At 72.9% G+C, this 230,686-nt stretch carries 182 protein-coding genes, 1 tRNA gene and 4 pseudogenes (1 of these 187 cut by a window edge); 123 read left to right on the top strand and 64 right to left on the bottom strand.

Going from position 1 to position 230,686, the window contains the following annotated elements; genetic code table 11:
• Both dnaE and JL106_RS06355 read left to right on the top strand, forming a co-directional pair.
• Window positions 1–2,338: the 3' portion of a DNA polymerase III subunit alpha gene (gene dnaE / locus JL106_RS06360; protein WP_205259848.1), read on the top strand. Its footprint begins 1,193 nt before the window's first position; 2,338 of the gene's 3,531 nt are visible here — the last part of the coding sequence; its start codon lies off the left edge, out of view; it ends in the stop codon at window positions 2,336–2,338.
• The gene (locus JL106_RS06355) at window positions 2,335–2,904 is read left to right on the top strand and encodes a hypothetical protein (protein ID WP_205259847.1); all 570 of its coding nucleotides are present in this window, start codon (window positions 2,335–2,337) and stop codon (window positions 2,902–2,904) included. Before dnaE ends, JL106_RS06355 begins: the two co-directional genes overlap by 4 nt.
• On the opposite strand, the gene JL106_RS06350 is transcribed toward JL106_RS06355, so the two are convergent.
• Together JL106_RS06350 and JL106_RS06345 are read right to left on the bottom strand one after the other, a co-directional pair.
• A complete protein-coding gene (locus JL106_RS06350; protein ID WP_407940107.1) occupies window positions 2,848–3,627 on the bottom strand; it encodes a trans-aconitate 2-methyltransferase in 780 nt (259 codons plus the stop codon). The two genes, JL106_RS06355 and JL106_RS06350, sit on opposite strands and share 57 nt — an antisense overlap.
• Window positions 3,628–3,650: 23 nt before the next feature.
• Window positions 3,651–4,343 carry an NUDIX hydrolase gene (locus JL106_RS06345; protein WP_328841539.1) on the bottom strand — a complete coding sequence of 231 codons (693 nt, stop codon included), beginning with the start codon at window positions 4,341–4,343 and terminating at the stop codon, window positions 3,651–3,653.
• 91 nt (window positions 4,344–4,434) lie between these two features.
• Between JL106_RS06345 and nadA the strand changes: the two genes are divergently transcribed.
• Genes nadA through JL106_RS06295 form a run of 10 tightly spaced genes read left to right on the top strand, consistent with a single transcriptional unit; the run spans window position 4,435 to window position 13,571 of the window.
• Window positions 4,435–5,421, top strand: coding sequence for a quinolinate synthase NadA (nadA, locus tag JL106_RS06340; RefSeq protein ID WP_205259844.1), 987 nt, complete (start codon window positions 4,435–4,437; stop codon window positions 5,419–5,421).
• Window positions 5,418–7,100 (top strand): L-aspartate oxidase, encoded by a 1,683-nt coding sequence (locus JL106_RS06335; RefSeq protein ID WP_328841537.1) that lies wholly within the window; start codon window positions 5,418–5,420, stop codon window positions 7,098–7,100. The genes nadA and JL106_RS06335 overlap by 4 nt, the downstream gene beginning before the upstream one ends.
• Window positions 7,100–7,996, top strand: a complete 897-nt coding sequence (gene nadC, locus JL106_RS06330) for a carboxylating nicotinate-nucleotide diphosphorylase (protein WP_205259843.1) — start codon at window positions 7,100–7,102, stop codon at window positions 7,994–7,996. Before JL106_RS06335 ends, nadC begins: the two co-directional genes overlap by 1 nt.
• Window positions 7,993–8,796, top strand: a complete 804-nt coding sequence (locus tag JL106_RS06325) for a nitrilase-related carbon-nitrogen hydrolase (RefSeq protein ID WP_328841534.1) — start codon at window positions 7,993–7,995, stop codon at window positions 8,794–8,796. The genes nadC and JL106_RS06325 overlap by 4 nt, the downstream gene beginning before the upstream one ends.
• Before the next feature lie 40 nt (window positions 8,797–8,836).
• Complete coding sequence (gene hisD / locus JL106_RS06320; RefSeq protein WP_205259841.1) at window positions 8,837–10,156, top strand: histidinol dehydrogenase; 1,320 nt, start codon at window positions 8,837–8,839, stop codon at window positions 10,154–10,156.
• Entirely contained in the window at window positions 10,153–11,277 is a 1,125-nt protein-coding gene (locus JL106_RS06315; RefSeq protein ID WP_236006910.1) for a histidinol-phosphate transaminase, read from the top strand. Before hisD ends, JL106_RS06315 begins: the two co-directional genes overlap by 4 nt.
• Complete coding sequence (gene hisB, locus JL106_RS06310) at window positions 11,274–11,876, top strand: imidazoleglycerol-phosphate dehydratase HisB (protein ID WP_205259840.1); 603 nt, start codon at window positions 11,274–11,276, stop codon at window positions 11,874–11,876. The genes JL106_RS06315 and hisB overlap by 4 nt, the downstream gene beginning before the upstream one ends.
• Window positions 11,873–12,025, top strand: a complete 153-nt coding sequence (locus JL106_RS06305; protein ID WP_205259839.1) for a hypothetical protein — start codon at window positions 11,873–11,875, stop codon at window positions 12,023–12,025. The genes hisB and JL106_RS06305 overlap by 4 nt, the downstream gene beginning before the upstream one ends.
• Window positions 12,022–12,672 carry an imidazole glycerol phosphate synthase subunit HisH gene (gene hisH / locus JL106_RS06300; RefSeq protein ID WP_205259838.1) on the top strand — a complete coding sequence of 217 codons (651 nt, stop codon included), beginning with the start codon at window positions 12,022–12,024 and terminating at the stop codon, window positions 12,670–12,672. Before JL106_RS06305 ends, hisH begins: the two co-directional genes overlap by 4 nt.
• A gap of 44 nt (window positions 12,673–12,716) precedes the next feature.
• Complete coding sequence (locus tag JL106_RS06295; RefSeq protein ID WP_205259837.1) at window positions 12,717–13,571, top strand: hypothetical protein; 855 nt, start codon at window positions 12,717–12,719, stop codon at window positions 13,569–13,571.
• On the opposite strand, the gene JL106_RS06290 is transcribed toward JL106_RS06295, so the two are convergent.
• Window positions 13,469–14,455, bottom strand: coding sequence for a helix-turn-helix transcriptional regulator (locus JL106_RS06290; protein WP_205259836.1), 987 nt, complete (start codon window positions 14,453–14,455; stop codon window positions 13,469–13,471). The two genes, JL106_RS06295 and JL106_RS06290, sit on opposite strands and share 103 nt — an antisense overlap.
• A gap of 61 nt (window positions 14,456–14,516) precedes the next feature.
• On the opposite strand from JL106_RS06290, the gene JL106_RS06285 reads away from it, so the two are divergent.
• The 7 genes from JL106_RS06285 to ftsY all read left to right on the top strand — a co-directional run bounded on the left by JL106_RS06285 (window position 14,517) and on the right by ftsY (window position 26,688).
• Complete coding sequence (locus JL106_RS06285) at window positions 14,517–15,047, top strand: DinB family protein (RefSeq protein WP_205259835.1); 531 nt, start codon at window positions 14,517–14,519, stop codon at window positions 15,045–15,047.
• A gap of 226 nt (window positions 15,048–15,273) precedes the next feature.
• On the top strand, window positions 15,274–16,677 hold the full coding sequence (locus JL106_RS06280; RefSeq protein WP_205259834.1) for an HNH endonuclease signature motif containing protein: 1,404 nt from the start codon (window positions 15,274–15,276) through the stop codon (window positions 16,675–16,677).
• A complete protein-coding gene (locus JL106_RS06275; RefSeq protein ID WP_205259833.1) occupies window positions 16,674–18,227 on the top strand; it encodes a Y-family DNA polymerase in 1,554 nt (517 codons plus the stop codon). Before JL106_RS06280 ends, JL106_RS06275 begins: the two co-directional genes overlap by 4 nt.
• 11 nt (window positions 18,228–18,238) lie before the next feature.
• Window positions 18,239–21,565, top strand: a complete 3,327-nt coding sequence (locus JL106_RS06270; protein ID WP_205259832.1) for an error-prone DNA polymerase — start codon at window positions 18,239–18,241, stop codon at window positions 21,563–21,565.
• Between the two features lie 36 nt (window positions 21,566–21,601).
• Window positions 21,602–22,111 (top strand): hypothetical protein, encoded by a 510-nt coding sequence (locus tag JL106_RS06265; protein WP_205259831.1) that lies wholly within the window; start codon window positions 21,602–21,604, stop codon window positions 22,109–22,111.
• Window positions 22,108–25,212 (top strand): bifunctional [glutamine synthetase] adenylyltransferase/[glutamine synthetase]-adenylyl-L-tyrosine phosphorylase, encoded by a 3,105-nt coding sequence (locus tag JL106_RS06260; RefSeq protein WP_205259830.1) that lies wholly within the window; start codon window positions 22,108–22,110, stop codon window positions 25,210–25,212. The genes JL106_RS06265 and JL106_RS06260 overlap by 4 nt, the downstream gene beginning before the upstream one ends.
• 21 nt (window positions 25,213–25,233) lie before the next feature.
• Window positions 25,234–26,688, top strand: coding sequence for a signal recognition particle-docking protein FtsY (gene ftsY, locus JL106_RS21960; RefSeq protein ID WP_328841525.1), 1,455 nt, complete (start codon window positions 25,234–25,236; stop codon window positions 26,686–26,688).
• On the opposite strand, the gene JL106_RS21955 is transcribed toward ftsY, so the two are convergent.
• The gene (locus JL106_RS21955) at window positions 26,685–29,402 is read right to left on the bottom strand and encodes an MGH1-like glycoside hydrolase domain-containing protein (RefSeq protein ID WP_205259829.1); all 2,718 of its coding nucleotides are present in this window, start codon (window positions 29,400–29,402) and stop codon (window positions 26,685–26,687) included. The genes ftsY and JL106_RS21955 overlap by 4 nt on opposite strands.
• Window positions 29,403–29,680: 278 nt before the next feature.
• Here JL106_RS21955 and JL106_RS06245 point away from each other — a divergent pair, with 278 nt between their 5' ends.
• The 19 genes and pseudogenes from JL106_RS06245 (at window position 29,681) to JL106_RS06160 (ending at window position 47,186) form a co-directional block, all read left to right on the top strand.
• The gene (locus JL106_RS06245) at window positions 29,681–31,042 is read left to right on the top strand and encodes an ammonium transporter (RefSeq protein ID WP_236006909.1); all 1,362 of its coding nucleotides are present in this window, start codon (window positions 29,681–29,683) and stop codon (window positions 31,040–31,042) included.
• Window positions 31,039–31,377, top strand: a complete 339-nt coding sequence (locus JL106_RS06240; protein WP_205259828.1) for a P-II family nitrogen regulator — start codon at window positions 31,039–31,041, stop codon at window positions 31,375–31,377. The genes JL106_RS06245 and JL106_RS06240 overlap by 4 nt, the downstream gene beginning before the upstream one ends.
• A gap of 3 nt (window positions 31,378–31,380) precedes the next feature.
• Window positions 31,381–33,651, top strand: a pseudogene (locus tag JL106_RS20755) ([protein-PII] uridylyltransferase); the annotation flags it as partial.
• Between the two features lie 169 nt (window positions 33,652–33,820).
• Window positions 33,821–35,386, top strand: coding sequence for a signal recognition particle protein (gene ffh, locus JL106_RS06235; protein ID WP_205259827.1), 1,566 nt, complete (start codon window positions 33,821–33,823; stop codon window positions 35,384–35,386).
• On the top strand, window positions 35,383–36,510 hold the full coding sequence (locus JL106_RS06230; protein ID WP_328841521.1) for an amidohydrolase family protein: 1,128 nt from the start codon (window positions 35,383–35,385) through the stop codon (window positions 36,508–36,510). Before ffh ends, JL106_RS06230 begins: the two co-directional genes overlap by 4 nt.
• A 127-nt stretch (window positions 36,511–36,637) precedes the next feature.
• Window positions 36,638–37,087, top strand: coding sequence for a 30S ribosomal protein S16 (gene rpsP / locus JL106_RS06225; RefSeq protein ID WP_205259826.1), 450 nt, complete (start codon window positions 36,638–36,640; stop codon window positions 37,085–37,087).
• Between the two features lie 8 nt (window positions 37,088–37,095).
• Window positions 37,096–37,335, top strand: coding sequence for an RNA-binding protein (locus tag JL106_RS06220; protein WP_205259825.1), 240 nt, complete (start codon window positions 37,096–37,098; stop codon window positions 37,333–37,335).
• Window positions 37,336–37,351: 16 nt separating this feature from the next.
• Complete coding sequence (gene rimM, locus JL106_RS06215) at window positions 37,352–37,861, top strand: ribosome maturation factor RimM (protein WP_205259824.1); 510 nt, start codon at window positions 37,352–37,354, stop codon at window positions 37,859–37,861.
• A 20-nt stretch (window positions 37,862–37,881) separates the two neighbouring features.
• Complete coding sequence (gene trmD, locus JL106_RS06210) at window positions 37,882–38,655, top strand: tRNA (guanosine(37)-N1)-methyltransferase TrmD (RefSeq protein WP_205260057.1); 774 nt, start codon at window positions 37,882–37,884, stop codon at window positions 38,653–38,655.
• A gap of 154 nt (window positions 38,656–38,809) precedes the next feature.
• On the top strand, window positions 38,810–39,166 hold the full coding sequence (rplS, locus tag JL106_RS06205) for a 50S ribosomal protein L19 (protein WP_205259823.1): 357 nt from the start codon (window positions 38,810–38,812) through the stop codon (window positions 39,164–39,166).
• 100 nt (window positions 39,167–39,266) lie between these two features.
• Window positions 39,267–40,118, top strand: a complete 852-nt coding sequence (lepB, locus tag JL106_RS06200; RefSeq protein ID WP_205259822.1) for a signal peptidase I — start codon at window positions 39,267–39,269, stop codon at window positions 40,116–40,118.
• A 99-nt stretch (window positions 40,119–40,217) separates the two neighbouring features.
• Window positions 40,218–40,955: a ribonuclease HII gene (locus JL106_RS06195; protein ID WP_328841516.1), complete on the top strand. Its 738-nt coding sequence runs from the start codon at window positions 40,218–40,220 to the stop codon at window positions 40,953–40,955.
• Window positions 40,952–41,272 carry a DUF2469 domain-containing protein gene (locus JL106_RS06190; protein WP_205259820.1) on the top strand — a complete coding sequence of 107 codons (321 nt, stop codon included), beginning with the start codon at window positions 40,952–40,954 and terminating at the stop codon, window positions 41,270–41,272. Before JL106_RS06195 ends, JL106_RS06190 begins: the two co-directional genes overlap by 4 nt.
• A gap of 235 nt (window positions 41,273–41,507) precedes the next feature.
• Window positions 41,508–42,662 (top strand): acyltransferase family protein, encoded by a 1,155-nt coding sequence (locus JL106_RS06185; RefSeq protein ID WP_205259819.1) that lies wholly within the window; start codon window positions 41,508–41,510, stop codon window positions 42,660–42,662.
• 102 nt (window positions 42,663–42,764) lie between these two features.
• Window positions 42,765–43,124: a YraN family protein gene (locus JL106_RS06180; RefSeq protein ID WP_205259818.1), complete on the top strand. Its 360-nt coding sequence runs from the start codon at window positions 42,765–42,767 to the stop codon at window positions 43,122–43,124.
• Window positions 43,124–44,662 carry a YifB family Mg chelatase-like AAA ATPase gene (locus tag JL106_RS06175; protein ID WP_205259817.1) on the top strand — a complete coding sequence of 513 codons (1,539 nt, stop codon included), beginning with the start codon at window positions 43,124–43,126 and terminating at the stop codon, window positions 44,660–44,662. The genes JL106_RS06180 and JL106_RS06175 overlap by 1 nt, the downstream gene beginning before the upstream one ends.
• A complete protein-coding gene (locus JL106_RS06170) occupies window positions 44,659–45,846 on the top strand; it encodes a DNA-processing protein DprA (protein ID WP_205259816.1) in 1,188 nt (395 codons plus the stop codon). Before JL106_RS06175 ends, JL106_RS06170 begins: the two co-directional genes overlap by 4 nt.
• A 10-nt stretch (window positions 45,847–45,856) precedes the next feature.
• On the top strand, window positions 45,857–46,150 hold the full coding sequence (locus JL106_RS06165) for a hypothetical protein (RefSeq protein WP_205259815.1): 294 nt from the start codon (window positions 45,857–45,859) through the stop codon (window positions 46,148–46,150).
• A gap of 28 nt (window positions 46,151–46,178) precedes the next feature.
• Window positions 46,179–47,186, top strand: a complete 1,008-nt coding sequence (locus tag JL106_RS06160; protein ID WP_205259814.1) for a tyrosine recombinase XerC — start codon at window positions 46,179–46,181, stop codon at window positions 47,184–47,186.
• A 9-nt stretch (window positions 47,187–47,195) separates the two neighbouring features.
• Here JL106_RS06160 and JL106_RS06155 read toward each other — a convergent pair whose 3' ends face one another.
• Together JL106_RS06155 and JL106_RS06150 are read right to left on the bottom strand one after the other, a co-directional pair.
• Window positions 47,196–47,777 (bottom strand): M23 family metallopeptidase, encoded by a 582-nt coding sequence (locus JL106_RS06155; RefSeq protein ID WP_328841511.1) that lies wholly within the window; start codon window positions 47,775–47,777, stop codon window positions 47,196–47,198.
• 149 nt (window positions 47,778–47,926) lie between these two features.
• Window positions 47,927–48,109, bottom strand: a complete 183-nt coding sequence (locus tag JL106_RS06150) for a hypothetical protein (RefSeq protein ID WP_205259813.1) — start codon at window positions 48,107–48,109, stop codon at window positions 47,927–47,929.
• A 60-nt stretch (window positions 48,110–48,169) separates the two neighbouring features.
• Between JL106_RS06150 and yczR the strand changes: the two genes are divergently transcribed.
• The 9 genes from yczR (at window position 48,170) to JL106_RS06105 (ending at window position 57,483) form a co-directional block, all read left to right on the top strand.
• On the top strand, window positions 48,170–49,642 hold the full coding sequence (gene yczR, locus JL106_RS06145) for a MocR-like transcription factor YczR (RefSeq protein WP_205259812.1): 1,473 nt from the start codon (window positions 48,170–48,172) through the stop codon (window positions 49,640–49,642).
• 297 nt (window positions 49,643–49,939) lie between these two features.
• A complete protein-coding gene (rpsB, locus tag JL106_RS06140; protein ID WP_236006906.1) occupies window positions 49,940–50,860 on the top strand; it encodes a 30S ribosomal protein S2 in 921 nt (306 codons plus the stop codon).
• 107 nt (window positions 50,861–50,967) lie between these two features.
• A complete protein-coding gene (tsf, locus tag JL106_RS06135) occupies window positions 50,968–51,792 on the top strand; it encodes a translation elongation factor Ts (protein ID WP_205259811.1) in 825 nt (274 codons plus the stop codon).
• Between the two features lie 128 nt (window positions 51,793–51,920).
• Window positions 51,921–52,694, top strand: coding sequence for a UMP kinase (gene pyrH, locus JL106_RS06130; RefSeq protein WP_205259810.1), 774 nt, complete (start codon window positions 51,921–51,923; stop codon window positions 52,692–52,694).
• A gap of 41 nt (window positions 52,695–52,735) precedes the next feature.
• Complete coding sequence (frr, locus tag JL106_RS06125; protein ID WP_205260055.1) at window positions 52,736–53,257, top strand: ribosome recycling factor; 522 nt, start codon at window positions 52,736–52,738, stop codon at window positions 53,255–53,257.
• Window positions 53,257–54,156: a phosphatidate cytidylyltransferase gene (locus JL106_RS06120; protein ID WP_205259809.1), complete on the top strand. Its 900-nt coding sequence runs from the start codon at window positions 53,257–53,259 to the stop codon at window positions 54,154–54,156. Before frr ends, JL106_RS06120 begins: the two co-directional genes overlap by 1 nt.
• A gap of 42 nt (window positions 54,157–54,198) precedes the next feature.
• A complete protein-coding gene (locus tag JL106_RS06115) occupies window positions 54,199–54,972 on the top strand; it encodes an alpha/beta fold hydrolase (protein ID WP_205259808.1) in 774 nt (257 codons plus the stop codon).
• Window positions 54,973–55,066: 94 nt separating this feature from the next.
• Window positions 55,067–55,930: an ABC transporter ATP-binding protein gene (locus tag JL106_RS06110; protein ID WP_205259807.1), complete on the top strand. Its 864-nt coding sequence runs from the start codon at window positions 55,067–55,069 to the stop codon at window positions 55,928–55,930.
• Window positions 55,906–57,483: a hypothetical protein gene (locus JL106_RS06105; RefSeq protein WP_205259806.1), complete on the top strand. Its 1,578-nt coding sequence runs from the start codon at window positions 55,906–55,908 to the stop codon at window positions 57,481–57,483. The genes JL106_RS06110 and JL106_RS06105 overlap by 25 nt, the downstream gene beginning before the upstream one ends.
• A gap of 331 nt (window positions 57,484–57,814) precedes the next feature.
• On the opposite strand, the gene JL106_RS06100 is transcribed toward JL106_RS06105, so the two are convergent.
• The 4 genes from JL106_RS06100 to JL106_RS06085 form a co-directional block, all read right to left on the bottom strand.
• Window positions 57,815–59,359 (bottom strand): coiled-coil domain-containing protein, encoded by a 1,545-nt coding sequence (locus JL106_RS06100; RefSeq protein WP_205259805.1) that lies wholly within the window; start codon window positions 59,357–59,359, stop codon window positions 57,815–57,817.
• Window positions 59,360–59,405: 46 nt separating this feature from the next.
• Window positions 59,406–59,873 (bottom strand): methylmalonyl-CoA epimerase, encoded by a 468-nt coding sequence (mce, locus tag JL106_RS06095; protein ID WP_205259804.1) that lies wholly within the window; start codon window positions 59,871–59,873, stop codon window positions 59,406–59,408.
• 99 nt (window positions 59,874–59,972) lie between these two features.
• Window positions 59,973–60,476 (bottom strand): MarR family winged helix-turn-helix transcriptional regulator, encoded by a 504-nt coding sequence (locus tag JL106_RS06090; protein ID WP_205259803.1) that lies wholly within the window; start codon window positions 60,474–60,476, stop codon window positions 59,973–59,975.
• A 31-nt stretch (window positions 60,477–60,507) separates the two neighbouring features.
• The gene (locus JL106_RS06085) at window positions 60,508–61,728 is read right to left on the bottom strand and encodes a metallophosphoesterase (RefSeq protein WP_205259802.1); all 1,221 of its coding nucleotides are present in this window, start codon (window positions 61,726–61,728) and stop codon (window positions 60,508–60,510) included.
• A gap of 121 nt (window positions 61,729–61,849) precedes the next feature.
• Here JL106_RS06085 and JL106_RS06080 point away from each other — a divergent pair, with 121 nt between their 5' ends.
• Window positions 61,850–62,833 (top strand): thioredoxin family protein, encoded by a 984-nt coding sequence (locus JL106_RS06080; RefSeq protein WP_205259801.1) that lies wholly within the window; start codon window positions 61,850–61,852, stop codon window positions 62,831–62,833.
• A 20-nt stretch (window positions 62,834–62,853) separates the two neighbouring features.
• Here the strand turns inward: JL106_RS06080 and JL106_RS06075 are convergent, their stop codons facing one another.
• The 7 genes from JL106_RS06075 to JL106_RS06045 form a co-directional block, all read right to left on the bottom strand.
• Window positions 62,854–63,534, bottom strand: a complete 681-nt coding sequence (locus JL106_RS06075) for a class F sortase (RefSeq protein WP_205259800.1) — start codon at window positions 63,532–63,534, stop codon at window positions 62,854–62,856.
• Between the two features lie 105 nt (window positions 63,535–63,639).
• Entirely contained in the window at window positions 63,640–64,263 is a 624-nt protein-coding gene (locus JL106_RS06070; RefSeq protein ID WP_205259799.1) for a hypothetical protein, read from the bottom strand.
• A gap of 316 nt (window positions 64,264–64,579) precedes the next feature.
• Complete coding sequence (locus JL106_RS06065; RefSeq protein ID WP_205259798.1) at window positions 64,580–65,953, bottom strand: neutral zinc metallopeptidase; 1,374 nt, start codon at window positions 65,951–65,953, stop codon at window positions 64,580–64,582.
• The gene (glgB, locus tag JL106_RS06060; protein WP_407940111.1) at window positions 65,953–68,211 is read right to left on the bottom strand and encodes a 1,4-alpha-glucan branching protein GlgB; all 2,259 of its coding nucleotides are present in this window, start codon (window positions 68,209–68,211) and stop codon (window positions 65,953–65,955) included. The genes JL106_RS06065 and glgB overlap by 1 nt, the downstream gene beginning before the upstream one ends.
• 578 nt (window positions 68,212–68,789) lie before the next feature.
• Window positions 68,790–70,238 (bottom strand): maltokinase N-terminal cap-like domain-containing protein, encoded by a 1,449-nt coding sequence (locus tag JL106_RS06055; RefSeq protein WP_205259797.1) that lies wholly within the window; start codon window positions 70,236–70,238, stop codon window positions 68,790–68,792.
• A 49-nt stretch (window positions 70,239–70,287) separates the two neighbouring features.
• Window positions 70,288–72,054 carry a maltose alpha-D-glucosyltransferase gene (gene treS, locus JL106_RS06050; RefSeq protein WP_205259796.1) on the bottom strand — a complete coding sequence of 589 codons (1,767 nt, stop codon included), beginning with the start codon at window positions 72,052–72,054 and terminating at the stop codon, window positions 70,288–70,290.
• A gap of 52 nt (window positions 72,055–72,106) precedes the next feature.
• Window positions 72,107–74,146, bottom strand: coding sequence for an alpha-1,4-glucan--maltose-1-phosphate maltosyltransferase (locus JL106_RS06045; protein WP_205259795.1), 2,040 nt, complete (start codon window positions 74,144–74,146; stop codon window positions 72,107–72,109).
• Window positions 74,147–74,365: 219 nt separating this feature from the next.
• Between JL106_RS06045 and glgP the strand changes: the two genes are divergently transcribed.
• On the top strand, window positions 74,366–76,963 hold the full coding sequence (gene glgP / locus JL106_RS06040; protein ID WP_205259794.1) for an alpha-glucan family phosphorylase: 2,598 nt from the start codon (window positions 74,366–74,368) through the stop codon (window positions 76,961–76,963).
• Between the two features lie 13 nt (window positions 76,964–76,976).
• Here the strand turns inward: glgP and glgX are convergent, their stop codons facing one another.
• Window positions 76,977–79,181 (bottom strand): glycogen debranching protein GlgX, encoded by a 2,205-nt coding sequence (glgX, locus tag JL106_RS06035; RefSeq protein WP_205259793.1) that lies wholly within the window; start codon window positions 79,179–79,181, stop codon window positions 76,977–76,979.
• Window positions 79,182–79,319: 138 nt separating this feature from the next.
• On the opposite strand from glgX, the gene JL106_RS06030 reads away from it, so the two are divergent.
• From JL106_RS06030 to JL106_RS05955, 16 genes are all read left to right on the top strand, one after another.
• Entirely contained in the window at window positions 79,320–80,201 is an 882-nt protein-coding gene (locus JL106_RS06030; protein ID WP_407940106.1) for an ABC transporter ATP-binding protein, read from the top strand.
• Between the two features lie 35 nt (window positions 80,202–80,236).
• Complete coding sequence (locus tag JL106_RS06025; protein WP_205259792.1) at window positions 80,237–81,466, top strand: THUMP-like domain-containing protein; 1,230 nt, start codon at window positions 80,237–80,239, stop codon at window positions 81,464–81,466.
• A 51-nt stretch (window positions 81,467–81,517) separates the two neighbouring features.
• The gene (locus tag JL106_RS06020) at window positions 81,518–82,060 is read left to right on the top strand and encodes a mycothiol transferase (protein ID WP_205259791.1); all 543 of its coding nucleotides are present in this window, start codon (window positions 81,518–81,520) and stop codon (window positions 82,058–82,060) included.
• 50 nt (window positions 82,061–82,110) lie between these two features.
• Window positions 82,111–82,836, top strand: a complete 726-nt coding sequence (priA, locus tag JL106_RS06015; RefSeq protein ID WP_205259790.1) for a bifunctional 1-(5-phosphoribosyl)-5-((5-phosphoribosylamino)methylideneamino)imidazole-4-carboxamide isomerase/phosphoribosylanthranilate isomerase PriA — start codon at window positions 82,111–82,113, stop codon at window positions 82,834–82,836.
• A 167-nt stretch (window positions 82,837–83,003) separates the two neighbouring features.
• Complete coding sequence (gene hisF, locus JL106_RS06010) at window positions 83,004–83,807, top strand: imidazole glycerol phosphate synthase subunit HisF (RefSeq protein ID WP_205259789.1); 804 nt, start codon at window positions 83,004–83,006, stop codon at window positions 83,805–83,807.
• On the top strand, window positions 83,804–84,163 hold the full coding sequence (hisI, locus tag JL106_RS06005; RefSeq protein WP_205259788.1) for a phosphoribosyl-AMP cyclohydrolase: 360 nt from the start codon (window positions 83,804–83,806) through the stop codon (window positions 84,161–84,163). The genes hisF and hisI overlap by 4 nt, the downstream gene beginning before the upstream one ends.
• A gap of 139 nt (window positions 84,164–84,302) precedes the next feature.
• Window positions 84,303–85,871 (top strand): anthranilate synthase component I, encoded by a 1,569-nt coding sequence (locus JL106_RS06000; RefSeq protein WP_205260052.1) that lies wholly within the window; start codon window positions 84,303–84,305, stop codon window positions 85,869–85,871.
• Window positions 85,868–86,596 carry a Trp biosynthesis-associated membrane protein gene (locus JL106_RS05995; protein WP_205259787.1) on the top strand — a complete coding sequence of 243 codons (729 nt, stop codon included), beginning with the start codon at window positions 85,868–85,870 and terminating at the stop codon, window positions 86,594–86,596. Before JL106_RS06000 ends, JL106_RS05995 begins: the two co-directional genes overlap by 4 nt.
• 149 nt (window positions 86,597–86,745) lie before the next feature.
• The gene (gene trpC / locus JL106_RS05990; protein WP_205259786.1) at window positions 86,746–87,570 is read left to right on the top strand and encodes an indole-3-glycerol phosphate synthase TrpC; all 825 of its coding nucleotides are present in this window, start codon (window positions 86,746–86,748) and stop codon (window positions 87,568–87,570) included.
• Between the two features lie 85 nt (window positions 87,571–87,655).
• Window positions 87,656–88,966, top strand: coding sequence for a tryptophan synthase subunit beta (gene trpB / locus JL106_RS05985; RefSeq protein WP_268928033.1), 1,311 nt, complete (start codon window positions 87,656–87,658; stop codon window positions 88,964–88,966).
• Window positions 88,963–89,790, top strand: a complete 828-nt coding sequence (gene trpA / locus JL106_RS05980; RefSeq protein ID WP_205259785.1) for a tryptophan synthase subunit alpha — start codon at window positions 88,963–88,965, stop codon at window positions 89,788–89,790. Before trpB ends, trpA begins: the two co-directional genes overlap by 4 nt.
• Window positions 89,791–89,798: 8 nt before the next feature.
• Entirely contained in the window at window positions 89,799–90,854 is a 1,056-nt protein-coding gene (gene lgt, locus JL106_RS05975; RefSeq protein WP_328841491.1) for a prolipoprotein diacylglyceryl transferase, read from the top strand.
• A 326-nt stretch (window positions 90,855–91,180) separates the two neighbouring features.
• Window positions 91,181–95,782 carry a glutamate synthase large subunit gene (gltB, locus tag JL106_RS05970; RefSeq protein WP_205259783.1) on the top strand — a complete coding sequence of 1,534 codons (4,602 nt, stop codon included), beginning with the start codon at window positions 91,181–91,183 and terminating at the stop codon, window positions 95,780–95,782.
• The gene (locus JL106_RS05965) at window positions 95,775–97,223 is read left to right on the top strand and encodes a glutamate synthase subunit beta (protein ID WP_205259782.1); all 1,449 of its coding nucleotides are present in this window, start codon (window positions 95,775–95,777) and stop codon (window positions 97,221–97,223) included. The genes gltB and JL106_RS05965 overlap by 8 nt, the downstream gene beginning before the upstream one ends.
• Window positions 97,224–97,332: 109 nt before the next feature.
• Window positions 97,333–98,751: a pyruvate kinase gene (gene pyk, locus JL106_RS05960; RefSeq protein ID WP_205259781.1), complete on the top strand. Its 1,419-nt coding sequence runs from the start codon at window positions 97,333–97,335 to the stop codon at window positions 98,749–98,751.
• Window positions 98,752–98,768: 17 nt separating this feature from the next.
• Window positions 98,769–99,701: an acyl-CoA thioesterase gene (locus JL106_RS05955; RefSeq protein ID WP_328841487.1), complete on the top strand. Its 933-nt coding sequence runs from the start codon at window positions 98,769–98,771 to the stop codon at window positions 99,699–99,701.
• A gap of 35 nt (window positions 99,702–99,736) precedes the next feature.
• Here the strand turns inward: JL106_RS05955 and JL106_RS05950 are convergent.
• A tRNA-Leu gene (locus JL106_RS05950) sits at window positions 99,737–99,810 on the bottom strand.
• Window positions 99,811–100,004: 194 nt separating this feature from the next.
• Between JL106_RS05950 and JL106_RS05945 the strand changes: the two genes are divergently transcribed.
• The 7 genes from JL106_RS05945 (at window position 100,005) to JL106_RS05915 (ending at window position 107,923) form a co-directional block, all read left to right on the top strand.
• On the top strand, window positions 100,005–100,589 hold the full coding sequence (locus JL106_RS05945) for an ANTAR domain-containing response regulator (RefSeq protein WP_205259780.1): 585 nt from the start codon (window positions 100,005–100,007) through the stop codon (window positions 100,587–100,589).
• Window positions 100,590–100,973: 384 nt separating this feature from the next.
• On the top strand, window positions 100,974–102,233 hold the full coding sequence (locus JL106_RS05940; protein ID WP_236006903.1) for a branched-chain amino acid ABC transporter substrate-binding protein: 1,260 nt from the start codon (window positions 100,974–100,976) through the stop codon (window positions 102,231–102,233).
• Between the two features lie 251 nt (window positions 102,234–102,484).
• Window positions 102,485–103,537: a branched-chain amino acid ABC transporter permease gene (locus JL106_RS05935; RefSeq protein WP_236006902.1), complete on the top strand. Its 1,053-nt coding sequence runs from the start codon at window positions 102,485–102,487 to the stop codon at window positions 103,535–103,537.
• Window positions 103,534–104,805: a branched-chain amino acid ABC transporter permease gene (locus JL106_RS05930; RefSeq protein ID WP_205259778.1), complete on the top strand. Its 1,272-nt coding sequence runs from the start codon at window positions 103,534–103,536 to the stop codon at window positions 104,803–104,805. The genes JL106_RS05935 and JL106_RS05930 overlap by 4 nt, the downstream gene beginning before the upstream one ends.
• Window positions 104,802–105,794, top strand: coding sequence for an ABC transporter ATP-binding protein (locus JL106_RS05925; protein WP_236006901.1), 993 nt, complete (start codon window positions 104,802–104,804; stop codon window positions 105,792–105,794). The genes JL106_RS05930 and JL106_RS05925 overlap by 4 nt, the downstream gene beginning before the upstream one ends.
• Window positions 105,781–106,500 (top strand): ABC transporter ATP-binding protein, encoded by a 720-nt coding sequence (locus JL106_RS05920; RefSeq protein ID WP_236006900.1) that lies wholly within the window; start codon window positions 105,781–105,783, stop codon window positions 106,498–106,500. Before JL106_RS05925 ends, JL106_RS05920 begins: the two co-directional genes overlap by 14 nt.
• A 346-nt stretch (window positions 106,501–106,846) precedes the next feature.
• A complete protein-coding gene (locus tag JL106_RS05915) occupies window positions 106,847–107,923 on the top strand; it encodes a YihY/virulence factor BrkB family protein (protein WP_205259777.1) in 1,077 nt (358 codons plus the stop codon).
• Window positions 107,924–107,929: 6 nt separating this feature from the next.
• Here JL106_RS05915 and JL106_RS05910 read toward each other — a convergent pair whose 3' ends face one another.
• Together JL106_RS05910 and JL106_RS05905 are read right to left on the bottom strand one after the other, a co-directional pair.
• Window positions 107,930–109,645: a cation:proton antiporter gene (locus tag JL106_RS05910; protein ID WP_205259776.1), complete on the bottom strand. Its 1,716-nt coding sequence runs from the start codon at window positions 109,643–109,645 to the stop codon at window positions 107,930–107,932.
• Between the two features lie 48 nt (window positions 109,646–109,693).
• The gene (locus JL106_RS05905; protein WP_236006899.1) at window positions 109,694–110,179 is read right to left on the bottom strand and encodes a hotdog fold thioesterase; all 486 of its coding nucleotides are present in this window, start codon (window positions 110,177–110,179) and stop codon (window positions 109,694–109,696) included.
• 241 nt (window positions 110,180–110,420) lie between these two features.
• On the opposite strand from JL106_RS05905, the gene JL106_RS05900 reads away from it, so the two are divergent.
• Window positions 110,421–110,852, top strand: coding sequence for a hypothetical protein (locus JL106_RS05900; protein WP_205259775.1), 432 nt, complete (start codon window positions 110,421–110,423; stop codon window positions 110,850–110,852).
• On the opposite strand, the gene JL106_RS05895 is transcribed toward JL106_RS05900, so the two are convergent.
• The 7 genes from JL106_RS05895 to JL106_RS05865 all read right to left on the bottom strand — a co-directional run bounded on the left by JL106_RS05895 (window position 110,783) and on the right by JL106_RS05865 (window position 119,686).
• Window positions 110,783–112,453: a glycerol-3-phosphate dehydrogenase/oxidase gene (locus JL106_RS05895; RefSeq protein WP_205259774.1), complete on the bottom strand. Its 1,671-nt coding sequence runs from the start codon at window positions 112,451–112,453 to the stop codon at window positions 110,783–110,785. The genes JL106_RS05900 and JL106_RS05895 overlap by 70 nt on opposite strands.
• Before the next feature lie 19 nt (window positions 112,454–112,472).
• Window positions 112,473–113,975, bottom strand: coding sequence for an FGGY family carbohydrate kinase (locus JL106_RS05890; RefSeq protein WP_205259773.1), 1,503 nt, complete (start codon window positions 113,973–113,975; stop codon window positions 112,473–112,475).
• 10 nt (window positions 113,976–113,985) lie between these two features.
• Entirely contained in the window at window positions 113,986–114,246 is a 261-nt protein-coding gene (locus JL106_RS05885) for a biotin/lipoyl-containing protein (RefSeq protein ID WP_205259772.1), read from the bottom strand.
• Window positions 114,239–116,491 carry an alpha-ketoacid dehydrogenase subunit alpha/beta gene (locus JL106_RS05880; protein ID WP_205259771.1) on the bottom strand — a complete coding sequence of 751 codons (2,253 nt, stop codon included), beginning with the start codon at window positions 116,489–116,491 and terminating at the stop codon, window positions 114,239–114,241. The genes JL106_RS05885 and JL106_RS05880 overlap by 8 nt, the downstream gene beginning before the upstream one ends.
• A 1-nt stretch (window position 116,492) precedes the next feature.
• The gene (locus JL106_RS05875; protein ID WP_205259770.1) at window positions 116,493–117,383 is read right to left on the bottom strand and encodes a class II fructose-bisphosphate aldolase; all 891 of its coding nucleotides are present in this window, start codon (window positions 117,381–117,383) and stop codon (window positions 116,493–116,495) included.
• A 171-nt stretch (window positions 117,384–117,554) separates the two neighbouring features.
• Window positions 117,555–118,577, bottom strand: a complete 1,023-nt coding sequence (locus JL106_RS05870; protein WP_205259769.1) for a sugar-binding transcriptional regulator — start codon at window positions 118,575–118,577, stop codon at window positions 117,555–117,557.
• 161 nt (window positions 118,578–118,738) lie between these two features.
• Window positions 118,739–119,686, bottom strand: coding sequence for a BKACE family enzyme (locus tag JL106_RS05865; RefSeq protein WP_205259768.1), 948 nt, complete (start codon window positions 119,684–119,686; stop codon window positions 118,739–118,741).
• Window positions 119,687–120,207: 521 nt separating this feature from the next.
• Here JL106_RS05865 and JL106_RS05860 point away from each other — a divergent pair.
• Window positions 120,208–121,338 (top strand): AbrB family transcriptional regulator, encoded by a 1,131-nt coding sequence (locus JL106_RS05860; RefSeq protein ID WP_205259767.1) that lies wholly within the window; start codon window positions 120,208–120,210, stop codon window positions 121,336–121,338.
• Window positions 121,339–121,382: 44 nt separating this feature from the next.
• Window positions 121,383–124,166: a DNA polymerase I gene (gene polA / locus JL106_RS05855; protein WP_328841475.1), complete on the top strand. Its 2,784-nt coding sequence runs from the start codon at window positions 121,383–121,385 to the stop codon at window positions 124,164–124,166.
• A 131-nt stretch (window positions 124,167–124,297) separates the two neighbouring features.
• Here the strand turns inward: polA and add are convergent, their stop codons facing one another.
• From add to JL106_RS05825, 6 genes are all read right to left on the bottom strand, one after another.
• On the bottom strand, window positions 124,298–125,302 hold the full coding sequence (gene add, locus JL106_RS05850; protein WP_205259766.1) for an adenosine deaminase: 1,005 nt from the start codon (window positions 125,300–125,302) through the stop codon (window positions 124,298–124,300).
• Entirely contained in the window at window positions 125,299–126,087 is a 789-nt protein-coding gene (locus JL106_RS05845) for a nucleoside phosphorylase (protein ID WP_205259765.1), read from the bottom strand. The genes add and JL106_RS05845 overlap by 4 nt, the downstream gene beginning before the upstream one ends.
• Before the next feature lie 23 nt (window positions 126,088–126,110).
• Window positions 126,111–126,593: an ATP-binding protein gene (locus tag JL106_RS05840; RefSeq protein WP_205259764.1), complete on the bottom strand. Its 483-nt coding sequence runs from the start codon at window positions 126,591–126,593 to the stop codon at window positions 126,111–126,113.
• A complete protein-coding gene (locus JL106_RS05835) occupies window positions 126,590–126,982 on the bottom strand; it encodes an STAS domain-containing protein (protein WP_205259763.1) in 393 nt (130 codons plus the stop codon). Before JL106_RS05835 ends, JL106_RS05840 begins: the two co-directional genes overlap by 4 nt.
• 57 nt (window positions 126,983–127,039) lie before the next feature.
• Window positions 127,040–128,332: a PP2C family protein-serine/threonine phosphatase gene (locus JL106_RS05830; RefSeq protein ID WP_205259762.1), complete on the bottom strand. Its 1,293-nt coding sequence runs from the start codon at window positions 128,330–128,332 to the stop codon at window positions 127,040–127,042.
• Window positions 128,333–128,519: 187 nt separating this feature from the next.
• Window positions 128,520–129,299 (bottom strand): class I SAM-dependent methyltransferase, encoded by a 780-nt coding sequence (locus tag JL106_RS05825; RefSeq protein WP_205260044.1) that lies wholly within the window; start codon window positions 129,297–129,299, stop codon window positions 128,520–128,522.
• 286 nt (window positions 129,300–129,585) lie between these two features.
• Between JL106_RS05825 and rpsA the strand changes: the two genes are divergently transcribed.
• Together rpsA and JL106_RS05815 are read left to right on the top strand one after the other, a co-directional pair.
• A complete protein-coding gene (gene rpsA, locus JL106_RS05820) occupies window positions 129,586–131,046 on the top strand; it encodes a 30S ribosomal protein S1 (protein WP_205259761.1) in 1,461 nt (486 codons plus the stop codon).
• A 230-nt stretch (window positions 131,047–131,276) separates the two neighbouring features.
• The gene (locus JL106_RS05815) at window positions 131,277–132,041 is read left to right on the top strand and encodes a hypothetical protein (RefSeq protein ID WP_205259760.1); all 765 of its coding nucleotides are present in this window, start codon (window positions 131,277–131,279) and stop codon (window positions 132,039–132,041) included.
• A gap of 12 nt (window positions 132,042–132,053) precedes the next feature.
• On the opposite strand, the gene coaE is transcribed toward JL106_RS05815, so the two are convergent.
• Window positions 132,054–132,959: a dephospho-CoA kinase gene (gene coaE / locus JL106_RS05810; RefSeq protein ID WP_205259759.1), complete on the bottom strand. Its 906-nt coding sequence runs from the start codon at window positions 132,957–132,959 to the stop codon at window positions 132,054–132,056.
• A gap of 64 nt (window positions 132,960–133,023) precedes the next feature.
• Between coaE and uvrB the strand changes: the two genes are divergently transcribed.
• The gene (uvrB, locus tag JL106_RS05805; RefSeq protein ID WP_205259758.1) at window positions 133,024–135,291 is read left to right on the top strand and encodes an excinuclease ABC subunit UvrB; all 2,268 of its coding nucleotides are present in this window, start codon (window positions 133,024–133,026) and stop codon (window positions 135,289–135,291) included.
• A 553-nt stretch (window positions 135,292–135,844) separates the two neighbouring features.
• On the top strand, window positions 135,845–136,306 hold the full coding sequence (locus tag JL106_RS05800; RefSeq protein ID WP_205259757.1) for a VOC family protein: 462 nt from the start codon (window positions 135,845–135,847) through the stop codon (window positions 136,304–136,306).
• 45 nt (window positions 136,307–136,351) lie between these two features.
• Here JL106_RS05800 and JL106_RS05795 read toward each other — a convergent pair whose 3' ends face one another.
• From JL106_RS05795 to JL106_RS05755, 9 genes are all read right to left on the bottom strand, one after another.
• Entirely contained in the window at window positions 136,352–137,296 is a 945-nt protein-coding gene (locus tag JL106_RS05795) for an ABC transporter permease (RefSeq protein WP_205259756.1), read from the bottom strand.
• Window positions 137,293–140,430 carry an alpha/beta fold hydrolase gene (locus JL106_RS05790; protein WP_205259755.1) on the bottom strand — a complete coding sequence of 1,046 codons (3,138 nt, stop codon included), beginning with the start codon at window positions 140,428–140,430 and terminating at the stop codon, window positions 137,293–137,295. The genes JL106_RS05795 and JL106_RS05790 overlap by 4 nt, the downstream gene beginning before the upstream one ends.
• Before the next feature lie 158 nt (window positions 140,431–140,588).
• A complete protein-coding gene (locus tag JL106_RS05785; protein ID WP_205259754.1) occupies window positions 140,589–142,340 on the bottom strand; it encodes a cation:proton antiporter in 1,752 nt (583 codons plus the stop codon).
• Window positions 142,341–142,402: 62 nt separating this feature from the next.
• Window positions 142,403–143,080 carry an MBL fold metallo-hydrolase gene (locus tag JL106_RS05780; protein WP_205259753.1) on the bottom strand — a complete coding sequence of 226 codons (678 nt, stop codon included), beginning with the start codon at window positions 143,078–143,080 and terminating at the stop codon, window positions 142,403–142,405.
• A gap of 31 nt (window positions 143,081–143,111) precedes the next feature.
• Window positions 143,112–144,323 (bottom strand): GNAT family N-acetyltransferase, encoded by a 1,212-nt coding sequence (locus JL106_RS05775; protein WP_205259752.1) that lies wholly within the window; start codon window positions 144,321–144,323, stop codon window positions 143,112–143,114.
• Window positions 144,320–144,799: an SRPBCC family protein gene (locus JL106_RS05770; RefSeq protein WP_205259751.1), complete on the bottom strand. Its 480-nt coding sequence runs from the start codon at window positions 144,797–144,799 to the stop codon at window positions 144,320–144,322. Before JL106_RS05770 ends, JL106_RS05775 begins: the two co-directional genes overlap by 4 nt.
• Window positions 144,800–144,859: 60 nt before the next feature.
• The gene (locus JL106_RS05765; protein WP_205259750.1) at window positions 144,860–146,170 is read right to left on the bottom strand and encodes an aspartate aminotransferase family protein; all 1,311 of its coding nucleotides are present in this window, start codon (window positions 146,168–146,170) and stop codon (window positions 144,860–144,862) included.
• Window positions 146,167–147,306, bottom strand: coding sequence for an SDR family oxidoreductase (locus JL106_RS05760; RefSeq protein ID WP_205259749.1), 1,140 nt, complete (start codon window positions 147,304–147,306; stop codon window positions 146,167–146,169). Before JL106_RS05760 ends, JL106_RS05765 begins: the two co-directional genes overlap by 4 nt.
• A 59-nt stretch (window positions 147,307–147,365) precedes the next feature.
• Complete coding sequence (locus tag JL106_RS05755) at window positions 147,366–148,766, bottom strand: beta-ketoacyl-[acyl-carrier-protein] synthase family protein (protein WP_205259748.1); 1,401 nt, start codon at window positions 148,764–148,766, stop codon at window positions 147,366–147,368.
• A 191-nt stretch (window positions 148,767–148,957) separates the two neighbouring features.
• On the opposite strand from JL106_RS05755, the pseudogene uvrA reads away from it, so the two are divergent.
• From uvrA to JL106_RS05735, 4 genes and pseudogenes are all read left to right on the top strand, one after another.
• Window positions 148,958–151,855, top strand: a pseudogene (uvrA, locus tag JL106_RS05750) (excinuclease ABC subunit UvrA); the annotation flags it as partial.
• A 338-nt stretch (window positions 151,856–152,193) separates the two neighbouring features.
• The gene (locus JL106_RS05745) at window positions 152,194–153,393 is read left to right on the top strand and encodes a DNA glycosylase AlkZ-like family protein (RefSeq protein ID WP_205259747.1); all 1,200 of its coding nucleotides are present in this window, start codon (window positions 152,194–152,196) and stop codon (window positions 153,391–153,393) included.
• A 23-nt stretch (window positions 153,394–153,416) separates the two neighbouring features.
• The gene (locus tag JL106_RS05740) at window positions 153,417–154,571 is read left to right on the top strand and encodes a GNAT family N-acetyltransferase (protein WP_205259746.1); all 1,155 of its coding nucleotides are present in this window, start codon (window positions 153,417–153,419) and stop codon (window positions 154,569–154,571) included.
• Window positions 154,572–154,876: 305 nt separating this feature from the next.
• Window positions 154,877–156,934, top strand: a complete 2,058-nt coding sequence (locus JL106_RS05735; protein WP_205259745.1) for a flavin-containing monooxygenase — start codon at window positions 154,877–154,879, stop codon at window positions 156,932–156,934.
• A 31-nt stretch (window positions 156,935–156,965) separates the two neighbouring features.
• Here the strand turns inward: JL106_RS05735 and JL106_RS22440 are convergent.
• From JL106_RS22440 to JL106_RS05725, 3 genes and pseudogenes are all read right to left on the bottom strand, one after another.
• A pseudogene (locus tag JL106_RS22440) lies at window positions 156,966–157,019 on the bottom strand (hypothetical protein); the annotation flags it as partial.
• Window positions 157,020–157,041: 22 nt separating this feature from the next.
• A pseudogene (locus JL106_RS22435) lies at window positions 157,042–157,254 on the bottom strand (DUF1990 family protein); the annotation flags it as partial.
• 52 nt (window positions 157,255–157,306) lie between these two features.
• Entirely contained in the window at window positions 157,307–158,665 is a 1,359-nt protein-coding gene (locus tag JL106_RS05725) for a TrpB-like pyridoxal phosphate-dependent enzyme (protein ID WP_205259744.1), read from the bottom strand.
• Window positions 158,666–158,835: 170 nt separating this feature from the next.
• Here JL106_RS05725 and JL106_RS05720 point away from each other — a divergent pair, with 170 nt between their 5' ends.
• The 4 genes from JL106_RS05720 to arc all read left to right on the top strand — a co-directional run bounded on the left by JL106_RS05720 (window position 158,836) and on the right by arc (window position 163,042).
• The gene (locus JL106_RS05720) at window positions 158,836–159,099 is read left to right on the top strand and encodes a phosphoribosyl-ATP diphosphatase (protein WP_205259743.1); all 264 of its coding nucleotides are present in this window, start codon (window positions 158,836–158,838) and stop codon (window positions 159,097–159,099) included.
• 80 nt (window positions 159,100–159,179) lie between these two features.
• Window positions 159,180–160,046, top strand: coding sequence for an ATP phosphoribosyltransferase (gene hisG, locus JL106_RS05715; protein WP_205259742.1), 867 nt, complete (start codon window positions 159,180–159,182; stop codon window positions 160,044–160,046).
• A gap of 104 nt (window positions 160,047–160,150) precedes the next feature.
• Window positions 160,151–161,005 (top strand): tRNA (adenine-N1)-methyltransferase, encoded by an 855-nt coding sequence (locus JL106_RS05710; RefSeq protein ID WP_407940110.1) that lies wholly within the window; start codon window positions 160,151–160,153, stop codon window positions 161,003–161,005.
• Window positions 161,006–161,233: 228 nt separating this feature from the next.
• Window positions 161,234–163,042: a proteasome ATPase gene (gene arc, locus JL106_RS05705; protein ID WP_328841456.1), complete on the top strand. Its 1,809-nt coding sequence runs from the start codon at window positions 161,234–161,236 to the stop codon at window positions 163,040–163,042.
• A gap of 75 nt (window positions 163,043–163,117) precedes the next feature.
• On the opposite strand, the gene JL106_RS05700 is transcribed toward arc, so the two are convergent.
• On the bottom strand, window positions 163,118–164,332 hold the full coding sequence (locus JL106_RS05700; RefSeq protein WP_205259741.1) for an FUSC family protein: 1,215 nt from the start codon (window positions 164,330–164,332) through the stop codon (window positions 163,118–163,120).
• A gap of 86 nt (window positions 164,333–164,418) precedes the next feature.
• Between JL106_RS05700 and dop the strand changes: the two genes are divergently transcribed.
• The 7 genes from dop (at window position 164,419) to pafA (ending at window position 172,237) form a co-directional block, all read left to right on the top strand.
• Window positions 164,419–165,948, top strand: coding sequence for a depupylase/deamidase Dop (gene dop, locus JL106_RS05695; protein WP_205259740.1), 1,530 nt, complete (start codon window positions 164,419–164,421; stop codon window positions 165,946–165,948).
• 168 nt (window positions 165,949–166,116) lie between these two features.
• Window positions 166,117–166,311: a ubiquitin-like protein Pup gene (locus tag JL106_RS05690; RefSeq protein ID WP_205259739.1), complete on the top strand. Its 195-nt coding sequence runs from the start codon at window positions 166,117–166,119 to the stop codon at window positions 166,309–166,311.
• Window positions 166,308–167,192: a proteasome subunit beta gene (prcB, locus tag JL106_RS05685; RefSeq protein WP_328841452.1), complete on the top strand. Its 885-nt coding sequence runs from the start codon at window positions 166,308–166,310 to the stop codon at window positions 167,190–167,192. Before JL106_RS05690 ends, prcB begins: the two co-directional genes overlap by 4 nt.
• A gap of 104 nt (window positions 167,193–167,296) precedes the next feature.
• Window positions 167,297–168,157 carry a proteasome subunit alpha gene (prcA, locus tag JL106_RS05680; protein WP_205259738.1) on the top strand — a complete coding sequence of 287 codons (861 nt, stop codon included), beginning with the start codon at window positions 167,297–167,299 and terminating at the stop codon, window positions 168,155–168,157.
• 75 nt (window positions 168,158–168,232) lie between these two features.
• Window positions 168,233–169,729, top strand: coding sequence for a hemolysin family protein (locus tag JL106_RS05675; protein ID WP_205259737.1), 1,497 nt, complete (start codon window positions 168,233–168,235; stop codon window positions 169,727–169,729).
• Window positions 169,726–170,868 (top strand): hemolysin family protein, encoded by a 1,143-nt coding sequence (locus JL106_RS05670; protein WP_205259736.1) that lies wholly within the window; start codon window positions 169,726–169,728, stop codon window positions 170,866–170,868. The genes JL106_RS05675 and JL106_RS05670 overlap by 4 nt, the downstream gene beginning before the upstream one ends.
• 10 nt (window positions 170,869–170,878) lie before the next feature.
• Window positions 170,879–172,237 (top strand): Pup--protein ligase, encoded by a 1,359-nt coding sequence (gene pafA / locus JL106_RS05665; protein ID WP_205259735.1) that lies wholly within the window; start codon window positions 170,879–170,881, stop codon window positions 172,235–172,237.
• A gap of 43 nt (window positions 172,238–172,280) precedes the next feature.
• On the opposite strand, the gene JL106_RS05660 is transcribed toward pafA, so the two are convergent.
• Complete coding sequence (locus JL106_RS05660) at window positions 172,281–172,835, bottom strand: FxsA family protein (protein ID WP_205259734.1); 555 nt, start codon at window positions 172,833–172,835, stop codon at window positions 172,281–172,283.
• A gap of 174 nt (window positions 172,836–173,009) precedes the next feature.
• Between JL106_RS05660 and JL106_RS05655 the strand changes: the two genes are divergently transcribed.
• The 5 genes from JL106_RS05655 (at window position 173,010) to JL106_RS21540 (ending at window position 180,642) form a co-directional block, all read left to right on the top strand.
• Window positions 173,010–174,176 (top strand): helix-turn-helix transcriptional regulator, encoded by a 1,167-nt coding sequence (locus JL106_RS05655; RefSeq protein ID WP_205259733.1) that lies wholly within the window; start codon window positions 173,010–173,012, stop codon window positions 174,174–174,176.
• Entirely contained in the window at window positions 174,173–175,285 is a 1,113-nt protein-coding gene (locus JL106_RS05650; RefSeq protein WP_205259732.1) for a helix-turn-helix transcriptional regulator, read from the top strand. Before JL106_RS05655 ends, JL106_RS05650 begins: the two co-directional genes overlap by 4 nt.
• A 239-nt stretch (window positions 175,286–175,524) precedes the next feature.
• The gene (gene tatC / locus JL106_RS05645; RefSeq protein ID WP_205260041.1) at window positions 175,525–176,439 is read left to right on the top strand and encodes a twin-arginine translocase subunit TatC; all 915 of its coding nucleotides are present in this window, start codon (window positions 175,525–175,527) and stop codon (window positions 176,437–176,439) included.
• A gap of 157 nt (window positions 176,440–176,596) precedes the next feature.
• The gene (locus JL106_RS05640) at window positions 176,597–179,455 is read left to right on the top strand and encodes a DEAD/DEAH box helicase (protein ID WP_205259731.1); all 2,859 of its coding nucleotides are present in this window, start codon (window positions 176,597–176,599) and stop codon (window positions 179,453–179,455) included.
• A 116-nt stretch (window positions 179,456–179,571) separates the two neighbouring features.
• Window positions 179,572–180,642: a DUF4333 domain-containing protein gene (locus tag JL106_RS21540; RefSeq protein ID WP_205259730.1), complete on the top strand. Its 1,071-nt coding sequence runs from the start codon at window positions 179,572–179,574 to the stop codon at window positions 180,640–180,642.
• A gap of 84 nt (window positions 180,643–180,726) precedes the next feature.
• Here the strand turns inward: JL106_RS21540 and JL106_RS05630 are convergent, their stop codons facing one another.
• Complete coding sequence (locus JL106_RS05630) at window positions 180,727–181,128, bottom strand: EthD family reductase (RefSeq protein WP_205259729.1); 402 nt, start codon at window positions 181,126–181,128, stop codon at window positions 180,727–180,729.
• 210 nt (window positions 181,129–181,338) lie between these two features.
• Here JL106_RS05630 and JL106_RS05625 point away from each other — a divergent pair, with 210 nt between their 5' ends.
• The 3 genes from JL106_RS05625 to JL106_RS05615 all read left to right on the top strand — a co-directional run bounded on the left by JL106_RS05625 (window position 181,339) and on the right by JL106_RS05615 (window position 184,810).
• Complete coding sequence (locus JL106_RS05625; RefSeq protein ID WP_205259728.1) at window positions 181,339–182,700, top strand: winged helix-turn-helix domain-containing protein; 1,362 nt, start codon at window positions 181,339–181,341, stop codon at window positions 182,698–182,700.
• A 177-nt stretch (window positions 182,701–182,877) separates the two neighbouring features.
• Window positions 182,878–183,015: a hypothetical protein gene (locus JL106_RS05620; RefSeq protein ID WP_205259727.1), complete on the top strand. Its 138-nt coding sequence runs from the start codon at window positions 182,878–182,880 to the stop codon at window positions 183,013–183,015.
• Window positions 183,016–183,403: 388 nt separating this feature from the next.
• Entirely contained in the window at window positions 183,404–184,810 is a 1,407-nt protein-coding gene (locus JL106_RS05615) for a gamma-glutamyltransferase (protein ID WP_205259726.1), read from the top strand.
• 15 nt (window positions 184,811–184,825) lie between these two features.
• On the opposite strand, the gene JL106_RS05610 is transcribed toward JL106_RS05615, so the two are convergent.
• Entirely contained in the window at window positions 184,826–185,851 is a 1,026-nt protein-coding gene (locus JL106_RS05610; RefSeq protein WP_205259725.1) for a DUF4097 family beta strand repeat-containing protein, read from the bottom strand.
• Window positions 185,852–185,862: 11 nt separating this feature from the next.
• Window positions 185,863–186,564 (bottom strand): toxin-antitoxin system HicB family antitoxin, encoded by a 702-nt coding sequence (locus tag JL106_RS05605; protein WP_236006897.1) that lies wholly within the window; start codon window positions 186,562–186,564, stop codon window positions 185,863–185,865.
• Window positions 186,565–186,726: 162 nt separating this feature from the next.
• Here JL106_RS05605 and thyX point away from each other — a divergent pair, with 162 nt between their 5' ends.
• The 7 genes from thyX (at window position 186,727) to JL106_RS05570 (ending at window position 193,677) form a co-directional block, all read left to right on the top strand.
• Window positions 186,727–187,461, top strand: a complete 735-nt coding sequence (gene thyX / locus JL106_RS05600; RefSeq protein WP_205259724.1) for an FAD-dependent thymidylate synthase — start codon at window positions 186,727–186,729, stop codon at window positions 187,459–187,461.
• A gap of 263 nt (window positions 187,462–187,724) precedes the next feature.
• Complete coding sequence (locus JL106_RS05595) at window positions 187,725–188,045, top strand: DUF485 domain-containing protein (protein WP_407940109.1); 321 nt, start codon at window positions 187,725–187,727, stop codon at window positions 188,043–188,045.
• The gene (locus JL106_RS05590) at window positions 188,042–189,757 is read left to right on the top strand and encodes a solute symporter family protein (RefSeq protein ID WP_205259722.1); all 1,716 of its coding nucleotides are present in this window, start codon (window positions 188,042–188,044) and stop codon (window positions 189,755–189,757) included. The genes JL106_RS05595 and JL106_RS05590 overlap by 4 nt, the downstream gene beginning before the upstream one ends.
• Window positions 189,758–189,813: 56 nt before the next feature.
• Window positions 189,814–190,464, top strand: a complete 651-nt coding sequence (locus JL106_RS05585) for a TIGR03085 family metal-binding protein (protein ID WP_205259721.1) — start codon at window positions 189,814–189,816, stop codon at window positions 190,462–190,464.
• Window positions 190,465–190,524: 60 nt separating this feature from the next.
• Window positions 190,525–191,469, top strand: a complete 945-nt coding sequence (gene dapA / locus JL106_RS05580; protein WP_205259720.1) for a 4-hydroxy-tetrahydrodipicolinate synthase — start codon at window positions 190,525–190,527, stop codon at window positions 191,467–191,469.
• Window positions 191,466–193,244: a ribonuclease J gene (locus JL106_RS05575; protein ID WP_205259719.1), complete on the top strand. Its 1,779-nt coding sequence runs from the start codon at window positions 191,466–191,468 to the stop codon at window positions 193,242–193,244. The genes dapA and JL106_RS05575 overlap by 4 nt, the downstream gene beginning before the upstream one ends.
• Before the next feature lies 1 nt (window position 193,245).
• The gene (locus JL106_RS05570) at window positions 193,246–193,677 is read left to right on the top strand and encodes a DUF952 domain-containing protein (protein ID WP_205259718.1); all 432 of its coding nucleotides are present in this window, start codon (window positions 193,246–193,248) and stop codon (window positions 193,675–193,677) included.
• Here the strand turns inward: JL106_RS05570 and JL106_RS05565 are convergent.
• Together JL106_RS05565 and JL106_RS05560 are read right to left on the bottom strand one after the other, a co-directional pair.
• Window positions 193,616–194,905, bottom strand: a complete 1,290-nt coding sequence (locus tag JL106_RS05565) for an MFS transporter (RefSeq protein WP_205259717.1) — start codon at window positions 194,903–194,905, stop codon at window positions 193,616–193,618. The genes JL106_RS05570 and JL106_RS05565 overlap by 62 nt on opposite strands.
• A gap of 104 nt (window positions 194,906–195,009) precedes the next feature.
• A complete protein-coding gene (locus tag JL106_RS05560) occupies window positions 195,010–196,182 on the bottom strand; it encodes a uroporphyrinogen-III synthase (protein ID WP_205259716.1) in 1,173 nt (390 codons plus the stop codon).
• 448 nt (window positions 196,183–196,630) lie between these two features.
• On the opposite strand from JL106_RS05560, the gene JL106_RS05555 reads away from it, so the two are divergent.
• The 5 genes from JL106_RS05555 to JL106_RS05535 all read left to right on the top strand — a co-directional run bounded on the left by JL106_RS05555 (window position 196,631) and on the right by JL106_RS05535 (window position 204,618).
• Window positions 196,631–199,225 (top strand): molybdopterin oxidoreductase family protein, encoded by a 2,595-nt coding sequence (locus tag JL106_RS05555; protein WP_205259715.1) that lies wholly within the window; start codon window positions 196,631–196,633, stop codon window positions 199,223–199,225.
• Window positions 199,225–201,756 (top strand): nitrite reductase large subunit NirB, encoded by a 2,532-nt coding sequence (gene nirB / locus JL106_RS05550; protein WP_205259714.1) that lies wholly within the window; start codon window positions 199,225–199,227, stop codon window positions 201,754–201,756. Before JL106_RS05555 ends, nirB begins: the two co-directional genes overlap by 1 nt.
• The gene (locus JL106_RS05545; RefSeq protein ID WP_205259713.1) at window positions 201,753–202,133 is read left to right on the top strand and encodes a Rieske (2Fe-2S) protein; all 381 of its coding nucleotides are present in this window, start codon (window positions 201,753–201,755) and stop codon (window positions 202,131–202,133) included. The genes nirB and JL106_RS05545 overlap by 4 nt, the downstream gene beginning before the upstream one ends.
• An 87-nt stretch (window positions 202,134–202,220) precedes the next feature.
• Window positions 202,221–203,639 (top strand): MFS transporter, encoded by a 1,419-nt coding sequence (locus JL106_RS05540; protein ID WP_205259712.1) that lies wholly within the window; start codon window positions 202,221–202,223, stop codon window positions 203,637–203,639.
• A 1-nt stretch (window position 203,640) separates the two neighbouring features.
• Complete coding sequence (locus JL106_RS05535) at window positions 203,641–204,618, top strand: NAD(P)-dependent oxidoreductase (RefSeq protein ID WP_205259711.1); 978 nt, start codon at window positions 203,641–203,643, stop codon at window positions 204,616–204,618.
• Between the two features lie 33 nt (window positions 204,619–204,651).
• Here JL106_RS05535 and JL106_RS05530 read toward each other — a convergent pair whose 3' ends face one another.
• Both JL106_RS05530 and JL106_RS05525 read right to left on the bottom strand, forming a co-directional pair.
• Entirely contained in the window at window positions 204,652–204,801 is a 150-nt protein-coding gene (locus JL106_RS05530; protein ID WP_205259710.1) for a hypothetical protein, read from the bottom strand.
• 83 nt (window positions 204,802–204,884) lie between these two features.
• Entirely contained in the window at window positions 204,885–205,169 is a 285-nt protein-coding gene (locus JL106_RS05525; RefSeq protein ID WP_205259709.1) for a hypothetical protein, read from the bottom strand.
• Window positions 205,170–205,326: 157 nt separating this feature from the next.
• Between JL106_RS05525 and JL106_RS05520 the strand changes: the two genes are divergently transcribed.
• A complete protein-coding gene (locus JL106_RS05520) occupies window positions 205,327–206,688 on the top strand; it encodes a hypothetical protein (protein ID WP_205259708.1) in 1,362 nt (453 codons plus the stop codon).
• Between the two features lie 15 nt (window positions 206,689–206,703).
• Here the strand turns inward: JL106_RS05520 and JL106_RS05515 are convergent, their stop codons facing one another.
• Entirely contained in the window at window positions 206,704–207,219 is a 516-nt protein-coding gene (locus JL106_RS05515) for a WapI family immunity protein (protein WP_456238372.1), read from the bottom strand.
• Window positions 207,220–207,237: 18 nt separating this feature from the next.
• Between JL106_RS05515 and JL106_RS05510 the strand changes: the two genes are divergently transcribed.
• The 5 genes from JL106_RS05510 (at window position 207,238) to JL106_RS05490 (ending at window position 215,989) form a co-directional block, all read left to right on the top strand.
• Window positions 207,238–207,540 (top strand): hypothetical protein, encoded by a 303-nt coding sequence (locus JL106_RS05510; RefSeq protein ID WP_205259706.1) that lies wholly within the window; start codon window positions 207,238–207,240, stop codon window positions 207,538–207,540.
• Window positions 207,541–207,615: 75 nt separating this feature from the next.
• The gene (locus JL106_RS05505) at window positions 207,616–210,507 is read left to right on the top strand and encodes an FtsK/SpoIIIE family DNA translocase (RefSeq protein ID WP_205259705.1); all 2,892 of its coding nucleotides are present in this window, start codon (window positions 207,616–207,618) and stop codon (window positions 210,505–210,507) included.
• A gap of 590 nt (window positions 210,508–211,097) precedes the next feature.
• Window positions 211,098–211,955, top strand: a complete 858-nt coding sequence (locus tag JL106_RS05500; protein ID WP_205259704.1) for a glycosyltransferase family 2 protein — start codon at window positions 211,098–211,100, stop codon at window positions 211,953–211,955.
• Window positions 211,952–213,373, top strand: a complete 1,422-nt coding sequence (locus tag JL106_RS05495) for a glycosyltransferase family 2 protein (protein ID WP_205259703.1) — start codon at window positions 211,952–211,954, stop codon at window positions 213,371–213,373. Before JL106_RS05500 ends, JL106_RS05495 begins: the two co-directional genes overlap by 4 nt.
• A gap of 60 nt (window positions 213,374–213,433) precedes the next feature.
• Window positions 213,434–215,989: a DUF7402 domain-containing protein gene (locus JL106_RS05490; RefSeq protein ID WP_205259702.1), complete on the top strand. Its 2,556-nt coding sequence runs from the start codon at window positions 213,434–213,436 to the stop codon at window positions 215,987–215,989.
• A gap of 173 nt (window positions 215,990–216,162) precedes the next feature.
• On the opposite strand, the gene JL106_RS05485 is transcribed toward JL106_RS05490, so the two are convergent.
• Window positions 216,163–216,375: a hypothetical protein gene (locus tag JL106_RS05485; protein ID WP_205259701.1), complete on the bottom strand. Its 213-nt coding sequence runs from the start codon at window positions 216,373–216,375 to the stop codon at window positions 216,163–216,165.
• A 261-nt stretch (window positions 216,376–216,636) separates the two neighbouring features.
• On the opposite strand from JL106_RS05485, the gene JL106_RS05480 reads away from it, so the two are divergent.
• Window positions 216,637–217,182 (top strand): hypothetical protein, encoded by a 546-nt coding sequence (locus JL106_RS05480; protein WP_205259700.1) that lies wholly within the window; start codon window positions 216,637–216,639, stop codon window positions 217,180–217,182.
• A gap of 30 nt (window positions 217,183–217,212) precedes the next feature.
• Here JL106_RS05480 and JL106_RS05475 read toward each other — a convergent pair whose 3' ends face one another.
• From JL106_RS05475 to JL106_RS05465, 3 genes are all read right to left on the bottom strand, one after another.
• The gene (locus JL106_RS05475) at window positions 217,213–217,740 is read right to left on the bottom strand and encodes a hypothetical protein (RefSeq protein ID WP_205259699.1); all 528 of its coding nucleotides are present in this window, start codon (window positions 217,738–217,740) and stop codon (window positions 217,213–217,215) included.
• Window positions 217,737–219,989 (bottom strand): hypothetical protein, encoded by a 2,253-nt coding sequence (locus tag JL106_RS05470; RefSeq protein WP_205259698.1) that lies wholly within the window; start codon window positions 219,987–219,989, stop codon window positions 217,737–217,739. The genes JL106_RS05475 and JL106_RS05470 overlap by 4 nt, the downstream gene beginning before the upstream one ends.
• Before the next feature lie 315 nt (window positions 219,990–220,304).
• Window positions 220,305–221,774, bottom strand: a complete 1,470-nt coding sequence (locus JL106_RS05465) for a lipopolysaccharide biosynthesis protein (RefSeq protein ID WP_205259697.1) — start codon at window positions 221,772–221,774, stop codon at window positions 220,305–220,307.
• 493 nt (window positions 221,775–222,267) lie between these two features.
• Between JL106_RS05465 and JL106_RS05460 the strand changes: the two genes are divergently transcribed.
• Window positions 222,268–223,194, top strand: coding sequence for a beta-1,6-N-acetylglucosaminyltransferase (locus JL106_RS05460; RefSeq protein WP_407940104.1), 927 nt, complete (start codon window positions 222,268–222,270; stop codon window positions 223,192–223,194).
• A 49-nt stretch (window positions 223,195–223,243) separates the two neighbouring features.
• On the opposite strand, the gene JL106_RS05455 is transcribed toward JL106_RS05460, so the two are convergent.
• The gene (locus JL106_RS05455) at window positions 223,244–225,883 is read right to left on the bottom strand and encodes an alpha/beta fold hydrolase (protein WP_205259695.1); all 2,640 of its coding nucleotides are present in this window, start codon (window positions 225,881–225,883) and stop codon (window positions 223,244–223,246) included.
• A gap of 908 nt (window positions 225,884–226,791) precedes the next feature.
• On the opposite strand from JL106_RS05455, the gene JL106_RS05450 reads away from it, so the two are divergent.
• A complete protein-coding gene (locus JL106_RS05450; protein WP_205259694.1) occupies window positions 226,792–227,916 on the top strand; it encodes a beta-1,6-N-acetylglucosaminyltransferase in 1,125 nt (374 codons plus the stop codon).
• A 79-nt stretch (window positions 227,917–227,995) separates the two neighbouring features.
• Here the strand turns inward: JL106_RS05450 and JL106_RS05445 are convergent, their stop codons facing one another.
• Both JL106_RS05445 and JL106_RS05440 read right to left on the bottom strand, forming a co-directional pair.
• Window positions 227,996–229,156: a glycosyltransferase family 4 protein gene (locus JL106_RS05445; protein ID WP_205259693.1), complete on the bottom strand. Its 1,161-nt coding sequence runs from the start codon at window positions 229,154–229,156 to the stop codon at window positions 227,996–227,998.
• A 221-nt stretch (window positions 229,157–229,377) separates the two neighbouring features.
• Complete coding sequence (locus JL106_RS05440) at window positions 229,378–230,364, bottom strand: malate dehydrogenase (RefSeq protein ID WP_205259692.1); 987 nt, start codon at window positions 230,362–230,364, stop codon at window positions 229,378–229,380.
• Window positions 230,365–230,686 lie beyond the last annotated feature (322 nt).

Raw genomic sequence — 230,686 nt, 5'->3', positions numbered from 1 at the left:
GCTGCAGCACGGGCTCATCTTCGAGCGGTTCCTGAACCCCGACCGCGTCTCCATGCCCGACTTCGACGTGGACTTCGACGAACGTCGCCGTGGCGACGTGATCCGCTACGTCACCGACAAGTACGGCGACGACCGGGTCGCGCAGATCGTCACCTACGGCACCATCAAGGCCAAGCAGGCCGTCAAGGACGCTGCTCGGGTGCTGGGCATGCCGTTCTCGGTGGGGGACCGGATCACCAAGGTGATGCCGCCGCCGGTGATGGGCAAGGACGTGCCGCTCACGGAGATCTTCAACCCGGGCCACAAGCGGTACTCCGAGGGCGGCGAGTTCCGCGCGCTGGTCGAGGCCGACGCCGAGGTCCGCACCGTGGTCGAGACGGCCAAGGGGCTCGAGGGGCTCAAGCGGCAGTGGGGCGTGCACGCCGCCGGCGTGATCATGTCCTCCGAACCGCTGCTCGACCTCATCCCGATCATGCGCCGCGAGCAGGACGGCGCGATCATCACCCAGTTCGACTACCCGACCTGCGAGAAGCTCGGGTTGATCAAGATGGACTTCCTGGGGCTGCGCAACCTCACCGTCCTGGACGACGCGCTGGCCAACATCAAGGCCAACCGCGGCGAGACGGTGGTGCTGGAGACCCTGGCGCTGGACGACCCGGCCACCTTCGCGCTGCTGGCCAAGGGCGACACGCTCGGGGTGTTCCAGCTGGACGGCGGGCCGATGCGGGCGCTGCTGCGGTCCATGCGGCCGGACAACTTCGAGGACATCTCGGCCGTGGGCGCGCTCTACCGGCCCGGCCCGATGGGCGCCAACTCGCACAACGAGTACGCCGACCGCAAGAACGGCCGCAAGCCGGTGGTCCCGATCCACCCGGAGCTGGAGGAGCCGCTCCAGGAGACCCTGGGCGACACCTACGGGTTGATCGTGTACCAGGAGCAGGTCATGGCCATCGCCCAGCAGGTGGCCGGGTACTCGCTGGGCGCCGCCGACCTGCTGCGCCGGGCCATGGGGAAGAAGAAGAAGTCCGAACTGGACGCCCAGTTCGAGAAGTTCTCGAATGGAATGGCTACACAGGGTTTTTCAGCGAGCGCCGTGCAGACGCTGTGGGACATCCTGCTGCCGTTCTCCGACTACGCGTTCAACAAGGCGCACTCGGCCGCCTACGGTCTGGTCTCGTACTGGACGGCCTACCTCAAGGCCAACTACCCGGCCGAGTACATGGCCGCTCTGCTCACCTCGGTGGGTGACGACAAGGACAAGATGGCCGTCTATCTGGCCGAGTGCCGGTCGATGGGCATCACCGTGCTGCAGCCGGACGTCAATGCCAGCGAGCAGAACTTTGCGTCGGTCGGCACCGACATCCGGTTCGGGTTGTCCGCGGTCCGCAACGTCGGCACCGGGGTGGTCGCCTCGATCATCGCAGCCCGCCGGGACAAGGGCGCGTACACCGACTTCTACGACTTCCTCGACAAGGTCGACGCGACCGCCTGCAACAAGAAGGTCGTCGAGTCGCTCATCAAGGCCGGCGCCTACGACTCGCTCGGCCACCCCCGCAAGGGGCTGCTGATGGACCACGTCCGTGCGGTGGACGAGGTCATCGGCCTGAAGAAGGCCGAGGCGGCCGGGCAGTTCGACCTGTTCGGCGAGATGAGCCAGGAGGACAAGGGCGCCAGCTTCCGCGGTTCGGTCCCGGACACCGAGTGGGACTCGAAGCTGCGCCTGCAGTTCGAGCGGGAGATGTTGGGGCTGTACGTCTCCGGCCACCCGCTGGCCGGGGTGGAGCACGTGCTGGCCGCCCAGTCGGACGCGTCGATCACCGACATCCTGGACGGCACGGTGCCCGACCGGGCGACCGTCACCGTCGGCGGGATCCTCACCGGACTGCAGCGTCGGCTGACCAAGAAGGGTGACCCGTGGGCCTCGGCCACACTGGAGGACCTGGTCGGCGGGGTCGAGGTGGCCTTCTTCCCCAAGGTCTACAGCGAGTGCGCGCTGTCCCTGGCCGAGGACGCGGTGGTGCTGGTCAAGGCCCGGGTGGCCCGGTCCGAGGACCGGCTGTCGCTGCACGCCCAGTCGGTGACGGTGCCGGACCTGACCGACACCGGGCAGCGAGGGCCCATGCAGGTGACGCTGGCCGCGGCCCGTTGCACCCAGCCCGTGGTGGACCGGCTCAAGGACGTGCTGCAGGCCCATCCCGGCACCACGGCCGTGCACCTGCGGCTGCTGAACGGGTCCCGGGCCACCACCATGCGGCTGGACGACGGGCTGCGGGTCACCCCGACGTCCGCGCTGATGGGTGACCTCAAGGCGCTGCTGGGCGCGGACTGCCTGGCATGACCCTGACCGCGGTGCGTCGCACGGTGCTGCTGGTCGGCGGCGGAGCCCTGCTCGCCGGCGTGCTGCAGGCGGTGCTGTGGTGGTGGCTGGCCCCGCAGCAGCATCTGCAGGTGGCCGCCAACGGCGCCGTCGGAGCGGTGGCCTCCGCGTTCCGGCTGGCCCCGTTCGCCTCGGTGGCCATCTGGGTGCTGCTCGGGCTGGTGCTGGCCGCCGTCGTCGGGGTGGCCGCCTGGCAGGGCCGGGCTGCGCGCGGGCCGCGGATCCTGCTGGTGCTGCTGGTCGGGTCCCTGGGTGGGGCGGTCGTGGCCTGGGGTCTGGCCCAGCTGCTGGCCGGCACCGCGACGGACGTCGGCAGCGCGGCCATCGCTGCCGTGCACTCCGGTGCCGCGGCGCTGATCGTCCAGCCGCCGACGCTGCCGCCGCTCTGGGTGGGGGTGCTGCCGGCCGCCCTGGCCGTCGGGATCTACACGTTCCTGGCCGGCTGGAGCGGATCGGCCGAGCTGGGCCGGTCAGCGCCGTCGGGCGCAGACGAACACCCGGCGGAACGGCAGCACGGTGGCGGCTGAGTCGTCGTACCCGATCTCCGGGTACGCGGCCCGCAGCCGGGCCTTGGCCTCAGTGGTGAACGGCTCGCGCAGTTCCTCGGGCAGGGCTTGCAGCACCGGCCGCGCGCCGGTGCCGGACACCCAGGTGAACACCGGGTCTGGCCCGCTGAGCACGTGCAGGTACGTGGTCTCCCAGGCGTCCACCCGGCAGCCGAGCCCGGCCAGCGCCACCAGGTAGTCCTGCGGGTCGTGCGCGAGCAGCCGGGCGGTCCTGGCGGTGTGCTCGCGGTACGGCGCCTCGGCGGCCAGCTCGCGGATCACCGTGCTGCTCGGCGCGTCGCCGGTCCCAGGCACCTGGAAGGCCAGCCACCCGCCGGGGGCCAGGGCGCCGACCAGCCGGGGCAGCAGCGACAGGTGGTCGGGGATCCACTGCAGCACCGCGTTGCTGACCAGCACGTCCACCGGCTCGGGCGGCGTCCAGTCCCGCAGGTCGGCCACGGTGAAGTCGATCCCGGGCACCTCGCGCCGGGCCTGCTCGATCATCTCCGGGCTGGAGTCCAGGCCCGAGACGCGGGCCGTCGGCCAGCGCTGCGCGAGCAGCGCGGTCATGTTGCCCGGACCGCAGCCCAGATCGACCACGGTGCGCGGATCCTCCGCCTGGATCCGGCCGATCAGGTCGACGAACGGCCGGGCTCGTTCCCCGGCGAAGGTCAGGTACCGCTGCGGATCCCACTGCATGCGCATCTCCTGGAACTCAGACCGGCGGTTCAGATCGGGGGACGGAAGGCCGCGAACGGATCGGTCACGCGGTACCGCTGCACGGCGAACCGGTACATGGCGGCCGGCCGCCCGCCGGAGGGGCCGGGCGGAGCGGTGCGACCGGTCGGCTCCAGCATGCGGCGCCGGTGCAGGATCCGGTACAGGTTGGTGACGTCCACCTCGTGGCCCAGCGAGGCCGTGTAGATCCGGCTCAGCTCGGCCATGGTGAACTCGGCCGGCGCCAGGGCGAAGCCGATGTTGGTGTAGGACAGCTTGCCGCGCAGGCGTTGTCGTGCCTGCTCGACGATGCCGCCGTGGTCGAACGCGGTGGCCGGCAGATGGTCGACCGGGTGCCACGCGGTGTCGGCGGGCAGCCGCGGCGCGGGCCGCCCCGGGTCCTGCGGGACCAGGCCCAGGAAGCCCGAGGCGACCACCCGGGCGCCCGGGACCCGCTCCGGCGCTGAGAAGACCCCGGTCTGCTCCAGGTGGGCCACCCGGGTCAGGTCCACCTTCTCGGCCAGCTGCCGTCGGGTGGAGGAGTCGACGTCCTCGTCGGTGAGCACCGGACCGCCGGGCAGCGCCCAGCGGTCGGCGTCCGGGGCCTGGGCCCGCTGCCAGAGCAGGACGTGCAACGCCGGATGCCCCTCCGGTCGGTCCGCCGGGGCGTCGACGGGTCGGACGGTGAAGACCGCCGCGAGCACCTCGACAACTGTTCCGGTTCTGTTACCATCGCCCACGTTTTCGATTGTAGGTCGAAAACCGGGGGGTCGATACCCGTCACGAAGGAGTGTCATGACGACAGCAGCGGTGCGGACCGAATGGGCGCAGCAGGTCAGGGACCTGGCCGACCAGCGGAACGCCGTGATCCTGGCGCACAACTACCAGCTGCCCGAGATCCAGGACGTGGCCCACCACGTCGGCGACTCGCTGGCGCTGTCCCGGATCGCCGCGTCAGTCGACGAGCCCACCATCGTGTTCTGCGGCGTGCACTTCATGGCCGAGACGGCCAAGATCCTCTCGCCGGAGAAGCGCGTGCTGATCCCGGATGCCAACGCCGGGTGCTCGCTGGCCGACTCGCTCACCGCGCAGCAGCTGGTCGAGTGGAAGGCGCAGTACCCGGACGCGGTGGTGGTGTCGTACGTGAACACCACCGCGGCGGTCAAGGCGCTGACCGACATCTGCTGCACGTCCAGCAACGCGGTCGACGTCGTCGCCTCCATCCCGGCCGACAAGACGGTGCTGTTCGGGCCGGACCAGTTCCTGGGCGCCCACGTCCGCCGGACGCTGGACCGGGAGAACATGCACGTCTGGGGCGGAGAGTGCCACGTGCACGCCGGCATCAACGGCGCCGAGCTCGCGGCCAAGGCGCAGGAGTTCCCGGACGCCGACCTGTATATCCACCCCGAGTGCGGTTGCGCGACCAGTGCGCTCTACCTGGCCTCGGCGGGTGCGGTGCCGGCCGACAAGGTCAAGATCCTCTCGACCGGTGACATGGTCACCGCGGCCCGGGCCGGTCAGGCCGGCGGCACCCGATCGGTGCTGGTGGCCACCGAGATCGGCATGATCCACCAGCTCAAGCGGGCCGCGCCGGGCATCGACTTCCGTGCGGTGAACGACCGGGCCGCCTGCAGCTACATGAAGATGATCACGCCGGAGAAGCTGCTGCGGTCGCTGCAGGAGCTGCGCGACGAGGTGCACGTGGACCCGGCCACCGCGGCCCGGGCCCGGGGTGCGGTGGAGCGGATGATCGCCATCGGCCAGCCCGGCGGCGGCGAGTGAGCACCCCCCTGGTCCCGGACCAGGCGGCGGCGCTGCTGCCCGGCTGGGAGGCGCGCGCCGACATCGTGGTGGTCGGCTCCGGGGTGGCCGGGCTGACCTGCGCGGCCGACGCCGCCGCGGCCGGCCGGTCCGTGCTGCTGGTCAGCAAGGACGCGGTGGACGAGGGCAGCACCCGCTGGGCCCAGGGCGGCGTCGCGGTGGTCTGGGGGGACCGCGCGGACCCGGGGTCGGATTCCGTGGCCGCGCATCTGGCCGACACCGTCACCGCCGGCGCGGGTCTGGTCGACGAGGCCGCTGCGGCGAGCATCCTGACCGACGGCCCGGACGCGGTGCGCCGGCTGGTCGCGCACGGCGCCCGGTTCGACGGCGACCCGTCCGGGCTGCTGCTGCGGACCCGGGAGGGCGGCCACCACGCCGACCGGGTCATCCACGCCGGCGGTGACGCGACCGGCGCCGAGATCGAGCGGGCGCTGCTGGCTCAGCTGCGCGGCGGTCTGGCCGGGGCGCCCGAGCCGGTGGTGCTGGCCGACCACCTGGCCCTGGACGTGCTGCTCGACCCGACCGGACGCGTCGGCGGACTGTCGGTGCTGGGGCCGGACGGCCGGATCGGGGTGGTGCGGGCCGCCGCGGTGGTGCTGGCCACCGGCGGCGCCGGCCACCTGTTCGCCGCGTCCACGAATCCGGCGGTGGCCACCGCCGACGGCTGGGCGATGGCCCTGCGGGCCGGGGCGGAGCTGGCCGACGTCGAGTTCCTGCAGTTCCACCCGACCGTGCTGTGGACGGGCCCGGACGGCTCCGGCCGCCGTCCGCTGGTCACCGAGGCGGTGCGCGGTGAGGGCGCGGTGCTGATCGACGCCACCGGCGCGCGGATCATGCCGGGCGTGCACCCGTTGGCCGACCTGGCCCCGCGGGACGTGGTGTCGCTGGCGGTGACCCGCCGGCTGGCCCTGGCCCCGGGCGGGGTGGGTGACCACGCGTACCTGGACGCCACCGGCATCCCGGCGGCGACGTTCCACCGCCGGTTCCCGACCGTCACCGCGGCCTGCGCGGCAGCCGGCATCGACCCGACCCGGCAGCCCATCCCGGTGGCTCCTGCCGCGCACTACGCGTGCGGCGGAGTGCGGACCGACCGGGACGGCCGCACCTCCGTGCCGGGGCTGTTCGCGGTCGGCGAGGTGGCCCGCACCGGGCTGCACGGCGCCAACCGGCTGGCGTCCAACTCGCTGCTCGAGGGACTGGTCATGGGAGAGCGGGCCGCCGAGGCGGCGAATGCGGCGGTCGTCGCCGCGCAGCGCTGGTCGCTGCAGTGCGCAGAGCTGCTGCTGACCCCGGCGCCGGCCGCCGACCCGGCCGGCCGGGCCGGGCTGCAGGCCGCGATGAGCGCGCACGCCGGCATCGGCCGGGACGCCGCCGGGCTGGCCGGCACGGCGGCGCTGGCCGCCGTGGTCGCCGACACGGCACCGTCGTCCGGCCGGGCGCTGGACCGCGACGCGGTGGAGACCGCGAACCTGGCCGTCGCCGCCCGGGCCGTGCTGGCCGCTGCGGCCGCCCGGACCGAGTCGCGGGGCTGCCACGTGCGCACCGACCATCCGGAACCCGATGCGGCACAGGCCGTGTCGAGGACCGTCCGACTGATCGACGGCCGACCGGCCGTCCCGACCGCCCTGGCTGGTGTCTGATGACCGAACAGCTCGACCAGACCGACCGAGTGGTCGTCACGCCGCCGGACCCGGCCCAGGTCGACCGGGTGGTCGCCGTGGCGCTGGCCGAGGACCTGCGTGACGGTCCGGACGTGACCACCGCGGCCACCGTGCCGCCCGCGCTGATCGGCACCGGCTTCATCACGCCGCGCGCGGCGGGGGTGCTGGCCGGCGCGCCGGTGGCGGCCGCGGTGCTGGCCCAGGTCGACCCGTCGCTGACCCTGACCGTGCTGGTGCCGGACGGTGGGACGCTGGTGCCCGGCGTCCCGGCCATGCGGATCACCGGTCCGGTGGCGTCCATGCTGACCGCGGAGCGCACGGTGCTGAACCTGCTCACCCACCTGTCCGGCATCGCCACCGCCACCCGGGCCTGGGTCGACGCGGTGGCCGGCACGGGGGCGCGGATCCGGGACACCCGCAAGACCCTGCCGGGACTCCGCACGCTGGAGAAGTACGCGGTGCGGTGCGGCGGCGGGGTCAACCACCGGATGAGCCTCGGTGACGCTGCGCTCATCAAGGACAACCATGTGGCAGCGGCGGGCTCTGTCGCGGCCGCGGTGGCGGCGGTACGGTCCACAGATCCGCACATCGCGTTGGAGGTCGAAGTGGACACCCTGGTGCAGCTCGACGAGGCCCTGGCGGCCGGAGCCACCGTGGTGCTGCTCGACAACTTCGACCTGGCCGACACCGCCGAGGCGGTGCGCCGCACCCGCGCCGCGGCGCCGTCGGTGGCCCTGGAGTCCTCCGGTGGGCTCACCCTGGACCGCGCGACCGCGGTCGCCGCGACCGGGGTCGACTTCATCGCCGTCGGGGCGCTGACCCATTCGGCGCCCGCGTTGGATCTCGGGCTCGACCTGGACGTCCCGACCCGGTGATCCCGGTGACCGGCGCCGGGAGGGCCCCTCTGCGGATCGCCGCGGTGCAGTGCTGCCCGGTGACCGGTGACGTGGCCGGCAATGCCGCCGCACACGCGGCGTGGATCGCCTCGGCGGCGGCCGCCGGCGCCCGGGTGGTGCTGTTCCCGCAGCTGTCGCTGACCGGCTACGACCCGGATCTCATCGACCTGCACCAGGTCCGGGTGCAGCCCGGTGACCCGAGGCTGGCCGTGCTGGCCGAGGCCTGCCGCCAGCACCAGGTGCACGCGTTCTTCGGGGCGCCGGTGGCCGAACCGCGCCCGCAGGCGGTGGGCGGCAAGCTGGCTGCGCAGGGACCGCCCCGGGTCGGGGTGTTGCAGGCCGAGCCGTCCGGCCGGGTCCGGGTCGCGTACCTGCAGCGGTTCCTGGCCACCGGGGAGATCGGCATCTTCGGGCCCGGCCAGGGTGACGCAGTGGTGTCGGTGGACGGCTGGCGGCTGGCCCTGGCCTCGGGCCGGGACTGCACCGTGCCCGAGCACGCCACCCGACTGGCCTACGGCGGCGCGGACGCCTACCTGGCCGGCGCCTTCTTCCCGCTCGGCGCGGAGACCCGGCTCGAGGCGGCGTTGTCCGGTGCGGCGGCGGGCGGTCTGTGGACGGTGCTGGCCCAGTTCTGCGGCGGCACCGGCGGCGGTCCGGCCTGCGGGGGCAGCGGGGCCTGGGCGCCGGGCGGTGCCCGGGTGGCCGAGGTCGGCACCGAGCCGGGCATCGCCGTGGTCGAGATGAGCGCGGCCGGCGCCGCGGGTGTGGTCTCGTCCTGACTGGTCCGGTCCGAGGACGGAGCGCCCTAGGCTGGTCGGCATGCTGCAACGGATCGACCTGCGGGGCGGGCTGGGGAACGTGCGCGCCCTGCTGCCCCGGGCCGGCGTCGACGTGACCACCGCGCTGAGCACGGTCGAGCCGCTGGTGGCCGACGTCCGCGAGCGCGGCGCGACCGCGGTGCTGGACGCCGCCGAGCGCTTCGACGGGGTGCGGCCCGAGCGGCTGCGGGTGCCCACCGAGGTGATCGCCTCTGCCGAGGCGACGATGGACCCGGCCGTGCGGGCCGCGCTCACCGAGTCGATCGCCCGGGCCCGGATCGGCCACGCCGCCCAGTTGCCCACCGAGCAGGTCACCACGGTGGTGCCCGGCGGCGTGGTGCGGCAGCGCTGGATCCCGGTGCGCCGGGTCGGGCTGTACGTGCCCGGCGGGCTGGCCCTGTACCCGTCGAGCGTGGTGATGAACGTGGTGCCGGCCCAGGTGGCCGGGGTCGAGGCGATCGCGATCACCTCACCGCCGCAGCGCAGCAATGCCGGGTGGCCCGACCCCAACGTGCTGGCCGCGTGCGCGCTGCTCGGGGTGGACGAGGTGTACGCCGCGGGCGGGGCGCAGGGCATCGCCCTGCTGGCCCTGGGCGCGCTCGACGTCGACGGTGGCGTCATCGAGCCGGTCGACGTGATCACCGGTCCGGGCAACGTCTACGTGACCGCGGCCAAGCGGCTGCTGCGCGGCACCGTGGCCATCGACTCCGAGGCCGGCCCGACCGAGATCGCCGTGGTGGCCGACGATTCCGCCGACGCCGAGCACGTCGCCGCCGACCTGGTCTCGCAGGCCGAGCACGACCCGCTGGCCGCCTCGGTGCTCATCACCGACTCGCCCGCGCTGGCCGACGCGGTCGATGCCGCGTTGCCGGCGCGGGTGGACGCCACCAAGCACAGTGAGCGGGTGCGCACCGCGTTGTCCGGCCGGCAGTCCGGCACCGTGCTGGTCGCCTCGATCGACGACGCGATCACGGTGGCCGACGCGTACGCCGCCGAGCACCTGGAGATCCAGACCCGCGACGCCGGTGCGGTGGCGGCCCGGATCTGCAATGCGGGCGCCATCTTCGTCGGCGCCTTCTCGCCGGTGTCGCTGGGCGACTACTGCGCCGGCTCGAACCACGTGCTGCCCACCTCCGGCACCGCGCGGTACTCGGCGGGGTTGAGCACGGCCACGTTCCTGCGCCCGGTGCAGGTCATCGACTACACCCGGGCCGCGCTGGACGAGGTGCGCCCGCACGTGCTGGCCCTGGCTCAGGCCGAGGACCTGCCCGCACACGGTGAGGCCGTGTCGGCGCGCTTCCCCGAGGGTGGTGCGCGATGAGCGAGATGCTGGGCGGCGAGGTCCGCTTGGCCGATCTGCCGCTGCGCGAGGACCTGGTCGGGAAGTTCCCGTACGGCGCCCCGCAGCTCGACGTGCCGGTGCAGATCAACACCAACGAGAACCCGTTCCCGCCGTCCGCCGCGCTGGTCGCCGACCTGACCGAGTCGGTGGCTCGGGCCGCGGTCGACCTCAACCGGTACCCGGAACGGGACGCCGTCGAGCTGCGCACCGCGCTGGCCGACTACCTGACCCGGGCCACCGGGGTGGTGCTGGCCGCCGAGAACGTCTGGGCGGCGAACGGTTCCAACGAGATCCTGCAGCACCTGCTGCAGGCGTTCGGCGGTCCCGGCCGCACCGCGCTGGGGTTCGAGCCGTCGTACTCGATGCACCCGATCATCGCCACCGGCACCCGCACACAGTGGGTGCCGTGCCCGCGTCGCGCCGACTTCACCGTCGACGTGTCCGCCGCGGTGGCCGAGATCGAGCGCGCCCGGCCCGATGTCGTGTTCGTGACCAACCCGAACAATCCGACCGGCGGCTCGCTGCCGCTGGGGGACGTGGAGGCGCTGGTGCAGGCCGCGCCGGGCGTGGTGGTGGTCGACGAGGCGTACGCCGAGTTCTCCGACCGGCCCAGCGCGATCCGGCTCATCGAGCGGTACCCGGCCAAGCTCATCGTGTCCCGCACCATGAGCAAGGCGTTCGCGTTCGCCGGCGGCCGGCTGGGCTACCTGGCCGCGGCGCCGGCGGTGATCGACGCGCTGCTGCTGGTCCGGCTGCCGTACCACCTGTCGGTGCTCACCCAGGCCGCCGCGCTGGCCGCGCTGCGGCATGCCGACGACACCCTCGGCTCGGTGGCGCACCTGGTCGACGAGCGTCGCCGGGTGTCCAAGTCGCTGACCGACAGCGGGTTCTCGGTGGTCGACTCGGACGCCAACTTCGTGCTGTTCGGGCCGTTCGCCGACGCCACCGCGGCATGGCGGGCCTACCTGGACGCCGGCGTGCTGGTCCGCGACGTCGGCATCCCGCACCACCTGCGGGCCACCATCGGCACCGACGCCGACAACGACCACTTCCTGTCCGTCAGCGAGCGGCTGACCGACCTGCGCGAGGAGACCCCGTGAGCGCCCGCCGTGCCCGCATCGAACGCACCACCAGCGAGTCGTCGGTCCTGGTCGACCTGGACCTGGACGGCACCGGCCAGGTCGACATCTCCACCGGCGTGCGCTTCTACGACCACATGCTGATCAGCTTCGGTGTGCACGGCTCGTTCGACCTGACCGTCCGGTCCACCGGGGACGTCGACATCGACGCGCACCACACGGTGGAGGACACCGCCATCGTGCTGGGCCAGGCGTTCGCCCAGGCCCTCGGCGACAAGGCCGGCATCCGCCGGTTCGGTGACTGTTTCATCCCGATGGACGAGACGCTGGCCCACGCCGCGGTCGACGTCTCCGGCCGGCCGTTCAGCGTGCACACCGGCGAGCCCGAGTCGATCCTGGGCTTCACCGTGGGCAACAACTACCCGGTGGTGCTGAACCGCCACGTGTTCGACTCGCTGGCCTTCCACGCCAGGATCTCGCTGCACGTGCGGGTGCTGTACGGGCGCGATCCGCACCACATCACCGAGGCGCAGTACAAGGCGGTGGCCCGGGCGCTGCGCCAGGCGGTGGAGCCGGATCCGCGGGTCGTGGGGATCCCGTCGACCAAGGGTGTGCTGTGAGTGCCGTGGTCCCCGTCCTGCTCATCGCGCTGGGCGGGTTCCTGATCGGCGGCGTGCTGGCGGTGCGCGACAAGTCCACCGTGGGCGCGGTCGTGCTGGGCGTGATCTCGGCGGCCTGCATCGTCGGTGGCATCCTGTGGTTGCTATGACGAAGAACGTTGCCAAGAAGAACGTGGTGGTGCTCGACTACGGCTCGGGCAACCTGGCATCGGCGGAGCGCGCGCTGCGCCGTGTCGGGGCCGAGGTGACGGTGACCGACGATTTCGACGCCGCGCTGGCCGCGGACGGCCTGGTGGTGCCCGGGGTCGGCGCCTACGCGGCGGTGATGGCCGGGATCGAACGGGTGCGCGGCGGCCGGATCATCGGGCGGCGGCTGGCCGGTGGCCGTCCGGTGCTGGGCATCTGCGTCGGGATGCAGGTGCTCTTCGACCGCGGCGTCGAGCACGGCGTCGAGTCCGACGGGCTGGGTGAGTGGCCGGGCACGGTGGAGCGGCTGCAGGCGCCGGTGATCCCGCACATGGGCTGGAACACGGTGACGCCGGGGGAGGGCTCGGTGCTGTTCGCCGGACTGGACCCCGAGACCCGCTTCTACTTCGTCCATTCCTACGGCGTCCGGCACTGGGAGCTGGAGGCTGAGGCGCCGTTCACCGCACCCACGGTGACCTGGGCCGAGCACGGCGGCGACCGGTTCGTGGCGGCGGTGGAGAACGGCGCGCTGGCGGCCACGCAGTTCCACCCGGAGAAGTCCGGCGACGCCGGCGCGGAACTGCTGGAGCGCTGGACCGCCTCGCTGTAGATCTTCGGGTGACGGCGATCCATCGATGACTTAGACTCGAACGCATGTTCGAGTCGACCGATCAGTCCGTGGGTCAGTCCCGGGACCAGATCCTGGCCGACCTGCGCCGCCGGCTGGACCGGTCCGGGGTGAAGGTGCCTGCTGCTTTCGCCGGTGCGCCGAGTGCCCCCGCTCCGGTCAGGGTCGCCGAGTCCGGGAGTCGACCCGTCCTCCCGGTCGCCGGCCCACTCGGCGAGGTGCTGCCGCGGGGTGGTCTGCCGCGGGGTGGCGTGGTCACGGTGTCCGGCGGGGCGACCGGAGTGGGGGCGACCAGCCTGCTGTTCACCCTGCTGGCCGGCTGCGCGCCGGCGGCGGCCGGGGCGTGGACCGCGCTGGTCGGGATGCCGGGCATCGGCCTGGCCGCGGCCGCCGAGTTCGGGCTCGACCTGGACCGGCTGGTGCTCATTCCCGATCCGGGACCCGATCTGCTGCAAGTGGTCTCGATCCTGGTCGACGGGGTGGAGCTGGTGGTGGTGCACCCGCCACCGGGATTGCGCATCCCGCCGGCCCGGATCCGGGTGCTCACCGGCCGGTTGCGTCAGCACGGCGCGGTGCTGCTGGTCACCGGCGCCTGGCCGGGGGCGGATCTGACCCTCACCGCCTCGATCGGCGAGTGGGCCGGTCTGGGGCAGGGTCACGGTCGGCTCCGGGACCGGGAGCTGACCGTGCAGGTCGGTGGGCGCGGGCTGGCCGCGCGCGGCGGCCGCACCACCGTGCTGCTGCGGGGGGACCGGGACGGGATCCGGGTGCTGCCCGCTCAGTCGGCCGGGTCGGTCGCCGGTGACGGAGCGTCCGACGCGGCCCTGGCCAGCCGGACGCCGAGCTCGGCCACCAGCTCGATCAGCGCGACCGGCTCCTGAACCCGGAAGTCGAACCCGGTGCCGGCCAGATGTACGGCCAGCCCGACCAGCCAGTCCGAGCCGACGGTGAGGATGCACGCGTCCGGCCCGTCCGGCTCCAGCACCCCACCGCTGACCGAGACGTGCGGCGCCACCTCCTCCAGTGGCGCCAGCATCCGCACCCGGGCCTGGTGCCGGTACGGGCTGGTCGACACCGCGCGGGCCACCATCACCGCCGGGTCCTCGGGCAGCGGCCGCGGAGGGAAGGTGAAGGTGCTGGTGTCCACCCGGTACATCCGATCGGCGCGGAACGTGCGCCATTCCGACCGGTCCCGGTCGAACGCGACCAGGTACCAGCGCCGGCCGGAGTAGACCATCCGGTACGGCTCGACGTCCCGGCGCGCGGACTGTCCGTCGGCCCGCAGGTAGTCGAAACGCAGCCGCACCCGCGACTGGCAGGCCTGCGACACCTGCCCGACCAGCTGTGTGGTCACCGCGGTCCCGTCGGACACAGGCAGGGCCAGTACGTGCTGCCCGGCGGCCATGGCTCGGTCCCGGGTGGTCGGCGGCAGCACCCGCTCCAGCTTGGCCAGCGCGCGTCCGGCCGCACCCTCGGCACCGGTGACCGGGCCGGCCATCGCGGTGCGCAACCCGACCACCACGGCCAGGGCCTCGTCGTCGTCCAGCAGCAACGGGGGCAGCCGGCCGCCAGGTCCGAACCGGTAGCCACCGCCGGTGCCCTTGGTCGAGCGCACCGGGTAGCCCAGCTCGCGCAGCCGGTTCATGTCCCGCCGTACCGTCCTGGCGTCCACCGCCATACGGTCGGCCAGGTCGGCACCCGACCACACCGCCCGCTCCTGGAGCAGGCTGAGCAACTGCAGCAGTCGCGTCGTCGAGGAGAGCATGCGAGCAGCCTGGCAGCTGCAGCGGACCGATGTTGTCCGGAGGCGCTGCCACGGTCGGATCATGACCTGGAACGACGAACTGCTCGAGCAGCTGACCTGGCACTGGGAGCACCAGTTGCGGCCCCGGCTCGACGGGCTGACCGATGCGGAGTATCTGTGGGAGCCGGTCCGGCCCAGCTGGAACGTGCATCCGCGGCCGGACGGTCCACCCACCATCGACTTCGAGTACCCCGAACCGGTGCCGACCCCGGTGACCACCATCGCCTGGCAGTTCGGTCACCTGCTGGTCGGCATCCTCGGCGCCCGGTCGGCCACCTACTTCGACGGGCCGCCGGTCGACTACTTCAGCTACGACTACCCGACCACCGCCGCCGACGCGCTGGCCCGGCTGGACGAGGCGTACACGGTCTGGGTCGCCGGGGTCCGCTCGCTCGGGGAGGACGGACTGACTCGGCTGTGCCGGGAGGAGGAATTCGAGCAGTCGACGATGGCCGCCCTCGTCCTGCACATCCACCGCGAGGTGATCCACCACGGCTCCGTCGTCTCGACGCTGCGGGACCTGTACGCCTGGCGGGACCGCCTGGGCCGCTGAGGCGTTGCCGCGGCAACGGTTCCGCAGTTTTGAGTGGTGATCCGACCGCTGAGAGTGACTGTCGGTGGTCCGTGATGTGCTCCTGGCAGTGGAGCAGTGCCCTGGATCGGTGTTCGAACCCTCGACCTGAACTCGATCATCTGATCGAGTGGTCCGACCCGTCCCGGGTTGGCCGGACTCCGGTCTGCTCCTAGCATCGAACACGCGTTCGAGGGGAGTGGTGCAGGTGAGCGACGCCGGAGCGGACCTCGATCTGAGCGACGAGGAGTGGGACGCGGCGCTGTCCGTCATGTGGCAGAGCGCGCCGGTCCGTCGTCGAGCTCGGCCGGCGGTCCTGGCGCCCACGCCACCGCCGCTGTTGGTCGCGCCCGCTCCGGAGCCCGACGAGCCGCTCGAGCAGCTCGAGGCCCGCATCACCGCGATGGCCGGCTCCCTGGCCGCCGGTACCTGCGCGTGGCTCGAGCTCATCGCCAGGTTCCACGCCCGTCGGGGGTGGGTCCAGTGGGGCATCAAGTCGTGCGCCCACTGGCTGGCCTGGTCCTGTTCGGTCTCCTCCGGGGTGGCCCGGGAGTACGTCCGGGTCGCGCTGGCCCTGACCGAGCTGCCGCTGCTGCGCGCCGAGTTCGCCGTGGGCCGGCTGACCTGGTCCAAGGTCCGGGCGGTGACCCGGGTGGCCGGCCGGGTGGACGAACGCGTCCTGGTCGAGCAGGCGTTGCGGCAGACCGCGTCCCAGCTGGAGCGCACCGTCCGCGGCTTCCGCCTGGCCGACGGGGCCGTGCTGCGCCAGCAGGCCGCCCGGCGGGCCCGGTGGCGGTGGGACGAGGACGGCATGCTGGTGCTCACCGCGCGACTGCCCGCCGACGAGGGGGCGGTGCTGCTGGCCGCGTTGGAGCAGGCCGAGCACGCGCTGCTGGACGACAGTCCGCCGGCGGCACTGGATGCCGCTCGTGCCACCGACCCGGTGGACGCCCTGGTCTCGGTCGCGCACGCCGCGCTGGCCGCCGGCCCGGTGGACACCTCCGGTGACGACCGGCACCTGGTGGTGGTGCACGCCGACGCCGCGGTGCTGGCCGAGACCGCGCATCCAGCAGGTGATGTGGCTCAGATCGAGGACGGGATCGGGATCGGGCGCGCCACCGCGCAGCGATTGGCCTGCGACGCATCGCTGCTGGCCGTGCTGCACTCGGCGGTCCCGGGGGAGGAACTGCGGATCGGCCGCAGGACCCGGAAGATCTCCCCGGCGCAGCGCCGGGCGTTGCGGATCCGGGACGGCGGATGCCGGTTCCCCGGGTGTGCCCGGCGCCGGCACCTGCAGGCCCACCACGTCCGGCACTGGCTGCACGGTGGCCGCACCGACCTGGACAACCTGGTGCTGCTCTGCCGCACCCACCACATGCTGCTGCACGAGGCCGGTTTCGCCGTGGAGCTGGCGCCGGATCCGGCGCCGGATCTGCGGCAGCACTGGCGGTTCCGTCGCCCCGACGGGCAGATCGTCTTGGCCGCACCTGCGCTGGCCTCCGGTCCGGACCTGCCGGTCATCGCCTCCGACGCCGTTGTCCCCATCGGCCGGGGCGCCGGGTTCTCCCTGGCCGACAGTGTCGGGGTGCTCTGCCGGGCGGTGCCGGCATGACCGGGCAGCGCACGCTGGTGCTGTGGTGCCCGGACTGGCCCGCGGTGGCCGCCGCCCGCGAACTGGGCCGGTCCCCGGCCGAGGCGATCGCGGTGATGCACGCGCACCGCGTCCGCACCTGCACGACCGCCGCCCGGGCCGAGGGGGTGCGGGTGGGACAGCGGCGCCGCGACGCCCAGTCCCGCTGCCCGGACCTGCTGCTGGTGCCGGCCGACGCGGACCGGGACGCCCGCGCGTTCGAAGTGGCGCCGACCACTGTGGAGGGGATCGCACCGGGCGTGGAGGTGCTGCGCCCGGGACTGCTGGCTGTCTCGGCCCGTGGCCCAGCCCGCTTCTTCGGCTCCGAGATCGCTGCCGCGGAACGGATCGTCGACGCGGTGGAGGCGCTGGACATCGAATGCCGGGTGGGCATCGCCGATGAGCTGCCGGTGGCCGTGCTGGCGGCCCACCGGTCGGCGATCGTGCCGCCGGGGGAGTCCGCGCCCTTCTGCGCGCCGCTGCCCGTGGCCGAGCTGGCCCGGGAACCAGCCATCGCGCCGCCGGAACGGGCCGACCTGGTCGACCTGCTGGGCCGGCTCGGCATCACCACGCTGGGGGCCTTCGCGGCGCTGCCGGAACGGACGGTGGTCACCCGGTTCGGCGCCGACGCCCGACAGGCCCATCGGTTGGCCCAGGGCCGGGCCGACCGGGATCTGTCCCGGCGCACCATCCCCACGGAGATCCTGGTCGACCAGGAGTGCGACCCGCCGGTGGAGCGGGTGGACGCCGCGGCCTTCGCCGGTCGTGCCCTCGCCGAGCGGCTGCACGCCCGGCTGGCCGACGCAGGGCTGGCCTGTACCCGGCTGGCCGTCGTCGCCCACACCGAACAGGGCGCCGTGCTGTCCCGGGTGTGGCGGTGTGCCCGGCCGCTCACCCCGGCCGACACCGCCGACCGCGTGCGCTGGCAGCTGGACGGCTGGCTCACCAAGGGCGGCGCGGGCGCGATCACCCGACTGCGGCTGGAACCGATCGAGGCGGTCGACGCCGGCCACCTGCAGTTCGGGCTGTGGGGTTCCGACGCGCAGGACGACCAACGGGCCGGGTGGGCGTTCGCCCGGGTGCAGGGACTGCTGGGACCGGAGTCGGTGCTGGCCACCCTGCGTTCCGGCGGCCGCGGGCCGGCCGAGCGGGTGGCCACCGTGCCGTGGGGCCAGGAGCGGATCGCGCCGCGGGACCCCGACGCGCCGTGGCCGGGGGCCGTCCCCACGCCCACCCCGACCCGCCTGCCGCCCGGCTCGCCGCCCCCGGTCACCGTGCTGGACGCCGGAGGGGACCCGGTCCGGCTCACCGGCCGCGGGGCGCTGACCGCGCCGCCGGCCTGGGTCGGGCAGACCGGCCAGCCGCCGCAGTACGTGCAGGCCTGGGCGGGTCCGTGGGTGGCCGACGAGCGCTGGTGGGCGACCCCGGACCCGGCGCCCAACGGCCGGATGCAGTTGATCACCGCGACCGGGGTGGCCATGATGGTCACCGTCGGCGCGGCCGGCTGGGCGGTCGAGGGCATCTATGACTGAACGGGCCGACCGTGGGCTGGGGTAATCCGCCGGTGCCGTGGCGCGAGCTGGAGCGGGCGCTGTCCGGCCGGCCACGGCAGCCGGGCAGCGGGATCCTGCGGTCGCACCCGCCGTACCATCTGCGCGACGCCGCGGACTTGCCGGCGGCGCCACCCGTCCACCCCGACGACCGGCCGGTGGTGCCGTACACCGAGCTGCACGCGCACTCGGCGTTCAGCTTCCTGGACGGCTCGTCGACTCCGGAACTGCTGGTCGCCGAGGCGGTCCGGCTCGGGCTGCAGGGGTTGGCGCTCACCGATCACGACGGGCTGTACGGGGTGGTCCGGTTCGCCGAGGCCGCCGCCGATGCGGGGCTGCGCACCCTGTTCGGTGCGGAGCTGTCGCTGCAGTTGCCCGAACCGCAGCTGGGCGTGCCCGACCCGGTCGGTGAGCACCTGCTGGTGCTGGCCCGCGGCCAGGAGGGGTACCGGCGGCTGTCCCGGCAGCTGGCCGCGGCGCACCTGGCCGGGGGCGAGAAGGGTCGTCCGGTCTACGACCTCGACGCGCTGGCCGGCGCTGCGGGCGACCACTGGCTGATCCTGACCGGGTGCCGCAAGGGAGCGGTGCGGCGCGCGCTGGCCACCGGCGGTTCCGACGCCGCCCGCACTGCGCTGCGCGCGCTGGTCGAGCGGTTCGGGCGGGACAACGTGGTCGTCGAACTGTCCACCACGCTGCAGCCCACCGACGACGAGAACAACGACGCGCTGGCTGCGCTGGCCACCGAGCTGTTGCTGCCGGTGGCGGCCACCACCGGGGCGCACTACGCGGTGCCGCGGGCCGGCCGGGTCGCCGCCGCCATGGCCGCGGTCCGGGCCCGGCGCAGCCTGGACGAGGCCGACCCGTGGCTGCCGGCCGGACCGGGCGCGCACCTGCGGTCCGGAGCCGAGATGGCCCGGCTGTTCGCCCGGTTCCCGACGGCGGTGCCCACTGCGGCGATGCTGGGCCAGGAGTGCGCGTTCGACCTCAAGCTGGTCGCTCCGAGACTGCCGCCGTACCCGGTGCCGCCCGGCCACGACGAGGCCAGCTGGCTGCGGCAGCTGACCATGGAGGGCGCGGCCCGCCGGTACGGCACCCCGCAGGAGCGCCCGGACGCTTACGCGCAGCTGGAGAAGGAACTGCAGATCATCACCGATCTGGAGTTCCCCGGCTACTTCCTCATCGTCCACGACCTGGTGCAGTTCTGCCGTGAAGCCGACATCTTCTGCCAGGGAAGGGGTTCCGCGGCGAACTCGGCGGTCTGCTACGCGCTCGGCGTCACTGCGGTGGACGCGGTGCGCTACCACCTGCTGTTCGAGCGGTTCCTGGCCCCGGAACGGGACGGCCCGCCGGACATCGACCTGGACATCGAGTCCGACCGCCGCGAGGAGGTCATCCAGTACGTCTACCGGACGCACGGCCGCGACTACGCCGCCCAGGTGGCCAACGTCAACACCTTCCGGCCCAAGATGGCGGTCCGGGACATGGCCAAGGCGCTCGGCCACTCGCCCGGGCAGCAGGACGCGTTCTCCAAACAGCTGGACGGCTGGGTGCCGCTGGAACGGCAGGAGCCGGCTGACCACCCCATCCCCGCGCCGGTGCTGGCCTTGGCCGAGCAGGTGCAGGACTTCCCGCGGCACCTGAGCATCCACTCCGGCGGCATGGTCATCTGCGACCGGCCGGTCGCCGATGTGTGCCCGGTGGAGTGGGCTCGGATGGCCGACCGGTCGGTGCTGCAGTGGGACAAGGACGACTGCGCGGCCATGGGACTGGTCAAGTTCGACCTGCTCGGGTTGGGCATGCTGTCCGCACTGCATTCCGCGGTCGACCTGGTCCGCGAGTTCGACGGCACCGAGATCGACCTGGCGCAACTGGATCTGGAGGAGCCCGCGGTCTACGAGATGCTGCAGCGGGCCGACTCGGTCGGGGTGTTCCAGGTCGAGTCGCGGGCCCAGATGGCCACCCTGCCCCGGCTCAAGCCGCGCACCTTCTACGACCTGGTGGTGGAGGTGGCGCTGATCCGGCCCGGACCCATCCAGGGCGACTCGGTGCACCCGTACATCCGGCGGCGCAACAACCTGGAGCCGGTCACCTTCGATCACCCGGCGATGGAACCGGCGCTGCGCAAGACGCTGGGCATCCCGCTGTTCCAGGAGCAGCTCATGCAGCTGGCCGTGGACGTCGCCGGGTTCGACGGCAGCCAGGCCGACCAGCTGCGACGGGCCATGGGCGCCAAGCGGTCCGGCGCCAAGATGGCCAAGCTCAAGCAGGCGCTGTACGACGGGATGTGCAGCAACCACGGCATCACCGGGGCGATCGCCGACCGGATCTACGAACGGCTGCTGGCCTTCGCCAACTTCGGCTTCGCCGAGTCGCACGCACTGTCGTTCGCCGCGTTGGTGTTCCAGTCATCGTGGCTGAAACTGCACCATCCGGCGGCGTTCTGCGCCGCCCTGCTGCGGGCTCAGCCGATGGGGTTCTACTCGCCGCAGTCGCTCATCACCGACGCCCGGCGGCACGGCGTGCAGATCCGCCGACCCGACATCAATGCCTCGGGTGCGCAGGCCGGGCTGGAACCCGGCCCGGGTGGGGCGCCCGCGGTGCGGCTCGGACTGGCCGGAGTGCGCACCATGGGCACCGAACTGGCCGAGGCGATCGTCGCGGCCCGCCCCGACGAGGGCTACCGCAGCCTCGATCAGCTGACCCGGGCGGTCACGCTGACCACCGCCCAGGCCGAGGCGCTGGCCACCGCGGGGGCGCTGGACCCGCTGACCCGCCCGGGCCGGCCGGGGGAGCAGCGTCGGTGGGCGCTGTGGGCGGCCGGCGCGGCGGCCGGCGCCCGGGCCGGCACCCTGCCCGGCACCACCGAGGTCGGCCTGGAGGCGCCCACCCTGCCCGGGATGAGTGACCTGGAACTCACCGTCGCCGATCTGTGGGCGACGGGGATGTCTCCGGAGGCACATCCGACCGAGTTCTCCCGGGAACGGTTGGCGGGCATGGGCGTGCGGACGGCGGCCGACCTGCAGCGCACCGCGCTGAACACGCGCGTGCTGGTCGCCGGGGTGGTCACCCACCGGCAGCGTCCCGAGACCGCGTCCGGAATCATCTTCGTCAACCTCGAGGACGAGACCGGCATGGTGAACGTGATCTGCTCGGCCCCGCTGTGGGCGAAGTACCGCCGGGTGGCCCGGCAGTCGTCCGCGCTGCTCATCCGGGGCATGCTCGAAGGTCAGGACGGGGCGCTGTCGGTGGTGGCCGACCGGATCGCCGCGATCGACCTGGCCACCGGGATCACCGGACCGGCCTCGCGGGACTTCCGGTGACGGGTCCGCGGCCGGGGCTCTGGCACGATGCCAGGCATGAGCGTGGTCTTCGACCGGTCGTCGGTGTCGTTGATCCTGGCCGATTACGCCGTCGCGGACTCGCTGGGCAAGTTGCAGATGGTCGGGGGTGGGCTGCAGATCATCGGCCGTGACCCGGCCACCGGCATGTCCTCGGCGTTCTCCCTGGTGGTGTCGCTGACCTTCCCGCCGGAGACGGTGAACGAGCAGTACGCCTTCGAGGTGGTGCTCGAGGACACCGACGGCCGGCCGATCGGGCTGGCCGATCCCAACGCCGCCGAGGGCGCCGCCCCGGTCATGCGGTTCGGGCAGACCCTGCAGATCGAGGAACCGAACTTCCGCGGCAGCGGGGTCCCGCGGCGCGCGCTGCCCACCCGCTCGCACGTGGTGATGTTCTTCAACACCGGCCTGCCGCTGCCGCCCGGACGGGTGCTGGTGTGGCGGGCCAAGATCGACGGGGAGTCCCGCCCCGAGTGGACCGTCTCGTTCTACGTCCCCGCCCCGCCGACCGCCCCGGTGCTCGGGTGACCCGTCCCGGCACCCGCACGCCCGCCCGGTACGGCCTCCCCGAGACGGACCGGGTCCGCGGCGAGCTCGTCGACGTCCGGTTGTTCGACACGGCCGGCCCGGTGGCCGGCGCCGAGGACGTGCTGGCCGCCGTGGCCCGCGCGGGCCGGCCCGAGCTGGCGGTGTCCCAACTGGCCTCGGTCGTGCAGCGGCTGCGCGAGGGCGACACCCCGGGTGAGGCCGACGCGCTGCTCACCGCCCTGCACGACGACGTCCGGTTCCGCGGGCGACTGCTCGGCGTGCTGGGCGGTTCCACCGTGCTCGGCGATCACCTCTGCACCCACCCGCAGCACTGGCGGCTGCTCGTGGGTGAGGCGCCGGCCGAACGCCTCATCGATCCGGACCACCTGGTCCGCACCCTGCATGCCGCCGTCGGCGTGACGGCGGAGCAGCTGGCCGAGGCCGGCCCGTGCACCGGCACCGACGGGGTCCGGGCCACCGTCACCGGGGGTGCGGCGATCGCGGCGCTCCGCTCGGCGTACCGCTCCCAGCTGCTGATCATCGCCGGGCACGACCTGGGTTCCACCGTCGAGTCGTCGCTGCCCGTGACCTCGCTGCTGTCGGTGTGCCAGACGCTCACCGACCTGGCCGACGCCACCCTGCAGACCGCCCTGGCCGTGGCCGCCGCGTCGCTGCCGGCGAACGCGGCACCGGCCCGGCTCGCCGTGGTGGCCATGGGCAAGTGCGGGGCTCGAGAGCTGAACTACCTCTCCGACGTGGACGTGATCTTCGTCGGCGACCACCCGCCCGGGGCCGACGCGAACGCCGAGGGCAGCGCGTCGGATCGCCCGGACGACACCCGGATGCTGGCGACGGCGACGAACCTGGCCTCCACGATGATGCGGGTCTGCGGCGGCGCGGCCTGGGAGGTCGACGCCGCGCTGCGCCCCGAGGGCAAGGCCGGCGCCCTGGTCCGTACCCCGGCCAGCCACGCCGGGTACTACCGGCGATGGGCCCAGACCTGGGAGTTCCAGGCGCTGCTCAAGGCCCGGCCGGCGGCCGGCGATCTCACCCTCGGGCAGGGCTTCGTGGACGACACCGCACCGCTGGTGTGGTCCGCGGCCGACCGGGAGTCGTTCGTCGACGACGTGCAGGCCATGCGCCGCCGGGTCGAGGACAACATCCCCGAGGCACTGCGCGCGCGCGAGCTCAAGCTGGGCGCGGGCGGGCTGCGGGACGTCGAGTTCTGCGTCCAGCTGCTGCAGCTGGTGCACGGCCGCACCGACCCCGAACTGCGCTTCGCCGGCACGCTGATGGGGCTGCGGTCGCTCATCCGTGGTGGGTACGTGGGCCGCGGCGACGGGGCCGAGATGGCCGCGGCCTACACGTTCCTGCGCCGCGTCGAGCACCGCCTGCAGCTGCAGCGGCTGCGCCGGACCCACCTGCTGCCCGAGGACCGGGGCGACCTGGAGTGGCTGGCCCGCACCGACGGGTATTCGGCCGCCGGCACCTCGGACGCCGCCGACGTGTTCACCACCGACCGGGTCCGGCACGGTGCCACGGTGCGGCGGCTGCACGAGAAGCTCTTCTACCGGCCGCTGCTGCACACCGTGCTGGCCAGCGGGGACGAGCTGCGGCTGTCCCCGGCGGCGGCCAAGGACCGGCTCGGCGCGCTCGGCTTCCGCAACCCGGACGCCGCGCTGCGGCACCTGGCCGCGCTGACCACCGGGGTCAGTCGCCGCGCCGCCATCCAGCGCACGCTGCTGCCCACGCTGCTCGGTCCGTTCTCGGCCAGCCCCGACCCGGACGGCGGGCTGCTGGCCTACCGGACGCTGTCCGAGGCGCTGGCCGACACCCCCTGGTACCTGCGGCTGCTGCGCGACGAGGCCGAGGTGGCGCCCCGGTTGGCGTCGCTGCTCGGCGGGTCGCGGTTGATCGGCGACCTGCTCACCCGAGCCCCCGACGTGCTGCCGCTGCTGGCCAGCGACGCCACGCTGCTCGAGCCGCAACCCGGCGGGGTGGCCCGCGGTCTGTGGGCCCGCAGCCGTCGGGCGGGCAACGCCCGGGAGCAGGTGGACGTGGCCCGCAACGCGCGGCGCACCGAGATGGTCCGGCTGGCCAGCGGCGACCTGCTGGGCCTCATCGACGTCACCGACATCGGCACCGGGCTGAGCAGTGTGGCCGACATCTGCATCCAGGTGGCCCTGGACGCGGCCATCGCGTCGATCACCGCCGACCGCGGCGGCTTCCGGGCCCGGATGTCGGTGATCGGCATGGGCCGGCTCGGCGGGTGGGAAACCGGGTACGGCTCCGACGCCGACGTCATGTACGTGGCGGAACCGCTGCCCGGCGAGGCGCTGGACGACGCGCTGGCCGACGCGGCGGCAGCTGCCGACCTGCTGGCCCGACTGCTCGGCCGGCCGAGCCCGGACCCGGCCCTGCTGGTGGACGCCGACCTGCGACCGGAGGGCCGCAACGGTCGGCTGGTCCGCACCCTGGACAGCTTCCGCGCCTACTGGGCCCGGTTCGCCGCCCCGTGGGAACGCCAGGCGATGCTGCGGGCCCGGCCGATCGCCGGGGACGAGGCGCTGGCGGCGGCGTTCATCGCGGCGGCCGACGAGTTCCGCTACCCGGTCGGCGGGCTCAGGAGCGCCGACGTCGTCGAGATCCGCCGGATCAAGGCGCGGGTGGACGCCGAGCGGCTGCCCCGAGGCGCCGACCCGACCACCCACACCAAGCTGGGCCGCGGCGGCCTGGGCGATGTGGAGTGGACCGTCCAGCTGCTGCAGTTGCAGCACGCCGCGGCCGTCCCCGGGCTGCGCACCACCCGCACCGTCGCCGCGATCGAGGCGGCCCGCGCCGCCGACCTGCTGACCGACGCCGACGCCGCCGCGCTCACCGCCGGCTGGCTCACCGCGGCCAGCACCCGCAACGCGATCATGCTGGTCCGCGGCAAGGCGGACGACCAGATCCCGCGGCAGGGCCGGGAGCTGGCCGCGGTGGCTCGGGCCATGGGCTGGCCGGTGGACGCCGACCCCGGGGCGTTCGTCGACGAGTACCGACGGCTGACCCGACGCGCCCGGCGGGTGGTCGACGCGGTCTTCGACGGTGGAGCGGCCTGACGGGTCTGGGAGGATGACCCGGTGCCGATCTGGGTCTGGGTAGTCATTGCCGTCGTCGTCGTGCTGGCGGTGGTCTTCGCCATCGGGCTGGCGCGGTCCAAGCGCCGCACCGTGTCGCTGCGGGACGCGCCTCCGGTCACCCCCGGGAAGCAGGAGCCGGACCAGCCGCCCGCGCGCGGTGGGTACCGGACCAGCGGCTCGTCCATCTCGTTCTCCGAAGGGCCGTCGGCCGGCGGCGCCACCGGGCTGCTCGACCGGCCGCCGCCGCCGCGCGAGCCGGAGCCGGTCACGCCACCGGTCACGCCGCCGGCCGTGCCCACCGCGCCGGTGGCGCCCCCGCCCGTCGCGCCCCCGGTCGAGCCCGAGCCCGCCGCCGCGCACCCGGTCACCGACCGGCCCGAGGTGGACGGCCAGCCCGGCGTCGGTGACGACGCCTCGGTGCCGCGGGACGCGCCGTCCCGGTCGATCCTCGAGGTGGAACTGCCGGACGCGCCCGTCGAGGCGCCGGTCGCCGAGCCGGAGCCGCGCGAGCAGATCGAGCCGGCCGAGGGTCGGCTGACCCGGCTGCGGGGCCGGCTGTCCCGGTCGCAGACCACCTTCGGCCGGTCGCTGCTCGGCCTGCTCGGCGCCGGCACGCTGGACGAGGACTCCTGGACCGACGTCGAGGACACGCTGCTGCTGGCCGATCTCGGGGCGGCCGCGGCCGCGGAGATCACCGAGCGGCTCCGCCAGGAGGTCGCCGCGCACGGCGTGACCGACGCGGCCAGCGCCCGGGCCATGCTGCGCCGGGTGCTCATCGACGCGGTGTCCATGTCCACCCCGGACGGTCTGGTGGACCGGTCGGTCCGCGCGCTGCCGCACGACGGACGCCCGTCCGTGGTGCTGGTCGTCGGGGTGAACGGCACCGGAAAGACCACCACCACCGGCAAGCTGGCCCGGGTGCTGGTGGCGGGCGGCCGGTCCGTGGTGCTCGGCGCGGCCGACACCTTCCGCGCCGCCGCCGCCGACCAGCTGCAGACCTGGGGCGAACGGGCCGGCGCGGCGGTGGTCCGGTCCAAGGAGGGCACCGATCCGGCGTCCGTGGCCTTCGACGCGGTGAAGCGCGGCATCTCCGACGGCGTCGACGCGGTGCTCATCGACACCGCCGGCCGGCTGCACACCAAGACCGGGCTGATGGACGAGCTCGGCAAGGTCAAGCGGGTGATCGAGAAACAAGCGGAGGTCGACGAAGTCCTGCTGGTGCTGGACGCCACCACCGGCCAGAACGGCCTGGTCCAGGCGAGCGTGTTCGCGGAGGTCGTGGACATCACCGGCATCGTGCTGACCAAGCTGGACGGCACGGCCAGAGGCGGCATCGTGGTGGCCGTACAGCGGTCGCTGGGCGTGCCGGTCAAGCTGGTCGGCCTCGGCGAGGGCCCGGACGACCTGGCGCCGTTCGAGCCCGCCGCCTTCGTCGACGCCCTGCTGGGCGACTAGTGCGGGTCGGGGGGCAGCCGCGGGTTCAGCAGGTGCGCCACCAGGCCGGTCCAGCCGGTCTGGTGGCTGGCCCCCAGGCCCTCGCCGGTGTCGCCGTCGAAGAACTCGCTGAACGTCGGGTGCGCCGACCACAGCGGTGAGTCGGACGCCTCGATCCGCTTGCCGTCCGACGGGCGATGACCGCCGACCGGGCGGAACAGCGCGGTCAGCCGCTCGTCGATCAGGTCGGCCGCCTCGATGAGCGTGCAGTGGTTGCCCGACCCGGTGGGGATCTCCACGGTGAACGAGTCACCGAAGTGCCGTCCGTAGGTCCGCAACTTGTCAGCCAGCAGCACGTTCACCGGGAACCACACCGGGCCGCGCCAGTTCGAGTTGCCGCCGAACATGCCGGTGCGGGACTCACCCGGCTCGTACTCCAGGTACATCTCCTCGTCGCCCACCCGCGCGGTGAAGCCGTCGCGGTACGCCGCGGACAGCGAGCGGATGCCGTAGTCCGACCAGAACTCGTCCGGGTCGAACAACCGCTGCAGCAGCCGCCGCAGCCGTTCCGGGTCGAGCAGCGAGAGCAGCATGCGCCGGCCGCCCGGACCGGAGTTCGACAGCAGCGGATCGACCAGGTCGGGCCGCCTCCGTTGCAGCCAGCGCAGCCGGGCGGTGACGTCCGGGCACTCCACCGTCATCCAGGACGGCACCTCGGTCGCGCCCAGGATCGGCAGCAGACCGACCATGGAGCGCACCCGCATGTGCTGAGCCGAGCCGTCCGGCTGCACCAGCATGTCGTAGTAGAAGCCGTCCTCCTCGTGCCACAGCGCCATGTCGCGGCTGCCGAAGTTGTTCATCGCCCGGGCGATGGACAGGAAGTGCTCGAGGAACTTGGTGGCCACGTCGTCCCAGGCCCGGTCGTGCCGGCACAGCTCGAGGGCGATCTTGAACATCTGCTGGCAGTAGAACGCCATCCAGCTGGTGGCGTCGGACTGCTCCAGCCGGAAGCCCGGGGGCAGTGGCGCCGAGCGGTTGAACAGGCCGATGTTGTCCATGCCCAGGAAGCCGCCCTCGAACACGTTCGAGCCGGAGGTGTCCTTGCGGTTGACCCACCAGGAGAAGTTGAGCAGCAGCTTGGTGAACACCCGGACCAGGAACTCCCGGTCGCGGTAGCCGTCGATCCGGTACACGTGCCAGGCCGCCCAGGCGTGCACCGGCGGGTTGACGTCGCCGAACTCCCACTCGTAGGCCGGCAGCTGGCCGTTCGGGTGCATGGCCCACTCGCGGCACATCAGCACCAGCTGTTCCTTGGCGAACTCCGGATCCACGTGAGCCAGCGGGATACAGTGGAACGCGGTGTCCCAGGCCGCGAACCAGGGGTACTCCCACTCGTCCGGCATCGAGATGACGTCAGCCAGCGCGACGTGCGGCCAGTGCCGGTTGCGGGCGTCCTTGCGGGCGGGCAGGTGCGGCGGGACGGTGTCCGCCGGGTCGCCGTCCAGCCACTGCTCGACGTCGTAGCGGTACAGCTGCTTGCCCCAGAGCAGCCCCGCGTAGGCCCGGCGGGCGACCAGCCGGTCCTCCTCGGGCATGTCCCGGTCGATCACGTGCGTGTAGAACTCGTCGGCCTCGGCCGTGCGGGCCGCGACGATCTCGTCGAACTCGTCGTCGAAGGTCTCGGCCGTCGGCATGGCCCGGGACAGCCGCAGCCGGACCTGCACCGAGGCACCGGCCGGGACCGCGTCGAACCGGTACCAGAAGCCCATCTTGGTGCCGGTCATCCGCGGGTTCACGGCCCGGGTGTCACCGTGCACGACCCGGTTGTTGATGCCGTCCTTGGTGTACCGGGAGACGTTGCGGTCCGCGCCGAACAGGGCCACCGCGTTGGTCTCGTTGTCGCAGAACAGCAGCTGCGGCGACCCCTCGGCGCTCAGGTAGTAGCGACCCAGGTGGGCGTGGTCGACCTCGACCGCCTCCAACCCGCCCACGGTGAACATCGGCGGCAGCAGGGCCTCGATGGTGGAGATCCGGGGATCCCGGCCCCAGCCCCAGGTGTTCCGCAGCCACAGCTGCGGAATGAGGTGCAACGGGTGCGCGTCCGGGCCGTGGTTGGTCGCGGTGATGGTGATGGTCAGGTCGTCCGGCGCGGCCTTGGCGTAGCTGACCGCGATGTCGAAGAAGCGGTCGCCGTCGAGCACGCCGGTGTCGGCCAGCTCGTACTCACGCTCGTTGCGGGAGCGTTCGCGGTTCACCGAGCGCAGTTCGGCGTAGGGGTACTCGGCCTGCGGGTAGCGGTACAGCCACTGCATCCACGAGTGGGTGGGGGTGCCGTCCAGCGCCCACCAGTACTCCTTGGCGTCCTCGCCGTGGTTGCCCTCCTCGTTGGTCAGGCCGAAGAGCCGTTCCTTGAGGATCGGGTCGTTGCCGTTCCAGGCGGCCACCGCGAAGTTGAGGAAGCCGTACCGGTCGCTGACGCCACCCAGCCCGTCCTCGCCCCAGCGGTAGGCGCGGGCGTTCGCCTGGTCGAACGGGAAGGCGTTCCAGGCGTTGCCGTCCCGCGAGTAGTCCTCCCGGACCGTGCCCCACTGCCGGCCGGCCAGGTACGGCCCCCACAAGCGCCACGGCGCGTCACTGGCCCCGGACTCGGCGAGCCGGCGGTGCTCGGCCGAGGGCGGGGCGGGTGGGCTGCCGAGGCTCGCGGACTGATCGGGCTGACGGGCGTGGCTGCTCACCGTGCCAGTGTGCGCAACCAGGGTTTCCGGATGGTTACCGCTCGGTGGATCACACCCGCGCAGGGGATCGTCACCATCCGTCCGGGTGGGTCGCGATGCCCGTTGCGGGCGGTGTCACCGCCAGGCGACATGACCGCAACGAGAAGGAAACACGGCTCGTAGCCAGTTCACACGCGCGAAACACCGCGGAGCGACGACGGCAACACGGGCCCGCGAACCTCTGGCGTGTCACCGGGTCAGCGTCTGGCCCGCTCTCCCGACTCGAGCCAGGAGGCTTGATGGACGAGGTACTCGAACTGGCGCCAGGGGACACAGCGTGGCTGTTGGTCTCCGCCTCGCTGGTTCTGCTCATGACCCCCGGCCTGGCCTTCTTCTACGGCGGCATGACCCGGTCGAAGTCCGTGCTGAACATGATGATGATGTCCTTCGGCGCCATCGGTGTCGTCGGCGTCGTCTACGTGCTGTGGGGCTACTCGATGTCCTTCGGCACCGACGCCTTCGGTGAGGGGACCGCCGGCATCTGGGGCGATCCCTTCGAGTTCTGGGCGCTGAACGGCCTGCTGCCCGGAACCGACGAGGCGGACCCGTACGCCTTGTCCAACTCGCTGCTCACCGGCATCCCCGCCATCGTGGTCGTCGGCTTCCAGATGACCTTCGCGATCATCACCGTCGCCCTGATCAGCGGCTCCATCGCCGACCGGGTCAAGTTCTCCACCTGGTTGGTGTTCACCGGTGCCTGGGTGAGCCTGGTCTACTTCGGCCTGGCCCACATGGTCTGGGGTGGCGGTCTGCTGTCCGGCGACGGGCCGTTCGGCAGCATGTTCACCGACATCGCCCCGATCGACTTCGCGGGTGGCACCGTGGTGCACATCAACGCCGGTGTGGCGGGTCTGGTCCTCGCGCTGATCATCGGCAAGCGCCGCGGCTTCGGCAAGGAGCCGATGCGTCCGCACAACCTGACGCTGGTCATGCTGGGCGCCGGTCTGCTCTGGTTCGGCTGGTTCGGCTTCAACGCCGGGTCGGCCGGTGCGGCCGACGGTCTGGCCGGTCTGGCCTGGGTGAACACCACCGTGGCCACTGCGGCCGCGATGATCGGCTGGCTGATCGTGGAGCGGCTGCGTGACGGTCACGCCACCAGCCTGGGCGCCGCCTCCGGTGTCGTCGCCGGTCTGGTCGCCATCACCCCGGCCGCCGGTGCGCTCAGCCCGGTCGGCTCGATCTTCCTGGGCCTGATCGCCGGTGCCCTCTGCGCCCTGGCCGTCAGCCTGAAGTTCAAGCTGGGCTACGACGACTCGCTCGACGTGGTCGGCGTGCACCTGGTGGGTGGCCTGGTCGGCACCGTGCTCATCGGCCTGTTCGCCACTGAGACCGGCCTCTTCTACGGCGGCGGCATCGGCCAGCTGGTCGTGCAGATCCTGGTCGCCCTGGTCGCCATCGTGTTCTCCGGTGTGCTCACCCTGATCATCGGGCTGATCCTCAAGGTCACCATGGGCTGGCGCGTGACGGCGGACGACGAGGTCGAGGGCATCGACATCACCCAGCACGGTGAGTCGGCCTACGACCTGGATCCGACCGCGTCCGGCTCCGGTGCGTCCGGGGTGCTGGCCAACGCCACCAAGAAGCAGGGAGCGCAGGCATGAAGCTCGTCACCGCGGTGATCAAGCCGTTCAAGCTCGACGAGGTGCGGGCCGCGCTGCTCGCCTTCGGCGTGCAGGGCATGACCGTGTCGGAGTCCTCGGGGTACGGCCGCCAGCGCGGTCACACCGAGGTCTACCGCGGCGCGGAGTACACCGTCGAGCTGCTGCCGAAGATCCGGATCGAGATCCTGGTCGACGCCGAGGACGCCGACGACGTCATCGACGTCATCGTCCGTGCCGCCCGCACCGGCAAGATCGGCGACGGCAAGGTGTGGGCGGTCCCGGTCGAGAACGTCGTGCGGGTCCGCACCGGCGAGCGCGGTCCGGAAGCCCTGTAGTTCATGCCACACACGCCTGTGGGGTCGGCGGGCGGATACCGCGAACTGCGGTCAGGGTTGCTGAGCCGGGCCGGCCTGTCCGGTCCGGCTCGGCGCCGGGCACTGGCCCGGCTCACCGACGGCTGGCTCGGGGAGCTGGCCGCGGAGGCCGGGGTCAACGTCGGTGGGGTGGCGCTCGTCGCGGTCGGTGGGTACGGCCGCGGCGAGCTCTCCCCGTTCTCCGACCTGGACCTGGTCCTGCTCCACTCCACCGAGACACCCCCGTCCTACGCGGCCATGCTGGCCGAGCGGCTCTGGTACCCCATCTGGGACTCCAAGATGAAGCTCGACCACTCGGTCCGGTCCGTCGGCGGCGCCCGGCAGATCGCCCGGTCCGACCTGCCGGCGATGCTGGGCATGCTCGACCTGCGGCACATCGCCGGTGACCCCGACCTGGCCGGCACCCTGCACCGTCGGGTGCTGTCCGACTGGCGGGCCGACGCCGCCGATCGGTTGCCGCAACTGCTGGACAGCTGCCGGGAGCGCGAGGAGCGCAGCGGTGAGCTCGCCTTCGCCACCGTGCCCGACCTCAAGGAGTCCCGTGGCGGGCTCCGCGATCTGGTGGTGATGCGCGCGGTGGCCGCCTCCTGGGTGGCCGACTGCCCGCACCAGGGGCTGGAGGAGGCCCGGTCCGACCTGCTGGACGTGCGGGATGCCCTGCACCTGACCACCGGCCGGGGGACCGATCGCATCCAGGTGCAGGACCAGGACGCCGTGGCCGACCGACTCGGGCTGCCCGACCGGGACGAACTGCTGCGCTCGGTCGCGGCCATCGGCCGCACCGTCGACCACGCCAGCGACCTGACCTGGCACCGGGTGAACCGGGCGCTCAGCCGGTCCGGCGGGGCGGTGTTCGACCTGGGCGGCCGCTACACCCGCCGCGCCGAGCGGATGCCGCTCGCGGACGGGGTGGTCGAGCAGGAGGGTGAGGCCATGCTCGCCCGCGGGGTCAACCCGGCCGACGACCCCACCCTGGTGCTGCGTACCGCCGCCGCCGCCGCGCAGGCCGGGCTGCCCATCTCGCCGGCCACCGTGGTGCGCCTGGCCAAGCACAGCCCGCCGCTGCCCACCCCGTGGCCCCCGGCCGCGCTGGCGGCGTTCCTGCGGCTGCTCGGCGCCGGGCCGTCGATGCTGCCGGTCTGGGAGGACCTGGACCAGGCCGGACTGATCACCGCGATGCTGCCCGGCTGGGAACGGCTGCGCAGCCTGCCGCAGCGCGACCCGGTGCACCGATTCACGGTCGACCGCCACCTCATGCAGACCGCGGTCGAGGCGTCCGCGCTGGTCCGCCGGGTCAGCCGCCCCGACCTGCTGCTGCTCACCGCGATCCTGCACGACGTGGGCAAGGGCAGCGGGCGCGACCACTCCGTCGAGGGCGCCGCGGTGATCGGCGACTGGCTGGCCCCGCTCGGCCTGCCCAAGGCCGACGTCGACACCGTACGGACGCTCATCCGCCATCACCTGCTGCTGTCCGAGTTCGCCGCCACCCGGGACCCGGACGACCCGGCCACCGTGCACGCCCTGGTCGAGGCGATCGGCGACCTGCCCACCCTGCAGCTGCTGCATGCGCTGACCGAGGCCGACTCCAAGGGCGCCGGGCCGGCCGCGTGGACGAGCTGGCGGGCCAGCCAGGTCGCGTACCTGGCCGGGCGGGCCGCGGGCGTCTTCGCCGGCGGACCGGTGCCGGCGCCGCCGGCCACCGAGACGCTCGCCGTGCCGTTGCCGACCGCCGGCGGCGTCGGTGTGGAGGTCACCACCCATCCCAGCGGGGTCGAGGTGGCCGTCACCGCGCCCGACCGGCCGGGCCTGGTGGCGCTGGTCGCCGGTGTGCTGACCGTGCACCGGCTGTCCATCGCCGCCGCGTCGGTGCGCACCGTCGGTGACGTCGCCGTGCAGTCCTGGCGGGTGGTGCCCGAGTTCGGCGACGCGCCCGAGGCCAGCACCCTGCGGGCCGACCTGGTGCTGGCCCTGGACGGCGGCCTGGACGTGGCGGCCTGGCTGGCCAAGCGGGCGGCGGCACGGCGGTCGCGGCCGCGTCCGGCACCGCCGTCGGTGCACTGGATCGAGGACGCCTCCCAGGCCTGCACCGTCATCGAGGTGCGGGCGCACGACGCGCCGGGCCTGCTCGTCACGGTGGCCACCGCGGTCACCGGCATGGACCTGTCCATCAGCTCGGCCTGGGTCAGCACGCTCGGGGCGGACGCGCTGGACGTGTTCTACCTGCAGACGCCGGAGGGCACCGCGCTGCCACCACACGGGCCCCGGGGTGGGTGGCGGCGGCCGGGCGGGGCGGGGGGCCCGCCCCCCCCCCCCCCCCCCCCCCCGCGTCCGCGCCGGGCCCGGGGGTCGGTGCTGTCCGATAACCTCGACGGCGTTGTCATCCAGCGCCCGGAAGGCCCGTCACGTGTTCGAGACCCTGTCCGACCGGTTGTCCTCGGTCCTGTCCAACCTGCGGGGCAAGGGCCGGCTGTCCCCGGCCGACATCGACGCCACCGCGCGCGAGATCCGCATCGCGCTGCTCGAGGCCGACGTCGCCCTGCCGGTGGTGCGGACCTTCATCGCCGCGGTCAAGCAGAAGGCGACCGGTGCCGAGGTCTCGGCCGCGCTGAACCCGGCCCAGCAGGTCATCAAGATCGTCAACGATGAGCTCATCGCCATCCTCGGCGGCGAGACCCGCCGGCTGCAGTTCGCCAAGAACCCGCCGACGGTCATCCTGCTCGCCGGCCTGCAGGGCGCGGGCAAGACGACGCTGGCCGGCAAGCTGGCCCGTTGGCTCAAGGCGCAGGGGCACGCGCCGCTGCTGGTCGCGTGCGACCTGCAGCGGCCCAACGCGGTCACCCAGCTGCAGGTGGTGGGGGAGCAGGCCGGCGTCACCGTGTTCGCCCCGGAGCCCGGCAACGGCGTCGGCGATCCGGTCGGCGTCGCCCGCGACGGCGTGCGGTTCGCCCGGGAGAAGCAGCACGACGTGGTCGTGGTCGACACCGCCGGCCGGCTCGGAGTGGACGCCGAGATGATGCAGCAGGCCGCCGACATCCGGGACGCCACCAGTCCTGACGAGATCCTCTTCGTGGTCGACGCGATGATCGGTCAGGACGCGGTCCAGACGGCGGAGGCGTTCAAGGCCGGCGTCGGGTTCACCGGCGTGGTGCTGACCAAGCTGGACGGTGACGCCCGCGGTGGAGCGGCGCTGTCGGTCCGGCAGATCACCGGCGAGCCGATCATGTTCGCCTCCACCGGCGAGAAGCTGGCCGACTTCGACGTCTTCCACCCGGACCGGATGGCCTCCCGGATCCTGGGCATGGGCGACATGCTCACCCTCATCGAGCAGGCCGAGCAGGTCTTCGAGGCCGAGCAGGCCGAGGAGATGGCGGCCAAGCTCGTCGGCAACGACTTCACCCTGGACGACTTCCTGCAGCAGATGATGATGCTGCGCAAGATGGGCCCGATCGGCGGGCTGTTGGGCATGCTGCCCGGGGCCGGTCAGATGAAGGAGGCCCTGGCGAACGTCGACGACCGGGACATCGACCGCACCGCGGCGATCATCCAGTCGATGACGCCGCAGGAGCGGCAGGACCCCAGAATCATCCAGGCCTCCCGCCGCCAGCGCATCGCCAAGGGATCCGGCTCCACCGTGGCCCAGGTGAACGCTCTGGTGGAGCGGTTCTTCGAGGCGCGCAAGATGATGTCGTCCATGGCCGGCCGGTTCGGGCTGCCGGGCGCCCGGCCCAGCAACCGCAAGGCGGCCAAGGGACGGAAGGGCAAGAAGGGCAAGGCCGGCAAGGTGGCGGCCGGGCGCGGCCCGACGCCGCCGAAGATGAAGGGCATGCCGGGTGGCTTCCCGGGGCTCCCGACGGGCGGGTTCCCTGGCGGTCCCGGCGGCGGTCAGCTGCCGGCCGGCTTCCCGGATCTGAGCCAGCTGCCGGCCGGCATGGACTTCGATCCCAGCAAGATCAAGCTGCCCAAGCAGTGACCGGCGCCCTGGATCCGGTGCGGGTGGTCGGCACCGACGCCGCCACCGGCGAGCCGATCGATGTGTGGCTGGCCGACGGCCGGTTCGTCGAGCGCCCGGCCGCCCCGGGTGCGGCGGCGGCCGCCGACGCGCTCACCCTGACCGGTTGGGTGCTGCCCGGGTTCGTGGACGCGCACTGCCACGTCGGCTACTCGCCGGACGGGGTCACCGACCTGGCCACCGCCGAACAGCAGGCCCGCACCGACCTGGCCACCGGGGTGCTGGCCATCCGGGACTGCGGCTCGCCGCTGGACACCCGGCCGCTGGTCGGGCGGGCCGACCTGCCGCAGTTGTTCCGGGCAGGCCGGCACCTGGCCCGCCCGAAGCGGTACATCCGCGACCTCGGTCTGGACCTGGACGACCCGGGCGAGCTCCCCGCCGCGGTGGCCGAGCAGGTCAGCTACGGCGGTGGCTGGATCAAACTGGTCGGCGACTGGATCGACCGCGGCATCGGTGACCTGGCGCCGCTGTGGCCGGACGACGTGCTGGCCGAGGCGGTGGCCGTGGCGCACGCCGGTGGAGCCAGGGTGACCGCCCACGTCTTCGGCGAGGACGCCGTCCCCGGCCTGCTGTCCGCCGGCATCGACTGCCTGGAGCACGGCACCGGTCTGACGGCGGACACCATCGACGAGGTGGTCCGCCGCGGGGTGCACGTGGTGCCCACCGTCATCAACATCGCCAACTTCCCGATGTTCGCCGACGCCGCCACCCGGTTCCCGGCCTACGCCAAGCACATGCGAGACCTGTACGAGCGCAGCGACGACACGTTCGCGGCGGCCGCCGAGGCGGGCGTTCCGCTGCACGCCGGGACCGACGCGGGCGGCTTCATCGTGCACGGCCGCATCGTCGACGAGATCAACGGGCTGAGCCGGGCCCTCGGCGGCGGGAGCCCGGGACCCGACACGGTGCGGCGGGTGCTCGCCATGGCCTCCCACTCGGCCCGGGAGTGGCTCGGCCTGCGCAACTACGCCACTGGCGACCCGGCGGACCTGGTCGTCTACCCGGCCGACCCGGCCGAGCAGCCGGCCGTCCTGCGGGCCCCGACCGCGGTCGTCCGGGCCGGTCGGGTCGTCCGCATGGTCTAGCATGGTCGGGCACGGCCGCCGCCCGGACCCTCTCACCGAGCGAGGCCGCCATCGGCGTGTTCGCACCGAGCCCCCACCCGGCCGCGATCGCGTCCCACCACATCTGTTCGAGGAGTACTCCACCACCGTGGCTGTCAAGATCAAGCTTGCCCGGCTCGGCAAGATCCGCGAGCCGTTCTACCGCGTCGTCGTCGCCGACTCGCGCACCCGCCGCAGCGGCCGGGCCATCGAGGCCATCGGCAAGTACCACCCGAAGGCCGAGCCGAGCGTCATCGAGATCGACTCCGAGCGCGCGCAGTACTGGCTGGGTGTCGGCGCGCAGCCGACCGAGTCGGTCCTCTCGCTGCTGAAGGTGACCGGCGACTGGCAGAAGTTCAAGGGTCTGCCGGGCGCCGAGGGCACCCTCAAGCCGCAGCCGGAGAAGGTCGACAAGAAGGCTCGCTACGAGGCGGCCATGGCCGCCATCGGCACCGAGGACGAAGGTGGCGCCGCCACCACGCCGCGCAAGCGCGCCGCCAAGCCGGCCGCTGACGAGGCTGCCAACGAGGCCGCTCCGACGGCCGACTCGGCGGAGTGAGCGCCGGGGTGTCGGTCCTGGAGGAAGCCCTGGACCACCTGGTCCGGGGCATCGTCGAGCACGACGAGGACGTCAGTGTCGAGATGACCACCGGTCGCCGGGGCCGCACCCTGCAGGTGCGCGTGCACCCGGACGATCTGGGCAAGGTCATCGGCCGTGGCGGCCGGACGGCCACCGCGCTGCGCACCGTGGTGTCCGCGGTCGGAGGCCGCGGCATCCGGGTCGACGTCGTCGACACCGACCGCTGAGCGGTCCGGAGCCGACGTGCTGGTGCAGGTGGGCCGGATCGGTCGTGCGCACGGCATCCGCGGCGGCGTCGTGGTCCAGGTGACCACCGACGACCCGCAGGACCGTTTCGCGGTCGGATCGGTACTGGTCACCGATCCGGTCGCGACCGGTCCGCTGACCGTCCGCGCGGTGCGGTTCGATCCGCCGGTCGCCGTGGTCACCTTCGAGGGCGTGGACGACCGCACCGCGGCCGAGGGGCTGCGCGGGACGGCGCTGCTGGTCGACACTGACGCGCTGACCCGGCCGCAGGACGCGGACGAGTACTACGACCACCAGCTGGTCGGGCTGCACGTCCGGGACACCGCCGGCCGGGAGCTCGGCGTCGTCGAGGACGTGCTGCACCTGCCCGCGTCGCCGGTGCTGCAGGTGGCCAGGCCCGAGGGAGCCGACGCCGAGCTGGTGCCGTTCGTGACCGCGTTGGTGCCGACCGTCGACCTGGACGGCGGGTTCCTGGTGGTGGACCCGCCCGAGGGCATGTTCGCGTGACCGGTCCCGGCGGCCCCAGGATCAGCATCGACGTGCTGAGCATCTTCCCGGACTACCTGGCTCCACTGGGGTTGTCGCTGGTCGGCAAGGCCGTCGCCGACGGCGTCATCGCGTTGCGGGTGCACGACCTGCGGGACTGGGCCACCGACCGGCACCGCACCGTCGACGACACCCCGTACGGCGGTGGCGCCGGGATGGTGATGCGTCCCGACGTGTGGGGTCGGGCGCTGGACGACGTGCTGGGCGGGCAGGACCTGACCCGCACCGTGCTGGTGGTCCCGACGCCGGCAGGCGTGCCGTTCACCCAGGCGGTCGCCTCCGAGCTGGCCCACGCCGACCGGCTGGTGCTGGCCTGCGGCCGGTACGAGGGCATCGACCAGCGGTTCGTCGACGAGGCGGCCACCCGGATGACCGTCCGGGAGCTGTCCATCGGTGACTACGTGCTGGCCGGCGGGGAGGTCGCCGCGCTGGTCGTGGTCGAGGCCGTCGCCCGGCTGCTGCCCGGGGTGCTGGGCAATCCCGAGTCGGCCGCCACCGACTCGTTCGGCACCGCCTCGGTCGGCCTGGTCGAACACCCGCAGTACACCCGGCCCCCGGACTACCGGGGCCACACCGTGCCGCCGGTGCTGCTCTCCGGGCACCACGCGGCCGTGGCCCGGTGGCGACGGGACGAGTCGCTGCGCCGCACCGCGCAGCGACGGCCGGAACTCATCGAGCAGCTCGACCCGACCGAGCTGGACGCCGCCGACCGGGCGGTGCTGGACGAGCAGCGGTGGTGCCGCCGGCAGTCCTGATTTCCCCGCGCGCGGTCCGTTCTGGCAGAATGGAACGGTTGCCCGCGCTGGCGCCTGCGCTCCGGCCGTTCCCGGCCGGTGCTGCGGCCCCGGGTTCCGCTCACCCGGAGCCGGCGGGCCGACATCCGACCACGACACCTGAGGACCTGCGATCATGAACACCCTGGACGCCCTGGACGCCGCCTCGTTGCGGGACGACATTCCGGACTTCCGCCCCGGCGACTCGGTGCGCGTGCACGTCAAGGTCATCGAGGGCAACCGGTCCCGGATCCAGGTCTTCGCCGGGCACGTGCTGCGCCGGCAGGGCGGTGGCATCCGCGAGACCTTCACCGTCCGGAAGATCAGCTTCGGCGTCGGCGTGGAGCGCACCTTCCCAGTGCACACCCCCAACATCGAGCGCATCGAGGTGGTCACCCACGGCGATGTCCGCCGGGCGAAGCTGTACTACCTGCGCGAGCTGCGCGGCAAGAAGGCCAAGATCAAGGAGAAGCGCACCCCCGTCGGCCACTGAGCCGAGCGGACCGGACCGGCGTGACCGACGGGCCGGCGATGGACGCGCCAGCTGGTGGTCTCACCCCGGGCGTACATCGCCGGCCCGTACGCTTCTCCCGATGAGCGAGGACCGATCTGCGGCCGGGGATCCCACCGGCGGACCACCTGGGAACGACCCGGACGCCGGTGCGACCGGTGAGAGCGCGGCGGGGGCCTCGCCGTCCCGGCGCACGCGCCGGGCCCGCAAGCAACGACCGTTCTGGATCGAGCTGCCGATCCTGATCGTGGTGGCGTTCGTGCTGACGTTCCTGATCCAGACGTTCGTGGCCAAGGTCTACTACGTGCCGTCCGGCTCCATGGAGCAGACGCTGCACGGTGCGGCCGACGGTGGTGACCGGATCCTGGCCAACAAGCTGGTCTACGACTTCCGGGATCCGCGGCCCGGTGACGTGGTGGTCTTCAAGGGCCCGGAGTCCTGGGTGCCGGAGACGCGGGTCAGCCGGCCGTCGAACTGGTTCTCGTCGGCGCTCGCTGCGGTCGGGTCGGTGGTCGGCATCGCGCCGCCGGACGAGAAGGACTACGTCAAGCGGGTCATCGCGGTGGGTGGCCAGACGGTCGGCTGCTGCGACGAGGGCGGCAACGTCACGGTGGACGGCCGTCCGCTGAGTGAGCCGTACATCTACCAGCCGCTGCCGTTCCAGGCCGGCCAGCTCGACTGCAACACCAGCCCGATGTCGCAGCGCTGCTTCGGGCCGGTGACCGTCCCCGACGGGCAGTTGTGGGTGATGGGCGACCACCGGTCGGACTCGGCCGACTCCAGCTACCAGTGCCAGGGCCTGCCGGCCAGCAGCGGTGCCCGCTGCCAGGGCCCGGTCCCGATCGACAACGTCATCGGCAAGGCCGTGTTCATCGTGCTCCCGCCGTCCCGCTGGGGGACGATCGGGGATCCCGACATCGACCCCGGAGGCTGATCGATGCCGCCTGCGGCTGCAGCGCGACCCGTCCGTCCCCGCGCCGGCGCCGCCCGGCGCGCCGCCCCTGTCCCGCGGACGGTGCGGCCCGATCTGCGGGTGGAGAAGTCGTTGCTGCGGGACGGTGCGCTGCGGCTCGCGGCCATGGACGAGGTGGGCCGCGGCGCCCTGGCCGGGCCGGTGTCCGTGGGGGTCGTCGTGGTCACCGCGGCCATCGGCCGGGTCCCACCCGGGCTGAAGGACTCGAAGCTGCTGCCCCCGCCGGCCCGCCAGGCGCTGGTCGCTCCGGTGCGCCGGTGGGCCGGGGAGTACGCCGTCGGTCATGCCAGCGCGGCCGAGATCGACGCCTGGGGCATCATCCCCGCGCTGCGGGCCGCTGCCCGGCGGGCCCTGGCCGGTCTGGCCGGCCCGGTCGACGCCGTGCTGCTGGACGGCAATTTCGACTACCTGACCGAACCGCCCACGCTGGTGGGCTTCGGGCCGGAGTACCCCCAGCCGCCCGGGACGACACCGTCGGTCGGGGAGCTGCCGGTGCACGTGCGGATCAAAGCCGACATGACCTGCGCCGGGGTGGCCGGAGCCAGCGTGCTGGCCAAGACCGAGCGGGACGCCATGCTCGTCGACCTCGACCCCCTGCATCCGCGGTACGGCTTCGCGGAGAACAAGGGGTACGGCACGCCCGAGCACGTGGCGGCGCTGCGTCGGCACGGGCCCAGTGAGGTGCACCGGCGCAGTTGGCGACTCCCGGTGGACCAGGTGTCTCCGGCCGTCGCGTTCGGGGTGCAGGATGAGGACGACATCGTCGGGACCGGAACCAGCCAGGAGTGGGCGTCGTGAGCGCGGAGGATCTCGAGCAGTACGAGACGGAGATGGAGCTGCAGCTCTACCGCGAGTACCGCGACATCGTCGGTCAGTTCGCCTACGTGGTGGAGACCGAACGGCGGTTCTACCTCTGCAACGCGGTGGACGTGCAGGTCCGCAACCCCGAGGGCGACATGTACTTCGAGGTGCGCATGTCGGACGCCTGGGTGTGGGACATGTACCGGCCAGCCCGTTTCGTGAAGAACGTGCGGGTGGTGACGTTCAAGGACGTGAACGTCGAGGAACTCGACAAACCCGAACTGCGGTTGCCCGACGAAGGTCCGTTCCAATGATCCGGTGATCTCCCGCCGTCGGAATCTCCGGACGTCGTCCGGGAATTCATCCGGCGGCGATCGGCGTCCGTTCCGATGCCATCCAGGAGGAATGTCCTGTCCTCTTCGGATCGGACATCCGGGACGAACGACCGAGAACGCCGCGAACTGCTTCGCTCGAATGTGAGCAATAACAACTCTCCGTACCCGAACGTGTACACCCAGGTAGCTTCTCGGGTGAACACGGGGAGTTGATGTGGCATTTCTTGATCGGCCGCGAGCGGCCTGGGCCGACGCCGCGAAAGGCATCTGCATCCTGCTGGTCGTGCTGTGGCACCTGATCCAGAAGGACCTGCTGCAGCAGGACTGGCAGCACGTGGCCGAATGGCCGGGCACCGTCTGGGACACCATCACCCAGGCGCTCGTCCCACTGCGGATGCCGTTGTTCTTCCTGATCTCCGGGTTGTTCGCCGCCCGCGCGGTCAGCCGTTCCTGGCCGGTGCTGCTCCGTGATCGGAGCGCGAAGTTCTTCTGGATCTTCGCGCTGTGGGTGGTCATCCAGGTGCCGGTGTTCTGGGCGATGCCCGACTTCGACACCAGCCACGTCGAGAACGCGCGCCAATTGGTCCGGCAGTTGGTCCTGCAGCCGCCGAACGTCTGGTACCTGTACGCGCTGGCGGTCTACTTCGTGGTGGCCCGGGCGGCCCGGCGACTGCCGATCGCGGTCCAGCTCGGCGGAGCGCTGGCGCTGACCGTCGTCGCCGCGGTCGGGCTGCTGCCCACTTCGGGCAGCACCACCGATGTCGTGCAGTACCTGTTCTGGTTCCTCGCCGGGCTCCACGGGCGGCGGATCGTCGAGGCCGTGGTGGCCCGGGCTGACACCGTGCGAGGAGTGGGCACCACCGCGCTGTTCGCGGCGCTGGCCACCGGGTCCGTGCTGGCTCCGGACGGTTGGTGGCACGCGCTGGATCCGCTGGTGAGCGCGGCCGCCGTGCTGTTCGGTCTGACCGTCTCGGCGCTCATCGCTCCGGTCGGCGTGCTGGGCCGCGGGCTCGCCGGCCTCGGTCGCCACACGCTACCCATCTACGTGATGCACCTGCCGCTCATCGGCGTGCTGCACCTGGCCACCGCCGGGCTGCACCTGCCGGCCTCGCCGGTCGCGGCACTGCTGTACCCGGTGGTCGGGGTGGCGCTGGTGTGCGCGGTGTGCCTGGTGCTGGAGCGCGGCCTGCTGGCGCTGCACGCGCGGTGGCTGTTCGAGCTGCCGGCGCCCATCCGGGCGCTGTTCGACCGCTGGGCAGGTCGAGGCAGCGGACACGTGGTCGGACCCGACCCGAAGCTGCCGGTCCAGCGTGACCGTCGACCGGACGCGCCCACCGGGTCGCGTCCGTTGGGCGACGTCCGGCGCTGACCCGGCGCTGACCCGGAGCTCAGTTGTCCCCATGCTCCGAGTTGTGCACAGCGGCGGTCGTGGCGCTGGGCGGTCCCGCGCTGGACCCGGACGCTCTGCGGCATGGCGGCGAAGGACGAACTCGGGCGAGCCGGCGAACAGCTGGCGGTGCAGCGGTTGCAGGACCTCGGTCTGGTGGTGCTGGACCGGAACTGGCGGTGCCGGGAGGGTGAGCTGGACATCGTCGCGACCGACGGTCGCGGGACGGCGGTGTTCTGTGAGGTGAAGACGCGCAGCGGGACCGGCTACGGAGATCCGTTCGAGGCGATCACGCTGAGCAAGCGCCGGCGGCTGCGCCGGCTGGCTCACCTCTGGCTGGCTGAGCACAGGCGGGGCTGGGTCCGGTTGCGGTTCGACGTGGTCGGGGTGCTGTGGCGGCCCGATCGTGCGCCCGAGGTCACGCACCTGGCCGAGGCCTTCTGATGTCGCTGGCTCGCACCTGGGCGGCCTCGTTGTCCGGCGTCACCGGGCACCTGGTCGCCGTCGAGGCCGACCTGGCCGCCGGGTTGCCCGGCACCACCGTGATCGGGCTCGGGGACGCCGCGGTGAGCCAGTCCCGCGACCGGATCCGGGCCGCCGTGCTGAACTCCGGCGTGAAGTGGCCGGACCGGCGGATCACCCTGGCGCTGTCCCCGGCTGGTATGCGCAAGCAGGGCGCGGGGTTCGACCTCGCGCTGGCCGTCGCGGTGCTGGCCGCCGACGGGGTGGTGCCCGCGGCCGAGGTGGACGGACCGGTGCTGCTGGGTGAGCTCGGCCTGGACGGGGCGGTCCGCCCGGTGCGCGGCGTGCTGCCCTGCCTGTTGGCCGCGCGGGCCGCCGGCCGCCGGGACGCGGTGGTGCCGGTGGAGAACCTGGCCGAGGCCGCGCTCAGCGGTCTGCGGGTGCGCGGCGCCCGGTCGCTGCGCGACCTGGTCGAGTCGCTGCGCGGCGACGGCACCCAGCTGGTCCTGCCCGATCCGCCCGCGGACGCCGCCGCGGTGGCCGGGTCACCCGGTGGGCCGGACATGACCGACGTGCTGGGGCAGCCGGAGGCCCGCGCGGCGCTGGAGCTGGCCGCCGCCGGCGGTCACCACCTGGCCATGGTCGGGCCGCCCGGCTCGGGCAAGACCATGCTGGCCAGCCGGCTCCCCGGGCTGCTCCCTCCGCTGGATGCCGAGCAGGCGCTCGAGGTCACCGCGGTGCACTCGGTGGCCGGCATGCTGGACGAGGACACCCCGTTGCTCACGGCGCCACCGTTCGTGGACCCGCACCACACGTCGAGCCGGGCTGCGCTGGTGGGGGGCGGCACCGGCACGGTGCGGCCGGGGAGCATCAGCCTGGCCCACCACGGAGTGCTCTTCCTCGACGAGGCACCCGAGTTCGACCGGCGGGCGCTCGACGCGCTGCGACAGCCGTTGGAGTCGGGGGCGGTGCTGCTGGCCCGCTCCGGCGGCGCCACCCGCTTCCCGGCCCGGTTCCAGCTGGTGGTGGCGGCCAATCCGTGCCCGTGCGCCGCCGCCCGCGACGTCGACTGCGCCTGTCCACCCGGAGAGCGACGCCGCTACCTCGGGCGGTTGTCCGGACCATTGCTGGACCGGGTGGACATCCGCATCGACCTGCCGGCCCTGGACGCACCCACCCTGGCCCGCTGTGCGGCCGCGGCGGCCGACGCCCCGGAGTCCTCGGCCGTCATCCGGCAGCGGGTGCTGGCCGCCCGGGACCGGGCCGCCCACCGCTGGGCCGGGACCCCCTGGCGCCGCAATGCCGACGTCCCCGGCCCGGCGGTGCGCCGCCGGTGGCAGCCGGGTCCGAGCGAGCAGCACCTGCTGGACCGGGCGGTGGACACCGGCCGGCTCACCGGTCGCGGGTACGACCGGGTGCTGCGGCTGGCCCTGACCGCCGCGGATCTGGCCGAACAGGACATACCCGGTCCGCATCAGGTCGCCACCGCGCTGGCCCTGCGCTGCGGGGACGCGGCGTGAGCGGGTCGGGCACCGGTGGCGACTCGCCGCTCCGGCGAGCGCTGGCCGGACTGGTCCGGGCCGCGGAGCCGCCGGCCGGCGCGGTCGTGCAGTTCGTCGAGCGGGTCGGTGCCGTCGACGCCTGGGCCGCGGTCCGGGACCGTTCGGCTCCGGCCGCGGTCCGAGCGGCGACCCGGGCCCGGCTGGCCGACCTCGACCCGTCGGCCCTGGACGCGCGGGCCGACGCCGACCTGGACACCGGGGCCGCGGTGGGCGCCCGGATCGTCGGTGCCGGCGATGCGGAGTGGCCGACCGCCGCGTTCGTCGCCTTCCCGCTGGCCGCGGCCCGTGGAGTCAGCGGGGCGGCCGCACCGGTCGGCCTGTGGCTGCGCGGGTTGCCGCTGACCGGTGTGCCCGACCGGGCGGTGACGATGGTCGGGTCCCGGGCGTGCACCGGGTACGGCCGGCGGGTCGCGGGGGAGATCAGCGCGGCGGTGGCCGCGGCCGGCGCGGTGGTGGTGTCCGGGGCCGCGTTCGGCGTGGACACGGCGGCCCACCAGGCCGCGCTGCTCGGCGGGGGCCGCACCGTCGCCGTGCTGGCCTGTGGGATCGACCGGGCCTACCCGGCGGCCAACGCCCGACTGCTCGAGGAGATCGCCGCCGCCGGCACGGTGGTCAGCGAGTACCCGCCGGGCGGAGTGCCGGCCCGGCACCGCTTCCTGGTCCGCAACCGGCTCATCGCCGCGCTCGCCGCCGGCACCGTCGTGGTCGAGGCCGGGCGCCGGTCGGGCACCCTGTCCACCGCCGCGGCCGCCGGTCAGTTGGGGCGGCTGGTGATGGCGGTGCCCGGTCCGGTGACCAGCGCGTTGTCCGTCGGCTGCCACCTGTTGCTGGCCGACCGGTTCGCCCAGTTGGTGACCGACGGCGCGGGTGTGCTGACGGCGATCGGCATCGCGGCGGCGGACCCGGTCCCGCCGATCGGAGTGGGTCGGGACCCGCGGCATCCCACCGACGGGCTGGATCCCGAGGTGGCGCGGGTGCACGAGGCGCTGCCCGCCCGGCGCAGCGTGCCCGCCGCCGACCTCGTCGTGGAGTCGGCGCTCCCCGGCGCGACCGTGGTGGCCGCGCTGGCCGTGCTGGAACTCGCCGGACTGGCGGAACGTGACGGCCCGTTGTGGCGGCGCGCCGACCGTCACGCTCGGTAGGGTCATGCCCATGGCTGAGCCGCTGTCACCGTCGTCCGGGCCGCCCGAGGGACCCGACCTCGAGGAGATCCGCAAGATCCTGGACGTGGTCGAGCACCGCGACCCGGAGACCGCCGGCCCGGAACGGCTGGACGCCGACCACGGCGTGCTGCTGACCGTGCAGGCCGAGCTGGCCGAGGCGGTGGCCCGGCTGCGGGAGGTCGACCCGGACGCCGGGCGTCCGGCCGAGGAGCAGCGGCTGCTGCTCGACCGGGTGGAGAACGCCATCGCCGAGAACCGCTCCGCGCGGGCCCGGCCGGCCTGATCGGCTCCGACGTGGCGGGTGCACCGCGATGACGCGGCCGTCGACCGAGCAGCGCCTGGCCGCGCTGGACGGGCCGCTGCGGGACGCCGTCGAGCGGTGGTGCCGGCACCTGCGGCACGAGCGCGGGCTGTCCGCCGCCAGCGTGGCCGCGTACACGGCCGACATCGCCGCGCTGCTGGAGCATGTCGGCCGCTACCGCGGCAGCGACCGACCCGGGCGGGACGACCTGGCGGCGCTCGACCTGACCGTGCTGCGCAGCTGGCTGGCCCGGATGCGCACCGCCGGGGCGGCCCGGTCGTCGCTCGCCCGCCGGGTCGCCGCCGCCCGCTCGTTCACCGCGTGGGCGGCCGACGCCGAGCTGCTGCCCACCGACGTCGGCGCGCGGCTCACCGCACCCGGCGGCGGTCGCACCCTGCCGTCGGTGCTGCGACTGGACCAGGCCGACCAGCTGCTCGCTCCCGCACCGGCCACCGCGCCGGGCGAGGGCGGGACCGGGGACGTCGGGCCTGAGCCCGACCCGGTCGACGCGGCGCTCGAGCTGCGTGACCGCGCGGTCATGGAACTGCTGTACGCCACCGGCATCCGCGTCGCCGAGCTGACCGGCCTGGACCTGGGGGACATCGACGCCGAGCATCGGGTGGTCCGGGTGCTCGGCAAGGGCGACAAGCAGCGCACCGTGCCGTTCGGTACGCCGGCCGGCCGGGCGTTGGACACCTGGCTGCGGGACGGTCGACCGCGCCTGGTCACCGATCGCTCCGGCCCGGCGGTGTTCCTGGGGCGGCGCGGAGCCCGGATCGATCCGCGGACCGTGCGCACCGTGGTGCACCGGCGGACCGCTGCGGTGCCGGGCGCCCCGGAGCTGGCGCCGCACGGCCTGCGGCACACCGCGGCCACCCACCTGCTGGCCGGCGGTGCCGACCTGCGCACCGTCCAGGAGTTGCTCGGCCACTCCAGCCTGGCCACCACCCAGCGCTACACCCACGTGTCGGCGGAACGCCTCACCGCCGTCTATCGGCAGGCCCATCCCCGGGCATGACCGGCCAGGTCAGCGGTCCGCCCACGGCCACAACCGCACCCGCCACCCGGTCAGCAGCGCCATCGGGTCCAGGTAGGTGTCGTCCGGCAGCCGGACGCCCCAGTGCAGGCAGGACGCCGGAGCGCACGACGCGTGCCCGGCCCCCACCAGCGTGCCGAGGACCTGACCGCGGCTGACGCGGGACCCCGTGGCGACCGTGGCCGTCACCGGCTCGAAGCTGGACCGCAGCCCGGAGTCGTGCCGCACGGTCAGCACCGGCCGCCCGGCCACCGGTCCGGCGAACGTGACCACCCCGTCCGCGGCGGCCAGCACCGACGCACCCGCGGGCGCGGCCAGATCGACACCGCGGTGACCGGGCGCGTAGCGGTGCGCCGGATCGCCGAACGGCATCAGCACGGTCGCCGGACCGGCCAGCGGCAGCGAGACCAGCGGCGACACCAGCGCGGCCGGCTCGGGCGCCGCCGCCGACATCGCCGCCGACATCGCTGCGGCACCGCCCGGGCCCGGAGCCGACGACAGAGCGACGCCCAGCGCTGCGGCGGGGGACGGGGCCAGCGCCAGCACACCGGTCAGGGCAGCGACGACGAGCACGCGACGCGACCGGGCGGGGGACCACCGAGATGCACGCACGCCTGGCAGTCCAGCTGTTCGCCCGCGGTCGGTCCAGCGCGATCGGCACCGCTGTGGACAGTTCGGGCCTGGGGACGGACCGGAGCGGCCAGGTCAGGCCGGTCCAGTGGTCACCAACTGGACTGGTGGTCCCGGACGGCGCGCAGGTCCGCGGCGGCCCGGTCGGTGTCGCGCGCCGACGGGCCGTCCGACCCGAACCGAGAGATCAACGATTGCAGGGGGTGCCGCGTCGCGGCGCGGCGCTGCGTCGCGCGCACCGCGGACCGGGAGGCGCGAGGGTCGGAGCGGGTCATGGCTCGACTGTCCCCTCACTGGACTGGTCAGGACAGGTCCAGCTGGCCGATACTGGACTGGTGAACACGCGCACCGTGGGGTCGACCTCGTTCGTCCGGCTGCTGGGGGACTGGCGGTCCGCGGAGGGCGGCCGGCGGCCCGCCTTCCGTGCGCTGGCCGACCAGGTGGTGGTGCTCGCCCGCGACGGCCGGTTGCCGGCCGGGGTGTCGCTGCCCGGGGAGCGGGACGTGGCCGCCCGGCTCGGGGTGAGCCGGTCCACCGTCACCGCCGCCTATGCGGCGCTGCGCGAGGACGGGTACCTCGACTCGCGGCGTGGCGCCCGCAGCACGGTGACCCTGCCGGCCGCCCCGGCCACCCCGGTGGGACTCCTGGTGCCGGCGGGCCGCACCGCCTCCGGCGCTGCTCCCATCGACCTGTCGGTGGCGGCCATGGCCGCCCCACCGGAGCTGGCCGGCTGGTACGCCGAGGCGGTGCCGCAGCTGGCCCCGTACCTGGCCGGGCACGGCATGGACCTGGCCGGGGTGCCGGAACTGCGACGGGCCGTCGCGGACCGGTTCACCGGGCGTGGTCTGCCCACCCGGCCCGAGCAGATCCTGGTCACCGCGGGCGCCCAGCAGGCGCTGGGCCTGGTCTTCTCGGTGCTGCTCGCACCCGGCCAGCGGGTGGTCATCGACCACCCGACCTACCCGCACGCGCTCGGCGCGCTCGCCGCGGCCGGGGCCCGCCCGGTGCCGGTCGGTCTGCGGGCCGAGCCCGACGCCCCGGTCGGCTGGGACCTGGACGGGTGGCGGGCGGCGATCCGGCAGACCTCGCCGTCGGCCGCCTACTTGGTCGCCGACTTCCACAACCCGACCGGACTGTGCCTGCCGGTGGCGGGACGCCGGGCGATGCACCAGCTGGCCCGGGACGCCCGGACGACCCTCATCGTCGACGAGACGATGACCGAACTCTGGCTGGACGAGCCCGCCCCGCCGCCGATGGCCGCCTTCGGGCCGGCGGTGACCGTGGGCTCCGCGTCCAAGGCGATCTGGGGTGGCCTGCGCATCGGCTGGGTGCGCGCCGACGAGTCGGTCATCACCCGGCTGGCCGCGGCCCGGGTGGCCCGCGACCTGGGGGCGCCGCCGCTCGAGCAGCTGGTCGCCGCGCTCGCGCTGGCCGGCCTGGACGACCTGCTGGCCCGCCGTCGCGACCTGCTGTCCCGGCAGCGGTCGGCGCTGGTCCGGGCGCTGGCCGACCAGGCGCCGGACTGGGTCGCCACTCCCGGGACCGGTGGCATGGCCGCGTGGGTGCGGCTGCCGGCGGCGGTCTCGTCGCGGTTGGCCCAGGCGGCGCTGGAGCACGGCGTCGTCGTCTCGGCCGGTCCGCGGTTCGGGGTCGATGGCGCGTTCGAGCGCTGGCTGCGGGTGCCGTACGTGCTGCCGCCGGCCCCGCTCACCGCGGCGGTGACCGCGCTGGTCGAGGCCTACACGTCGATCACCGCCGGACCCCGCGCCCGGGACGACCTGCACGGGCCCACCCGGCTCGTCGTCTGAGGGTCGCCCGGGCGGCCGGGAGGACGCACGGGATCGGGTAGCATCGACGTGCGGCTGGTCTGTGACCGGCCGACTTCGCACGCCTTGGATCCGCACCGATCCGGACGGCCGCTCGACGGCCGGCCGGGTTCCCGCGGCCGGCGCGCACCGAGGTCCCGGTGTCCCCGGGCGGTGCCGCCGAAGGCGTCAGGGCCGCCGACCACCGGTCGACGGCGACAACCGAACCCGCTGTCGCGGGGCCCGGTCGTGCCGGTCGGCGCGTCGGGGCGCGGCAGCATGCCTCCAGGAAGGACGACCATGGCTGTCGTCACCATGCGCCAGATGCTCGATGCGGGCGTGCACTTCGGGCACCAGACCCGGCGCTGGAACCCGAAGATGAAGCGCTTCATCCTCACCGAGCGCAACGGCATCTACATCATCGACCTGCAGCAGACGCTGTCCTACGTGGACCGGGCCTTCGAGTTCATCAAGGCGACCGTGGCCCACGGCGGGACCGTGCTGTTCGTCGGCACCAAGCGGCAGGCCCAGGAGGCCATCGCCGAGCAGGCCACCCGGGTGAACATGCCCTACGTGAACCAGCGCTGGCTGGGCGGCATGCTGACCAACTTCTCCACCGTGCACAAGCGGCTGCAGCGCCTCAAGGACCTCGAGGCCATGGAGACCTCCGGTGAGTTCGAGGGACGCACCAAGAAGGAGGTCCTGCTGCTGACCCGCGAGAAGGAGAAGCTGTCCAAGACCCTGGGCGGCATCCGGGACATGGCCAAGGTCCCGTCGGCGGTCTGGATCGTCGACACCAAGAAGGAGCACATCGCCGTCGGCGAGGCTCGCAAGCTGAACATCCCCGTCGTCGCGGTGCTGGACACCAACTGCGATCCCGACGAGGTCGACTACCCGGTGCCGGGCAACGACGACGCCATCCGCTCCGCCGCGCTGCTGACCAAGGTCGTGGCCGAGGCCGTGGCCGAGGGTCTGCTGGCCCGCTCCGGTGGGACCGGCGCCGCGGTCGACGCCGGCGAGGAGCCGCTGGCCGAGTGGGAGCGCGAATTCCTGACCGCCGACGCGGCCGCCGCGCCTGCCGACGCGCCGACCGACGTGCGTGCCGAGGGTGAGTCCGGCGCCGAGGCGATCATCGAGGTCCAGGCCGACGCGGCCGAGGGTGTCGCTCCCGTGGTGGCCGACGAGCAGAGCGGTGTCGAGACCGACGCGCCCACCGCGTGAGCTGTCGCTGAGCCGGGTGCGGGCCGGTCGTGATCCACGTGATCGCGACGGGCCCGCGCCCGCCAGCACGACCGAACATCCCGAGCAACCAGAAAGGCACGCCGAACATGGCGAACTACAGCGCCGCTGACGTCAAGCGTCTCCGCGAGCTGACCGGTGCCGGCTTCATGGACTGCAAGAAGGCCCTGGAGTCCGAGGGCGACTTCGACAAGGCCGTGGAGTACCTCCGCATCAAGGGGGCCAAGGACGTGGGCAAGCGCGCCGAGCGCACCACGGCCGAGGGCCTGGTCGCGACCAGTGGCAACGCGCTGATCGAGCTGAACTCCGAGACCGACTTCGTGGCCAAGAACGACGAGTTCCAGCAGCTGGGCGCCTCGATCGCCGAGGCCGCCGCCGGCGTCTCCGGCCCGGTCGACGTGACCGCGGTGCTGGCCGCGCCGCTGGCCGGCGGCACCGTCGAGGACGCCATCGCGGCGCTCTCGGCCAAGATCGGCGAGAAGCTCGTTCTCAAGCAGGCCGTGAAGTACGACGGCGACACCGCCGTCTACCTGCACAAGCGCTCGGCCGACCTGCCGCCGTCGATCGGCGTGCTGGTCCGATACACCGGCGCCGGTGACGAGGCCGCCGAGGCGGCCCGGGGTGCGGCCATGCAGATCTCCGCGCTCAAGGCCCGGTACGTTTCCCGGGACGCGGTCCCGGCCGACGTGCTGGAGTCCGAGCGGCGCATCGCCGAGGCGACCGCCCGCGAGGAGGGCAAGCCGGAGGCGGCGCTGCCCAAGATCGTCGAGGGTCGCGTCAACGGCTTCTACAAGGAGGCCGTCCTGGTCGAGCAGCCGTCCGTGCGGGACAGCAAGCAGACCGTGGGCAAGGTGCTCGAGGCCGCCGGCGTGTCGGTCACCGACTTCGTCCGGTTCGAGGTCGGCACCGCCTGATCGCGCCGGTCGGGGCCGCGGTCGACCCGGATGGGTGTCGACCGCGGTCCCGCCGCCGGTCCGCCGCCGGACGTCCGGCGGCACCGCCGGTCCGGTGCAGCAGTCGTACGAGGCCGCAGGGGGAGCCGATGAGCCTGACCAACGAGGACGCCACCGATCGGGATCCGGTACGCCGGCCCTTCCGCCGGGTGATGCTCAAACTCGGCGGTGAGATGTTCGGCGGCGGCCAGGTCGGTGTGGACCCGGCGGTCGTCAAGGAGGTCGCCCGCCAGATCGCCGAGGTCGCCGCGGACGGCGTGCAGATCGGTGTGGTCATCGGTGGCGGCAACTTCTTCCGCGGCGCGCAGCTCTCCGAGGAGGGCATGGACCGCTCCCGGTCCGACTACATGGGCATGCTCGGCACCGTGATGAACTGCCTGGCGCTGCAGGACTTCCTGGAGCGCGAGCACGGCATCGACACCCGCGTGCAGACCGCCATCACCATGGGGCAGGTCGCCGAGCCGTACATCCCGCGCCGCGCCATCCGGCACCTGGAGAAGGGCCGCGTCGTCATCTTCGGGGCCGGGGTCGGCATGCCGTTCTTCTCCACCGACACCACCGCCGCCCAGCGCGCGCTGGAGATCCACGCCGAGGTGGTGCTCATGGCCAAGGCGGTGGACGGCGTCTACGACCGCGATCCGCGGGTCTTCCCGGACGCGACGATGTTCGCCGAGATCACCCACCGTGAGGTGCTCGAGCGCGGTCTGCAGGTGGCCGACGCGACCGCGTTCAGCCTGTGCATGGACAACTCGATGCCCATCATCGTCTTCAACCTGCTCCGCGACGGCAACATCGCGCGCGCGGTCGCGGGCGAGGACATCGGCACGCTGGTGCACACCCCGACCGGAAGGAACCACCCGTGAGCGACGAGATCGACACCGCGCTGCTGGACGCCGAGGACCGGATGGAGAAGGCGGTCGCGCGGGTCAAGGAGGACCTGGCCACGCTGCGCACCGGCCGGGCGAACCCGAACACGTTCAACCGGGTCATGATCGACTACTACGGCGCGCCGACCCCGCTGCCGCAGATGGCCACCATCACCGTGCCCGAGGCCCGGATGGCCGTCATCAAGCCGTACGACGCCTCGCAGCTGCAGGCCATCGAGAAGGCGATCCGGGACTCCGATCTCGGCATCAACCCGGGCAACGACGGCAACATCATCCGGGTGGTGTTCCCGCAGCTGACCGAGGAGCGCCGCCGGGACCTGGGCAAGCAGGCACGCGGCAAGGGCGAGGACGCCCGAGTGGCCATCCGCAACGTGCGCCGGCGGGCCAAGGAGGAGCTGGATCGCATCGTCAAGGACGGCGAGGCCGGCGAGGACGAGGTGTCCCGCGCCGAGAAGGAGCTGCAGAGCCTCACGGACCGGTTCGTCGCCTCCATCGACGACCTGGTCAAGCACAAGGAAGCGGAGCTGCTCGAAGTCTGATGAGCGACGCACCCTCCGCGGAGGGCGGCTCCCACCCCCTGCCCGTGGGGCCGCCCGCGGCCGACGCCGACGCCGGCCTGGTCGGCGGCTCCCGCGCCGGCCGGAACCTGCCCATGGCCATCGGGGTCGGGCTGGGGCTGGGTGCGCTCATCGTCGGCTCGCTGCTGCTGTTCCGGCAGCTGTTCGTCGGGATCATCGGCCTCGCCGTGGCCGCCTCGGTCTGGGAGCTGCGCGGCACCCTGGCCTCGGCCCGCAACATCACCATCAGCTGGCTGCCCATCGCCGTCGGCTCGCTGGCCACCATCGCGCTGGCCTGGCCCTACGGGCACACTGCGCAGGTCGTCGGGGTGGTCGTCACCGCGCTGGCCTGCCTGGCCTGGCGCTTCCGTCGCGGCTCGGTGCGCTACCTGTCCGACGTGGCGGCGTCGGTGTTCCTGGTCGTCTACCTGGGGCTGTTCGCCTCGTTCGCCACCCTGATGGTGGCGCCCGCCGACGGCAGCCAGCGGGTGCTCACCTTCCTCATCGTGGTGGTCTGCTCGGACACCGGCGGGTACGCGGCCGGGGTGTTCTTCGGACGGCACCCGATGGCGCCGTCGATCTCGCCCAAGAAGTCCTGGGAGGGTTTCAGCGGGTCGGTCCTGGTCGCCATGATCGGCGGCTCGCTCTCGGTGGCGCTGATGCTGGACCACCCCTGGTGGCAGGGGGCCGTGCTGGGAGCGGTGCTGGCCGTGGTGGCCACCGGTGGCGACCTGGCCGAGTCGCTCATCAAGCGCGACCTCGGCGTCAAGGACATGGGCCGGCTGCTGCCCGGCCACGGCGGGATCATGGACCGGCTCGATTCGCTGCTGCCGTCCGCGGTGGTCTGCTGGCTGCTGCTGAGCGTGCTCGTCCCGGTCTGACCCCGAGCGGTCCCGACCGGAGGGATCCGGGAGGATCGGCCCATGACCACCGGAGCCGACGCCTCGCCCGACCAGCTGCCCCTGGTGCTGGTGCACGCCTTCCCGATGGACGCCCGGCTCTTCGACCCGCTGCGCGACCGGCTGCCCGGCATCCGGCTGCTCACCCCCGACCTGCCCGGGTTCGGCGACCGCACCGGCGACCTGCCCGCCACGGCGCCGTCACTGACACCGTTCTCCGATGCGGTGCTCGCCGTCCTGGACGCCGTGGGTGCGCCGCGGGCGGTGATCGGCGGCGTGTCCCTCGGCGGGTACGTGGCGCTCGACGTGCTGCGCCGGGCGCCGGAGCGGGTGGCCGGGCTGGTCCTGGTCGACACCCGGGCGGACGCGGACGACGACGCGGCGCGGGAGCGGCGCCATCAGGTGGCCGCGCGGGCCGACCGCGGCGAGGTGGCGGCCGGCCCGGACGCGGTCGCGCCGCTGGTCCACCCGGACCTGTCCGACGGGGAGCGCGACCGGCTGGCCGGGATCGCCGCTGCGGTGCCGCCGGTCACGGTGGCCTGGACCCAGCGGGCGATGGCGGCCCGACCGGACAGCACCGAGGTGCTGGCCGGGGCGGGGCGGCCGGTCCTGGTGCTGGTGGGGGAGCGGGACGAGGTGACGCCGGTGCCGCTGGCCGAGGCGATGGCGGACGCGGCCCGGCGCAGCACCGGGGACGTCGAGCTGGTCACGGTGGCGGGCGCCGGGCACCTCAGTCCGGCCGAGGCGCCGGACCAGGTCGCCGCCGCCCTGGTCGACTGGTGGCCGCGGGTCCGCTGACCCCGGCCCGGACCGGGCCGTGCCGGCCACTCACCGTGACCGGTCCCGGCGGGGGTCACCCTCCGGCGATCCGTGCTGTGGAATGGTTGACGGCATGGACGACGCCCGCCCATCAGGTCTGCCATCCGGTCCCCCTGTCCCCGCCTACCCCGACGGATCCCAGCTCGGCCGGCAGCACGCCGGCTCGGCGCTGGTGATCAGCGGGCTGCGCAAGGTGTTCGGCGCACCCCCCCGAGAGAAGGTGGCGGTCGACTCGATCGACCTCGCCGTCCCGGCCGGGTCGTTCTTCGGCCTGGTCGGGCCGAACGGCGCCGGCAAGACCACCACGCTGTCGATGGTGACGGGGTTGCTGCGGCCGGACGCCGGGCGGGTGCTGGTCGCGGGACACGACGTGTGGGCCGACCCGGTCGGCGCCAAGGCCCGGATGGGCGTGCTGCCGGACGGTCTGCGGCTGTTCGAGCGGCTGTCCGGGCCGGAGCTGCTGAGCTACCTGGGCCGGTTGCGGGGCATGCCCGCCGACGTCGTCCGGCAGCGGTCCGACGAGTTGATCCAGGTGCTCGACCTGGCCGAGGCCGGTGGCCGGCTGGTGGCCGACTACTCGACCGGCATGCGCAAGAAGATCACCCTGGCCGCGGCCATGCTGCACTCGCCGCCGGTGCTGCTGCTGGACGAGCCACTCGAGGCGGTCGACCCGGTGTCGGCCCGGATCATCCGCTCGGTGCTCAGCCGCTACACCCGGGCCGGCGGCACAGTGATCTTCTCCTCCCACGTCATGGCCCTGGTGCAGGAGCTGTGCTCCCACGTCGCCGTCATGGCCCAGGGCCGCATCGTGGCGGCCGGACCGATCGACGAGGTCCGCGGCTCGGCGGCCAGCCTGGACGACGCGTTCATGGACCTGGTCGGCGCCGGTGAGGTCGGCGAAGGGGGGTTGTCGTGGTTGGGGTCTTCGCCAGCCTGAAGTGGCGGCTCGTCCGCACCCGGCTGGCCACCGGCAACCGGGCGGCCACGGTCGCCGGACTGCTGGTGCTGTTCGTCCTGGCGATCGGCGTGGCCGGCCTGCTGGTCTGGAGCCGGTCGGCCGAGGGCGTCCCGCTGCCCCTGGTCGCGACCGTGTTCACCCTGCAGCTGGTCGCCTGGGTGCTCACTCCGCTGGTCGCGTTCGGCGTCGACGAGACCGTCGACCCGTCGCGGTTCGCGCTGCTGCCGCTGCGCCTGCCCACCCTGCAGCGCGGCCTGCTCGCCACCGCGCTGATCGGCTATCTGCCGGTCGCCAACGCCGTGCTGCTGCTGGGCGCGGTGCTGGCCATCGCGCAACCGTGGTGGGTGCTGCCCATCGCGGTGGTCTGCGGCGTCGTCCAGCTGCTCACCTGCGTGGTGCTCTCCCGCGCCGCGGCCACCTCGATGTCGTCCCTGATGAGCAGCCGCCGCGGTCGTGACCTCGGCATGCTGGTCGGATTCCTGATCTTCGCGCTGTACATGGGTCTGACCCTGCTGCTGAACACCGGCAACGAGAACGCGATCGGCACCGGGACCCAACGCCTGGCCGACGTGCTGACCTGGGGACCGCCCGGCAACCTGGCCGTGCTGCCCGCGCTGATCGGCGAGGGCGACTGGGGCCGGGCCGCCCTGGCCCTGGTCATCGGGGTGGCCCCGCTGCCGCTGGCCTGGTGGTGGTGGCGCCGGGCGCTGCGCAAGAGCCTGACCACGATCGGGTCGACCACGGCCAGCTCGGCTCCGGCCGGCAGCTCGACCGACAGCGCGGTGGGCGGTTCCACCGCCGGCACCATGCGGGTGGTCGCGGGCCGGGACCGGCTGCTGCTGTGGCGGGACCCGATGCGGCGCATGCCGTGGCTGCTGCTGATCCTGCTGACGTTCCTGTACCCGTTCATCGTCGCGCGGGGTCCCGAGGGCGTCTTCTGGGTGGCGTTCGGCGCCATCCTGGTCGGTACCCAGGCGGGCAACCAGTACGGCATGGACGGCTCCGGCCTCTGGTTGCACCTGATGACTATCACCGACCGGGCCCGGGCCCGGGGCGAGGTGCTCGGCCACGTGATCGTGGCGATCATCCCCGGGGTGGTGGTCATCGCCGCCTCACTGGTGCTGCAGGGCATCGTGCGGGACGCCTGGCACCTGCTGCTGCCGGCGGCCGGGGTGTCGCTGGCCGCCATGCTGGGCGGGTGCGCCGCCTCGTCCTCCCTGTCCGCGCGCATCCCGTACGCGGTGCCGCAGAGCCGCAAGTCGGTGTTCGCCTCGAGTGTGGCCGGGCAGAAAGGCGTCTCGGCGCGGGCCACGTTCGCGGTGCTCGGCCTGAGCATCCTGCTGGCCGTACCGTCCGGCGTGGCGGCGTTCCTGGCCGTGCAGGTGGCCGACTGGTGGGGCTGGGTGAGCGTGCTGCTCGCCCTGGTCGTCGGTGGGGTGTCGCTGGTCTGGGCGGTGCGGGCCACGGCTGACCGGTTCCTGGTCCGCGGACCGGAGATCCTCGCGGTGGTGGCGGCGGGCGACCGGGCCTGACGGGCCCCGCCCGCGGTCGGCGGCCGGACGCGGCGGGTACCCGCCCGGCATGCCCGCCGTGTCCGCCGCCCCGTTCGTCCCCGATCTCGCCGACGAGCCGTCCGACGTCACCGGACTGGAGCGGCTGGTTGCAGCCGCGGCCGACTGCCACGGGTGCGAGCTGGACGCCGACGCGACGCAGGACCCGGCGCAGGTCGGCTGCTGCCCTGGCCGCCGGCCGCGGGACCGTCCGCGTCGTCGGGCGGACCCACTCGGCCCCGGGCGGACCCACTCGGCTGCCGATCGTGCAGGGCGTGGTGGCCGGGCTGCTGCAGCGCTGATCAGAGGCTGATCAACGGCGGCGGCCGGTGAACGACCACCCGCGGTGCTCGTCCTGCTCGGGCAGCGGCTGCGCGGGCGCGCCCGCGTCGATCCGGTGTGTGTCGCCGGTGCCGGCGGCCGGGTCGGCCGGCCGGTCGTCCGGACCGGCGATCGGGTCGCCGGGAACCAGCTCGTCGCCGTCCGCCGGGACGGCCGGGACCGCTGCGTCGCCGAGGTCGTCCGGCCGGGCGTCCTGGGCGAAGGGCTGGTCACCCAACGGCAGCGGCTGCTCGGCGAAGTCGGCCGGGTACCCGGTCGGTCGCGCGGCCGGGTCCTCCGGGAAGTCGTCGGTGACGGGGCGACCGACCTCCGCGGCCGGCGGAGCGACCAGCGCGGGAGCGCTCGCAACCTGTGCATCGACGCCGGCCAGGTGCTCCCGCAGGACCTCCATCTGGCCGAGCACGGCCCCGCGCAGGTCGGTGAGCCGACGCACGGCGTCGTCGGCCTCGGCCACCCGCTGCCGGGCCTGGGCGGTGGCCCGGCGGACCAGTTCGGCCGACTGCTCGGTGGCGTCGGCGACCAGGGTGCGGGCCTGCTGATCCGCGCTGGCGATGCGGTGTTCGGCGTCGGCGATCGAGAGCTGTTCCCGCTCGGTCAGTCGCTGGTGAAACTCGGCCCGCCTCGCCTGGCTGGCGATCTCGAAGTCCTCCTCGACCTGCGCCCGCCGGGCCGCACTCTCGGCGTCCAGCCGGTCCCGCTCGGCCGCCGACGAGGCGTTCAGCGAGGCGGCCTCGGCGCGGGCTGCGGTCAGCGTGGCCTCGGCCTCCGCGCGCGCCGCCTGCACGGTGGTCTCCGCCTCGCTGCGGGCCTCGGCCAGCATCCGGTCCGCGGCGACCCGGGTCTGCTCGGCCTCGGTCCGCGCGGCGGTCAGCGTCTGCTCGGCCTCGGCGCGGGCCGCCGCCAACGTCTGGTCGGCCTCGTTGCGGGCGGCGGTGACGGCGCGCTGGGCCTTGCCGCGGGCATCGGCCAGGGTGCGATCCGCCTCGGCGGTCGCGGTGGCCACCGAGGTCTCGGCCTCGCGACGGGCCTGGGCCCGGGTGGCCTCAGCCTCGGTGCCGGCCTCGGCGAGCAGGTCGCGCACCTGGTCGGCCAGCTGCCGGCGGGTGCGTTCGCGTTCGTCGTCGAAGGTCTCGCGCTCGGCCCGCTGGGCGGCCACGGCGGCGGTCAGCTCGGAGCGCAACTGGTCGGCGTCAGCCACCGCCCGGGCGCGGATCTCGGCGGCCTCCTCCTCGGCGATCCGGATCATCCGCTGCATGCGGTCCGACAGGCCGGTCATCGACACCGGTTCCAACGCGAGCCGGTCGAGTTCCGCGCGCAGCCCGTCCGACTCGGCCTGCACCGAGGACAGCTGGTCGGTGAGCTCGGTGAGCCGCTGGTTGGTCGCGTCCCGGTTCGCGGTGGCGATCCGCAGGTCGTACTCGAGCCGTTCGAGGTGGGCGGTGACCTGCTCGGGGTCGAAGCCGCGCCGGACGATGTCGAAGGGTGCCTGCGCGGGCATCCACTCGTTCGAACTCATGGCGGTCATCGTCCCACTGGCAGCCGCAGGCGCACGTCCGCCACGCTCACCCGGCGCTGTGAGTGGTGGCGTGATTCCCGCCCTGATCCTGGGGGGCCGGCTGCACCAGCTCGATGAGCACGCCGCCGCCGTCCTTGGGGTGCACGAAGTTGATGGACGATCCGGCGGTGCCGCGCCGGGGCTCGTCGTACAGGAGCCGCAGCCCGGCGGCGCGGAGCGCGTCGGCGGCGGCCCGTACGTCGGTCACCCGGTAGGCCAGCTGCTGCAGGCCGGGACCGCTGCGGTCGATGAATCTGGCGATGGTGGACTGCTCGGTGAGGGGGGCGAGCAGCTGGATCTGCGCGCCGCTGTCGAAGGCGATCATCGCCTCCTCGACGCCCTGCTCCTCGTTGCGCTCGCGGTGCGCCATGGTCCCGCCGAGCTGCTCGGTGTGGAAGGCGATGGCGGCGTCCAGGTCGGGGACGGCGATGCCCACGTGATCGACGGTCACGACGTACGGCGACAACACGCCCATGCGTTCAACTCCGGATGGTCGTCCGAGTCGCCGGTGCTGTGGTGCGTCCACCGCGACCCGGGAGGTGGGGGCCCGGGGAGCCTACCGGCGGCGACTGGCTCAGAAGTCGCCGGCCGCCTGCCGGACCTTGGTCAGCAGCTCGGAGAGCTGGACCAGTTCGGCGGTGTCCAGACCGACCAGTCCGAACTGCGACGAGTCGACCGACTCGGTGGCCGCGGTGAGCCGTTCCCGTCCCTGGTCGGTGAGTTCGACCAGGGTGGTGCGCCGGTCGGTGGGGTGGGGCAGGCGCCGGGCCAGCCCGTCGGCCTCCAGTCGGTCCACGATGTTGGTGATGGACGTGGGGTGCAGCTGCAGCCGCTCACCCATCATCCGCATCGGCAGCGACCCACGCTTGGAGAAGGACAGCAGCACCAGCGCCTCGAAGCGGGCGAACGTCAGCCCGTGCGGTTTGAGTTTGTCGTCCACCGCGGCCTGCAGGATCTGCTGCACCCGCATGATGTTGGTGACGGCGGCCATCGGCTCGTTGGGACCGATGCGTTCCTTCCACGTCTGCGCCGCCCGCTCGATCGGATCGAACGGCAGCGCAGGCGCAGACGAGCTCATGCCGAGCACGGTAGCAAGGACAGACCGGTTCCTACTCGTGGGTAGCCGTGTCCCCGGTTCCGCTCACCAGGATGATCACCCCGATGTCCGGCGGCGCACCCACTCGCACCGGCGGACCCCAGAAGCCGGCGCCGCGGCTGGTCCACAGCTGCGTGTCACCCTGGCGGCTCAGCCCGGCCAACGTCCCCTGCTGAGCCATCACGGCCAGGTGGAACGGCCACACCTGCCCGCCGTGGGTGTGCCCGGCCAGCTGCAGGTCGGCGCCGGTGGCGGCGACTGCCTCCAGCTGCCGCGGCTGGTGGGCCATCACCACGACCACGTCGTCGGGCCGGCGGTCGGCCAGCGCCGCGGCCAGATTGGCCGGGTCGTCGTGGTCGGCGCCCGACCAGTCGTTGATGCCGGCCACGAGCAGCCGGTCGTCGCCGCGCTCGATCGGAAAGCCCTGGTTGTGCAGCACGGTCACGCCGAGGGCGGGCAGCGCCTGCACCCAGGCGGCGGCGTCCGAGTAGTACTCGTGGTTGCCGGTGGTGAAGAGCACGCCGTCCCGGGACTGCAGGCCGGCCAGCGGTTCCGCCGCGGCGAACAGTTGCTCGGGGATCCCGTCGACCAGATCCCCGACCAGCGCGACCAGATCGACCTGCTCGGCGTTGACCAGATCGACGACCCGCTGGGTCCGCTCCACGCCGGACAGCGCCCCGAGATGGATGTCGGTGACCACCGCGATGCGGTAGCCCTCGAACGCGGCCGGCAGCCGCGGCAGCGCCACCGAGGTGCGCACCACCCGGATCGGGCCGACGGCCTGGGTCACGCCCCAGCCGGTGACGCCCACGGCGATCACGCCGGCACCCACGGCGATGCCGCGGGACAGCAGCAGTCGGCGGCGCGGGTCGCGGACGGCGGGGGAGTCGGGCCGGCCGTCGGGGGTCGCGTCACGCGCCGGCCGTGGAGTCCCGCGCGCCCGGCGGACCAGCAACACCACCAGGCGCACCAGTTCGCCGACCAGCAGGGCGAGGACCAGGTACAGCACCAGGGCCAGCCACACGTTGCCGACGGCGTGCAGCGGGGTGAACTGTTGCAGCGGGCCGGAGCGCTGGGTGGCGAAGGCGGTCATCAGGACGACGAACAGCGCGCCGAGGACGACGGCGCCGGTGATCCGCCACCGCCGGCCGGAACCGGTGCTGAGCACCAGCCGCCAGTACAGGTACACGTGTCCGAGCAGCACGAGACTGCCCAGGCCCAGCAGGAAGCCCATGGTCGGGATACTCCGGTTCGGCAGTCGGGTCCGGGGACACGGATCGGGTCCGGCCCGCGACGGCGGGGAGCCGGGAACGGCGCGCGTGAACGGCCCGACGCTACCGTGCGACCATGGCGGCATGACCCGCCCGGATCCTCGTCAGCAGGCCGCGCTGTCGGCCGCGTTCGCCGGTGCCATCGACCTGTCCGGTCTCAAGCAGCGTCCCGCTCCGGCCGGCCCGCCGCCGGCCGTCGGCGCCGCGGACGGTGCCGGCGGCTCGGGCAGCGGGTCGATGTTCGTCATGGACGTCACCGAGGCGACGTTCGGGCAGGTGGTCGAGGTGTCCGCCTCGGTGCCCGTCGTCGTGGACCTGTGGGCCACCTGGTGCGAGCCTTGCAAGCAGCTCTCGCCGGTCCTCGAGCGACTGGCCGCGGCGTCCGGCGGCGCCTGGATCCTGGCCAAGGTCGACGTCGACGCCAACCCGCGGATCGCGCAGGCCTTCGGCGTCCAGTCCATTCCCACCGTGGTGGCGCTGGCCGGCGGGCAGCCGGTCGACGCCTTCCAGGGCGCCCTGCCGGAACCGCAGGTGCGGCAGTGGATCAGTGGTCTGCTGGACGCGCTCCGCGACCGGCTGCCCGGCATCCGCGCAGCCGAGGAGGCACTGGCCGCAGGCGGCGCGGACGGAGGCGCTGCGGCTCCGGTGGAGGAGCCGGTGGATCCGCGGTTCGTGGCCGCCGAGGACGCCCTGGCCGCCGGCGACTACGCCGCTGCCACCGCCGCCTACGAGCAGATCCTCGCCACCGAGCCGGGCAATGCCGACGCGCGGGCCGCGCTGGCCCACACGCAGTTCCTGTCCCGGGTGGACCGCATCCCGGCCGATGCGTTGGCCCAGGCCGACGCCGCGCCCGAGGACGTCGCCCTGCAGGCCGCGGCGGCCGACCTGCTGGTCGCCCAGGGGGACACCGAGGCCGGGTTCCGGCGGCTGATCGACACCGTCCGCCGCACCGCCGGCGACGACCGCTCGGCCGCGCGCGAGCACCTGCTCGGCCTGTTCGGCCTGTTCGCCGCGGACGACCCCCAGGTGGTCACCGCGCGTCGGGCGCTGGCCGCGGCGCTGTACTGAGCGGCGCCGTTGCGATTCCGTCAGGAGGCGGGGACCGCGATCACCACGACGTTGTCCTCGTAGCTCAGGGTCTGCTCGTCGAACGGGCCGCCGCAGGTGATGAGCACCAGCTGCGCGGGGCCGTCGGTGCGGAACAGCTCGGGTGGCAGGCCGTCGCCCTTGACGTAGGTGCGGCGGGCCTCGACCCGGTACGGCACGTCGCGGCCGTCGGCCAGGGTGACGGTGACCAGGTCGCCCGGGCCCACTTCGGTGAGGCGGTACAACGCGCCCGGCCCCTGCTCGACGGTGTCCACATGACCGGCCAGCACGGTGCTGCCGGACGTCGATCCGGCGGCGACACTGCCTCGCCACCAGCCGATCTCGCCGGGATCAGTGGGCACCTGCAGGGTGCCGCCGGCGGTGCCGACGGGCACAACGGGGGCGGACACGTCCAGGGAGGGCAGGGTCAGGCCGACCGGGACACCGCGGGGACGGACAGGAGTCGGTGCCCGTTCCGGCAGCGGCGGAGGTGCCGGCGCGGTCGCGGCCGGCGTGGGCATCGGGGTCGGGGTCGGGGTCGGGGTCGGGGTCGGGGTCGGGGTCGGGATCGCCGCGGGTCCGGGTGCGACGGTGGGGGAGCTGGAGCCGGCCGTGGCGGCCGGCACGGTGCCGAAATCGGCGGCGGCGCCGCTGGTCCCGGCCCACAACACCGGCACGGTCACGACCAGCGCCGCACCGACGACGAGCGCGCCGACAGCCGACCACCGGGACTTCCGGTGGCCGGCGTCGGAACGGACCTGTCGGGGCACGGCGCGGGCCGCAGTGGCTCAGGAGGCGCGCTGACCCGCGGCCCGGCGGCGGGACAGGCTGACCGCTCCGGCGGCCAGCAGCCCGAGGCCGGCCGCACCGGCGGCGAGCAGGGCGACCTGCTCGCCGCTGTCGGTCCCGGCGGCGCCACCCGAACCGGCGGGCACCGCCGTCGGCGCGGCAGCGGCGCCCGAGGAGTACGCCACCGGCAGGGCGAAGGTGTAGTTCAGGGTGGTGACCGGATCCGCGGACACCGCGGCGAGGACGATCGTGCCCTCCTTGACGTCCTCGGCCGGGACGGCAGGGATGGTCACGGTGACGGAGAAGGTGCCGTCGGCCGCGGTGGTGCCGGTGGCCAGCACGATGCCGTCCTGGTCGGCGGTGCCGATGCCGACCGCGAACTCGTTCTGCGGGCTCGGCGTGGCGGGGTTGTCCAGGGCGGCGCACCCGGAGAAGTTCTGGCCGTTCAGCGTGACCGAGGTGCCGGGGGACACCGAGGTGACGTTCGCCGTCAGGTTCGGCACCTTGCAGTCGGGCGACGGGGTCGGCGTCGGGGCCGCCGTGGCGACGCCGCCGCCGACGGTGAGCGCGAGGGCCGCCCCCGCGGCGACGACGGTGGCGCGGGAGAGCGCACGGAGCTTCACGGGTTCCTCCTGGAACGGGTGCGGTCGGCGCAGACCTCCGGCTGCCCGGCGGACGGGACCGTCGGTCGCGCCACCACTGGCGCGACCGACGAGAAGGCGCTGACCGCAGGACGTTCGGAGTGCTGGGCCGATGGTTCGAGTGAAGCGAACGTACCCCGAGACACAGGTTCCCTACAGGTGATCTTCAGGTGTCGGAACGCGAAGAGCTGTCGGACCGTGGGCAACGGATCCCGCCGATCGGCGGTCGCAACGCCGCGGGGTAGGCGAATTCCGTCGGTGTGACACTCCACCCGTTTCCGGCGATCCGGACGATCGGTCACTGGCAGGCGCGGATCCCGGGGTCGTAGCCGTCCTGGAAGCCGGTGACGAAGCCGGACAGTTCGGTCAACCGGACGCCCGGTTCCCGGCTCAGCAGCCGCAGCGCCTGGTCGGCGTCGCCCGGGACGGTCCCCAGCTGCTCCGGGTCGCGGCCGGGGGAGGCGCCCGACCCGAGCCCGGCGTCGCTGACCAGCGTCCACCCCGACTCCGTCGTCCACGCCGTCCAGGCGCCGAGGAAGCACGCGGCGCCCGGACGGGACCCGATGCGCTCGAAGCCGACCCGCTGCACGGCCGCCGCGGCCGGCGCGAAGGTGCCGATGCGGCGGGCGGTGTCGACGTCGGGGACGCCCGGGGCGTGCTCGGGAGCGATGCGGTCGGCGTCGACCGAGCCGCCCAGACCGACCCGGTCGGCGAACGCGGCAGCGGAACGCGTGCCCGCGGTGATGATCTCGTCGCTGCTGCGGGCGGACCGGGCCGCGGCGGGATCCGTTCCGGAGTCGCCGGCGACGCCTCCCCCGACGTTCAGGGTGCTCCGCCCGAGCAGCTCGTCGCCGAGTTCCCAGCAGGCGGCGGTCCCGTCCCTGGCCCCGGTCAACCAGGCGGTGGCCCGGTCCACGGCCGAGCCGTGCGCGGCCGGGTCCAGCACGTCCACGCCGGGAGGATCGGCCAGGTCCAGGACGGGAGTGAGGGCGCGGGCCATCGAGTCCTGGCCGAGTCGCAGGTGCTCGGTGCCGCCCTCGGCGGCCCAGGCCAGGAAGGCGCCGGCGGCGCAATCGGCCTGGGCCTCGGTGATCAGCGTGGGGGTGTCGCGGTCGAACATCTCCGGTCGGAGCCGGGCCTGCACGGCGTGCCCGAACTCGTGGGCCAGGGCACTGGCCAGGCCGGCATCCCCGGACCGGGCCCGCAGACTGGGCACCAGCGACGTGGCGTCCCAGACGATGCCGTCCTCGTCGTGGCAGTAGTAGGCGTTGAACGAGATCGTGTCGTCACCACCCAGGCACAGCACGTCGCTGCCGGTCGCGCCGACGCCGACGGCGGCGTAGCCACCCGTCGGCGTGTCCAGCTCACCCAGTTCGTCGGTCCAGAACCGTTGCAGATCGGCCAGGATGGCCAGCACCACGCGGTCGTCGGCGGTGAGGGCCGCGCCGGGCACCGTTCCGCGGAACGGCACACCGGGCACCAGGTCCTCGGCCGTGGCGCCGGGGGACACGTCGACCCGTTCGGCCCGGTCGGCGGTGCCGGCTCGGCCCGGGGCCACCTGCGGCACGAAGCCGGGAAGGAACGCGGCCACCACGACCAGCACGGCCAGCAGCGCCAACAGCCACCGCCCCGGGCCGGCAGTCGACCACTGCCGGCCCGGGGACGGGGCCATCAGTCCTGGTCCTGCGACACCTGGTCCCCCGCCTCGGAGTCCCCGGCGCTCTGGTCGACCAGAGCGCCGAGGTCACCGAGCTGACCCTCCGGCACGAACCACAACGCACCCAACGGCGGCAGGGTCAACGTGGCGCTGGCCGGCTGTCCGTGCCAGCTGGTGTCCGAGGCCATGACGGCGCCCATGTTGCCGGCGCCCGATCCGCCGTACCACTCCGAGTCGGAGTTGACGACCTCGCGCCACACGCCGCCGAACGGCAGCCCGACCCGGTACCCGCTCTTGGGCGTCGGCGAGAAGTTGAGCACGCAGGCCAGCACCGACCCGTCCGAGCCCCACCGCAGGTACGCCAGCACGTTGCCGTCCCGGTCGTTGGCGTCGACCCAGGTGAAGCCGGCCGAGGTGAAGTCCTGGCTGTACAGCGCGGGTGATGACTTGTAGACCCGGTTCAGGTCACCGACGAGCCGGCGCACGCCCTCGTGCAGCGGCTGCTCGCGGAGCTGCCACGGCAGCTCGTGGGAGTCGTTCCACTCCCACGGGTTGCCGAGTTCCTGGCCCATGAACAGCAGCTGCTTGCCCGGGTGCGCCCACTGGTGCGCCAGGTAGGTGCGCAGGGTGGCGGCCTTCTGCCAGTCGTCGCCCGGGATCTTGCCCCACAGCGAGCCCTTGCCGTGCACCACCTCGTCGTGACTGATGGGCAGCACGAAGTTCTCGCTGAACGCGTACATGAGCGAGAAGGTCATCTCGTTGTGGTGCCAGGACCGGTGGACCGCGTCCCGGGCGATGTACCCGAGGGTGTCGTGCATCCACCCCATGTTCCACTTCAGGTGGAAGCCAAGCCCCCCCAGGTGCGTGGGCCGGGTCACGCCCGGCCACGCGGTGGACTCCTCGGCGATGGTGACCGCACCCGGCACCCGCTTGCCGACGGTGGCGTTGGTCTCCTGCAGGAAGGCCACCGCGTCCAGGTTCTCGTTGCCGCCGTACACGTTCGGCAGCCACTGGCCCGGTTCCCGCGAGTAGTCCAGGTACAGCATCGAGGCGACTGCGTCGACGCGCAGGCCGTCGATGTGGAACTCCTCCAGCCAGTAGAGCGCGTTGGCCACCAGGAAGTTGCGCACCTCGCGCCGACCGAAGTCGAAGACGTAGGTGCCCCAGTCCATCTGCTCACCACGGCGCGGATCCGGGTGCTCGTACAGCGGTGTCCCGTCGAAACGGGCCAGCGCCCACTCGTCCTTGGGGAAGTGGGCCGGGACCCAGTCCATGATCACACCGATGCCGGCCTGGTGCAGCCGGTCGATCAGGTACTTCAGGTCGTCCGGCGAGCCGAACCGGGCGTCCGGCGCGTAGTACGAGGTGACCTGGTAGCCCCACGACGGGGCGAACGGGTGCCCGGCCAGCGGCAGGAACTCGACGTGGGTGAAGCCGGTCTCGGCCAGGTCCTCGATGAGCGCGTCGGCGGCCTCGCGGTAGCCCAGATCACTGCGCCACGAGCCGAAGTGGATCTCGTAGATCGACATGGGCGAGCTCAGCTGGTCCGTCTCGGCGCGCCGGGCCAGCCAGTCGGCGTCCGACCACTCGTGGCGGCTGGTGGTGACCGTCGAGGCGGTGGCCGGCGGGCGTTCGGCGGCGAAGGCCAGCGGATCCGCCTTGTCGCGCCAGACGCCGTCCTGGCCGAGGATCTGGTACTTGTACCGGGTCCCGTCGCCGATGCCCGGCACGAAGAGTTCCCAGACACCGGACGACCCGAGCGAACGCATCGGGGTGCCCGATCCCGTCCAGTGGTCGAAGTCGCCGGTGACCCGCACCCCGCGGGCGTTCGGCGCCCACACCGCGAAGGACGTGCCGGTGACGGTGCCGCCCGGGGTGTCGTAGCTGCGCACGTGCGCCCCGAGGACGTCCCACAGCCGCTCGTGCCGACCCTCACCGATCAGGTGCAGATCCAGCTCACCCAGGGTCGGCAGCCACCGGTACGGGTCGTCGACCTCGTAGGTGTTGCCGTCGGGGTAGCTGATCCGGATGCGGTAGTCGCCCACCGGCCCCGGCACCTCGACGGAGAAGATTCCCCCGTGGGTGTGCTCGAACGGCAGCTCGCGGCCGTCGGTGAGCAGCACCACCTCGGTGGCCTGGTGGCGCAGGGTGCGGACCACGGTGGAGCCGTCCGGCCGCGGGTGGGCGCCCAGCAGGGCGTGCGGGTCGTGGGTCTCGCCCCCGATGACCCGCTCGTAGTCGTCGGCGGACGGGACCCAGCCCTGCTCGGCCACGGCCGCCCGGGTCTCCGGCTCGGTGGTGGCGCCGCCGGCCTGCGGCTGGTCCGCCGGGACCGACTGCTCGGCCAGCGGCGTCTCGACGGTGGCGGACCCGGCCACCACGGCCGCCGGCGCGACCGCGGCGGCCGCCCCGGCGGCGGAGAGGACGCTGACCCCGCGGGTGTCCACGGCCACGTCGGCCGGCGTGGTGTCCACGGCGGGCGTCTCGGCGGCGGTGTCGACAGCGGTGTCGGCGGGGACCTCGGTCGCCGGGACACCGGCGACGGTGCCCTCCAGCTCGACCACCTCGGCCGGCTTCTTGCGGGCCCGCGAGGCGCGCGGCTTGGCCGGTGCCTTGGCCGCGGGGGCGGCCGCGGCCGCCGAACCTTCCGCGGTCGGATCGGTGGGGGTCGGCTCGGCGGTGGCTGCGGGCTTGCGGGCCCGGCTGGCCCGGGGCTTCTTCGCGGGGACGGGCTCGGTCCCGGCCGGGGCTGCGGCGTCGGGAACGGCCGCGGCGGCCGGATCCGACTTCGGCTTGCGCGCCCGGGTCGCCCGCGGCTTGGGGGCGGCCGCCTCGCGCTGCGGTTCGTCGGTCACAGGGATCCTCCGGCATTGATGAGGCGGGAAACCGCCTGCAGTGGAATGCTTTCCCAACTCGGGCGGTGGCCGTGCTCGTAGACGACCTCGTACACCGCCTTGTCCAGTTCGAACGCCCGGAGCAGGCCGCCGGCCTGCCGCGGGTCCGTGCCGGCCGCGGCGGCGTAGCCGTCGCAGAAGGCCGTGCTGTTGCGGGCGGCCCACTCGGCCGCCCGGAAGACGTGCTGGGCGTCCGGTCGGCCGCCCACCAGCGGCTGGTGGGCGGCGTAGTCGAACGAGCGCAGCATGCCCGCGATGTCCTTGAGCGGGCTCTGCATCGACCGGCGGAAGGCCAGCGGCTTGGCCGGCTCACCCTCGAAGTCGATGACCAGCCAGCCGGTCAGGGTGCGCAGCGTCTGCCCCAGGTGCAGATCGCCGTGGACGCGCTGCAGTTGCAGCGAGGCGGCGTGCGCGGCGGCCTGCTCGAACACCGCGAGGATCCCGGGCAGGTACTGGGTCAGCGACGGCGCCTGCTCGGCCGCCGACCGGGCCTCGATGGCCATGTCGTCGAGGATGCGGCGCAGCTCGTCGGTGTCGGCCGAGCGGCCGCCGAAGGCGCCGGCCAGGTCGGCGTGCACCGCGGCGACCGCCTCGCCGAGCCGGTGTGCCTCGGCCGCGAAGTCGCCACCCACCTCGTCCGCCCGCAGGTCGCCCTCGGCCATCAGGTCGCGGACGCTGGACAGGGCCATCGCCCAGCCCTCGGCACTGTTCGGGTAGAACCGGGTGAGCAGGCCCAGCGTCGTCTCCCGGCCGGCCTCCTCGTCGCCGACCGGGCCGATCAGCTCGCCCAGCGGCTCGGCGATGTGCCGGCATCCGGCGGCCGCCAGCGCCCGGTGCACCTCGGCGTCCGGGTTCGGACCCGGCTCCAGGCGTCGGAACATCTTCAGGATGGCCGAATGGCCGTACACGATGGAGGTGTTGGACTGCTCGGCGCCGATGACCATGCCGTGCGCGGTGATGTCGATGTCGGCGTCGGGTTCGCGGACCGCGTGCACCGGGCCCAGGGCGGCGGCGTCGGCCACGGTGGTGATCAACAGGCGGGACACCGCCGGCAGCAGCAGCGCGTCGGTGGCGGACAGTCCGCCGGCCGTGCCGATGGCACCGGCGTGCTCCTCGGCCCCGGTGCCCTCGGGTTGCCAGGCCAGCCACAGCTGGTACTGCGAGCGCCCGTGCGACCCGCTCACCTCGATGAGCACCTGCTCGACCGTCACGTGCAGGTCGTGCTCGCCGGCGACGGCGACCAGGTTGCGGTCGGTGATGCCGACGACCGCGTCGGGATCCTGCTTCGCGGCGTACCACCGCTGCTGCGGCAGCCAGCCGGCGAGCAGGGTCACCAGGTCGGTGTCGCTCACCGGCGCGGCCTGGGCGGCCGCGCCCGGATCCGATCCTGCGTTCGCTGACGTCACTTTCCGGTCCTCCTCGACGAGCTCGGCCTGGTCTGCACGATCGCCGCCGTCACTGCTGCTCCGGCTCGCCCGAGATGTCGAACCAGTAGAACCCGTGGCCGGGGAGGGTCAACAGGTACGGCAGCTCACCGATGCGGGGGAACTGCACGCCGCCGGTCAGCTCGACCGGGATGGCGCCTTCGTGCTCGCGCAGGTCGAGCTCCACCGGTTGCGGGAAGCGCGACAGGTTGTTGACGCACAACACGGTGTGCGGGCCCTCGCCGTCCAGGCCGCCGACGCCGTCGAAGTGCCGGACGTAGGACAGCACCGTCGGGTTCGAGCCGCCCAGGTCGGTGAACTCGCCGATGGCGAAGGCCGCGTAACGGGACCGGATCTCGAGCATCCGGCGGGTCCAGTGCAGCAGTGAGGCGGTGGAGTTCATCTGGGCCTCGACGTTGATCGTCTGGAACCCGTACTGCGGGTCCATGATCGCCGGGAGGTACAGCCGGGCCGGGTCGCAGCGGGAGAACCCGGCGTTGCGGTCCGGGGTCCACTGCATCGGGGTGCGCACGCCGTCCCGGTCGCCCAGCCAGATGTTGTCGCCCATGCCGATCTCGTCGCCGTAGTACAGGACCGGTGACCCGGGCAGCGACAGCAGCATCGCGGTGAACAGCTCGATCTGGTTGCGGTCGCCCTCCAGCAGCGGGGCCAACCGGCGGCGGATGCCGATGTTGGCCTTCATCCGCGGGTCCTTGGCGTACTCGGCCCACATGTAGTCGCGGTCCTCGTCACTGACCATCTCGAGGGTGAGTTCGTCGTGGTTGCGCAGGAAGATGCCCCACTGCGCGCTCTCCGGGATGGCCGGCGTCTGGGCCAGGATCTCCGAGATCGGGAACCGCGACTCCCGTCGCGCGGCCATGAAGATGCGCGGCATGAGCGGGAAGTGGAAGCACATGTGACACTCGTCGCCGCCCACGGCCGGGTCGCCGTAGTACTCGACCACGTCGGCCGGCCACTGGTTGGCCTCGGCGAGCAGCACGGCGTGCGGGTACTCGTCGTCGATCACCTTGCGGCAGCGCTTGAGGAACTCGTGCGTCTTGGGCAGGTTCTCTCCGTTGGTGCCCTCCTCCTCGAAGAGGTAGGGCACGGCATCGAGCCGGAACCCGTCGATGCCGAGATCGAGCCAGAACCGCAGGGTGTCGATCATGGCCTCGCCCACGGCCGGGTTCTCGAAGTTCAGGTCGGGCTGGTGCGAGAAGAACCGGTGCCAGTAGTACTGCTTGCGGACCGGGTCGAAGGTCCAGTTGCTGGGCTCGGTGTCGACGAAGATGACCCGGGCGTCCGGGTACCCCGTGTCGTCGTCCCGCCAGACGTAGTAGTCGCCGTACGGCCCCTGAGGATCGCGCCGGGACTCCTGGAACCACTGGTGGGCATCGCTGGTGTGGTTCATGACCAGGTCGGTGATGACGCGGATGCCCCGGGCGTGCGCGGCGTCGAGGAGGGCCACGAAGTCCTCGACCGTGCCGAACTCGGGCAGCACCTTGCGGAAGTCGGCGATGTCGTACCCACCGTCCCGCAGCGGGGAGTCGTAGAACGGCGGCAGCCAGAGACAGTCGACGCCCAGCCACTGCAGGTAGTCGAGCTTGTCGATCAGGCCGCGCAGGTCGCCGGTGCCGTCACCGTTGGAGTCGGCGAAGGCGCGCACCAGGACCTCGTAGAAGACGGCGCGCTTGTACCACTCCGCCTGACCGGCGATCGGTCGGGCGTGGGCGAACGAACTGGCATCCGGTTCCGGCAACGGACTTCCGGACGCGGTGGCGGCGGGCGATGAGGTCATGCGGTGCGTTCCTTCACCAGGCGAGGGCCGGACTGGACGACGGTGGGGCGGGTCAGCCGAGCGGCGGAGCGGACGGCGTCGCCGGTGTCGGTTCGGGTCGGCGGACGGTCAGGACGTGCGCCGTCCGCCAGTGCGGGTCGAGCAGGACGAAGTTGCGCTCCCCCCACTGGTAGGTCTCGCCGGACAGTTCGTCGACCACCTCGAACCGCTCGTCCCAGGACATACCCAGCTGGGCCATGTCCAAAGCAGTCTCACCGGACTGCGGCTTGAACGGGTCCAGGGTGACCACGACGATCACGGTGTCCCCGCTGACCGGGTCGTGCCGGGAGAAGCACAGCATCTGGTCGTTCGAGATACCGTGGAACCAAAGACCTTTCATCCGCTGCAGGGCCGGATGGGCGCGCCGGACGGCGTTCATCCGGCCGATGTAGGGCTCCAGGGAACCTCCCTGGCTCAGCGCGGCGGCGTAGTCCCGGGGACGCAGCTGGTACTTCTCGGAGTCCAGGTACTCCTCGCTGCCCACCCGTACGGCCCGGTGCTCGAAGAGCTCGAACCCGGAGTACACGCCCCAGCTGGGACTCAGCGTGGCGGCCAGGGTGGCGCGGATGGCGAAGTTGGCCGGACCGCCGTGCTGCAGCGCCTCGTGCAGGATGTCCGGCGTGTTGGGCCAGAAGTTCGGCCGCATGTAGTCGCTGGCCTCGACCAGCTCCACTGCGTAGTCGATGAGCTCCTGCTTGGCGTTGCGCCAGGTGAAGTAGGTGTACGACTGCGTGAAACCGAGCCGGCCCAGCTCGTGCATCATCGCCGGCTTGGTGAACGCCTCGGCCAGGAAGATCACGTCCGGGTGCTGGCGGTGCACCTGTGCGATCAGCCACTCCCAGAAGTCGATCGGCTTGGTGTGCGGGTTGTCCACCCGGAAGACGCGGACCCCGTGGTCGATCCAGTGCTGCACCACCCGGAGCACCTCGGCGTACAGGCCCTGCGGGTCGTTGTCGAAGTTGAGCGGGTAGATGTCCTGGTACTTCTTCGGGGGGTTCTCCGCGTACGCGATGCTGCCGTCCGGCCGGGTGGTGAACCACTCCGGGTGCTCGGCCACCCAGGGGTGGTCCGGGGCGCACTGCAGGGCCAGGTCGAGCGCGATCGTGAGGCCGCGCTCGGTGGCCGCGGCCACGAACGCGTCGAAGTCCTCCAGGGTGCCGAGCTCCGGGTGCACGGCGTCGTGGCCGCCGAACCGCGACCCGATGGCCCAGGGCGAGCCGACGTCGGTAAGCTCCGGGGTGACGGTGTTGTTGCGCCCCTTGCGGTTCACCTCGCCGATGGGGTGGATCGGCGGCAGGTAGACGATGTCGAAGCCCATGGCGGCGATGCGGTCCAACATGCCGATGGACTCGCGGAAGGTACCGTGCCGCAACGGCCGGCCCTCCACATCGATCTCGGCGCCGACCGACCGCGGGAAGAACTCGTACCAGGCGCTGGACTCGGCCAGCGGGACGTCGACCCACACCTGCTGTGCGGGGGACTTGGTCACCAGTTCGCGGATGGGCTCGGCCTGCAGCACCGACCACAGCTCGTCGGCCAGTGCCGGACCGAGACGTTCGGCCACCGAACGGGTCCCGTCGCGCAGGGCGTCCACGGCCACGGAGATGGCGGCGGTGTAGCGCTGCCGCGGGCGCGCGGCCAGCGTCTCCAGCAGCCGGGCGCCGGTCTCCAGGTCGTTGGCCAGTTCGTCGGCGCCCTGACCCGCGGCCGCCTTGACCTCGACAGCGTGCCGCCAGGTGTTCAACGGATCGCTCCAGGCCTCGACCACGAAGCTCCACAGTCCCGGCCGGTCGGGCACCACGGTGGCGGTGTAGGAGGTGCTCCAGTCCGCGGTCCGGGTCATCCGGTGCAGCGGTCCGGCCGCCTCGCGCGGCCGGCGCCCGGTGACGGGGTCGGCCGGCGGCCGCCACACCACGTTCGCGGCGACGGCGTCGTGTCCCTCCCGGAAGACCGTCGCGGTGATCTCCACCGGTGCTCCGACCACCGCCTTGCTGGGGTACCGCCCGCAGGCGACCGTGGGAGTGATGTCGTTCAGTCCGATGCGACCAGCCACGCGGCCAACCTACCGGGAGGCCCCCGGTGGTGCACCGGCGCCGTACCCGCGGGCGACACGGCGTGTCGGACACCGCTGGGCCACCCGGAGGACGGCACCCGGTTCTGCTGTGACCGAAGATCACCCTGAGTGTCTGGATCGTGCCGGACTGGGCAGATGTCATCGGAAAGTCGTCGGGCCGTTGACCGCCGTGGCCGGGGCCGGGTTAGGTTCGGGGTCGTGAAGGCCCTCCGTCGGTTCACCGTCCGCCCGCAGCTGCCCGAGCCGCTGGAACCCCTCGGCGCACTGATCCGCAACCTGCGCTGGTCCTGGCATCCGGCCAGCAAGGACCTGTTCGCGGACATCGACCGACAGCTGTGGGAGCAGCTGGAGGGCGATCCCCTGGCCCTGCTGGGGGCCGTCTCGGTGGCCCGCCTGCAGGAGCTGGCCGGCGACGAGGACTTCCTGCTGCGGATGCGGGCGCTGTCCGACGACCTCGGCCTGTACCTGTCGGAGCCCCGCTGGTACCAGCAGCAGGTGGCCGCCGGGGCCGAGTTCCCCGACGCCGTCGGCTATTTCTCCATGGAGTTCGGCCTCACCGAGGTGCTGCCCAACTACTCCGGCGGTCTGGGCATCCTGGCCGGGGACCACCTCAAGTCGGCGTCCGACCTGGGCGTGCCGATCATCGGGGTCGGCCTGCTCTACCACTTCGGCTACTTCTGGCAGTCGTTGTCCGCCGACGGCTGGCAGCAGGAGCACTACCCGGCGCACGACCCGCAGGGGCTGCCCATCGAGCGGGTGCTCGACCCGGAGGCGGGTCCGGGCCGGCAGCTGACCGTCTCGGTGTCGATGCCCGGTGGCCGCACGCTGGCCGCCCGGGTCTGGCTGGCCCAGGTGGGCCGGGTCCCGCTGCTGCTGCTGGACGCCGACATCGAGGAGAACGACGACCACCTGCGCCAGGTCACCGATCGGCTGTACGGCGGCGACCAGGACCACCGCATCAAGCAGGAGATCCTGCTGGGCATCGGCGGCGTGCGGGCGATCAACGCCTGGTGCCGGATCACCGGGCACGCGCGGCCCGAGGTCTTCCACATGAACGAAGGGCACGCCGGATTCCTGGGCGTGGAGCGGATCAGCGAGCTGATCGCGGCCGAGGGTGTCACCTTCGACGAGGGTCTGGCGGCCGTCCGGGCCGGCAACGTCTTCACCACCCACACCCCGGTCCCGGCCGGGATCGACCGCTTCCCGGTCGATCTCGTGCGGCACTACCTCGACGGCGACCAGCACGGCCGATCGCGAGTGCTGCCCGGCATCGAGGTCGAGCGCATCGTTGCCCTGGGCGCGGAGCCGGACCCGAGCCGGTTCAACATGGCCCACATGGGGTTGCGTCTGGGGCAGCGGTCCAACGGCGTGGCCAAGCTGCACGGCGTCGTGTCCCGCAACATGTTCTCCGGGCTATACCCGGGCTTCGAGGCCGAGGAGGTGCCGATCGGCTCGGTGACCAACGGTGTGCACCTGCCCACCTGGGCCGCCCGCGAGATGGTCGAGGTGGCGGGGGAGATGGCCGACTGGCAGGACCTCGCCTCGGCCTCGGAATGGCCTGCTGCGGACCGGGTCCCGGCCGCCCGGCTGTGGGAGATCCGGCGACTGCTGCGATCCCGTCTGGTCGACCTGGCCCGGGCCACCGTCCGCCGCTCCTACCTGCAGCGCGGCAGCACCGAGGCCGAACTCGACTGGACCGACAGCATCCTCGACCCGGACGTGCTGACCATCGGGTTCGCCCGGCGCGTCTCGACCTACAAGCGGCTCACGCTCATGCTGCGCGACCCGGCCCGGCTCAAGCAGATCCTGCTCGACCGTGACCACCCGGTGCAGATCGTGGTGGCCGGCAAGGCGCATCCGGCCGACGAGTACGGCAAGCGCTTCATGCAGGAGATGGTCCGGTTCACCGACGATCCGGAGATCCGGCACCGCATCGTCTTCCTGCCCGATTACGACATGGGCATGGCCTCGGTGCTGTGCGCCGGCGCCGACGTCTGGCTGAACAACCCGATCCGCCCGCAGGAGGCGTCCGGCACCTCGGGCATGAAGGCAGCGCTGAACGGCGCGCTCAACCTGTCGATCTCCGACGGCTGGTGGGACGAGCTCTACGACGGGCACGACGGGTGGACCATCCCGTCGGCGAACGGCGTGGACGACGCCCGCCGGGATGAGCTGGAGGCCTCGGCCCTGTACGGGCTGGTGGAGAGCCGGGTGGCGCCGCTGTTCTACCAGCGGGACGCGGCCGGGGTGCCGCAGGCCTGGATCGACATGGTGCGGCACGCCCTGGCCTACCTGGGGCCACGGGTGCAGGCGACCCGCATGGTCCGGGACTACGTCACCGGGTACTACGGGCCGGCGGCCCGGTACAACCGCCGGGTCGGGCAGGACCTTGCGGTGGCCAAGGATCTGGCCGCGTGGAAGACGCGCGTCGCGGCGGCCTGGCCGCTGGTGCGCGTGGTGAACGTGGACACCTCGGGCATCGGCACCGATCCGTCGCTGGGCAACGTGATGACCGTCCGGGCCTTCGTCGACCTGGCCGATCTGCAGCCCGAGGACGTCGAGGTGCAGACCGTCACCGGGCGGGTGGACGAGCACGAGGATCTGCACGACATCACCACCGTGCCGATGTCGGTGCTGCCGGCCGGGGCCGAGAGCGTCGACCCGGCTGAAGGTTTCCGGTTCGAGGCGCAGTTGCCGCTGACCCGGTCGGGCGCGGTGGGGTACACCGTACGGGTGCTGCCGCGGCACCCGCTGCTGGTCTCGCCGGCCGAGCTCGGCCTGGTCACCCACGCCTGAGCCGGCCTGGCGGTCAGCTCCCGTCCGGTCCGGCCCCGTCCACCGTGCCGGGGTCGGGCCGGTGGGCCCGCAGCAGCCAGCAGGTCCGGGCCGGCAGCGTGACCGGCAGTCCGGCGGCGATGGCCTGGTCGTCGGCCGGGACGCCGGTGTCGGTGCCGGTGTCGATCACCGGGCTGTAGGCGGTGCCGTACGGACCGGCCGGCAGCACCACGTCCACGTCCTCGGCGCCGGCATGCAGCACCAGCAGCCACGACTCGTCGACCAGCGGCTGCCCGGCCGGTCCGTGGCCACGGACGTCGCGGCCGTCCACCCACATCTGCACGGTCGACCGGCTCCCGTCGAACCAGTCGTTCATCGTCATCTGCACGCCGGAGTCGTTGAACCACACCAGGTCCGGGATGCCGTCACCACGGCCGGACGGAGCCCGACCGTCGAAGAACTCGCCCTGGTGCAACGCCGGGGCGGCCCGCCGCACGGCCAGCACGCGCTGGGTGAACGCCAGCATGGACGCGCCCGGGCTGCCCGGCACGTCGACGGGTGACCAATCCAGCCAACTGATCTCGTTGTCCTGGCAGTAGGCGTTGTTGTTGCCGCGTTGCGTCCGCCACAGCTCGTCCCCGGCGGTGATCATCGGCGTCCCGGTGGCCAGCAGCAGCGTCGCCATCAGGTTGCGGGCCTGCCGCAGGCGGGTCGCCACGATCGCGGGATCGTCCGTCTCGCCCTCGACACCGTAGTTGGCGGAACGGTTCTCGTTGGTACCGTCACGGTTGCGCTCACCGTTGGCCTCGTTGTGCTTCCCGGCGTAGCTGACCAGGTCGCGCAGCGTGAACCCGTCGTGCGCGGTGATGAAATTGATCGACGACCACGGTCGCCGGCCCTCGCCGTACAGGTCGGAGGACCCGGTGAGCCGGTACCCCAGGTCGCGGACCCCACGCTGGCCGCGCCAGAAGTCGCGGACGGTGTCGCGGAACCGGTCGTTCCACTCGCTCCACTGCACCCCGAACCGGCCCACCGCGTAGCCCTCGCCGGTGGCGTCCCACGGCTCGGCGATCAACTTGCGCCGGGACAGCACCGGGTCGGTGGCAATGGCGGTGAGCAGGGCCGAGGCTGGGTCGAACGTCCCGCCGTGCGGTCGGCCGTGCACCGAGGCCAGGTCGAAGCGGAACCCGTCGACGCCGAGATCGGCCGCCCAGTAGCGCAACGAATCGGTGACCATGCGGGTGACCGGCAGCATGCCCGGGTCGACGGTCCGCCCACAGCCGGTGATGTCGTGGCCGTCGGCCAGGTAGTACGACCGCGGGGACATCCCCGTCCAGGACAGCATCGCCGACTGGCTCGGGCTGCCTTCGCAGGTGTGGTTGTAGACGACGTCCAGGATGACCTCGAGCCCGGCCTCGTGCAGCGCGTCGACCATCCACACGAACTCCTCGAGCTCGCGTCCGCGGGCCGAGGCGTAGCCGGGGTGCGGCGCGAAGTAGCCGAGGGTGGAGTAACCCCAGTAGTTGTGCCGCCCGGTGGCGGCCAGGCCCGGCTCGTCGGCGTGCGCGTGCACCGGCAGCAGCTCGACCGCGGTCACGTTCAGGCTCAACAGGTGGTCGATGACGGCCGGGTGGCTCACGCCGCGGAAGGTGCCGCGCAGCCGGCGGGGCACCTCCGGGTGCAGCCGGGTCAGCCCGGCCACGTGGGCCTCGTAGATCACCGTGTCCGCCCACGGGGTCTCCGGCCGGGCGGAGATCGACCGGACCGGGTGCGAGACCACACCCACCGGCACGGTGTCCGCGTCGGTGGTCACCCCGGGCGTCCCAGCCGCGGTCAGGTCGTAGGCGGTACCGGTCAGCCGACGGGCGTACGGGTCGAGGAGCAGCTTGGCGCCGTCGTGGGCGTGCACCCGGTAGCCGTAGCGCTGGCCGGCCAGCACGCCCGGGACGAAGGTGTGCCAGATGCCGTAGGTGCGCTCCTCCATCAGGATGCGTCGTTCCTCGCCCTGGGCGTCGACCAGGCACAGCTCCACCCCACCACCGGTGGCGTCGGCGTCGGCGATGACCGCGAAGTTGGTCCCCGAATCGGTGACGGTGGCGCCGAGCGGGAACGCCTCACCGGGGAACGGGCTGGAGCCGAACCGGGGCACCGCGCCCGGGTTGGCGGCTCCGGGGGCGATCCGCCAGTCCCAACCGTCGTCGACCGGGCGGCGCAGGGCGGGAGGTCGGATGCCGGTCATCGGCGCATCCTCCCAGGGCGCGCTCCACCCGCGTGTCGGATCCGTGTTGGATCCGTGCTCCGGCCGTGGCCGTGCCGGGGCGGCGCGGCCGACCGGCCGGACCGGTGCCGTCTCCGGCGCACGGACCGGTGGGGAACAATGACCCGCGTGACTGCCGCCAGAGCGCCGATGCCCCGACCGACAGCCTCCGCCCCCGGATCGACCGGCACCGCCGGGCGCCCCTCGATCGTCCCGGGTCCGGACTCGGTGATCCACGGCTTCGACGTCACCGTCCGGCGCGGCGGCACCGTCCTGCTCGACGCGGTGAGCTGGGAGGTGCTGGCCGACGAGCGCTGGGTGGTGCTGGGGCCGAACGGCGCGGGCAAGACGACCCTGCTGCAGGTGGCGGCGGCGCAGCTGCATCCGACCTCCGGGCGGGTGCACGTGCTCGGCGAGCGGCTCGGCGCGGTCGACCTGGCCGAGGTGCGGCCCCGCATCGGGGTGTCCTCGGCCGCGCTGGCCAGCCGGGTGCCGCCGCAGGAACGCGTGGTCGACGTGGTGGTCTCCGCCGGGTACGGCGTGCTGGGTCGGTGGCGGGAGCGTTACGACCAGCTCGATCTCGACCGGGCCACCGAGCTGCTCGACGCGATGGGGGTCGCCCGGCTGGCCGACCGGATGTACGGGACGTTGTCCGAGGGCGAGCGCAAGCGCACCCTGGCCGCCCGCGCGCTCATGGCCGACCCGGAGCTGCTGCTGCTCGACGAGCCGGCCGCCGGCCTCGACCTGGGCGGCCGGGAGGACCTGCTGGCCCGGTTGACCCGGCTCGCGCAGGACCCGGCGGCGCCGACCACAGTGCTGGTGACGCACCACGTGGAGGAGATCCCGGTCGACTTCACCCACGTGCTGCTGTTGCGCGACGGCGGCGTGGTGGCGGCCGGTCCGGTCGCCGAGACGCTCACCGAGGAGCACCTGTCGGCCACCTTCGGCATGTCCCTGGCGCTGGAGCAGCGCGGCGGACGGTTCTTCGCCTACGCCCGCTGAGCGGGCCCCCGACCGACGGACCGAGCGAGCCGCCCGTGGCGTACCGGTTCTCCCTCGACGACGTGGCCTTCCTGCGGTCCGCCGCCGGGACCGACGCGCTCGGCCTGGCCGCCGGGCTGGCCCTCACCGACGCCACCCGGCTGCGGGACGCCGATCGGCTGCGCCGGGCGGTCGGCGCCCGGGCCGCCGCCGTGCTGGAGACGGCCCGGTTGCGCCGGCTGGCGGTCGCCAAGCTCGGCCCGCTCAGTGCCGACTGGCTGCTCACCGACGAGGCACTGCAGCAGGCCACCCCGGCGCCGGTGGCCGCTCATCGCGCCGCCCGGCTGGCCGGGATCGGTGTGCACGACCTGACCTGCTCGATCGGCACCGAGTTGGTGACGCTGGCCGCCGGCTGCCCGGTGGTGCTCGGGTCCGACCTGGACCCGGTGCGGCTGGCCATGGCCGCGCACAACCTGGCCCACTCCGGGACGCCGCCCGGTGTCCCGGTCGTCCTGGCCCGGGCCGACGCCCGCACGCCGGTCGGACGCGGCCTGCTGCGGTACGCCGACCCGGCCCGCCGCTCGGGCACCGGACGCCGCATCACGTCCGCGGACACGGTGCCGTCGGTGGCCGAGCTGGACGCCGGATCGGCCGACCGACCGCCGGTGCTGCGGGTGCCGCCGGGCATCGACCATGACGCACTGGCCCGGCCCGGTGAGGTGGAACTGGTCTCGCTGGACGGCACGGTGCGCGAGGCGGTGCTGTGGCCGGCCGAACTGGCCGGACCCGCCCGCCGGGCCACCGTGCTGACCACCCGGCTTGACGGCACCGCCACCGTTCTCGGCATCGGTCTCGGCATCGAGCAGGTGTCGTCGACCGAACCCGACGACGCGCCGGTCACCCCGGTGCAGGACTGGATCGTCGACCCGGACGGCGCCGTGGTCCGTGCCCACCTGGTCCGGCAGTGGGCGGCGCGGCACGGCCTGTCCCGGCTGGATGAACACCTGGCCTACCTGACCGGACCGCGGCCGCCGGCCGGGGTGCGCGCCTTCCGGGTGCTCGACACGGCGCCGTTCACCGAGCGGACCGTCGCGCAGTGGTGCCGACGTGACGACATCGGCACGCTGGAGATCAAGCAACGGGGTACTGCCGTGGTGCCGGACGTGCTGCGGACGCGGCTGCGTCCGGCGTTGCGGGGACCGACCATCCACGCCGCCACCCTGGTGGTGGCCCGCGTCGGCCGCTCCGCACAGGCCTATTGGACCCGGGCGGTCGACCTGCGCTGAGCACGCCCCATCCACGGACCGTCCACCGGACCGCCACCAGGAAGGACCCACATGCGGACTGCCGAACTGCTGACCGAGGCCTACGGACGCATCGCCGAACGGGTGCACGACGTGCTGTCGGCCAAGGACGGGAGTGACCTCGACCCGGCCGACCTGGCCTTCCGGCCTGCGGGCCGGGCCGGCGCACCCGCCGGCAACTCGATCGCCTGGCTGGTCTGGCACCTGACCCGCGTGCAGGACGACCACATCGCCGAGGTCGCCGGCCGACAGCAGGTCTGGCTGGAGGAGGACTTCGTCGCCCGGTTCGCGCTGCCGTTCGAGCCGGCCGCCACCGGGTACGGCCAGACCAGCGTCGACGTGGACGAACTCGGGGTGGCCGGGACCGGGGCCGCGCCGCTGCGCGAGTATCACGACGCCGTGCACGCCCGGACGCTCGAGTTCGTTGCCGCGCTGAGCGACGCCGACCTGGACCGGATCGTCGATGAGCGCTGGGACCCGCCGGTCTCGTTGGGCGTCCGCCTGGTCAGCGTGCTGGACGACGACTTGGAGCACGTCGCCCAGGCCGCGTACGTCCGGGGCCTGCTCGGGCACTGACGTGGGCATGCGGCACTGAAGCGCATCGGGAGCCCGTAGCCTTGCCCGCCGTGAGCTTCGAACTGCTTCCCGCCGTCGACGTCGCGGACGGCCAGGCCGTGCGCCTGGTCCAGGGCCGTGCCGGTACCGAGACCACCTACGGAGCGCCGTTGGACGCCGCCCTGGCCTGGCAGCGGGACGGCGCCGGGTGGATCCACCTGGTCGACCTGGACGCCGCCTTCGGCCGCGGGTCCAACGCCGCGCTGCTGGCCGAGGTGGTCGGCCGGCTGGACGTGCGGGTCGAGTTGTCCGGCGGCATCCGCGACGACGCCTCCCTCGAGGCGGCCCTGGCCACCGGCTGCGCCCGGGTCAACATCGGGACGGCCGCGCTGGAGCAGCCGCAGTGGTGTGCCGCAGCCATCGCGCGGTACGGCGACCGGGTGGCCGTGGGCCTCGACGTCCGGGGCTCGACGCTGGCCGCCCGCGGCTGGACCGAGGACGGCGGAGACCTCTGGGAGGTGCTGGCCCGGCTGGACGAGCAGGGCTGCTCCCGCTACGTCCTCACCGACGTGACCAAGGACGGCACCCTCCAGGGCCCGAACCTGGAACTGCTGCAGCAGGTGTGCGCCGCCACCGACGCCCCGGTGGTGGCCTCCGGCGGCGTGTCCAGCCTGGACGACCTGGTCGCGCTGGCGGGTCTGGCGTCGGTCGGCGTCGAGGGCGCGATCGTCGGCAAGGCGCTCTACGCGGGGGCGTTCACCCTGCCCGAGGCGCTGCGGGCGGTCAGCGGGTCCTGAGCCCGCGGCGTTGCCGCGGCAACGCGTTCGGAACGCTCCGTCCGGCCGCGACCACAGTGGGCCACGGAGGCGTTGCCGCGGGAACGTCTCGGCCACCCTCCGCCGCCCGGCGATCACCCTCCGCCGCCCGACCGGAGCACGGTCGCCCACCTCGTAGGGTGGTCGCCGTGACGGTGGCGGTACGAGTGATCCCGTGTCTGGACGTGTCCGAGGGCCGGGTGGTCAAGGGCGTCAACTTCGTGCAGCTGCGCGACGCCGGCGACCCGGTCGAACTGGCCCGGCGGTACGACGAGGCCGGCGCCGACGAGCTGACCTTCCTGGACATCACCGCCACCAGCGACAATCGGGCCAGCGCCCACGACATGATCCGGCGCACCGCCGAGCAGGTGTTCATCCCGCTCACCGTGGGCGGCGGAGTGCGCACCGTCGAGGACATCGACGGACTGCTGCGGGCCGGCGCCGACAAGGTGTCGATCAACTCCGCCGCGGTGGCCCGGCCGGAGTTCCTGCGCGAGGCGGCCGACCGGTTCGGCTCGCAGTGCGTGGTGCTGGCGGTGGACGCCCGCCGGGTGACCGCCCAGCACGAACTCGACTGCCCGTCCGGGTTCGAGGTGACCACCCACGGCGGCCGCCGGGGGACCGGTATCGACGCGGTGCAGTGGGTGCGGCAGGCCGAGGAGGCCGGCGCGGGGGAGATCCTGCTCACCTCGATGGACGCCGACGGCACCCGGGACGGCTTCGACACCGTCATGCTCACCACCATCCGGGCCGCCGTCGGGGTCCCGCTCATCGCCTCCGGTGGGGCCGGCACGCTCGAGCACTTCCCGGCCGCGGTCGACGCGGGTGCGGACGCGGTGCTGGCCGCGTCCGTCTTCCACTTCGGGCAGCTGCGCATCGACGAGGTCAAGGCCGAGCTGGCCCGGACCGGGCACCCGGTGCGGCGCACCCCGACCGCCGGGAGCCCGGCATGACCGGGCCGACGGCACCCGAGCAGCTGGACCAGCTGCTCGCCGGGTTGCGGTTCGACGCCGCCGGCCTCATCTGTGCGGTCGCCCAGCAGTACGACACCCGCGAGGTGCTCATGGTCGCGTGGATGGACGCCGAGGCCGTCCGGGCCACGCTGACCACCGGCCGGGCCACCTACTTCTCCCGGTCCCGGCAGCAGCAGTGGGTCAAGGGCGACACCTCGGGACACACCCAGCGGGTGGTCGAGGTGCGGCGCGACTGCGACGGCGACACGCTGCTGGTGCTGGTCGACCAGACCGGCCCGGCCTGCCACACCGGCACCCGCACCTGCTTCGACGACGGGCTGCTGCGGTCCCGCTGAGCCGGTGGCCAGGTCCGGCCCGGTCGGGAGCACGCCCGCCGGGCGGCAGAATGGCCGCGTGTCTGCGACCGCCACCACGTCCCCTGAGTCGGTTCCCGGTCCCACCCGGGCGTCCCGGTCCACCGGCGGCGCCTGGCCCCTGGGTGAGATCCGGCCGACTCGGGAGGAGTTCCGGGCGCTGGCCGCCGAGCACCGCCGGGTGATCCCGGTGACCCGGCGGCTGCTGGCCGACGCCATCACCCCGGTCGGCCTGTACCGCACCCTGGCCCAGGACCGCCCCGGCACCTTCCTGCTCGAGTCGGCCGAGCACGGCGCCAGCTGGTCCCGGTGGTCCTTCGTCGGCGTCGCGTCGGCCGCCGCGCTCACCGAGGTGGACGGCGGGGTGCACTGGATGGGCACCCCGCCGGCCGGGCTGCCCGCCGACGGCGACCCGCTGGCCGCCCTGGCCGAGACGGTCCGGCTGCTGCGGACCGAGCCGCTGGCCGGGCTGCCGCCGCTGACCGGCGGCATGGTCGGCTACCTCGGCTACGACGTGGTGCGGCGCTGGGAGAGGGTGACCGTGCCCGGCGGCCGTGCGGTGGACGAGCTGCACATCCCCGAGCTGGTCATGCTGCTGGCCACCGATCTGGCCGCCCTGGACCACCACGAGGGCGCGGTCACCCTCATCGCCAATGCGGTGAACTGGGACGCTACCGACGAGCGGGTGGACGCGGCCTACGACGACGCGGTGGCCCGACTGGAGGCCATGACGGCCACCCTGGCCGAGCCGCATCAGGTGCCGGCCGCGGTGTTCACCGCCCGCCGGCCCGAGGTCCGGAACCGCACCACCTCGCAGGACTACCAGGACGCGGTGCGCGTCGCGCAGGAGCACATCCGGGCCGGCGACGCGTTCCAGGTGGTCGTCTCGCAGCGTTTCGACGTGCCGACCACCGCCGATCCGCTGGACATCTACCGGGTACTGCGGGCCACCAACCCCAGCCCGTACATGTACCTGCTCCGGGTGGACACCCCGGACGGCGGGCCCATCGCCGTCGTCGGCTCCTCGCCCGAGGCGCTGGTCACCGTGCGCGGCGGCCAGGTGACGATGCACCCGATCGCCGGTACCCGGCCCCGCGGGCACGACGAGGAGGAGGATGCGCTGCTGGCCAAGGACCTGCTCGAGGACAGCAAGGAGCGTTCTGAGCACGTCATGCTGGTCGACCTCGGCCGCAACGACCTCGGCCGGGTCTGTGCGCCGGGCAGCGTCCGGGTGGTCGACTTCTTCTCCATCGAGCGGTACAGCCACGTCATGCACATCGTCTCGACGGTGACCGGCACGCTGGCGTCGGACCGCACCGCGTACGACGCGCTGGCCGCCTGCTTCCCGGCCGGCACCCTGTCCGGGGCGCCGAAGCCGCGGGCCATGCAGATCATCGACGCGCTGGAGCCGGCCCGGCGCGGTGTCTACGGCGGCGTCGTCGGCTACCTGGACTTCGCCGGGGATGCCGACACCGCCATCACCATCCGGTCCGCCCTGGTCAAGGACGGCGTCGCCTCGGTCCAGGCCGGGGCGGGCGTGGTGGCCGACTCGGTGCCGGCCAACGAGGACGCCGAGTGCCGGGCCAAGGCGTCCGCGGTCATCGCCGCCATCGGCGCCGCCGAGACCATGCAACCGGTCGTGCCGCAGCCGGACGGGTCGGTGTCCCGGAACGGGACCGACCGCCGGTGAGCGACGCCCCCGACGACCGTCCCGAGGTCGAGCCGACGGCGCGGTCGCGCCGTCGGCCGGTGGCGGTGCTCTGGCTGTCCGCGGTGCTGGGTGCCGCGCTGGCCGCGTCGGCGGCCGGGCTGACCTGGTGGACGCAGTCGTTCGACGACCCACTGCAGGGCCGGATCGACATCGCCGAGTCCGGTGGATCGGTGGTGCCAGCCCTCATCCCGATCGCCCTGGTGGCGCTGGCCGGGCTGGCCGCCACCCTGGGCGTCCGCGGGTGGCTGCGACGCGGGCTGGGCGTGCTGCTGGCCGCGGCCGGCGGCGTGCTGACCTGGCTCAGCCTGGCCGCGCTGGGCGGTCCGGCCGAGGGCCTGACCGACCGGCTCGCCCGTCCCGCCGCCCCGGTCGGCGGGGCGGACGTGCATCCGGTCGGTCCGCTGCTCGGCGCCCAGGGTGGGCTGTTGATCGCGCTGGCCGCGGTCCTCGTGGTGGCCGGGGTGGGCGCGCGCCGGCTGGGCAGCCGGTACGAACGCCCCGCCCGACGGGCCGGGTCGGCCGCGCGTCCGGTGCCCGCGACCCCCGAGCCGACCGGACCGGCTCGCGGCGACGGTGCCGACAGAGCCGGCGACGTCGCGGACTCCGCGAACCCAGCGGCCCCCGTCCGGTCGGGGGACACCGATTCACTCGACTGGTGGCGGCAGCTCGATGCGGGCGTCGATCCGACTCGTAGCGATGGGTGACGCTCACGAGCGCGGGTGGTCCTGAGCCCTTCCCGCGCCGGTTACCATGTGTTTCTGATGACACCGCCACCACCAGGAACGGCCGATCCCGGTTCGGGGGACGGCAGCACCGGTCAGGCCCTGGTCCTGCGTCTGGTTGGGGAGCACGCATGAACGTCCTCCAGTCGATCATCGAGGGGGTCCGGGAGGACCTGGCCGTCCGTGAGGCGGCCGTGCCGCTGGCGGAGGTCAAGGCCCGCGCGGCCGACGCGCCGCCGCCCCGTCGGGTGCTCGAGGTCCTGCTGGAACCCGGCGTCGGGGTGATCGCCGAGGTCAAGCGGCGCAGCCCGTCCAAGGGCGATCTGGCCAGCATCGCCGACCCGGCCGCGTTGGCCGCCACCTATGCCGACGCGGGTGCCCGGGTCATCTCGGTGCTCACCGAGCAGCGCCGGTTCGGGGGCTCGCTGGCCGACCTCGACGCGGTCCGGCGCACAGTCGACGTGCCGGTGCTGCGCAAGGACTTCGTGGTCAGCCCGTACCAGGTGCACGAGGCACGCGCCCACGGCGCGGATGTCGTGCTGCTCATCGTGGCCGCGCTCGACCAGCCCGTGCTGCACGGGCTGCTGGAGCGGGTCGAGTCGCTCGGCATGACCGCGCTCGTCGAGGTGCACACCGAGGCCGAGGCCGATCGCGCGCTGGCCGCCGGGGCCCGGGTCATCGGCATCAACGCCCGAGACCTGACCACCCTCGAGGTGGACCGGAACGTGTTCGCCCGGATCGCCCCGGGCCTGCCCAGCGACGTGGTCCGCATCGCCGAGTCCGGCGTCCGCGGCCCGTCCGACCTGCTGGCCTACGCCGGGGCCGGCGCCGACGCGGTGCTGGTGGGCGAGGGCCTGGTCACCAGCCGGGACCCGCGGGCCGCGGTGGCCGATCTGGTCACCGCGGGGTCGCACCCGTCCTGCCCGCGCCCGGCCCGGCTGCACCGGCCCCAGTAACTCCGTCCAGGCGTCCCGACCGGGCGCGATCGTCCCGTCGTTCGTTGGGAGCAGTCCGCACGTGAACTCCGCCGCGCCCGCAGGCCTGTCGTCGCCGCTGCCGCGGCACTCCGAGGCGATCGCCGGAACGGCGCACGACCCCGACGAGCGCGGCTACTTCGGCCGGTTCGGTGGCCGTTGGCTGCCCGAGGCGCTGGTCGGTGCCCTCGACGAGGTGGCCGAGGCCTGGCGCAAGGCCCGTCGTGACCCGTCGTTCCTGGCCGAGCTGGACCGGTTGGCCCGTGACTACGCAGGGCGGCCCAGCCCGGTCTGGCCGGCCGATCGGCTGACCGCCCAGGTCGGCGGCGCGCGCATCCTGCTCAAGCGCGAGGACCTCAACCACACCGGCAGCCACAAGATCAACAACGTGCTCGGCCAGGCCCTGCTCGCGCAGCTGATGGGCAAGACCCGGATCATCGCCGAGACCGGTGCGGGGCAGCACGGGGTGGCCACCGCCACCGCCGCGGCCCTGCTCGGGCTGGACTGCACCATCTACATGGGCCGGGTCGACACCGAGCGGCAGGCACTGAACGTGGCCCGGATGCGATTGCTCGGCGCGGAGGTCGTGTCCGTGGCCACCGGTTCGGCCACCCTCAAGGACGCCATCAACGAGGCGTTCCGCGACTGGGTCGCGACCGTCGACCACACCTTCTACCTGTTCGGCACGGTCGGCGGCCCGCACCCGTTCCCGGTCATCGTCCGCGACCTGCAGCGGATCATCGGACTGGAGGCGCGCGCCCAGGTGCTCGAGCAGACCGGGCGGTTGCCCGACGCGGTCGCCGCCTGCGTGGGCGGCGGTTCGAACGCGATCGGCATCTTCCACGCCTTCCTGGACGATCCGGACGTGCGGCTGGTCGGCCTGGAGGCCGGTGGGGACGGCGTCGAGACGGGCCGGCACGCGGCCACCATCAGCGGGGGATCGGTCGGGGTGCTGCACGGCGCCCGGTCGTTCCTGCTGCAGGACGCGGACGGCCAGGTCATCGAGTCGCACTCGATCTCCGCCGGCCTGGACTACCCGGGCGTCGGGCCGGAACACAGCCATCTGGCCGACATCCGCCGCGCCGAGTACCGGCCGATCACCGACACCCAGGCGATGGAAGCGCTGGCCACGCTGGCCCGCACCGAGGGCATCATCCCGGCGGTCGAGTCGGCGCATGCGGTGGCCGGCGGCATCGACCTGGCCCGCGAGCTCGGCCCGGACGGCATCGTGCTGATCAACATCTCCGGCCGCGGCGACAAGGACATGGAGACGGCCATGCGCTGGTTCGGCCTCGGCGAGCCCGACCAGCACCAGGACCCGCCGGACGGGTTGCCCGTCCCGCCGGCGGGCACCGCCGAAGGAGAGCCGGCCCGATGAGCACCCCGACCACCGCCGACCAGACCGGCACCGGCCGGCTGGCCGAGCTGTTCGCCCGCACCCGCGCCGAGGGGCGGGCCGCCCTGGTCGGCTACCTGCCGGCCGGGTACCCCGACCCCGCCACCTCCCGCCGGCTGTTCGCCGCGATGGTCGAGGGCGGCTGCGACCTGGTCGAGGTGGGCCTGCCGTTCTCCGACCCGGTGCTGGACGGGCCGGTCATCCAGGCCGCGGCGCAGACCGCGCTGGCCGCCGGCTGGCACACCCGCGATGTCTTCGACCTGGTGGGCTCGGTCACCCGGGCCGGCGGACAGGCCGTCGTGATGACCTACTTCAACCCGGTGCTGGCCTACGGCGCCGACGCGTTCGCCCGGGACCTGGCCGCGGTCGGCGGCGCCGGCGTGATCACCCCGGACCTCATCGTCGACGAGGCCGACGAGTGGACCGCCGCCGCCGAGGCCCACGGGGTCGCGCCGATCTTCCTGGTCGCCCCGTCCTCGCCGACCGAGCGGATCGCCCGCACCACCGCGGCCACCCGCGGCTTCCTGTACGCCGCCTCGGTGATGGGTGTGACCGGCGGCCGGGACCAGGTCGGGGCAGGCGCCGCCGACCTGGTGGCCCGCTGCCGGGCGGTCACCGACCTGCCGATCGGTGTCGGTCTGGGCGTGCGGACCGCCGAGCAGGCGGCGCAGATCGCCGGCTTCGCCGACGCGGTCATCGTCGGATCGGCGTTCGTGCAGGCGGCCGGGCCGGACGGCACCGACGTCGAGGGCGTCCGCCGGCTGGCCACCGAGCTGGCCCGCGGGGTCCGGGCGGCCTCGGCATGACCGGCGGCGTGACCGCCGGGTTCCTGGCCACCATCCCGTCCCCGCCGCAGGGCGTCTGGTACGTCGGTCCGATCGCCGTCCGCGCCTACGCGGTCTGCATCATCGTCGGCATCGTGGTGGCGGTCTGGTGGGGCAACCGCCGGTTCACCGCCCGCGGCGGCCGTCCCGGCCGGGTCACCGACATCGCCGTCTTCGCGGTGCCGTTCGGCATCATCGGCGGCCGGCTCTACCACGTGATCACCGACCACCAGCTGTACTTCGGCGACGGTCGCAACCCGTGGAACGCCTTCGCCGTCTGGAACGGCGGGTTGGGCATCTGGGGCGCCATCGCCCTCGGTGCGGTCGGCGCCTGGATCGGCTGCCGGTACTACAAGGTCCCGCTCAGCGCCTTCGCCGACGCGGTCGCACCCGGGATCGTCGTCGCCCAGGCCGTCGGCCGGCTGGGCAACTGGTTCAACCAGGAGCTGTTCGGTTCGGCCAGCGACCTGCCGTGGGCGCTGGAGGTCTACCTGCGCACCCCGGACGGGGTGGCGGGCCAGATCCCGGCCGGCTCCACCTGCGAGTTCCCGACCGAGTACGTCAAGGCCAGCCCCGAGGTGCTGTGCGGCACGTTCCAGCCGACGTTCCTGTACGAGCTGCTGTGGAACCTGGCGGTGGCCGCGGTGGTGGTCTGGGCCGACCAGCGGTTCCGGTTGGGCGGTGGCCGGGCGTTCGCGCTGTACGTGGCCGGCTACACCCTGGGCCGGACCTGGATCGAGCTGCTGCGCATCGACCCGGCCAACGAGTTCCTCGGGCTCCGGATCAACGTCTTCACCTCGGTCATCGTGTTCCTCGGCGCCGTGCTGTTCCTGGTGCTGCGCCGGCACGTGCCGCGGGAGGATCCGGCGCTGGTGTGGGGCGGCCGTGACGGCGTCCGGCCCGACGGCGACCGGCCCGATGATCACCAGGCCGGCCCCACGGCGGTGGCCGGCGCCGCGACGCCGGTCGAGACGGCGGCTGAGACGGCGGCTGAGACGGCGGGGAACCGGACCCCGGAGGAGGATCAGGACCCGCACCGCGGGTGACGGTCCTCGCCGCCCGCCGCAAGGCGCGGGCATCACACCGGCGACGCTGTTCGTCGGTGTCCGAACGTGCGGTAAATTCCGTGCGGTAACTCCGTGAAGGCCGGGCCACTGTCGTCCTGAGTCGCACCCACCCTGCTGAAGGGCCTCCGGTCGCCGACCTGAAGTCCGTGCTTCGAACGCTGTCCGGAATTCGCCGAGCCGGGTCTTCCCGGCCGCACCAGCTCACGACGAGGTCGCCGATGGCGCCGCCCTTCGGTCGCGGGCGCCCACTCCACCCGCTGCCGGACGACCCCGTCCGGGCGCGCGACCACGACGGGAGGCCTGCCGTGCTCTTCTCGGCGACCCCGGGCCCTCAGGGCCTCTACGACCCCGCCCTCGATCGGGACGCCTGCGGGGTGGCTGCGGTTGCGGACATCCGCGGTCGCCGGAGTCACACCGTGGTCGCCGACGGCATCACCGCGCTGATCAACCTCGACCACCGCGGGGCGGCCGGCGCCGACCCGGCGGTGGGTGACGGCGCCGGCATCCTCATCCAGGTCCCGGACCGGTTGCTGCGCGCGACGACCGGGTTCGAGCTGCCGGAGGCCGCCGACCCGCGGCACGGCCAGGCCTACGCCACCGGCATCGCGTTCCTGCCCGCCGACCAGGACGAGCGGGACCGCGCGAAGACGATCATCGCCGGGGTGGCCGCCCAGGAGGGGTTGGAGCTGCTGGGCTGGCGGACCGTGCCGACCGACGCGGTCGGTGCCGGCGTGGGCAAGATGGCCGTCGACGTGATGCCCGCGTTCGAGCAGCTGTTCCTGGCCGGGCCTGTCGGCGCGGACGGCCAGCGGCCGGCCGGTCTGGCGCTGGACCGGCTCATCTACCCGGCCCGCAAGTTGTTCCGCAAGCGGACCACCGACGCCGGTGTGGGCACGTACTTCTGCTCGCTGTCCAGCCGCACCATCGTCTACAAGGGCATGCTCACCACCGAGCAGCTGCCGGCGTTCTTCGCCGACCTGACCGACGAGCGCACCGAGTCGGCCATCGCGATCGTGCACTCGCGGTTCTCCACCAACACGTTCCCGGCCTGGCCGCTGGCCCACCCGTTCCGGTTCATCGCACACAACGGCGAGATCAACACGGTGCGCGGCAACCGCAACCGGATGCGGGCGCGCGAGGCGCTGCTGGAGTCCGACCTGATCCCGGGCGACCTCAAGCGGGTCTTCCCGATCTGCAGCCCGGAGGCCTCGGACTCGGCGTCGTTCGACGAGGTGCTGGAGCTGCTGCACCTGGGCGGCCGCAGCCTGCCGCACGCGGTGATGATGATGATCCCGGAGGCGTGGGAGAACAACCCGACGCTGACCCCGGAGCGCAAGGCGTTCTGGGAGTTCCACGCGTCGCTCATCGAACCGTGGGACGGCCCGGCCTGCGTCACGTTCACCGACGGCACCCTGCTGGGCGCCGTGCTCGACCGCAACGGGCTGCGTCCGGGCCGCTGGTGGCTCACCACCGACGACACCGTGGTGCTGGCCTCCGAGTCCGGCGTGCTGCCGATCCCGCCGGAGAAGGTGCTCGAGCGCGGCCGGCTGCAGCCCGGCCGGATGTTCCTGGTCGACACGGACGCCGGGAGGATCCTCGACGACCAGGCCATCAAGGACCACCTGGCCGGCGAGCACCCGTACCGGGACTGGGTGGACGCCGGGCTCATCCGGCTGTCCGACCTGCCCAGCCGTGAGTACGTGGTCACCCCGCACACCGACGTGCTCCGCAAGCAGCAGATCTTCGGGTACACCGAGGAGGAGCTGCGCGTCCTGGTGCAGCCGATGGCCGCCACCGGCGCGGAGTCGACCGGCTCGATGGGCACGGACACGCCCGAAGCGGTGCTGTCCGACCGGCCGCGGATGATCTTCGACTACTTCAGTCAGCTCTTCGCCCAGGTGACCAACCCGCCGCTGGACGCCATCCGCGAGTCGGTGGTCACGTCGCTGGCCAGCGTGATCGGGCCGGAGGGCAACCTGCTGGACCCGACCCCGGCGTCGTGCCGGCACATCGTGCTGCCGCTGCCGGTGGTCGACAACATCGACCTGGCCAAGCTGGTCCGGATCAACGCCGACGGTGATCTGCCCGGTTTCGCCGCGGTCACCATCAACGGTCTGTACCGGGTGGCCGGCGGCGGTTCGGCGCTGGCCGAGGCGATCGAGCACTGCCGGCGGCAGGCCGACGCGGCCATCGCCGGCGGCGCCCGGATCATCGTGCTGTCCGACCGCGGGTCGGACGAGCAGCTGGCGCCGATCCCGTCGCTGCTGCTCACCTCGGCCGTGCACCAGCACCTGGTGCGGCAGAAGTCGCGGACCAAGGTCGCGCTGGTCGTGGAGTCCGGCGACGCCCGCGAGGTGCACCACATCGCGCTGCTGCTGGGCTACGGCGCCGGTGCGGTGAACCCGTACCTGGCCGTGGAGTCGGCCGCGGACCTGGCCGCCCAGGGCCTGCTGGGTGACGTCGACCCCAAGACCGCCATCCGCAACGTCGTGGTCGCGCTGTCCAAGGGCGTGCTCAAGGTGATGTCCAAGATGGGCATCTCCACCGTCGGGTCGTACCGGCAGGCGCAGATCTTCGCCTGCTTCGGCCTGGACCAGGACCTGCTGGACGAGTACTTCACCGGCACCACCACGCACACCGGCGGCAGCGACCTGACCGTGCTGGCCTCCGACGTGGCCGCCCGGCACGCGGTGGCCTTCGTGCCGAACCCGACCGCCCTGGAGCACCGCGGCCTGGAGGTCGGCGGGCAGTACCAGTGGCGCCGCGAGGGCGAGATCCACCTGTTCAACCCGGAGACCGTCTACCTGCTGCAGCACTCGGCCCGGTCCAAGCAGGAGGACGTCTTCCAGCGCTACACCGACAAGGTGGACGAGCTGTCGCGGGAGGGCGGCACGCTGCGCGGCCTGTTCGACCTGCGCTCGGCCGACCGCGACTCCTCGATCACCGCGGTGCCGCTGGAGGAGGTCGAGCCGGCGTCGGAGATCGTGAAGCGGTTCGTCACCGGGGCCATGTCCTACGGTTCCATCTCGGCCGAGGCGCACAAGACGTTGGCCATCGCGATGAACCGGCTGGGCGGCAAGTCGAACACCGGCGAGGGTGGCGAGGACGTCGAGCGGCTGCTCGACCCGGAGACGCGTTCGGCCATCAAGCAGGTGGCCTCCGGCCGCTTCGGGGTGACCAGTGCGTACCTGGTGAATGCCGACGAGATCCAGATCAAGATGGCCCAGGGCGCCAAGCCCGGTGAGGGCGGGCAGCTGCCCGGGCACAAGGTCTACCCGTGGGTGGCCGCCACCCGGCACGCCACCCCGGGCGTCGGCCTGATCTCGCCGCCGCCGCACCACGACATCTACTCGATCGAGGACCTCAAGCAGCTCATCCACGACCTGCGCAACGCCAACCCGCGCGCGGCGGTCTCGGTGAAGCTGGTGTCCACGCCGGGCGTCGGGACCGTCGCCGCCGGGGTGACCAAGGCGCACGCCGACAAGGTCATCGTGGCCGGGTACGACGGTGGCACCGGCGCGGCCGCGCTGACGTCGCTGAAGCACGCCGGCCAGCCGTGGGAGCTGGGGTTGGCCGAGACGCAACAGACGCTGCGCATCAACGAGCTGCGCGAGCAGGTCCGGGTGCAGGTCGACGGCGGGCTCAAGACCGGCCGGGACGTGGTGGTCGCGGCCCTGCTGGGCGCCGAGGAGTTCGGCTTCTCCACCGCGCCGCTCATCGTGGCCGGCTGCATCATGATGCGCGTCTGCCACCTGGACACCTGCCCGGTCGGCATCGCCACGCAGAACCCGGTGCTGCGGGCGCGGTACACCGGCACGCCGGAGTTCGTCGAGACCTTCTTCCTGTACCTGGCCGAGCAGGTGCGCCGCTATCTGGCGTCCCTGGGGTTGCGCAGCCTCGACGAGGCCGTCGGCCGTGCCGACCTGCTCGACGTCGACTCCGCCGTGCGGCACCACCGCGCGGCCGGGCTCGACCTGGCCCCGCTGCTGCACATCGCCGACGTCGACAGCGACCACCGCTGCGTCCGGCCCGCGCAGCACGACCTGTCCCGCTCGCTGGACGCCAGGCTCATCGGGCTGGCCGCCGACGCGCTGGAGGCGGCCCCGACCGCACCGGACAAGCCGGTGCGCATCGACCTGCCCGTGCGCAACGTGGACCGCACCGCCGGCACCATGCTGGGCTCGGAGGTCACCCGCCGCTGGGGTCCGGACGGAGCCCCGGACGGCACCTTCGACGTGCAGCTGACCGGCACCGCCGGCCAGTCGCTCGGCGCCTTCCTGCCGCGGGGCGTAACCATCACGCTGGTCGGGGACGCCAACGACTACATCGGCAAGGGCCTCTCCGGCGGCCGGCTGGTCGTCCGGCCGGACGAGAACTCGCCGGCCCAGGCACCCGGCGTCAAGGTCCAGGTCATCGGGGGCAACACCGTCGGGTACGGCGCCACCTCGGGCGAGATGTACCTGCGTGGCCGGGTCGGCGAGCGGTTCGCCGTCCGCAACTCCGGCGCGCTCATGGTGGTCGAGGGCACCGGCGACCACGCCTGCGAGTACATGACCGGCGGACGGGTGGTCATCCTGGGCCGCACCGGCCGGAACGTCGGTGCCGGCATGAGCGGCGGCATCGCGTACCTGCTCGACGCGGACCCGACCCGGGTGAACGGCGAGCTGGTCGACCTCGAGGAACTGGCCGCCGACGAGGTGGTGTGGCTGGGCGAGGTGGTCAGTGCCCACGCCAAGTTGACCGGGTCGCGGATCGCCGCGTCCCTCCTGGCCGACTGGCCGGGTTCGGCCGCCCGGTTCTCCCGGGTCATGCCCCGCGACTACCGCCGGGTGCTGTCGGTGATGGCCGAGGCCGCCGAGCGCGGCCTCGACGCGAACGAGATGATCATGGAGTCTGCCCGTGGCTGATCCCAGCGGTTTCCTCAAGCACGGCCGGCACACCCCTGCCCGGCGCCCCGTCGAGCTGCGGCTGCGGGACTACCACGAGGTCTACGAGCCGTTCGACCGGCAGGACACCCGCATCCAGGCCGCCCGGTGCATGGACTGCGGCGTGCCGTTCTGTCACAACGGTTGCCCGCTCGGCAATCTCATCCCCGAGTGGAACGAGCTGGTGCGCACCGACCGGTGGGCCGAGGCGGCCGAGCGGCTGTACGCGACGAACAACTTCCCCGAGTTCACCGGGCGGCTCTGCCCGGCCCCGTGCGAGGGCTCGTGCGTGCTGGGCATCGGGGACGACCCGGTCGCCATCAAGCTGGTCGAGCAGGAGATCGCCGACTGGTCGGTCACCCACGGCGGCCTGACCCCGCGGCCCGCGGCGATGAAGACCGGCAAGAAGGTCGCGGTCGTCGGCTCCGGCCCGGCCGGGCTGGCCGCGGCGCAGCAGCTGGCCCGGGCCGGGCACGCGGTCGTGGTGTACGAGCGGGACGGTCGCGTCGGCGGCCTGATGCGCTACGGCATCCCCGAGTTCAAGATGGACCGGGCGGTGCTGGACCGGCGGCTGGAGCAGATGGCGTCCGAGGGCGTCGATTTCGTGGTGGACACCGCGATCGGGGTGGACGTCACCGTGGAGCAGCTGCGCGACCGGTTCGACGCGGTGGTGCTGGCCACCGGCGCGACCGTGGCCCGGGAGCTGGAGATCGAGGGTCGCCACCTCGAGGGCATCCACCTGGCCATGGACTACCTGGTCGAGCAGAACCGGGTCTGCGAGGGCACGCTCGACCAGGTCTCCATCGACGCCGCCGGCAAGCACGTGGTGATCATCGGCGGCGGCGACACCGGCGCCGACTGCTACGGCACCGCGCTGCGCCAGGGCGCCGCGTCGGTGACCCAGCTGGACATCCACGTGCGCCCGCCGGAGACCCGGTCGCCCACCACGCCGTGGCCGACCTACCCATTGATGCTGCGCATCTCGGCCGCGCACGAGGAGGGCGGCGAGCGGGTGTTCGGCGTCAACTCGACCACCTTCGAGGGCGAGGACGGCCACGTCACCGGCCTGCACCTCATCGAGGGCAAGCGCATCCCCGGCGGCTTCGAGCCGTACGAGGGCACCGAGCGGCACCTGCAGGCGGATCTCATCCTGCTCGCCCTCGGCTTCACCGGGCCCGAGCAGGAGCTGCTGGAGCACCTGGGTGTGCAGCCCACGTCGCGTGGCACCGTGCAGCGCGACGCCAAGTACATGACCAACGTGCCGGGCATCTTCGTGGCCGGGGACGCCGGTCGCGGGCAGTCGCTCATCGTCTGGGCCATCGCCGAGGGCCGGTCCGCGGCCGCCTCGGTGGACGCCTGGCTGGCCGGCGGGTCGTCGTTCCTGCCCGACCCGGTGGCGCCGACCGCGGTCGCCCTGCGCTGATCGTCGGCCGATCGTCGGCCGGTCGTCGACTGTTCCGGTCCTCCGTGCCCCGGGGCGCACATCCGCCCCGGGGCACGGAATCGGTTCAGCCGCGGGATAGTCTGCGGGCATGGAGCGCCGCGCGAAAATCGTCTGCACACTCGGTCCGGCCACCTCTTCCGAAGAAGCCATCACCGCGCTGATCGAAGCGGGCATGAACGTCGCCCGGATGAACTTCAGCCACGGCGACCACGCCGACCACCAGGCGGTGCACGCCAACGTCCGTGCCGCCGCCGCCAAGCTGGGCCGCACGGTCGGCATCCTGGCCGACCTGCAGGGCCCCAAGATCCGTCTCGGCCGATTCACCGACGGCCCGCACCAGTGGAACAACGGCGACACCGTCACCATCACCGTCGACGACGTCGAGGGCACGCGGGAGCGGGTGTCCACCACCTACAAGGGCCTGGCCAACGACGCCCGCCCGGGCGACCGTCTGCTCATCGACGACGGCAAGGTCGGCCTGGTCGTCCTGGAGGTCAAGGGCAACGACGTCGTCTGCTCGGTCACCGAGGGCGGCCCGGTCAGCAACAACAAGGGCATCTCGCTGCCCGGCATGAACGTGTCCGTCCCGGCGCTGTCCGAGAAGGACATCGAGGACCTCAAGTTCGCGCTGTCGCTCGGTGTCGACTTCATCGCACTGTCCTTCGTGCGGTCCCCGTCGGACGTCGACCTCGTGCACGCGGTGATGGACGAGGTCGGGGCCACCCGCATCCCGGTCATCGCCAAGCTGGAGAAGCCCGAGGCGGTGGCCAATCTCGAGGCCATCGTGCTGGCCTTCAACGGGATCATGGTCGCCCGCGGCGATCTCGGCGTCGAGCTGCCGCTCGAGCAGGTGCCGCTGTTCCAGAAGCGGGCCGTGCAGGTGGCCCGGGAGAACGCCAAGCCGGTCATCGTGGCCACCCAGATGCTCGACTCGATGATCGAGCACTCGCGGCCGACCCGGGCCGAGGCCTCCGATGTGGCCAACGCGGTGCTCGACGGCGCGGACGCGCTGATGCTGTCCGGCGAGACCTCGGTCGGCAAGTACCCGATCATCACGGTCAAGACGATGAGCCGGATCATCGAGGCGATCGAGGCGCAGTCGGTCACCGCGCCGCCGCTCACCCACACGCCGCGCACCCGGGGCGGGGTGCTGTCCTTCGCCGCCCGCGACATCGGTGAGCGGGTGAATGCCAAGGCGGTCGTGGCGTTCACCTTCTCCGGCGACACCGTGCGCCGGTTGTCCCGGCTGCACACCAAGCTGCCGGTGCTGGCCTTCACACCGCTGGCCGCGGTGCGCAACCAGCTGTCGCTGACCTGGGGGACCCGCACCTACGAGGTCGCGGCGGTGGAGAGCACGGACGAGATGGTGCGCCTGGTCGACCAGGCGCTGCTCGAGGTGCCGGGCTACGAGCACGGCGACACCGTGGTCATCGTGGCCGGCTCGCCGCCGAACACCTCCGGTTCGACCAACCTCATCCGGATCCACCGACTCGGTCACGACGACTGACGCGACGGGGGAGTGCGGTGACCGACGAGTCCGAGGTCCAGCTCGACACCGACGGGGTGCCCCGCGGCCAGCGGGTGCTGGACGGGTTGCTGCGGCTCCTGGATGTCCGTCCCCTGGGGGACGGACGCTTCCAGGGCCGTTCTCCGGCGGGCGGGCCGCAGCGGGTGTTCGGCGGTCAGGTCGCGGCCCAGGCGCTGACGGCGGCCGGGCGGACGGTACCGGCCGACCGTCACGTGCACTCGCTGCACGCCTACTTCGTGCGACCCGGCCGGCCTGACGAGCCCATCGAGTACGCGGTGGACGACGTCCGGGACGGCCGGTCGTTCAGCATCCGCCGGGTGGTGGCCTCACAGTCGGCCGGGTCGATCTTCGTGATGTCGGCGTCGTTCCAGCACCAGGAACCGGGGCTGGACCACGCCGTGGCGGCGCCGGCGGTGCCGGACCCGCTGACGTTGCCGTCGCTGGCCGAGCGGTCGAAGGGGGTCGGGTACGCGTCGGCCGCCTTCGGGCGCATCCCTCGGCCGTTTGACATCCGGTACGTCAACGACCCGCCGTGGCAGGCGCACGGCCGAGGTCCGCAGCCGGGGGCGGGCAGCCGGGCCTGGTTCCGGGCGGACGGGCGGCTGCCGGACGACCCGCTGGTGCACGTGTGCCTGCTGGCCTACCTGTCCGACCTGACCCTGCTCGACTCGATCCTGCTCGAACACGGCCTGGCCCACGGGTACGACAACCTGCAGAGCGCCTCGCTGGACCATGCGATGTGGTTCCACCGGCCGGTGCGGCTGGACGACTGGGTGCTGTACGACACCAACTCCCCGAGCTCGTCGGGGGCCCGCGGCCTGGCCACCGGGCACTTCTTCGGCCGGAACGGGGCACTGCTGGCCACGGTGGTGCAGGAGGGGTTGGTCCGGGTGCGTACGGCCGGCGATCCCCGTCACGGCCGGGAGTGACCGGGACCATCAGGTCCTGATCAGGCCGAACTCGGTGCCCCCGGTGAGACTCGAACTCACACTGTGCGGGTTTTGAATCCGCTTCCTCTGCCAATTGGGATACGGGGGCGTGGCCGTGCCCGCGGCAGCGCCACGGCCGCAGCGATCCTAGCTGTTCACCGCAGCGGCCGGTGCCGGGCCGGGCGCGCCGGATCACATGAGGCGGCGGCTCGCTCGGCCGGTGTCGGGCGGTCGCGGCGGCTACGCTGTGGCGGTGGAACCGGCGGCCGACCGGCCGTCGGAGAGTGATGAGAGGGGTGGCCGATGACCGCTCCGCGTCGTGTGCTCATCGCCGAAGACGAGGCGTTGATCCGGCTGGACCTGGCCGAGATGCTCTCCGAGGAGGGCTTCGAGGTCGTGGGTGAGGCCGGCGACGGCGAGCAGGCCGTCGCGATGGCCCAGGAGCTCAAGCCCGACCTGGTCATCATGGACGTCAAGATGCCCAACAAGGACGGCATCGACGCCGCGGCCGAGATCGTGGCCGACCAGATCGCGCCGGTGGTGATGCTGACCGCGTTCTCGCAGCGCGAGCTGATCGAGCGCGCCCGGGACGCCGGCGCGATGGCCTACCTGGTCAAGCCGTTCTCCAAGGCGGACCTGCTGCCGGCCATCGAGCTGGCGGTGGCCCGGTACGCCGAGACGGCCGCGCTCCGCAAGGAGATCGCCGACGTCACCCAGCGACTCGAGGCCCGCAAGCTCATCGACCGGGCCAAGGGACTGCTGATGACGCACCAGAAGATGACCGAGCCGGAGGCGTTCCGCTGGATCCAGCGGACGGCGATGGATCGGCGCACCTCGATGCAGGCGGTGGCCAACGCCGTGCTGGAGAGCCTGGCGACCAAGAGCTGACGCCCTCGCCGCGGTCCGATCGACGCGGCGACCGGCCCGACGACCCCGTCCACCCGTTCGGTGGGGCGGGGTCGTCGGCGTTCCGGGGACGGTCAGGTCGGAGCGACGGTCGGTCGTCGGTCGATTGCGCCGGTCGTGATTGATCTCCTGTGTGGACGCACGCCATTCGGGGAAATCTCACACGCTGTTCGCGTCTCCGTTCCACCTGGTTCTCGTCGCGGTTGGGTTACGAGCGCATGGCGCAGGGCGTGATTTGCGTCATCGTGGGTTAGGTTCACCGCCGTGCTGGCCGCGACCCGTGCGACCGGCAGCCCTTGAGGCACAACCTGTGGACGCCGCGAAACCCGCGGCTCATCTCGGAGGTGGCACGTGCATCGACGTTCGATGCGAGCGGCTCTCGTCCTCGTGGCCGCGGCCACGCTGACGTTGGCCGCCTGTGGTGACAAGTCCGCCGGTGGCTCCGGCAGCGGCAGCGAGTCCTCGAGCGCGGCGACCAGCGGTGCGAGCGGTTCCTCGAGCAGCAGCGCGGCCCCGGCCGGTGGCGATCTCGCCATCAACCCGCTGGTGCAGATCGACATCGACGGCAACGAGGTCGAGGCCTCGACCGGCACCGACGCGGTCAGTCCGGCCGGTGACGGCTCGGCCACCTGCGACGGCGTCTCGGTCGCCATGGCCGGCGCCCTGACCGGCCCGAACGCCGCGCTGGGACTGAACATCCTGTACGGCATGCAGACGGCGCTCAAGGAGCACAACGACGCCAACGCGAACTGCCAGGTCGAGATCAAGCAGTTCGACACCGAGGGTGACCCGCAGAAGGCCACCCAGGTCGCGCCGCAGATCGTCAGCGACGCCTCGGTCATCGGCCTGCTCGGCCCGGCGTTCTCCGGTGAGACCAAGGCGACCGGCACGATCTTCTCGCAGGCCGGTCTGCTGTCGCTGACCGCGTCGGCGACCAACCCGGACCTGACGGCCAACGGATGGACCAACTTCTTCCGCGGTCTGGCCAACGACGCGGTCCAGGGTCCGGCCGTGGCCAAGTACTTGACCGGTTCGGCCGGTTTCAGCACGGTCTGCGTGGTCAAGGACAACTCCGACTACGGCGTCGGTCTGGCCGAGACCATCACCGAGGGTCTGGGCGACGCGGCCGATCCGAGCTGCGCCGCCGACGTCAAGACCGGTGACAAGGACTTCTCGGCCACCGTGCAGCTGATCGCGGGCGCCGAGCCGGACGCCATCTTCTACGCCGGGTACTACGCCGAGGCGGCGCCGTTCGTGGCGCAGCTCCGGGAGGGTGGCGTGGAGGCCGCCTTCGTCTCCGCGGACGGCACCAACGACCCGCAGTTCGTCGACCAGGCCGGCAGCGCGGCCGAGGGTGCGTACCTGTCCTGCCCGTGCGGTCCGGCTCCGGAGGAGTTCGCCGCCACGTACGAGTCCGAGCACGGCCAGGTGCCGGGCGTCTACTCGGTCGAGGGCTACGACCTGATGACGATCATCCTGTCCGGCATCGACTCGGGCATCACCGATCGGGCCGGGCTGGTCGAGTACGTGAAGAACTACCAGGGTCAGGGTCTGGCCCGTGAGTACCAGTGGGACGACAACGGTGAGCTGTCCTCCTCGCTGATCTGGATGTACGAGGTCGGCTGACCCCGATCATTCCGACCAGGGGATCCACCGTGACCGGTGTGTGCCCGGGTCGGCCCCGGCGGCCGGGGGTTCCGAAGGAGGAACCCCCGGCCGCTTCGGGTTGCGGCCGGCCCCGCCGCGGTCATGACTGATGTCCTGATCGCGGGTCCGCGTGACATCCGGCCCGAGGTTCCGCCCCCGTCCGTGCCGCCGGGCACGACGGCTCCGCACGATCCACCGCCCGGCCCGGTCCCGGGCGTGAGGGAGCACCCATGAGCTCACTGCTGTCGGTCGGCGCACTCGCCGACGGCTCCTGGTTGGCCGTCCCGGCCATCTCGTTCAACATCGAAGCGCTCGGCGACCGGTTCTGGTCCCTCACCATCGAGGGCCTGGCCTACGGCTCGATCTACGCGCTGGTCGCGGTGGGCTACACGCTCGTCTACGGCGTGCTGCGGCTCATCAACTTCGCCCACTCCGAGATCTTCATGCTCGGTATGTTCGGGCAGTACGCGGTGCTGATGCTGTTGGGCTTCTCGCCCAGCGGCAACGCGTACGCCGAGGGTGCGGTGATGACCATCGTCTACCTCGGCATCGCCATGATCGGCGGCATGCTCATCTCCGGCGGCGCCGCCGTCGGCCTGGAGCGGGTGGCCTACCGGCCGCTGCGCAAGCGCAACGCGCCGTCGCTGGTCTTCCTCATCACCGCGATCGGTGCGTCCTTCGTCATCCAGGAGTTCGTCCACTTCGTGCTCCCGGCCCTCACCGACGGCGAGCTGGGCGGCGTGAACGCCCAGCAGCCGATCCGGCTGGTGGAGCAGAAGGAGCAGTTCACCATCTTCGGGGCGTCGGTCACCAACGTCACCCTCATCATCATCGGCTCTGCGCTGGTGCTGGCCCTGGCCACCGACATGTTCGTGAACCGCACCAAGTTCGGCCGCGGCATCCGCGCCGTCGCGCAGGACCCGACCACCGCGACCCTGATGGGCATCTCGCGGGAGCGCATCATCATGCTGACGTTCCTCATCGGCGGTGTGCTGGCCGGTGCGGCCGCGCTGCTCTACACCCTGCGGGTGCCGAACGGCATCATCTACTCGGGCGGGTTCATCCTGGGCATCAAGGCGTTCTGCGCCGCCGTCCTGGGTGGTATCGGCAACCTGCGCGGCGCGCTGCTGGGCGGCCTCATCCTCGGCGTGATGGAGAACTACGGCCAGATCCTGTTCGGGACGGCCTGGCGGGACGTCGTCGCCTTCGCCCTGCTGATCCTGATCCTGATGTTCCGGCCCACCGGCATCCTGGGCGAGACCCTGGGGAGGGCACGCGCATGAGCACTCCGGTCAAGCAGACCTCGGCCACCCCGTTGGGCCGGCCGCACGCCGGTGTCGGTGATCGCTTCCGGCTGTGGTGGAACGCGCAGTCCCGCCCCGCCCAGTGGGCGTTCGGGGTGCCGTTCATCCTGTTCATCGCGCTGGTGCCCATCCTGAACATCCCCGTGCTCACCACCGTGGGCACGAACTTCGGTGCCGTCATGGCGCAGTTCGGCATGATCGCGCTCATCGCCATCGGCCTGAACGTGGTGGTCGGGCAGGCCGGCCTGCTGGATCTGGGCTATGTGGGCTTCTACGCGGTCGGTGCGTACACCGTCGCCCTGCTGACCAGCCCGGACAGCCCGTGGAACCAGACCGGCGAGGGCAACTGGCTCTCTCAGGACTGGGCCTGGCTGGCCGTGCTGCCGGTGGCGGTCTGCATCACCGCCATCTCCGGGCTGCTGCTCGGCTCGCCCACACTGCGGCTGCGCGGTGACTACCTGGCCATCGTGACCCTCGGCTTCGGTGAGATCGTCCGGCTGCTGGCCGACAACCTCGGCGAGATCACCGGCGGCGGTCGCGGGTTGTCCCAGGTGGCCTACCCGCAGCTCGGGCAGACCGAGGCCAACCCGGGCGGACTGTTCTCCGCCGGCAACGTGGCTGGCCGGATCAACTCGGGCGTCTGGTGGTTCTGGCTGTCCCTGGTGTTGATCATGGTGGTGCTGCTCTTCGTCGGGAACCTGGAGCGGTCCCGCGTCGGCCGGGCGTGGGTGGCCATCCGCGAGGACGAGGACGCGGCCGAGATCATGGGCGTGCCCACCTTCAAGTTCAAGCTGTGGGCGTTCACCATCGGCGCCGCCATCGGCGGCCTGTCCGGGGCGCTCTACGCCGGGCAGGTGCAGTTCGTGACACCGACCAACTTCAACGTCATCAACTCGGTGCTGTTCCTGTGCGCGGTGGTGCTCGGCGGCCAGGGCAACAAGCTGGGCGTCATCCTCGGGGCGTTCATCATCGTGTACCTGCCCAACTTCTTCCTGGGCCGGACCGACCTGTTCGGCATCCCGATCAACGGCAACGAGATCGCCAACTACCGGTACCTGTTCTTCGGCCTCGCCCTGATGGTGCTGATGATCTTCCGGCCGCAGGGGCTGTTGCCGGCCAGACAGAAACTGCTCACCTACGGTCGCCAGCTGTACGTGGCCGCCCGCCGCACCGCGAAGCGGCAACACGGTGACGCCGGCACTGGCGATCAACATGGCACGACCGGTGCCGAGGAGGTGTCCCGATGACCGATCCGGGCAGCGCACGGGCGGGCTCGCACTTCGACGAGCAGAACCGTTCCGTCGAGGACGCGGAGGACGTCGGTTCGGACAAGGACCTGCCGGGCGGAGTGACCGAGGAACCGGTCATCGTCGACGTCGCCGACGTCGAACCCGAGCTGGCCGATCCCGCGGTGGTGGCCGAGCGGGTCGCGCCGACCCGGGCCATCGACACCGCGGTCGGGGCCGACCTGCTCGAGATGCGGGACGTGACCATGCGGTTCGGCGGGCTGGTCGCCCTCGACTCGGTGAGTTTCAGCATCCGCCGCGGCGAGATCCTCGGGCTCATCGGCCCGAACGGTGCCGGCAAGACCACCTGCTTCAACGCGATGACCGGGGTGTACCGGCCGTCCGACGGCCAGGTGGTGTTCGACGGCGAGCCGCTGGGCAAGCTCAAGCGCAACCAGATCACCCGTCGCGGCATCGCCCGGACCTTCCAGAACATCCGGCTGTTCTCCGAGATGACGGCACTGGAGAACGTGGTGGTCGGCACGGACGCGCGGCACCGGACCTCGGTGCCGGGCGCCACGTTCCGGACCCCGCGGCACCGCCGCGAGGAGCACGACGCGATCGAGCGGGCCATGGCTCTGCTGGAGTTCGTGGGCGTGGGCGCCCGGGCCACCGAGAAGGCCCGCAACCTGCCCTACGGCGACCAGCGGCGACTGGAGATCGCCCGCGCGCTGGCCACCGAGCCGAAGCTGCTGTGCCTGGACGAGCCGGCGGCCGGGTTCAACCCGGCCGAGAAGGCCGCGTTGATGGACCTGATCCGCAAGATCCGCGCGGACGGGTACACCGTGCTGCTCATCGAGCACGACATGCGCCTGGTCATGGGCGTGACCGACCGGATCGTGGTGCTGGAGTTCGGCAAGAAGATCGCCGAGGGCCAGCCGGCCGAGATCCGCGAGAACCCTGCGGTGATCGCCGCCTACCTGGGGGTGCCCGACGATGCCACTGCTTGAGATCAAGGACATGACGGTCGGCTACGGCCGGATCGAGGCGCTGCACGGCATCTCGCTGTCGGTCGAGTCGGGTGAGCTGGTCACCCTGATCGGGGCCAACGGCGCCGGCAAGACGACGACGATGCGGGCGATCTCGGGCGTGCGTCCGCTGACCCGCGGTTCGATCATGTTCGACGGTCAGGACATCACCCGGATGAAGGCGCACCTGCGGGTGCTGGCCGGCATCGTCCAGGCGCCCGAGGGACGCGGGGTGTTCCCCGGCATGACCGTCCAGGAGAACCTGGACATGGGGCACTACGCGCGCAAGTTCGCCAACAAGGCCGAGTACCAGGCCACGCTCGACCACGTCTTCGAGCTCTTCCCGCGGCTCAAGGAGCGTCGGGCCCAGATGGGCGGCACCATGTCCGGCGGGGAGCAGCAGATGGTGGCCATCGGGCGGGCGCTCATGGCCCGGCCCCGGCTGCTGCTGCTGGACGAGCCGTCCATGGGGCTGGCGCCGATGATCATCCAGCAGATCTTCCGGATCGTCTCGGAGATCAACGCCACCGGCACCACCATCCTGCTGGTCGAACAGAACGCCCAGCAGGCGCTCTCGCGGTCCGACCGGGCGTACATCCTGGAGACCGGTGAGGTGGTCAAGTCGGGGCCGGGTCCGGAGCTGCTGGCCGATCCGGCCATCAAGGAGGCCTACCTCGGGGTGGCCTGAGACGTGCCGGCGGGCGGGGATGATCGCGCCATCACGGCTGGTACGGCTGGGACGAGTGAGGTCCCGGGCCGGATCGATCCGACGGGTGCTGCGTCGGCGCCTCGCGCTGGAGAACGCCCGGGCCGGGGCCTGGTCACCGCCTCCGTCTCCGGCAGCATCCTCGTGCTCGCCGCGGCCTGGGTGGTGGTTCGGCTGGCCGGCTGTTCGCGCACTGACACGCTGATCCATCCGCCGGCGGCGTGGCGCGCCGACCGGGCGAGTCGGCTCGCCGGTTGAGGCCCGGACATCCCGGGAACCGTCCTGCTGCACCACGATCCGTGGGCAGGATCCAGCAGGAGGAAACCGGATGAGTGAGGACGCCGGCGCGAGCCGCGCCCGGACGGCGGCGCCACAGCCCGAGGACGGTGACAAGCCGGACAAGCCCACCGATCTCCGGCCGGCCACCCGCAGGTACCTGGTCCGCAAGGTGGTGCGGGAGTTCTCGGCCGACCAGTGCACCGATCTGGCCGCGGCGCTGACCTACTACGCCGTGCTCGCGCTGTTCCCGGGGCTGCTGGCGCTGGTCTCGCTGGTCGGCCTGTTCGGGCAGGGTCGGACGACGGTCGATGCGCTGCTCGGGGTGGTGGAGCAGGTCGGCGGCAGTTCACTGGTCGACTCGCTGCGGGCACCGGTGCAGTCGCTGGTCGACGCGCCCGCCGCCGGGTTCGCGTTCGTCATCGGTCTGGTCGGCGCGCTGTGGTCGGCCTCGGGCTATGTCGGTGCCTTCTCCCGGGCGATGAACCGGGTCTACGAGATCGACGAGGGCCGGCCGTTCTGGAAGCTCCGGCCGCTCATGCTGCTGATCACCCTCATCGCGGTGATCATGGCCGCGGCGGTCGGTCTCGCCCTGGTGCTCAGCGGACCGATCGCGCAGAGCGTGGGCGACGCGATCGGGCTGGGGTCGACCGCCGTGACGGTCTGGAACATCGCCAAGTGGCCGGTCATGCTGATCATGGTGGTGCTGGTGGTGGCGATCCTCTACTACGCCACCCCCAACGTGCGGCAGCCGAAGTTCCGCTGGATCAGCCTGGGCGCGGCCATCGCCATCCTGGTCTGGATCGTCGCATCCGTGCTGTTCGGCCTGTACGTGGCCAACTTCGCCAACTATCAGAAGACCTACGGGTCGTTGGCCGGGGTGATCGTCTTCCTGCTGTGGCTGTGGATCACCAACCTGGCTCTGCTGTTCGGTGCGGAGGTGGACGCCGAGCTGGAGCGGGCCCGCCAGCTGCAGGCCGGGATCCGCGCCGAGCGGGACATCCAGCTGCCGCCCCGCGACACGCGGGCCAGCGACAAGGCCGCGGCCAAGGAGGCCGAGGACGAACGCCGGGGCCGGAAACTGCGTCGGACCCGCGGCGCCGACCAGCACCCGGAGCCCCGGCGGTAGGCGGGGTCAGTCCGCCGGCGCGCCCTGCAGCTCCAGCCCGATCTGCTCGGCGTCGATGGCGGTCAGCACGGCGTCGAGCGCGGCCGCGCTGACCACGCCGTCGTCCCGCACGTCCAGCAGGGCGGTGCGCTGCGCCTCCAGCACGGCGAGGCGGTGCCGGCGCAGCAGCTCCCACGCGTCGCGGTCCTCTTCGTCCGGCTGCGCCAGCGCCGCAGCGGTCGGGCGACCGGGTCGCCGGATGCCGGCCGGGACGTCCGGTTCCGGGACCGACGCGGCCACCTCCTGCATGAGGGTCCGGATGTCCTCGCGTTCCTGAGCCTGGGCCTCCGGGTCGGGCCCGGCCGGCCGCACCCAGCGGATCACCCGCGGCAGCGTGCTGCCCTGCAGCAGCAGGGAGGCAGCTGCGATGGCGAAGGCGACGAGCACCAGCACCGGCCGGTCGGGGGCATCGGCGGGCAGGGTCTGCACGGCGGCCACGCTGACCGCGCCGCGCATCCCGGCCCAGACGATCACCGTTCCCTCCCGCCAGCCCACCGGCTCGGCCAGGAAGAAGTCGATGTCGGCCACGGTGCGACGCAGCCGGGTGCGGAACCGCTCCACGCCCCGGGCGGACGGTGGTCGCCGCCGGGTCCCCTCGGTGCGGGCGCGGAAGTCCTCGACCAGCTCATCGGTCGGCCGGTCGAGCCGCTCCTGCCACTCCGACAGCCGGGGCCGCATGCGTTCGCCGCGTCGGGCCCGCCGCTGCAGTCGCCAGACCAGCGGCGCCACGAAAGCGGCCCGCACCAGCAGGCCGGCGACCAGTCCGGCCGCGGCGACGGCCAGTGCCGGGCCGACGCCCAGGTGCTCGGCCTCCACGTCCTCGACGATGCCGAACAGCTCGAGGCCCATGAGCAGGAAGATCCCGCCTTCCAGCACGAACTCCACGGTGCGCCAGTTCTGCCGGTCGGCCAGCCGCTGCTGAGCGGTGAGCCGGCGGTCGCGCCCGGCCCCGGTGACCAGGCCGGCCACCACCGCGGCGACCAGCCCGGAGGCGCCCAGCGCCTCGGTCGGCACCGAGGCCAGGAACGGCACGGTGAAGGACAGCACCGTCGCGGCGGTCGTGTTCGAGACGCGGGCCCGGATCCGCACCGTCACCCACCCGACCGCGGCGCCGATGGCCACGGCGACGACCACCGCGAACAGGAAATCGCCGGCCACCCCCCACAGCGACACCGCGCCGGCCGCCCCGGCGATGGCCGAGCGCAGCAGCACCAGTGCGGTGGCGTCGTTCAGCAGCCCCTCGCCCTCCAGCACCGAGACGGCCCGCGGGGCGACGCCGAGGCGCTTCACGATCGAGGTGGCCACCGCGTCGGTCGGGCTGACCACCGCGCCCAGCGCGATGCCCCAGCCCAGGCCCAGCCCGGGGATGAGCCAGGTGAACAGCAGGCCCAGCAGCACCGAGCTGAGCACCACCAGCGTGACGGCCAGGCCGCCGATGGCGCGCAGCTCGCGGCGGAAGTCGGTGGTGGGCATGGACGCCGACGCCGAGTACAGCAGGGGCGGCAGCACCACGGTGAGGATCCACTCGGGTTCGACCTCGACCGCCGGCACGAACGGCAGGAAGCTCACGCCGATCCCGAGCAGCACCAGGATCAACGGCGCGGCGACCCCGATCCGGGACGAGATGCCGGCGGCCGCGGCCACCGCCAACAGAGCCAGCACCAGGACGATCGCGAATTCCACGGCTCCACTGTGCTCCCGCGGGCGTTCCCCGCCCGTCAGTGGGTCGGGTCAGGCGCGCGGCCGGATGAAGGCGCAGGACAGCCGGGCGGTGCACACGCGGCGATCAGCGCCGTCGGTGATGGTGATGTCCAGGGTGGCCACGGACCGGCCCAGGTGCAGCACCGTGGACGTGCCGGTGACCTCGCCGTCGCGCATGCCGCGGTGGTGCGTGCAGGACAGTTCGGTGCCGACCGGGACGTGGCCCTCGGGGGCCAGCAGCACGGCGTGCACCGACCCGAGCGTCTCGGCCAGGACGGCGCTGGCTCCGCCGTGCAGCAGACCGTACGGCTGCCGGTTGCCGGCCACCGGCATCCTCCCGACCACCCGGGTCAGGCCGGCGTCGGTGATCCGGATGCCCATGGCGGAGGCGAGCTCCCCGCCGCCGCCCTGCAGCGCGACGAGCAGCTCGGCGGTCGCCGCGGCGGTCTCGGCCTCGTCCTGCGCGGCGCGGAGCCGGGTGGTCGCTGCCGTGATCGCGGTCCCTGAGGTGGTCATCGTGCTCCCTTGCTGCTGCTCGCCCGGGCGGCGTCTGCGACGGTGCTCCCAGCGTGACACGCGGCCGGGGCGGCGGCCGCCGCGGCGGGCCAGACGGTGGCCGGATGATCGACGAGGCGTTCCCGCGGGATCGGGTGATGATCGGAGCGGTCTTCGGCCTGGCCGCCTCGTCTGGGCCGGCTGGGCCCTGGAACGGCCGCCGGCCGGCCCGCGCTGGCGGATCCTGCTGGGTCTGTTCGCCGTGGACGGGCTCGGCCTGATCGCGATCAGCGTGTCCACGGTGGTCGGCCACTGGGACGCCGGGACCGCCATCGATCCGACCGGCGGCGCGTTCCGTTCCGACCTGGTGGTCGTCGTCGTCGAGGTCGTGGCGGCGGTGGTCCTGGTCGTGCTCGCACTGCGGCGGAACCGGTCGGATCTCGTGGCCCCGTTGGTCCTGGCCGTGGTCGGCGTGCACTGCTTCCCGCTGGCGGTGGTCTTCGGCCAGCCGGTACTGCACCTGGCCGCGGCCCTGGTCACCGCGGTGTCGGTCGTGGCCGTCGTGGTCCGCAGCGACGCCGCCCGCGGCTTCTGGTGCGGCGTGCTGGCCGCCCCGACCAGCGGCTACGACGCCTCGGCCACCGCCGAGGTGCGGGTCAGCTTCTCGATCGAGACGAAGTACGCGCCGATCTGACGTTCTCGGTCGTCGGCCGACCAGCCCAGCAGCTCGCCGGCCACCGACGCCACCGCCTCCAGCGAGGACCGCCCGAGATCGGCCTCGAGCCCGGTCATGATCCGCCGGGCCACGATGTCGGCGAGCGTCACGGCCGCCTCCTGCTCGATGGCCACGGCGATCTCGGCGGCCAGCACCCCGGTCGTCCCGTCCACCGGGCGGGCCAGCGCCGGGTCGAGCGCCGCTCCGGCGGCCACCGTCGCCGCCCGGGTCCCGTACAGCGCCAGCAGCCGGTCTGCCGTGCCGGCGGGCAGCGTGCTGCTGCCCCGGAAGTCGGCCGCGAATCGGTCCAGGTCGAGGACCTGCGCTCCGGGCAGCCGGGCGTGCCGGGTGAGGGTCGGCCGCTTGCGCGGCGAACTGCCCAGGTGCCGCAGCACGTCGTCGGTGACGTGTTCGGCCAGCGCGCGGAAGGTGGTCAGCTTGCCGCCGATCACCGAGAACAGTCCGGCGACGGGGGTGGCGCGGTCCTTCGCGTGGTGGTGCACCACGTGCCGGCGGGTGATGTCGCCGGTCGGCCCGGACGCCTGGTGGGGCAGGGGGCGGACGCCCGTCCAGCTCCACAGCACGTCGGCCGGCTGCAGCCGGGCCGTCGGGATGACCCGGTTGGTCTCGTGCAGGATGTACCGGAGCTCCTCGGCGTCCACCGAGGCCCGGTCCAGCTCGCCCTCGAAGCGGACGTCGGTGGCGCCGATGATGTAGCGGCCGAGCCACGGGATGACCATCATCGGCCGCCCGTCGGTGAGCGCCTCGTAGTAGAGCGCGGAACCGACCGGGGCCCCGGGGAAGTCGTCGACGATCAGGTGGGTGCCCTTGGTGCCGCCCATCATCGGCGGCCGGGTGCCCAACGACCGCAGCACCTCGTCGACGTACGGGCCGGCCGCGTTCACCACCGCCCGCGCGGACACGGTGTGCCGGGTGCCCGAGACGGTGTCGGTGAACTGGACGCCGGTCACCGCCCCGGCCTCGACCCGCAGGTCGTCGACCCGGGCGTGGTTGAGCACCACCGCCCCGGCCGTGGCCGCGGCCAGCGCGGTCTCCACCACCAGGCGTTCGGCGTAGGGCACCTGGCCGTCGTAGTAGGTGCCCGAACCCTGCAGCCCGTCGGCGTCCAGTCCGGGCACGATGTCCAGCGTCTGCTCGGGGGAGTGCACCCGGTGCCAGGGGGTGCTCTTGTCCGGCGAGAGTGCGTCGTACGCCACCAGTCCGGTGCGCAACACCGACTTGGAGTGTGCGTTGCGGGCGTAGAACGGCAGCACGAACTGCAGCGGCGTCACCAGGTGCGGCGCCGCGCGGAGCATCCACTCCCGCTCCCGCAGCGACTCCCGCACCAACCGGACGTCGTACTTCTCCAGGTACTTGAGGCCACCGTGGATGAGCCGGCTGTTCCAGGCCGAGGTGGCCCAGCCGAAGTCCTCCTTCTCCAGCACCAGCACCCGCAGGCCACGCAGGGCGGCGTCCCAGCCGATGCCGCACCCGTTCGCGCCGCCGCCGATGACGATGAGGTCGAACGGGACGCGGGTCCGGGCCAACCGGCGGTCCCGGTCCGACACGATCGTGTTCACGGGGCTCTCCGTTCTGGCGTCACGACTGCAGGGCGGGCGCGGCGGCAGACTCGCCGAGGATGGCCCCGATGAGCTCGACCCAGCGCTCGTATCCTTCACGGGCGTACCGGTTCGCCCGTGGCCGGAACCGCCGGGCCGCCGCGCGGTCCTGCCCCCAGTACGGCTCGGTCTGCTCGCCCAGACCGCGGAGCACCGCCTTGGCCACGCCGACACTGGTCAGCTCGCCACCATCGGGCCGGACGACCTCGCGGCCGAGCAGATCGGCCAGCATGCCGCACAGGAAGTCGTTGCCGGCGCCGCCGCCGTCGACGTTGAGCTCGGTGGTGTCGTCGGTGGCGTGCCCGATGGCGGCGAACAAGTCGTAGGCCTGGAAGGCCATGGCCTCCACGCCGGCCCGCATGATCTCGGTGGTGGTGGTGTCCATGGCCAGCCCGGTGATGGCCGCGCCGCGTCCCTTCGGCCAGCGGGGCGCCCCCATCACGGTGAAGGACGGGAGCACGTACACCCGGTCGCCGGCCGCCTTCTCGGGCGGGTCGTCGGCCAGATCGAACCGCACCGGGTGCCCGGTGTGCTCGGACATCCAGCTCATCGTGTAGCCGGAGTGGAACGCCGACCCCTCGATCTCGTACACCAGCGGGGACCTGCCGTCGCCCCAGCCGATCGAGGTGACCAGCCCATCCTGCAGCAGGATCTCGGGCCCGGTGTTCAGGGACACCACGCCCGACGTGCCGAACGTGGCCTTGGCCGTGCCCCGCGTCTCGCAGCCGTGGCCCAGCAGCGACGCCTGCTGGTCGGCCAGCACCCCGGTGATCGGGACCTCCTGGCCGCACACCGCGGGGTGGGTGACGCCGTAGGGCGCCATCGACGGCATCACCTCGGGCAGGCAGTCCAGCGGGATGCCCAGTGCGATGCCGAGTTCCGGGTCCCACCGACCGGTGCGCAGATCGAGCAACTGGGTGCGGGAGGCGTTCGAGACATCCGTCCGGTGCACCTGCCCGCCGGTGAGCCGGTTCACCAGCCAGGCGTCGACCGTGCCGACGGCCAGGTCGCCGGCCTCCGCGGCGGCCCGGACGATCGGCACGTGTTCCAGCATCCAGGCCACCTTGGAGCCGAAGAAGAAGGTGTCGTTGCTCAGGCCGGTGCGCTGCCGGATCAACGGCTCCAGACCCTGATCCCGCCAGCGCCGCACCACCGGTTCGCTCTGCTGCGACATCCACATGACGCCCGGGTACAGCGGCTGCTGTCCACTGCGGCTCCAGGCGAACGCCGTCTCCCGCATGTCGGCGATGCCCAGGCCGATGACCCGGTGGCCGCTGTTGGCCGCCCAGGCCAGCGCCGACCGCAGCACCCGGATCGCCGATGCGGCCACCACCTCCGGGTCCACCTCGACCCAGCCGGCCCGGGGGAAGTGCAGCGGGATGTCCTCGGACGCGCAGATGGTGGACCGGCCGGTGTCAGCGTCGAAGACGATGGACCGCACGGCGTGCGTGCCGCAGTCCAGCGCCAGCACCACCCTGGTCATGGCCGGTCGCTCACGACGTCGGCACCTCTTCGCCGTCTTCGCCGATGTAGGCGATGACAGTGCCCGACTCCACCTCGGTGCCCTCCGGGAAGCAGTGGCGCAGCACGGTTCCCTCGGCCACGGACTCGACCTCCAGCTCGGTCTTGTCGGTCTCGACCACGAGCAGCGGATCGCCGAGCTCGATGGTGCCGCCCACCGGGACCAGCCAGGTGGTGATCGTCCCGCCACTGACGGTCTGGCCCAGCTCCGGCATGATGATCGCCTCAGCCATCGACTGCCTCCCTGCTCGTGTCGGTCTGGTCGGTCCGTGCTGCCGCCGCGGGCCGGTCCTGGCCGGCCACGTCCCGGATGGCCGTGGCCAGTTCCTCGGTGCTGGGCAGCACGGCGGACTCCAGCCACGGCGCGAACGGCATCGGGACGTCCTTGGTGGCCACCCGGCGCACCGGGGCGGCCAGTCGGTCGAAGAGGTGCTCGCCCACCCGGGCGGCCACCTCCGCACCCCACCCTCCGGTGCGGTGCGCCTCGTGCGCGACGACCAGCCGCCGGGTGCGACCCACGCTCTCGTACAACGACTCCCAGTCGAACGGGGCGAGCCACACCGGGTCGATCACCTCGATGCTGATGCCCTCCCGTTCCAGCTCATCGGCCAGCGACAACGCGGCGTACAGCTGGGTGAACGTGGCCAGCACGGTGACGTCGGTGCCCGGCCGGCGCAGCCGGGCCTGCCCGACCTCGGTGATGTACTCGTCCGGTGGCACGTACGCGCGGGTGTCGATGGAGCCGGCCTCCTGCCGCTTCTTCGAGCCGTAGAGCAGCTTGTGCTCGAAGACCAGCACCGGGTCGGGATCCCGCAGTGCGGCTCGGATCCCGCCCTTGGCCGTGTACGGGTCGGAGATGCACAGCACCTTCAGGCCCGGGACGTGCATGAAGAAGCTCTCCGGGCACTGCGCGTGCTGGGCGCCGCGCTGGGTGGCACCCACCGGGCAGCGCAGCACCATCGGCACGCTCAGCCGCGCGCCGGACATGTAGCGCAGTTTCGCCGCCTCGTTGACGAGCTCGTCCATGCCCTCGAACACGAAGTCCGCGTACTGCAGGTCGGGCAGCGGCTTCATCCCGGCGATCCCGGCGCCGATTGAGACGCCCATGATCGCCTTCTCGCTGATCGGTGTGTCGATCACCCGGCTGCGGCCGAACTCCTCGGCCAGGCCGAGGTAGATGCCGAACGCACCGCCGAAGCCGCCCGGGACGCCGACGTCCTCGCCCAGCAGCACGACGTCGGCGTCGGCGGCCATCTCCTCCCGGATGCCCTCGCGCAGTGCCTCGGCGATGCTGAGCCGCCGGTCCTCCGGGCCGTCGGCCAGCGGCGCGCCGATGGTCTGCGGGCGGGGTGGCGCGGCCAGCACCGCGGACGGTGCCACCGCCGTCTCGGACGGCGCCTTGGGCGCCTGCTGGGCGAACGCCACCGCGTCCTTGATCACCACCTTGGCCCGCCCGACCGCCTCGTCGGCCTCCTCGGTGCTGGCCACGCCGGCGTCGACCAGGGCCCGGCGCAGCTGCTCGATCGGGTCCCGGTCCTTCCAGAACTGCTCCTCCTGCTTGGTCCGGTAGCCGCGGGCGTCGCCGCGGCTGTGCCCGACGTAGCGGTAGGTCAGGCACTCCAGCAGCGTGGCGCCCTCGCCGGCCCGGGCCCGCTGCACGGCCCGTTCCATGGCCGCCACCACGGCCAGCACGTTCATCCCGTCGACCTGTTCGCTGGGGATGCCGTAGGACGCGCCGCGCGCGGCGATGTCCACGTTCAGCGTCGTCTCGTGGAACGGGGTGGACGCGCCGTACAGGTTGTTCTCGCAGACGAACACCACCGGGAGCCGCTTCACCGCGGCGTAGTTCACGCCCTCGTGGAAGGCGCCTTCGTTGCTGGCCCCGTCGCCGAAGAAGCAGGCCACCACGCCGTCGGTGCCGTGGTGCTGCAGGGCCATGGCCAGCCCGGGGGCGATGGTGATGCCGCCACCCACGATGGCGATGGACGGCAGGATGCCCAGGTCCGGGTCGCCGAGATGCATGGACCCACCGCGCCCGCCCAGCGCACCCGGTTCCCGACCGTAGATCTCGGCCATGGCCACGTCCGGCCGCATCCCCTTGGCCAGGGCGTGACCGTGTGGGCGGTGGGTGGAGGTGATCCAGTCGGTGCGGCGCAACGGCTGGCACACCCCGACCGCGACCGCCTCCTGACCCTGGGACTGGTGCAGCGTGCCGGGGATCTCGGCCTGCAGGTAGCGCAGGTACGCCATCTGCTCGAAGTGCCGGATCTCCACCATCTGCTGCAGCATGGCCAGCGCGCTCTCCTTGCCGAGCCGCCGCAGCACGTCGGTGTGCCCGTCCTGGGCCAGGTCGGCGATCTGACCCAGGTGGTCGTCGACCGCGGCCTGTTCCTGCTCGGCCACCGGGGTGCCCGGCTCGGCCTCCGGGCTCTCCGGATCGACGGCGGCACTGCCGGTGCTGGTGTCGGGGCGCGCCATCTCAGGCCTGCCCGGAGGAGCCGAACACCTGCATGAGCCGGCGCACCTCGTCGGTGAGCGCCGCCGCGGCCCGGGTGTTGACGTCCTCGGCCGAGCGGGAACCATACTCCTGGTTGGGGTCTCCGCCGGAGCCGATGACGCCGCGCAGCGCGGCGCCGTAGACGTGCTTGAGCCGGGTGCCCACGTTGATCTTGGTGATGCCGGCGGCGATGGCCGCCTGCATCTGGTCCGGCGGCGTGCCCGAACCGCCGTGCAGGACCAGCGGCACGTCGACGGCCTTGCCGATCTCCTGGATGCGGTCGACCCGGATCTCCGGGACGTAGTCAGAGGTGACGAAGTGGACGTTGCCCACCGCCACGGCCAGGCAGTCCACTCCGGTGGCCTGCACGAAGTCGACGGCCTGGGCCACCTCGGTCATCGCGCCGATCGAGCTGTCGATCCGCCCGTCGATGGTCATCTCGGCCAGTGCGCCGACCTCGCCCTCGACCGTGATGTCCAGCGCGTGCGAGGCGGCCACCAGGGCGCGGGTGTCGGCGATGAGCCGGTCCCAGGACCACCCCTGGGTGTGCATCATCACGCAGTTGTAGCCGGCGCCCAGGGCCCCGGCTGCCTCGGTGAAGTGCTCCGCCTCGTTGAACAGCACCGCCGTGGGCACCGAGCTACGACGGGCCAGTGCGGCCGAGACCGCGCCGTACAGCTCGACTCCCACCGAGGAGAGCCATGCGTGGTTGGCCGACAGACCACCGATGCCGATGATGACCGGCGAGCGTTCCTGCTCGGCCGCCGCCACCACCGCCTCGAGGCTGTAGACATCCCACGATTCGAAGTAGCCGACCGCGTACCGTCCGCGTCCGGCGGCGCCGAGGAGTTCAGGCAGACCGACGACAGGCACCGTTGTCACCTTTCTCGTGCAATGGGTGCACGTGCTCGTGCAGGAGGTGCGGGCCTAGCGGCCCGCGGGACGCACGGCGCGGCGCCGTGGCCAGGCTGGTCGGGCGATCAGGGATGGGGCAGGACGACCGGACGGGACCGCGCCCGGCCGCGGCGATGTGTGACGCGAGGGTCAGGCGACGTCGAGCAGTGCGGTGGCCAGCGCGCTGTCCACCACGACGATGTCGGCCAGACCGCCGCGCAACGCGCTGGAGACGGCCAGAGCCTTGGCCGGTCCCGCGGCCACGATCGCCACCGTCGGCAGAGCCCGGATGTCGGCCAGGTCGATGCTCAGCACGCGTTCGGTCAGGGCGATGTCGACCTGGGCGCCGGTCGCGTCGAAGAACCGGCCGCAGATCTGGCCGACGACACCCTTGGCCGCGGCCTCGGCCAGCTCCGCGGGCGTCGCCTCCGCGACCTCCTGCAGGAAGGTCCGCGAGCTCGCCTGGTCGAACGCCCCCACCCCGAGCACGGCCACGTCCACCGACCGGGCCTGGCGGAGCGCCGAGGCGACGAGCGGGCTGCGCTCGAGCGACCGGGCCACCTCCCGGGTGGGAGCGACGGCCGGGGCGTGGAAGTACGAGTACCGGCCGCCGATGCGCTCGGCCAGGTCCCGGACCAGGTCGTGCCCAGAGCGAGCCGGATCGAGGCTGGCCACCCCGGACAGCTGCACGACGTCGACGTCCCACCGCCCGTCGAAGTGCCCGGAGTCGACCAGGGTCTGGATGGTGCGGCCCCAGGAGAGCCCGATCGTCTGCCCGTTCCGCAGCACGCCACTGAGCCACTCGCTGGCGCCCCGGCAGACGGCCAGCAGCGCACCGACCTCCGCGGCACGGTGCTCCGCCGTCATGCCGTCGGGACTGCCGTCCGGGCTGCCGTGCTCGAGGGTGCTGTCCGGCTCCACGTCGACGACCGTCACGTGCTTGAGCCGGGTGTCGCGGTAGCCGGCCCGGACCGCGGCCTCCAGGCCGTGGTTCCGTGAGGTCGGGTAGTCGATCTCGAAGCGGACCAACTTCTGCTCCCGGGCCGCGCTGAGCATCCGGGACACGTTGGACCGGGAGACGCCCAGCAGCCGGGCCACCTCGGCCTGGCCCATGTCCTCGACGTAGTAGAGGAACGCGGCCTGCGCCAGTCGTTGTGGGGTGAGCGCGGCCATCGCAGCCCCCTTCCCACGGTCGAGGCGCCCGGATCGCGTCCGGGCGCGTGCCATGGTAGGCCGTGGCCGTCACGGCCCTCGGTCCGGTCCCGTGCCCCGGCGCCCCGTCCGACCGGGCCGCCGGCTCGGCGCGCTGATCTGCCATCGGTCACCCCGCCCGGTCAGGCGATGTGGTAGAGCTTGCGCGCGTCGTCCTGGGTGGCGATCGGCCGCCCGACCTCACGGGCGATCTCCTGGGCCTGTTGCAGCAGTTCGAGGTTGGTCGGGTTGCGGTCCGGGTCGTAGAACAGCTCGAGCCCCGTCTTGATGTGACCGCCCAGCTCGATGGCCCGGCGCAGGATCGAGGTGTCGTCCAGCGCGCCCTGTCCCCAGATCGAGATGTACCAGGGGTGCTTGACCTTCGCGTCCTCGATCATCGACAGGTAGTAGTAGAGGCTCTCCAGGCTCGGCTGCATGCCGCAGGTGCCGATCGGGTCCAGCGCGGTGAGGCCGTAGTCGCCGATCAGGTAGAAGTCCCACATCGAGCCGCGGGTCGTCATGCCCGCGTCGACGTAGTACTTGGCCAGCCGCGCGTACCCGGGCTCGTAGATGCCGAGGATCATCGGGATGTCCAGCTCGCGACACATCCTGACCTGGCCGGCGACCCGGTCGTAGTTCCAGCCGTACTCGCGCCCGCGGATGTACCCCTCCTCGTCGGTGGAGGTCGCGAACAGGCTGATCCCGGTGTCCACGCAGGCGATCTTGACGTTCGCGTTCGCCCGCAGGGGCGGCACGTGCTCCAGACCGTGCGATTCCGGGTACAGCCGCAGGTTGTTGCACGTGGTCGGGTACCAGGTGATGTCCGGGTGCTCGGCCAGCACGCGGTCCCAACTGCGCAGGTAGTCCTTGACCGCGTCCTCGGCCAGCAGGTCGAAGCTGGTGTTGTGGGCGTGGATGGCGCAGGCACCCGCCTCCCAGCAGCGGATCGCGTCCTCGGCGATCTCGTCGTAGGAGATGGGCGTGTTGGGGTTCATCTCCTTGCTGCGCACCCCGTTGATGTGGGACTCGATGATCACCGGGAAGTCCCAGCTGGGCTCGGCGTCCGCGTACTTGTCCAGGTCGGTCGTCACGATCGGCTCCTCGGGTGCTCCGACGGGGGTGGTCCGATGGGGGGTGGCGCGTCGTTCCGGTGCGTGCACGGGTGGGGCGAGAGGGGTTGCGGCGGTGAGGATCCGATTGGGTGCCGGGTCGGCCGACCCGCAGCAGGTCGGGGGGAGGCGACGGGCGGCGCTGCCGCGCACGGCGCGGTCGTCGGCGGGACTGTCGCAGGGCTTGTCGGGCGCTGCGGCCGTGTGCGACGGGCCGGGCGGCTCCATCGCACACTGCTGGATGAGCTCACATATGTGAGTGGCACTTCACGGAGGTGAGTCTGGCAGAGGCCTCCGTCACAGTCAACCGTGCCGCGCGCTCATCGGCCATCGGACGGCTCCCGGACCGGGGGAGCGAACCGCCGTGTCCCGCAGACTGTTTCGCCCGGGCGCAAGCGGCGGTTCCGCCCGTCCGAAGGAACCGGACGGCGGGAGCGGCCGGAGCCGGTGCTAGAACGGAGCCGTGCAGCCGTCGGAGCGAGGTGTGAGCCGGCTGCGCGTCGATGCCCGCCGCTGACGGCGGGGCCGGTCGGCGCATCCGTCCGTCCTGGCGATCGGTCCGCTTCTGGGTCGTGGTCGCCGCCGCCGTGGCCCTCGCGGTGGTCGTCCTGCAACTGCTGCACGTCTCGGGGGCGCCGATCCTGGGCGGCATCATCGGGGCCGCCGCCGTCAGCCTGACCCTGGGCCGGCGCAGCGACCTGGCCCCGTCGGTGTCCCGGCTGGCGCAGGTGGTCCTCGGCGTGGCCATCGGCACCACCATCGGCCCGGAGGCGCTCGGCGAGATCGGCGCCAGCTGGCCGGGCTACGTGGTGGTGCTGGTCGGCACCGTGCTGCTCGGCATGCTGGCCGGCCTGGTCCTGCAACGGTGGACCCGGGTGGACGGGGTGACTGCCCAGCTCGGCATGCTGACCGGCGGCGCGTCGGGCATCACGGCCATGAGTGCCGACGTCGGCGCCGACGCCCGGCTGGTGTCGGTGATGCAGTACCTGCGGGTCTACCTCGTCATCGCGCTGCTGCCGTTCGTCTCCCGGATCTTTCCGGGCGACCCGGCGCGGGCCGCCGACGCCGTCACCCTCCGGGCGTCCGGCGGCGGCCCGGTCGCGCTCGGGCTGGCCGCCGTCGTCGGCAGCGTGCTGCTGGTCCTGCTCATCAACCGCGTCGCCGATGTCCCGTCGTTGACCGTGCTGCTGCCGATGGTCGTCACCACGGTGCTGCGGCTGACCGTGCCGGGCTTCGATCCGGCGGTGCCGGCCGGGCTGGAGGCCGGCGCGCTGGTGGTCATCGGGGTGCAGACGGGACTGGCCTTCACCGTGGCGGCGCTGCGGCAGGCCGGGCGGATGCTGCCGCTGCTCATCGCGGCCATCCTGCTGATGATCGCGGCCTGCGCCGGGCTCGGTCTGGTGCTGGCCGCGATCACCGGGACCAGCCCGCTGGACGGGTACCTGGCCACCACTCCCGGCGGCATCTACGCGGTGCTGGGCGTGGCCGTGCAGAGCGACGTCGACGTGGCCTTCGTGAGCACCGCCCAGGTGCTCCGGGTCTTCGTGGTGCTGCTGACGGCGCCGTTGCTGGCTCGCTGGTTCCGCCGAAGGGGACCGGGCCGCGCCGGTCGGCCGGTCGACGGGGCCTGCTGACCGGCCGGACCCGGCTGTCGGTGGCCGACCCTAGACTCGGCCGGGTGAGTGGAGCTGTGACCGAGACCGGGGCCGCGACATCGGCCGACACCCTGGACGACGCGTCGGCGGGCGGCACCCTGCTGCTGCTGGACGGGCACTCGCTGGCCTACCGGGCCTTCTTCGCCCTCCCGGTGGAGAAGTTCTCCACCACCACCGGCCAGCCGACGAACGCCGTCTACGGCTTCACCTCGATGCTCATCAACCTGCTGCGGGACGAGCGCCCCACCCACGTCGCGGTGGCCTTCGACCTGTCCCGGCAGACCTGGCGCAGCCAGGAGTTCACGGAGTACAAGGCCAACCGCACCTCGTCACCGACCGACTTCAAGGGTCAGGTCGAGTTGATCAAGGAGGTGCTGGTCGCGCTGCGCATCCCGAGCATCACCGCGGAGAACTACGAGGCCGACGACGTCATCGCCACGCTCACCGGCCGGGCCACCAGCGCGGGTCTGGAGGTCCGGATCTGCAGTGGTGACCGCGACTCGTTCCAGCTGGTGGATCCGCGGGTCACCGTGCTCTACCCCAAGCGCGGGGTGTCCGAGCTGGCCCGGATCACGCCGGAGGAGGTCGACGCCCGCTACGGGCTGACGCCGTCGCAGTACCCGGACTTCGCCGCACTGCGGGGCGACCCGTCGGACAACCTGCCCAACATCCCCGGAGTGGGGGAGAAGACCGCGGCCAAGTGGATCCGGGACTTCGGATCGCTCACCGCGCTGGTCGACCGGGTCGAGGAGGTCCGCGGCAAGGCCGGCGACGCGCTGCGGGCGGCCCTGCCGCAGGTGCTGCAGAACCGCCGGCTCACCGAGCTGGTCCGGGAGGTGCCACTGGACGTGGACCCGGTCAGCGACTTCCGCGCGCTGCCGTACGACCGCGAGGCGGTCCACCGGATCTTCGACAACCTGCAGTTCCGGGTGCTCCGGGAGCGCCTGCTGGAGACCTTCGAGCAGGAGGACGAGACCAGCACCGAGGGCTTCGCCGTCCAGGGCGACCGGCTCGCGGCCGGCGCGGTCCCGGCCTGGCTGGCCCAGCACGCCGTCGGACAGCGCGTCGGATTGACCATCCGCGGCTCCTGGACACCGGGCGGGGGCGACCCGCACCGCATCTCGATCGCCGCCGACGACGGCACCGCCGCGGTGCTGGACCTCACCGAGCTGACCGCCGACGACGAGGCCGCGGTCGCGGCCTGGCTGGCCGATCCGACGCCGACCAAGGTGGGCCACGACCTCAAGCCCGCGATCAACGCCCTGGTCGCCCGCGGGCTGCCGGTGGACGGGGTCGTCGACGACACCGCGCTGGCCGCCTACCTGGTGCTGCCCGGCCAGCGCACCTTCGACCTGGGCGACCTGGTCCAGCGCTACCTGCACCGGACCCTGGACGCGACCGGACCCGACGGGGCCGAGGCCGAACCGCAGCTGGCGCTGACCTTCGAGAGCGACGGCGAGGCCGCGGCCCAGGGTGGCGGCGACGGTGCCGATCAGGTCCTGGACGTCAAGGACATGGTCCAGGCCAGGGCGGTCATCGACCTGGCCGCCCGGCTCGAGGAACAGCTCGAGAAGACCGGCCAGGCCCCACTGCTGGCCGACATCGAGCTGCCGGTGATGACCGTGCTGGGCGAGATGGAGCGGGCCGGCATCGCCGTCGACGTCGACTACCTGCAGGAACTGCAGTCGCAGTTCGCCACCGAGGCCAGCAACGCGGCGCAGGCCGCGTACGGCGAGATCGGCCGCGAGGTCAACCTCGGGTCGCCCAAGCAGCTGCAGGTGGTGCTGTTCGACGAGCTGGGCATGCCCAAGACCAAGCGCACCAAGACCGGGTACACCACCGACGCGGACGCGCTGGTCGCCCTGCACGAGCAGACCGGTCATCCGTTCCTGACCTACCTGCTGCGGCACCGCGACGTCACCCGGCTGCGGACCACGGTGGAGGGACTGCTCAAGTCGGTCGCCGACGACGGCCGCATCCACACCACGTACCAGCAGACAGTGGCCGCGACCGGCCGGCTGTCCTCCACCGACCCGAACCTGCAGAACATCCCGGTGCGCACGGCCGAGGGCCGGCTCATCCGCCGGGCGTTCGTGGCGCCGGCGGGCACCGAGACGCTGCTCACCGCGGACTACTCGCAGATCGAGATGCGCATCATGGCGCACCTCTCGCGCGACGAGGGGCTCATCGAGGCGTTCCGCTCCGGCGAGGACCTGCACACCTACGTGGCCATGCGCGCGTTCGACATCCCGGCCGAGCAGGTGCACCCGGAGATGCGCCGGCGCATCAAGGCGATGTCGTACGGCCTGGCCTACGGGCTGTCGGCCTACGGCCTGTCCGGGCAGCTCAAGATCAGCGTGGAGGAAGCCCGCGAGCAGATGGACGCCTACTTCGCCCGGTTCGGCGGCGTGCGGGACTTCCTGCGGGACACCGTCGATCAGGCTCGCAAGGACGGCTACACCGAGACGGTGTTCGGTCGCCGCCGGTACGTGCCCGACCTGACCAGCGACAACCGGCAGCGGCGGGAGATGGCGGAACGGATCGCGCTGAACGCGCCGATCCAGGGCAGCGCCGCCGACATCATCAAGGTGGCCATGCTGAACGTGCAGCGCCGGATCCGCGCCGAGGGGCTGCGGTCCCAGCTGCTGCTGCAGGTGCACGACGAACTGGTCTGCGAGGTGGCCACCGGCGAGCGGGACGCCATGGAGGCGTTGATCCGTGAGGAGATGGCCGGCGCCTACCAGCTCGATGTGCCGCTGGACGTGTCCGTCGGGTTCGGCGAGAACTGGGACGCGGCGGCGCACTGACCCGACGGCGCCGGCCCGCTCACGAAGGCCCGGACGGAACCGCCCATCATGGGTCGGTCTCGACGCCGACGGCGCCGCTGCGCTCCCTGCGCGGCGGACCCCGACCGGCGCCGACGACCGGGTCCAGCGGGTCAGCCGGGCAGCCGGGCCGCCAGCGCGGCCCGCACCGAGTCGTCGGCGAACAGGGCCGTCACGCTGGTCCGGTCGACCTCGGCCAGCCCGTCCGGGCCGACGCCGAGCTGCTCGGCCAGCACCCGCCGCTCAGCCGACAGCGGTGACCCCGTCTGCACCGGGTTGTCGTCGCCCAGCACCAGCGGCACGCCGGCCCGGCGGAACGTCGCGGCCGGGTGCGCCTCGACGGTCGGGATGGCGCCGGTGTACCAGTTGGACGTCGGGCACACCTCGACGACCACGCCCCGGTCAACCAGCCAGGCCAGCACCACCGGGTCCGCGGCGACGTGCGCGCCGTGCCCGATGCGAGTCACGCCGAAACGCTCGACCGCCTCCTGGGCCGCGGCGGCCGGTGCGGCCTCGGCGGCGTGGCAGGTCAGGCCGAGCCCGGCCGCGGCCGCCACCGCGAACGCCGGCCGGTACCGCTCCAGCGCCGGGAACCGGCGCTCGTCCCCGGCCAGGTCGAAGCCGACCACTCCGGCCCCGGCGAACCGCGCCGCCGACCGGGCCACCGCCAGGTTCGTGTCGTCGTCGTGCGACCGGAGCGCGGCCAGCACCAGCCCGGCCGGCATGCCGGCGCGCTCCATCCCGTCGATCAGTCCCTCGCACGCCGCCGCGACCACGTCGTCGACCGCCCGGCCGGTGGCCCGGGCGTGCGTCCCCGGCCCGAACCGCAGCTCCAGGAACGCCTGCCCGTCGGCGGCCGCGTCCTGCACCGCCTCGCTGGTCACCCGGGCGATGGCGTCCGGATCGGTGAAGAAGGGGTAGCTGGCGCCGACCCGGTCCAGGTAGGTGGTGAGCGTGTCGGGTCCGGGCAGGGTGAGCGCGGCGGTCCAGCCGCCGGGCGGCGTGGCCAGGCCCAGCGCTGCGGCCAGGTCCGCCGCGGTGTCCGGCCGGACGCGGCCCTCCAGGTGGCTGTGCAGATTGATCGGCAGATCGGTCGGCAGATCGGTCGGCTGGTTCACAGGTCCAGCTGCACCGCGGTGTCCAGGGCGGCGCGGATGCTCCGGCGCCACCCGTCGTGCAACCGCGTGTCGGCGCCCTCGTACACGCTGGTGCCGTCGACCAGGTTGCTGGAGCAGGCGCAGATCATCCCGGCCCGCACCCCGCGCAGCCGGGCCACCACATAGAGCGCGCTGCTCTCCATCTCGACGTTCAGTACTCCCATGCCGGCGAGTTCGGCGATCCACGAAGGGGTCTCGGCGTAGAAGGCGTCATCCGAGGCGTTGATACCGGAGTGCACGCGGAAGCCGGCGTCGGGCTCGGCCGCCGCCCGTGCGTCCGCCTGCCGTCGCAGTTCCACCGTGATGGGCAGGTCGGGAACGGCTGGGTAGCCGGGATGCACGTAGGCGGCGGTGGTGCCGTCGTTGCGCAGCGATCCCTCGCTGACCAGCAGGTCACCGGGCGCGATGCCGGGCTGCAACCCGGCGCTGCTGCCCACCCGGATCAGCGAGGTCACGCCGACCCGGATCAGCTCCTCCGCGGCGATCGCGGTGGACGGACAGCCCATGCCGGTCGAGGTGGCCGTGATGAGCTTGCCGCGGTACCGCCCGGTGACGGTCCGGTGCTCGCGGCGGTGTGCGATCTCGGTGACGTCGGTGAGGAACTCGGCGATGAGCGCCACCCGGAACGGGTCTCCGGGTAGCAGGGCCACGGTCCCGACCTCACCGGGTGCGACGCCGATGTGGTACTGCCGGACACCGGTGCCGGCCGCGCTCTTGTCGACGGCGGTGGGGATCTCGGGCGACATCCGGGCACCGTACCCAAGGCCGGTCAGGCGCTGCGTCGGCGCTCCAGCGTCCACTCGTTGACCCAGCCGGCCGGATCGGCCAGCCGGCGGTAGACGACGGTGTCGACCGACCGCCGGGCCAACGCCAGGCCGCGCCCGTGCTCGCAACCGAGGTCGTCCAGCGTCGTGACCGGATCGCGGTCAGCGAGCAGCCCGGCGCCGTCGATCGGGGCCGAGCTGTCCCGGCAGCGGGCGCGGATCGCCGACCTGTCCACCTCCACGGTCCACTCGGCCACCACGACCTGGTCACCGGACTGCACCAACGGCTGGTCGAACAGACCGTGCTGCAACAGGTTCCCGGCGATCTCCAGGGCGGCGATGCCGAAGCGCATCGCGTCCTCCTGGGCCACGGCCGCGGTGTGCCAGAGCCCGTCGAGCATCTCGTGCACCTGGTCGAGGTAGGACTCGTCGACGATGCAGCGCAGTTCGGCGGTGTGCGTGGCCGACTGCCCGTGCATGGTGGTCATCGGGCGGACCCCGCAGCCGTGGCCGACTCGGCGGCGACCGGCCCACCGGCGGCGTCGCCCAGTCCGTCGGCGACCGACGGGTACGGCTGCAGCACCCGGTTCAGGTTGGTCAGCTCCAGCACGGTGATCACCTGCTGGTTGGCCGCGGCGATGCGCAGGTCGCCGCCGGCGGCCCGGGCGGCCTTGAGCCCACCGATGAGGGCGCCGAGGCCGGACGAGTCGATGGTCGGTACGCCGGCGAGGTCGACGACCACCCGCTGGCCGGGGGCACGGTCCACGGCGTCGCCGATCGCCTCGCGGAACCCGCGGGCGGACACCACGTTCAGGGTCCCGGTCACGGCGATGACCGCAGCTCCGGGGGACGGATGACTGATGGTGTAGTCGGTCACGATCGGTTCCTCAGCGGGTTCGGAGTGGACTGCGGACGTGGGTGGGGACGGTCGGGATCAGCGGTCACGGCGCACCGCCACGACAGTGATGTCGTCCGGGACCGCGCCGCGGGTCTGGACCCGGCGCGTGATCGCGTCGATCCAGTCCTGCGGATGGTCGGCGCTGCGGACGATGCGTTCGAGCTCCGGGAGACTGGCCAGGGTGCCGTCGAACAGGTCGAGCAGGCCGTCGGTGAACATGATCATGGCGTCGCCGGGGTGCAGCACGTGCTCGCGCGGCGTCCAGACCAGGTCGGGGTTGATGCCGATGGGCAGCTCGGTGGTCACCAGGTGCTCGCAGCCGCCGTCCGCCCGCACGATCACGGTCAGTCCGTGGCCCGCGTCCACCGACAGCATCGTTCCGTCCGGGTTGATCCGGGTGGCGAAGAGTGTGATGAACATGTCGGAGCGGTCCAGGTACTCAGCCACGGTGCCGGCTGCCACGGTGAGCACCTTGGCGAAGGCGCCGTCCACCTGCCGGGCCGGCGTCGACCCGCCCGGCACTGCGGAGTCGGACCGGTCCCAGTGCACGGCTCCGGCTTCCACCAGGTTCATCATCGTGCGCATCGACGCCCGCAGGTTGGTGGCCATGATGGCCGCGGCGGCCCCGTGGCCCATCGCATCCGCGATCATCAGGTTGACGCTGCCCGACCGGGCCCGCCAGTCCCACAGGTCACCGCTCACCCCGGTCACGGCCATCGAGGTCGCCGCGAACGCGAAGCCCGGCAGCACCGGCAGACCCGCCGGCTGCAGCACGGTCTGCATGGCCAGGGTGCGGCGGTGCTCCTCGCGGGCGACGAACTCCTGCTCCACCCACCTGCCCAGGTCGTTGAGCAGTTCGGTCTGGGCCTCGTCGAAGGTCCGGGCCCGGGTGTCGACGATGCACAGCGCGCCGACGCGGTGCCCACCGTCGGCGTGCAGCGGTGTGCCGGCGTAGAAGCGGACGTTGGGATGTGCGCTCACGAACGGGTTGTCGCGGAACCGGTGGTCCCGACCCGCGTCCGGGACGACGAGCGCCCCCTCGGACCGGATGGTCACGTCGCAGAACGAGTCCTGCCGGGCGCTGTGCTCGACGGGCAGTCCCTGGGAGGACTTCACGAACTGCCGGGTGGCATCGATGAGGTCGACCCGGGCGATCGGCACGTCGAACAGCTTCTGCGCGAGCCGGGTGATGCGGTCGAACCGCTCCTCGGGCTCGGTGTCCAGCAGTTGCAGGGCGTGCAGCGCCTGCAGCCGGGCCGCCTCGTCGGCGTCCGCCCGTTCGGCACCGGTCCGGACCAGCGCCCGGACGTCGCCGTCGGTCGGCGACACGGGGTGGATCAGGCCGGTGTGCCGGGTCGCCCGGTCAGCGGACACCACGACCGCCCGGAGCCACGGCCGCCGCGCTCGGCGCCGGCCGCACCGTTCCCGAACTGGAAGTGATCACGTCGTCACGATACGAGACCGGGTGCCGGGTGTCCGGGCCCCGATCAGGTGGAAGCGCGGGCCGGGACCATGATCACCCGATCCGGCGCTCCGACACGTACACCGCGGTGCCCGGGAACAGCGCACCCCGCTCCGGCGACCACTGGCCCCACGTTCCGGTGAACCCCTCCGGCCACTCCGGCTCGATCACGTCGAGCACGGTGAACCCCGCGGCGACGAGCTCGCGGATCCGGTCGCCCAGGGTGCGGTGGTGCTCCACGTAGGCGGGCACGCCCGCCTCGTCCACCTCCACGTAGGGGGTGCGGTCGAAGTAGGACTGGATGACGGTCAATCCGGCCGGACCGGGATCGTCGGCGAACATCCAGCGCATCGGGTGGGTGGCCGAGAAGACCCAGCGGCCACCCGGACGCAGCACCCTGGCCACCTCGGTCATGGCCGACCCGGACTCGGCCACGAACGGCACCGCGCCGAAGGCGGAGAAGGCGACGTCGAACGCGCCGTCGGCGAACGGCAGGGCGCACACGTCCGCCTGCACCAGCGGCACCGTGGTGCCGGTCCGGCCGGCGCCGGCCCGGGCGTGCTCCAGCATCCCGGCCGACAGGTCGAAGGCGACCACGTCGGCGCCCTGGCGACGGACCCACCTCGCGCACGAGGCGGCGCCGCAGCCGACCTCCAGCACCCGCCGGCCGGTCAGCTCGCCCAGCAGCCCGACCTGCGACTCCCGCAGGTCCTCCGGGCACCAGACCAGGTCGGCGTCGCCCAGGAAGGCGCCGTGCTCGGCGTGGTAGTCGTCGGCGTCCGCGTCCCACCAGCGCCGGTTCGCCCGGCTCGAGGTCGGTTGGTCGGCGGGCATGATGCGGGGGCGGGTCGGTCCCAACGGTGTGCCGGTCACGCGCGGATGGTAGGTCTGCGGTGGGTCTGCAGTGGCTCGGCGCCCGGTCTGCGGCCCCGCGCTGACCAGGCGTGACCCGGGTTGACCCGGGCCTGGTGATCAGGGGTAACATGGTCGGTGCGCTGTGGGTCTGTGCTGTCTCGGTATGGAGCAGATCGCACTCGCCCCGGCGGCAGCACCGGCTGGGGGGAACCGGGCCCGGAGCGCTCCGTGTGACACCGATCCACCGTCCGGAGCAACTCACCGCATGTCCACCCCTACCGCCACCGTCCCGCAGGTCGCCATCAACGACATCGGGTCGGCTGAGGACTTCCTGGCCGCCATCGACCAGACGATCAAGTACTTCAACGATGGCGACATCGTCGAGGGCACCATCGTCAAGGTCGACCGCGACGAGGTCCTGCTCGACATCGGCTACAAGACCGAGGGTGTCATCCCCTCTCGCGAACTGTCCATCAAGCACGATGTCGACCCCAGCGAGGTCGTCGAGCTCGGTGAGCACGTCGAGGCCCTGGTCCTCCAGAAGGAGGACAAGGAAGGCCGTCTGATCCTGTCCAAGAAGCGCGCGCAGTACGAGCGCGCCTGGGGCACGATCGAGAAGATCAAGGAAGAGGACGGCGTCGTCTCCGGCACCGTCATCGAGGTCGTCAAGGGCGGCCTCATCCTGGACATCGGCCTCCGTGGCTTCCTGCCCGCCTCGCTGGTGGAGATGCGCCGCGTCCGCGACCTGCAGCCGTACGTCGGCCGGCAGCTGGACGCCAAGATCATCGAGCTGGACAAGAACCGCAACAACGTGGTGCTGTCCCGCCGCCAGTGGCTCGAGCAGACCCAGTCCGAGGTCCGCAGCGAGTTCCTCAACCAGCTGGGCAAGGGCCAGGTCCGCAAGGGCGTCGTGTCCTCCATCGTCAACTTCGGTGCCTTCGTGGACCTGGGTGGCGTCGACGGCCTGGTGCACGTGTCCGAGCTGTCCTGGAAGCACATCGACCACCCGAGCGAGGTCGTCGAGGTCGGCCAGGAGGTCACCGTCGAGGTCCTCGACGTCGACATGGACCGCGAGCGGGTCTCCCTGTCGCTCAAGGCCACCCAGGAGGATCCGTGGCGGCACTTCGCCCGGACCCACGCCATCGGCCAGGTCGTCCCCGGCAAGGTCACCAAGCTGGTGCCGTTCGGTGCGTTCGTCCGCGTGTACGACGGCATCGAGGGCCTGGTCCACATCTCCGAGCTGGCCGGCCGCCACGTGGAGATCCCGGAGCAGGTCGTCTCCGTCGACGACGAGATCTTCGTCCGGGTCATCGACATCGACCTGGACCGTCGCCGGATCTCGCTGTCGCTGAAGCAGGCCAACGAGGGCATCACCCCGGAGACCGACTTCGACGAGGTGCGCGCCCAGTACGGCGTCGTCGACCACTACGACGACGCGGGCAACTTCCTGCCGCCGGAGGGCTTCGACGTCGAGAGCGGCGAATGGCTCGAGGGCTACGACACCCAGCGGGAGACGTGGGAGAAGCAGTACGCCGACGCGCACGCCGTCTACGAGTCGCATCTCAAGCAGATCGCCAAGGCCCTGCAGGCCGACGCCGAGGCGGCCGAGCCGAGCAACTACTCGTCCGGCCCGGCCACGTCCGCGCCGGAGGGTCAGGGCGGCGGGAACTCGCTGGTCGACGACGAGCAGTTGGCCGCCCTGCGCGCCCGCCTCGCCGGCAACTGAGCGGATCCCGCTCGCCGCGGCTCCGCTGAGCCGCAGCAGGTCCTCCGCGACGGGGCCGTCACCGATCCGGTGGCGGCCCCGTCGTCGTCCTCGGCTGCCGCTGCGGCTCCGATCCGTGCTCGATGGTCGCTGCGTCCTCGCTCCGGACGTGTCCGAACCGTTGTCTCGGCGCTGTGTGTCGCCCGGTCGAGTTGACCGGGCCCGGACGCGCCACCCGATACGGTGGCCGCATGCGTGCCAGGGGGAGGGCCACGGTGCCCGGACGGACCAACGGACTGCGGGGATCGATCGCGGCGACGACCGCGGTCGTGGCGTTGCTGCTCAGTGCCTGTGGATCCGGCACCGGTGAACGGCGCACCGTCACCGTGAACGAGACGGTGACGGCGGCATCCACCGCCGACACCGCCGCGGCCGGCGCCACCGACGGCACCGCCCCCGACAGCACCGGCGCACCGGCGACCGACAGCTCCGCGCCCGCCACCACGCCCGCCACCCCGTCGACCACCAGCTCGTCGGCGGCGCCGACCGTGCAGGTCGACCCGCTGACCAACGACTGCGCGGCGTTGATGAACGCGGCCGACGTCAAGCGCACGCTGAACGCCGACATCGCCGACACCCGGGCCCGGATCCAGGACGTGGCCAACCCGGACCGCGGGGTCACCGGGCGCATCAAGTGCCTCTACGGCACGGCCGACAACAAGTCCGGCGACGTGACGATCCTGCTCACCCAGTACACCGACGCCGCCGCGGCGACCGCGCAGGTCGCGGCGACCGTCACGGCCGAACGGGACCTCGGGGCGAAGGTGGCCGAGGCTCAGGTGCAGGGATTCGGCGCCGAGATCCTGCTGCGCGACGGCGGTCTCATCGTGCTGCCCTACGACAGCTGGACACTGTCGATCGTGGTCGCCGGTGGCAAGGCCGACGACGCGACGCTCGAGGCCGGCCTGCCGCAGCTGGCCGACACCGTCCTGACCCGAGTGCTCAAGAACACCTGAGCCCGGGCCGGGTCAGCCGCGCAGCACGATCTCGGTCGGCGCGCCCGGATCGGCCGACCGCAGCACCGGGTCGCCGGGGCCATCGTGCGGCTGGAGCGACGGAACCGACGGGACCGGCAGCCAGCCGGCCCGGTGCAGCGCCGCGATCGCCTCGTCGGTGCGGCCGGCCGGAATCTCGGCGCGGAACCGGCCGCGCTCGTCGTCGACGACGTCCGTGCCGACGGCCAGCGCCAGCCGCGCCTGCACGCGGGCGCGGTCGTCCGGGCTGAGATCCGTGGCGACCGGTGCCGGCGACCGCGGCGCTGCCGCGTCGTCACCCACGGCCGCCGCGAACGGCACCAGCCGCTCCGACCACACCCGGTCCACCTGCCTGACGAGCGCGTCCAGGACGCCGTTGTTGTCCAGCCAGACGTCGCACAGCGGACGCCGCTGCGCGTCGCCGATCTGGGCGGCGATCCGGGCCCTGGCGTCGGCCTCGGTCATGCCCCGGTCGATCAGCCGGGCCACCCGGCGATCGTCGTCCACGGTCACCCCGATGACCAGGTGGAAGGAGGCCGCCACGGCCAGCGCGGTCAGGATCGGGATGTCGTTCACCACGACTGCGCCGGGCGCGGCGCCGTCCCGCACGGCCCGGAACGCCCGGCGCACCAGCGGATGGGTGATGGCCTCGAGGTCGCGGCGTGCGGCGGGATCGCCGAAGACGATCGCGGCCAGCGCCGCCCGGTCCAGGGCTCCGTCCGCGGTGAGCACCCCGGCGCCGAACCGCTCGGCCACGGCCGCCAGCCCGGGGGTGCCTGGGGCGACCACCTGACGGGCCAGCTGGTCGGAGTCGGACACCACCGCCCCCAACTCGGCCAGCCGACGCGACACCGTCGACTTGCCGGATCCGATCCCTCCGGTGACGGCTGCCGTGATCACCCGACCACCGTACTGAACCCGCAGGTCAGGCCACTTGTCGGGGGTCCCGCGTACCCTGTTGACCGTGGCATTCGCAACCGAACACCCTGTGCTGGCGCAGTCGGAGTTCCGGCCCGTCGGGGACATCCCGCGCACGTCGGGTCGCTTCCAGGTGGTCAGCGAGTACCAGCCGTCCGGCGACCAACCGCAGGCGATCGCAGAGCTGGAGCGTCGCGTCCGGGCCAACGAGAAGGACGTCGTCCTGCTCGGGGCCACCGGCACCGGCAAGTCGGCGACCACTGCGTGGCTCATCGAGAAGCTGCAGCGGCCCACGCTGGTGATGGCGCCGAACAAGACCCTGGCTGCCCAGCTGGCCAACGAGCTCCGTGAACTCTTCCCGCACAACGCGGTCGAGTACTTCGTCTCGTACTACGACTACTACCAGCCCGAGGCGTACGTCCCGCAGACGGACACCTACATCGAGAAGGACTCGTCGATCAACTCGGACGTCGAGCGGCTGCGGCACTCGGCGACCATGTCGCTGCTGTCCCGGCGCGACGTGATCGTGGTCGCGTCGGTGTCCTGCATCTACGGCCTGGGCACGCCGCAGTCCTACCTGGACCGGTCGCTGCCGGTCGCCGTGGGCCAGACCATGGACCGCGACTCGTTGCTGCGCGCGCTGGTCGAGGTCCAGTACTCCCGCAACGACCTGGCCTTCACCAGGGGTTCGTTCCGGGTCCGCGGTGACACGGTCGAGATCATCCCGGCCTACGAGGAACTCGCGATCCGCATCGAGTTCTTCGGCGACGAGATCGAACGGCTGCACTACCTGCACCCGCTCACCGGTGACACCGTCCGCGAGGTGCAGGACCTGCGCATCTTCCCGGCCACCCACTACGTGGCCGGTCCGGATCGGATGGAGAAGGCGATCGGCACCATCGAGGCCGAGCTGGAGCAACAACTGGCGGACTTCGAGCGACAGGGCAAGCTGCTCGAGGCGCAGCGGTTGCGCATGCGGACCACCTACGACATCGAGATGATGCGCCAGGTCGGCTTCTGCTCCGGCATCGAGAACTACTCGCGGCCGATCGACGGCCGCCCGGCCGGATCCGCGCCGGCCACCCTCATCGACTACTTCCCGGACGACTTCCTGCTGGTCATTGACGAGTCGCACGTCACCGTGCCGCAGATCGGCGCCATGTACGAGGGGGACGCCTCCCGCAAGCGGGTGCTGGTCGAGCACGGGTTCCGGCTGCCCTCGGCGATGGACAACCGCCCGCTGACCTGGGAGGAGTTCGCGGATCGCATCGGCCAGACCGTCTACCTGTCGGCCACCCCCGGCAGCTACGAGATCGGCCAGGCCGGGGGCGAGTTCGTCGAGCAGGTCATCCGGCCGACCGGGCTGGTCGACCCCGAGGTGGTCATCAAGCCCACCAAGGGCCAGATCGACGACCTGGTCGGTGAGATCCGCGAACGGACCGACAAGGACGAGCGGGTGCTGGTCACGACGCTGACCAAGAAGATGGCCGAGGACCTCACCGACTACCTGCTGGAGCTGGGGATCCGGGTGCGGTACCTGCACTCCGAGGTGGACACCCTGCGCCGGGTCGAGCTGCTCCGCGAACTGCGGATGGGCGAGTACGACGTGCTGGTCGGCATCAACCTGCTGCGTGAGGGTCTCGACCTGCCAGAGGTGTCGCTGGTGGCCATCCTGGACGCCGACAAGGAGGGTTTCCTGCGATCCGAGCGGTCCCTCATCCAGACCATCGGCCGCGCCGCGCGCAACGTCAACGGCCAGGTCCACATGTACGCGGACAAGATGACCCCGTCGATGGAGTACGCCATCGACGAGACCAACCGGCGCCGCGAGAAGCAGATGGCGTACAACCGCGAGCACGGCATCGACCCGAAGCCGTTGCGCAAGAAGATCAACGACATCCTGGAGCGGGTCTACGCCGAGGCCGAGGAACAGGTCCTCGAGCAGTCCGACGACCGCGGCGGCCGCGGTCGGGGCAAGGTGAAGACCGGCGGCTCCGGCCGCAACGCCTCCCGCGGCCGCCGGGCCGCCGGCGAGGCGGGTGGGGCGAGCTCCGGGGTGTACGTCGGGCACGACACGGCGGGTATGGCCCGCTCCGAGCTCGCCGACCTGGTGCAGCAGCTGACCGACCAGATGATGGCCGCCGCCCGCGAGCTGCAGTTCGAACTGGCCGGCCGGCTCCGCGACGAGATCTCCGAGCTGAAGAAGGAGATCCGCGGGATGGACGCCACCGGCGTCACCGACGCCCCGGACGACGACGAGCCGGGCGGCGGCAGGGGCAAGAAGGGTCGCGCGAAGTTGTCGGTGGTGCGCTGACGCCGGGGGGGGGCGGGGGGGGGGGGGGGGGGGCCCCCCCCCCCCCCCCCCCCCCCGCCGAGCTCGCCAGGGTGCCGCCGATCCTGCAGGTCCGGATCGACCGGTCGACCGTTCAGCGCGGCGGGGGAGCGTTGAAGGTGAACCGGTTGCCCTCGGGGTCCTCCAGGGTCGACCAGCGGAACCCGTCCAGCTCCTCCGGCCCGAGCGCCCTGGCCCGGCCGCGACCGCGTCGGCGGTCGACGACGCTAAGTCGTCGGAGGTGATGCGACGATCAGACTCCGGGTGGTGCCGGCGGGGTCCCGTCGCAGGAACAGCGACGTGGGCAGCGGCTCGGGCGGGGTGATCGGGTCACGCGGTCACCGCCCCCGTCGGGGTGGACCCGTCCGGGGCCTGACGATCATCGCCGCCCGACACACGGACCCGACCGCGCGCTCCCCAGCGGACCGGACATGTCCGCTGCACCTGCCACCGTGGCGACAGTCGGGCGACCACGAACGGTCGCCGACGACCGCACCCGGGCCGCCCCGTGGCCCCGGACCCCTGGAGGCGACCCATGGCCGTGCCCGTCCAGATCACCTTCGACGCCAACGCTCCCGGCGCGCTGTCCGGGTTCTGGGCCCTCGCGCTGGGCTACCGGCTGGACGACCCGCCGCCGGGGTTCGATTCCTGGCCGGACGCCCTGCGGGCCATGGACGTCCCGGAGGAGCACTGGGACGACGCCAGCGCCATCGTCGATCCGGACGGTCGTGGGCCGCGGATCTTCTTCCAGAAGGTGCCGGAGGGCAAGACGGTCAAGAACCGCGTCCACCTGGACGTGAACGCCGGCAGGCTCGGCGCGCCCGACGACACCGAGGACCCGGACCGGCGCAAGCAGGTGGAGTGGGTCGCGGTCCAGGCGCACGTCGAAGCACTGGTGGCCGCCGGCGCCACCCGGGTCCAGGAGCGGACCGGTCAGTTCGGCGAGCACTTCTGGGTGATGGCCGACCCGGAGGGCAACGAGTTCTGCGTGCAGTGATCCGGTTCCGCCCGGCCTGCGCACCCGCACGCCGGGCGGGCGGGGTCAGCTGGTGATGTCTTTGCGCCGGAACCGCACCACCGCGATGGTCGCGAACACCACCGCGTAGAGCAGGCTGATGAAGCCACCGCGGATCATGTCGTCCCAGCGGATCGGGTTGACCAGCGCCCCGGTCCAGGCGAACGAGTAGTGCGTGGGCAGCCAGTCCCGGATGACCCCGAGCGCCTCGATCTGGTTGAGGATCTGCGACAGGATCGACAGCAGCACCGCGCCGCCGACCGCCCCGAGCGGGGCGTCGGTGAGCACGCTGAGCATCAGGGCCAGCCCGGCCACCCAGGCCAGTTGCACCGCGATGAACGCCAGGATGAGCGCCAGCCGCAGCAGTGCCGTGCCGAACGAGAGCTGCTCACCGACCGGGGTGGCCAGCGGGCCGCCGCCGTAGGCGATGAGCCCGACGACCACGGCGACGACGGGCAGCACGAGCAGCGCGGCCACCGACAGCAGCCCGGCCACGATCACTTTCTGCCGGAGCAGCCGGATCCGCGGCACCGGCATGGCCAGCAGGTAGCGCAGCGACGACCAGGACGCCTCGGAGGCGATGGTGTCGCCGAAGAAGAGCGCGATCACCACGATGAGCAGGAAGCTGGCCGAGAAGAACAGACAGACCACCGCGAAGTTGGTCGCGCTGGTGGTGGCCAGGTCGACCAGGGACACCGAGCCGCCGGTGTCGCCGTCGTCGAAGGCGAACGCGACGACCAGGATGATCGGCAGCAGCGCCATCAGCACCAGTGCCAGCTGGGTGCGCCGTCGGCGCAGCTGGCGGCGCAGCTCGACCGCCACCGGCAGGGTGTGGTCGGACCGGAACCCCGCCGGAGCACCGGACGTCGAGGTCGGCACCTTGGCACCGACCGTCTCCATCGCGGTCACCGCCACCTCGGTGCTGTGTTCCCGGAACCGTTCGCGACCGGACCGGTCGTGGACCTGGCTCATACCCGCACCTCTCGATCGTCGCCGGCCCCGGTCGGCGACCCCGTCGACGGAGCCGCCTCGCCGGTCATCGCACCGTCCCCGGCCGCCGGGTCGACCGATTCACCCACCATGGCCAGGAACACGTCCTCCAGCCGGTTCCGCGGGGCCACTGCCGACACCGCCACCCCGGCCCCGACCAGCGCCGCCACCGCGGTCGACGCGGGCACCCGGCCCAGGTCGACCTGGACACCGGCCTCGGTGACCTCAAGTGCGCGCAGCCCCAGCTCGTCCCGCAGCACCCGGACGGTGGTCTCGGTGTCCTCGGCCCGGTCCAGCCCGAACACCGTCTCGCCGGATCCGGCGATCAGCTCGGCCACCGTCCCGGTCGCGATGGTGCGGCCCTTGTGCATCACCACGACGTGCGAGCAGGTCTGCTCGACCTCGGACAGCAGGTGGCTGGACACCAGCACCGTGCGGCCGGTCGCGGCGTACCGCTGCAGCACCTCGCGCATGGCGTGGATCTGCGGCGGGTCGAGTCCGTTCGTCGGCTCGTCGAGCAACAGCAGTTCCGGCAGGCCCAGCATCGCCTGGGCGATGGCCAGCCGCTGCCGCATGCCCTGCGAGTAGGTTCGCACCTTGCGTTCCACCGCGGCGCCCAGGCCCGCGATGGCCAGCGCCGTGTCCATGTGGGCGTCCTCCGCGGGTCGGCCGGTGGCCTTCCAGTACAGCTCCAGGTTGGCCCGGCCGGACAGGTGCGGCAGGAACCCGGAGCCCTCCACGAAGCTGCCGATGCGGGACAGGATCTCCGCGCCCGGATGGACGACGCGGCCGAACGCCCGGATCTCGCCGGCGGACGGGCTGATCAGCCCCATGACCATGCGCAGCGTCGTGGTCTTGCCGGCGCCGTTGGGCCCGAGCAGCCCCAGCACCTGGCCGGCCTCGACCCGGAAGCTCACGTCCTGAACCGCCGGCACGCCGCCCGGGTACTGCTTGCGCAGTCCGGTGATGGCCAGTGGGACCTCGGCCAGGGCGGGATCCGGGGCCCGGCTGCTGCCGCGGCCGAACCGGCGGCCGCCGATGAGCAGCGCGACCACGACCAGCCCGGCCAGCAGCACCAGGCCGACCAGCTGCGGCACCGGGATCTCCGAGTCACCCACCCGCTCGCCGCCGACCTCCGGCGCGCTGAGCGAGGCGGTGTCGAGACCGATCGCGCCCGCGTCCCGGCCGGCGGTCCCGAGGGCCGACGCCACCGCGGCCTGATCGGCCAGCGCGACCCGGTACACCGACGGCTCGGTCGACCCGGCGAACGCCTGGTTGGTGGTGGCGATGGAGACCTCGACGGAGCTGCCCGCCTCGACCTGCAACGCCGACGCCGGCAGATCGACCACCACGGTCGCCGGGGACCCGTCGGCGGGCAGGTCGGTGATCCGGATGGGCGCGACAGCGCCGCCGGCCAGGGTCCGCACCCCGCCCGGGGTCACCTTGGCCAGCGAGGCGAACAGCACCGCGCCCGGATCGTCGTCGGCAGCCGAGGTCGCGGCGGACGTGCCCGGCAACGCGGGCACCGGCACGCGGCTGATCGACAGGGCCACCCGGGACGTGCCGGTCAGCACGGTGAGGTCGGCCATCGGCTCGGAGGTGAAGCGGGCGGTCTGACCGGGCAGACCGCCGCCGAAGGTGGACAGCACCGACGACGCCAGTCCGCCCAGGCCCGGCAACGACGACACGGCGGCCGGTTGCCCGCCCGGCGGGTTGACGATCACCTGGGCGCTGCCGGTCAGACCCACCGGCTGCCGCGGCGTCTCGGAGGTCGGACCGGCGGCCGGGTCGAGCCCCGGGTAGTCGGCCGCCTGCAGGGTGCGGCTGCGGGCCCGGCCGGTGTCACTGACCGGACCGTCGACGGTGTAGCGGAACGCGGTGGACGGCTCCGGCCCGGTCCCGGCCAACCAGTGGCGGAACCAGTCGGTGATGCGCTGCTCGGTGTCGCTGTCCGGGGACCCGCCATCGTGCCCGCCGTTGTACCAACTGACCGCGACGGTGGCGCCGTTGGCCGCGATCGCCCGGGCGTTGGCGTCGGCCTGGTCCAGGCCGAAGAGCGTGTCCCGTTCGCCCTGCACCAGCAGGGTGGGCGCGGTGATGTCACCGGCGACCGTGGCCGGGCTGGACCGCTCCAGCAGCGCCGCCAGATCCGGTCCCAGCCGGCCGGTCTCGGCCGCCAGTGAGTACGCCGCACAGAGCTCCAGCATGAGTCGGCCGCAGCTGGCCTGGACGCCGATGCCGCCGGCCGTCGGCAGCGACGGAGCACCGTCGGTCCCGGTCGGTGCGCTGCCGTCGGTCCCGGCGTCCGGCGGCGCGGAGCCGTCCTGGCCGTCGTCGCTGCCGCCGCCCCCGGACCCCGGTCCGGCGAAACCCGTGTCGCCGGTGTCGCCCTCGGCCACGCCCAGGGTGCCGGTCAGCGACGCGCCGGTGGTCACCGACGCGATGAGCGCCGCTGCCCAGCCGCGCTTGAACACGCCGTCCCCGGCGTCACCGGCCGCGGCCGGGGTGGCCGCCGACAGCGTGTCCGCGTCGGCCAGCGCATTGGGGAACAGCGCATCGCCCAGGTCGTTCCAGGTGATCACCGGAGCCAGCGCGTCGATCCGCGGATCGGTGCCGGCCAGCATGAGCGACAGGGCGCCGCCGTAGGACCCGCCCGTCACGCCGATCCGGGGATCACCCGGTGCGTCCAGCGTGACCTCGGGACGCTCCGCCAGCCAGTCGACCAGGGCGCGGGCGTCCGGGATCTCGTGGTCCAGCGAGTCCAGTGCGATCTGCCCGGTGGAGGTGCCGAAGCCGCGCGCCGAGTACGTCAGCACCACGAACCCGTCCCGGGCCAGTTGCTGCGCCTGATCGGTGAGCGACGCCTTCGATCCACCGAAGCCGTGCGCCAACAGCACCGCCGGCGCGGGCGTGGACTCCGGGAGGTACAGCGTGGTGTCGAGCTCGACCGGCTCGGCCACCCCCGGCCCGCCGGGGGCGCTGATCCGTTGCTCGGACGACGACACCCGCGCCGGCGCCGCGCTCGGCCACACCACCACGGCCACCAGGGCCAGCACCGCGAGCACCACGCCCAGGGTGGTCCACCGGCGCGCCGGGGTCCGGAGCCATCGACGCACCGTCACCACCGGGCCGACCCAGTGGCGACACCGGGCACTGCTGACCGCACCGGCTGCGCCGGCTCCACCGAGACCATCCGACCAGCCTGCCAGAGCGCGCCGCCAGCACCGGGCCGATCACCGGCCGGACCAGGTCGCGCCGGTCCCACCGACGCCGATCAGGAACGACGGTCCCGCGCACCCCGCTCGGCCGGAACCCCGTCGTCCGGCTCGTCCCGGCCGGTCGGCAGTTCGGTGAGGTGCCCGCTGAGCGCCTCCGTCCGACGCCCGAGCAGGGCCTCCTCGAGATCGAGGTCGTGTTGCAGCTCACGCAGCGCCTCCTCGGACAGGTCGCCGGCGTTGCGCATCGTGATGAAGACGTCCCGCTGCACGTCGATGAGGTCCTGCTGCCAGTCGAGTCGGCTGTGCACCACCCGCCCCGGCGACCCGGCGGCGTCCGGCCCGGCGGCACGACCGGCCTCCGCACCGGTATCGGTATCGGTATCGGCATCGTCCCAGCTGTGCCAGTCGCGCACGGCCAGCCAGCGACGCATGTGGTGGCCCTGCTGGGCGGTCACCGACCCGTCGACGATCAACTGCTCCACGCGGGCGGCGATGGCCGCGCCGGCCTGTGCCGAGGCGGCGGCGCGTTCCCGGTCCAGATCGCCGCGCGGATCGCCGGCCACCCCCAGCCGACGGATCACCCAGGGCAACGACAGGCCCTGCAGCACCAGCGTGGCCAGGATGACCGCGACGGTGGCCAGGATCAGCGTCGATCGGTACGGGGTCTCCAGCGGCAGGGTCTGGGCGGCGGCCAGGGAGACCACGCCGCGCATCCCCGCCCACGACATCACCGCCTGCTCACGCCAGGTCGGCGGAGCGGGACGGTCGCGCCCGTCGTCGCCGATCTCACGGCCCCACCGGTACTGGGCCCAGCGGCCCAGCCGGGTCAACCCGGCCCCGAGGAAGAGGTAGGCGGGCCTGACCAGCACGACGGTGGCCAGCACCACGGCGACGGCCCCGGTGAGGTGGTCGGGGCGGACGGCCGGGTCGCCGACCAGGTGTCGCAGCTGCAGACCGATGAGCGCGAAGACGATGCCCTCGAGGACGTAGCGCAGTGACTCCCAGGTGGCGGTCTCCGTCAGCCGCACCAGGGCCGCCTCCTCGGTGGGCGAGCGGTAGCCCAGCACCAGCCCGGCAACCACCACCGCGAGCACCCCGGACGCTCCCGCGGCCTCCGCGGCCAGGTACGCCACGTACGGGATGACCAGGGAGAACGCCGTCACGGCCAGGGCGCCGCCCAGCCGTCGCCGGGTCCACGAGGCGACCAGGCCGACGGCCGCGCCGATGAGCAGCCCACCCACCGAGGCCCACAGGAAGTCCAGCGCGGCCGCGCCCCAGGCGAGCGCACCGGTGGCCAGAGCCGCAGTGGCCACCCGGAGCAGCACCAGCGAACTGGCGTCGTTGAACAGGGACTCGCCCTCGAGCAGGACCAGCACCCGGCGCGGCAGGCCGACCCTGCGGGCCACCGCCACGGCGGCCACCGCGTCGGGTGGGGCCACGATCGCCCCGAGCGCGAGGGCGGCGGTGAACGGGATGACCGGCACCACCAGGCTGAGCACGGCACCGACCGCGAACGCGGTGACCAGCACCAGTCCGACGCTGAGCCGGATGATCGACCGGAGCACGGTGCGGATGGCCAGCACCGACGACTCCACCGCCGCGGCGTAGAGCAGCGGTGGGATGAGCACCGACAGCACGAACTCCGGGTCGACCGCGTATCCGGGGACCCCCGGCACGAACGACGCCCCGACCCCGATGAGCACCAGCGCGATCGGCGCCGGGACACCGATCCGCCCGGACAGCCCGGTGACCACGATGACCCCGACGACCAGCCCCACGACGGGCAGCAGATGCTCCACGGCCGTCATCTCACCATCGACGGCACGGGCCGTCCGGACCGGTCAGCGGTGGTCCGGTCACCACCGGGCGATCACCAGCCGCGGGCGCGCCACTCACCCAGGTGCGGTCGCTCGACGCCGAGCGTGGTGTCGTCGCCGTGCCCCGGGTACACCCAGGTCTCGTCCGGCAGCACGTCGAACACCCGCTGCTCCAGATCGGTCATCAGCGAATCGAAGTCGGCCGGACTCCAGGTCTTCCCCGGGCCGCCGGGGAACAGCGAGTCGCCGGTGAACAGGTGCGGGTGGCCGTGCGGGTCCAGGTACAGCAGCGCCACGGAGCCGGGGGTGTGGCCCCGCAACGCGATGACCGACAGCTGGGCGTCGCCCAGCGGCACGGTGTCACCCTGGTCCAACGGCACGTCGGTGGGCACCGGGAGCGCCTCGGCGTCCGCCGTGCCGGCGTACAGGTTGGCGCCGGTCTGCCCGGCCACCGCGCCGAGTGCCTGCCAGTGGTCGTCGTGCCGGTGGGTGGTGACGATGCTGCGCAACCGGGGCCGGTCCGGTCCGTCGCCGAGCAGGTCGGCGATGCGCTCGCTGTCGTTGGCCGCGTCGATGAGCAACCCGTCACCGGTGCGCCGGCAGACCAGCAGGTAGGCGTTGTTGTCGGTCGGTCCGACGGACAACTTGGTGATGGTGACGTCCGGCAGCACCCGGGTCGCCGGAGCCCCGCCCGGGTCGACGTGCCCGGTGTAGTCGACGGTGTCGGTCATGGACGTCACCGTAACCGGGGCGCGTGCGCCGTCATCCGGCGACCAGCCGGCGCAGCCGGGGCAGCACCAGCCGGCGCAGCACCGGGTCGGTGTGCCACACCAGGTTGGACCGCGCCACGAGCGCGCACCCGAGTTCCCGCTTGGCCTCGTAGGCGGTCTGGAAGAACTCCATCTCCCGGCAGCCGGCCTGCAGCGCCAGGTCGATGCCGTGCAGGTGGACCCGGTGGTACACCCCGGCGTCGGTGGCCCGGGCGTAGTCCAGGCCGACCCGCAGGGCGGCGGCGCCGCGCCCGCGACGCAACCAGAGCAGGAACCCGGCGGGGTCGGTCGGGTCGCCGGCCACGATGAGCCGTACATCGGGGGCGTCCGGGCCGTCGAGCTGGGGCTCGCTGCGGACGACGTCGGCGAGGAACCGTTCGGTGAGTGTCTCCAACCGGTTCTCCGCCCGGTCCAGCACCTGCCGGTAGCCGGCGGCCAGGGCGGGCAGGGCCTCCGGTGGCACGGTGCCGCTCAGCTCGCGCAGCTGGAAGCCGGCGGCGGCGAACCGCCGCAGCTTGGACCGGGTGTTCCGCCGCGGTCGGCCGGGCAGGCCGGCCAGCCACTCGTCGAAGGTGCCGCCGGTCAGCGGCAGCACGGTGTCCGGCTGGGCCGGCAGGACGGTGCAGCCCCGAGCCGTCGCGGCGGGTCGGACGGCGGCCAGGTCCTCGTCGGGCAGGTCCTTCCACACCACCCACCGGCCGCCGACGGTGCGGGCCCAGGTCAGCACGGCGGCCAGGGCTGCCTCACCCAGCGCCGACAGGTCCGGCGCCCGGCCCGTCCCCGGGTGGGCGGGGCGTCGGGCCAGACCGCCGTCGGTCAGCAGGTGGCCGGCGAACACGGCGTCGATCGTGAACGGGTCCAGCCGGCCCAGCCGGCGCGTCCACCGGGCCGGCCGGGACAGCGACTGCCGGGTGCTCCGGCTGAGCAGCCCGAGCAGATCCAGTCGGCGGAACCGCGCCACCGGCAGCACGGCGGCCAGCTCACCCCGGTGCTCCAGGCACACGAAGGCGGTGTGGTCCGGCCCGATGCCACTGCGTTGCACGGCCCGGAGCACCTGCCGGGACCACAGCGGCCGGTCGGGATCGGTGACGGCGGCCCAGTCGGCCGCCGGGATGTCGTCGACGTCGGTGACCACCCGGGCCGTCACCTCCTCCCGGAGTGCCGGCCGCGGCGAGACGGTGGTGCCGGCGCTGAGCAGGGTCATGCCGGCACCACCGGCCGGTGCTCGGCCCGGTCGCTGCGCGCACCCGGACCCAGGACCCCACGCAGGATGTCGGTCACCGCGGTGACCAGCTCGCGTCCGGCCACCGGTGCCAGCGCCTCGTCGAGTTCGGGCAGACCGAGGTCGAACGTCGCGCTGAAGCTGGCGACCACCCGGTCGTCGGCGGTCGTGACGTGCCAGCGGCCGGAGAAGTCGGGGATGTCGCCGTCGACCACCTCGAACGCGAGTTCGCGGGCGACCGGGTCGAGCCGGTCGATCTCGGACCAGTGCAGCATGCCGCCGCCGAAGCGGACCTTCCAGCGCGACAGGGAGCCGCCGGTACCGGTCGGGTCTCCCTGCACCTCGACCGAGGTCACGGCTGCGCTGCGGGTCGGGATCGAACCGAGATCGGTGAACGAGGTGAAGATGTCGTCGGCCCGGGCCGACACGGGCGTACCGACGGGGACCGGTGCGCTCATGGTGACGGTGACGTGGTGCATGACGGGTGCCTCCAGGTTGGGCCGGGACGGGACGGGCGTTCAGAGCGTGTCGTCGAGACCGGTGAGCGCGTCGGCCAGTGCGCCCAGCAGCCGGTCGACGTGTTCCGGTTCCAGCACGGCCGGCGGGGTGAGCCGGACGACCGTGCCGGAGTTCAGCGAGTAGGAGACCAGGACCTGACGGGACAGCAGGCGTCGCAACAGGTCTGCGGCGACCGACGGATCCCGGCAGACCAGGCCGATGAGCAGGCCGCGGCCGCGGACCTCCGGGACGGCCGCCGGGGCGCGTCCGGCGACCAGGGCGCTGATCCGGGTGAGCAGCCGGGCGCCCAGATCGGCGGCCACGTCGATCAGGCCGTCGCGGTGCAGGACCTCGACGGTGGCGGTGGCCGCCGCGGCGGCCAGCGGGTTGCCTGCGTAGGTCGAACTGTGCAGCAACGGATCCCGGTGCAGCGGGGCGAAGATCCGCTCGCCGGTGAGCACCGCGCCGACCGGGACGACGCCGCCGGACAGTACCTTGCCGGTGAGCAGCACGTCCGGCACCACCCCGGCGGCGGCGCAGCCCCACCAGGCACCCAGCCGGCCCAGGCCGGTCTGCACCTCGTCCACGATGAGCAGGGCTCCGGCCTCGTCGCAGGCGGACCGGACCCGGGCCAGCCAGCCTGGTGGCGGGATCACGACGCCGCCCTCGCCCTGCACCGGCTCGACCACGACGGCCGCGGGCGGACCGGGTTCGGCCAGCGCCGCCGTCACCGCGGCGACATCGCCGTACGGCACGAAGCTGACGTCTGGCAGCAGCGGCTCGACCGGCCGGCGGAACCGGTCGCGGCCGGTGACGCTGAGCGCGCCCAGGCTCTTGCCGTGGAAGCCGCCGATCGTGGCGATGATCCGGCGGTGGCCGTGCAGCCGGGCCAGTTTCAGTCCCAGTTCGGTGGCCTCGGCGCCCGAGTTGGTCAGCGTGACGAACGGCAGCTCACCGGGGGCGACGGCGGCCAGGGTGGCCGCCGCGCGGGCCAGCACCGGGTCGAGCACCCCGCGGACCGAGAGGGGGTGCCGGTACAGCTGTTCGGCCACCGCGTTCACCACCCGCGGGTGCCGGTGGCCGAGCAGGAACACCCCGTAGCCGCCGCAGTCGAGGTACTCGGTGCCGTCGACGTCCCAGACGAACGGTCCAGCCGACCGGTGCTCGAGCGGCGCGCCGGTGAGCGAGGCCAGGGTGGCCAGACCGCGGTTCACGTGGTCCCGGTACTGCTGCACGGTCCTGCGCCGCAGCTCCGGTGCCGACCCGGGACCGGCGAGGACCTCCCGGGCTGGCGTGGGCGGCCACAGCGGCTCGGCGCCGACGACGGTCACGACGCCACCTCCTCGCGGTCGGCTCGCAGGTCCGTGGGGTCGGTCGGGACAGGGATGCGCCGGCTCCGCGCCCACGGCGCCAGGCAGGTCTCCCAGAGCGCGCCGGGGTCGGGCACCCGGTCCACGCCGCCGACCAGGTCGGGCAGGTCGGTGGGGAACGCGACCGGGGTGGCCAGGTAACTGGTGAGGTGGTCGACCAGGCGGGTGGCCATGGCCCGCACCGGGGCCGGGAGTGCGGACAGGAACACCGGGGCGAGCAACCGGTGGTACTGCTCGGGGTCGACGAACCGGGGCAGGGTCACTGGCAGCCCCCACCGGCGGCCGAGATCGACCAGGAGTGAGGCGGTCTCGGCCAGGGTGAGCGCGGCGGGCCCCGCCGTCAGCCACACCGTGCGGCCGGCCCGGCGGCCGTCGAGCAGTCGCACCAGCGCGGACGCCACCGCGTCCGCGGCGACCACGTCCAGCCGCCAGCCCGGATCGACCGGCGCGAGCGGGATCCGGCCGGTGAGCACCGCTCCGGCGACCTGGTACACGGTCTGGTACCGCGCCACCGCGCCGGTGCGGGAGTCGCCGACGACGATCGACGGTCGGGCCACGGTGGCCCTGGCGCCGCTGCTGCGCACCACCTGTTCGGCGGCGAGTTTGCTGCGCGCGTAGGCGGTCTCGGGTCGGGACGCGCCGCCGCCGGACCCCGACTGGCCGACCTGGGCGAAGGCGGTACTGACGTGCACCAGGTGGGCGCCGGCCACGGCGGCGAACTCGGCGACCCGGGCGGTGCCGTCGACGTTGGTGTCGGTGACGTCCGGGGCGGCGAAGTCGGTGACCGCCGCCGAGTGCAGGACGGTGTCGACCCGCTCGAGCAGCCAGGCGTGGTCGCGTCCGGTGAGCCCGAGGCGGGGCGCGCGGATGTCGCCCGGCAGCACCAGCGGTGTGGGTCGGGTGCCGTCGTCCGGGGCGGCGGGCAGGGGACTGCGGCGGGTGAGGCAGACCACCGGCCGGTCGCCCAGCATCGGCAGCACCGCCGACCCGACCACCCCGGAGCCGCCCGTGACGAGTACGACGCCCCGGTCGGGACCGGCGGTCCGGTGCGGCCACGCGGCGACGCGGCGATCGGGCGGGAATCCGAGCACGGACATGGCGACGCCTCCAGGGATCGGGACAGCACGGGTGACAGGCAGCGAGCAGCGCCGGACGGTCAGGCGGCGTGGAAGGCGAGGCAGACGTTGTGGCCGCCGAACCCGAAGCTGTCGACCAGGCAGAGCCCGGCGGCGATCGACCGGGGCCGGTCCACGATGTCGAGGGCGACGGCCGGGTCGGGGGTGTCGTGGTTGCGGCCCGCCGGAGCCGCGCGCCGGGCGGCGGTCAGCACGGCGGCGACGGCGGCGACGGCCCCGGACGCACCCAGGAGGTGGCCGGTGAGCGACTTGATCGCGCTGACCGGGACGTGGTCGACGTGCGGGCCGAGCGCTCGGTGCAGCGCGGCGGCCTCGGCCCGGTCCCCGAGTGGGGTCGCGGTGGCGTGCGCGCTGACATGGGCGACGTCGCCCGGTGCCGCGCCCGCGTCGGCCAGTGCCCCGGCGACGGCCCGGGCGGCCTGCACGCCGTCGGGGTCGGGTTGCACCACCGAGCGGGCGTCGGCGGTGCCGGAGCCGCCGGCGAGCACGGCCAGCGGGACCCGTCCACGGGCCACGGCATCGGTCCGCCGTTCCAGCACCAGCATGCCGGCGCCCTCGCCGAGGACGAAGCCGTCGCGGTCGGTGTCGAACGGCCGGGACGCGGAGACGGCGGCCCGGGGTCGCATGGTCAGCGCCCGCATGGCGGCGAAGCCGCCGGCGGTCAGCGGATGGATGGCGGCCTCGGTGCCGCCGCACACCACCACGTCGGCCAGATCGGCGCGCAGCAGTCGCAGCGCGACGAGCACGGCCTCGGCCCCAGCCGCGCACGCGGCCGTCGGCGCGTGGATGCCGGCCCGTGCCCCGAGTTCGAGCCCGATGGTGGCGGCCGCCCCGTTGGGCATGAGCATGGGCACCCCGTGGGGTGACATCCGCCGGGCGCCGCCGTGCTGGTAGCCGGCCATCTGGTCGACGATGGTGCCGATGCCGCCCACGCCGGTGCCGACCACGACGGCCAGGCGTTCGGACGGGACGACCGGGGCCCCGGCGTCGGTCCAGGCCTCCCGGGCGGCCACCAGCGCGAGCTGCTGGCACCGGTCCAGGATCCGGGCCCGCCCGCGCTCCAGGGCGCCGGCCGGGTCCTTGGCCGCCAAGCCCAGCGCCGGCACCGGCAGGTCGGCCGGCCAGTCCGGCGGCGGCGGCACCAGGCCGGACGCCCCGGCCAGCAGGGCCGACCAGGTCCCGGCGGCGTCCCCGGCCAGCGGGGTCACCGCGCCGATGCCGGTGACCACCACCTCGTCGGGCCGGCGGGGACCGGCCGGACCCGGGCAGTCGTCCGCCGCGTCGGCCGCGTCGGCCGCGTCGGCCGCGTCGTCCACGATGCTGCGCACGGCCCGCCGCACGTCATCGTGCAGATCCCGGTGCTGGTACACGGCCGACCCCTCTCCCACGCGTTCCCGCGGCGGCCGGGTGTTCCGGGTCATCGCCGAGGTGGAACGGGCTGACGTGTTGACGGAGCGAAGACCTCGCCGTCTGATACCGAGGGACCGTCGCGGCCGCCGGAGGGTCTCAACGGGGTGTCGGTCGCCGGGTCAGCGCGGTCCGGCGACTCGGGTGGTCGACGGTCGTCGCAGGTGGGAGGGACTGTCGGTGGTCACGCCTACCATGGCTTCCCGTGACCGATCAGCTCATCGTGCGCGGGGCCCGCGAGCACAACCTGCGGAACGTCGACATCACCATTCCCCGCGATGCGTTGGTGGTCTTCACCGGACTGTCCGGGTCCGGAAAGTCGTCGCTGGCCTTCGACACCATCTTCGCGGAGGGGCAGCGGCGGTACGTGGAGTCGCTCTCCTCGTACGCCCGCCAGTTCCTCGGCCAGATGGACAAGCCGGACGTCGACTTCATCGAGGGCCTGTCGCCGGCTGTCTCCATCGACCAGAAGTCGACCTCCCGCAACCCGCGGTCGACCGTGGGCACCATCACCGAGATCTACGACTACCTGCGGCTGCTGTACGCGCGGATCGGTCGCCCGCACTGCCCGGTGTGTGGCGAGCCGATCGCCCGGCAGACGCCCCAGCAGATCGTCGACCGGGTCCTGGAGATGCCGGAGGGCACCCGGTTCCAGGTGCTCGCGCCGGTGGTCCGAGAACGCAAGGGCGAGTACGTCGACCTGTTCGCCGAGCTGCAGGCCAAGGGCTACGCCCGGGCCCGGATCGACGGGGTGGTCCATCCGCTCAGCGAGCCGCCGGTCCTCAAGAAGCAGGAGAAGCACTCCATCGAGGTGGTCGTCGACCGGTTGGTGAGCCGGGCGACGGCCAAGCAGCGGATCACCGACTCGGTGGAGACCGGTCTGTCCCTGGCCGACGGCGTGGTCATCCTGGACCTCGTCGACCTGGACGAGACGGACCCCGAACGCGAGCGGCGCTACTCCGAGCGGCTGGCCTGCCCGAATGACCACCCGCTGGCCCTGGACGAGCTTGAGCCGCGGTCGTTCTCCTTCAACTCGCCGTTCGGGGCCTGCCCGACCTGCACCGGCCTGGGCACCCGCAAGGAGGTCGACCCGGAGCTGGTCATCCCGGACCCGGAACTGTCCCTCGCCGACGGCGCGATCCATCCGTGGTCCGGCGGCGCCAGCGCCGAGTACTTCACCCGGCTGCTGTCCGGACTCGCCTCGGCGCAGGGTTTCTCGTTGGACACCCCGTGGTCCGAGCTGCCGTCCAAGGTGCAGAAGGCGGTGCTGAACGGCACCACCGACCAGGTGCACGTCAAGTACCGCAACCGGTACGGCCGCACTCGCTCCTACTACGCCGAGTACGAGGGCGTCATCCCGTTCCTGGAACGTCGTGCCTCTCAGGCCGACTCTGAGTCCGCCAAGGAGCGCTACGAGGGCTACATGCGGGAGGTGCCCTGCCCGGCCTGCCACGGGACCCGGCTCAAGCCCGAGGTGCTCGCCGTCACCATCAACCACCGGGAGTTGGGCGGCCGCAACATCGCCGAGCTGGCCAACATGTCGATCCGGGACGCGTCGGCGTTCTTCCCGGGCCTGGAGCTCAACGACCGCGACCGGATGATCGCCGAGCGGGTGCTCAAGGAGGTCGACGCCCGGCTCGGGTTCCTGCTCGACGTCGGCCTGGACTACCTCTCGCTGGACCGGGCGGCCGGCACGCTGTCCGGCGGCGAGGCGCAGCGGATCCGGCTGGCCACCCAGATCGGGTCTGGCCTGGTCGGTGTGCTGTACGTGCTGGACGAGCCGTCCATCGGGCTGCACCAGCGGGACAACCACCGGCTGATCCAGACCCTCACCCGGTTGCGCGATCTCGGCAACACGCTCATCGTCGTCGAGCACGACGAGGACACCATCCGCACCTCGGACTGGGTGGTCGACATCGGCCCCGGCGCCGGGGAGCACGGCGGCACGGTGGTCGTCTCCGGTCCGGTCCGGGAGCTGCTGGCCTCGCCGGAGTCGGCGACCGGGGCGTTCCTGTCCGGCCGGCGCAGCATCCCGGTCCCGGACCGGCGCCGGTCGATCGACAAGGCCCGCAGGCTCACCGTGGTCGGGGCGCGCGAGCACAACCTGCGCAACGTCACGGTGGACTTCCCGCTGGGCACGATGATCTCGGTGACCGGCGTGTCCGGGTCCGGCAAGTCGACCCTGGTGAACGACATCCTTCACTCGGTGCTGGCCAACCGGATCAACGGCGCCCGGATGATCCCGGGCCGGCACACCCGGGTCACCGGCGTCGATCTGGTGGAGAAGGTGGTCGGCGTCGACCAGTCGCCGATCGGCCGCACCCCGCGATCGAACCCGGCCACCTACACCGGCGTGTTCGACCACGTCCGCAAGCTGTTCGCGGCCACCACCGAGGCCAAGGTCCGGGGGTACCAGCCGGGCCGGTTCTCGTTCAACGTCAAGGGCGGTCGCTGCGAGGCGTGCTCGGGTGACGGCACCATCAAGATCGAGATGAACTTCCTACCGGACATCTACGTCCCGTGCGAGGTGTGCAAGGGCGCCCGGTACAACCGGGAGACGCTCGAGGTGCACTACAAGGGCAAGAACATCGCCGAGGTGCTCGACATGCCGATCGAGGAGGGCGCCGAGTTCTTCGAGGCGATCGGCCCGATCCACCGGCACCTCAAGACGCTCGTCGACGTCGGACTCGGCTACGTCCGGCTCGGGCAGCCGGCGCCCACGCTGTCCGGCGGTGAGGCGCAGCGGGTGAAGCTGGCAGCCGAGCTGCAGAAGCGGTCGAACGGACGCACCGTCTACGTGCTCGACGAGCCGACCACCGGTCTGCACTTCGCCGACGTGGAGAAGCTGCTGGCCGTGCTGAACGGTCTCGTCGACAAGGGCAACACGGTGATCGTCATCGAGCACAACCTCGACGTCATCAAGGTGTCCGACCACGTCATCGACATGGGCCCGGAGGGCGGCTCCGGCGGTGGCACGGTCATCGCCGAGGGCACCCCGGAGCAGGTGGCGGCCAACCCCGAGTCCTACACCGGCACGTTCCTCAAGGACATCCTGGCCGGCCGGGACACCGTGACCGGGCTGCTCGGCTCCACCGCGCCCGCGACACTCGCCGACGGGCTGCCGGCCTCGGCGGCGACCGCCCCCGACGCCCGGTCCACGCCGAGCCGGTCCACCCGGGCTCGGTCGACGGCGGTCGGCAGCGCCACCGCCCGCGCCAAGGCCGCACCGACCAGAACGGCCACCGGGCCGGCGGCCGTGGCCGCCGCACCGGCCGGCGTGGACGAGGCGGCGGTGGCCGCCGCGAAGGCGGCCGCGGCCAAGGCACGCCGGCGGGCAGCCAAGCTGCGCTGACGGCCGGGTTGCGCCGGAGCCGGCCGTGCTGACAGCCGCGCCCCGGGTCCGGCGGACGTCGGCCGGCGGTCGTGCGGCACGATGCCGCCATGGCCGCCTCCGGTGATCGCCGCAGCTCCCGCTCCACCCGGTCCGCCGACACCGCGGGTCCCGTGGAGCTGACCGCGGCCCAGGTCCGGGCGGACCGGATCATCGCCACCGGGCTCGACCGCCCGGCATCCCCGCCGGACCTGCTCGGCCGGCTCGGCGTCCAGGACTCCGCCGGCTGGTCGCTGCTCGCGCTGGCCAACCGGGTCGGCACCGGAGCCGGCGCCCCGGTCGTCGGCCGGCCGGACCAGGCCGGTGACGTGGACGCCGTACTCGTCTGGTCGCTGCGCGGTAGCCCGCACGTGCACCGGCGCACCGAGCTCGACGCGCTGGCCCGATCGTTGTGGCCGCGCTCGGCCGAGTCCGCGTTCGCGTCGCTGGCCGGCAGCGGCTCGGGCCTCCGGTCCGACGGCATCGACCCTCGTCAGGCGCTGGCCGACACCGCAGGCGCGATGCGGTCGATCATCACCGGGCCGATGACCAAGGGGGAGGCCAGCGCCGCGGTGACCGCGGCGGCCCCGCCGGAGTGCTCGGCGTTCTGCCGGCCGTGCGGCGTCGTGCACGTCCGGGAGATGCTGTTCCGCTGTGCCGCACTGCCCGCCGGCATCGGCCTGCAGCCGGGCACGACGCCGGTCGTCCTGGAGCCGCTGCGTCCCCGCGCGCCGGCGCGCACGCCGGGCGAGCACCGCGGCGGCGTCGAGCTGGTCGCCGCCGCGCTGGACCGGTACGGATGCGTCACCCCGGGCGAGCTGGCCGAGCTGCTCGGCGGCACGCCCGCCGACGTCCGGGCCGACCTGCCGGAGACGGTCGCGGTCACCGTCGACGGGCGCCCGGCCGTGACCACTCCCGACCTGCTGGACCGGATCACGGCGGGCGAGCAGGGCCGGACGGCCGAGGTGGTCCGCCTGCTCGGACCCGTCGACCCGCTGCTGGCGGCGCGGGACCGGGCCGTGCTGGTGCCCGGGCGCGCCGACCAGCGCAAGCTCTGGCCCGCCCTCGGCTTCCCGGGTGCCGTGCTGCTGGACGGAGCGATCGCGGGTCTCTGGCGAGCGAAGCGGTCCGGCTCCCGGCTGGATCTGACCGTGGAGTGGTTCGGGACCGCTCCGGCGCTGAGCCGCCGGCAGCGCGACGCGCTGGACCGGGAGGCCGAGCTGGTCGCCGACGTCCGATCGGCCGCGTCGGTCCGGCTCGTCCTGCCCTGATCAGGTCCGGTTACCCTGCGCCGATGCAGGTGCGCCAGCTGACCAGCGCCGACGCGACCGCGTTGGCCGCGCTGAGCCAGGAGTCCTTCGGTGTCCCCGACGATGTCGTGCCGCCCCGCCCCGGCATCCATCACTGGGGGGTGTTCGACGGTGCTCCGGCCCGACTGGTGGCCGCAGCCGAGGACCGGTGTCACGACAGCTGGCTCGGTGGGCGCCCGGTCCCGACCGCTGCGGTGGGCAGCGTCATGGTCGCGGCCGAGCAGCGGGGCCGCGGGCTGGCCCGGCGGCTGATGACGCACCTGCTCACCGCGGCCCGGGCCCGGGGTGCGGTGGTGTCCACCCTGTTCCGCACCGCGCCGGCGCTGTACCGGTCGCTGGGTTACGAACAGATCGCCGAGCTGATCGACGGGACGCTGCCGATCCAGGCGCTGCGCGGGATACGGGTGCCCGAGGGCGTCCGGGTCCGCCGTGCCGCGCCCGGGGACCCCGATGATCGAGCCGGGATCGCCGCGCTCTACACCGACCTGGCCCGTGAGCAGTCGGGCTGGCTGACCCGGACCGGGCCGACCTTGCCGGACCCCGCCACCGGGCCGCAGGCCCTGACCGTTGCGCTGGACGCCGACGGCCGTCTGCAGGGCGTGCTGAGCTGGCATCGGGCGGACGCCACCCTGACCGTCGACGACCTGCTCACCCGGACCGCGCCGGCCGGATCCGCCCTGCTCGCCGTGCTCGGCTCGTTCGACGCCGTCGTCGGCGAGATCCGCCTCCGCACCACCGGTCTGGACCCGGTGCACTGGCTGGTGCCCGGCGACGGCTGGCGGGTCGACCGGGTGCGCCCGTACATGCTGCGGCCGATCGATCTGGCCGCGGCCGTCGCGGCCCGCGGCTGGCCGGAGGACCTGCGCGGCACGGTCACGATCAGCGTGGACGACTGGGTCTGTCCCTGGAACACCGGGCACCACCGCCTGGAGTGGCGGGACGGCGTCGGCCGGGTCGCACCGGGGGAGCCCGGCGGGCCTCGGATGGCCGTGCGCGGGCTCGGCCTGCTGCTGGCCGGCGGCCTGGACGCGGCCGTGCTCCGGCGGGCCGGCCTGCTGGCCGGGGGCACCGCGGCGGACGACCGGGTGCTGACCCGGGCCATGGCCGGGCCACGGCCCGGCATCCGCGACTTCTTCTAGGTCGGTACTGCTCCGGGCGCGACCGTCCGTCGATTTCCGGCGGCCGGTCGGCGGCTGGCGGCTGCGGGCCCGGGCGTCCCGACCGTCCGGCCGGGAGTCACTCCGGTTCCCACCGGCGCAGATCGCCATCTGCCCAACGAGACCCCCTCCCACCTCGCCATATTTTCTGATCCAGCGGTTCAGAAAATCGGCGGGAAGAGCTGTGTCAGCGGTCACCACCGGCTATGCTCATGAACGTTCGTTCCACCGTCGACCGACGGCAGCGGGCGGTTCCCAGAGTTCTCAACGGAGAGAAGTGGATGTCGATGAGTCAGTCAGGATCGACCGCCGGAGCGCCGACGGTCCCCGCCACCCCGGACCGCGCCACGATCGCGCAGTTCCTCGCCGAGATCGACCCGGCGCTGCTGCTCGCCGTGCTGGTGCACCTCACCGGTGACCGCAGCAAGCTGGACCAGTACGGCGGTGCGCTGCACCCGGTGGTCATCCGGACCGCACGGGTCGCGCACGAGGTCGACCCGGAGGGTGCCGCCGCGCTCCGCGAGGAGCTGGCCGGCGTGATCGGCGACGGCGTGGCCGGGGATCCGCCGCTCGGCGTGCCGGACCTCGCACTGTTCAAGCAGATCGCCGAGATGGTCGTCGGTGAGGACGTTCCCGACGAGTTCCTGCGGGTGCTGCGGGAGCAGGCCGGCTTCGTCGGCAACGAGCGCTCCGTCGAGGCGCTGGTGCAGCCCCCGGCCTCCTTCGACGTGGTCGTCATCGGCGCCGGCCTGGTCGGCATCGACGCCGCGGTCAAGCTGCACGAGGCGGGCTTCAACTTCACCGTCTTCGAGGAGCGGGACGAGGTCGGTGGCACCTGGTCGCGCAACCGGTACCCCGGCGTCGCGGTGGACACCCCGAGCCACTACTACTCGCTGTCCTTCGAGCTGAACTCGGACTGGACGCACTACTACCCGTTCGGGGCCCAGTACCTGCGCTACCTCAAGAGCGTCACCGACAAGTACGACGTCATCGACAAGGTGCAGCTGCGCACCTCGGTGAAGTCGATGGCCTGGGACGAGGCCAAGGCCAAGTGGGTGCTGCAGATCGTCCAGGACGGCCAGCACCGCACCGTCGAGGCCTCTGCGGTGGTCACCGCGCTCGGCTTCTTCGGCACCCCGGTCAAGCCGGACATCGTCGACGCCGACAAGTTCCAGGGCGTCGTCATGCACTCCTCGGAGTGGGACTCCTCGGTCGACCTGACCGGCAAGAAGGTCACCGTGGTGGGCGCCGGCTGCACCGCTGTCCAGATCGTGGCCAGCGTGGTCGACCAGGTCTCCGAGCTGACCACCATCTCCCGGCAGCCCCACTGGATCGTCCCCGAACAGGTCGGTCAGGAGGTCTCGCCCGCGATGAACTGGGCGTTCACCCACCTGCCGTACTTCAACCAGTGGTTCCGGCTGCGCACCTACTGGTACGGCTCGGACAAGGGCTACGAGGTCTCGCGCATCGACGCCGAGTGGGCCAAGGACCACCTGTCGGTCTCGCCGGCCAACGACGTCGTGCTGCAGGTCTGCCTGGCCTACCTGGACGCGACCTTCCCCGAGCACCCGGAGCTCAAGGCCAAGCTGACGCCCGACTTCCCGCCGTTCGCCAAGCGTGTGGTCAAGGACCCGGGCTACTACGCCGCCCTCAAGCGTGATCACGTACAGCTGCTCACCGGCAGCATCGAGCGGTTCACCGAGCACGGCTACATCGCCACCGACGGCACCGAGGTCGAGGCCGACGTGGTCGTCATGGCCACCGGGTTCCAGCTGGACTGGCTGTCCACCATCGAGATCACCGGCCGGGACGGTCAGACCCTGGCGCAGAAGTGGGACCCGACGCCGCGGGCCTACCTGGGCGTCACGGTGCCCGGTTTCCCGAACCTGTTCATCACCTCGGGCCCGAACGCCGCGATCCTGCACGGCGGTGGCAACAACTTCGCCGGCGAGTGCCAGGTGCACTACATCGTCGAGTGCCTGCAGACGATGCTGAACCGGGACGTCAAGACCTTCGAGGTCACCCAGGAGACCGTGGACGAGTACAACGTCTGGGTCGACGCGGAGATGGACCGAACGGTGTGGCAGCACGGCGGCACCGCGCACGGCTACTACCGCGAGGGCACCGGCAAGTCGATCGTCGGCTCGCCGTGGCGGATGGTCGACTACTGGAACGAGCTGCGTGAGCCGCGGCTGGAGAAGTTCCTGCTGGACGGCAAGGCGCTCGAGGCCGCCCCCTTCTGCCCCCGGGTTGTGTGGGCGGGGCGGGCCCCCCCCCCGGCCCGCCCGCCCTCCCGGCGTCTGTGCCCACGTCGGTGCCCAGGCTCCGCAGGTCCCGGCGGGTGATCGCGCTCTGCACCATCCGGCCGACCGGTCCGCCGAGCCGGGCCAGGAGCGTCGCCGGTCGGGACGACGCGACGATGCGCAGCACCACCGGGGAACCGGCACGGGGCGCCGATGCGCACCCGGCCGATGCCCACACCCAGCACCACCCGGGCACCGACGTGCACCGCGTCCTCGGCGTCCACCGGCAGGCCGGCCCCGTGCTGCACCTGCCAGTGCAGGACGGCGTCCGCGGCCGCGGTGAACCGGGCCTCGCCGGCGCCGATCCGCACGGTCCGGTCGATCAGGAACGAGCCCGGCGGCGGCGTGGGCGGGGACGTCAGCGTGCCGCCGACGGGGCGTCGGTGACGTCCTCGCCGGCACCACCACGACGCGTCACCCGAGGACCGGGACTGCGGCGAGCGCCCGGGCCAGGTCCTGGTCGGACAACCCGGAATCCACCATCTGCCCGCGCAGGTAGGCGTCGTAGGCGGCCAGGTCGAGCAGCCCGTGCCCGCACAGCGCGGTGACGATCACCTTCTCCTGGCCGGACTCCTTGCAGCGCAGGGCCTCCGCGATCGTCTCGGCCAGCGCGTGGGTCGGCTCGGGCGCCGGCACGATGCCCTCGGTGCGGGCGAACTGCAGTGCGGCGGAGAAACACTCGGTCTGCTCGACCGAGACCGCCTCCATCAGGCCGAGTTCGTACACGTGCGAGATGAGCGGTGCCATGCCGTGGTAGCGCAGGCCACCGGCGTGGATGGGGTCGGGCACGAAGTCGTGGCCGAGGGTGTGCATCTTCATCAGCGGCGTGAGCCCGGCCGTGTCGCCGAAGTCGTACCGGTACTCACCCCGGGTCAGCGACGGGCACGACGCCGGCTCGACCGCCCGGATCTCCGGCGACATCCGGCCGGCCAGCTTCTCTCGCAGGAACGGGAAGGCCAGGCCGCCGAAGTTCGAGCCACCCCCGGTGCAGCCGATGATCAGGTCGGCCCCGTCCTCGCCGGCCTTGGCCAGCTGCAGCAGCGCCTCCTCGCCGATGACGGTCTGGTGCAGCAGCACGTGGTTGAGCACGGAGCCGAGCGCGTACTTGATCTCGGGGGACTGCGCGGCCACCTCGACGGCCTCCGAGATGGCGATGCCCAGCGATCCGCTGTGACCCTCGGGGAAGGCCCGGCCCGACGCGGTGAGTCGGGACGGCGACCGGTGCACAGTGCCGCCGAAGGTCTCGATCACGGTGCGGCGGTACGGCTTCGCGTCGTACGACCCACCGACCTGCCAGACCTCGCACTCCAGGCCGAACAGCGAGCAGGCGAAGGCCAGCGCGGTGCCCCACTGGCCGGCCCCGGTCTCGGTGGTCAGCTTCTTCACGCCCGCCTTGGCGTTGTAGTACACCCGCGGCACCGCGGTGTTCGGCTTGTGCGAGCCGGCGGGGGAGACACCCTCGTACTTGTAGTAGATCCGCGCCGGCGTGCCCAGCGCCTGCTCCAGGCGGTGCGCGCGGAACAGCGGCGACGGCCGCCACAACCGGTAGACGTCCTGCACCTCGTCCGGGATGTCGATGTACCGCTCGGTCGAGACCTCCTGCGCGATGAGCTCCATGGGGAAGAGCCCGGCCAGGTCGTCCGGGCCGACCGGCTGGTGGGTGCCGGGGTGCAGCGGCGGTGGCGGCGGCGTGGGCAGGTCGGGCACCACGTTGTACCAACGCGTCGGCATCTCGGACTCGTCGAGCAGGTACTTGTGCTGACGCACGGCCATGACTTCGCTCCGATCGTGACAGTGATCGTTCGGGCTGGGACCAGCCGCAGGCTGATGATCACTTGGGGGCACTCCTGGACCGGGCACAGTAGCGACCGGCGCCGGGTCGGGCAGCGCGGACCGTCGGGCGCGTCCGGAGCGGTGCCCGCGGTCTGCGACAATCGACCCCTGTGAAGACCTTCGACGCGCTGTTCGCCGAGCTGACCGACCGGGCCGCGACCCGACCGGCCGGCTCCGGGACGGTGCAGGCGCTCGACGCCGGGGTGCACGCCCAGGGCAAGAAGCTGCTGGAGGAGGCCGGCGAGGTCTGGCTGGCCGCCGAGCACGAGGACGACGAGGCGCTGGCCCTGGAGATCTCGCAGCTGCTGTACCGGGCGCAGGTCATCATGATCGGCCGCGGCCTGAGCCTGGAGCAGGTCTACCGACACCTGTAGGGCGCCGGCGCCCACTCCGTCGGCTCCTGGACTCCCCAGCCGCACCTGCCCGCCGGGCACCTCCACGAAGGAAACGTTCCATGCTGCGCGTCGCTGTCCCGAACAAGGGGACCCTCAGTGAGCCCGCCGCCGCCATGCTCCGTGAGGCGGGGTACCGGCAGCGGACCGAGGCCCGCGATCTCACCGTCCTGGACACCGCCAACGACGTCGAATTCTTCTTCCTGCGGCCCAAGGACATCGCCGTCTACGTCGGCTCGGGCGAACTCGACCTGGGCATCACCGGCCGCGACCTGGCCCAGGAGTCCGGTGCCGAGGTGCACGAACTCGTCGAGCTCGGCTTCGGCCACTCCTCGTTCCGGTACGCCGGGCCGGCCGAGCGCGAGTGGCACGTCGCCGACCTGGCCGGCAAGCGGATCGCGTCGGCCTACCCCAACCTGGTCCGCGCCGACCTGGCCGCCCACGGCATCGAGCCGGCCGAGGTGACCCGGCTGGACGGCGCGGTGGAGATCTCCATCCAGCTCGGCCTGGCCGACGCCATCGCCGACGTCGTCGGCTCCGGACGGACGCTGCGCCAGCACGGGCTGGTCGCCTTCGGCGACGTGATCTGCGCGTCGCAGGCCGTCCTCATCACCCGCAACGGGGCCGCACCCGGCGAGACACCCCAGATCGCGCAGCCGGTGCGCCAGCTGGCCAACCGCCTCAGGGGTGTCGTCCTGGCCCAGCAGTACGTGATGCTCGACTACGACTGCCCGCGGAGCCTGCTCGAGCGGGCCACTGCCATCACCCCGGGCCTGGAGTCGCCGACGGTCGCGCCGCTGGCCGAGCCGGACTGGGTGGCCGTGCGCGCGATGGTGCCCCGTGCCGAGGCGAACCCGGTGATGGACGCGTTGGCCGAGCTGGGCGCCAAGGCCGTGCTGGCCTCCGACATCCGGTCGTGCCGACTGTGACCGGGCCTGGGGACGACACCACCGAGGACGGGCTGGCCGACCTCGATCTGCCGGCTCCGGATCTCGTCGAGGCCGGTCCCGCAGCTCTCGAGCCCCACCCGTCGGTGCCCACCGCGCGCGCCGTGTCCGGTCCGTTCGCGCCCGGCGACCGGGTGCAGCTCACCGACTCCAAGGGCCGCAAGTACACGATGGTCCTGGAGGCCGGCGCGACCTACCACACCCATCGCGGCGCACTGGCCCACGACGACCTGATCGGGCAGCCCGAGGGCAGCGTCATCACCTCGGCGGGCGGGTCGCCGTACCTGGCGCTGCGGCCGCTGCTCACCGACTACGTGCTGTCCATGCCACGCGGCGCGGCCGTCATCTACCCCAAGGACGCCGCTCAGATCGTGCACTGGGGCGACGTGTACCCGGGGGCGCGGGTGCTCGAGGCGGGCGCCGGCTCCGGGGCGCTGACCTGCTCGCTGCTGCGTGCCGTGGGACCCACCGGACGCGTCATCTCCTACGAGATCCGCGAGGACCACGCCGACCACGCCATCCGCAACGTGGAACGGTTCTTCGGGCACCGCCCGGAGAACTGGACGCTCACCGTGGCCGACCTGGCCGAGCACCGCGCTGTCGCCGATCCCGAGGTGGACCGGGTGGTGCTGGACATGCTGGAGCCGTGGGCGATGCTGCCCACGGTCGCCGACGTGCTCATCCCCGGTGGCGTGTTGGTCGTCTACGTGGCCACCACCACCCAGCTGTCCCGGATCGCCGAGGCGCTGCGCGAGCAGGGCGGCTGGACCGAGCCGTCGGCGTGGGAGTCGCTGCACCGCCCGTGGCACCTCGTCGGGCTCGCCGTCCGGCCGGAGCACCGGATGATCGGGCACACGGCCTTCCTGCTCACCGCCCGACGGCTGGCGCCCGGCGTGATCGCCCCCCGTCCGCAGCGACGACCGACCGCGTCGGGGCGCTGACGACCGCGTCCCGACGGCCGCCGTCCGACCGCCTCCCCCGGCCTCCGCGCAGAGCCGGCGACGGTGACGCTGGGTGAGTTGCCGGTGGATCACATTCCTGTTGCGTGACCGCGCGGCGGATCCCGATCGTCTGTCCAGATGCGTCCGGACCTGTTGAGATCCAGGGGTACCCGTCGGGGTGACGGGTAGGCTCGAGTCTCGGGTTGCTCCGACCACCAGGAGGCCACTGTGACGGAACATCGATCGCCCGGGCAGGCGGAGGGCCCCGCCGGCGCCTCCGATCGGGACGCCACGAGCACGGAGCCGGACGCCGTCCGCCTGAGCATCCAGATCCGCGCGCTCAACGACGAAGTGGCCCAGCTCCGCCGGCGCCTGGCCACCGGGGGGTCGGATTCCCGCGCGATCGAACGGCAACTGTCCGAGTCGGCATCCCGGATCGCCGCGCTCTCGGAGCGGAACGAGAAGCTGGTCGTCACCCTGCGCGACGCGCGGGCGCAGCTGCTGCAGCTCAAGGAGGAGGTCGACCGGCTGGCCCAGCCGCCGAGCGGTTACGGCGTCTTCCTCGGCCCCGGGCCGGAGAGCACGGTCGAGGTCTTCACCGGTGGCCGCCGGATGCGGCTCGCGGTGTCGCCGTCGGTGGACGTCACGACGCTGCAGCGTGGTCAGCAGCTGCGACTGAACGAGGCGCTCACCGTGGTCGAGGGCGGGTCGTTCGAGCTGATCGGCGAGGTGTGCGCGCTGCGTGAGCTGCTCGGCGGCGACCGTGCGTTGGTCGTCGGGCACGCCGACGAGGAACGGGTCGTCCACCTGGCCGCGCCGCTGTTGGACTCGCCGCTCAAACCGGGCGATTCCCTGCTGGTCGACACCAAGGCCGGCTACGCCTACGAGCGGGTGCCCAAGTCCGAGGTCGAGGACCTGGTGCTGGAGGAGGTCCCGGACGTCGCCTACGAGGACATCGGCGGGCTGGGTCGACAGATCGAGCAGATCCGCGACGCGGTGGAGCTGCCGTTCCTGCACGCCGACCTGTTCCGGGAGTTCCAGTTGCGGCCGCCGAAGGGCGTGCTCCTCTACGGCCCGCCCGGCTGCGGCAAGACGCTCATCGCCAAGGCGGTGGCCAACTCGCTGGCCAAGCAGGTCGCCGAGGCCCGGGGCGAGGAGAAGCTGACCAGCTACTTCCTCAACATCAAGGGTCCGGAGCTGCTCAACAAGTACGTCGGCGAGACCGAGCGCACCATCCGGATGATCTTCCAGCGGGCGCGCGAGAAGGCCTCGGACGGCACCCCGGTGATCGTCTTCTTCGACGAGATGGACTCGGTGTTCCGCACCCGCGGCACCGGCGTCTCCTCGGACGTCGAGACCACGATCGTCCCGCAGCTGCTGAGCGAGATCGACGGTGTGGAGGGGCTCGAGAACGTCATCGTGATCGGCGCCTCCAACCGGGAGGACATGATCGACCCGGCCATCCTGCGTCCTGGCCGGCTCGATGTGAAGATCAAGATCGAGCGCCCCGATGCCGAGGCGGCGCGGGACATCTTCTCCAAGTATCTGATCGACGGACTGCCCATCCACCCGGACGACCTGGCCGAGTTCGGCGGCGACCGCACCGGCACGATCGCCGCGATGATCCAGCACACCGTCGAGCGGATGTACGCCGAGACCGACGAGAACCGGTTCCTCGAGGTCACCTACGCCAACGGTGACAAGGAGGTCCTGTACTTCAAGGACTTCAACTCGGGCGCGATGATCCAGAACATCGTCGACCGGGCCAAGAAGTCGGCCATCAAGGAGCGGCTGGACGCCCGGATCACCGGCGCCTCGGTCGGCACCGGCCTGCGGGTCTCGCAGCTGCTCGACGCGATCGTCGACGAGTTCGCCGAGAACGAGGACCTGCCCAACACCACCAACCCGGACGACTGGGCGCGGATCTCGGGCAAGAAGGGCGAGCGGATCGTCTACATCCGCACCCTGGTGTCCGGCAAGCAGTCCGAGGGCTCCCGGGCCATCGACACCGCGTCGAACACCGGCCAGTACCTCTAGTCCGCCCATCCCGGGGCCGGACGCCGACGGCGTCCGGCCCCGCGGTGCGTCCGGCGTCGGCGGGACGGGGGGCCGTCAGGCGCCGGCCAGCCCCAGGTCGGTCGGGTTGGACAGACCGGCCGCAGCCCGCAGCCCGCCGTCCAGTTGGTCCAGGATGCGGCTGGTCTCCACGACCAGGGCGCCGAGCAGGATGCCGCGACCCAGGTTGGCGGCGACCATGTCGGCGACGTCGGCGTTGATCCGTTGGATGTGCCGGCGAGCGGCGCCGATCGCCGTCTCGGCATCGGCGACGGCCCGCGGCGTGCGTTCGGTGTCCAGCAGGGCTTGGCCGAACCGCTCGACGGCATCGGCGGCATGGCCGAGCATCTCGGACGCCATGGTGTACGGCGGCTGGCTGCCGTCCTCGGCCGACGGCACCTTCAGCGCGGTGTCCCGCAGGGTCCGGGCCAGCACCCGGACCTGCACCTCGACGATCCGCATGGTGTCCACCGCCTGCTCGACGTCGCCCAGGACCGCGGCCCACCCGCCGCGGCCCGGTACGAGTTGCAGGGACTGACCGGCGGTCTCGACCTCGCGTTCGGCCTCCGCGGCGCGCCCGGTCTGGCCGCGGGCGTCCCGCAGCCAGTGCGCGGTCTGCTCGGCGCGCCACGGCCGGCCGATCCCGTCGGCCATCTCCTGCAGCACGTCGAGGACGCCGTCGACCAGGTTGGCCGCCGCCCGCCTCGCCTGTTGCACGTGGTTCGGCGGCACGATGAGCAGGTTCACCGCGACCGCGACGCCCGCCCCGATGAGCGTGTCCAGCAGGCGTTCCGGTCCGGTGCTCGATCCGATGGCCAGCACGAACAGTCCGCTCACCGAGACCTGGACGGCCGCACCACCGCCCAGCCGCAACAGCCGGCCGATGAGCACGCAGACGAACACGGTCAGGCAGATCGACCAGACGTGCAGGCCGACCAGGCCGCCGAGCAGGATGGCCACCGCGATCCCGGCCAGCACGGCCAGGATCTTCTCGGCCGCGTCCCGCACCGACGCCTGCACCGTGAGCAGCGCGATGAGACAGGCGCTGATCGGCGCCCAGATCGGAGCGGCCGAGTGCGTCCAGAGCAGGGCCAGCTGCCAGGCCACGCCGGCGGACACCGCGACCTTGACCGCCTGCAGCAGGGTGCGGCGGTCGATGCCGACCAGCCGGCGCAGCCGCGCCCGTCGCGACCCGCCGATGCGTCCCGGCCGCAACCGCGAGCCGAATGGTCGCAGCCGGTCCGTGGCGCGCTGACCGCTGCCGTTGCCCATGGGACGATCCTGCTGCACGCGGCCGCTGGGGTCCGCCGCGCACCGGCGGCGCCGGTCGCGTCGCACCGGCCGTCTAGATTCGACGCATGTCGGTCAGACGCATCATGGGCACCGAGGTCGAGTACGGGATCTCGGTGCCGGGGGACAGCTCGGTCAACCCGGTCATCTCGTCCACGCAGATCGTGCTGGCGTACGCGGCGTCGGTGGCGGCGCCCCGGGCGCGCCGTCCGCGCTGGGACTACGAGGTGGAGTCGCCGCTGCGGGACGCCCGCGGGTACGACCTGTCCAGCCTGTTCGGCACCGCGGAACCGGACGTCGATGACATCGGCGCCGCCAACGTCATCCTGTCCAACGGCGCCCGTCTGTACGTCGACCACGCGCACCCGGAGTTCTCCGCGCCCGAGGTGACCAACCCGCTCGACGCCGTGCTGTACGACAAGGCCGGCGAGCGGGTCATGGAGCGGGCCGCCCAGCTGGCCGCGGCGGTGCCGGTGGCGCCGGCCGGGGCGGCCAACCGGGTGCAGCTGTACAAGAACAACGTGGACGGCAAGGGCGCCTCCTACGGCACCCACGAGAACTACCTGTGCCGCCGCGACACGGCGTTCCCGTCGATCATCGCCGGCCTGCTGCCGTTCTTCGCCACCCGTCAGGTCTTCACCGGCGCCGGCCGGGTCGGCATCGGCCCGTCGGGCCAGCACGAGGGCTTCCAGCTCGGGCAGCGCTCGGACTACATCGAGGTCGAGGTCGGGCTGGAGACCACGCTCAAGCGGGGCATCATCAACACCCGCGACGAGCCGCACGCCGACGCCGACCGGTACCGCCGGCTGCACGTCATCATCGGCGACGCCAACCTGGCCGAGCTGGCCACCTACCTCAAGGTCGGCACCACCGCCCTGGTGCTGTCGATGATCGAGGAGGGCTGGCCGCTGCCCGCGGTGGAGCTGCTGCACCCGGTGGCCGCCGTGCACCAGGTCTCCCACGACCCGTCGCTCCGGGGCACCGTGCCGCTCGCCGACGGCCGTTCGTTCACCGGTCTGGACGTGCAGCGGGCCTACCACGAGGCCGCGACGGCCTTCGTGGACGACCGGTTCGGCGCGGACGCCGACGAGCAGACCCGGGACGTGCTGCAGCAGTGGGGACGGGTGCTGGACACCCTGGCCGTCGACCCGCTGCAGCTGGCCGACGAGCTCGACTGGCCGGCGAAACTGCGCCTCCTGGAAGGGTTCCGCAGCCGTGACGGACTCGGGTGGGGCGCCCCGCGGCTGGCCCTGGTGGACCTGCAGTACTCCGACGTGCGGCTGGACAAGGGGTTGTACAACCGGCTGGTCTCGCGGGGGGCGATGAAGCGGCTGGTCACCGAACAGGCGGTCGAGGCAGCCATCACGACACCGCCGGAGGACACCCGCGCGTACTTCCGCGGCCGCTGCGTGGCCCAGTACGCCGACAAGCTGGCCGCCGCGTCCTGGGACTCGGTCATCTTCGACGTCGGGCGGGAGAGTCTGGTCCGGATCCCCACCCTCGAGCCGAGCCGGGGCACCAAGGTCCATGTCGGGGCGCTGCTGGACGCCGCCGCCGACGCGGCCGAGCTGGTCGACAGCCTCACCCGGCGCAGCTGACCGCAGCGGCGGCGACCGGCCGGGTGCGGCGGGTCGTCCGTGCAGTGGGCTGTCGGACCCGCTGGGTAGTGTTTGCACCAGGTTCACGCCGGTCACGGCTCCGCCTGCCCACGGACGGTCGTGGGCAGCACGCGACCGACGGCCGCACACGGCAGGACGGAGATCGTCATGGCTCAGGAACAGACCACCAGGCAGGGTGGCGGCGGCGACGAGGACGCGACCGACGGCGCCTCCGCCGCAGGTCAGGAGCGCCGGGAGAAGCTGGCCGCGGAGACCGACGACATCCTCGACGAGATCGACGACGTGCTCGAGTCCAACGCCGAGGACTTCGTCCGTTCCTATGTGCAGAAGGGCGGCCAGTGAGCGACCGCGCCATCGATCATCCGGGCTGGCCGGTGTCCGCGGTGCCAGCGGCGTACCTGCGACCCGGGTCCGCGTCGTTCACCGACTTCCTCGCCGCCGCCGAACCGCAGTTGCTGCCCTGGCACGGCCGATCGGAGTCCGACCGCGCCGGTCTGAGCTCCCTGCACGGTGCGGTCCCGCACGGCACGACGATCGTCGCGCTGACCTTCGGCGGCGGTGTGGTCGTCGCCGGCGACCGCCGGGCCACCATGGGCAACCTCATCGCCCAGCGGGACATCGAGAAGGTGTTCCTGGCCGACTCCCATTCCGCGGTCGGCATCGCCGGTACCGCAGGCCTGGCCGTCGAGATGGTGCGGCTGTTCCAGCTCGAGCTCGAGCACTACGAGAAGATCGAGGGCGTCCGGCTCTCGTTGGACGGCAAGGCGAACCGGTTGTCCGCGATGATCCGCGGGAACCTGGGCGCGGCCCTCCAGGGCCTGGCTGTGGTGCCGCTGTTCGCCGGCGTGGAGATCCCGGGCGACGGCGTCACCGCACCCGGCGCGCCGGGCGTGGGTCGGGTCTTCTCCTACGACATCACCGGCGGCAAGTACGAGGAGCACGACTTCTACGCCGTCGGGTCGGGGTCGCTGTTCGCGCGCTCGGCGCTCAAGAAGCGGTACGACCGGGCGGCCGACGCCGACACCGCGGTGCGCGCCGCCGTCGAGGCGCTCTACGACGCCGCGGACGACGACACCGCGACCGGTGGACCGGATCTCACCCGCCGGATCTACCCGGTCGTGGTCGTCATCGGCGCCGACGGCGCGGTGCGGCTGGCTGACGACGCGGTCGGCGAGGTCGCCCAGGCGGTCGTCGCCGGTCGCATGGTCAACCCCGGCGGCTGATCCGCCCGGGGTGACCTGTCCGCCTCGATCCCGCTCGTTCCGCCCGTTCCGTGCCCGGACTCCGCCCGGGGCCGGACCGACTTCGTCCTGGAGCTGTTGCCGCCGTGACCATGCCGATCTACGCCTCGCCCGAGCAGTTCATCCGGGACCGATCCGAGTACGCCCGCAAGGGCATCAGCCGGGGCCGCAGCGTCGTCGTCACCACCTACCGCGGCGGTGTGCTGTTCGTGGCCGAGAATCACTCACCGACCCTGCACAAGGTCAGCGAGATCTACGACCGCATCGGATTCGCCGCGGTCGGCCGGTACAACGAGTTCGAGAACCTGCGCACCGCGGGCATCCGTCTGGCCGACGTGCGCGGCTTCTCCTACGACCGGCGGGACGTCACCGGCCGGTGGCTGGCCAACGCGTACGCGCAGACGCTGGGCTCGATCTTCTCCGAGCACCAGAAGCCGTACGAGGTCGAGGTGTGCGTGGCCGAGGTCGGCCGGCCCGGCGCCGGGCCTGCCGCCGTGCCGGACGCCTCGGTCGTCGACCCGGGCGGCGTCGACCAGCTGTACCGCATCTCCTACGACGGCTCGATCATCGACGAGAGCCGCTTCGTGGTCATGGGCGGCACCACCGAACCGGTGATCAGCGCGCTGAACGCCAGCTTCTCGCCCGGCTGGGACCTGGCCGGCGCGCTGGGCGCGGCCGTCGCCGCCCTCGGCACCGTCGGCGACCAGGCGCCGCGGACGCTGCTCCCGGCCCAGCTGGAGGTGGCCGTGCTGGAGCGGGGCCGGCCCGGCCGGACCTTCCGGCGGATCGGGTCGTCCGAGATGGCCGCCCTGCTGCAACCCGCCGGTGAGACCGCGGCCCCGGCCGCCGGCAGCTCGACGGAACCGACGGGCTCCGGCGCGGCGCCGGAGCCGGTGGACGCCGAGCACGCCGGCGCCGACCTGCCCCGGGAACCCGGCGCTGACTGACCTCCCGGCGGTGGGGCGGTCGTCCAGTAGCGTGCTCGCCAGCACAACGGACGGGTCGGGAGCGCTGAGCATCTGGTGATCACCCAATGGGTGTTGCTGTTCGTCGGACTGGTCCTGATCGCCGGCACGGCCCTGTACGTCGCCGCGGAGTTCAGCCTGGTCACCGCCGATCGGGCCACCGTGTCCCGGCAGGCGGCCGAGGGTGACCGCGGCGCACGGATGCTGATGGCCGGCTTCCGCAGCCTGTCCACCCAGCTGTCGGGCGCGCAGGTCGGCATCACCGTCACCACCCTCGCCCTCGGCTTCGTGATGGAGCCGTCGCTGGCCTCGTTGCTGCAGGGGCCGCTGGAGTGGACCGGCATCCCGGAGCGGGTGGCCGGCAGCATCTCGGTCACCGCGGCGCTGGTCATCGCGACCGTGTTGTCGATGGTCTTCGGCGAACTGGTGCCCAAGAACATCGCCATCGCCGATCCGCTGGACACGGCCAAGACCGTGGTGCTGCCGATGCGCATCTCCACCATGTTGTTCCGGCCGCTCATCTGGGTGCTGAACGGGATCGCCAACGGCGTGCTGCGGCTGATCGGCATCGAGCCGCAGGAGGAACTCCGGTCGGCGCGGTCGTCGGTCGAGCTGCACTCGTTGGTGCGCCGCTCCGCCGCCCAGGGCACCCTCGAGGCGCCGACCGCCGGGCTGTTGGCCCGGTCGATCGCGTTCTCCGGCAAGAGCGCCGCCGACGTCCTCACCCCGCGGGTGCGGGTCCGCTTCGTCAAGGCCTCCGACCCGGCCGACGAGATCCTGGCCGCCGCCGTGGAGACCGGGCACTCGCGGTTCCCGGTGTCCGGGGAGGACTCCGACGACGTCGTCGGCCTGGTGCATCTGAAGCGGGCAGTGGCCATCCCGCCGGACGAGCGCTCCGGCGTGCAGGTGCGACAGCTGATGGTGCCGGTGCCGGTGGTGCCCGAGTCCATCCCGCTGGACGACCTGCTCGACCAGTTGCGCCGCCGCGGCCTGCAGATGGCGGTGGTGGCCGACGAGTACGGGGGCACCGCGGGGATCCTCACCCTCGAGGACGTCGTCGAGGAGCTGGTCGGGGAGATCCAGGACGAACACGATCCCCGGGTCAACCGCGGTGAACGCCGCGCCGACGACACCTGGCTGCTGCCCGGCACGCTGCGCCCCGACGAGATCGAGGAGATCACCGGCGTGAGCCTGCCGGAGTCGGGCGCGTACGAGACGGTCGCCGGGCTGCTCATCGCCGGGCTGGGCCGGATCCCCGTGCCGGCCGACACCGTCACCGTCCCGGCCACCATGGCCGCCTGGTCCCGGCTGGGCGCGACCACGCAGGTGCCCGCGGACGAGCCGGTCGCCGGTCGGTCCGAGGACGACCTGCCCCGGGCGGTGCACGTCCGGCTCACGGTGCAGCGCATGGTCCGTCGCCGGGTCGACGCGGTGGTCCTGTCCGCGGTCGGGCTGGACGACGACCGCGATCCGCCGGACGAACGCACCGACCAGCCCCGCCGTGATCAGATCGAGGGTGACCGGTCCGGGTCGCGGGACGGGAGCGACCGATGACCGGCAGCTGGTTGCTGTTGCTGCTGGTGGTGGTGCTGCTGATGGCCAGCGCGTTCTTCGTGGCGGCCGAGTTCTCCCTCATCTCGGCCCGACGCAGCGTCATCGAGCCGCTCGCGGTGAGCAGTGCCCGGGCCCGCTCCACGTTGCGGGCCATGGAGCAGGTGTCGGTGATGATGGCCACCGCCCAGCTCGGCATCACCCTGTGCGGCGTGCTGCTCGGGGCCCTCGGCGAGCCGGCGGTGGCGTCGCTGCTCGAGCCGGTCTTCCACGACCTGGGTGTCCCGGACGCCTGGTTGCACCCGGTCGCGCTGACCATCGCGCTGCTGCTGGTGGTGTCCGCACACGTGGCACTGGGTGAGATGGTCCCCAAGAACATCGCCATCGCCGGTCCCGAGCGCACCGCGATGATGCTGGCGCCGCCGCTGCAGGCGGTGGCCACGGCGATCGGACCGGTCGTCCGCGGGCTCAACCACCTGGCCAACGCGGTGGTGCGGCTCACCGGCCGGGAACCTCGCGACGAGGTCGCGTCGGCGTTCACCCGCGAGGAGGTGGCCGACCTGGTCGCCCAGTCGCACACCGAGGGGCTGCTGGACGCCGAGGAGCACCAGCTGATCACCTCGGCGCTCGACCTGGACACCGCACCGGTCACCTCGGTGCTGGTCCCGGACGAGGCCGTGGTGTCTGTCCCGGTCGGAGTGACGCCCGCCGAGGTGGAGCGGGCCTGCCAGCGGACCGGCTTCTCCCGGTTCCCGATCCGCCGGGAGGACGGCCGGTTCATCGGGTACCTGCACATCCGGGACGTCGTCGGGTTGGAGGACGTGCGGGACCTGCCGGTGCCGCCGGAGGCGATCCGGCCGTTGCCCGTTCTGACCGCCGACACCGACCTGCGCACCGCGCTGGACCGGATGCGCCGGCAGGGCGCGCACATGGCCCAGGTGCGTTCGGCGGACACCGGACCGACCGAGCCGCGTCCCGGGCAGGTGGCCCCGGGCGCCGGCGAGCAGACCATCGAGCCGGACCGGCGCCGGGGCCTGGTCATGCTCGAGGACGTCATCGAGACCCTGATCGGCGAGATCCGCGACGCGACCCGCCGGTCGCCCTACCCGGTTCCCAGCAGCACGCGGCGGCCGCAGGCATAGGGTCGCAGGCATGCAGCGGCGGATCCTGGGGATCGAAACCGAGTTCGGCATCACCTGCACGTTCCACGGGCAGCGCCGGCTCAGCCCGGACGAGGTGGCTCGGTACCTGTTCCGCCGGGTGGTGTCCTGGGGACGATCGTCCAACGTCTTCCTGCGCAACGGGTCCCGGCTGTACCTGGATGTCGGCTCGCACCCCGAGTACGCCACCGCCGAGTGCGACGACCTGCCCACCCTCATCGCCCACGACAAGGCGGGGGAGCGGATCCTGCAGGAACTGGTCGTCGACGCCGAGGCCCGGCTGGCCGAGGAGGGCATCGGCGGCGACATCTACCTGTTCAAGAACAACACCGATTCGGCGGGCAACTCCTACGGCTGCCACGAGAACTTCCTCATCACTCGGGGCGGCGAATTCTCCCGGATCGCCGACGGACTCATCCCGTTCCTGGTCACCCGGCAGCTCATCGCCGGCGCCGGCAAGGTGCTGCAGTCGCCGCGCGGCGCCACCTACTGCCTGTCCCAGCGGGCCGATCACATCTGGGAGGGGGTGTCCAGCGCCACCACCCGGTCCCGCCCGATCATCAACACCCGGGACGAGCCACACGCCGACGCCGAGCGGTACCGGCGCCTGCACGTCATCGTGGGCGACTCGAACATGAGCGAGACGACCACGCTGCTCAAGGTCGGCAGCGCCGCCCTGGTGCTGGAGATGATCGAGGCCGGCGTCCCGCTGCGCGACCTCACCTTCGAGAACCCGATCCGGGCCATCCGGGAGATCTCGCACGACATCACCGGACGGCGGCCGGTGCGGCTGGCCGCCGGCGGCGAGATCAACGCGCTGGACGCCCAGACCGAGTACTACTCCCGGGCCGCCGACCACGTCGCGCGGCGCGGCAGCGATGCGGTCAGCGAGCAGGTGCTCGATCTCTGGCGCCGGGTGCTGGAGGGCGTGGAGACCGGCGACCTGCGCAAGGTCGACACCGAGATCGACTGGGTGATGAAGAAGAAGCTGATCGACAGTTATTCCGAGCGGCACGGTCTGGAACTGGCCAGCCCGCGGATCGCGCAGCTCGACCTGACCTACCACGACGTGCGGATCGGCCGGGGCCTGCACAGCCTGCTGACCGCCCGCGGCCAGGCTGCCACCGTGGTCACCGAGGAGCAGATCCAGCAGGCCACTGAACTCCCGCCGCAGACCACCCGGGCCCGGCTGCGTGGTGAGTTCGTCGCCGCCGCCCAGGACGCCGGCCGTGACTACACGGTCGACTGGGTGCACCTGAAGCTGAACGACCAGGCGCAGCGCACCGTGCTGCTCAAGGATCCGTTCCGAGCCGAGGACGACCGGGTCACCAAGCTCATCGAGTCCATGTAGCGCCCGCCGGCCTCGGGTTGTGCACCAGGGCCCGGCCGTCCGGTCAGTGCTTGCGCAGGTCCGGCCGGCCCGAGGTGTCCGGTTCGTCGACCACCGTGCCGTCGACCACCGTGCCGTCGACCACCGTGCCGTCGATCACCGGGGCGCCGGTCGGCCGGCGGGTCGCCGAGCCGCGAGTCGAACCATCGACCGAACCATCGACCGAGCCATCGATGATGGGGCCGCCGGTCCGGATCCGCAGGGTGCGCAGACCCGGCGTGCGCCGCTCGGCGGCCCGGACCATCCGGTGGCCGATCAGGTGCCGGGTCGGGGGCAGCAGCAGCAAGAGACCCAGCAGGTCGCTGACGAACCCGGGCACGATGAACAGCACGCCGCCCAGGGCGATGAGCAGGCCGTCGGTGACCTCCTCGGCGGGCAGTGCGCCCCGCCGTCCCGCGCCGGACAGGGCGCGCAACGCACGGGCCCCCTCGCGACGGGCGAGCAGCACGCCCAGGACGGTGCTGGCCAGCAGGGCGAGCAGGGTCCAGCCGACCCCGATCCAGGACCCCACGGCCAGGAGCACGACGATCTCGAGCAGCACGAACACGAGCAGCGGCATGCCCGGTCCAACGAACGACGAGCCCGTCCTGATCCCGCCCGGCGCCGCGGACGCGTGCCGATCCCGTCCGGAGCGGGTGAGCGCGGTCTGTGAGCCACCTCCGCCGCAGCGGCCGCGGGGCGTTCCGGCCGGTCGCTGCCCGGTCGCGGGCACCGGCTGTGACAGGCTGATCCCGTGGCGACGGCGAAGGCGGAACGGCTGCTGAACCTGGTCATCGCCCTGGTCAATGCGCCCCGGTACCGCACCGCCGGGTGGATCCGGGAACACGTGGCCGGGTACGGCGACGCGCCGTCCGACGAGGCGTTCTTCCGCATGTTCGAACGGGACAAGCAGGAACTGCGCGCGCTGGGCATCCCGGTGCAGACCCAGGACGGCGTGGGCGACGGCTACCGCATCCAGCGGGCCGACCTCGCCCTGCCCCATCTGCGGTTCACCCCGGCCGAGGGAGCGGCCCTGGCCCTGGCCGGCCGGCTGTGGGAGACCACCGCCCTGGCCGCCGCGGGTGCCGGCGCGCTGCGCAAGATCCGGGACGCCACCGACGGCGCGCCGCTGGCCCCGGCCAGCGACGTGCTGCAGCCCCGGGTCCGGACCGCCGACCCGGCTTTCGCGCCGCTGTACACCGCGGTCCGGGACCGGCGGCTGGTCACCTTCCCGTACCGCACCGGGGGAGCGCCGTCGCTGCCCGCCCGGGACGCCGACAGCGGCAACGTGCCCGGCGCCGTCGAGCGGACGGTCGAACCGTGGGGCCTGGTCTCCCGGCGCGGGCGCTGGTACCTCGTCGGCTGGGACCGCGACCGGCAGGACCGGCGGGTGTTCCGCCTGTCCCGGATCGCCGGCGCCGTCACCGCCGTGGGCCGGGCCGGGGCGGTGATTCCACCGGTCGAGCTCGACCTGGCCGCCGAGGTCGCGGACCGCCCGGAGACCCAGGGCGCGACCGAGGCCCGCCTGCTCATCCGGGAAGGACGGGCCGCCGGACTGCGCCGTTCGGCGACCTACGCCCACCCCGCCCGGTCCGAGCGCCCGGCCCACCCTGCCGATGCCGCTCATCCCGACCGGTCCGACCAGCCGGACGACCGGACCGGATGGGACGAGGTGGTCGTCCCGGTCCGGCACCTGATCGACACGGCCCGCAGCATCGCCGAACACGGCCCGGACGTCCTCGTGCTCGATCCGCCCGAACTCCGCGACGCGGTGATCGCCGGTCTGCGCCGGTCGGTCGCGGCGGGACCACCGGCGCCGGCGCCGGGCGCACCGGCACCGACCGCGATCACCGAGCAGCTCACCGAGCAGCTCACCGAGGTGCCTGGGCTGCCCGACCGGGACGGCGGGGAGCGATCGTGAGTGACGCGGCGGGGACCCGGCTGGCCCGCATGCTCGCCATGGTCCCGTACATCTCACGGCGCCCCGGGTTGTCGCTGGCCGATCTCGCCGCCGAGTTCGACGTCGACGTCGACCAGGTCACCGCGGACCTCAACCTGCTGATGGTCTGCGGCCTGCCCGGCTACTACCCGGACGACCTCATCGACGTGGTGCTGGACGAGGACGGCGGCACCGTCTCGATCGCCTTCGACGCCGGCCTGGAACGGCCCATCCGGCTGACCGGGGACGAGGCGATGGCACTCACCGTGGCCCTGCGCGCGCTGGCCGAGCTGCCCGGGCTGGTCGACGCGGCGGCCGTGCACTCCGCGCTGGCCAAGCTCGAGGCCATCAGTGCGGTCGGCGCGAACGCTCCGGCAGGCCCGTCCGGCCTGCCGGGTGCGCCGGCCGCGGAGGCGGACGGCGACGGACCGGCCGCCCCGGTGCAGATCGCCGCGGCCGATCCGGCGCCCGCCCTTCCCGCGGTCCGGGCCGCGCTCGACGCCCGCCGCCAGGTGTGGATGCGGTACTACACGGCGTCGCGCGACGTCGTCACCGAGCGCACCGTGGACCCGATCCGACTGCTGGTCACCGAGGGGCACGCCTACCTCGAGGCGTACTGCCACCTGGCCGGAGCGGTCCGGCACTTCCGGGTCGACCGCATCGATCAGGTGCGGGTGCTCGACGAGCCGGCGCAGGCGCCGCTGTGGGTCGAGTCCGCCGTGCCCGAGCGGATGTTCCATCCCGACCCGCAGCTGCCCGCGGCGACGCTGCGGCTGCTGCCGGCGTCGCACTGGATCGCCGAGTACTACCCGGTCGAGGTGGTCTCCGATGGCCGGGACGCCGGCGCACCCGCTCCGGGCGGCCCGGTCGCGCCCGGTGGTGCGCCCACCCCCGGCGACCTGGTGGTGCGGATGCAGGCCGGTGACGAGTGGTTGATCCGGCTGGTGCTGGGTCAGTCTGGGAGCGTCGCCGTGATCGACCGTCCTGACCTGATGGCGGAGGTCGGGCGACGGGCCGCGGCCGCCCTGGCCGGGTACGGCGAGGGCGTCCCGTCGGTCGAGGACGGTCCTGGACCGGTCGTGCCTGCGTAGACTGCGCCCGGCGGCACCCGCGTGCCGCCGCTGTTCCCGGCCGGTCCGGCTGTCGGCGGTCGCTGCGACCCGGTCGGTGTCCGGCCATCCGGCGGGTGCCCGGCCACGAACCACGGGCACCCTGGCCCCCGGCCGACTGCCCGGCCCGCACCTGCAGAGGAGTCGCCCCGGTGCCGAAGTTCTCGCTCCCGCGACTGCCGATGGTGCGACGCCGCAGGGAACGTGCGACCGACGGCAGCATGCCGCTCATGGAGCACCTGTACGAGCTCCGCCGCCGGCTGTTCTTCGCCGTCCTCGGCCTGCTACTGGGCACCGTGCTGGGGTTCATCTGGTTCGGCGTCCAGGTCGGTCCGATCCCGAGCCTGGGCGACATCCTGACCCGTCCGTACTGCGCGGTGCCGACGGAGTACCTGGCCGACATCAGCGACGCCCAGGGATGTCAGCTGCTGGCGACCGGTCCGTTCAGCATCCTGCAGATCCGACTCAAGGCCGCCCTGATGGCCGGCGCGGTGCTGTCCAGCCCGATCTGGCTGTACCAGCTGTGGGCGTTCGTCGCGCCCGCGCTGTACTCCCGGGAGAAGAAGTTCGCGGTGACCTTCGCGGCGTCCGCCGCCGTGCTGTTCGCCGGTGGCGCCGTCCTGGCCTACATCGTCATCTCCGAGGGCCTGTCCGTGCTGCTCGGGATGGGCGCCGACACGGCGGTGGCCGCCCTCGACCCGGACAAGTACTTCAGCTTCCTCATCGCGATGCTGCTGATCTTCGGCGTCTCGTTCGAGCTGCCGCTGCTGCTCATCATGCTGAACCTGGCCGGTGCGGTGACCGGTGCGAAGCTGGCCAAGGCCCGCCGGTACGCGATCTTCGGGCTGGTCGTGTTCGCCGGCCTGGTCGTGCCGGGCAACGACCCGATCACCATGCTCGCTCTGGCCGTGGCCCTGGTTCTGCTGTACGAGGTCGCGGTCCAGGTGTCGCGTCTGCACGACCGGCGCAAGGCCAAGCGACTGGCCGCCGAAGGCCTCGGCGAACTGTCCGACGACGAAGCCTCCGTGCTGCCCGGAGGCGCCGGCGGCGGCGTGGCCGTCGATCCGGTGGCTCCGCCCGCCGCGGTGGCCGACGCCGACCCGGTGGCGCCGCCGAAGCGGACCACCGACAGCTGATCGGCGCCTGTCCGACAGCTGATCGGCGCCGTGGGCGGGCCGGTGCGCTGCCTGCCTGCGATGGCCGCCCACGACGGTGTGTCACGCTGGGTGGGTGACACGGGCACGGCGCGATGACGGGACGGCTTCATCGGCGGCGGATCCCGACGGTCCGCGGATGGCCCGACGTTCCGGGCGGCTGCCCGGATCCCTGCCGGACGAGGACGGCCCGCGTGACGGCGAGGAGTCGGCCGCACTGTCACCCGCCGAGCGGTACGCCCGGTCGCGGCAGCGGGCGGAGTACCCCGCGATGCACGAGTTCGCGGCGACCCGGCCGTTCCGGCTGGACCAGTTCCAGATCGACGGCTGCCGCGCGCTGGAGGACGGGCTGGGCGTGCTGGTGTGTGCCCCGACCGGTGCCGGCAAGACCGTCGTCGGCGAGTTCGCCGTGCACCGCGCGCTCACCGAGGGCGGCAAGTGCTTCTACACGACGCCCATCAAGGCGCTGTCCAACCAGAAGTACGCCGACCTGGTCGCCCAGTACGGGCCGGACCGGGTCGGGCTGCTGACCGGGGACACATCGATCAACTCGCACGCGCCGGTGGTGGTGATGACCACCGAGGTGCTGCGCAACATGCTGTACGCGGGCTCGGCGGACCTGGCCGGGCTGACCGCCGTGGTGATGGACGAGATCCACTACCTGGCCGACAAGTTCCGCGGGGCGGTGTGGGAGGAGGTCATCCTGCATCTGCCCAGCGAGGTGCAGCTGGTCGGCCTGTCGGCCACCGTCTCCAACGCCGAGGAGTTCGGCTCCTGGCTGCAGGAGGTACGCGGGCACACCGCGGTGGTGGTGGACGAGATCCGGCCGGTGCCGTTGTGGCAGCACATGCTGGTGGGCCGGCGGCTGTACGACCTGTTCTCCGCCGGTCCGGAGGAGGGCGGCGAGCGGCACGCCCGGGTCGACCCGGCGCTGACCCGGGCGGTCGCCGACGCCGAGTCGCTGGCCGACCGGTTCGGCGGCGGGCGGCGGGGCGGTCCGCAGGCCAGGGCCGGATCACCCGGCCGAGGACGCTCGGAATTCCGCGGGGGGCCGCGGTGGCGCCCGCCCAGCCGTGTCGAGGTGATCGAACGGCTGGACGGCAACGGGTTGCTGCCCGCCATCACCTTCATCTTCTCCCGGGCCGGGTGCGACGCGGCCGTCGCGCAGTGCGTACGGTCCGGGATGCGGTTGACCACCGAGCACGAACGCGAGCTGATCCGGCAGATCGTCGATCGGCGGACCGCCGAACTGCCCGAGGCCGACCTCGGCGTACTGGGCTACTGGGAGTGGCGCGAGGGGCTCGAGCGCGGCATCGCCGCGCACCACGCCGGCATGCTGCCCGCGTTCAAGGAGACGGTGGAGGAGCTGTTCGTCGCCGGGCTGGTCAAGGCGGTCTTCGCGACCGAGACGCTGGCCCTGGGCATCAACATGCCGGCCCGCACCGTGGTGCTGGAGAAGCTGGTCAAGTTCAACGGCGAGGGTCACGTCGATCTGACCCCGGGGGAGTACACCCAGCTGACCGGCCGGGCCGGGCGGCGCGGCATCGACGTCGAGGGCCACGCGGTGGTGCTCTGGTCGCCCGGGGTGGACCCGCGCACCGTCGGCGGTCTGGCCTCCAAACGCACCTACCCGCTGCGGTCCTCGTTCCGGCCCAGCTACAACATGGCCGTCAACCTGGTGCACCGGCTCGGACGGTCCGCAGCCAAGGAGCTGCTCGAGCAGTCGTTCGCCCAGTTCCAGGCGGACGCGGCGGTCGTCGGGCTGGCCCGGCAGGCCCGCCGCAACGCCGAGTCCGTCGCGCAGTACGCCCAGAGGATGCAGTGCCACCTGGGTGACACCGGTGAGTACCTGGGACTGCTCGACGAGATCAGTGCGACGGAGAAGGCGCTGGCCCGGGCCGGTTCCGCGCGACGGCGGGAGACCACCGCACGCGACCTGGCCCAGCTGCGCCGTGGCGACGTCATCGCCGTTCCGGCCGGTCGGCGTTCCGGCTTGGCCGTGGTGCTGGACCCGGGTGTGGACGCCGACGGGCAGGCTCGGCCGTTGGTGGCGACGTCCGGTCGCTGGGCCGGCCGGCTGTCCGCGCAGGACTTCCGCGGACCGGTGCCGGCCCTGGGCCGGCTCAAGCTGGGCAGGTTCACCGACCACCGCTCGGCCAAGGTGCGCCGCGACCTGGCGTCCGCGTTGGCGTCGTCCGGCATCGGGCTGCCGTCCCGCGCCGACCGCGACCGGGACCGGCCGGCCGCCGTCGAGGGACCCGGCGAGGCCGACCTGGCCATGCTGCGCCGGACGGTGCGGGCCCATCCGGTGCACGGCTGCGCCGACCGGGACCAGCACGTGCAGTGGGCGCGCCGGTGGTCCCGGTTGCGCACTGAGACCGACGCGCTGCAGCGCCGGGTGGAGGGAGCCCGGGGGTCGCTCGGGCAGGCGTTGGAGCGGATCCTGACCCTGCTGCAGGAGCGCGGCTACGTGCAGGGCGATGAGCTCACGCCGGCCGGTGCGATGCTGGCCCGGATCTGGTCGGAGAGCGACCTGGTGGTGGCCGAGTGCCTGCGCCGCGGGACGTGGTCGTCGTTGACCGGCGCAGAGCTCGCCGCCGTGGTGTCGGTGCTGGTGTACGAGGGCCGGCGGGAAGGGGGTCCGAGCCGGGCTCCGGCGGCCGGACCGGTCGGCGACGCGGTGTCGCAGACGGTGCGGACCTGGGCCGAGATCACGGGCCGGGAGACCGAACTGGGTCTGCGGGTCACCCGTGAGCCGGACGCCGGGTTCGTCGGCGCGGTGTCGGCGTGGGCCCGGGGCGGCAGTCTGGCCGAGGCGCTGACCGCCGCGGTGGCCGGAGGGACCGAGCTGTCGGCCGGCGATTTCGTGCGGTGGTGCCGGCAGGTCATCGACCTGCTGGACCAGCTCGGTGGTGTGGCGTCGGACCCGGTGGCGGCCGCCGCCCGGAACGGGGTGCGGGCGCTGCGCCGCGGCGTGGTCGCGCTCGGCGCCGGGTGATCAGGGCAGATCGGTGACCCGGCGACCCCGACCGGGTGCCGCGCAGCGGCCGGGCGGCGTGATTTGATCCAGGCGCGAAGTGGTCGGTGGGTGGCCGGCCCGACAGGAGGCAGGCGATGAGCACGCCGTACGGCAGTGGAAGCCCGGAGGACGGCCGCGACGCGCCGCAGAAGTCCCGGCCCGATCTGACCCCCGATCTGACCAAGGACACGGGCACCGGTGCACCGGCGTCCGAGCCCACGTCGACCGGTGGCTGGGCGGGCCCGTCCGGCGGTCAGTCGTCGTACGGCCAGCCGGGCGAGGGCGGGCAACCGCCCCAGTACGGTCAGCCGGGCGGGTACGGGCAGCCCGCCCCGTACGACCAGCCCACGCAGTACGGCCAGCAGCCGGGTCAGGCCGGCCAGTACGGCCAGCCCGCGCAGTACGGCCAGCCTGACCAGCCGACCCAGTACGACCAGCCGACCCAGTACGGCCAGCCGTCCGGGTACGGCCAGGGCGGCTGGAGCGGCCAACCGGGCGGGGAGTACGGCGGCCAGCAGTCGACGGCGTCGTGGAACACCCAGTCGCCGGCCGAGTCCGGCCAGCAGCCGGGTCAGCAGTACGGCCAGTACCAGGCGCCGTACGGGCAGCAGGGGTACGGCCAGTACGGAACCCAGCCCGGCCAGCAGTACCCGTCCGGCTACGGGCAGCCCGCAGAGCAGTCGCCGACCTACGCGGGGCAGTACGGCCAGCCCGGCCAGCAGCCCGGGTACGGTCAGCCCGCTGGGTACGGGCAGCAGCCTGGCTACGGCCAGCCCGGCCAGTACGGCCAGCCGCCGGCCGCGTACGCGACCCAGCCCGGCGCCCAGAGCGGGAAGAAGACGCCGACCGGCCTGATCGCCGGCATCGTGGCCGGCGTCGTCGTCCTCGCCCTGGTCGCGCTGGCCCTGTTCGTCTGGCCGGGGTGGCTGGCCAAGACGACCTTCGACGCCGATCAGGTCGCCGACGGCGTGGAACGCGTGCTGACCCAGGCCACCCCGGCCGGGTACGGCCTGACCGGCATCACCGACGTGAGCTGCCCGCAGGGGCGCGAGGTGCGCGCCGGCGACGTGTTCCAGTGCGATCTGCGTGAGGAGGGCACCCTGCGCAGCGTGCGGATCGAGGTGCTCGACGACGAGGGCACCTACGAGGTCAGCCCGCCCCAGTGACCCGCCCAGTGACCCGGTGGTGATCGCGCGACCGTCTCGGTCGCGCGACCACCGCGTGGGGGCGGCCGCGGAGCCGGCCCGGGTTCAGCCGGCTTGCTCGGTCCGGGCCGGGACGTCCCGGTCGACCGGCTGCGTGGGCAGGCCGGCGTCGTCCGGTTCCGGTGCCGCGGTGGGGATCGTCAGCGTCGGCTCGACGGTCGCCGCGGTCACCGTGAACCCGCCGGTGGCCAGCTGTGGGATGTCGGCCGTGGCCGCCTGACCCTGGTCGGACTGGAACGCCTGCTGGGCGGCCTCGCGCGAGTCGAAGGTCAGCGTCACCTGGAAGTACGCCTGCGCTTCCGCGCCGCCCCAGGACTCGCAACGCGACGCCACCAGGGACCGGACGTTCGGGATCGTGGTCGCCAGCGGCAGGTGGACGTCCTCGTAGTACCGGTCGAAGGCGGACGGGTCGACCGGGAAGCCGTAACTGACAGTGACCTGGAACACGAGTGGTGCCTCCCGTCATCGACGTGACGGCTCGCCCGGCACAGCGAGTCGGAAGTTGATCACCATGCGCTGATCAGTGGTGACTCAGTGTTCCACGAACGAGCGCCCGGCGCTCCGGGGTCGGGTGCGACACGTGGGGTCGAGGTCGGGCTGGGCCCGGCGTCGGGGGGCAGCTGTCACCATCGGGGAGTGACGGTGGACTCACGCGGGATGCAAGTCGGAGCACGTCCGGCGCAGGCGTCGGCCAGCACGAGCGGCAGTGCCCGCATCGTCCGGGCCCCCCGGACGCTGAGTGCCGCCCAGGCCCGTCGGATCGCCGTCGCGGCGCAACAGCTGGCCGCCGAGCCCGTTGCCGCGCACCCGGACGGGCCGTCGGCGGCTGCCGTCCGCCGGGTGGTGGAGCGGCTCGGCGTGGTGCAGCTGGATTCGGTGAACGTGCTGGCCCGGGCGCACCGGCTGCCGGTCTTCTCCCGGCTCGGGGCGTACCGGGTGGACCGGCTGGAGGCCGGAGCCTGGCCGTCGGCCGCCGTCCCGCCGAACAGCGGCACCGGCCGTCGCCGGTCGTCCCCGCGCTGGCTGGTCGAGACCTGGGCGCACGAGGCGTCACTCGTCCCGGTCGACCTGCATCCGCTGCTGCGCTGGCCACGACGACACTGGAGCGCCGCCAACGCCCGCCGGGTGCAGGAGCAGCTGCCCGGCCTGCTCGACGACGTGCTCGCGGTGCTCCGCGAGCGTGGTCCCAGTTCCGCCGGCGAGATCGAGCGCGAGCTTGAGGTGCACCCCCGCGGCGAGGCCGGCTGGTGGGAGTGGTCGGCCACCAAACGGGCCTGTGAGGCGCTGTTCAGCCTGGGCGTCATCGGCGCCGCCGACCGGGTCGCCTTCGAACGGCGGTACGACCTCATCGAGGCGATCCTGCCGGCGCACGTGCTGGCCGCGCCGACGCCGGAACCGGCCGACGCGCAGCGGGAGCTGGTCCGGATCGCGGCCCGGTCGCTGGGCGTCGCCACCGTCGGCGACCTGGCCGACTACTTCCGGATGAGCGTGGCCGACACCAAGCGGGCGGTGGCCGACCTGGTCGAGGACGGGGCGGTGCAACCGGTCGTCGTCACCGGCTGGCCGGCGCCGGCGTACCTGGACACCGCCGCCCGGATCCCGCGCCGGGTCTCCGGCGTGGCCCTGGTCAGCCCGTTCGATCCGCTGGTCTGGTACCGCGAGCGGACCGAGCGGATCTTCGGATTCCGGTACCGCATCGAGATCTACACGCCCGCGCCCAAGCGGATCTTCGGCTATTACGTGCTGCCGTTGCTGGTCGGTGACCACCTGGCCGGCCGGTTCGACCTCAAGGCCGACCGGGCCGCGGGCCGGCTGCTGGTCCAGGCGTCGTGGTACGAACCGGGGTCGGGTCCGGGGGACGGCGGATCGGAGGTGGCCGAGGCGGCCGCCGGCCGGCTGGCCGAGCTGGCGCGATGGCTGGAACTCGACGAGATCGAGGTCCGGGACGCCGGCAACGTCGCCGGGCCGGTGCGAGCCGCCGTCGGCCGGCTCGACCGCAGGGGCGGGGACCGGGACTGATGGGGCTGTGTTCGAACATGTCGTTGGAAAATGTTCGGTTCTGCTTGAATCCGTGAGGTCGGTCACAGCGAGACACCCTGACGAGTCACCCGACGTCTCTCCATCGGTGCCCCACGGGTACCCAAGGGCCTGAGCAAGGAAGCATGGCCGTCCTGCAGGCACGAGGAGTCGAACCGAATGACGAACACCCTGATCACCGCCGTGAAGACCGACGTCGTCGAGATGGACCGCGCCGACCGCGCGCTGGTCCGGACCGTCGGCGGCATGCTCGCGATCGCGGTCCTGCTGGCCGTGGCCGCGGTGCTGACGATCTGACCGATCCGATCGACCAGGAGCGGGGACCGACCGGTCCCTCCTGCGTGACCGGACGCCCCGGTCGCCCGGCCCCTGCAGGGTCGGGTGGCCGGGGCGTCCGGCGTTCCGTCCGGCGTCCGGTGCCGGCGTCCGTGCGCCGGACGGGATCCGGACCGGCCGGGCGCGTCGCGCTGCGCAGGGCGGCCGGTCCTGCCGGCTACCCTCGCAGGGCGTCGGGTCGGAGCGCGGGTCATCCGCGGCGACCGGCTCGCCCGACCTCGTCGCATCCCGCCCGATCCTCAGCCTCTGGACCGCCGATGACCGCACCCGGACCGACCGCACCGCGGCCGGCGTGGTCGTGGCGCCCGTCCCGGGGCCCGATCGACGCCCCGACCCCGGGGGCGCGGCGATGACGACTCTGGCACCCGCGGTCGCGGCCGGGCACCCCGCCACCGCCGAGGTCGGTCGGCAGGTGCTGCTGGCCGGCGGCAACGCCGCCGACGCCGCCGCGGCCATGGTGCTGGCCGGCTGCGTGGCCGAGACGCTGTTCACCGGACTCGGTGGCGGTGGTTTCGCGACCGTCCTGGACGGGCGCACCGGCGAGGTGCACTGCCTCGACTTCTTCGTCGCCGTCCCCGGTCTGGACGGGACCGTACCCGCACCGGCGCGCACCATCGACGTGCGCTTCGGCGGCGTCGCTGTGCCGTACGCGATCGGCGGGCCGAGCGTGGCCGTGCCCGGCACCCCGCAGGGAGTGGCGGAGCTGCACGGCCGCTTCGGTCGGCTCGAGTGGAGCGACATCGTCCGTCCGGCACGTGATCTCGCCGAGCTCGGCAGCCCGTTCCCGGAGCAGCACGCCGAGCTGCTCCCCGACGTGGCGGCGGCGATGGTGGTGGGGGCCGGCGTCACCGCCTACTCCCGCACCGGGCCGGACGGGCTGCCGCGACACCTGCGGGCCGGGGAACTGCTGCACCACGAGGGGCTGGCTGCCACCCTGGACGCGTACCTGCACGAGGGGCCGGCCCTGTGGACCGAGGGACCGTACGGACGCCGCCTGGTCGACGCGGTCCGGGTCGACGGCGGCGCGCTGAGCACCGCCGATCTGCAGGCCTACCGGGTGCGGGACCTGCCCGCGGAGCGGGTGCCGTTCGCCGGACGATGGATCCGGGTCCGGGGCGACGATCTGGACGCCTTCGGCGCCACCGCGGTCGCGCTCGACGTCGAGGCGGTCCGCGCCGGCGGTGCGGCCCGGGTCCTCGCGCTGGTCGAGGCACTGCGCGCCCCGACCGCGCGCTCGGAGACCACCAGCCTGGTCGCCGTGGACGCGGACGGCAGCGCCTGTGTCGTCACGCACTCGCTCGGCCTCGGCTCGGGCGTCTGGTCCGACGGGGTACACGGCAACTCGATGCTCGGCGAGGGCGAGTTGCTCCGTCGCACGGCCGCGCCCGGGGAGCGGATGCCGTCGATGATGGTGCCGCTGGTCGTCACCGACGACGACGGTCGGGCGGTGCTGGTCGGCGGCGCGGCCGGTGGCAGCCGGATCCGGTCGTCCCTGCTGCAGGTGCTGGCCGGGGTGCTGGTGCAGGGCCGCGGTGCCGCCGCCGCGGTGGCCGCGCCGCGCCTGGCGGTGCTCGACGAGACCGTGCACCTCGAACCGGGTTTCGAGCCCGAGGTCGAGGTCGCGCTGCGGGCCGCGGGCCACCCGGTGGTGCGGTGGGCGCAGTCGCGCCCGTTCTTCGGTGGGGTGGCGGTGGTGGCCGCCGACGGCCCCGCCGCGGATCCGCGCCGCGGCGGGGTCGCCGTCCCGCTCGGGTGAGACGTCCTGATCTGCTCAGGCCGGCCGCAGCCGGACGGAGCCGGAGGCGCTGCTGGCTCGGACGCTGAGCACCACGGGATCAGCCCCGGAACGGTCGGTGCCTGCCCGGTCCTCGTGCTCGGAGGCGTCGTGCACCGGGAACTCGCTCGCCGCCGTCCCGGACGTCGAGTTCAGGTCGACCTCGGCGTGCACGCCGGGCAGCAGGGTCACCTCGACGTTGCCGGACACCGACACCGCCTCGGCGCTGCCGTCCTGAAGGTCGAGCAGCCGCACCTCGCCGGAGACGCTGCGCGCGGTGACCCGTCCGGCCGCACCGCGCACCGTCACCGCCCCGGAGGTGGACTGGGCGGACACCGCGCCTCTGGCACCGTTCGATCCGCCGTCCGATCCGCCGTCCGATCCGCCGTTGCCCGCGGTCGCGGGATCCGGACCTGCCTCGACCACGACGACCGGCACCTCCGGCCCGGGCGCGGCGATGTCGATGTCACCGGAGGCGGAGCGGGCGTCCACCGGCCCGGCGACGCCGTCCAGGTGGATGCGCCCGGAGGCCGTCTGGACCACCGCCGCCCCGGTCGCCTCGTCGACCCGTACCGCTCCGGACGCGGTCCGCAGTTCCAGCCGGCCGGCGCGTCCGCGGACGGTGACGTCGGCGGACTGGCTCTGCCCGCGCACGTCCGAGCCGGGCGGCGCAGTGATCCGCACGGTGAACGCCGACCGCCATCCGGTCCGGGCCGGGTCGGTGTCGACCAGCAGCACCGGGCGGTCGCCGCCCGCCCGTGCCTCCCGCAGCTCGATCCGCGCCCGGTCCTCCGGGCTCTCGCCGTCGGCAGTACCCGGTCCGGAGGTCCCGGCGCCGGGCAGGAACGAGCGCAGCAGTTCGTCGACGACACCGAACGCGGCGCCGCCGGTCACCTCCACGGTGGCGGTGACGGGGCCCGTGTCATGAACATGGTCGTGGTCGCCGGTCAGGTCGACCACCACGGTGCCCGCGGCGTTGCGCACCTCGACGACGACGGGATCGGGGGTCAGGAAGGTCTTCATGTCGCGGCTCCTCAGCTGTGCACGTGGCCGGTGACGGTGTTGCCCTGGGCGCCGTCGGGCCGATCGGGGCGCCGGCCCGGCACCGACGAGCGGACCGAGTCGGACACCGCGCGGGAGATGTAGGTGTTCAGCGAGACGCCCTGGTCGGCCGCGGCCCGCTCCGCCTGGCTCTTGAGCTCGTTGAACAGCCGGACGGTGGTCCGGGACAGCTCGCCGCCGGCGTCCTGCACGGCCCGGCGCAGCTCCTCCGGGGTGCTCAGGTGTCCGTCCGGGTCCCCGGCGTCGGTCGCCGCGGTGCCGTCGGCGGCGGTGGTACCCCCGACGTGGGTGCCCCCGCCGGCCGGGCCGGACTTGGTCCAGCCGAACCGCTGCGCCCAGGAGGTGGCCGTGGCGGACGCCGAGGTGTGACCGGCGGCGTCACCGGTGCCCGCAGTGGGCAGGCCGGACACCGTGACCCGGACCTCGCGGCCGTCCAGGCGCAGGTCGACGGAGCCCTCCGGCAGCCGGCCGGTGATCTCGGCGGCCAGGTCGGACAGGGCGTGCATGATCGCCAGCCGGGCGGCCGACTCGACCGAGGTGGCCAGCACCGCAGCGGTGCGGCGCACCTCCTCGGTCCCGACCGCGGCGGTGGCCAGCAGGTCGTTGCGCAGGTCGTTGACGTACGGGGTGAGGTCCATGGCGACCAGCGTGACACCACCGGTGGTGTCAGACAACCCTGGAAGTGGTGTCATGGTCACCCGCAGTCCGCTCGGGGTGCGGCGGCGGGGGATCCCGGGCGTCGACCCGGGAAGCCGGCCACCGTGTGAGAGTGTCGGGCCGTGTCGGAGCGAACGGATCTGCCTGCCGGGCCGGGAACGACCACCGCACCCGCCGGCATGCGGGTGCACCTGATCGGCCGGACCGAATTCACCCCGCCGCCCGAGGTGCCGTTCACCACGGATGCGGACGGCGGCCAGGCGCTCGCCGAGTTCGCGGGCCGGGCCTGCTACCGCTCCTGGGCCAGGACCGTGCCGGCCACCGCGACGAACGCCGGCTATCTCGACCACATCCTGCAGGTGGGTCACCTGGCCGTCCTGGAGCACTCGTCGGCGACCTTCTGGTGCACCGGGTTGAGTCGGTCGGTGACCCACGAGCTGGTCCGGCACCGGCACTTCTCCTACTCGCAGCTCTCGCAGCGCTACACCGCGCCGGACGGGCCGGAGGTGGCCGAGCCGGCCGAGATCGCCGCGGACCCCGAGCTGCACGAGGTGTTCTCGTCGGCCGTGGCGGCCGCCCGGGACGCCCACACGCGGCTGTTGACGGCGCTGGAGGACCGCGCCCGGGAGGCGCCGGACGGCACCCTGGCCCGCAAGCAGGCCCGCCAGCTGGCCCGGGCGGTGCTGCCCGCGGCCACCGCCACCGACATCGTGGTCACCGGGAACTACCGCGCCTGGCGGCATTTCATCGGCATGCGGGCCACCGAGGCCGCGGACGTGGAGATCCGCACGCTCGCCCTGGCGGTGCTGCGGCAGCTGCAGGAGCTTGCGCCGAACGTCTTCGCCGACTTCCGCATCAGCACCCTGCCCGACGGCACCGAGGTGGCGGCGTCCCCGCTGGTCGGCGAGGGCTGACCCGGCCGGCCCCGGACACGCCGGAGCGCGACACGCCGGTCGGGTTCGCAGCCGGATCCGGATGCCGTTGATCGGCGCCGGACGTACCGTGTGCTGCGTCACACCGCGGTGCGTCGGACCGGCGGATGTCCAGGCCCCGAGCGACGCTGCGGTCCGCCGTCGACGAGGAGGGCACCGTGGCCACTGGACCGCGCCGGGACCAGGATCGTGATCCGGATGCTGACCGGCACACCGTGGATCCGCCGGGACCCGACCCCGACTGGATGGCCTGGCAGGCCAGCGAGGAGTTCGGCCGGCTGCGCCGGGCCCTGCACCGGTTCATCCTGCCCACCACCATCGCGTTCCTGAGCTGGTACCTGCTGTACGTGATCATGGCGGCCTACGCGCGGCCCTTCATGGACGCGCAGGTCTTCGGCACCGTGAACGTCGGCCTGATCTTCGGTCTGCTGCAGTTCGTGTCGACGTTCGGCATCGCGCTGGCCTACTCCCGGTACGCCGACCGGCGACTGGATCCACCCGCCACCCGGATGCGCCACGAGATCGAGGGCACCACCGTGGGTCCCGCCCAGGGAGGCCGGGCATGAGCGCGACCGTGCTGGCGACTCTGAGCCCGGCCCTGCACTCGTCGGTGCTGGCGGCGCCGGAACCGGACACCTCGCACCGCACGCTGACCATCACCCTGTTCGCGGCGTTCGTGGCGGTGACCATCGGCATCACCATCTGGGCCAGCCGGCAGACCCGCACCGCCGCCGACTACTACGCCGGCGGCCGGTCGTTCAGCGGCTTCCAGAACGGTCTGGCCATCGGCGGCGACTACATGTCGGCCGCGTCGTTCCTGGGGATCGCCGGAACCATCGCGCTGTACGGCTACGACGGGTTCCTGTACTCGATCGGCTTCCTGGTCGCCTGGCTGGTGGCGCTGCTGCTGGTCGCCGAGCTGATGCGCAACACCGGCAAGTACACGATGGCCGACGTGCTGTCGTTCCGGATGCGGCAGGCCCCGGTGCGCACCGCCGCGTCCATCTCCACGGTGGTCGTCTCGATCTTCTACCTGCTCGCCCAGATGGTCGGCGCCGGAACGCTCGTCGCGCTGCTGCTGGGCATCACCGACACCACGGCCAAGAACCTGGTGATCGGCGGGGTGGGTGCGCTGATGATCATCTACGTGGTCTTCGGCGGCATGAAGGGCACCACCTGGGTGCAGATCGTCAAGGCCGTGCTGCTGATGGGCGGCGCCGCCGTCATGACGGTGTGGGTGCTGGCAAAGTACGGCTTCAACCTCTCCGAACTGCTGGGATCGGCCGCGGCCAACTCCGGCAAGGAGGGCTTCCTGGAACCGGGCCTGTACTACGGCAAGGAGACCGCGGACGCCGCGACCACGCTGTTCTCCAAGCTCGACTTCATCTCGCTCGGGCTGGCCCTGGTGCTCGGTACCGCCGGGCTGCCGCACATCCTGATCCGCTTCTACACGGTGCCGGACTCACGGACCGCGCGGAAGTCGGTGAACTGGGCCATCGGCATCATCGGCATCTTCTACCTGATGACCCTGGTCATCGGGTTCGGTGCGGCGGCACTGCTCTCGCAGGACGAGATCACCTCCCGCAACGCGGCGGGCAACACGGCCGCGCCGCAACTGGCCGAGGCGCTCGGCGGTCAGGGAACGACCCTGGGCGCGGTGATGCTCTCGGTCATCGCCGCCGTCGCGTTCGCCACCATCCTGGCCGTGGTGGCCGGCCTCACCCTGGCCTCGTCGGCCTCGCTGGCGCACGACCTGTACGCCAACGTCATCCGCAAGGGCCGGGCCACCGGGGCGCAGGAGGTCCGGGTCGGTCGCATCGCGGCGGTCGTCATCGGGGCGGTGGCCATCGCCCTGGCCATCCCGGCCCAGGGTCTGAACGTGGCCTTCCTGGTCGCGCTGGCCTTCGCCATCGCCGCCTCGGCGAACCTCCCGGCCATCCTGCTGTCGCTGTTCTGGAAGCGGTTCAACACCCGCGGTGCCACCTGGGGCATCTACGGCGGGCTGGCCTCCGCGCTGATCCTGCTGTTGTTCTCGCCCAACGTCTCCGGCAAGCCGGTGAACCCGGCCACCGGGAAGTCGCCGTCGCTGTTCAGCGATCCGTCCGTCGACTTCTCCTGGTTCCCGCTGGACAACCCCGGTCTGGTGTCCATCCCGTTGGGCTTCTTCTTCGCCTGGCTCGGCACCGTCACCAGCAAGGAGTGGAACCAGGCGAAGTGGGCGGAGATGGAGGTCCGGTCGATCACCGGGGCGCACGCCGAGAAGAGCAGCAAGCACTGAGCAGCCACCACTCGGTTCCGGTGCCGGTGGTCGCCGTCGGCCTACACTCCGGTCGCATGACTCTGGCGCAGCGCGAGCGGGCCGATCTGGCCGACCTGTTCGACGAGGTCGGACCCGATCATCCGACCCTCGACGAGGGCTGGCAGGCCCAGGACCTGTTGGTGCACCTGCTGATCCGGGAGCGTCGCCCCGATGCCGTCCCGGGTGCGCTGGCCACGCTGCCGGTGCTGTCCGGGTGGTCGCGCCGGGTCGGCGCGGGGTACGCCGGCCGGCCCTGGTCCCAGCAGGTGCAGCTGGTGCGGTCGGGTCCGCCGCGGTGGAGCGTGTTCGGCATCAGCGCCAGGATCGACGCGCTGGCCAACGGCGGCGAGTACTTCATCCACCACGAGGACCTGCGTCGGGGCGCCCCGGGTTGGCAGCCGCGGCGGCTGGACGCCACGCGCACCGCCGAGCTGGTGCGGATGCTGCGCAGCCCGATCGCCCGCCGGCTGGTCCGTCGGGTCCCGGGAGGCGTCGTCGCCGAGCTGGTGACCGGGAGCGGGTCGACCGAGACCGTCCGGCTCAAGGACGGCACCCCGGCGGCCACCATCGCCGGAGAGCCCGGCGAGGTGCTGCTGTGGCTGTCCGGGCGGGACGCCTGCCACGTCGAGCTGTCCGGCGATCCGGGGGTGATGGACGCGCTGCGGGCCATGGAGCGGGGCATGTGACGGACCGGCCCGGCCGCGGCGGGTGAGGAGTGTCGGCCCCGGACGGTAAGTTTCCGTCCCATGACGACGCTCATCGCCGGCCCGACCGGCCGGGAGGGACGACCCTTCGGGACGGTGCTCGCCGCGATGGTCACCCCGTTCACCGCCTCCGGTGAACTGGACCTGGACGCAGTGGGCCCGCTGGCCGAGCGGCTGGTCGACCAGGGCAACGACGGTCTCGTGATCAACGGCACCACGGGCGAGTCGCCCACCACCACCGACGACGAGAAGGAGCGGGTCCTGCGGGCCGTGCTCGAGGCGGTGGGGGACCGGGCGACCATCGTCGCCGGGGTCGGCACCTACGACACCGCACACTCGATCCGGTTGGCCCGCACCGCCGCGGCGGCCGGCGCGCACGGCGCCCTGGTCGTCACGCCGTACTACTCGCGGCCGCAGCAGGAGGGTCTGCTCGCCCACTTCGCGGCGGTCGCCGACGCCACCGACCTGCCGATCATGCTGTACGACATCCCGCCGCGGTCGGTGGTGGCCATCCACCCGGAGACGTTGATCCGGCTGGCCGAGCATCCCCGCATCACCGCGGTGAAGGACGCCAAGGGCGACCTCTACCAGGGCTCGCAGGTCATCTCGCAGACCGACCTGGCCTACTACTCCGGCGATGATCCGCTGACGCTGCCCTGGATGAGCATCGGTGGGGTGGGTGTGGTCAGCATCCTGTCCCACGTGGTTGGCCCGCAGATCCGGGCCATGGTCGACGCGGCCGAGCGGGGCGACTTCGCCACCGCCCGCCGGCTGCACGAGGACCTGATGCCGGCGCACCGGGCGATGACCCGCTGTGGCGGCGGCGCCGGGCTGGTGTTCGCCAAGGCCGCGCTGCGGCTGGCCGGGTTCGGCGTGGGTGATCCGCGGCTGCCGCAGGTGCCGGCCACGTCCGAGCAGACCGCGCTCATCGCCGCCGATCTCGAGGAGATCGCGCCCTTCGCGGTCGGAGAGGGGGTCGCCCGATGAGTTCCGGACGTCAGGATGGACGCCGCTCGGACCAGCAGCGCGACGGCCAGCGCGGGGGCCGCAACGACCGCGACCGCGACCGGTCCGCCGAGGCCCGGCCGGTCACCCTGGGCACCCCGCCGCGGCTGCGGCCGGGCGCGCTGCGGGTGGTCGCGCTGGGCGGCATCGGCGAGATCGGCCGCAACATGACCGTCTACGAGATCGACGGTCGACTGCTCATCGTGGACTGCGGGGTGCTGTTCCCCGAGGACGGCCAGCCTGGCGTCGACCTGATCCTGCCCGACCTGCGCCTGGTCGAGGACCGGCTCGACGACATCGACGCGGTCGTGATCACGCACGGCCACGAGGACCACATCGGCGCCCTGCCCTGGCTGCTGCGGCAGCGCTCGGACCTGCCGGTGCTGGGCGCCCGGTTCTCGCTGGCGCTGATCGCGGCCAAGTGCAAGGAGCACCGGATCAAGCCCAACCTGCGGGTGGTCACCGAGGGCGAGCGGCTCCGCACCGGCCCGTGGGACCTGCAGTTCTTCGCGGTGAACCACTCCATCCCGGACGCGCTGGCCGTGGGCATCCGCACCCAGGCCGGCACCGTCCTGCACACCGGCGACATCAAGCTCGACCAGCTGCCGCTGGACGGCCGGCTCACCGACCTCGGCGGCTTCGCGCAGCTGGGCCAGGAGGGGGTCGACCTGTTCTGCGTCGACTCCACCAACGCCGAGGTGCCGGGGTTCGTGGCGCCCGAGCGGGACATCGGGCCGGTGCTCGAGTCGTACATCGGCAAGGCCACCCAGCGCGTCATCGTGGCGTCCTTCGCCTCGCACGTGCACCGGGTGCAGCAGATGCTGGACGCCGCCCACGCGCACGGCCGCAAGGTGGCGTTCGTCGGCCGGTCGATGGTGCGCAACATGCAGATCGCGCAGGAGCTCGGCCTGCTCACCGTGCCGGACGGCCTGGTCCGCTCGCTGGACAAGGTGCTCGAGCTGCCGCCGAACCAGGTGCTGCTGATCTCGACCGGCTCGCAGGGGGAACCGCTGTCGGCGCTGTCCCGGATGTCGCGTGGCGAGCACCGCTCGGTGAACCTCGAGCAGGGCGACACGGTGATCCTGGCGTCCTCGATGATCCCGGGCAACGAGACCAGCGTGTTCACCGTGATCAACGAGCTGTCCCGGGTCGGCGTCACCGTGATCCACCAGCAGACCGCGAAAGTCCATGTGTCCGGGCACGCCTCGGCCGGCGAGCTGCTGTTCCTCTACAACGCGGTGCGCCCGCGCAACGTCATCCCGGTGCACGGCGAGTGGCGGCACCTGCGGGCGCAGGCCAAGCTGGCCGTGGCCACCGGGGTGCCGGCCGACCGGGTGGTGCTGGCGCCGAACGGGACCGTGGTCGACCTGGTCGACGGCAAGGCCCGCGCGGTCGGTCAGATCGAGGTCGGCATGGTCTACGTGGACGGCAACGCCGTCGGCGACGTGAACGAGACGACCCTGTCCGACCGGTTGATCCTCGGCGAGGGCGGCTTCATCGCCATCACCGTGGCCATCGACTCGCACACCGGCCGGGCGGTCGCCTCGCCGACCATCGCGGGCCGTGGGTTCTCGGACGACCCCAAGGCGCTGGACGCCGTGGTGCCGCTGGTGGAGGCCGAACTGGCCCGCACCGAGGCCGACGGCATCACCGACACCCACCGGGTGGCCCAGGCCGTCCGCCGGGTCGTCGGTCGGTGGGTGGGCGACGTCTACCGGCGCCGGCCGATGATCGTGCCGACGGTGCTGGCGGTCTGAGATGAACGGGCAGGTCGACCCGAACGCGGCCGGGCGGCTGCTGTACCACTGCGCCACCGAGGCCGACTGGGCGCAGGCCCGACGGGACGGCGAGTCGCGGGTCTCGACCCGCGGCCGCACGCTGGAGCAGGAGGGCTTCCTGCACTGCAGCTTCGCCAGCCAGGTGCCGTGGGTACTGGAGTCGTTCTACGCGGACGTCACCGAGCCGATGGTGCTGCTGGCGATCGACCCGGCCGCGGTCGGTGCGCGGGTCGCCGTCGAGGCGCCCGCGGGTCCGCCGGGCGCCTCCGGTCCGTCGGGCGCCGCCTCGGCCGAGCGCGGCTTCCCACACCTCTACGGGCCGTTGCCGGTGGCGGCGGTGGTGCAGGTGGTCACGCTGACCCGGACGGCCGACGGCTGGGCCGTGCCCGAGCTGCGGGACCGGCTGGACTGACGCCGGCCGGTGCTGCGTCGGCCCGCGGGCCCGGTCGCGGCCACCACACGGCGACCAGCAGGCCCAGCGCCACGGCGAACAGCGCGGCGCCGAACCACGCGGCCGCGGGCGTCCCGAAGCCGTCCACCCAGCGACCACCGATGGCGGCGCCGAGCGCGATCGACCCCTGCGTCACGCCGATGAACACCGCGGCGCCCGCCTCCAGGTGGTCGCCGGACACCCGCATGTTCCAGATCGACAGCACCGCCGCGGTCGACCCCAGTCCCATGCCCCACACCACCAGCGCGGCACCGAGGGCCACCGGGACGGGCAACGGCAGCCGCAGGGCCAGGATGCCGAGCAACGACAGCGTGCAGACTCCGCAGATGGTCAGCCCGATGAACCGCTGGGCCAGCGGTCCGGCGGTGAAGTTGCCGATCACCGCGCCGATCCCGAACGCCAGCAGCAGGCCGCCGATGTCGCCGGGAGCGACGCCGAACTCGTCGCGCAACGTCGGCTGAAGATAGGTGTAGGCCGAGAACTGGCCGGTGAACATCAGCAGCGACACCACGGCCACCGTCCACAGGCTGCGGCGCCGGAGCACCTGGCCGAGCGGCGGCCGGGGCCGCAGCCGGTGCTCGGGCAGCGACGGCACGGCCACCAGTTGCAGCACCGCGGCGAGCAGTCCGAGCGCCGCCATCACCCCGATGGCCACCCGCCAGTTCGACCAGGAGGCCAGGAACGCCCCGGCCGGCACGCCCACCGCGGTGGCCAGCGCGATGCCGCCGAACACGGTCGCGGTGGCCATGCCGACGTCCCGGGTCGGCACCAGTCGGGGCGCCATGCTGGCCGCGATCGCCCAGAACCCGCCCAGCGCGACGCCGAGCAGCACCCGCGCGGCGAGCAGCACGGCGATGTGCGGGCTGACCGCGGCGATGGCGTCCGACACGGTGAACAGCACCGCGAAGCCGACCAGCAGCCACCGCCGGTCCACGTGCTGCAACGGCACGGTGAGGGTGAACGCCGTCAGTGCCGCGGTGACCGCCGGGACCGCGATCATCAGGCCGGAGATCCCGTCGCTGACGTCCAGGTCGGTGGCCACCTGAGCGATGAGCGCGACCGGCATGAGCTGGCTCGCCGCCAGCACGAACGCCCCGAAGCCGACCACCACGGTGGCCACCCAACCCCGGCGACGGTCGCGCTCCGGGTCGAACGTGCCCGCCCCGGCACCGTCGTCCGCTGTCCTCATCGACCCTCCGCAAGCACCGCCGCGCACGTCCGGCCACGACGACGTGACCGGGGAACGACGCTAGTGCCTGCTGTGCGGGCCGCGGACCGGCGGGCAGCCGGTGATCAGTACCGCCAGGTCACATCCGCCTCGGGTTCGAACGCCAGCCGGTAGCCCCGCTTCACCACCGTCTGCACGATCCGGGGGTCGCCGAGCGCGGACCGCAGCCGGCCGACGCTGACCTCGACGGCGTGCGGGTCGGCGTCCCCGCCCGGCAGCCCGGCGCCGAGTTCGGCCCGGGTGAGCACCTGGCCGGGATGCGCGGTCAGCCGCCGCAGCAACGCCATCCCGGTGCGACCCGGTGTGACCAGCACCCCGTCCACCAGCACCGCCCGGCCGCGGACCTCGAGCCGGTGCCCAGCCGCCACCAGCCGGTGCGCGCGGCGCGCCGGCACCTGCTCGGCGATCTCCCGGACCAGCGCGCCGAGCCGGGACCGGGCGGGGTGCAGCACCGGCACCCCGGCGCGCTGCAGCGGCGCCGCGGTGACCGGGCCGACCGCCGCCGCGAGCACCTCGCCCTGCAACGCGGCCAGCACCTCCGGCAGGAACCCGTCCCGCTCGCTGGCCTGCAGGAAGCTGGCCGCGGCGGGGGCACTGGTGAACGTGACGCAGTCGAGTTCCCGGGCGGCGGTGAGCTGGCAGACCCGGGCCAGCGGGGCCGCGTCCGGATGCGGCAGCCAGCGGTAGACCTGGGCCTCCACCACCTCGGCGCCCGCCGCCCGCAGCGCGTCGACCACGTCCGGCAGTGGTTCGCCGTGCAGCTGGATGACCAGACGGCGATCCTGCAGGTCGGTGGTCAGCAGGCGCTCCAGCACCTCCGAGGACGACTCGGACGCCGGGGACCACTCGCCGAACAGCCCGGCGGCGTGCATGGCGCCGACCACCTTGGGGCCCCGCGCGTACAGCTGGGCCCGGCCCAGCGCCTCGAGCAGCGGGCCGCCGAGACCCCAGCTGTCCGCCGCGTCGATCCAGCCGCGGAAGCCGATGCCGGTGGTCGCGACCACGATGTCCGGTGGGGCGTCGATGCAGGCCTGGGTGACCGCCCGCAGCGTGTCGTCGTCCTCCAGTGACTGGATCTCGATGGCCGGGCCGTACACCACCTCGGCGCCCTTGCGCTCCAGCGCCGTCCCGAACTCCACCCGGCGCCGGGCCGCGGTGACCGCGACGGCGAAGCCGCTGAGTGGTCCGACCTGATCCGGGGCACCGGTGGCGCGCGGCGGGAGCGGCTCGGTCGACATGGGGCACTCCTGCAGATCGGGGCCGGTCGAGGCGTCCGTCGAGTGGTCGACACCCGCGCGACGGACGAGGACCGCGGCGGCAGCGTCCTCCACCCGGCGGCGTGCGGTTCACCCGCGCGGGCGGCGTCCAGTATGCAGGCGCCCCCCGGTCGGCGGATGTCCGCGGCGTGTCCGTCGTGTGACGTGGCCGCACCCGTCCAGGACCGCCCGGACCCTCACACGGGCCGCCACCGCCATGTGCGGAGAACCGAACAGACGGGAAACGCGGGCGTCACCTCCGGTCGCGCCGCGAGCTCCACCATGGATCCCGTCGGCCGGCCCAGGTCCGCCCCCGAGGCGCCACCGGAGCCGCGCCGGCGACAGCGGTTGCCCGGCAGGCGATCCGGGGGCGACGGCACCGAGACCGGCGATGTGGCGGGCGGTGCCGAGGAGCGAGGGGAGGACACGGATGACGATCGACCTGCAGCTGGCCACGGCGTCGTCCGGGGTCCGGCGGCGCACCGCCACGCACTGCCCGTACTGCTCGCTGCAGTGCGGCATCTCGCTGGTGGCCGGTGGCCGGCCGGCGACGCTGGAGCCGCTGGAACACTTCCCGACCAACCGGGGTGGGCTGTGCGCCAAGGGATGGACGGCCGCCGAACTGCTCGACCACCCGGACCGGTTGCTCACCCCGCTGCTGCGCAGCGTGCCCGGTGACCGCAGCAGCGCGTTCCGGCCCGCGACCTGGGACGAGGCGCTGGACGCGATCGCCGCCGCCGTCTCCACCGCCCAGCACCGGTACGGCCGGGATGCCGTCGGCATCTTCGGCGGCGGCGGGCTCACCAACGAGAAGGCCTACGCCCTGGGGAAGTTCGCCCGGGTCGCGCTGCGCACCTCGGCCATCGACTACAACGGCCGGTTCTGCATGTCGTCCGCGGCGACCGCCGCGAACCGGGCCTTCGGCATCGACCGCGGCATGCCGTTCCCGGTGCAGGACATCGCGGAGGCGAGGGTCGTGCTGCTGGTCGGCTCCAACCCGGCCGACACCATGCCGCCGGTCATGCAGTGGTTCGACCAGGGCCGGGCCGCCGGCGCCCAGCACATCGTCATCGACCCACGGCGCACGTCCACCGCGGCCGGGGCGGCCCTGCACCTGCAGCCCCGACCCGGCACCGACCTGGCGCTGGCCAACGGGCTGCTGCACCTGGCCGTGGCCGAGAAGCTGGTCGACGAGCGTTACGTGGCCGCGCGTACCACCGGCTTCGCCGCAGCCCGGGACGCCGCCCGTCCGTACTGGCCGGACCGGGTGGAGCGGATCACCGGCGTCCCGGTGGCCGACCTGCGTCGGACGGTGCGGATGCTCGCCGAGGCGCCGTCCGCCATGGTCCTGACCGCGCGCGGGGCCGAGCAGCACAGCAACGGCACCGACACCGCGCAGGCGTGGATCAACCTGGCCCTGGCCCTGGGGCTGCCCGGTCGGTTCGCCTCCGGGTACGCCACCGTCACCGGCCAGGGCAACGGGCAGGGCGGGCGTGAGCACGGGCAGAAGTCCGACCAGCTGCCCGGCTACCGGCGGCTCGACGATCCGGCCGCCCGCGCGCACGTCGCGGCGGTGTGGGGGATCGACCCGGCCGAACTGCCGATGCCCGGGGTGTCGGCGTTCGAGATGCTCGATCGGCTCGGCACCGACGGGGGCGTGCGGGCCCTGTTCGTGCTGGCCTCCAACGTCGTGGTGTCCGCGCCGGACGCCAACCGGGTGGCCCGCCGGCTGGCCGCGTTGGACTTCCTGGTCGTCTCCGACCTGTTCCTGTCCGAGACGGCGCAGCGCGCCGACGTCGTGCTGCCGACGGCCCAGTGGGCCGAGGAGTCCGGCACCATGACCAACTTCGAGGGCCGGGTGATCCGGCGGCGTCAGGCGCTACCGCCGCCGGACGGGGTGCTGGACGACCTGCAGATGCTGTGCCGGCTGGCCGAGCGGCTGGGTCGGGGTGAGTACTTCTCGGACGATCCGCGGACCGTGTTCGACGAGCTGCGCCGGGCCAGCGCCGGCGGGATCGCCGACTACGCCGGCATCACCTACGAGCGGATCGACGCCGAGCAGGGCGTCTTCTGGCCGTGCCCGGCGGAGAGCCACCCGGGCACGCCCCGGCTGTTCACCGAGCGGTTCGCCACGCCCGACGGCCGGGCCCGGTTCCTGCCGGTGCGGTACCGGCCGCCGGCCGAGGCGGTGGATGCCGAGTACCCGGTCACCCTGACCACCGGCCGGCTGCTGAACCAGTACCAGAGCGGCACGCAGACGCGCCGGCTCGGCGGCACGATGGTGCCCGACCCGACCGTGCAGCTGCACCCGGACCTGGCGCGGCGCTCCGGCATCGGGGCCGACGACGTGGTGGAGGTGCGCACCCGGCGCGGCGCCTCGGTGTTCCGGGCCCAGCTCTCCGACGCCATCCGGGCCGACACGGTGTTCGTCCCGTTCCATTGGGGCGGTGCGTCGAACGCCAACGCGCTGATCGAGCCGCGGCTGGACCCGTCCTCCCGGATGCCCGAGTTCAAGGCCTGTGCCGCCCGGCTCCGCCGCATCGGCGCCCCGGACGACGTCCACCTGTTCGCCCGGCCGCTCCCGCAGCCGGAGCCCACCGACCGGCCTGCCCACCGCACCCGGCAGCCGCTCCCATCCCGGACCCTCCGACCACCGTCGCGACACCAGGAGTACTCGATGCACACCAGGAACCGTTTCCTGCAGGGGATCCTGCCGTTCACCGGCGCCGGGATCGACAAACCGCAGCCGCTGTCGGGTGAGCTGACCTACGTGGTGCCGGACGGCTCGGTGAGCCAGGCGCTGTACTTCCGCGGCGGCAACACCACCGACGAGCTCGTCGTGGTGGTGCTGGTGCGCGACGGCGTGCCGATGCGGTACTTCCCGATCGGCGCCCGGTCCGACGTACACGTGCCGCTTCGGGTCGTCGAGGACCTCGAGGGTGGCACGGCGGTCGAACTGCACCTGGCCGCTCCCGCCGGGCTGACTGGCACCGTGGTGATCGATCTCGGCCTGGTGGAGGTCTGATGACGGCGCTGCAGGACCGGCCGCTGACGGCCACCGAGGACGGTCCGGTGCGCAGCCGGCTGGTGGTCATCGGCAACGGCATGGCCGGTGCCCGGACGGTCGAGGAGATCCTGGCCCGCGGTGGGGCGGAGCAGTTCTCCGTCACGATGTTCGGCGACGAGCCCTACGGCAACTACAACCGGATCATGCTCTCGCACGTGCTCTCCGGCGAGGAGACCGACGAGGACATCTACCTGAACACGCTGGACTGGTACGCGGACAACGACATCAGCCTGCACGCCGGGCACCGCGTCGTTCGCGTCGACCGGTTCGCGAAGATCGTCACTGCGGTGCACACCGCCACCGGCGACGTCGCCGAGGCCGGATACGACAAGTTGATCATCGCGACCGGCAGCTCCTCGTTCATGCCCCGGATGGACGGGCTGACCCGTCCGGACGGCTCGCTCACCGACGGGGTCTTCGCCTTCCGGACCATCGACGACACGCGCGGAATGATCGCGTACGCGGAGCATGACCACCACCACCGGGCGGTGGTCATCGGTGGTGGCCTGCTCGGCCTGGAGGCCGCTCGCGGGCTGCAGCGCTTCGGGTTGTCCGTGGACGTGGTGCACGCCGGCGCCCACCTGATGAACGCGCAGCTGGGCGCGGCCGGCGCCGACATCCTGCGGGCCGGCGTCGAGCGACTGGGCATCGGTGTGCACCTGTCGGCCCGGACCACTGGGATCCTCGGCGACGGCCGGGTCACCGGGGTCGCGCTGCAGGACCGGGAGGCGCTGCCCTGCGACATGGTGGTCATCGCCGCCGGGATCCGGCCCAACGTCGAGCTCGCGGTGACCAGCGGGTTCACCGTGGAGCGGGCGATCGTGGTCGACGACTTCATGCGCACCGTCGACGATCCCGATGTGTACGCGGTGGGCGAGTGCGTGCAGCACCGCGGTCAGGTGTACGGCCTGGTGGCACCGCTGTGGGAGCAGGCCGGCGTGCTGGCCGACCAGATCACCGGCGCCGACGTCACCGCGGCGTACCACGGCTCCCGGACCGCGACCAAGCTCAAGGTCGCCGGCATGGAGGTGGCCGCGATGGGGCTGCAGGAGCCCGAGCGGGACACCGACGAACAGGTGCTGTTCGCCGAGCCCAAGCGAGGCGTCTACAAGTCGCTCATCATCCGGGACGACAAGCTGGTCGGAGCAACGGTGCTCGGTGACACGTCCAAGGTCGCGTTCCTGATGCAGGCGTTCGACCAGGGGCTGCCGCTGCCGCAGGAGCGGCTGTCGATGCTGTTCGAGCTGGGCGCGCCGAGCGCGGAGGTCGGTGCGGCGGAGCTCGACCCGCAGGCCCAGGTGTGCAACTGCAACGGGGTGAGCAAGGCCCAGTTGTGCTCCGCGGTGGAGAGCGGCTGCACGTCGGTGCAGGGCGTCATGGACAGGACCCGGGCCGGGAAGGGCTGCGGGTCCTGCAAGCTCATGGTCAAGCAGATCGTGGAGTGGGCCGCCGGCGACCGGGTCCAGGAGGACCCGTCGGTGCACTGGTACGTCCCGGGCATCCCGATGGACAAGCCGGCCCTCATGAGGGCCATCCGGGAGCAGGGACTCCGGTCGGTCTCGGCCGTCTTCGCCGCGCTGGCCCCGGACGGCCAGGAGGACGCCAGGTCCAAGATGGGTCTCGGCTCGCTGCTCAAGATGATGTGGAACGACGAGTACGTCGACGAGCGGGACGCCCGGTTCATCAACGACCGGGTGCACGCGAACATCCAGCGGGACGGCACCTTCTCGGTGGTGCCGCAGATGAAGGGCGGGGTGACCAGCCCGGCCCAGCTGCGCCGCATCGCCGACGTCGCCGAGAAGTGGCAGGTGCCGATGGTCAAGCTGACCGGCGGCCAGCGCATCGACCTGCTCGGCGTGCGCAAGGAGGACCTGCCGGCCGTGTGGGCCGACCTGGAGATGCCCTCCGGATACGCCTACGGCAAGAGCTTCCGCACCGTGAAGACCTGTGTCGGGCAGGAGTTCTGCCGGTTCGGCGTCGGGGACTCGACCAACCTGGGCATCGCGCTGGAGAGCCGGTTCCAGGGTCTGGAGTCGCCGGCCAAGATCAAGATGGCAGTGTCCGGCTGCCCGCGCAACTGCGCCGAGTCCTACGTCAAGGACGTCGGGATCGTCGCCATCGACGGTGGCCGGTGGGAGATCTACGTCGGCGGTGCGGCCGGGGCGCACATCCGCAAGGGCGACCTGTTGGCCACCGTCGACGACCCGGAGACCGCCGAACGGCTCACCGGGCGATTCATGCAGTACTACCGGGAGCACGCCAAGTGGCTCGAACGGACGTACGCGTTCGTGCCCCGGGTCGGCCTGGACCACCTCAAGGCGGTGATCGTCGAGGACTCGCTGGGCATCGGCGCGGATCTCGACACCCGGATGCAGTCCTCGATCGACGCATACCGCGATCCGTGGCACGAAGCCCACCGCCCGGCCACCCCCGGTCAGTTCCGCACCGGCCTGCCGCTGCAGGTGCTGCCGCAGGTGCCGATCCGATGAGCGCCCCGGACACGGCCGCGCCGGACGCGCAGGAGGGGCCGCTCGCAGTGCACGAGGCACCGCACCGCCTCGGCCCACTGGAGCAGATTCCCGTGGGCGAGGGCCGAGCCTTCGGGGTCGACGGTCAGCAGATCGCCGTCTTCCGCGTCCGATCCGGGTCGGTGTACGCCCTCTCGGCGGTGTGCCCGCACCGCGGCGGGCCACTGGCCGACGGTCAGCTCGACGAGCGGCAGGTGCTGTGCCCGTTGCACCTGAACGGATTCGAGCTGGCCACCGGATGCTCCACCACGGGTGAGTCTCCGCTGACCGCCTACCGGGTCGAGGTGGACGGCACCGGCGACGTCCTGCTGTACCTGCACGGCGCCGTCCGCGGCTGAGTCGCCTCCGCCGGACGCCGCCGCTCGCCCGCCCGAGCAGAAGGTCATCTCCCACCCTGCCCACCTCGCCCGCCCCTGGAGGCCGCGATGAGCACCCCGACCCCGCCCGAGGTCGCCCCGGTCGAGTCCGAACCACGCAGCCGGCCCGACGCGCCGGACATCCCGCGGTCCCACCGCGGTCCGCACTGGATCACCGACTGGCGTCCCGAGGACCCGGTGTTCTGGGAGGCCACCGGCGCCCGGGTGGCCCGACGCAACCTCGTCTTCTCGGTCGTCTCCGAGCACATCGGCTTCTCGGTCTGGAGCATGTGGTCGGTGCTCGTGCTCTTCCTGGGACCGGAGTACGGCATCGATCCGGCCGGGAAGTTCCTGCTCACCGCGCTGCCCACCCTGCTCGGCGCGGCGCTGCGACTGCCGTACACGTTCGCGGTGGCCACCTTCGGCGGCCGGAACTGGACGGTGGTCAGCGCGCTGCTGCTGCTCGTCCCGACCGTGGCCATCGCCGTCGTGCTGGAACCGGGTGTCTCGTACGGCACCCTGCTGTTCGTGGCCTGCCTGGCCGGGGTGGGCGGCGGCAACTTCGCATCGTCCATGACGAACATCAACGCCTACTACCCGAACCGGCTCAAGGGCTGGGCGCTGGGCGTGAACGCCGGCGGCGGCAACATCGGCGTCGCGGTCGTCCAGCTCGTCGGGCTGCTCATCCTGGCCACCGTGGGCGCCGGCCAGCCGCGGCTGCTCGCGCTCATCTACATCCCGCTCATCGTGCTGGCGGCGGTCGGCGCCTTCCTGACCATGAACAACCTGGCCGAGATGCGGAACAGCAAGCGGGCGATGCGGGACGTGACCCGGGACGGGCACACGTGGATCATCTCGCTGCTCTACATCGGCACGTTCGGCTCGTTCATCGGCTTCAGTTTCGCGTTCGGGCAGGTGCTGCAGGTCCAGTTCGCCGACACGTTCTCCACCCCGGTCAAGGCCGCCTACCTGACCTTCATCGGTCCGCTCATCGGGTCGCTCATCCGGCCGATCGGTGGCCGGCTGGCCGACCGGTTCGGCGGTGCCACGGTGTCCTTCGTCAACTTCGTGGCCATGGCTCTGGGCGCGGGGGTGGTGCTCACCGCCTCGTTGAGCGGGTCGCTGGTGCTGTACCTGATCGGGTTCGTGTTGCTGTTCACCTTCAGCGGCATCGGCAACGGCTCGGTCTACAAGATGATCCCGGCCATCTTCCGGGCCAAGTCGGGACTCGAGATCACCCGGCACGGGGCCGAGCCCGCGGTGTCGATGGCGACGGCGCAGCGGCTGTCCGGAGCGCTCATCGGCGTGGCCGGTGCCATCGGTGCCTTCGGGGGCGTGCTGGTGAACCTGGCGTTCCGGCAGTCGTTCCTGGCCACGAAGTCCGCCGACGCGGCGTACATCGGGTTCATCGCGTTCTACGTGCTGTGCCTGGCCGTCACCTGGTTCGTCTACCTGCGGCCCAGCGCCCGCCGGCTCGAGGGGATCTGAGATGCGCCCGGCCGCGGACGATCCCGCGTCGTACCCGGTGCACCTGGATCTCACCGGACGCGCGGTGACCGTGGTCGGTGGGGGACCGGTGGCGGCCCGCAAGGTCCGCGGACTGCTCGCGGTCGGCGCGGTCGTCACCGTGGTCGCCCCGCGGGTGTGCGCCGAGCTGGCCGGGACGGCGGCGGCCGGCGGGCTGCACTGGCGGCCGCGGCGGTACGCGGCCGGGGACCTGGACGGCGCCTGGCTGGCCGTCACGGCCACCGGCGATCCGGCGACCGACGGCGCCGTGGAGTGCGACGCCACCACGCTGCGCACGTTCTGCGTGCGGGCGGACCGCGCCGGCGCCGGCACGGCGGCCACCCCGGCCACCGTCCGTCGGGACGGACTGGTGATCAGCGTGGGCGCCGACGGCGTGACCGGCCGCGGGGAGCGGGCCGACCCGGGCCGAGCGGTGGCGGTGCGGGACGCGGTGCTGCCGATCGCGCAGCGGGCGGTCGCGCTGGCCGTCGACACCGGGCGGGTGCCGCTGCGCCGACGCCGGCCGGGGGTCGGTCGCATCGCGCTGGTCGGGGCGGGACCCGGCGGGGACGCGGACCTGATCACCGTGCGCGGCATGCGGGAGCTGGCCGCCGCGGATGTGGTGGCGCACGACCGGTCGGTCCCCGGCGAGCTGCTCAGCCGACTCGCACCGGCGGTACAGCGGGTCGACGCCGGACCGGTGTCCGCCCGGCACGGGACGTCGACCCTGGACGTGGAGGCGTTGCTGGAACACGCCCGGGCCGGGCAACGGGTGGTGTGCCTGGTCGCCGGTGATCCGTCCCGCGGGATGGTGGCCGCCGAGCTGGCCGCGGCGGGCCGCAGCGCCGGGATCGCAGTGACGGTGGTCCGTGGGGTGACCACCGCTGCCGCGGTGCCGATCACCGCACCAGCCGTGGCGCACCGCCGCACCGGCCGGCGGGTGGCGCTGCTGCGGTACTGAACGTCCCGGCCGCCGGACGGGCGGCCGGGACGTTCAGGTCGGATCGGGTGCGGAGAACCAGGTGGTGGCCGCGACCGCGGCCGCGACGTGCTGCGGGTCGCCGCCGGCCAGCAGCCGGGCCGGCGCCACGAGCGCCAGGTCCCACCCGACGCCTCCGGCTCCCGGACCGTGGAGCGGGAACATCGGCTCCGCGAGCACCGCGGCGTGGATCAGCTCGAACTCGGTGTCACCCGCCAGGCCCGGCGGTTCGCACCGCAGGATCTCGGTCAGGCGGGCCAGCGCGCGAGGGTCTGCGCGCCGGCGGTCCGGACCTGCGCGAGGGAGGGCGTGTCGACCTCGAACCACTGTCCGACGGCGGCAGCAAGGCGCGTGACGTCCTGATCGTCGAGCGAGGCCAGCATCGCCGGGGTGACCGCCTGGCCGAGTGCCGACCAGACCGCCTCGCAGCACTCGTATGGCGACGCGTCGTCGAACGGGACCGGAGGCCACAGACAGTCCCCGGATTGAACGCCCATCGCCTGCTCGACGTCGATCCGGTGGGTGGCGTCCATGGCGCCGATCGTTCCGGGGGTCGACCCGGATCCGCGGCGACGGGCACGGACAGCGCTCGATCGGTGCGGGTCAGCACCCGTCGGTGTGATTGTCCGGACGCTGTACGGCGGCCACGCTGGGCTGACGACCCAGCTGGCCCGAAGGACCGGAGGACCCGTGCGCCGCCTCGCTGCACTCCTGCTCGCCATCGTCGCGGCGACGGCCTCCATCGGTCTGGTGGTGGCGCCGGTCGCCGCGGCGGCGTCGCCCGCCCGTGGGGCCCTGGACTCGGCCGTGCGGGTGCCGAACGTCACGCAGGCGATCATCACCGGATGGGCGCTGGATCCGAACGCTCCTGGCGCTGCGACCGAGGTGCACATCTACGTCAACGGCGCCGGCCACGTGCGGCGCGCGGCGGAGCCTCGTCCCGACGTCAACGCGGCCTTGGGCGTCCCGGGCGACCACGGCTTCGCCGCGACCGTACCGATCGGCTATGGCACGAACGAGGTGTGCGTCTTCGCCATCTCCGCCACGGGCGCGGGCAACACACTGCTGCGATGCCAGTTCGTCTCCGGTGGCCGCTACGACCCGGCCCAGGGAGCGCTCGACTCCGTGACCGTCTCGCCCGACGGGAAGGCGGTGACGGTGGCAGGCTGGTCGCGGCTTCCGCCGCTCCCACGGAGCACCGCGCCCGTACACATCTACATCAACGGTGTCGGCTACGAACGACCCGCTCGCGAACCGCGACCGGATGTGAACGCGGCGTTCGGGGTGCCGGGGAACTACGGCTTCGAGCACACGTTGCCGCTGGACCCGGGCTCGAACGAGGTCTGCGTCTTCGCGATCTCCACCGTCGGCTCCGGCAACACGCTGCTCGGCTGCCGCACGGTCGAGGGCGCCGCCTCGCTGCTCCCCGCGGTGGGCGCGCTCGACGGGGTGGCTCGTTCGTCGGACGGCACGGTGGCCACCGTGTCGGGTTGGGCACTGGATCCCAACGCGCCGGGCGAGTCGACCGACGTCGACATCTCCGTGAACGGGGAGTGGTTCACCGGCGAGGCCGCGGACCCGCGGCCCGACGTCAACGCCGTGCTCGGGGTGCGAGGTGATCACGGCTTCGCGTACGACGTCCCGCTCAGGGCGGGCAGCAACGAGGTGTGCGCGGTCGCCGTGTCCCGGTCGGGCGGCGACGACACGGCACTGGGTTGCCGCACGGTCCACGGCCCCGGTTCCGCGCCGGCGCAAGGGGTGCTGGATGCGGCGATCCGCTCGGTCGACGGCGCCTCGGTCACGGTGACCGGCTGGACGCTGGACCCGAATGCTCCTGAGGCCGGTACCGACGTGCACATCTACGTCAACGGTGTCGGCCACGCGCGCACCGCGGGCCAGCCGCGACCCGACGTCAACGCGGTGCTCGGGGTGCCGGGCGACCACGGCTTCCACGTGACGGTCCCGATCGACCTGCGCACCGCGCAGGTCTGCGTCTTGGCCATCTCGACGACCGGTCAGGCCAACACCGTGATCGGCTGTCGGGAGGTCTGACCGCCTCCAGCTCGGTCACCGGACCGGGAAACGTCGCACCTCGACCGCCCACGCCGATGCGGCTGCCCGCAGCTCGTTCCGGTGGATCGCCAGGGACACGGTCACACCGGCGGAGGACGCGCGCTCGCGCTGCAACGGCACCGCCGCGCCGTGGGCGAGCCGCACTGCGATCGTGAGCAGGTCGCCCGCCACGGCCACCAGGTCGAGCCACAGTTCCGGCTCGGTGAAATCCTGGGCCGGCAGGTCGGTCGACGTCGCGGAAGCGGCGGCTCCGAGCCAGGCTCCGAGGTTCTCGGCCTCCCAGGTCGTGAGGCACGGCGCTCGGAAGGACCATTGTTCGCCGGTCGGCAGCGCCACCCGACCGTCGATCACCAGCCAGTTGGCGTCCCAGTCCGGCGGGTCGGTCCTGGTTCGTCGTCGTGGGAACTCGTAGCCGGTGATCGTCAACTCGAGGGACGTCTGATCGGACGTCGATGCCAGGCGCACGTCTTCGCTTCCGGCAGGGGTTGGTGTCCGATCTGTCGAACACATGTTCGATACGCTCCATTCGTGGACGGTCAGTGGTCGCTCGGGCAGGACATCATCAACCAGATCGGGCCGCCGGGGGAGAAACCGAAGGGGACGGTCGGCGCCATCCCGGTGGTCGCCCGCCTGGTGTTCGCGGACGGGCGCCAGCAGTGGTGGCCCGCGCAGGCGGTGCGATGGACCCGGTCGGCCGTGCTGGTCGCCATCCGCCCACCGACCGGCCAGTTGCGGGCCTCGCCCTGGTACCTGTGGCTGTCGGCGGTGGACGTCACCCGGGTGCTGCAGGTGACCGGCGGCGGCGTGGCCCCCGGCGTGGTGCCGGGCTGACGGGACCGACCTCACCGGCCTGTGGCCGGTGTGGCACCTGTGACTCGTGGGGCCGCCGCCGCTAGCGTGCAGGCCATGCCCGGGAAGACCCCTGCTTCGGCGAGCCCACGTCCCCGTTCGACCGGGAGTGCCGGCGGCCGCACGAGCACCCGGTCCTCCGGATCGTCCGCGTCCACCGCGACCCGCCGGACCTCCGGCTCGGCGTCCAAGTCCGGCACCACCACCCGCCGGCCGTCGTCCGGTGCCTCCACCCGGGCCCGTCCGGCCGCGTCCCGGAGCCCGCAGCGCGGGCCGGCTCGCGGGTCCCGCCCGTCCGGTCGCCCGGCCGCCCGCCGCAGTGGCGGCGGCGCGGGTCCGGCGATCGGCCGGGGACTGCTGCGCATCTGGCGGATGATCGCCGGCGCCGTCGGTGGGCTGGTCCGGGCGGTCGGCCACGGCGCCGCCCGCAGCCGGGAGATCGATCCGGCGCACCGCCGGGACGGGGTGGCCCTGCTGCTGCTGGCCGCAGCGGTCATCGCCGCCGTCGCCACCTGGTTCTCTGCGGCCGGACCGGTCGGCGCCGTCGTCGACGACGCGGTCCGGGTCTGGTTCGGCACGCTCGCCTTCTGGCTGCCCGTCGCGCTGGCCGTGGTGGCGATCCTGGTGCTGCGCCGCCCGGCCGACCCGCCGCACCGACCGCGCCGGGTGCTCGGCACCGCCGCGCTGGTCCTGGCCGTCGACGGTGTCCTGCACGTCAGCTATGTCAGCAGCCTGGCCGATCCGGCGCTGGAGTCGGTGTCCGGCCGGCGCACCGCCGGCGGCACCCTCGGTTGGCTGGTCGGTCAGCCGCTGTACATCGGCATCAGCACCGTGCCGGCCATCCTGCTGCTGGTGCTGCTCGGGCTCTTCGGCCTGCTGCTGCTCATCGGCATCCCGGTGCGCGACCTTCCTGCCGCGACACGCGATCTCGTCGACCGGTTCAGCGGCAGCCGGTCCGAGCACACCGACGACTGGGCCGACCAGGACGACCTCGACGACGAGCAGCCGGCCCGCCGCGCCCGCCGTCCCCGGCGGGACGCGGCCGCCGAGGACGGTGTCGGCACCGCGGTCGACACCGCCGACGGGCATGACGAGTACCTGGACGGCGCCACCGTTGCGCTGGACCGTGAGGCCGACCCGGCCACCACCCGCCTGCGCCGGCCGCAGCGCCGCCGGCAGGCCAGCGCCGACGACCAGGTGCAGCCCGAGCTGGATCCGGCGGACGACCCGGGGCTGGACGCTCCGTGGGGCGAGCCGCCGGCCCTGCCCGAACAGTCCACCCGGGCCCTGCCCCGACGTGGCCGGGCCGCGGCGGCACCGGAGGCGGAGTCGGCTGCCGGGCCCACGGCGGCGCCGGTCGCGGCCCGCCCGGCCCGGGTGGACCGCCCGCCCGTCGCCGAGCCGGAGCAGCCGCCGGTGCAGGAGCCGACCCAGCTCACCCTCGACCGCATGGTGGACGGCAGCTACCAGTTGCCGCCCGGCGGACTCCTCAAGCTCGGCGCCCCGCCGAAGACCCGCTCGGCGGCCAACGACGAGATGATCGAGCGGATCAGCAGCGTCCTCGAGCAGTTCAACGTCGACGCTGCCGTCACCGGATTCACCCGCGGCCCGACGGTCACCCGCTACGAGGTCGAACTCGGGCCGGGCGTCAAGGTCGAGAAGATCACCGCGCTGACCCGCAACATCGCGTACGCGGTGGCCACCGACAACGTGCGGCTGCTCGCGCCCATCCCGGGCAAGTCCGCGGTCGGCATCGAGGTGCCCAACTCGGACCGCGAGATGGTGCGGCTCGGTGACGTGCTGGCCGACCCGGAGGCCCGCAGCGATCAGCACCCGCTCGTCATCGGCCTCGGCAAGGACGTCGAGGGGCAGTTCGTCACGGCCAATCTGGCCAAGACCCCGCACCTGCTGGTGGCCGGCGCCACCGGCTCCGGCAAGTCCAGCTTCGTGAACTCCATGCTGGTCTCGCTGTTGCAGCGTGCCACTCCGGCCGAGGTCCGCATGGTGCTCATCGACCCCAAGATGGTCGAGCTCACGCCGTACGAAGGCATCCCGCACCTGATCACGCCGATCATCACCCAGCCCAAGAAGGCGGCGGCGGCGCTGGCCTGGCTGGTCGAGGAGATGGAGCAGCGGTACCAGGACATGCTCGCCCACGGTGTCCGGCACGTGGACGACTTCAACCGCAAGGTCCGCACCGGGCAGATCACCACGCCGCCCGGCTCGGAGCGCGTCTACCGGCCCTACCCCTACATCCTCGGCATCATCGACGAGCTCGCCGACCTGATGATGACCGCGCCGCGGGACGTCGAGGACGCGATCGTCCGGATCACCCAGAAGGCCCGGGCCGCCGGCATCCACCTGGTGCTGGCCACCCAGCGCCCGTCCGTCGACGTGGTCACCGGCCTGATCAAGACGAACGTGCCGTCGCGGCTGGCCTTCGCGACGTCGTCGCTCACCGACTCGCGGGTCATCCTCGACCAGCCGGGCGCCGAGAAGCTGATCGGCATGGGTGACGGCCTCTACCTGCCGATGGGCGCGTCCAAACCGCTGCGCATCCAGGGCGCCTACATCTCCGACGAGGAGATCGCCCAGGTCGTCGAGTTCGTCAAGACGCAGGCCGAGCCCGAGTACACCGAGGGCGTCACCCAGGCCAAGGCTGACCCGAGCAAGGACGTCGACCCCGACATCGGCGGCGATCTGGACCTGCTGCTGCAGGCGGTCGAGCTGGTCGTCACCTCCCAGCTCGGCTCGACCTCGATGCTGCAGCGCAAGCTCCGGGTCGGGTTCGCCAAGGCGGGTCGCCTGATGGACCTCATGGAGACCCGCGGCATCGTCGGGCCGTCCGAGGGCTCCAAGGCCCGCGAGGTGCTCGTCAAGCCGGATGAACTGGACGAGGTGCTGAACGCGCTCAACGGCACGCCGGAGGCCGTCCCCGACGAGCTCTGAGGAGCGGCGCCGCCGCCCGGCACCGCAGCGCGAAGATCACGGAACGCGGACGAGGCCACCACCCGGATGGGCGTCGGCCTCGTCCGCGTCGGACGGTGCCGGCCGGACCGGTGGGCATCTGTGCGGCCGGTCCGAGCGGCTCCGAGCGGGCCGTCGTGGCGGTGGGACGCGATCGTCGACAACCCCGCGTAGCGGCGGACTCTCGCACCGTGATCGTTACGCCGGTTCACGAATTTGAATGCGACATATGCCACAGATGACACGAATGGGGTGTCCGGACCCGCCCGTGCGGCATCGCGGGGCGTTCAGCGCTCGTCGGAACGGCCGTGAGCCTTCGGAGCGACGGCGTGATCACTCATGTGGTTGCCCATTGCCACTGATCGGGTGAGCATTCACCGGTCCGGAGACCGGACATGCCCGGTTTGGTCCTTTCCTGTCTACTCCTTGTAGTCGCGATCACGACTCGGTTACTCTGACCGTGTCGTTCGGAGGCGAACGACATCACCACCCCCCTGGCCGATCGGGGTCTGCCAGTCGTGGGGTGAGCAACCCGCTGCCCGTACGTCGATCTCGCACGCCTGGAGTCCTTGATGCACGCTGTCCGTCCGCGCCCAGAAGCCGCCCCGAAGATCTCCATCGTCGTCCCCGCGCGGAACGAGGCCCGCAACCTCGAGGTCGTCCTGCCGGCCCTGCCGTCCGGCGCCGAGATCATCGTCGTGGACGGTCACTCGGTCGACGACAGCGCTGAGGTCGTCCGCCGGGTCCGGCCCGACGCGCGGTTCGTCGGGCAGACCCGCAAGGGCAAGGGCAACGCCCTGGCCGTCGGGTTCGCCGAGGCCACCGGCGACATCATCGTCATGTTCGACGCCGACGGGTCGGCCGACGTCGCCGAGATCGACCGCTTCGTCGAGGCCCTGCTCGCCGGTGCTGATTTCGCCAAGGGCAGCCGGGTGCTGGCCGGTGGCGGCAGCACCGACATCACGGTGATCCGCTCGCTGGGCAACCGCGGGCTGACGCTGCTGACCAACGTCGTCTTCCGCACCCGCTACACCGACCTCTGCTACGGCTACAACGCGTTCTGGTCGGACGTGCTGCCGCACCTGGACCTGCCGCTGCCGCACCCGACCGACACCCCGCAGTGGGGCGACGGTTTCGAGATCGAGACGATGATCAACACCCGGGTCGCCACCGCCCGCCTGCGGGTGGCCGAGGTGCCCAGCATCGAGCAGGACCGCCTGTTCGGCGAGAGCAACCTGCATGCCGTCCGCGACGGTCTCCGGGTGCTGCGCACCATCGTGACCGAACGCTGGCGGACGTTGCCCGGCCGCTCCCGCCGCCGCGCTCTCGAACTGCCCGTCGGGCAGTCGAACGTCCGCTCGCTGCGGTGGGGCCGCCGCGCCGCCCGCCCGGTCCCGACCGCCGCCGTCGTCGAGGAGGCGTCGGCGTGAAGTCCGTGGTGACCGCCCCCGGACCCACGCCCGTCAGCGTGGTCTCGGTCGACGTGGAGCGTCCGGCCGTCGACCTCAGTCGCACCACCGGCTACGACACCGCCCTCGTGGTCTTCCGCCAGAGCGGGATCCCGCGCGAGGCGCGCGAGTTCGACCTGCGTCGGCCCGCCGACGTGCTGCGGGACGACGTCGCCGCCGCGGCCGGCGAGATCCGCCGTCCCGTCGGCGATGTCCGCGTCGCCGACGGGGCCCTGCCGTCCATCTCGGTCGTCGTCCCGACCATGGTCTCGCGCGTCGTCGATCTGCAGTTGCTGTTGGACGGGTTCCGGGCCGTCGACTACCCCGACGTCGAGTTCATCCTGGTGGACAACCGGTCCCACCGGCCGGCGGACGACCCGTTGGACGAGCTGGTCGCCCGGTTCGCCCAGGTGCGCGTGGCCCGGGCGCTGCGGCCCGGGATCTCCGCGGCCCGCAACGCCGGGGTGGCCGCCGCCCGCGGCGAGATCGTCGCCTTCACCGACGACGACGTGCGGGTGGACCCCAACTGGCTGCGGGCGCTGGGCAGCCGGTTCGCCGTCGAGCCCGAGCTCGACGCCGTGACCGGCATGATCCTGCCGGCGGAACTCGAGACGCCGGCCCAGATCTGGTTCGAGCGGTACTACGGCGGCTTCAGCGGCGAGCGCACGTTCGAGCCGGTGTCCCTGCACGCGTCCCCGTCCCGCTGGAAGGCCCTGTCCGGCGCCCGGGTCTCGGTCCGTGGCGCGGACGGTCGGTCGCAGCGTGAGTTCTCCGTCTATGGCGTCGGTGCCTACGGCGCCGGGGCCAACATGGCCTTCCGGCGCTCCACGCTGCGCCGGATCGGCGGCTTCGACGTGTCGCTCGGGACCGGGACGGCCGCCCGCGGCGGGGAGGATCTCGCCGCGCTCATCGCGGTGCTGTTCAACGGCGGGTCGATCGGTTTCGAGCCGGCGTCCGTCGTGCACCACCGGCATCGCCGTGAGGTCCCCGAACTGCTGCACCAGTTGCACGGCAACGGACTCGGCTTCACCGCCATGCTGACCTCGCTGATCCGCCACGACGGGCGCCACCTGCTCGCACTGGCCGCGGCGCTGCCCAACGCGGCGCACCGGTTCACCGCGCAGAGTCTGGCCCGGGTGCGCGGCGGGGCGGAGCCCGAGGTCACCGCGTCGACCGCGACGTCCGAGCCCGAGGTGGACCACGGCTACCCGAGGCAGCTGCTGGCCAGCGAACTCCGCGGCATGCCGTCCGGTCCGCTGGCGTACCTGCGCAGCCGCCGGGCCAACCGGCGCTGGGACCGCGGCCACCTGAACACCCTCCCCACCGGACGCACGACGGCTCCCTCCGCCGCTGCGTCGGATGTGACCGGTCGACCGGTCGCCTGGCGCCGCACGGCCTGACCGCCTTGGAGCCGCGCACCGGGGGAGGTGCATGGCACGGACGATCCGGAAGAAGAGACCATGAACACCGCCGCGACGCCTCGACGACGCCGCCCGCAGCTGCTCTCGATCGGGGTGGTGCTTGCCCTCGTGGCGGTCGTCCTGATCCGGATCCAGAACCCCGACGCCGAGGCTGCCGCCGCGCCGGCGGCGTGCCCGGCCGGGTCGACGGTCAGCATCGTCGCCCACCCGGACGATGACCTGTTCTTCGTCAACCCGGCCATCATCAAGGACATCAAGGCCGGGAAGTGCGTCCGCACGGTGTTCCTCACCTCCGGTGACGCGAACGACGACTCCTACTACTGGATGTCGCGCGAGGCCGGCGTGCTCGCCGCGTACGCGCAGATGGCCGGGGTCGCCAACCAGTGGACCAGCGGTACCGCGCCGGCCGGTGGGCGCCCCGTGGTGATGAACACCCTGTCGGCCAACCCGAAGGTCTCCACCGTCTGGATGCGTCTACCCGACGGGATGATGGATGGCAGCGGCGGGAGCCGCAGCCAGTACGCCAGCCTGCAGAAGCTGTGGTCCGGTGCGATCACCAGCATCCGCGCCGTCGACCGGACCGCCACCTACACGCTGGCACAGCTGCGGACCGCGGTCGGCGCGATCGTCACCGCGTCGACGCCCACCGTGATCCGAACCCTGGACTTCGACGGGCACTACGGCGACGGCGACCACAGCGACCACTACACGGTGGCCTACCTGGCCGAGCAGATCCGCCAGCAGTACGCCCCGTCGGCCGCGTTGCTGGGCTACCGCGGCTACCCGACGGTGTACGAGTCGGCCAACCTGTCCGCCGCCGACGCGCAGGCCAAGTCCAGCGCCTACTACACCTACGCCCCCTTCGACTGGCGGGAATGCCAGACGGTGGCCGCCTGCGCCGGCAAGCCGGAGGCCCAGTGGCTGACCCGCAGCCACACGGTGCCCGGCAGTGATCAGGAACCGGGACAGGTCCCGCCCACCACGACACCTCCCACGACCCCGCCGACGACCACCCCGCCGACGACGACCCCGCCCACGTCCGGTGGCACCAACGTGGCCGGTCAGGCCACGGTGACCGCGTCCTCGCAGAACACCGCGGACGGGCAGACCGCCGCCAAGGCGGTCGACGGCGTCGCCGACGGCTATCCGGGCGACGTGTCCCGGGAGTGGGCCACGGCGGGTGGCCGGGCCAACTCCTGGCTCAACCTGGCGTGGAACCCGGCGGTGCGCGTGGACCGGGTGGTGCTGCACGACCGACCCAACGCCGACGATCGGATCCTGGCCGGCACGCTGCGCTTCTCGGACGGATCCACCGTCGCGGTCGGACAGCTGCCGAACGACGGTTCGGCGCTGACGGTCTCGTTCCCCGCGAAGTCGACGACGTCCATCCGGTTCACCGTGACCCAGGTGTCCAGCACCACGCTGAACATCGGGCTGGCCGAGTTCCAGGTGCTGGCCACCGGGACGACCCCGCCCACCACCACGCCGCCGACGACTCCGCCCACCACCACGCCGCCGACGACTCCGCCCACCACCACGCCGCCGACGACTCCGCCCACCACCACGCCGCCGACGACTCCGCCCACGACGACCCCGCCCACCACGACGCCACCCACCACACCGCCGCCCGGCTCCGGAGGACTGAACGTCGCCCCGCAGTCGACGGCGACCGCGTCGTCACAGAACACGGCCGACGGGCAGACCGCACCCAAGGCGGTCGACGGCGTGGCCGACGGGTACCCGGGTGACTTCGCCCGGGAGTGGGCCACCACCGGTGGCCGGGCCAACTCGTGGCTGAACCTGGCCTGGCCGTCCGCGGTGCAGGTGGACCGGGTGGTGCTGCACGACCGCCCCAACGCCGACGACCAGATCCTCGCCGGGACGCTGCGCTTCTCCGACGGGTCCACCGTCGCGGTCGGGCAGTTGCCCAACGACGGATCCCCGCTGACGGTCTCCTTCCCGGCCGAGTCGACGACGTCGATCCGGTTCACCATCACCCAGGTGTCCGGAACCACCCGGAACGTCGGCCTGGCCGAGATGCAGGTGCTGACCGCCGGCACCAGCACTCCGCCGCCGACCACCACCAACCCGCCGACCACGACGCCCACCACCAACCCGCCGACCACGACCACGCCGACCACCCCCACGACCACCACGCCGCCGGCGTCGGACGCCGTGAACGTGGCCGGGCAGGCCACGGTGACCGCGTCGTCGCAGAACACCGCGGACGGGCAGACGGCCGCCAAGGCGGTCGACGGTGTCAAGGACGGGTACCCGGGTGACGCCAGCCGGGAGTGGGTCACCACCGGTGGCCGGGCCAACTCCTGGTTCAACTTGGCGTGGGCCTCCGCGGTCCGGGTCGACCGGGTCGTGCTGTACGACCGGCCGAACGCCGACGATCGGATCTTGGCCGGCACGCTGCGCTTCTCGGACGGATCCACCGTCGCGGTCGGACAGCTGCCGAACGACGGTTCGGCGCTGACGGTCTCGTTCCCGGCGAAGTCGACGACGTCCATCCGGTTCACCGTGACCCAGGTGGCCAGCACGACCAAGAACGTCGGGCTGGCCGAGATCGAGGTCTTCCGCACCGCCTGACGGACCCCTCGCCGATCACGGCGGCGATGCACCGCTCCACGCTGGCGGCGGCTGTGTCGTCCAGGCCCCCCTCGCGCTCGGACGATCGCTCGCGATGATGCAACCCGGCGGCCCGTCGTGACCGTCCATCCATCGCGGACCGCGTGGACGGACCGAACCCATCCGGGTCGACGTCAGGGGAGTGCAGCCATGCGGGTACCAGTCAGGTCGCTGATCGGTCTCATCGCCGGCATGCTGCTCCTGCCGGCCTGCGCCGCGTCGATCGGAACCGGCACCGGGATCGACACGACGGATGCCGCGTTGACCACGGTATCCACCGACCGCACCGTCGGATCGTCGCCGGGACGTGACGTGACCAGCACCGCGGGCGGCTCGGTGGCCAGCACCGCACGTGCACCCCTCGACCTGACGAATGCAGTCCTGGCCGCGTGGGACGCGGCAGTGCAGGGTGCCCCCGACGGGGCGGTCATCCCGGCCGGCCAGGGCGGACATCCGTTCGGGCTGTGGCAAGACGCGGCGACTGGTCGCAGTGGCACACGAGCGGAGACGCTCAGACGGCGCTCGCCGCCGGCGCGGTGGAGTTCGCCTCAGTCGATCTCGGCGCCCCCGCCACGGGCGTGGTCCGGACACCTGGACGGGACGACGCCGTGGTTCCGGTGATCGATGCGGCCGCGACGGTGGAGGCTCTGCGCGCCGGTGGGAACGGGCAGGACTGCGGCGGCTGCAGCGTGACGCTCGTCGACCCGGTGTTCGGCGAGATGACGCTGGCCACCGCGTACGGCGAGGCGGTGGTCCCAGCCTGGGAGTTCACCATCGCCGGGACGCCGGCCCGGCTGGCCCGCGTCGCGGTGGCCCCGGACCATCTGCTGACCGTCGACGCCGTGCCGGGTCTCACCGAGGCGACGGGAGTCGCCGGGTTCGCTCCCGAGCTGGGTGAAGCGCGGATCACCGGCCCGGCGTCCGTGCGAGTGCTCGTCGCGGGTGGGACGGCGCCGTGTCACCAGGGGTTCACCACGCAGACCGTGGAGACGGCTCACACCTTCACCGTGGCCGTCGCGACGATCGGCGACTTCAGCGCGACCTGCACCGCGATGGCTCAGTTGTATCCCGTCGACGTGCCGTTGGCGGCGCCGATCGGTGACCGGATCATGATCGACGTCGGCCTGGGAACGGTCCTGGAGCTCGAGCGCTGACTCGCCCGGTGCCGGCCGGCCTGGCTGCGCTCAGGAGGTGAACTCGACGAACCGGATGATCGTGGCCAGCGCGGCCAGCACGGCCAGCACCACGGCGAGCAGGCCGAGCCGGGTCACCCAGGCGGCCCGGGACTGCCGGCCCCGGCGACCGTCCTCGGCGACCCCGGTGTCTTCCGTCGGCGCACCCTGGCCGGCGGCACCGTCGGTCGCCTCGTGGGTCCGATCGTGGGTCGGATCGTGGGTCGGATCATGGGTCACCCGATCGATCGGCTCGTCGCCGCCACCGGCCCGGCCGACCACGGCGCCCAGCGTCTCGTCGTCGGCCGCCCGGATCGGCGGGCCGTTGGACTCCGGTCCGGCCAGCAGCTCGTCGGTCAGCGACGTGCTGGACCCACGGCCGCCGACGGGCACCGGACGAGCCCGCGTGAGCCGCGCCGTGGTCGTTTTCCACCCGGTCGCCGGGCTCAGTGGCTGCCGCAGGAAGTCGGCGGCCAGCGCGCACACCGCGGCGGCCAGGAACAGCACCAGGCCGAGCCAGGTGGTGATCGCGTGGATCATGCCGGCGTCACCTCCGTCCGTCGTTCCAACAGCCAGGCGTCACCGTCGCTGATGACCTTCTGGTACACGCCGCTGGCCACCAGTTCATCGGCGAAGCGCCACATCTCGCCCTCGGGCAGGCCCTGCGAGAGGTTGGCGTACTGCTGCTGGGTGATGGTGACGACGACGAAACGCGGTGGGTCGTCGCCGAGGCAGGCCAGGGCGGGTTCGCCCTCGCAGAGCAGCGGGGTGAACCAGCGCACCCTGATCTCGGTGATGTCCAGGGACGGGCTCAGTCCGGTGCCGTACCCCAGCGCGATGCTGTCGCCCGGCTGGGCGCGCTGGTAGAGCTCGTGCCCGACGGCGACCTGCGCGGGCGGGGTCCGCTCGAACGAGACGTTGAGCCCGCGGGTGAAGGTGAGCACCAGCGCCGCGACCAGCAGCACCGGCACCGAGACGACGGCCCAGACGATCCGGGACCGACGGGCGGTGGCGGGGGAGTGCGTCACCGTGCCCCCGGCGGACCGGCGTGCGCCGACCCGGCCGAGCGCGCGGACCCCGCCGCGCAGGGCCACCGCGGCGAGCGCGGCCAGCACCGGCGTGGCGTACAGGAAGCAGCGGATGATGACCTCGCCGCCGTAGCTCTGCACGGCCAGCAGCCCGAACGGCGCGCAGGCCAGGCCGGCCAGCAGCAGCGCCTCGCGACGGCGGCGCAACAGCCAGGCGCCGACCCCGCCGACCAGGAACAGCAACCCGGACCAGGCGATCCGGACGTACTGGGCCTGCTGGTACGTCGCGTTGCCGGTGAGCCGCCCGGACACGCTGGAGTCCAGCGCGTTCCCGACCGCCCCGACCTCGCTGACGATGCCGCGCAGGTGGCCGAACCAGAAGTCGGTGGCGCCGTAGCTGAACCAACCCGCCAGGGCGAGGCCGGCGATCAGCCACAGCATCCGGTACCGGATCAGCCCGCAGACGGCGAAGCCGGCCAGGCAGAAGATCAGGTTGATCGGGGTCAGCTGGTGGCCGACGGTGAGGCCGGCGATCACGAAGGCGAGCAGCAGGCCCAGGGCCTGGCCGGTGCGCGGGGACACCCACGGGGGCAGCCCGGGTAGCCGGGTGACCGCCTGCCGGATGCGGGATCCGAACCCGCCGGTCAGCCGGGGGACCCCGGCCCCGTCCAGCAGCCAGAGCAGGGTGGCGATGACCGCCAGGTAGGACACCAACGCGGTGGCCTGCGGGGAGAAGTAGTCCTGCTGGTACCAGTTGGCGAGCAGGTAGATGAACACCGCGACCCACGACCAGCGCCAGGACCGGGTGACGAACCGGCCGATCACCAGCAGCGCCGGGATGGCCAGCACGTTGTAGACGGGTGAAGCCAGCACCAGCAGCCCGCTGGCGTCCCGCAGGCCGCCCAGGGTGACCAGCTCCGCCGCGGCGGCGAAGAAGCCGGGCCAGCTGAACCGGGCGTCGAAGCTGGCCGGGACGTCGCCGTTGTCGCTGATGTACTGGATGAAGCCGACGTGCACCCAGCCCACCGGCACGCTGCCGTTGCCGTCGGTCACCGCCACGGTGGCGAAGGCGATGAGGGCCAGCAGGGCAGCGGCCACCGTCAGCACGACGTGGTCGATCCGTCGGCGCACCAGCGCGAACGCCACCACGGCGGCCAGCACCAGCAACGCCAGCACGTACCGCCAGCTCAGTTCGGGCAGCAGCCCCAGCGCCCCGCTGTCGTCCAGCGGGATGCGCCGCGTCTCCCACCACCACAGGCCCGCGGCCACGGCCAGCCCGGCCAGACCGACCAGCCGGTCCGGCGGCAGCAGGGCCGCCAGGGTCGGCCGGGCCCACCGCCGACCGGCGGCGTGCCGCCACCAGGCCAGCGGAGTGACGGCCAGACCGATCGCCGCGGTGATCCAGGCCGCGCCCACCGGGTGCCACCAGCCGCTGTAGATGCCGATGGTGGCCATCACGATGTGGACGCAGAAGCTGGTCGCCACGGCCAGCGCGGTGGTCAGCAGCGCCGACGGCAGCCGGAACGCCAGTGCGACGGGGACACCGGGCACCCCGATCATGAAGAGGGTGGCCAGGACCGCGCGTCCGGTGAAGGCGACGTCGACCGAGGCGATCAGGGGCACCAGGGCGGCCAGCAGTGCGGCGCCGACCAGGGCGGCCCGGACGAGTTCCCGGCGGGGGCCCAGCGGCCCGGGCTCAGGCCGGTCGTCCGGGGTCGTCCGGTCCACGCCGCGTGCGCCGGTGCGGGTGTCGGTCACCATGGGGCGACCTCGCCGTGTCGCATCGTGGAGCACCACGATCCGTCGGTCCGTCGACCGGTCGGACGTCGCAACGCCACCCGGACTCCCTCCTCGTTCGGCCAGCCCGTGTTCGGCGTGCTGGTTCGGCCCGTACACGGACGTGTGTGCATCACGCCCGTTGCGCGGATCGGAACTGTTGTTCGAGCGGTGAGCACTCGATGGTTGGCACAGCGTGGGCCGTCCGGACAAGTCTGACGGCCCGAACGGGTGCAGTTCACCCGGGCGGGGCGTGCCATCACCGGAACGAATCACGCCGGGCACGACGGTAGCGCCTCGTCAGCTCCTCCGGGCCCGCTGCACTTCGACCCACAACCAGGGCAGGCAGGCCAGCCCCAGCACCACCCGGGCGATGTTCCAGCCCAGATCCTGCGGCAGCAGCACCGTCCCGGCGGCCACCGCGATCACCACGCCGGCCATCACCAGCAACCGTCGTGGTGTCCGGGGCCACAGATCACGCCGTCCGGCGGACCAGCGCTGGCCGAAGCTCTGCGCGGTGTAGGCGATCACCGTGGCGGCGGACGCCCCCGCGATCCCGGCGATCGGCACCAGCAGCAGGTTCAGGCCGACGTTCAGCGCGGCGGAGGTGCCGGCCCACACGGCCAGGGGCACGGAACGACCCTCGGTGATGAGCATCCGGCCGGTGGCGCCCGTCGCGGCGATCAGGAACGCGTTGCTGACGATGAGGAAGACCACGATGAGCAGCGAGTCCGGCTGGAAGGATTCCGGTGCCACGATCCGCAGCAGCATCGGGGCAGCCAGGACCACACCCAGGACGACCGGGCACAGCACCCGGTACAGGGCGTCGCGGGACTGCCCGATCAGCCGCCAGCGGGTGGGCAGGTCCTTGATGGCGGCGAACCGCGGCGTCCAGGCACTGCCGATCAGACCGATCAACTGGGCCGCGACGAAGCCGACCGTGTACGCGATCTGGTACCGGCCCACCTCGGCCGGCCCGAGCAGCCGTTGGATGACGATGCGATCGCCCGCGTTGAGCACGAACAGCGACAGCGCGCTGAACATCAACGGGGCTCCGAGGGTCAAGCCCGGTCGGAGCACCTTCCAGGACATGGCACGGCGCCACTGCGGGCGGGTGAGCAGGGCGGCGGCCACGGTGGCGACGATGTCCACCGCCACCAGACCGAGCAGGTAGTCCTGGGCCGAGGGGCCGGCGATGAGCACCACCACGATGCCGGCGATCTGGCCGCCGGCGGCGGTGGCGATGCCGACCGCGGTGTATGGCCCGAGCCGGTCGCCGGCCAGCAACAGCCCCATCATGATCATCACCGCGGCGGACGGCAGGGTCCACAGCACCGTGACCGTGACGACCGGGGAGGCCTCGCCGAAGCCGAAGAACTCGCCCCACCACCGTGAGGTGACGAACAGCAGGCCGGTGACCGCCGTGACCACCATGATCGCCGCACTGGCCAGGGAGCGTGCGTCCCGGTCGTGCCCGTCCTGGCCGCGGCGCAGCACCACCGCTTGGTCCAGCCCGACCACGCCGACCACGACCAACATCTGGTGCAGGGCGATGGCCGAGGACAACCGTCCGAACTCCGCCGGGTCGCCCATCAGGTGGGCCAGGATCGGCGAGACCAGCGCGCTGGTGACCAGCTGCAGTGCGGTGACGATGCCGTAGAGCAGGCCGCGGCCGAAGAGGGCCGAGCCCGAGGCACGGTCGGTGGCCTCGCTCTGGGGCGCCTGGTGCTGGGTTGCCTCCCCCGCGGCGGGGCCGCCGGCTGGGTCCATGATCGCCAGCGACGCCGTGGCGGCCGCGTCGCTGGCGGCCGGTGACCCGGTCGCGTCGGGCGCAGGCGTCCGCCCCCGGGGAGCGCGGTGCTTCGGGCCGGGTCGCCGTGCGGCGGCCGGGTCCTGCACCGGCGGCGTCGAGCTCGTCACGTCACCCCTCGAATGGATCTCGGCACCGGAAGACCGGCGTCCGGCATGCAGGAGCGACGACGAGCCCACACGGATGGCTGTACCGATCTTCGGACGCGGCGCAGCGATCTGCGTTGCGTCCACGCTCCGTGAGCGTTGGATCGGACTGAGCACCCATTAAAACGCAATTCGGGCGCCAATGACTCGGTCTGTGACGATGTTGCCGCAGCATCACCCGGTCCAGTGACGAATGTTTCACCCGATCACCGGGAACTTCCGGCGTAAGGTACCGACGGAATGCGGGACCGGCCCAGCGGAGTGACCGTTCCGACTGGAGATCGGACGAGGGGGCGACCGCCGGACCATGACGTCGTTGGCTGCAGTGGTGATGGCGCACCGGGACGCGCCGCAGGTGCGCCGGTTGATCGGCGCCCTCGAGGACGTCCCGGTCGTCGTGCACTGCGACAGCAAGACCGCCGACGACGTGGCCGGGGCCATGATCGCCGGATGGGACGGCCGGGTCCGGGCGGTGCCCCGGACGTCGGCCACCTTGGGCAGCTGGTCGCTGGTGCGGGTGGAGATCGACCTGCTCCGGGCGGCCCTGCAGCACTCGTCGGCCGATCACATCGCGGTGCTCTCCGGGTCGGACTACCCGCTGCTGTCCACCGACGGGTTGATCCAGGCGCTCAAGCCGTGGGCGGGGCGCTCGTACCTGATGAACGCGCCGATCCCGTTCGAGCCGTGGAGTGTGCCCCGGCACCCCGACGGCGGCCGGTGGCGCACGGCGCACCGCTTCCTGCACCGCGGGGACGACCTGGTCACCGTCCGCGGCGTCCCGGTGCGGACGACCTGGCAGCGACCGCTGCCCGCCGGGCAGGAGCTGCGGGCCACGTCGCAGTGGAAGATCCTCAGCCGGCACGACGCGGAGTTGGTGGTCCGGGTGGTCGACTCCCGTCCCGACCTGGTCAGGTTCTGGCGATCGACGCTGGTGCCGGAGGAGAGTGTCGTGGCGTCGGTGCTCAGCTCGCCGATGCTGACCGGGGAGCCGGCGGTGCCGGTGAGCCACCGGCATCCGTGGTTCATCAAGTGGCCGGCCCGCGGATCCCACCATCCGGCCTGGCTGACCGAGGGCGACTTCGACCGGGTCGCCGACGCGGCCCGTGCGCCCGGAGGCACCCCCGACGACGAGGACCGCACCGACGTCCCGCTGCAGAAGCTGTTCGCCCGCAAGGTGTCCACCGAGCGGAGCAGCGTCCTGCTCGACCGGGTCGACGCCGAACTGCGCCGCTGACCGGCTCCCACCGGCCCCGACGCGCGTCCGGGGCCGGTGAGCCCTCCGCTCAGAGTCCGAGCGCGTCGATCTCAGCGGCCAGATGCGCGGCCACCTGAGCGGCGTGCGGCTCCCGGATCATCGAGCTGTGCTCACAGGGCATGTCCCGAACCTCGAGCCTCCCGGTGAGCACCGGGGCCCAGGTCGCCGCGCCCTGCGGGTTGTTCTCGGCGGTGATCAGCAGCGCGGCACCGTCGTACGGCTTGGGCTGATAGCGCCGGGCGACCTTGACCGTGTGGTCGAAGTGCGCATCGAACTGCCGCTGCCCGTCGAAGGTGATGACGCCGGCCACCTTGGCCCGCGCGTGCCGACCCCACTCCGGCAGGTGCGGGACACCGTCGGGCAGCACCCGGCGCAGCAGGCCGTCGAGCGCCTGGAAGCCGCCGGCGAACCGCCCCGGCGGGGTGTCCAGTCGCTGCGGCACCATGGCGCCCTGGGCGATCTGGGCCGCTTCGGTGGCGTCCTGGACGGTCAGGCCGGTGAGCAGGAACGTGTCCAGCAGGCCGACCAGGGCGACCTCCTGACCGGCGTCGCGCAACCGGCGGGCGACCTCGAGCGCGACCAGCCCGCCGAACGAGTGGCCGACCACCAGGTACGGCCCGGCGGGCTGGATCACCCGCATCAGCTGCAGCGCCCGGTCGGCGGCCGCCTCGACGGTCCGATCCGGCACGGCCCGTCGTTCCAGACCGTGGGACTGGAACGCGTACACCGGCCGGTCGCCGAAGTGCCGGGCGATCGGCGCGAAGCCCAGGGCCAGGGCGCCGCCGCCGGCGAAGCAGAACACCGGGGTCGCCGTGCCGCGACCGCCCAGCGAGACGACGTCCGGGTGACTGGGCAGTGAGGCGGAGCCCAGGCTGACCCGGTGGCTGAACTCGCGCAGGGTCGGCGCCTCCAGCAGGTCCGAGGTGACCAGGGAGACCGAGAACCGGTCACCGGCCCTGGCCAGCATCTCCTCGGCGGTCAGCGAGTCCGCGCCGAGCGCCATGAAGTCGTCGTCCAGGCTGATCTCGTCGAGACCCAGCACCTCGCCCCACAGGTCGGCGACCACCTTCTCCCACTGCGTGGCCGGCGGTGCACCGATCGCGCGTTCCGGCGCGGCGGGCAGCGCGCGGCGTTCCACCTTGCCCCGCTCGTTCCGCGGCAGCGCGGTCATCGGGACGATCACTGCCGGGACCATGAACTCGGGCAGCCGCTCCCGCAGCCGCCGGCGCAGCGCCGCCACCGACTCGGTGGCCGCCCGCGGGTCGGGCACCACGTAGGCGACCAGGTACGTCGGGTGCGCGTCATCGGTGACGGCCAGCACCACCGTCTCGCGGACCGCGGGGGAGTCGAGGATGGCCGACTCGATCTCGGCCGGCTCCACGAAGTAGCCGCGCACCTTGACGGCAGCGTCGTCCCGGCCGAGCAGCATGAGGATGCCGTTGTCGATCCGGGCCAGGTCGCCCTGCAGGTGGAAGCGCTCGCCGTGTGAGTCCACGCCGAACTTCTCGGCAGTCAGCTCCGCGCTGGTCATGTAGCCCGCCGACAGGTACTCGGAGGTGACGACCAGGTGGCCAGGGACGCCGTCCGGCGCCACGGTGCCGTCGTCCAGCACGACGTGGAACCGCTTGTTGGGTGCGGCGATGCCGGCCGGCACCGATCCGTTCGGGATCTCGTCGCCGGGGCGGATGGCGAAGGACGAGAGCGACCCGATCTCAGAGGAACCGGTCATGTTCACGTAGGTGGCGTCCGGGGACAGGAACGGCCGGACGGCCGCCACGTCACGACCATGGATCGCCTCACCGGCGGTGCAGACCACGCGCAGGGATTCCAGGGTCTGACCCGGCTCGAGCGCACCGGTCGCCGACCGCAGCAGGTGCGGCGTGCAGGACAGCACGGTGATCCGTTCGTCGATCAGCCAGCGGGCGAACCCACCGAGTCCGGCCTCGCGGGGGTCGAAGCAGTGCACCGCGGCGCCCGTCAGCAGCGCCCCGATCGCGGTGGCGTACCCGGCGAGGAAGGAGAGGGGGAAGACCAGCGCCATGCGGTCGTCACTGGTCAGCTCGAGCCCGACGCGCAGGAACAGCCCGTCGTTGAGCGACTGGCCGTTGGTGTTCACCACACCCTTGGGCAGGCCGGTGGATCCCGACGTGAAGATGATGGCGACCGTGTCCCCGTAGTCGCGCTCCGGCAGCGGTGGCGGCGGGACGGTCCCCGAGGCGGCGAGCAGTTCGGTGGTGTCGACCACCAGCTCGACGGGCTCGCCCAGGGACCGGGCGAGTTCGGCGCGGGCGGGATCGGTCAGCACGGCGGTCGCCCGAGCCAGGCCGGCGATGACCCGCAGTCGCTCGGCCGGCATGTGCGCGTCCAGGATGACCAGTGGGCGACCGGTCTTGATCACCGCGAGCACGGCCACGACGGTGTCCGCGTCGTGGCCCATGGCCAGCGCGATCGGGTCGTTCCCCGCGGGCAGCCGGGGCAGCAGCAGCGCGGCGAGCCGGTCGGAGCGGCGGTCGGCCTCGGCGAACGAGTAGTGCGCCCCGTCGGAGACCAGGGCGGTGCGGTCCGGGACGGCGGCGACCACGGCCTTCCACCGTTGCGCGACGGAACGCTCGCCTCCGGGCACGGTGAGCGGAGTCAGCAGGGGACGGTCATCCACGAGTGTGGTCATTCGGGTGGGCCACCTTCTGGCATCGGGTCACACGGCGGGATCAGCGGGCGGGATCGGGTACAGCGGCTCGGGCACGGCGGACACCTGCACGCCAGACACCTGCGCGACGAGGCAGTGTGGGACCGAGCGGTGATGATGACCGGCTGGTCGGACATCGGGGCTGGGTGCGATCCATCCGGAGGACCGGCTGCTCCGGTGCGGACGCTCGTCGAATTGCTGTGCATCTGCCCAGAGAACACGGTACGGAATTGACCGTGCACTGGCAAACGGACAGCGGATTCGATGGCAGTACTTTCACCTGGGTTGCCCAGCAGTTCACACTGAAGTGTGACGTTCGGAGGGCTGGATTCACGGAACGCGGACCCGGTGGCGGGAAATGAGTGTGCCCACACCCGTCCGTCGCCTTCGACTGTGTCGTGCTCGGCGCCGAGAACAGCTGCATGGACGCTTCTCTCGAGTGCTTCGAGTGACCACCGCGGCGTGCGCGGTGGTCGGTGGAACCGGCTTGGAACAGGTGCATCGTGGGACGGCCTGCCGACGTTACAGCCCAGGGCGGCGGTGTGACGAACGTCCCGGACATCGATCGGGTGATGACTCGTTCGGGGTGTCGGACAATTCATCGAACGCTTCGTGATCGACCGATCACGCATTGTTGGAAATGCTGGAAATCGCCGGATGGGGGAAGCCTGAGAGGGTCGGTCGGTGCCTCGACATGTCCCGGATCGACTGTGACGATCGACGGCGGAACCGGACGGATCCGGCTCCTGGACCACCGACCGCTGCGTCGGCGCCGACGCCGACGCCGCGGCGTCCACCCGTCGTCGGCCTCGGACCTCCGTGTCCGTGATGCGTTGCCGTGTCGTCGTTCGCCTTCCCCCTGCGGGAGAGCCGTCCCTCCGGGAGAGACCATGTCCGTCGTCACCGGGGCCGTCGCCGCGCCCACCACCACGGCCCGGCACGCCGGCCAGGGCGCCGTCCATGGCGCCGTCCATGGCGCAGCGGCTGCCGAGCCCGCGCCCGGTGCGGCCGTCCGGGTCGGCTACTTCATCAGCTCGTACCTGGCCGGCCCGCAGTTGCAGCGGCTGGTCCGGACCCTGCGCACCGCCGACCCGACCGCGCCGATCGTGGTGCACCACGACCAGTTCCGCGGCGCCACCCCACGGTTCGACGACGTGCCCGGCGTGCACGTGTTGATCAGCGACGAGCCCATCGTCTGGGGCGACCTGTCGCTGGAGGCCGCGCGCTGGCGGGTGTTCCGCTGGATGCTCGAGCACCTCCACGTGGACTGGGTGATGCTGCTGTCCGAGCAGGACTACCCGATCGAGCCGCTCTCGGCCCTGCGCGACCGGCTGGCCGCCAGTGACGCCGACGCGGTGGTCCGGGTCGACCGGATCGACGAACTGGACACCGATCTGCGCGAGGAGTTCCGCAGACGCTACCTGTACCAGTACCGTTCGTTGCCCTCGACCGGGATCGAGCGACGACTGCCGGCCCCGGCGCGGCGCCTCACCCGGTGGCTGCGAGGCGCGTTCTTCCACCATGTCTCACGGCTGCAGCCGTTCGTCCGCTTCTATGTCACTCCGCCGGAGCTGAACCTGCCGACCCGGGTCGGCGTCCGGGCCCGCCGCACGCCCTTCGGGCCCCGTCTGGTCCCGGTCTACAACGACTGCTGGTGCGCGTTGTCCAGCACCGCACTGCGGCGAGTGGTCGACTTCGTCGACCGACGACCTGATTTCGTGGAGTACTACCGGCGCACGGTGATCCCGCTGGAGTCGGCGACCGCGACCATCCTGGTCAACGACCCGGAACTGACCGTCGACAACGCTGCCCTGCACGCCATCCGGTGGAGCGACCGCAGTTCCGGCCGCCCCGACGTGCTGCGCGCCCAGGACCTGGACTACCTGCTCGACTCCGGTGCTTCGTTCGCCCGCAAGTTCGGCGAGCAGGACACCGAACTGCTCGACGTGCTCGACCGCACCGTGCTCGCCGGCGTCGCTCGCTCCGCCGTGCCCGCGACGGGCTCGCCGGCGTGACCTCCGGCCGCGACCGCGCGTGACAGCCCGCTCCCTTCCGTGGTCGTGGACCGCGGGAGGGAGCAGAAGGTGCGGACCGTCAGGCCACGACCCGCGGCCGGGACCGGGCCGCGTCGATCAGCACGCGCTCCAGCGCATCGATGTGGCCGGAGAACCGGAACCGGCGGTCCACCAGGGCGGCGCAGCGCGCGCCCAGGTCGGGATCCTCGGTGCGCCAGTGCAATCGGCTACCCAGGATCTGCGCCCACGCGGCCTCGTCGGCGGCATCGACCAACAGGTCGGACATCTCGGCGCCCAGCACCTCGGGGACGGCGCCGATCCGCGAGGCCACCACCGGTCGGCCGGTCGCCATGGCCTCCACCGCGACCCGGCCGAACGCCTCGGGCAACTGGGTGGGGAAGGCGACCACGTCGGCGGCGTGCAGGAACGGCACCACGTCACGCTGGTTGCCGAACGTGCGGACCGATCCCGGCGGCAGCTCGGCCAGGGCGGCCCGCACCACCCCGGTGTCCTCCGGCTGGACGTCCGCCCCGACCATCACGAGCAGCGCCTCTGGCGGCAACCGGCGGAAGGCCCGGGCCAACACGTCGGCGCCCTTGTGGGTGCTGAGCAGGCCGTAGTACAGCACGATCGGACGGTCCTGCGGCAGGCCCAGCGCGGCCCGAGCGGCCGTCCGTTCGGCGTCACCGCCCATCGGATACCGCTCCGGGACCACGGCGTTGTGGACCACCACCACCTTCTCGGACGGCAGTCCGCGGTCCACCCAGACGTCGCGCATGTGCTCGGACACGGCCACGAACGTCTCGACGCCCGTGCCGAGCAGCCGCACCCGGTCGTAGTTGGGCACGTGGTGGAGGTGGCAGACGATCGGCCGGGAGCGCAGCCGCGCCCAGCGGGACACCGCCTGGGCCCACACGATGTGCTCGAAGCGGTTCAGCCACAGCACGTCCGGGCGGTACCGCTGCACGGCCCGGGCCGCCGGCAGGAACGACGCGACCCCGGTCAGCGCCCGCCGCGGTTCGAAGGCGAAGGAGTACGGCCCGAGCAGATCCACCCCCGCCTCGCGGTAGACGGCACGATCGTCGCCGTCCTGCTCGTAGGCGACGGCGACGTCGTGGCCGCGCTGCCGCAGGGCGAGCACGTCGTGCAGGGTACCGACCTCGATACCACCGATGGGGAACAGGCGCTGCGAATCGGTCAGGATCCGCAGTGAGGATCCGGATGCTTCACCGTGCGTCATCGACTACTGCTTCCTTCGGGTTTCTATCACTCGATGTGCGAGCTGCCGACCACGCGGCGATGACACCGTAGCAGCGTCCGGACGGCTTCCGTGATCCGGACCCGCCGAGCATCACCCGAACGATGGAGCGACGTGACCCCTCCGGACGACGAAGGCCCGCCCGCGGAACACGCGGACGGGCCTTGCGTCGAGGACCGGGGAACCGGATCAGATCAGGCCGGTCAGATCAGACCCAGGCTGCGGACGGCCTCGCGCTCCTCGCTCAGCTCGGCGACGGAGGCGTCGATCTTCGCGCGGGAGAAGTCGTCGATCTCCAGACCCTGGACGATCTTCCAGGACGTGCCGTCCGAGGTGACCGGGAACGAGGAGATCAGGCCCTCCGGCACGCCGTACGAACCGTCGGAGACGATGGCGGCGCTGGTCCAGTCACCCTCGGGGGTGCCGTGCACCCACGTGTGCACGTGGTCGATGGCGGCGTTGGCGGCCGACGCGGCCGACGAGGCGCCCCGGGCGTCGATGATGGCGGCGCCGCGCTTGGCCACGGTCGGGATGAAGGTGTTCTCCAGCCACTCCTGCTCGACCTGCTCGGCGGCGGAGCGGCCACCCACCTCGGCGTGGAACAGGTCCGGGTACTGGGTGGCCGAATGGTTGCCCCAGATGGTCAGCTTGTGCACATCGCTGACGCCGACGCCGAGCTTCTGCGCGATCTGGGTGACGGCGCGGTTGTGATCCAGCCGGGTCATCGCGGTGAAGCGCTCGGCCGGGATGTCCGGCGCGTGCGACTGCGCGATGAGCGCATTGGTGTTGGCCGGGTTGCCGACCACCAGCACGCGGATGTCGTCGGCCGCGCCCTTGTTCAACGCCTCGCCCTGCGGCTTGAAGATGCCGCCGTTGGCGGAGAGCAGGTCGCCGCGCTCCATGCCCGGGCCACGCGGCCGGGCGCCGACCAGCAGCGCCACCGACGTCCCGTCGAACGCCGTGTTCGCATCGTCGCTGATGTCGATGCCGGCCAGCAGCGGGAAGGCGCAGTCGTCGAGCTCCATGGCGGTGCCCTCGGCGGCCTTGAGCGCCGGCGTGATCTCCAGCAGGCTCAACCGGACGGGGGTGTCAGGACCCAGCAACTGGCCCGAGGCGATGCGGAACAGCAGGGCGTACCCGATCTGTCCGGCGGCTCCCGTGACGGTGACCTTGACCGGAGCAGTACTCATGCGTCTCCCCTTCGAGAACAAACGATGTGGCGGGCCAGTGGCGTCCCGCGGACCGAGGCGGCCGCGGCACTGCCCGCTGAGTATTCACCGTGGCCCGGACGCCCGCCGAACCGCTGTGGGCGTTCTCTCAGCGAGCGGTCCGCTCAGCCGACGACGTCCGTGCCTTCTGGTCCGCGCCCGGCTTCGCTCGTTCCTCGCTAGTAACTGCCTGAGTGGTTGAAGACCAAGACATCCCCCTGTGTGGTCGACGGGCTTGGTGTCCCAACCAGACAGGAGGATGTCCGTGTCCAACGGTAGAGGGCTTTCCCGGGGTGACAAGCGG

The sequence above is a fragment of the Nakamurella leprariae genome, from assembly GCF_016918035.1.
GTDB classification, from domain to species: domain Bacteria; phylum Actinomycetota; class Actinomycetes; order Mycobacteriales; family Nakamurellaceae; genus Nakamurella; species Nakamurella leprariae.
This window is presented reverse-complemented; position numbering and strand designations above follow the sequence as displayed.

What these genes read in the sequence shown, in the direction of transcription:
- JL106_RS06115 (WP_205259808.1), top strand. Translation starts at nt 54,199, where the DNA reads ATGACCACCGGAGCCGACGCCTCGCCCGACCAGCTGCCCCTGGTGCTG.
- JL106_RS06080 (WP_205259801.1), top strand. Translation starts at nt 61,850, where the DNA reads ATGACCCGCCCGGATCCTCGTCAGCAGGCCGCGCTGTCGGCCGCGTTC.
- JL106_RS05545 (WP_205259713.1), top strand. Translation starts at nt 201,753, where the DNA reads ATGAGCGCCCCGGACACGGCCGCGCCGGACGCGCAGGAGGGGCCGCTC.
- JL106_RS05535 (WP_205259711.1), top strand. Translation starts at nt 203,641, where the DNA reads ATGCGCCCGGCCGCGGACGATCCCGCGTCGTACCCGGTGCACCTGGAT.
- JL106_RS05700 (WP_205259741.1), bottom strand. Translation starts at nt 164,332, where the DNA reads ATGGGCAACGGCAGCGGTCAGCGCGCCACGGACCGGCTGCGACCATTC.
- frr (WP_205260055.1), top strand. Translation starts at nt 52,736, where the DNA reads ATGGAGAAGGCGGTCGCGCGGGTCAAGGAGGACCTGGCCACGCTGCGC.
- JL106_RS05860 (WP_205259767.1), top strand. Translation starts at nt 120,208, where the DNA reads ATGCCCGCCGCTGACGGCGGGGCCGGTCGGCGCATCCGTCCGTCCTGG.
- tatC (WP_205260041.1), top strand. Translation starts at nt 175,525, where the DNA reads ATGCCGCTCATGGAGCACCTGTACGAGCTCCGCCGCCGGCTGTTCTTC.
- JL106_RS05560 (WP_205259716.1), bottom strand. Translation starts at nt 196,182, where the DNA reads ATGTCGACCGAGCCGCTCCCGCCGCGCGCCACCGGTGCCCCGGATCAG.
- JL106_RS05455 (WP_205259695.1), bottom strand. Translation starts at nt 225,883, where the DNA reads ATGACCACACTCGTGGATGACCGTCCCCTGCTGACTCCGCTCACCGTG.
- JL106_RS05515 (WP_456238372.1), bottom strand. Translation starts at nt 207,219, where the DNA reads ATGTGTTCGACAGATCGGACACCAACCCCTGCCGGAAGCGAAGACGTG.
- JL106_RS05470 (WP_205259698.1), bottom strand. Translation starts at nt 219,989, where the DNA reads ATGGTGACCGACACCCGCACCGGCGCACGCGGCGTGGACCGGACGACC.
- dop (WP_205259740.1), top strand. Translation starts at nt 164,419, where the DNA reads ATGTCGGTCAGACGCATCATGGGCACCGAGGTCGAGTACGGGATCTCG.
- JL106_RS05625 (WP_205259728.1), top strand. Translation starts at nt 181,339, where the DNA reads ATGCAAGTCGGAGCACGTCCGGCGCAGGCGTCGGCCAGCACGAGCGGC.
- JL106_RS06265 (WP_205259831.1), top strand. Translation starts at nt 21,602, where the DNA reads ATGAGCGTGGTCTTCGACCGGTCGTCGGTGTCGTTGATCCTGGCCGAT.
- JL106_RS05785 (WP_205259754.1), bottom strand. Translation starts at nt 142,340, where the DNA reads ATGACGGCCGTGGAGCATCTGCTGCCCGTCGTGGGGCTGGTCGTCGGG.
- JL106_RS05595 (WP_407940109.1), top strand. Translation starts at nt 187,725, where the DNA reads ATGGCCTGGCAGGCCAGCGAGGAGTTCGGCCGGCTGCGCCGGGCCCTG.
- trpC (WP_205259786.1), top strand. Translation starts at nt 86,746, where the DNA reads ATGAACGTCCTCCAGTCGATCATCGAGGGGGTCCGGGAGGACCTGGCC.
- nadA (WP_205259844.1), top strand. Translation starts at nt 4,435, where the DNA reads ATGACGACAGCAGCGGTGCGGACCGAATGGGCGCAGCAGGTCAGGGAC.
- JL106_RS06290 (WP_205259836.1), bottom strand. Translation starts at nt 14,455, where the DNA reads ATGCTCTCCTCGACGACGCGACTGCTGCAGTTGCTCAGCCTGCTCCAG.
- trpA (WP_205259785.1), top strand. Translation starts at nt 88,963, where the DNA reads ATGAGCACCCCGACCACCGCCGACCAGACCGGCACCGGCCGGCTGGCC.
- JL106_RS05590 (WP_205259722.1), top strand. Translation starts at nt 188,042, where the DNA reads ATGAGCGCGACCGTGCTGGCGACTCTGAGCCCGGCCCTGCACTCGTCG.
- nirB (WP_205259714.1), top strand. Translation starts at nt 199,225, where the DNA reads ATGACGGCGCTGCAGGACCGGCCGCTGACGGCCACCGAGGACGGTCCG.
- JL106_RS05620 (WP_205259727.1), top strand. Translation starts at nt 182,878, where the DNA reads ATGACGAACACCCTGATCACCGCCGTGAAGACCGACGTCGTCGAGATG.
- JL106_RS05660 (WP_205259734.1), bottom strand. Translation starts at nt 172,835, where the DNA reads ATGCCGCTGCTCGTGTTCGTGCTGCTCGAGATCGTCGTGCTCCTGGCC.
- JL106_RS05770 (WP_205259751.1), bottom strand. Translation starts at nt 144,799, where the DNA reads ATGAGCGCACCGGTCCCCGTCGGTACGCCCGTGTCGGCCCGGGCCGAC.
- dapA (WP_205259720.1), top strand. Translation starts at nt 190,525, where the DNA reads ATGACGACGCTCATCGCCGGCCCGACCGGCCGGGAGGGACGACCCTTC.
- pafA (WP_205259735.1), top strand. Translation starts at nt 170,879, where the DNA reads ATGCAGCGGCGGATCCTGGGGATCGAAACCGAGTTCGGCATCACCTGC.
- JL106_RS06100 (WP_205259805.1), bottom strand. Translation starts at nt 59,359, where the DNA reads ATGAGTTCGAACGAGTGGATGCCCGCGCAGGCACCCTTCGACATCGTC.
- JL106_RS06020 (WP_205259791.1), top strand. Translation starts at nt 81,518, where the DNA reads ATGCGGACTGCCGAACTGCTGACCGAGGCCTACGGACGCATCGCCGAA.
- rplS (WP_205259823.1), top strand. Translation starts at nt 38,810, where the DNA reads ATGAACACCCTGGACGCCCTGGACGCCGCCTCGTTGCGGGACGACATT.
- JL106_RS05505 (WP_205259705.1), top strand. Translation starts at nt 207,616, where the DNA reads ATGCCCGGGAAGACCCCTGCTTCGGCGAGCCCACGTCCCCGTTCGACC.
- pyrH (WP_205259810.1), top strand. Translation starts at nt 51,921, where the DNA reads ATGAGCCTGACCAACGAGGACGCCACCGATCGGGATCCGGTACGCCGG.
- JL106_RS05540 (WP_205259712.1), top strand. Translation starts at nt 202,221, where the DNA reads ATGAGCACCCCGACCCCGCCCGAGGTCGCCCCGGTCGAGTCCGAACCA.
- JL106_RS05815 (WP_205259760.1), top strand. Translation starts at nt 131,277, where the DNA reads ATGCGTGCCAGGGGGAGGGCCACGGTGCCCGGACGGACCAACGGACTG.
- nadC (WP_205259843.1), top strand. Translation starts at nt 7,100, where the DNA reads ATGACCGAACAGCTCGACCAGACCGACCGAGTGGTCGTCACGCCGCCG.
- JL106_RS05935 (WP_236006902.1), top strand. Translation starts at nt 102,485, where the DNA reads ATGAGCTCACTGCTGTCGGTCGGCGCACTCGCCGACGGCTCCTGGTTG.
- JL106_RS06090 (WP_205259803.1), bottom strand. Translation starts at nt 60,476, where the DNA reads ATGAGCTCGTCTGCGCCTGCGCTGCCGTTCGATCCGATCGAGCGGGCG.
- JL106_RS05840 (WP_205259764.1), bottom strand. Translation starts at nt 126,593, where the DNA reads ATGACCACCATGCACGGGCAGTCGGCCACGCACACCGCCGAACTGCGC.
- JL106_RS05755 (WP_205259748.1), bottom strand. Translation starts at nt 148,766, where the DNA reads ATGACCCGGAACACCCGGCCGCCGCGGGAACGCGTGGGAGAGGGGTCG.
- JL106_RS05915 (WP_205259777.1), top strand. Translation starts at nt 106,847, where the DNA reads ATGAGTGAGGACGCCGGCGCGAGCCGCGCCCGGACGGCGGCGCCACAG.
- JL106_RS05925 (WP_236006901.1), top strand. Translation starts at nt 104,802, where the DNA reads ATGACCGATCCGGGCAGCGCACGGGCGGGCTCGCACTTCGACGAGCAG.
- JL106_RS05440 (WP_205259692.1), bottom strand. Translation starts at nt 230,364, where the DNA reads ATGAGTACTGCTCCGGTCAAGGTCACCGTCACGGGAGCCGCCGGACAG.
- JL106_RS05575 (WP_205259719.1), top strand. Translation starts at nt 191,466, where the DNA reads ATGAGTTCCGGACGTCAGGATGGACGCCGCTCGGACCAGCAGCGCGAC.
- JL106_RS05740 (WP_205259746.1), top strand. Translation starts at nt 153,417, where the DNA reads ATGCAGGTGCGCCAGCTGACCAGCGCCGACGCGACCGCGTTGGCCGCG.
- JL106_RS06165 (WP_205259815.1), top strand. Translation starts at nt 45,857, where the DNA reads ATGGCTGAGCCGCTGTCACCGTCGTCCGGGCCGCCCGAGGGACCCGAC.
- glgX (WP_205259793.1), bottom strand. Translation starts at nt 79,181, where the DNA reads ATGACCGGCATCCGACCTCCCGCCCTGCGCCGCCCGGTCGACGACGGT.
- JL106_RS05745 (WP_205259747.1), top strand. Translation starts at nt 152,194, where the DNA reads ATGGCCGCCTCCGGTGATCGCCGCAGCTCCCGCTCCACCCGGTCCGCC.
- JL106_RS06350 (WP_407940107.1), bottom strand. Translation starts at nt 3,627, where the DNA reads ATGCGCATGCAGTGGGATCCGCAGCGGTACCTGACCTTCGCCGGGGAA.
- JL106_RS05780 (WP_205259753.1), bottom strand. Translation starts at nt 143,080, where the DNA reads ATGACCGACACCGTCGACTACACCGGGCACGTCGACCCGGGCGGGGCT.
- JL106_RS05490 (WP_205259702.1), top strand. Translation starts at nt 213,434, where the DNA reads ATGAACACCGCCGCGACGCCTCGACGACGCCGCCCGCAGCTGCTCTCG.
- JL106_RS05690 (WP_205259739.1), top strand. Translation starts at nt 166,117, where the DNA reads ATGGCTCAGGAACAGACCACCAGGCAGGGTGGCGGCGGCGACGAGGAC.
- JL106_RS05640 (WP_205259731.1), top strand. Translation starts at nt 176,597, where the DNA reads ATGGCCCGACGTTCCGGGCGGCTGCCCGGATCCCTGCCGGACGAGGAC.
- JL106_RS06285 (WP_205259835.1), top strand. Translation starts at nt 14,517, where the DNA reads ATGACCTGGAACGACGAACTGCTCGAGCAGCTGACCTGGCACTGGGAG.
- hisD (WP_205259841.1), top strand. Translation starts at nt 8,837, where the DNA reads ATGCTGCAACGGATCGACCTGCGGGGCGGGCTGGGGAACGTGCGCGCC.
- tsf (WP_205259811.1), top strand. Translation starts at nt 50,968, where the DNA reads ATGGCGAACTACAGCGCCGCTGACGTCAAGCGTCTCCGCGAGCTGACC.
- JL106_RS06065 (WP_205259798.1), bottom strand. Translation starts at nt 65,953, where the DNA reads ATGGCCCCGTCCCCGGGCCGGCAGTGGTCGACTGCCGGCCCGGGGCGG.
- JL106_RS05500 (WP_205259704.1), top strand. Translation starts at nt 211,098, where the DNA reads ATGCACGCTGTCCGTCCGCGCCCAGAAGCCGCCCCGAAGATCTCCATC.
- JL106_RS05610 (WP_205259725.1), bottom strand. Translation starts at nt 185,851, where the DNA reads ATGAAGACCTTCCTGACCCCCGATCCCGTCGTCGTCGAGGTGCGCAAC.
- JL106_RS06030 (WP_407940106.1), top strand. Translation starts at nt 79,320, where the DNA reads ATGACCCGCGTGACTGCCGCCAGAGCGCCGATGCCCCGACCGACAGCC.
- JL106_RS21540 (WP_205259730.1), top strand. Translation starts at nt 179,572, where the DNA reads ATGAGCACGCCGTACGGCAGTGGAAGCCCGGAGGACGGCCGCGACGCG.
- JL106_RS05465 (WP_205259697.1), bottom strand. Translation starts at nt 221,774, where the DNA reads ATGGACCCAGCCGGCGGCCCCGCCGCGGGGGAGGCAACCCAGCACCAG.
- JL106_RS06150 (WP_205259813.1), bottom strand. Translation starts at nt 48,109, where the DNA reads ATGACCCGCTCCGACCCTCGCGCCTCCCGGTCCGCGGTGCGCGCGACG.
- JL106_RS05760 (WP_205259749.1), bottom strand. Translation starts at nt 147,306, where the DNA reads ATGTCCGTGCTCGGATTCCCGCCCGATCGCCGCGTCGCCGCGTGGCCG.
- JL106_RS05825 (WP_205260044.1), bottom strand. Translation starts at nt 129,299, where the DNA reads ATGCCCGCCGACCAACCGACCTCGAGCCGGGCGAACCGGCGCTGGTGG.
- JL106_RS05795 (WP_205259756.1), bottom strand. Translation starts at nt 137,296, where the DNA reads ATGAGCCAGGTCCACGACCGGTCCGGTCGCGAACGGTTCCGGGAACAC.
- hisG (WP_205259742.1), top strand. Translation starts at nt 159,180, where the DNA reads ATGCTGCGCGTCGCTGTCCCGAACAAGGGGACCCTCAGTGAGCCCGCC.
- JL106_RS05555 (WP_205259715.1), top strand. Translation starts at nt 196,631, where the DNA reads ATGACGATCGACCTGCAGCTGGCCACGGCGTCGTCCGGGGTCCGGCGG.
- JL106_RS05845 (WP_205259765.1), bottom strand. Translation starts at nt 126,087, where the DNA reads ATGTCGCCCGAGATCCCCACCGCCGTCGACAAGAGCGCGGCCGGCACC.
- JL106_RS06275 (WP_205259833.1), top strand. Translation starts at nt 16,674, where the DNA reads ATGACCGGGCAGCGCACGCTGGTGCTGTGGTGCCCGGACTGGCCCGCG.
- JL106_RS05450 (WP_205259694.1), top strand. Translation starts at nt 226,792, where the DNA reads ATGTCCGTCGTCACCGGGGCCGTCGCCGCGCCCACCACCACGGCCCGG.
- mce (WP_205259804.1), bottom strand. Translation starts at nt 59,873, where the DNA reads ATGGGCGTGTTGTCGCCGTACGTCGTGACCGTCGATCACGTGGGCATC.
- JL106_RS05525 (WP_205259709.1), bottom strand. Translation starts at nt 205,169, where the DNA reads ATGGACGCCACCCACCGGATCGACGTCGAGCAGGCGATGGGCGTTCAA.
- JL106_RS05940 (WP_236006903.1), top strand. Translation starts at nt 100,974, where the DNA reads ATGCGAGCGGCTCTCGTCCTCGTGGCCGCGGCCACGCTGACGTTGGCC.
- JL106_RS05905 (WP_236006899.1), bottom strand. Translation starts at nt 110,179, where the DNA reads ATGACCACCTCAGGGACCGCGATCACGGCAGCGACCACCCGGCTCCGC.
- JL106_RS05475 (WP_205259699.1), bottom strand. Translation starts at nt 217,740, where the DNA reads ATGATCCACGCGATCACCACCTGGCTCGGCCTGGTGCTGTTCCTGGCC.
- JL106_RS05775 (WP_205259752.1), bottom strand. Translation starts at nt 144,323, where the DNA reads ATGACCCTGCTCAGCGCCGGCACCACCGTCTCGCCGCGGCCGGCACTC.
- JL106_RS06355 (WP_205259847.1), top strand. Translation starts at nt 2,335, where the DNA reads ATGACCCTGACCGCGGTGCGTCGCACGGTGCTGCTGGTCGGCGGCGGA.
- hisI (WP_205259788.1), top strand. Translation starts at nt 83,804, where the DNA reads ATGACCGGGCCGACGGCACCCGAGCAGCTGGACCAGCTGCTCGCCGGG.
- JL106_RS06295 (WP_205259837.1), top strand. Translation starts at nt 12,717, where the DNA reads ATGTTCGAGTCGACCGATCAGTCCGTGGGTCAGTCCCGGGACCAGATC.
- JL106_RS05670 (WP_205259736.1), top strand. Translation starts at nt 169,726, where the DNA reads ATGACCGGCAGCTGGTTGCTGTTGCTGCTGGTGGTGGTGCTGCTGATG.
- JL106_RS05920 (WP_236006900.1), top strand. Translation starts at nt 105,781, where the DNA reads ATGCCACTGCTTGAGATCAAGGACATGACGGTCGGCTACGGCCGGATC.
- hisH (WP_205259838.1), top strand. Translation starts at nt 12,022, where the DNA reads ATGACGAAGAACGTTGCCAAGAAGAACGTGGTGGTGCTCGACTACGGC.
- JL106_RS05585 (WP_205259721.1), top strand. Translation starts at nt 189,814, where the DNA reads ATGACTCTGGCGCAGCGCGAGCGGGCCGATCTGGCCGACCTGTTCGAC.
- JL106_RS05725 (WP_205259744.1), bottom strand. Translation starts at nt 158,665, where the DNA reads ATGGCCGTGCGTCAGCACAAGTACCTGCTCGACGAGTCCGAGATGCCG.
- JL106_RS05890 (WP_205259773.1), bottom strand. Translation starts at nt 113,975, where the DNA reads ATGACCAGGGTGGTGCTGGCGCTGGACTGCGGCACGCACGCCGTGCGG.
- lepB (WP_205259822.1), top strand. Translation starts at nt 39,267, where the DNA reads ATGAGCGAGGACCGATCTGCGGCCGGGGATCCCACCGGCGGACCACCT.
- JL106_RS06120 (WP_205259809.1), top strand. Translation starts at nt 53,257, where the DNA reads ATGAGCGACGCACCCTCCGCGGAGGGCGGCTCCCACCCCCTGCCCGTG.
- JL106_RS05735 (WP_205259745.1), top strand. Translation starts at nt 154,877, where the DNA reads ATGAGTCAGTCAGGATCGACCGCCGGAGCGCCGACGGTCCCCGCCACC.
- JL106_RS05880 (WP_205259771.1), bottom strand. Translation starts at nt 116,491, where the DNA reads ATGGCGCGCCCCGACACCAGCACCGGCAGTGCCGCCGTCGATCCGGAG.
- JL106_RS06110 (WP_205259807.1), top strand. Translation starts at nt 55,067, where the DNA reads ATGGACGACGCCCGCCCATCAGGTCTGCCATCCGGTCCCCCTGTCCCC.
- pyk (WP_205259781.1), top strand. Translation starts at nt 97,333, where the DNA reads ATGGAGCGCCGCGCGAAAATCGTCTGCACACTCGGTCCGGCCACCTCT.
- JL106_RS05885 (WP_205259772.1), bottom strand. Translation starts at nt 114,246, where the DNA reads ATGGCTGAGGCGATCATCATGCCGGAGCTGGGCCAGACCGTCAGTGGC.
- JL106_RS05460 (WP_407940104.1), top strand. Translation starts at nt 222,268, where the DNA reads ATGACGTCGTTGGCTGCAGTGGTGATGGCGCACCGGGACGCGCCGCAG.
- JL106_RS06245 (WP_236006909.1), top strand. Translation starts at nt 29,681, where the DNA reads ATGGACGAGGTACTCGAACTGGCGCCAGGGGACACAGCGTGGCTGTTG.
- JL106_RS06240 (WP_205259828.1), top strand. Translation starts at nt 31,039, where the DNA reads ATGAAGCTCGTCACCGCGGTGATCAAGCCGTTCAAGCTCGACGAGGTG.
- JL106_RS05930 (WP_205259778.1), top strand. Translation starts at nt 103,534, where the DNA reads ATGAGCACTCCGGTCAAGCAGACCTCGGCCACCCCGTTGGGCCGGCCG.
- JL106_RS06175 (WP_205259817.1), top strand. Translation starts at nt 43,124, where the DNA reads ATGTCGCTGGCTCGCACCTGGGCGGCCTCGTTGTCCGGCGTCACCGGG.
- JL106_RS06315 (WP_236006910.1), top strand. Translation starts at nt 10,153, where the DNA reads ATGAGCGAGATGCTGGGCGGCGAGGTCCGCTTGGCCGATCTGCCGCTG.
- JL106_RS06085 (WP_205259802.1), bottom strand. Translation starts at nt 61,728, where the DNA reads ATGGGCTTCCTGCTGGGCCTGGGCAGTCTCGTGCTGCTCGGACACGTG.
- JL106_RS05800 (WP_205259757.1), top strand. Translation starts at nt 135,845, where the DNA reads ATGGCCGTGCCCGTCCAGATCACCTTCGACGCCAACGCTCCCGGCGCG.
- rpsA (WP_205259761.1), top strand. Translation starts at nt 129,586, where the DNA reads ATGTCCACCCCTACCGCCACCGTCCCGCAGGTCGCCATCAACGACATC.
- JL106_RS06180 (WP_205259818.1), top strand. Translation starts at nt 42,765, where the DNA reads ATGGCGGCGAAGGACGAACTCGGGCGAGCCGGCGAACAGCTGGCGGTG.
- JL106_RS05615 (WP_205259726.1), top strand. Translation starts at nt 183,404, where the DNA reads ATGACGACTCTGGCACCCGCGGTCGCGGCCGGGCACCCCGCCACCGCC.
- thyX (WP_205259724.1), top strand. Translation starts at nt 186,727, where the DNA reads ATGCGGGTGCACCTGATCGGCCGGACCGAATTCACCCCGCCGCCCGAG.
- JL106_RS05945 (WP_205259780.1), top strand. Translation starts at nt 100,005, where the DNA reads ATGACCGCTCCGCGTCGTGTGCTCATCGCCGAAGACGAGGCGTTGATC.
- JL106_RS05570 (WP_205259718.1), top strand. Translation starts at nt 193,246, where the DNA reads ATGAACGGGCAGGTCGACCCGAACGCGGCCGGGCGGCTGCTGTACCAC.
- JL106_RS05565 (WP_205259717.1), bottom strand. Translation starts at nt 194,905, where the DNA reads ATGAGGACAGCGGACGACGGTGCCGGGGCGGGCACGTTCGACCCGGAG.
- JL106_RS05870 (WP_205259769.1), bottom strand. Translation starts at nt 118,577, where the DNA reads ATGGCCGCGCTCACCCCACAACGACTGGCGCAGGCCGCGTTCCTCTAC.
- JL106_RS06160 (WP_205259814.1), top strand. Translation starts at nt 46,179, where the DNA reads ATGACGCGGCCGTCGACCGAGCAGCGCCTGGCCGCGCTGGACGGGCCG.
- JL106_RS05530 (WP_205259710.1), bottom strand. Translation starts at nt 204,801, where the DNA reads ATGTTCCCGCTCCACGGTCCGGGAGCCGGAGGCGTCGGGTGGGACCTG.
- treS (WP_205259796.1), bottom strand. Translation starts at nt 72,054, where the DNA reads ATGACCTCATCGCCCGCCGCCACCGCGTCCGGAAGTCCGTTGCCGGAA.
- JL106_RS05445 (WP_205259693.1), bottom strand. Translation starts at nt 229,156, where the DNA reads ATGACGCACGGTGAAGCATCCGGATCCTCACTGCGGATCCTGACCGAT.
- rpsB (WP_236006906.1), top strand. Translation starts at nt 49,940, where the DNA reads ATGGCTGTCGTCACCATGCGCCAGATGCTCGATGCGGGCGTGCACTTC.